Raw genomic sequence first — 230686 nt, forward strand, 5'->3', positions numbered from 1 at the left:
AAGGCCGTCTATCTGGCCTTGGGCATCCAGGCCGATGGCCAGCGCGATGTGCTGGGCCTCTGGATCGAGCAGACCGAGGGCGCCAAGTTCTGGCTCAAGGTGTTCAACGAACTCAAGACGCGCGGCTGCCAGGACATCCTGATCGCCGTGGTCGATGGTCTGAAGGGGCTAACCGAAGCCATCAGCGCGGCCTATCCGCGGACCACCGTTCAGACCTGCATCGTGCATCTGATCCGCAACAGCCTCGAATACGCCAGCTACAAGGACCGCAAGGTACTCGCCACGGCGCTGCGCCCGATCTACGCGGCTGCCAGCGAAGAGGCAGCAAGGCAAGCGCTGCAAGACTTCGCCGATGGACCTTGGGGCGCGAAGTATCCGACGATCGTGCAGTCGTGGCAACGCGCGTGGGAGCACGTCGTGCCGTTCTACGTGTTCCCGCCGGAGATTCGACGGGTCGTGTACACCACGAACGCCATAGAAAGTTTGAACATGCAGTTGCGCAAGATCATCAAGACACGTGGTCACTTCCCGAATGACGAGGCGGCCATCAAGCTGCTCTGGCTGGCGCTGCGCAACGTGCTGGCCAAGACCGTGCGGGCAGCGTTCGACTGGAAATCAGCAATGAACCAGTTTGCTATCCTGTTCGGTGAACGATTCACCCAGGCGCGTGGATAACGCGTTGTTCAACCGCCTCGCCCACAAAAATGCGGACAGGTTCGCTACGCCCTTCGCGCCAATGCGCGCCAGCATGAAAAACCAACCACTGTCAGATTTAGTCTAGTCCACCGCACATCAAAAATTTGCTCGCAGCGTCGGTCTGGTACCGCACCCACCCGTCTACCAAACGGCCAATCTCCCCTAACTCCCCATTTCTGAGACGCCAGCGCGACTACACTGGTCATGAAGCCTTGCTTCTCGCCCATCGGGAGTAGTCCGCAGAACCCTTCGCCCCGATGGTCGAAAAAGTCCGTCTTGCTCAACAAGACGCAGCGACGGGGGAGAAGAGAAGGGAAACCCACGGCAACAAGAAGCGCGGGCCGCATGGGCGGCAACCCATACGACCCGCTGACCACCACCAACTCGTACGAGGAGTCGGAAATGGCTGACGCCAATAGTAAGACACGTCGCAGGAAGAACAAACCGGTCGATATGAAAAAGACGTTTGAGCTGGTCCTCCGCAACTACCCGGACCTACCCAAGCGCGGCTGGCCTTACCTGCCATGGATGAAGGCAATCGATCTGGATTTCAAGATCTTTGGATTCAAACCGGGCGACCGCATCTACCTCGACGTCAACTACGTCACCCGGAAAATCACGATCTCGCCGGACTACAGCCAGCTAGCGCTGCGAGAGCAGCCTTACCACGACCCAGAACCGGAAGACACGCCGGCATAACAAGCAAGGGCCGCTTTATGCGGCTCTTGCGGGCGGATTACTGGTTTTGCACGAACGCGACTGACCGCCGGGGCGATATCGCCCTGGCCATCGCTGGGCATGTCGCGATGTGCGCCCACAGCCAACTTCAACAACTGTCACGGCCGCAACGGCCGTGAGGCGGCACCGCGCGTGCCGAAACAATCGGAGGGATTCGATTCACTCGGAGGTATCAGGATTCGAGTGACGGCCCGAATGTCCGCGTGCATTCGCCAACGACGCATCAACGCCCACAGTCTCGCGCCTTCACGATCCGGCCGCGCTGCAGCACATACGCGACTTGCTCGCCTTCACCGGCCACGACGCCGATATCGGCGAGCGGGTTTCCGTCGAGCACAACCATGTCGGCGATCGCACCAGCGGCCACGACGCCCAGTTGCCCCGTCATGTTGACGATCTCTGCCGCCACCGTCGTCGCAGACCTGAGCGCTTCCAGATTCCCGAGCACTTCCGCCCGAATCCGAAACTCGCCGCACTGAAACGCGTGCATTTCACCGAGCAGGTCCGACCCGAACCCCATCTTCACGCCGGCCTTCGCATAGATCTCCAGCGACTCGCGTCCTTTCTGCTGCACGGAAGCCACCTTCGCCACGGAGTCCGCCGGCATCCCGAACTCCGCCCCATGTTTGGCAAGCGCGTCATAAGTAACAAGCGTAGGCACCACGAACGCCCCATGCTCATGCATGAGCTTCGCGGCCGCTTCGTCCACGAGATTCCCGTGCTCGATCGTCCTTACCCCGCATCGCACAGCCCGCGCAATTGCCCGCCCCGTATACGCATGCGCCATCACATAAGTATTCGCCGCCTCGGCCTCATCGACGATGGCCCGAATCTCATCCTCCGAATACTGCGTGTTCGCAATCGGATCAGTCGGCGAAGCAACGCCACCAGAAGCCATGATCTTGATCTGCGTTGCACCTTTCTGAATCTCTTCGCGCACGGCGAGCCGCACACCTTCAACGCCATCCACCACCCGCGCAATCGCCCCCGTCCTAAAACAGCAAGAGCAGGGCTCCAGCAAATCGCCCCGAGGCCGAAAATCCCCATGCCCGCCGGTCTGCGACAAAGCCTTCCCCGACGGAAAAATCCGTGGCCCTGAAACCAGCCCCGTCTCGACCGCCTGCATCAAACTCCAATCCGCGCCCCCGGCATCCCGCACGCTGGTAAACCCACGCGCCAACATCGCATCGAGAATCGGCAGCGACCGAATCGCCGCGAGAATATTCGGCTGCGTCGCATTCGCACCAAGATTTGCATTCGAAGCCAGCACGTGCACGTGGCAATCGATAAACCCCGGCATTACGGTTTTGCCGCGCACATCGACCACCCGGGCATTCGGCAAATCCACCGGCCGATCGGTGACTTCGACAATCCGCTCGCCTTCGATCACGACATGATGATGTTCGAGCAACACGCCTCGTTCGAGGTCGAGCACGTTGCCGCCTTGAAGCACGGTAATGGTCATGGAAAAATTCCTTATCGAGTCATGGAGGCACCACGCTTCGCATCCTTCACGAACCGCGTCCCGACGAAACTGACTGCCGCCGCGAGGATCACGTAGAAGGCGGGCGCCATGTTGCTGCCCGTGCGTGCGATAAGCCAGGTAATCAGGAACGGCGCGAAACCACCAAAGATCGTGACCGCGAAGTTGTACGCAACGGAAAGCCCTGTCGACAGCACCTTGGTCGGAAACAACTCCGCGAACGCCGCGAGGATCGGCCCCGTATAGGTCGCAATCAGCACGCCGAACACGGCCTGGAACACGATCAGCGACGTGAACCCTGGCGCATGGTTGATCCACGCGAACATCGGCCAAGCGAGCACGAGGATCGCGAGCGCCGAACCGGACAGGAACACGCGCCGTCCCCACGCGTCGGCGAGCCTGCCGACGATCGGCGAGCAGCACATGATCATCAGGCCACCAACCATCCCGGCCGCAAACCCGGTCGACTGCGGCAGATGCAGCGTGCGCACGGAATAAGTCGGCATGTAGAAGAGCAGCACATAGGTACAGACGGTCCACAGGATGACCATCGAAAAGCTCGCGAACGTCTCGCGCGGGTAGGTGGACAACACTTCCTTCAGCGGCGAGCTTTCCTTCGCCTGCGCTTCGACGGCACTGAACGCCGGTGTCTCGTCGATATGGCTGCGGATGAAGTAACCGACCGGCCCGACGATGATCCCGAGCAGGAACGGCAGACGCCAGCCCCAGCTATGCAGCGCCTGCGCGTCGAGCGACGTCGTGACGAACGTGCCCGTCGCCGCACCAAGCAGCACCGCGAAGCCGATGCTCGACTGGATCCAGCTCGAGTAATAAGCGCGCTTCTCCGGCGGCGCGTATTCGGTGAGGAACGCGGTGGCGCCACCCATCTCGCCGCCGGCCGAGAAGCCTTGCAGCAGCCGCGCGACGACGATCAGCAGCGGCGCGGCGATGCCGGCCTGTTCGTAGGTCGGCGCGATCCCGATGAGCGCGGTGCCGGCGGCCATCAGCAGGATGGTGAGCGACAGCGCGGCCTTGCGTCCGACCTTGTCGGCATAGACGCCGAGCACGATGCCACCCACCGGCCGCATGAAGAAGCCGACGCCGAACGTCGCGACGGTGAGCAGCACGGACGTCAGTTCGTTGCCGGTCGGGAAGAACAGCTTCGCGATGATCACCGCGAAGAAGCTGTAGACGGTGAAGTCGAACCATTCGAGGCCGTTGCCGATCACGGTCGCGACGATGGCGCGGCGACGCTGCTGCACTGCCACATCGACGGAAGGCGCGGCGCGTGGGGAAAGCGTTCCTTGCATGGTCTCTTCCTTTGTCAGAAGACGGGACGGCTGCCCCGCGTGAATCCCATGCTAAGGACAGCCGGATTTTTTTCTGAAACGAAAGATTCGCATGCACGCATGCGCTGCGCGCATGCATCGCGCTCAGGGCGCGGTCTGCTTCTCCGCCTGTTCGAACAGCCAGCGCGTGAACAGGCGTGCGGCCTGGTTCTGCGCGCGGTCGTTGGGCGAGATCACGTAATAGCCGCCGCCGTGGCTCGCGGACGCTTCCGTCACGCGCACGAGCAGGCCCGCCTCGATGCATGCGTCGATCATGTAGCGCCAGCCGAGCGACACGCCCTGGCCGAGAATGGTCATCTGCACGATCTGCGGATAGGAGTTGATCGTGATGTCCTGCGGCTGCGCCTTCTGTCGGTCGACGTCGTTCATGTCGAACCATTCGGACCAGGACATCCATTGGCGCTGCCCGTCCTCGAGGCGCAATAGCGTCTCGTTCGCGAGATCGGCCGCGTCGAGCGTGCGGCCGGCCAGATAGCCCGGCGCGCAGACGGGAAACACTTCTTCGTCGAACAGCCGGCGCGCGGTGTATTCGGCCGGCGCTTGCTGGCGCACGTAGTAGACGCCGACGTCGAATTCCGCAGGCGACATCGACGCAAGAGCATCGCGCACGATCAGGCGCAGCTTGATGTTCGGATACGCGGTGCGAAAGTCCGGCAGCCGAGGCGTAAGCCATAGCAGCGCGACGCCGGACGAGCACGCGATCGTCAGTTCGAGATCGCCGTACGGCTTCATCACATCTTGCGTGGCTTCCGCACACTGTGTGAGCAGGTGGTGGACCTGTGTCGCGTATTGCTCGCCTGCGATCGTCAGCCGCAACGAACGATGCTCGCGGACGAACAGCGAGCGGCCGAGGAATTCCTCGAGCTGCTGGATCTGGCGGCTGATCGCGCTTTGGGTCAGATGCAGTTCGGCGGCGGCTTTCGTGAAGCTCGCGTGCCGCACGGCGGCTTCGAACGCGACGAGGCACTGAAGGGGCGGGAGGGGCGTGATGCGCATGGCGGGCAGGGGAGTCGAGGGCGCTGCCGACATGATACGGGTGGACCGAAGGAAAATCGCAAGCCGGAAAGGGCGCTGTAGACTCGCTATATTCATGCGAAGATTGAGCGAAATCACACCGACACTCGCCCGAGACCGACGTGACCCTATCAAACCCTGAGAGCAAACCGAAAGCCGGCCACCCGCCCTGGATGTCCGTCGCCCTGGCCGAACTCGGCATCCGCCGCCACCCGCCGGGCAGCATCAATCCGCGCATCGTCGAATACAACAACCAGACGAACCTGGTCGGCTACGACGACAAAATTTCCTGGTGCTCGTCATTCGTCAACTGGTGCATGACACACGCCGGGTTTCGCGGCACGGGATCGGCGCTCGCGCGCTCATGGCTCGAATGGGGCCGGCCGCTGGAACGCCCGGTTTACGGCTGCATCGCCATCCTGACGCGCGATGATCCCGCTAGCTGGAAAGGGCACGTCGGTTTCTACCTGCATCACGACGACGAGCACGTGCATCTGTTCGGCGGCAACCAGTTGGAAGAAGTGCGCGAACTCGCGTATCCGTTGAACGAAGTGATCGGCTACCGCTGGCCCGACGCAGTATGTGTATAAGGCTAGACTAGACCAAACAGGCAGCGTCAGATCGTCTGACTCAGTTCGGCCAGGAGCGGACGCAAGTGAACTTGGCCCCGTCACCGGACGCTCGCAGGATTTCAGGAGAAATGGTTCGACTGCAGAGCGTGGGGTATAGAAAGGGCGGCGGAGGTTTTTCAGCGATGCGCTCCTTGATCATCGGCGGTCGCAGGGGCACACTGGTTTGCGGAGGTGACTCAAATGACGATTGAGAACTTTGCAGAGAGCAATCCGGGCACACGAACCCTGCCACGCTCACTAGCGACGAAAGCTGGCGATTTTGTGTTTGTATCCGGTCAGGTAGCCAGAGACGAAGACGGCAGCATCATCGCTGGCGGGATAGAAGCTCACACACGTCAGACGTTGAAGAACGTCGCTCATGTACTCGCGCTCGCGGGTTGCACGCTCGAGGACGTCGTGAAGACAACCGTCTGGCTTGAAGACGCTCGCGACTTCGATGAATTCAATCGCGTTTACGGAGAGTTCTTCCGCGAGAACAAACCGTCACGTTCGACAGTACAGGCGACAAACATGGTCGGCACCAAGGTAGAAATCGAGGCCATTGCTTATAAGCCTTGACCCCAGCACGGCGGGGTCATGCGCACCCTTGAGCGTCCGCTCCCGCTCCAGGCGACTGACTGTTTCGGGTCCGGGAAGCGCCATTCGCTGGCGCGAGATGGCACGGCGACCAAGGTAGCCGGTTTACACTGCGACAAATGAGCTACCCTTCCCTGCAACCCCAGCCCCAAAACGTCCTCACCTCCTATTTCTGGAGCGGCGACGCCATCCGCAGTCGGCGCGTAAGTGACATCGTGCTGTCGGGCACGGTCGACGTGCCGGAGCCGCCGGCGCGTCTGCTCGCGGATTGGGCTAGGGAGATTTCGTCCCGCATGACCCTGGAACCTGGGGATGTTGAGGCGTTACCTCTGGCACGAGCACGAGCGCGCTGGCCGGACTACTCGCACTGCGTGCAGGCAGTGGCTGATTGGGCGAGCAAGCTTGGACTGCCCGGAGTACTTGCCTCCAGTGACGTCGCTCTCATGGCTTGCCGCGGCGCGAGGTATCACCACGACGGAGAGCAGTATGGCGGCGCGGCCTTCTGCAATCTCTTCCTGAGCGAGGATAAGGGTCAGGACGTACACTTTCCGTCGTTGGGTCTTCGAATCCCCCTGACCCGGGGTTCGGTTCTGATATTCGATACCTGCCAGTCTCATGGCGTCATTCGGCGCGGCAGCAGCGGTTTTGATGTGGACGACTTCCCGCCCGACCAGGATTGCACTCAGCTATTCCTGACCTGGGAGCTTCCCGTTGAGGCTATCCATGTCAGGCAGGCGCTCAATGTCGCCTTTGACATTGATCTTTCGACCTCGCTGAAGGTAAATGAGGAGCAAGTCCGGCTGAACGATGAAAGAGTTCGCGTGTGTGACGAGTCAGGTCGGTGGCACCGAGCTGACTAATCGCCAGGACTAATCACGATCCCACCTGGTCGGCTGCATCGATCTCGCCGTCGCCTGCCGGCCAGAAGCGGACGTTCGACTTCGCCTCCTGGATCGTTGACAATGCGGCTTTCGACCAGGACGAGATCGGAAGAATGGATAAGAATCGAGCGTTTTTGCTGCCGTTCGGAATCGACCTCCGGGTTGAGGACGGAATCGCAAGTATTGAATCCAACTTGCCGGAAGCACTAGCTAGCTCTGGCGATCCCGTGGAAAACGGGCGCATAGTCGGGGTTGTTGAAGGCGTCGAGCAATTGTTGCTCTCGCTCGCGCGTGTCGGCCTGAATTCGTCCAATCCCCAGGTCGCGCAGGCAATCCACGATTGCGTAGCCAATCTTCAATCAAGCTGAGCGGCAAGCTGCCCTGGTCGGTAACCAACGTGCTCAGGAACCGTCTCACCAGGCCAATACTACTTTGAGGGTCGACAGGCATCTCCTATGCAATACAAAGAAGCTGTGAAGAAAAGCGAGCTGCAGGAAGACTTGTTCATGATCGTGCTTTCCATGGAGCTGACTAATCCAGACGATCTGATTCAGGAAATGCGCGAATGGAAGGAAATCGTGATGGATTGGTACGCCGCCAGAAAACAGGCGGCCACAGAGGTTAGATTTATTGCCGTCTCCGAAGTTAAGTACCATCAAGCGATCGAAGAATTCACCGAACTCTGTCACGCGAATGACGTGGATCTGAAAGGCGTATTTAAATCTGTGAAATTACACTTGGATCTTCACGATGGAATTGGTACGAAAATTCGTGAGCGTATCTTTGAGATAGGCAAGGAAGATTCGAATCTCTGGAATCGCTGGTTTGGTCAATCGAAGCAACGTCCTTGAGTGTCCGCAATCGGTCCAGTCGGATGACCGCTCCGGGCCGATCACGGCCCTCGATGAAGCGACGGCCAATCGAGCTCGGATCTGATCTGACACTGACTGAGAGATCGGGTGTCGACTTACGCGCAGTATGACCAAACGGCCACAACGGACACGAAACCACCAGCACCGCCTTTCCCGCCACTGCTAATCTGTCGCACACACCGCATTGATCCACCCGGAGCCCGTCGGCGGACCGCACCGCAGTCGCCGACCTCCACCCCCACAAGGAGCCAGCAGTGCAAACCGGTAATCTCCGTCTCTACGCGGATGCGCAATACACGAGCCCTTACGCGATGTCGGTTTTCGTCGCCCTTGAGGAAAAAGCACTGCCTTACGAACTGGTGACCGTCGATCTCGGCAACCGCGCGCATTTCGCGCCGGACTATGCGGCGACGTCGCTGACGCAACGCGTGCCGACGCTCGTGCACGACGATTTCGCGCTGTCGGAATCGTCGGCGATCACCGAGTATCTCGACGAGACCTTCCCGGGCACGCGGCTCTATCCGGTCGATCCGCGCCAGCGCGCGCGGGCACGTCAGGTGCAGGCGTGGTTGCGCAGCGACCTGATGCCGATCCGCACGGAGCGGTCGACCGAAGTGCTGTTCTACGGCCCGACGAGCGAGCCGCTGTCGAGTCTGGCGCAGGCTGCCGCGCAGAAGCTGTTCGCGGCCGCCGACAAGCTGCTCGCGCCGGGCGCGGCAAACCTGTGCGGCGAATGGAGCATTGCCGATGTCGATCTGGCGGTGATGCTGAACCGTCTGGTGCTGAATGACGATCCGGTGCCGCAGCGCCTCGCCGACTATGCGCGTGCGCAGTGGGAGCGGCCGTCGGTGCAGCGTTGGGTGAAGTTGAAGCGACCGCCGCTGTAACTTGAACAGGCCGCAGCGGTGGAGCCGGGCGGCCTTGCTTGCGTAAAGGTGCAGGCTGCCGACGCGGCCTGCACCCGCATCAGGCACCGGCTTCAATTCTTCGCGACAGCCTCTGTCTCCGTCCCACCCGCCGCCTCATTCCTGCTCCACCCACCCCCAAGCGACCGATAAAGCGCAACCGCCGCCAGCGCATGCTCACGCTTGACCTGATTGAGCGAATCCGAGTCCCTTAGATAAACCTCCTGCGCTGACAGCACGTCGAGAAAATCCGTCGCGCCCCCCTTATAGAGCTGATTCGCCAACCCGAGCGCCTTATCCGACGCAGAAAGCGCGCTATCGAGCTTCCGCGTCGCCTCATCGGAACTGACGAGATTCGCACGCGAATCCTCGACTTCCCTCAACGCCTGCAGCATCGTCTGCCTTAACCCGAGTTCCGACTCGCGCATCCTGCTTTCGCTCTGCGAGATATCGGCCGTAATACGCCCCGCGTTGAAGATCGGGCTCGTCGCACTCAACGCCGCGCTGAACAGGTTGTCGGTCAACGTAGGCAACCCGAGATACGACGCCGCCAGAATCCCGTCCGCCAAATTCAGCGAAAACTTCGGATACCGCTCGGCCTTCGCAACCCCCACTTGCGCCGCACGCCGCTCCACCTGCGCATAAGCAGTCAACACATCAGGCCGCCGCAACAACGCCTGCGAAGGCAACGTCCCCGGCGCACCAACCGGCGGCGCAGGAATCTCGCCAGCCTGCGCCAACACCAGCCGATCGACCGATTCCGGCGTCCGCCCCGAATACACGGCAATCAGATTGAGCTGATGCGAAATCTGCGCCTGCGTCGGCGGAATCCGCGCTTCGAGCGCATCGAGCTGGTTCTGCGCGCGCGTGACGTCGAGTTCCGTCGACAGCCCGTACGCCTGCCGCTTGCGCGTGAGTTCGAGCGCGTGCTGCCGGATCTTCGCGTTGTCCTGCAGGATCTTCAGTTCCTGCTGCGCCCAGCGCAGATCGACATACGCGGATGCCGCATCGGCCGCGAGCGCGAGCCGCATCGCATCTTCCGCATGTTTCTGCCCGACGAGTTCGGCCTGCGCGGCGAGCAGATCGAGCCGTTCGCCGCCGAACACATCGGGCGACCAGCTCAGCGCAAGTCCAACGCCGGCCTGCCGCACATAGCCGAGCGGCGGCGGCGTGTTCTGCCGAGCGTCGGACGCATGCGCGGTTGCGTCGAGCTCGGGCAGCAGCGCCGCGCGCTTCTGCACGGTCAGCGCCTGCGCCTGCTTCACGCGTTCGGCGGCGGCCTGCAGATCGAGGTTGCCGTCGAGCACGGTTGCGATCAGCCGGTCGAGCACGGGATCGTGGAATTGCGCCCACCATGCGGCGGCATCGATGTCCGCGCGCGGCACGTCGGTATCCCATGCGGTGGGCGCGAGCGTCTGAACGGATTCGTTAAGCGCCGGATGCTGCGCGGGCTGCACCGCACACCCTGCGGCGAACACGCTGACGGCAACGGCGACGAGTAGCTTTTTCATGATGAAGATCTCAGTGCGCGTCCGGCGGCGGCGCGTTCAAAGTAATGGGTTTGGAAAACACGACGGCAAGCAGCGCGACAACGAAACACAGCGACAGCGCGTAGTACGCATCCGCGTAGGTGAGCGTCAGCGCTTCGCGATAAATCAGCCGATGCAGGTTCGAGAGCCCGGCCTGCGCGGTATTCAGCGTATTGCCCGCAACAGCCGTCCAGTACGCGGCCTGATGGTCGAGCAGCGACGCGATCTGCGGCTCGCCTGCGCTCACATGCTCGTTCAGGCGCAGGTAGTGGAAGTTCAGCCGGTCGTTGAGCATCGTCGCGCTCACCGCGATGCCGATCGCACCGCCGAGATTGCGCATCAGGTTGAACAGCCCGCTCGCCGATTTCAGCCGCGATTGCGGCAGCGAGCCGAGCGCCATCGTCACGATCGGCGGCACGCTGAACTGCTGGCCGATGCCGCGCAGCGCCTGCGGCAGCAGCAGTTCCCGCCAGCCCCAGTCGTGCGTGATCGGCGTGTACAGGTAGCAGCCGAGGCCGAAGCAGATCAGCCCGAACACGAGCAGCGCACGCATGCTGAAGTAGCGCGCGGCGAACGCATACACGCCAAGCGCGAGCAACTGGAACGCGCCGACCGACAGCAGCGCCAGGCCGATCTGCAGCGAACTGAACGCGCGCACCTGCGCAAGAAACAGCGGCGTCAGGAACACGGTCACGAAGATCCCGATGCCGGTCACGAACGACAGCAGGCTGCCGATCCCGAAGTTGCGCACGGCGAGCGCGCGCAGGTCGACGATCGGATCTTCCGCGGTCAGCGCATGCACGATGAACAGGAAGCCGCAGATGCCGGAGATCCATGCGCAGATGACGATCGCATCGTCGCCGAACCAGTTCTTGCGCGGGCCTTCTTCCAGCACGTATTCGAGGCAGCCGAGGAAGCCCGACATCAGCGCGATGCCGAGATAGTCGCCGCGCTTGATGAGACTCAGGTCGGGTTCGTCGATGTGCACGTAGCGCGGCACAAGCGCGGCCACCGCGATGCCCGGCACGAGGTTCAGGTAGAACAGCCAGTGCCACGACCATTGGTCGGTGATCCAGCCGCCGATCACGGGGCCGATCGCCGGCGCGAGCGACGCGAGCGCGCCGATGGTCGTCGACGCGATCAGCCGCTGCTTGCCGGGAAACAGCACGAACGCGGTGGTGAACACGGTCGGGATCATCGCGGCGCCGAGCGCGCCCTGCAGCCCGCGAAATAGGATCATCGAGTTGATGTCCCACGCGAGCCCGCACAGCATGCTCGTGATCGTGAAGCCGACGGCCGATACGACGAACAGCCAGCGCGTCGACATCACCTTCGACAGCCAGCCCGACATCGGGATCACGATGATCTCGGCGATCAGGTAGGCCGTCTGCACCCACGACAGCTCGTCCTGGCTCGCGGACAGCCCGCCGCCGATGTCGCGCAGCGACGACGCGACGATCTGGATGTCGAGTGTCGCCATGAAGAAGCCGACGCACATCAGCGCGAACGCGAAGACGCGCTGCCTGATCGGTTGCGACGCGGGGTCGCCGGAAAACGTGGTGGTCATCGTCGGCTCCCGCTCAGTTCTTGTGATCGGTATGCACGGTCACGACCGCGGAAAGGCCGGGGCGCAGCACCTGCTCGATGCCGGGCTGCGGATCGAGATGCACGCGCACGGGCACGCGCTGGACGATCTTCGTGAAGTTGCCGGTCGCGTTCTCGGGCGGCAGCACGCTGAAGGTCGCGCCGGTCGCGGGCGCGACGCTGTCGACGCGGCCGTGCAGGCGCGTGCTCGACGCATCGAGCGACACGTCGACGCGATCGCCCGCGCGCATCTTGCGAAGCTGGTCTTCCTTGAAGTTCGCGTCGATCCACAGCCCGGAAGCCGGCACGACCGTCAGCAGCGGCACGCCGACGTTCGCGAGCATCCCGACGCGGCCGGTGCGGTTGCCGACGTAACCGTCGACCGGCGAGCGGATCGTCGTGTATTCGACGTTGAGTGCCGCAACGCGCTGCGCGGCGAGCGCGGTGTTCACGCGGGCCCGCGCATCGGCGAGCTGCGCGCCGAGCACGTCGAGTTGCCGCTTCGAGGCGAGCAGCGCGGCGTCGCTGCGTTCGACGGCCGCGCCGGCCTTCGAATAATCGGCGTCCGCGCGTTCGACGATCTGGTTCGACACGGCATCGGATTTGACGAGCTCGCGGTAGCGCACGCGGTCCGATGCGGCGCGCGTCAGCTCGGCCGACGACGCGTTCTTGTCCGCCGCGTGCTGGCCGATCACCGCGAATTGCAGTTGCTGCTTCGCTTCGAGTTCGGTCACGGCGGAGCGCGCGCTGTCGACTTCGGCGCTGGCCTGCGCGAGCTTCGCATCGTAGTCGCGCGCATCGAGCTGCACGAGCACGTCGCCGGCCTTCACGCGCTGGTTGTCGGTCACGAGAATCCGGTCGACGAAGCCGTTGACCTTCGGCGCGAGCACCGTCACGTCGCCGCCGACATACGCGTCGTCGGTGCTCTCCTGGAAGCGCAGCACGAACAGCCAGTCGAGCGCGGCCGCGGCCACCACGACGACGACGGCGATCACCGCGATGCGCATCCACGGCACGCGGCGCCGCTGCTTCGCGGGCCGGTCGATTGTGGCTGCCTCGCGGGAAGCAGCGGCTTCTTGGGTCGTTTCCATCGATTCACCTATGTATATGCACTTATTAAAACGACCGACGACGTCGCGTCGATCGGGGAAGGGGTTAGCGCTCCGGCAGGTTGTGTGCGATCCGGAACAGCTCGTCTCTCAGGCGGGCCGCCTGGGTCGGCCCGAACCGTTGCTCGAACGCTTCCTGCGCGGCGAGCCAGTGCACGTGCGCGTCGGCAACCTTCGTTTCGCCGTGCGCGGTCAGCGCGAACGTCTGGCGGCGATACGGCGGCTCGATCCGGCCCGTCACCAGCGCCGCGCCGACGAGCGGCTTGAGCGCACGCAGCAGCGCGGTGCGTTCGATCACCAGCACGGCCGACAGCGTTGCCATCGTCAGACCCGGCCGGTCACGCAGCAGCGCGAGGATGCTGTATTGCGACGGCGTGACGCCCGCCTGCGACAGGTAACGCTCGTAGAACTGCGAGAGCCGGCGGGCGGCTTGCCGGACCGCGAAGCAATCGTCATCGGTGAGCGTGGTCTTGTGCATGTGCACATGTTAGGGCGCAGCGCGGGGTGAAGCGATGGGCGGAGCAGGATCAGATTGGTGTCGTGGCTGTACCAATCGGCGTCAGGCCGGCGCGTTCGCGCGCCGGATCAGGCCGCCGCAGGAACAATCCCGCCTACGCGGTCGCAATAGGCGGCCGTGTAGTCGATGAACGCCTTCACCTTCGCGGGCAGCAGCGCGCGGTTTGCGTACGCGAGCTTGATCTCGACGAACGCGTCGACGAGATCGGCGCCCTCCAGCAACTGCACGAGCGCGCCCGACGCGAGTTCGGCTTCGACGAGCGTTCTCGGCACGACGCCGATGCCGAAGTCGTGCATCACCATTTCGCGGTTGAAGACGGGGCTGTTCGACGAGATGTCGAAGCGGTACGGCACGGTCAGCGTGTCGCCGTCGACGCGGAACGACAGCGCGGGCCGGCGCAGCGACGGCGATATCGGCACGAACGGATGATCGGCCAGGTCCGCCGGCGTTTCGGGGCGCGAATGCGCGCTCAGATACGCGGGCGTCGCGACGATCACGACCGGAATGCGCTCGACCAGCCGCACGACGGTTGTCTCGCTCGTCAGCATGTACGGCACGACGATGCCGATGTCGTAGCCTTCGCCGACGAGATCGACGGGGCGCTCGGTCAGCGTGACGTCGAGGCGCACCTTCGGATGCGCGCTCTTGAAGCCGGCGATCAGCGGCACGAGCCGGTTCAGCGCGGCCGTCGTGTGCGCGACGAGTCGCAGCAGGCCCTCGGGTTCGCGCGTCTGCGTCTGCGCGTCCGCTTCGAGCGCGTCGAGCTCGTCGAGCACGGCCGCGCAGCGCTCGTAGATGCGCTCGGCGGTTTCGGTCAGCGACACCTGGCGCGTGGTCCGGTGCAGCAGCCGGCTGCCGAAGCGCGCCTCCAGATCGGCAACAGCACGCGACACGACCGGCCGCGCGAGGCCGTGCATGTCGGCGGCGCGCGTGAAGCTGCGCATCTCGACCACCGACCGGAAAATCCGCAGCTTGTCGATGTAGTCCATGTCCGTCTCCTTGACGCGATGGCGGGGCGCCGGACACTCCTGGCCGGCCGCCGGCTCCGTTACGGCGGAGTGTACATTGACTTTATGCATATGCACATATAAATTGCGGAGCATGAACGACAACCCGATTGCCCAAGCGTGCAACTGCCTCGCGCTGCGTCAGGCGGCGCGCTTCGTCACGCAACTGTACGAACGCCATCTGGCCCCGGTCGGCGTCACGCCCGCGCAGTTCTCGATCATGGCGAACCTGACGCGTCGGCCCGGCCTGCTGATGAGCGAACTCGCCGAATCGCTCGTGATGGATCGCACGACGCTGCTGCGCGCGCTGAAGCCGCTGCAGCGCGACGGCTTTGTCGCGACGGCCGCATCCGAGCACGATGCGCGTGCGCATGCGCTGAGCCTCACGAAGCTCGGCGAGCGCACATTCGCGCGGGCGTTGGTCGCGTGGCAGGCCGCGCAGGACGAATTCGAGACGCAGTTCGGCGAGGGGCGCGCGAAGGCGCTGCGTGATGAACTGTTCAGTCTGACCGCGGAGCGCTAGGCGGGGCAGGTGGCTGGCGCGTTGCGTCGAACTGGAGCGGATTTCGAGCCATCGACCGCGTTGGTAGAGCTTGAGGCGCGGAAGCACGGCCTCCATTACCGAAAATTGGTTTTCAAGCTGTCCGGATAGATGGCGATCTGGACAGTTTTTATTTCCAGTTGTAGAGTCCTCTGACGGATTTCACGCGCCGGCGCCGCCGGCACGAGTCACGAGGAGCAACCGATGCTGCAGTTGAGCGACCGCGACGACGCGATGTTGCGCGGGGATTTCGGCGACGGCGTCGCCCGCGCGATGCGGATCGTCGCGCGCACGGCCGAAGTAATGTCGGCGCCGCACCTGATCGACATTACGTCCGCGCATATCGACGGCTGTCTTTATCATGGCCAGACGAGCCTCGATTTCGTCGAGTATTTCGTCGACACGGGCGCGAAGGTCGCGGTGCCGACCACGTTGAACGTCGGGTCGCTCGACCTGATCCATCCCGAGCTGTACCACGGCGACCGTACGATCCAGCGCGATGCGCAGCGCCTGATGGATGCGCATCTGCAACTCGGCTGCGAATCGAGCTTCACGTGCGCGCCGTATCAGTTGAAGAACCGTCCCGCCAAAGGCGAGCAGATCGCGTGGGCCGAATCGAATGCGATCGTGTTCGCGAACTCGGTGCTCGGCGCACGCACGAGCCGGTATGGCGATTTTCTCGATCTGGCCGCCGCGATCACCGGGCGCGCGCCGTATGCGGGTTTGCATGTCGAAGCGAACCGCGCCGCGCGGATCGTGTTCAACGCGCCGGACTTCAGCCGCCTGCCGTCGCGCGACATCTATTTCGCTGCACTCGGCCTGGCTGTTGGCAAAATCGCGGGCGCGATCGTGCCGGCGATCGTCGGGCTGCCGGCGGATACCACCGAAGACGAACTCAAGGCGCTCGGCGCGGCCGCCGCATCGAGCGGGGCCGTCGCGCTGTTCCATGCGGTCGGCGTGACGCCCGAGGCGCCGACGCTCGACGCCGCATTGCACGGGCGCGCGGCGCAGCGCACGGTCGACGTCGCGATGGCCGATCTCGACGAGATTCGCCGCACGCTGAACCACGGCGCGGCCGGCGACGCACTTGTCGCGGTGGCGCTCGGCACGCCGCATTTCTCGCTGGCCGAATTCCGCACGCTCGATGCGTTGCTCGATGCGTACGACGGCAAGCCGGCCTGCGATTTCTACGTGAACACGAGCCGCTTCATCTTGTGGGAGCTGGGCGAAGCCGGCCTCGCGGACAAGTTCGCCGCGCGCGGCATTCAGATCGTCGTCGATACCTGCACATACATCACGCCGGTGATGAAGCAACTGTCGGGGCTGGTGATGACCAACTCGGGGAAATGGGCGTCGTATGCGCCCGCGAACATCGGCGTGACGGTCGCATACGGCAGCATGCGCGAATGCGTGCGTTCGGCGTACGAAGGAAAGGTGCGATTCGATGACTGACGCGACGGGCAAGGTACTGACGGGCGACACGCTCGTGCCGGGCAGCGCATGCGCGAGCGCGTTCGTGCTCGACAAGCCGCTCAGCTTCTGGGGCGGCTACGATTCCGGTGAGGGCAAGATCGTCGATCGCGGGCATCCGCAGGCCGGCGCGAGTCTTGCCGGCAAGGTGATGGTGATGCCGCACGCGAAGGGTTCGAGCTCGAGCAGCAGCGTGCTCGCGGAGGCCGTGCGCAACGGCACGGGGCCGGTCGGGATCGTGTTGAAGGAGCGCGACCTGATCATCTCGATCGGCGCGATCGTGGCCGCCGAGCTGTATGCGATCGCGGTGCCGGTGGTATGCGTGACCGATGACGTGTATGACGCGATCGTCGCCGCAACCGGCGAGGTGCGGATCGATGCGGGCGACGGGGATGGCGGCGCGCGGATTTACATCGGCGACTGACGCGTCGTGCGCCAGCCAGCCGATTTACTCGTGTGACGGGCCGCCGGCCGCTTCCCGATACGCACTCGGCGTCTGCCCGGCCCAGCGCCGGAACGCGCGTGTGAAATTCGCCGGATCGGTGAATTGCAGCCGCTCGGCGATCGTCTTCAGGTCGAGATCCGATGCGGCCAGCAATTGCTTCGCGTCACGAAACCGCGCTTCGTCGAGCAAGAGCCGATAGCTCGAACCGGCTTCCTCCAGGCGGCGCCGCAGCGTGCGCGTCGACACGAGCAGCGCATCGGCGAGTGTTTCAGGCCCCGGATAAACGCCGGTTGCTTTCGCCAGCTCCGCGCGCACGCGCTCGACCAGATCGCCTTCCTCCTGCCGCACCTGCGCGTACTCGCGCTCGACCTGCACGAGCGCCTGCCGGTGCGCGACTTCGTCGGCGAGCGGCAGCGGCCAGTCGAGTACGTCGCGCGCGATCCACAGCGCGTTTGCCGCGCGACCGAATTCGACCGGCGGCAACTGGTCGCGATAGCGCGCGAAATACGCGGGCTCCGGCCACATGAATTGCAACGCGATCGGCGGCGACGCGCGTCCGGCCCATTGCGAGATGTTCTGCGCGAGCCCGGTCAGCACGAATTCGAACATCACGTGATGCTGCAACACCGGGCTCGCCTGCACACCGTGCAGTTCGAGCGTCGCGCCGCGTTCGTCTTCTGCATAGGTCAGCCGATATTGGCGGTTGCGCATCCGGAAGTAGCGTTGCGTGACGGACAGCGCTTCGCGGATGTCCCGCGCGGTCAGCGTCGCGTAACCGAGAAAGCCGTGCACGGTCGGCTTCAGCAACAGCCCGAACGCGAGCCCGATGCCCGGATCGCCGCCGATCTCGATCGCGTTGAGCACGAGCCGCCCCCATTGCGATGGCGCGACGCGCGCGTCGGGTTCGGCCAGCACCGCGTCGCGCAGGCCCGTGCCGGCGCGCACGGCGGCCAGGTCGACGCCGCGCGCGGCCAGCGCCTGCAGCAGCAGGCGCGTATAGGCGACCGGAATCGTCGGCCGGCGCAGCCCGAGGCGGTCCTTGGCGAGTGGGGAGGTCATGTCATTTTGGCCGGAAATGACAAGCATTATGGCTGTTTGCCCCCTCACGTTCAAGGCGGCGCACGCCTACGATGCAGGCATCGCTTACCGGCAGGATCACCATGACGACCACCTTTCCCCACCTGCTCGCGCCGCTCGATCTCGGCTTCACGACGCTGAAGAACCGCGTGCTGATGGGCTCGATGCACACGGGCCTCGAGGACAGCCGCAAGACGCTGCCGCGGCTCGCCGAATATTTCGCCGAACGCGCGCGCGGCGGCGTCGGCCTGATCGTGACGGGCGGTTTCGCGCCGAACGTGGCCGGCTGGACCAAGCCGTTCGGCGGCACGCTGATGACGTCGGCCGCCGCGCGGCGGCACCGCGAGATCACCGGCGCCGTGCATGCGGAGGACGGCAAGATCGCACTGCAGATCCTGCATACGGGCCGCTACGGTTACCACCCGTTCGCGGTCGCGCCGTCGAAGATCAAGTCGCCGATTTCACCGTTCGCGCCGCACGAACTGAGCGCGGGCGGCGTCGAGCGGCAGATTCGCGCGTTCGTCCGCTGCGCGAAGCTCGCGCGCGAAGCCGGTTACGACGGCGTCGAGATCATGGGCTCCGAGGGCTACCTGATCAACCAGTTCATCTCGATGCATACGAACAAGCGCACCGACCAGTGGGGCGGTTCGTACGAGAACCGCATCCGCTTGCCGATCGAGATCATCGAGCGCACGCGCGAAGCGGTCGGCCGCGATTTCATCCTGATCTACCGGCTGTCGATGCTCGACCTGATTCCGGACGGCAGCGACTGGAGCGAAACCGTGCAGCTCGCGAAGGCCGTCGAGCGTGCGGGGGCGACGATCATCAACACGGGGATCGGCTGGCACGAGGCGCGTGTGCCGACCATCGCGACGTCGGTGCCGCGCGGCGCGTTCGCGTGGGTGACGAAGAAAATGAAGGGCGAGGTCGGCATTCCGCTCGTGACGACCAACCGGATCAACCGGCCGGAAGTGGCCGAGCAGATTCTCGCGGATGGCTGCGCGGACATGGTGTCGATGGCGCGCCCGCTGCTCGCGGATGCCGAGTTCGTCGTCAAGGCCGCGCAGGGCCGCGCCGACGAGATCAACACCTGCATCGGCTGCAACCAGGCGTGCCTCGACCACGCGTTCAAGAACAAGATCGCGTCGTGCCTGCTGAATCCGCGTGCGTGCCACGAGACGGAGCTGAAATACACGCCCGCGCAGCAGCCGAAGCGCATCGCGGTGGTCGGCGCGGGGCCGGCCGGGCTCGCGTGCTCGACCGTGCTCGCGCAGCGCGGCCATCAGGTCGACCTGTACGACGGCGCGGCCGAGATCGGCGGGCAGTTCAACATGGCGAAGCGGGTTCCGGGCAAGGAAGAGTTTCATGAAGCGCTGCGCTACTTCGGCCGCCAGGTCGAGCTGACCGGCGTGAACCTGCACCTGAACCGCCGCGTCGACGCGAGCGACCTGATCGCGGGCGGTTACGACGAGATCGTGCTCGCGACCGGCGTGGCGCCGCGCGACCCGAAGATTCCCGGGCAGGACGGCCCGAATGTGCTCAGCTATATCGACGTGCTCGCCGGCAAGCAGCCGGTCGGCCGGCGGGTCGCGGTGGTCGGCGCGGGCGGGATCGGCTTCGATGTCGCCGAGTATCTGGTGCAGGACGGCGAGTCACCGGCGCTCGATCTGGAAGAATGGAAGGCCGAGTGGGGCGTGACCGACCCGGCCGCGACGCGCGGTGGCGTGACGCGTGCGCAGGTTGCGGCGCCCGCGCGTGAAGTGACGCTGCTGCAGCGCAAGGCCGCGCCGCTCGGCAAGGGGCTCGGCAAGACGACCGGCTGGATTCACCGCGCGACGCTGAAGATGAAGCAGGTGAAGATGATCGGCGGCGTGAACTACGAGCTGATCGATGCGCGCGGGCTGCACGTGTCGTACGGCGAGCAGCGCACCGATCACGAAGTAATCGAAGCCGACACGATCGTGCTCTGCACGGGGCAGGAGCCGCAGCGCGCATTGCTCGCGCCGCTGCAGGCGGCCGGGCGCTCGGTGCACCTGATCGGCGGCGCGGAACTGGCCGCCGAACTCGATGCAAAGCGCGCGATCGATCAGGGCGCGCGGCTCGCGGCACGGCTCTGATTGCTCGATGGCGCGGCTGCGCGTGACCGCGATGGCATGCGCTGTCCCGGGATTCGGCGCTTGCGCCGGCGCGGCCTGACCGGAAGGCCGCGCCGGCCGCCGGGGTCATTCCATCTCGACGCGCTGTGCCTCTGTCTCTTCCGCCTCGAGCATCGCCTTGACGATCAGATAGACGGCAGGTAGATCGTCGTCGTCGCGCTTCCAGTCGACGGCTTCCTCGATGTCTGCCGCGACCATTCGGCTGTCGCGCAGCCGGATGAATGCATCGACGACGGTCGGATCGTTGCGGTTCAGGAAACCGGCGTTCGAGAACGCCAGCTCCTCGACATTCAACAGCGCCTGCCAGCTCATCGTGCGGACCGCGGCCGGATGGCTGCGGCGTCGCAGGCCGAGCGCCCGCTGCGCGGGGGCGCCGACGACGCGTTGAAGATCGACGACCGCCTGCCGCGCGGCGCGCTCGAAGTGGATCGGGTTGAAACCGGGTTGCTCGGGATCGAATGCGGATGACTGGAACATGGTCGCCTCACAAAAATCCGTCCGTCGATGGGTGACGGAATTCGGGTCAAATGGTGCAAAAGCACTGTAAATATATACAGTGTTCGAGGCGGTTTCAAGTCCCGAATGAAGAATCTTGCAGCAGGGCCGGGCGGCCCTGGCGAAGGCGACCGAAACCGGCAATCGGGCGCCGTCCGGCACGCTGTTCCCCGCCGTGCCGAATCCGGCCGCCGTCGTTGGCTTATACCGATGCTGCAATCGTCTCCCGCAGCCACCGATGCGCCGGATCGCGATGCACGCGCTCGTGCCACAGCATCGACATTTCATAGCCGGGCACCTCGACCGGCGCTTCCACGACACGCAGCGCGGGCACGTCGCGCACTAGCCGCTCGGGCAGCATCGCGACGAGATCGGTGCTGGCGACGGCCGACATCACGAACAGGAAATGCGGCACGGACAGCACGACGCGCCGCGTGGCGCCAACTTTCGCGAGCGCTTCGTCCGTCACGCCGAAGAAGCCGCCGCCGTCGGGCGACACGATCACGTGTTCGAGCGTGCCGAACTGCGCGAGCGTCGGGCGCCGCTTCAGCTTCGGATGCCCGGCGCGGCCGATGAGCACGTAGCGCTCGACGAACAGCGGCAGGCGCCGCATGCCGGCCGGCGAACCCTCGGTCGTATGGAAGGACAGGTCGATGCCGCTTCGCTCGGCATCCTGCTCGATCCGCGGCGGCACGAGCTCGACGACCGCCAGCCGCGTACCGGGCGCGGCGGCCCGCAGCGTGTTCAGCGCGGGCAGCATGATCGTCGATTCGCCGTAGTCGGTCGCGGCCACACGCCACGTGTTCGTCGCGGTCGCGGGATCGAACGGCGTGGCGGGAATCACCGCGCGTTCGACGGCTTCGAGCGCGTCCCGCAACGGCTCGCGCAGCGCTTCCGCACGCGCGGTCGGCCGCATCCCGCGCGGCCCCGGCAGCAGCAGCGGATCGCCGAACAGGTCGCGCAGTTTCTGCAACTGCACGCTGACCGACGGTTGCGACATGTTCAGCTTCTCGGCCGCGCGCGTGACGTTGTGCTCGGCGAGCAGCACGTCCAGCGTGACGAGCAGGTTCAGGTCGAGTCGCCTGAGATTATTCATGGCTATACCTGGAATATCAGGAATTCATTTCAAATATACCTTTGGAGGCGGCATCCTGCAGTCATTCAATCAACGGAGTGACGAACTTGAATGTGCTGATTGTTTATGCCCATCCCGAACCGCGTTCGCTGAACGGCGCGCTGCGCGACTTTGCCGTCGGGCATCTCGAAGCGGCCGGCCACAGCGTGCAGGTGACCGATCTGTATGCGATGAACTGGAAGGCGGCGTTCGACGCGAACGACGTGACCGATCGCGCGCCCGATGCGCGTTTCGATCCGTCGCTCGATTCGAAGCACGCGTTCGCGACCGGCACGCAAAGTGAAGACATTGCGCGCGAGCAAGACAAGCTGAAGTGGGCCGATGCGGTGATCCTGCAGTTTCCGCTGTGGTGGTTCTCGATGCCGGCGATCATGAAGGGCTGGGTCGAGCGCGTGTATGCGTTCGGCTTTGCCTACGGCGTCGGCGAGCATTCGGACACGCGCTGGGGAAACCGCTACGGCGAAGGTTCGCTTGCCGGCAAGCGGGCGATGGTGATCGTCACGGCAGGCGGGTGGGAATCGCACTACAGCCCGCGCGGCATCAACGGGCCGATCGATGACGTGCTGTTCCCGATCCAGCACGGGATTCTGTATTACCCGGGTTTCGACGTGCTGCCGCCGTTCGTGATCTACCGGACGGGAAAGATGAACGACGCGCGCTTCGAGGAAACGCGCGCGGCGCTCGGCAGGCGTCTCGACGATCTGTGGACCACGCAGCCGATTCCGTTCCGGCGGCAGAACGCCGGCGATTACGAGATTCCGGCGTTGACGCTGAAGGAGGATGTCGCGCCGGGAAAGGCGGGGTTTGCGGCGCATCTCGCGCACGGGCATTGATTGGGCGTGGTCATGACCGATCGATGCGCCGTTCGACGCGCAGGCGGCCCGGCGGCTCGAAGTAGGTGCCGAAACGCACGAGCCCGGCGTTCTTCAGGTGGCACGTCATCTCGAAGCTGACCAGGATGCCGGGGTCGCGGTTGTCGATGATCCCGACGTCGATCGATCGAATGCGCGGCTCGTACTTCAGCAGCGTCGCCTCCATCTGCTGCTTGAGCAAGTGTGCGGATGCCGGCAGTGCCTTGTAGATGTTCGTGAGATCGGGCAGCCCGTAGTCGGGCAGGTGCTTGAGTGCACCGGCCCGCGTATTGAGAATGCGGCGTACGTTCTGCTGCACGCTCAGGCATTCGAGCGTCCGGTCGTCATAAGCGCCGATCGGTTCTCCGCCGATCTGGCCGAGCAGCATGTCGTAGAGCGAGGGGCCGGCGGTCATCGGTCGTTCCATCGTGTAGTGCCGGTATCGCTGGCCGTCGGCGCGTCGATGAAGTCGATGGTCAACGATCCTTCGTCGGTAGCCGACAACAGGATTTGCCGTGGCGCAGTGCCGGACGCCATCCGTTCAAGCAGTTCGCGGGACACGACCGGCAGCACGCGCTGGTTCAGGAACGCGTCGACGCTGCGTGCGCCGGATTCGCGCGACATGCAGTGCTGCGCGATCGATTCGATCAGGTCGTCCGCGCACGTCAGGGTCACTGCGTGCTGCCGATGGAGGCGTTCGGCGATCTTGTCCAGCTTGATCCACACGATCGACGCGAGCGCCGCCGCGCCGAGCGGCCGATAGACGAGTGTCTGAAAGCGCGCAAGCAGTGCGGGCTGGAAGTGCGCGACCAACTGCGGATGAACGGCTTCGCGCAGCGCTGCGTGCGTAATCGCCGGATCCTCGGCCGTTGCATCGTCGATTTGCGCGCTGCCGAGATTGGACGTCATCACGATCACGCAATTGCGGAAATCGATCTCGCGTCCCTCGCCGTCGCGCATCGTGCCGCGATCGAACACCTGATAGAAAATGTCGAGCACGTCGCGATGCGCTTTCTCGACTTCGTCCAGCAGCACGACGCTGTACGGACGCTGACGCACGGCTTCGGTCAGGACCCCGCCGCGTCCGTAACCGACGTAGCCGGGCGGCGAGCCCTTGAGCTGCGATACCGTATGCGCTTCCTGGTACTCGGACAGGTTGATCGTCGTCAGCGCGGCTTCGCCGCCGAACAGCAGGTCGGCGAGCGCCAGCGCGGTTTCGGTCTTGCCGACGCCGGACGGCCCGGTGAGCAGGAACACGCCGAGCGGTGCGTGCTCGTTCTTCAGGCCGGCCTTGGCGGTACGCAGGCTCTCCGCCAGCGCGCCGATCGCATCGTCTTGCGCAACCACGCGCGCAGCGAGCGTCGATTCGAGCGCGAGCAGGCTTCGCAGTTCGTCGTCGACGAGATTGCCGATCGGCACACCGGTCCATTCGGCGACAACGCGCGCGATGGATTGCGCGTCAACGTCGGCGGCGATCATCGGCGACTTGCCCTGAACGGTCGACAGCGCGTCGATGGTATTGGAAATGACCGCCGGATCGGGCGCGGGACCGGCCGCGCCGCGAAGGGTGCGCAAGATGCCGACGATTTCGCGTTCTCGCGTGTACTGGCCGAGCAGCATGTCGGCGGTGCCGCGCACGGCATCGTGCTCCGTGTCGATCGTGGCGCGCCGCCCGGCGACGTCGTCGATCCCGGCACGGGAATCCGCATCGAGCGCGGCGCGTTCGAGTTCGAGTGCCGTCAGCGTTGCACGTGCCTGCTGCAGTTCCACCGGCGGCACGTCGAGCGCCATGCGCACGCGCGCGGCTGCGGTGTCGATCAGATCGACGGCCTTGTCCGGCAATTGGCGGGCAGGAATGTAGCGGCGCGACAGCCGCACGGCCGCGACGATCGCGTCGTCGCGAATGTGGACGTCGTGATGCTTCGCATAGCGGCTTGCGAGCCCGCGCAGCATCAGGCAGGCCGTATCGTCGTCCGGTTCGTCGACCTTGATGACCTGGAAGCGCCGTTCGAGCGCGGCATCGCGTTCGAAATATTCCTTGTACTCGGCCCACGTGGTTGCCGCGATCGTGCGTAACTCGCCGCGGGCGAGCGCCGGCTTGAGCAGGTTGGCCGCGTCGGCGCCGCCTACCGCGTTGCCCGCGCCGATCAGCGTATGCGCTTCGTCGATGAACAGCAGGATGGGTGTCGCCGATGTCCGCACCTCGTCGATCACGTTCTTCAGCCGTTGCTCGAATTCCCCCTTCACGCCTGCGCCGGCCTGCAGCAAGCCGAGGTCGAGCATCAGGATGCGCGTGTCGCGGATCGTTTCCGGAACGCTGCCTTCGATCACGCGCAACGCGAGTCCTTCGACCAACGCTGTCTTGCCGACGCCCGGCTCGCCAACCAGGATCGGGTTGTTCTTGCGGCGGCGCGCCAGCACGTCGATCATCTGCCGGATCTCCCGGTCACGGCCGAAGACGGGGTCGATCTCGCCACGGCGGGCCTTCTCGGTCAGATCGAGCGCAAAGCGCGCGAGTGCGTTGTCGTCGGCGGCGCGAGACGGTGCGTGCCGGTCGTGACGATCGATGGAAGTTTCCGTTGCAACATTGCCGGGTTGATCGATGGTTGGCGACGTTTTCGGCTGCAACGTCATTTCATCGGACGCGTTCTCGGATGAACGCCGCCCGATCCGGGGCAGCACGCGTCGGATCTGCGCGCTTGAAACCGACAACAGCGGCCATGCACGTTGCGTGCGCAAGACGTGTGGCGCATCGACGATCGCCTGCAGCAGATGGCCCGACCGAATGGTGCCGTCGGAATCGTCCGACATCGCATGCGTCCACGCATCCTCGATTACCGTGGCGAGCTGCCGTGACAGCGCCGGCATGCCGCGCAACGTACGTGGCATGCGGTCGATCACGTCGATCAACGCATCCCACACCGCATCGATATCGAGATCGTAGTGGCGCAGGATCGCCGGAATGTCGCCGTCGTCCGCTTCGATCAGTTTCAGCACCCAGTGCTCGACCGCGATTTCGTCCGCGAGCCGGGTCTGGCACAGGCTCGCGGCGGCTTCGAGCGCGCGCGTGCAATGGGAATTGAGGCGGCGAATGAGATGGGAGGCGTCCCGGAGAGGCGGCGTCATGTCGATAACGGATCAGGAAGGAGGGAGGGCGTGCATTCGTCGATGCCCATGCGAACCGACGGGCATGACTGCGAACGGGCGACCGGCGCAGCGGAACCCGGCGCGCGGGCGTGCCGGATTCCGCCAGTCGGTCAACGCATCAGGAACGTTCGTTCCACGTGTCCTTGTGGATAATGTTGCCGTCCTTGTACGACCACGTGATCGTCTCGTAGCGCAGTTCGACGTCTTCGAGATGGTTGTGTTTCTCGTAGTCGGGGTTCTTGATGTCGAGCATCTTCGGCTTCACGGCGACGATCTTCACGTTGTCGAGCTTCGTGTTGAAGTACTCCTTCTCCTTGCCCGCGTCGTCGATCTTGTACCACTTGATCTCGACCGACTTCAGCGTCTGGCCGCTCGTCACGGCTTTGTACAGGTACGGCGTCGATGCATCCGTCTCCTTCGTCAGCGTGATCGGCTTGTGGACGCGCGTGCCGGTGAGCTTGCCCGTGTTGCCGTCGGTCGGAATGTGTATGCCGTGATCGAACGCGACCAGTTCGACGCTGCCTTCGCGATCCTGGACGGTTACCGAACCCTTGATGTCCGCACCGCCGTCGTCCTTGAGCCACATGTAGGCCGGAATTGCCATTTGTTCACTCCTTCTTATTCGTACTGCGAATCGCCGGAACTGGAGCCCGGCGCTGACAAACCCGGGGCGAATGCCCCCGGGAACCAAAACGCGTGTTACATCGCGGTGCGGCTCGAAGCGATCGGCGCCGGCATATCGGGCACCAGCGTGATTTCGACCCGACGATTCTTCGCCCGTCCTTCGGGCGTGGCGTTGTCCGCGACCGGCCGCGTATCGCCGTAGCCCTGAATCGCGAATTGCGTTGTCGGCAAGCCCGATGCATCGACGAGCCAGTCGCGCACGGCGGTCGCGCGGTCGATCGACAGCTTCAGGTTGCGGTCGGGGCGGCCCTGGTCGTCCGTATAGCCGGCCACAAGTACGCGCTTGCCGGGATGCGCGTTGATCAGTTCCAGCGCATCGACCATCGCGCGCGTGGTACCCGGCTTCAGCTGTGCTTTGCCGCTGTCGAACAGCGACATGCTGTCCAGCGTGACGACGGCGGGCGGCGGCGCGGGCGGTTCGTAGGAGGCGATCGCGTCGTTGAGTATCGGCAGCAGTTGAGCGCCGCGATACGTGCCGAATGACAGTCGGAGCGGAATGCCGATGCGGGCATACCGGTCGAGTTGGTCGCGGTCCGATGAAAGGGATTTGAGCGCGTCGCGCTTTGCGGTGTCTTGCGCAGCGGGGAGACGGTTGTAGCGCTCGACGTGTTCGCCGATTCGGGTCATCAGCGTTTCGTTGTTTTTCGCAGCGCCGCAGATGGCGGCGGTGGCCGCGCAAGCAACGATCGCGACGACATGCGCGACTGCGGTAACGCGTGGCGATCGCTGCGACCGGCGCGGCATCGCGTCGATCAGCGGCTGCGGCAGCGGCCATGGGGACGGCGATGCAGGCAGCGCGGCTGGCGCGATACCGATGCACGATCGGACTTCACGTTCCCATGGCTTGCCGGGGCCCGTCGCGGGGCCATGGTCGATCCAGCCGGCGCCGAACAACGGCCAGGGCGACGCAGGCTGGCGTCGGTCCGTCAGCGTGTCGAACACGGTGCGGCGAGTCCATCCGATCATCGATCCGATCCCGGCGGCGCGTGCCGCGCCTGCGTGGCTTCCGTCGGCATGGAGGGCATCGGATTCGGCTGCGTCGATCGCGGAGTCGAAACGGTGCATATCCGCGATCGGTGAGCCTGCCGATACGCCATACCACTGGGCCGCCGGCTCCACCGAAACGGCTGAATCGGCGAGTCGCTGATAGATCGCGACGTAGCCCGGCAGCGACGCACCAAGCATGCGCGACGTGTCTGCAACCGCCTGCCGGATGACGCGCAGCGTTTGCGACAACATATCGTCGTTCGCATGAAGTCCCGGCGCGACCGACAATACGACGCAATCGGGGGCATGACCGTCCCGCCACTGGCGGACGGCGACGGCAAGACGGGGAAGATCCTGGGGGCGATCGGCGCGCAACCAGATGGCGCCGTCGCCGACGTGGACGAAACGCGACCGGGTTGCGTCGCGATCGAACAAGGCGGGCAGGCCGTCCCCGGTGACGAGGGCGAGCGGCATCCTGGTGCGCAGCGCGACGGGCAGATCGGCAGTCGCCGCGCCGAGTTGCGCGATCACGTGCACGTTTCGTTCGCGGGCGTGCGTCATTCTGCGCGAATGCAACCAGACGATCAGCGCCGAAAGCGCGACGACGATCGCAATCAATCCCCACATGACGCCGCGGTCGACAGGCAAAACCCATCCGATGACGGCAAGCGCCAGTGCGGCCGATATCATCACGACCGTGCGCAGCGGGTAGCCGAGGCCCGACAGCGCCGCGCGGGCGGCATCGGAGTCGGCGCGTGTTGCCGCCGGCGGGAGAGCGGTATCGGAAGTCACGGCCGCTTCGCTTTCTGGACGAGTTGTGCCAGTTCCGCGTCGAGAATGCGATCCCACGCGAACCACACGCATATCGCGATCACGCATCCCAATCCCGCAATCGCCCACGGCGACAGGCGTCTGAACTGGTCGATCAGCCGCGTGTTCGAGCGGTTGGTGACGAACCCCGGCTGCGCGGCCGGTCGCAACTGATCGATCTGTGCGACCAGCGCAGCGATCACGGCCTGACGCTTCGCTTCGCCGTCGTGGGCTTCTGCCGACAGGCTCGAGCGGGCAGCGTAACGGCCGCGGAACCCGAGGCCGAGCACGGCCGCATAGCATTCGAGCAGGTCGACGTTCGGCGCGGGTTCTCGCATCCGGTGCTCGAGGCGCTCGTAGATGCGGGTCCCCGCGTCGTGAGTGCCGAAGCGCTCGACCTGCAGCGGTCGCGACTCCCAGTTCCCCTTGTCCGACGCCGGAAGGTAACGCAATGCCGCTTCATCGATCAACCCGCACTGGGCGAGGACGGCGTCGTCCCGGATATCGGCGGCGACTCCTTGCGCATCGAGTGCCGTCGCGAACTGTGCGATGAGTCGGACGCACTGTTGACGCAGGTTCTCCTGGCTGTCGACCTGCCCACCGTTCGACAGGTGAGTAACGAGCAGCGCGGTATCGCGCAGCAGCGCCCGCATCGAAGGCCGGGGCGAGCGGCCGGACGATGGCTCCCGCGCGAGCAGCGCGGATTCATGGCGAGTGGAGACGATGGCATTCATCAGCGCAGCACCGCATAGAGTTCGATCGACGCGTCCGGAATCGACGCGGGCAGGTAGATCTGGCAAGCACGCGCGGCGAGCATCCGCGCATGCGCGGCGTCATGCGCGTCGAGCGCGAAATAGTGGTTGTCCAGCCGAACCGGAATGGCGCCGGGCACTCGCTGCACGGCCTTGAGCGGAATACCGGCCACTGCGGAATTGACGATGTGTTCGACATCGTCCGGCGCGCCGATCTTGCACAGGCGCGAAAACTGTTCGACGAGCTCGAATGCCGGCAGCGCGGCGCTGACGGACAGGTACCAGTCCGCCGCGTCTTCGACGATGCGCTCGTCGCGGAACTGGCCGACCCAGGTTGTCGGCGTCGTGTGCGAAAGCCCGATCGACACGACGCGCGACGGGATGATCGCGTCGAGCAGATCGCGGATCAGCGATTCGAGCGTTGCGAAGACCTCATGTGCGGCGGCGTGATCGTAAGGCGGGATGTCGGTCAGCGACACGCGCGTCGAGAACGTGGTCAACGATCCTGCCAACTGGGCGAGTACCTGGTACAGGCGATCCGTGGGCTGCGCCGGATGCGACGCGAGGAAACGCAGTTGCGGCCACGCTTGATGAATGCAGTTCAGGAGCCAGAAGAGCTGGACGTCGGCGACGCCGTATTCGGCCACCTGTTCGATTCGTTCGCTGCGGCGCGCGCCGAGGAGCGCGCTTTTGGCGGCGAGGATATCCGCAAGCCGCCGGATACGCTCGATATGCAGTGCATGACCCGACAGCGACAGGCAGGGCGGCACATATCCGCGATCGATCTGGAACTGGCCGCTCGTCGTGCGCGTCAGGCGGGCTATCGCGCATGCCGTATCGTCCGCGTGCGATTCATAGCCGTACAGCAACCGGACCGCGTGGCGCTCGGCGGCGATTTCGGTTTCCGTCGTTCCGTTCAGGTCCGTCACCTTGACGAATTCGCGGTACGCGCGACGCGGGCGGGCCAGCGCCGTTTCGTCGAAGCGGCAGTTGCTGCCGTTCGCATCGGGCAGTGCGAGTGCGGCGAGCACCTCGACGGTCTGGGTATCGGCAGGAATTTCGCGGACGAGGTCGCGAGCGGGCGGCAGTGCGTCGGCGACAGTCGTGTCGACCGGCGTGCCATCCGGGAAGCGTAGTTGCAGCCGCGTGAGCTTCAGGCGGCCGGAGGCCAGTGCTTCTTCGTCGACGTCGACATTCAGCGTTCCCCAAGGCGATACGGCGATGGCAGACGCCAGCTGCTGCAGCGCGAACCCGTTCCAGCGGTCCTGCTGCTGGAAATGCTGCTGCGTAAGAATCAGCCCTTCATGCCAGAGCGGCTTTTCGATCCGCATGGTTTGGTCTATATCGATTAAGAATTATGAGGCGCCGATTCTAACCATCGTTTTCCGATTTCGTATACCCCATGATTCAGGGAATCGTTGAAAACTGTGTCATTAATATCGAGATATGGGTGTGATTTATTTTGAGATTGTGGGGTTGAATGAATTTCTCTAATGGGTGGATTTGTGGTGCGTGGTTTTAATGAGATTCCAATGGTTGTTGTGTTTTGGTTTGTTTCATAAAAATCAATGGTTTGTTGGGTTCATATTGTTATTTGAGATTGATTTGATGCATGGATTGATCCTGGTTGGGTGCGTTGGATAAGTGGATTTTTTGTTCGTACTAGTCTTATTTATGAAACTGCATGTGTGGTTGGTGATCGATTTTTTGATTTTGGCGGTTTACTTCATATGAAAGGGCGTGATATTTTTTGCCGCCTGAATCGGATGTCGTGCCGCGAATATCCGAATCGGTCGTCCGTCAATACGAGTTGCGGGGTTGAGCAAAGGTGACGTGAACGACGGTGCACCTGCGATTGCGGGTGCGCATCGCGGAGTCTTCAAGCTTCCTGAGATAAGGAGAACGAATTGGATAGCTTTCAGCGAGAGATCCCGAAGAGCCGGGTGTCGATCACCCTTGATCTGCATACGGGCGGGGCGCAAAAGAAGGTCGAGCTGCCGCTGAAGCTGCTGGTGGCCGGCGACTTCAGCGCCGGCCGCGAGCAGGTGCCGCTGGCCGAGCGCAAGAAAGTGAACATCGACAAGAACAACTTCGATGCCGTGCTGGCCGACTACGCACCGGATCTCAAGATCGCTGCCGACAACACGCTGGCCGGCGACGGTTCGGAGTTGCCCGTCAACCTGTCGTTCCGATCGATCAAGGATTTCGAGCCCGAGCAGGTGGCGCGCCAGATTCCCGAGCTTCAGGCGCTGCTCGCGATGCGCAATCTGCTGCGCGATCTGAAATCGAACCTGCTCGACAACGGCACGTTCCGTCGCGAGTTCGAGAAGGTGCTGAAGGACGACCGCCTGTCCGCGAAGCTCCGTGGCGAACTCGCGCAGATCGCGACCGCCGCGACGCAGCCGGAAGGGCATGCGTGAACGACGCCGGGCAAAGCGCGCGTTCAGCGCATTCCGCAACATCGTAGCGATTCGATCGCAGACAGGACCCGAGATGAAATCCACTGAAACGCAGCAGACTGGCGCGACCGAGACCGTCGTGCTGGACGCCCCGCACGGGGATATCGACAGCGTCTATGCATCGCTGTGCAGCAAGATAAACCTGAAGCCCGTCAACGAAGCGCGCCCGCTCGAGGCGTTCCGCGACAACGACATGCTGTCCGAGGCGTCGGCCGACGAGCGGATCGCGCGCGGGATGGGCGCGTTCCTCGAGCTCGTCGCGAAGGCGAGCCAGCCGGTCGACCGGCTGGACAAGTCGCTGCTCGACTTCCATATCGGCCAGATCGATCGGCAGATCGGCCGCCAGCTCGACGCGGTGATGCATACGCCTGAATTCCAGGCGCTCGAAGCACGCTGGCGCGGCCTGAAGATGCTCGTGAGCCGTACCGATTTCCGCAAGAACGCGCGAATCGAGGTGCTGGACGTGTCGAAGGATGCGCTGCAGCGCGACTTCGAGGACACGCCTGAACTGATCCAGAGCGGCCTGTATCGCCTGACGTACATCGAGGAATACGACACGCCGGGCGGCCAGCCGATCAGCGCGATGATCAGCGACTTCGAGTTTGCGAACTCGCCGATGGATGTTGCGCTGCTGCGGAACATCTCGAAGGTGGCCGCCGCTGCGCACATGCCGTTCATCGGCTCGGTCGGGCCGGCGTTCTTCGGCAAGCAGTCGATGGAGGAAGTGGCGGCGATCCAGGACATCGGCAACTACTTCGATCGCGCCGAATACATCAAGTGGAAGAGCTTCCGCGATACCGACGACGCGCGCTACGTCGGCCTGACGATGCCGCGCGTGCTCGGCCGCCTGCCGTACGGCAAGGATACGGCGCCGGTGCGGGCGTTCAACTACGAGGAAGCGGTCAAGGGCCCCGATCACAACAAGTACCTGTGGGTGAACGCATCGTTTGCGTTCGCGGCGAACATGGTGCGCAGTTTCGTCAGCAACGGCTGGTGCGTTCAGATTCGCGGGCCGCAGGCGGGCGGGAAGGTCGAGGATCTGCCGGTCCACCTGTACGACCTCGGCACCGGCTATCAGCCGAAGATCCCGACCGAAGTGCTGATCCCGGAAACGCGCGAATTCGAGTTCGCGAATCTCGGCTTCATCCCGTTGTCGTTCTACAAGAACCACGACTTCGCGTGCTTCTTCTCCGCGAGCTCGACGCAGAAGCCTGCGCTGTACGAGACGAAGGAAGCCACGGCGAACAGCCGCATCAACGCGCGGCTGCCGTACATCTTCCTGCTGTCGCGCATCGCGCACTACCTGAAGCTGATCCAGCGCGAAAACATCGGCACGACCAAGGATCGCCGTCTGCTCGAACTCGAACTGAACGGCTGGATCAAGGGGCTCGTGACCGAGATGAAGGATCCGGGCGACGAGCTGCAGGCATCGCACCCGCTGCGCGACGCGAAGGTGACGGTGGAGGATATCGACGACAACCCGGGCTTCTTCCGGATCAAGCTGTTCATCGTGCCGCACTTCCAGGTCGAAGGGATGGACATCGGGCTGTCGCTCGTGTCGCAGATGCCGAAGGCCAAGAACTGATCAGGCGTTAGTCGCGTGCGGCGCCCGGGGTGACGAGAGTCGCTCCGGTGTGCCGCATGTTTGAGCAACCGAGGGACCCCATGTCGATGATTCTGCCTTCGCAGGCTTATGAATTGAAACTGGCGCCGCAACCGGCGCCGTTCTCGATACTGACGTTCACCGGGCTGGACCGGATCAGTCAGCTGTACCGGTACGAGATCGAATTCACGAGCCCGGTCGCTGGCATTCCGATGGATCAGGTGCTGGGGCGACCGGCGAAGTTCATCGTCGATCCGGTCGATCCGGACATGGGGTATCTGCGGAAGATGTTCGGGGAGAACGCCGGGCAATTCAGCACGAAGCCGCCTGCGTATACGGTGCACGGGATCATCACCCGGTTCGACGAACTCGGGACGTCGGCTGACGAGACGCGCTATCGGGTCGTGCTGGAGCCGACATTGTCGGATCTCGATCGCGGGGTGACCAGCCGGTTGTTTCAGAAGCAGTCGGTCGAAGAGATCGTGACCGATACGTTGCGGCATTACGGGTATCGCGCGGGCGTCGATTTTCAGTTCCAGTTGCGCGGGGAATACAAGCGTCGCGAATACGTGACGCAGTATCGCGAGACCACGTTCGCGTTCATCCGGCGTATCTGCGCCGAGGCAGGGATCTGGTTCCGGTGGGAACAGAAGAAGGACCGCGCGGTGGTCGTGTTCGGCGACGATCTGGATGCCTATGCGCGCAAGCAGCGCACGGTTCCCTATCGTCGCGATTCGGGGCTGGAGAGCGTCGGGGCCGACGCGATCAAGACGCTTGGGCGTGAAATGCAGCGTGTGCCGGAAACGGTGCGATTGCATGACTACAACCACCGGCAGGCCGGCGTGTCGCTGCTCGTCGAGGAAAACGTCGCGCGCGACGACAAGACGACGAACTCGGTCGATTATCGCTGGGGCGAGCATTACGAGACACCGGAGGAAGGCAAGCGCGTGGCTGGGTTGCGGCACGAGGCTTATCTGGCCGGACAGATCAACTTCAAGGGGACGGGCAATCCGTTCTGGCTCGAAGCCGGGGAGGTGATGCGGGTCGAGCCGAATCCGGTCGATGCGAAGCACGGGATTTTCGTGACATCGGTCGAGTCGCACGGCGGGCGCAGCGAGGCGTATTGGGTCGCGTTCGAGGGGATTCCGTCGGATCGCGTGTGGCGCACGTCGATGGCGTTGGTTTCGCGGCCGGTAGTCGACGGGATTTTGCCTGCGCGGATTACTTCGCCGGGGAATTACAAGTATGCGTATCTGACCGAGCAGGGCTGGTACGTGATCAAGCTGCCGTTCGATCTCGATGAATGGAGCCCGGGTGGGACGAGCCGACCGGTGCGGTTTGCGAAACCGTATAGCGGCGACAACTATGGGCATCACTTTCCGCTGATCGATGGGGCGGAGGTGGCCATTGTCCATACGGACGGCGATCCGAATCGGCCAGTGATCATTGGAGCGATGCACGACAGCGTGCATCCGGATCTGGTCAATAACCTGAACCATACGCGGAACCTGATTCGTACTGCTGCGCGGAATGAGTTGCGGATGGAGGATAAGGAGGGTGTCGAGCATATCCACCTGACCACGCCGAATCAGACCAGTGAGTTGAATCTCGGGCATATGGTCGATGACACCCGCAACAAACGAGGTCAGGGGGCTGAGCTACGTACCGATGGACATCTTGCGGCGCGCGGCCCGAAGGGCATGCTGCTGAGTACCGAAGCGCAGGTTGGCGCCTCGGGTCATCAGCTCGACATGAAAGACGCTCAGGAGCAGTTGCAGCGGGCGATCGATCGCATGGAGTCGCTTTCCGAGGCGGTACGAGCCGCGGAGGCGACCGTCGCCGAGCTGCAGCAACAGAAGTCGTTCTATGCGGAAGCGCTCGACGGCTTGAAGCGCGCGGCAGTTCTCGTGAGTGCGCCGTCAGGTATCGGACTCACGTCCGGGGAGCACTTGCAGGTCAATGCGGACCGGAATCTGATTGCGACCGCCGGCGGAAATTTTGACGTCGGAATTATGCGGAACTTCACCGTTGCGGCGGGAAGACAGGTGTCGCTCTTCGCGCAGGCACAGGGGGTGCGGGTCACCGCAGCCAAGCAGGATGTTGTTGTCCAGGCCCGTACGGGTGCGATGGCGCTGTCGGCGTCGAAGGACATGAACTTCACCAGTGCCGATGGCGCGATTCTCGCTGCCTCGCGGGGAGCCCTTACGCTGACCAGTGGGGGTGCCTACCTCAAGATCGACGGCGGCAACATCGAACTCGGATGCCCGGGAGATATCACGCTCAAGTGCGGAAATTTCTACTGGACCGACCCCACCTCGCTTTCGGCTCCGCTGCCGAGCATGCCAATTGGGCCATGCAAGGAGTGCTTGCTGGATGCGCACCGCGGTGTCGAAGCGATGACGGAGGTTGCTTGATGACCGGATCCGAGCGTGTGATGCCGGCCGGTGATTCGGATGCGGTATGGGAGGTGTGGCGCAATCGATTGTTGTCGCAGTTCGACGCATTCGAAGCCGCCGATGCTTCGGCGTACCTGTACATACTCGCCGATACGCGCGCCAATCCGGATCTCGACAAACTGCTGGTTCAGGTCCCTCGGCTTGAATGGCGGTCGCTGTGGGACGGCACCGTTCTCGAGTCCTACACGGACATCGCCCCCTATCTCATTGCGATCGACCGTTTCGCACTGGATGATTCGCGCGATCTGCAGAGCCGGCTTGTCCGGCGGCTCTGGAAAGAGTCTAGCGGGCTGCACATGTTGACGTGGATATGGTCTCCGCTTCCGACACAGTCTCTGGTCGAGCACTTTCGATCGTTCTGTCGTTATTCGACGCCAGACAAGCGCGCGTATTTCCTGCATTTCTACGATAACCGGATTCTCGCCAGGTTACGGATAGTCTGGAGCGAAGAGCAAGCTCAAACGTTTCTCTCGCCGTGTGCAGAGATCTGGTATCGCGATCGCGAATCGAACGAGATCGTATGGTGCAACGATGCGGGTGTGGCCGATGCAATCGTCGAGGAGGAACAGGTGATGGCAGTGGAGCAGCACATGGCGTTGCTGCGGCTCGGTCGCGTCGACAAGCTCGTGATGCAACTGCGCACGATGTATGGAGCAATGATCGACGATTTCACGGATTTGACACTTTACCAACGTGTTTCGGAGCAACTGGAACGTGCTGACCGATACCGTATCGCTGACCATGACGACCTGTTGAACTACGTTTCAAAGGGCGTCGTCATTTCGCCGCGATTCGATGAACATCCACAGATTCGGAAGCGGCTGGCTAGCGCGATGAACAGCGAGCAGACGTATCGGGACGCGTTGAGCCGCATCGATGCCGATGTTTTGCGTGAGGCGTCTCGCATCACGTCGGAATCCGAGGATTCTGAGGGGGCCTCGCATGATTAGGCGGTTCTTCGTCATATTGGTTGTAGTGCTGGCACTAGCCGGTTGCGACGCGTTTTCGTCCGAGCCGACTTACGGCGGGGTCAGCATCATGGGGCTCAACTACACGCCGTTCAATCTGAGCGAGTTCACGATTCGAGACAAATATGGCAACAGAGCGAGCGGAGGGGGCGATTTGCCGCCGAGTGCGGGCGCCGGGAGGTTGAGTTGTTGCTACAAGCTGAAGGGAACGGATTTCACGGCTGACTGGGAAGTCTATGACCAGGACGAGTTCATGAAAGACCCGTACGCGCCGATCAAGAAGATCCACAAGACGACTGAGGTCAAATTTCCGCCGACAAAAGTCAGAGGCGGAGCGGGGGAGGATGTGCTTGCGGTGCACTTTTATCCGGACGATCACATCGAATTTGAGATTCGTAACGACATGAGTGGGACGAGGATCGATTACACAGAAGTGGATTACTGGTTTCAAACCAAGTACGGGAAGGCGGCCAACCCCGATGATGCGGACATGGCTGTCGCGTTTAGACGTACGGCACGTGTTGCATCGCAAGGATGGCTGAAATATCGGCTGGCCGACACGAAGGATCTGGAGCAGTACGTGTACTACACGCAGCTCGTCAATCCGAAATTCGATGAGCATCCGGTGGTGCAGCGGATCTTGACGGAGACGGCAGGCAAGCCGGGTGCGTTCGGTGCGGCAATGGCGAGCCTGCCGGGTACCGTTGTTCGAGAAATCAAGCAAGGTCACTTTGATTAGGCATCTTTAGTGGTGGATGCCGATCATCCAGGTCGACACCGGGGTCGAGTTTGCGAAACGAGGTTTGCGTGACGGATTGTGTTCTTGAGTTTGAGGTATTCCAGCAATGATTAAACGGGTTGTCATCTTGTTCGCCGTCGTACTGACGTTAGTCGGTTGCGACGCGTTTTCGTCCGAGCCGACCTACGGCGGGGTCAGCATCATGGGGCTCAACTACACGCCGTTCAATTTGAGCGAGTTCACAATTCGTGACAAATATGGCAACAGAGCGAGCGGAGGGGGCGATTTGCCGCCGAGTGCGGGCGCCGGGAGTCTAGCTTGTTGCTACAAGCTGAAGGGAACGGATTTCACGGTTGACTGGGAAGTCTATGACCAGGACGAGTTCATGAAAGACCCGTACGCGCCGATCAAGAAGATCCACAAGACGACTGAGGTCAAATTTCCGCCGACAAAAGTCAAGGGCGGAGCGGGGGAAGACGTGCTTGCGGTGCACTTTTATCCGGACGATCACATCGAGTTTGAGATTCGTAACGACATGAGCGGGACGAGGATCGCCTATACAAAAGTGGATCACTGGTTTCAGACGAAATATGGCAAAGCGGCCAATCCTGACGGTGCGGACATGGCCGTGGCCTATAGGCGCACAGCACGTGTTGCATCGCAAGGGTGGCTGAAATATCGGCTGACTGACACGAAGGATCTGGAGCAGTACGTGTACTACACGCAGCTCGTCAATCCGAAATTCGATGAGCATCCGGTGGTGCAGCGGATCGTGAAGGAGACGGCAGGCAGGCCGGGCGCGTTTGGTGCGGCGATGGAGAGCCTTCCAAACGCTGTCGTTCAAGAAATTAAGAGCAATCGCTTTGAACGAGAGGCGTTGAGAGGGCAACATGACTGACAAAACCATCCTAGATCCTGAGGATCGAACCCCGCTGGAAGTGCGTGCTGCGATCGGGGAGAGTCAGAAGGCGTATCCGCAAGATGACTGCATCCCGTGTGGTGCCGTAATACACGTCGGTTTTTTCTTCGATGGATTCGGTCGCCATCGCGACTACGATGAAAAGACAACTTCTCGATACTCAAACATCTGTCGACTCTGGGAGGCTCATCGCAATAACGAAGATCGACGTCGGGAGTTGGAGCCCAACCAATTTTGGTATCGGCTCTACTATTCGGGGCTCGGAACCGAATTGAATGAGGATGCTAGAAAAGGTCAGATCGTATCTGCTGCATTTAAGTTTGTAAATCAGAGCGCCAAAGGAGCCGGTTCGATCGCAGTCAGCGTCGGCGAGAACGTAACCGGCGTGAAACGGCTCCCCATCAGCCCGAAAGACACTGTCACGGAAGGACTCAAGAAGGGTCTCAAGGAATTTTCGTTCCGGCCAGTCGTGCAGTCTTTCAAAGACCTGGTCGATTCAGTCGAATCGGTGCCGCGCAATATCGGCCGAGTGTTGCAACTGCAGCGTGAAAACCGTTGGGTTCGACGCGGTCGCGCCGCCACTCGCGCAATTCTCTACGACGCAAAGAAGAATTTTCCGTCAATCGCCCAAAGCGCCGCCAAGTCGGTGTTCTTTGGCGTGGTGATCGATTCGATTCCATGGTTTCGCGACAACCGTGCTGTTGCCTGTGTATTTGGAACAGGCGTCGAGGACCGGCTGGCGGCTGCGATGGCGCAGTTTGAAAAATCAATTGCCGACGCTAAGCAGACGACGCCAAAGGTTCAACGGATCCAGGTATCGATCTTCGGTGCCGACCGTGGCTGTGTTCTTGCTCGGGCGCTGGCGAATGAGCTGACCCGGCGATACAAGCGCCCGAGCGATACGAAGCTCGCCTTTGTCGATCCGAAAGATCCCAACCAAACGGCTATTCCGGTCGAAATCAAGTTCCTGGGGCTGCTGGATGCCGTGTCTTCGTTGATGGAAGAGAACAAGCTGCTGGGGATCGTGCCGGTTCTTGGCCTGCTCAAACAGAACTACGGAGACCGCGATCTGGCGGTGCCCGCGTCGGTGCAGCGATGCGTGCATTTTGCCGCGGCGCATGAACTGCGTTTCTATCAGCGGCTCGATAGCCTCGAGAACACACGCGGGCTTCAATACCTCTATCCGGGAACGAGCGAAGACATTACCGGTGGGGCACCTCCAGGAATGCTCGGAGCACGTGCGGAACTGCAGCGTGTCGTTTTACGCGACATGCTCAATGAAGCGGTATCGCATGGAGTCGTGCTAGACACGATGGAGGATCTTTTCAAGTTCAAGGGTGATACTTTAGCGAAGTTCACCCTCGCTAATCCCATCTCCGACGGAAGAACCTCGTACAAAATCGGAGAACTGATTGATGCCTACCGCCAGATGGTTCCCTACGTTTCGCGTCTGAACTTTGTCGAACACATGCAGGTATTTCTGCGCTGGATGGCAGTTCGTTACCAATCTCCGGCATTTCGTGCAACCGTGACGAACCGCTTCGACGACCTTGCTGCCCGGCATCGGAAACTCCTGAAGGAACGCAACGATGCCGAGGCCGCGTATCTCGCACTGCGCAACCAGCGTCCGCCGGCAGATAGCGTTACGCTCGGCAAAGCGCTTGCACGCTGGCAAGACTCGACGTTGCCGGAGATGCTTTCCAGCCGCGACGCCGGTATCGAGAAAGCGCGCCCCTCCGTGAGCGTCTGGGAACGCATCCAAAGCGAATCCGAAGAACTGATGCGACGTGAATCGCGGCAATCCGCGCTGCAGAAATCGGCCGATCGCATGCGCGAAATGGCTCAAGACAGCTCATTGCCATGGGACGCCGACCCGGAGTTCAGCGCAACGACGATCGAAGCCATGATGATGACGCCGGAACAGGAAACGTTGATCCAGGCATGGAAGTTGGGCGTGAGCGGCAAGAACCCGCTACCGCCGAAAGTTATGGCGCTATTCGACCTGCTGGTTCACGACACGATGCTGACGAGCTGGCATGACCACGTGCTGTCGTCGAATCTTTACTTCCAGACCCGCGCCATCGACACATTCGGAAGCAGCGACTATGTCGACGAAGAAAAGAAACGCAAGCGCGACGAAAAGCACGGCGAGCGCGTCAGGCAGGCGAGCGAGGCGATGACACCCGCTGCCCGGTTGCCGGGACGCTTATAACGCAGGATCAGTCGTTCACCGTCGAATTGCGGTGGCGAGGCCAGTTGATTTCGGGGGTACACATGGCAGGCATCGTTCGCGTCGGCGACAGCCATACCGGCGGCGGCAACGTGACGGCCGGTTCGGCCACGCGCTTTTTCATGGGCCGCCCGCTGGCGCGGCTCCACGATCCCGTGAGCTGCCCGCGGCACGGTGACAACCGTATCGCAATCGCAACCTCGGGGGCATTCGATGATGGTCGCGAAGTCGCGCAGCACCACGATTTGTGCGAGTGCGGCTGTCGTTTGCTTTCGTCTCTTCCGAACAGCGGGCGCCGCTAATCGATGGCGCTGGATGTCTCATCCCTTCCGCCCGAGAAGCCGATTCCTGACAAATCGCCGTCGCGGTTTCTCTGGGGCGCGGTGTTCGTTGTGCTGACGTCGGCCGGCATATTTGCCGTACTGATGCTTTGGCCGGCAGGCGAACCGACTCACACGCCATGGTTCTGGACATGTGTATCCGTTTATCCGACGGTTTTTTCTGCCTTCGTCGTGTCCCGGCGCTATCGGGCATACGAACTGGAACGTGCGAAAGTCCAGGCATGGAACGATGCAAGCCGGAAGTACAACGCGCAAGCTTTTGCGCGGGAGAGCGTGCCGATGCTTGTCCTGGGAGTAGCCGCGCGTGTTACCGCAGACGATACGAAAACCGGTGTCGACCAGATCGTCGATGGAACGATGAAGTTGCATGCCAAGGCTTCGGAGCGGAAAGCAAATGAATCGGTTTCGGCAAGATGGTTTGAGCCGATTGAAGCCCGTCTGGCCGCTGACGATGCCGAACGTCATGAGTGGGTTCTTGCATGGCTGTACGAGCGACTTCTGAACGATCTGAAGAAGACATTGGGCGCGCTTCATCCGGATTTGCCGTTGCGCGTTTTGCTCGATCTTTCCGGTTATGCCGGAGAGCGCGACGTAGTCGAGCTGTGGCAGCGCGAATGGCGACGTCACGAGTTGCGATTCGCGATAACGGACCGGGTTTCAGAACCCCTCGATCTGATGACGATAGATTCCTGGCTCGACGATCGGAACGGGCCGCTGCATCAGCATGCGGTATTGCTCGTATCCATCACCCTCAACAAGGTGATTGGCGAGCCACCGGCGAAGGATTCGGCGGAAGCCGGGGTCGGATTGTTGCTGGCTTCCGAGGCGCTTGCGTCGCGTTTCGAATTGCAACCGATTGCCGCGTTTCACCGACCCCGTCGAGCCGGTAATGACAACCCTGACCATGCGCTTACCTACGGGCTTCGTTGGGGCGGTGCCGCGGCGGTTGACATCGGCGCGTTGTGGATGACCGGATTCGATAGCCAGGCGGCCGGTTCCGTGCGCGCGGCGTTAAACGCAGGCAGTCCGGAAGGAGAGAACGACGAACCCATACCGGAGTTCGAGCTCGATCGAATCGTCGGCAAGGCAGGAACCTCGGCAGGATGGCTTGCCGCTGCTTGCGCAGCATACGTGGCCGGTCAATCGCCAAAGCCGCAGCTGGTCGCACAGCGCAACGCAGCCCATATGTTCATCGCTGTCGTGACGAACCTGAATAACGCATCAACAACACACGCACTTCCGCATGAACCGGATATTCAAACTTGACCTGCTCGGGACCCTTGCTTTTGTCGTCCTTCCCGGGCTGATGGTCTGGATGCGACCGCACTGGATTGGAATATCCGCGGCGGATCGAGGATTGGCGCTTGCCGCTTTATGCGCCTTATTCGTGGCACTCTTGCTCATTTTCAGCTTCAGTGATTCGTCCCGGCCGGCCAATGGCTGGCGCGCCGTGAAGAAGTGGGTCAATGATCACGCTCGTCGCGCGCCGGCTCCGTCGGGAAACGGCCCGACGGGTAATGCGGCGATTCGAGCCGAATCGCTTAAGCAGGCCCAGATGGAGAGGCACGGCTGGCGATGGCGCTATCGCGATCGCTGGGTGCTGGTCGCCGGCGACTATCCGCTCGTCCGGCGTCTCGCACCCGGGTTGGCCGATACCGGCTACGCGATTCTAGGCAATACGATCGTGCTGTATGCGCGGCACATTGACGACAAACTCGACACCGAATGGCTCGATCGGATTCGCCGCCTGCGTCGACGTCGTCCGATCGACGCGCTTGTGGCCATTACTCGTCATCGAAGTTCCGGCGATTCGTCGTTCGACGTCGACGAACTCGTCGCGCGGTTTGCTCGCCACGAACGCACGTTGCGCTGGGCCGCACCGGCTTATCTTCTGGACGTGACGGATTTCGGTAGCGAACGGGTTGGTTCGGACGAGGCGATGGGGTTTACGTGGGCGAACACACACTTTAGTGGTGAGGAGATTGACGAGTCGTTGCGAAATCTCGTCGACAATCTCTCGGACGCCGGCGTCGCGCGCCTCGCCTTGAATGCCGATGACCGTTACCCGGCCGAACTGTCGCAGCATGTTTCGAGGTTGCGTGGAGCGTTGTCGGAACTGCTGCTTCGAACCGCTGAATCCACCGTTTCGAGACATGCGCTTCACGGGCTGATGTTCGCACCTCTATTCAAGGCGAAGGATCTGGCGTCGCCAGATCCCGGTGTGCCGAGAGGCGATTCGATTGATGGCGACTTACGGTCCAATTCTCGACACCGGACCATCTGGCAAACCGTCGCCGATCACAGCCGCAAGGTTCATGGTCGCCGCATCGGCTTTTCGCTGTCGACTACGGCAGCGTGGATGGCGACTGCCCTGATCGGCTGCTGGCTCGTCGGCACGATGCTGTCCGGTTTCGCTAATCGCGCGACGATCGGAAGCGCGACGGATACGGTTGTGAAGCTCGCCGGGACCCAAAGCCCGACGCAATCGCTGCAAACGCTCACCGATCTCGCCAGGCAAATGGACACGCTCGAAATCCATCAGCGTACCGGTGCGCCTTTGACCGCCCGCTTCGCCCTGAACCGCGACCACGCATTGCTCGACGCCCTCTGGCCACACTACGCCGATGCGGCAAACCGCATTCTCGTCGGCCCGATTCGCCGGCAACTCGAGGCGCGACTGCATCAACTGGCATCGTTGTCCGACGCAGAAATCGCCAGCGGCGGCGATGCGCAAGTACAGGCCGCATACGACACGCTCAAGACCTATCTGATGCTCGCGAAGCCGGAGCGCGCGGTGGCCGCATTCCTGACACCCCAGCTCGTCGCGACGTCGATGCCGGCACGCCCCGTCAATTCATCGTTGTTGCCAGGCAGATGGGAAGACTTGCGGCAGCAAGCCATTACATTCTTCACGAACCATCTGGGACCCGGTGCGAAGTCGACGGCGGCTGCGTTGGCAATCGCTCCGGACAGTTCCTTGATCGCAGCAACCCGCCAGACGGTGATCGGCGTTCGCGGCATTCAGAATTCGCGGGACGCGGTCTACCAGCAGATCCTCGACGAAGCGACGCCGAAGTATCCGCCGGTATCGCTCGCCACGCTGCTGGGTGACGCGGCATCCCAGGCCGGCGCAGGTGGCGCGACAAGCCGCGGCTTGTTCAACACGACCCTGACCATTCCGGGCGTATTCACCCGCGCAGCATGGGACGAACGAATCGCCAAGGCCATCGACGAAGCCGGCGAGCAACACGACGTGGCAAGCGACTGGGTGCTTTCCGACACCAAGGCAGCCGGCCAGTCCTCATCGACACTAAAGGACGAACTGCGCCAACGCTATTTCGACGACTATGCGCGCGCCTGGGCACTGTTCCTCAACAGCGTGCGCTGGCAACCGGCACCGACGCTTTCCGCCACGGCTGATCAACTGACCTTGCTGGGCGATCCGCAACGCTCGCCGCTCGTCGCGCTGATGAACGCGATCGTCTATCAGGCGGGAACGGGAGCCAACACGCAGTCGCTGTCCGACACGCTGATCAGCAAGGCGCAGCAGCTCGTCGGCGCCGACGAAAAGGATCCGTCGAAGCAGGTCAAACCGCAGCTCGCGCCGCTGGTGGCTGCGTTCGGCCCGATCCTGCGCCTGACCGGCAGCGATCTCGTTTCCGGCGTGTCGGCCAACGGGAAAACCGCCGCCGCGCAAATGGCCGCGACCGGTGACCTGAGCCTCGCCCGCTATCTGGAGCGCATCACGGCCATGCGCCTGAAGACGTCGCAGATCGTCTCCAGTGCCGATCCGGATGCGGTTGCGCGACTGGCCGCCCAGTCGGTGCTGCAAGGCAAGACATCCGACATCGCCGACAGCCGCGACTATGCGAGCCGGGTCGCCGCGAGCCTCGGCGAGCAATGGTCCGGCTTCGGCGCAGTGTTCCGGGCGCCGTTCGATCAGGCATGGCAGGTCATCGTGCAGCCGGCCGCGTCGAGCCTGAACGAGATTTGGCGCGCCGCGATCGTGGCCGACTGGAACAAGTCGTTCGGCGGCCGCTATCCGTTCGCAGATTCGGACAACGACGCGTCGCTGCCGGAAATGGCGCGCTTCATGCGACCCGATGGCGGCGTGATCACGCAATTCGTGACGACGCAGCTCGCCGGCGTCATCGAGCGGCAGGGCGACCGCTGGGTGCCCGTACAGGGCACCGATTCCGGTGCGCTGACGATCGACCCGGGCTTTCTGATCGGGTTGAACAAACTCACGCGCATTTCGACCGTGCTGTTTCCGTCCGGCGATGCGCGCGTGCGCTACGAGTTGCAGGCGGTGCCGACACCGGGTGTCACCGACATGCGATTCGTGTTGTCCGGCCGCGAATTGCACTACTTCAACCAGAAGCAGGAGTGGACGCCGTTCGAATGGCCCGGCCAGTCGCTCGAAAACCTGTCGCATATCGAATGGCAGACCGAGCAGGGTGGCTTGCGGACGGCGCTCGATTCGCAGGGGCGCTTCGGCCTGATTCGCCTGTTCGAGCGAGCGAAGGTCACGCAACAGGACAACGCCCGTTACCTGCTGACCTGGATGCCGGATACGAGCCAGGGCATCCCGTTGAAGGTGCAACTGCGCAGCGAGGCGGGCGCCGGCCCGCTCGACGTTCTCCAGTTGCGCAACTTCGTGCTGCCTGCACGGATTTTCATGACCGGGGCGGCGAGCGCCGGGCCGAAGGTGTCGACGGCCAGTCCGCCGCCGTTGCCGGCTGCGGCGATTGCGGCAGCCAGGCACGCTGCCGTGCCGCTGCCACCGGGGCTGCCGGGTGCGATGACGTGGCCGGATGAAGCGATGCCGGTGGAGGCCGGGAAGGCATCCCGTCAGACAACCGCGATAGCTGAAGCAGGTCCGAGCACGCCCGTCGAGAAACCGCCAAAGAGCGATCCGCGGATGGAGGTGTCTTCGCTGGCGACGACTTCGGCATCTTCCGATGTCTCCACCAGACCGTTCGGACACGCCCTCCGTTTGCTGGGCGACGCATTCGCATTCTGAGACCTGCCATGACGCTTGCCAATTTCGTAAAGACACTCGTCGGCGGTCCTCGCGTCGATTCGCTGCAGGAATCCCGACAGACCACCTGGGCGGCATGGCTGGCCCCGATACCGGGCGAACACACGTGCGGCCGCGATCCGGGCTACGAGGATGCCTTCTTCGAACTGAAGGACGAGGCAAACAAGCTGTCGGGAATCGACGACGGACTGATCGTCCGCAACTGCGAGCAGTTGCTCAAGGAAACCGGGAAAGATCTGCGTCTGATCGGCTACTACACGTTTGCGAGGCTGCGGCAGGACGGTCCGGCCGGCTTTGCCGACGGACTCGAACTGGCTGCTTCGCTAGTCGACCGGTTCGGCGACGCCGTGCTGCCCACGCGAGCCGAGGCGAAGCGGGCGGCGCTGGAAATGCTGGCGACGTCGCGCATGATCGAGACGCTGGACAGCCGCGGCGACTTTGCGCCGGCCGATCTCGAACGTGCGCTTGCTGCGCTCGACGTGCTCGTCGAACAAACGGGAAACTGGCCGGAGGCCGCACGGCCGAATCTGCAGCCGCTGGTTACCCGTTTCGAGCGCAAGGAGGAACCAACTCGCGTCGTGAATTCGGGCGTGGTCCCTCCGCAAAGGATCGCTTCAGTTCCCGCGTCGAGCGGGGCGATCGCGTCGGCGCGCGACCTGCTCGATCAGGCACGTTCGATGTCGGCGTGGTTGCGAGATCAGGAAAACGGCTACTTGCCGTCGGTGCGCCTCGTGCGCAGCGTTCGCTGGGACACCTTGCACGACGTGCCACCGGCGGATGCCGCGTCGCATACGCGTCTGGCGCCGCCACGCGCCGAGTTGCGCCAGCAGATGAAGCGCCTTGTGCTGCAAAAGCATTGGCACGAGTTGCTGGAGCGTGTCGAGGGTGCGTTCATGGAAGGCGTGAATCACCTGTGGTTCGATCTGCAGTACTTCCAGCATGTCGCGCTCGATCACGTCGGCACGCCCTACAACGCATGGCGTGAACTGCTGCGCGCCGACTTCGCGCTGTTTCTCGAACGACTGCCGGGCATCGAACGGCTGGCATTCAGCGACGGCACGCCATTCTCCGACGACACGACGCTCGAATGGATTGCCCGGCACGCGGTCGTGCGCGACCTGGAGGCTGGCGAGACGGTGGCGCCGCTGCCGGTCTCCGCGGATAGCGACGGCGACGCCGCCGGCGACTGGCCCGAGATCGAGATCCAGGCCCGCGAACTGGCCGCGCGCGAAGGCATCGAGACGGCCTTCGCATGGCTCGAAGCGCTACCCGGCATGAGAACCGATCGGCATCGCTACCTGCAGCGGCTCGTAATGGCCCGACTGGCCGATCATGCCGGCCGGCCCGATACGTCGCTCGCGCTGCTTGCCGAGCTCGATGCGTCGTCCCGGTCGCTGCCGCTGATGCGCTGGGAGCCGGCGCTGACGTTCGAAGTCAAGCAACAACTCGTCAAGGCAATGAAAGCGATGAGCAGCCGCAAGGACGCCGACAAGCCGGCGCTCATGCGTCGCATCGGCGAACTGCAGGCCGAACTGACCGTGCTCGATCCTGCTCGTGCCTTGACTCTTTCGTAACGGATTCCCATGGACAACAACGATTCCATCCTGCGCTACTACGAAGCGGAAATGCGCTATCTGCGCGAATCCGGCAAGGAATTCGCGAAGGCGCATCCCGATCGCGCGCGCCTGCTCAATCTCGATCGTGTAGGTGATCGTGACCCGTACGTCGAGCGGCTCTTCGAGGGTTTCGCGTTCCTGACCGGGCGGCTCCGACAAAAACTCGACGACGAGCTTCCGGAACTCACCGAGGGACTCGTCAGCCTGTTGTGGCCGCACTATCTGCGGATGATTCCGTCGCTGTCGATCGTGGAGTTGATGCCGTTCGCGGAGAAACTGCAGAAGACCGAAGTGGTGCCGGCCGGCGCACCCGTCAGGTCGGTGCCGATCAATGTCCCGTCGCCGGACGGTGTCGAGGGGGCGGCGCCGCGAACGGTCCAGTGTATGTACCGGACCACGCAACCCGTCGCGCTTCAGCCGGTTACGATTACCCACGCCGGGCCGGCCGTGCGCCATGATGGCCGGTCGGTGATCAGGATCGGTTTCGCATTGGAGGGATCCGCACTCCGCAACGAAACGAATCTGTCGCGCCTGCGTGTGCATCTGAACGCGGATCTTCCGACCGCATTCGCGATGCATCTCGCGCTCACGAGGCAGGTCGACGCGATCCACTGGCGCATCCCGGAAATTCGCGACGGCGAACCGGTGCCGCTCGCAGGTGTCACGATCGAGCCGGCGGGCTTCTCGACGGAAGAGCGGCTGTGGCCAAGGGCCGATGCTGCGTTTTCCGGGTATCAACTTCTGCTCGAGTACTTCACGTTCCGCGAGAAGTTTCTGTTCGTCGACTTGTGCGGACTCGATGTCGCGAAGCTTCCGGAAGGTGCGACCCGCTTCGAACTCGAACTCGTGCTGAAGCACGCGTATCCGGTGGACCAGCGTTTCAGTGCGGAAAACGTGCGACTGTTCTGCACGCCGGTCATCAACCTGTTCGAACTCGACGCCGAGCCGATCGAGATCGATCATCACGAAACCGAATATCGCGTCGTGCCGGCCGGCCATCAAGGCGAGCATGTCGAAACGTATTCGGTCGACGCGATCGCGACATTCGACCACGACACGGCCGAACGATATGAATACGTGCCGTTCGCCACGTTCCGTCACCGCGGCGGCATGTTGCGGCACGAGGCCCCCGAGCGCTATTTCCATACGCGCGTGCGTCCCGGCATGTCGGGGCTGCACGAAACCTGGGTGATTCTCGGCGGCCATGCGTGGGAAACGATGGATGCGCTTCCCGAGGAGAGCCTGTCCCTGCGCGTGACCGGCACGAACGGGATGCTGCCGCGCAAGGGTTTGCGCGAAGCAAGTCTCAACGAGATCGCGGTCAGCACGCAAAGCGTTGCCGGCGTGCGTAATCTCGTGTCGCCCACGCTGCCGCTGTATCCGCCGACGGAGGATCGCTTCCAGTGGCGCGTGTTGTCGCATCTGGCGCCGAACTTCCTGTCGATGATGAACTCGGAAGTGTTGCGTGGCGCCCTGGCGCTTTACGACTGGACCAGCGACGAGCTGAACCGACGACGGCTCGCGGGCATCCTGCATGTGTCTCAGGAATTGATCGAAGAGGTGTCGGGCGGTGCGGTCGAGCGGGGCGTGCTGATCGAGATCACGCTCGATTCGCACGCGTTTTCCGGCGAAGGCGACGTGATGCTGTTCGGGGAATTGCTGCATCGGTTCTTCGAGGCATATGCGGAGATCAATCTGTTTACGAAGCTCGCGATCGTCAGCCTGCCGTCGCAGCGTCGAACGGAGTGGCCGCGCGGCAAGGTGCAGAGGGCGGCGTTATGAAGCGGTTATTCAATCGGCGGGGTATCGAAGCGGCCGATGCACAAGAGCTTCCGGCAATTGTCGGAGGCCTGCTGGCGTGTGCGCCGAAGATGAGCTTCATGCAGTTCTGTCGGCTGTTGGAAGCTTGTGACCCCGACACGTCTGGATTCGGCACGCGCGATACGCCGGAACACGAGCCGGTGCGATTCCGGCCGCGTCCTCGCTTGGGCTTTCCGGCCGGCGAGATTGCAGCGGTCGAGATCGACGACGAGGATGGCGATGCGCCGCCGACCATCCGCACGACGTTCATGGGGCTGTACGGGGTCGATGCGGCGATGCCGTCGCATACGATCGACGAGATCGCGCTTCGCGAAGAGGGACATGAAGCGGTCGAGGCGTTTCTCGATCCGTTCAATCATCGCATCGCGACGCTGCTGTACCGCACATGGAAGAAATATCGCTATCCCGAGCGTTTTCAGGCCGGTGGTGTCGACGATTATTCCCGGAGCCTGTTGTGTCTGGCAGGGTTCGGATGGGGCGACAAACCCGCGCGAGCCGGGTTGCCGGCGTCGCGAATGCTGGCGCTGCTCGGTCTCCTGATTCAGCGCACGCGGACGTCTGAAGGGCTTGCCGGCGTCATCGCGCTGGCCGCACCCTGCGTCGGCGTTCGTGTCGACGAGTTCTGGGCGGTGACGACGAGCGCCGGCCAGCCGATGCCGCTGACGTCGACACGCCCGGCGATTGCCGCTTCACGGGACGGCCGGCGCGTCGGTCTCGGCGGCGGTTACGTGCTCGGCCGGCGCATCGCGTATCGAAGCCGCGCGGTGCGTGTGACGCTGCGGCCTGACGATGTGCAGCAGGCGCACGATCTGTTGCCGGGCGCGCCGTTGCATCGCGAGTTGATGGCGTTCATTCGGCTGTATGTCGGCGTGAAAGCCGATGTGCATTTGCGAATGGAAGTGTCGTCCCGTTTCGTTCCGAGTCCGGTTGTCGGGGCAGGGCGTGCAGATCCTGCGCCGCGTCTCGGCTGGACCACGGTGTTGCCCTCCGGGGACGCGCGCTTGATCGATATCGCGCTCGGTATCTACGAGGCGTTTCCGACACCTCAATCGAACTCGCATCTCGTGCCACGCACGATCTGATTCCGGAGTCTTCATGTTCAATCGAATGAGCGCGGCAACCGTTGCCGCAGCAGTGCTTCTGTCGGGCTGCGGTGCCTGGCAGTCCGTCTCGGATGCGTCGTCGAACGCCTATCGTGCGGTGTTTTTCAAGCAGGTGAAGGTGCTGAATGTCGATCTCACGGCACGGGCTGCACTGAATCCGGACGAGGCGGGGCGAGCGACGTCGGTGGCCGTTCGCGTGTATCAGCTGAAGGATCGCAAGATATTCGATGAAGCAACGTATGAGGACCTGTTGAAGAACGATCGGATTGTTCTCGCACAGGATCTGCAGGCAGATATGTCGACGGTCGTGAATCCTGGCGCGTCGTCGAGTTTGTCGCAGCCCATGCAACGCGAGACAAAGTACGTGGCGATCGTTGCGTTGTACCGTGTCCCCGGAGCGCCAGGAGACTGGAAGCGGGTGATTGAGAAAAAGAAGCTCGATCCGGATAAGCCGCTCCGAATGGACCTGTCGCTGAACGGGCTACAGGTGACAGGAGAAGTCGCGAAGTCAGCGTCTTCTAGATGAACTGCGAAGATGGCACCGGAAAGCTGATAGCGCGTGCAAACGCAGGGCGTTTCGTTCCCGGTGCGGGCCCATGTGCCGGGTAACCGACAGCATGGGCCGCTTCGGGAATTACCGATCGTCTTCCCGCACCGAAGACGGATGCCGGCACAGCGCCCGCACCTCGAGTTCCATATACGGAAACAGCGGCAATTGACTGAGCACATCATGCAGCTGCTGCACGCTCTCGACGTCGAAAATGCTGACGTTCGCATAGCGTCCGGCGATCCGCCACAGATGCCGCCAGATCCCTTCGTTCATCAACCGCTGGCACATCGCCTTTTCTTCCGCCTTCAGCGTCGCCGCCTTGACCGGATCCATGTCCGCCGGCAGACGGACCGTCATTTCCACATGAAACAGCATCCTGTACTCCTTGCGTTATCGATTCGTCGAACGGGAAGGCCGCTCAGGCTTGCGCGCGGGCCCGCTCGACTTCGCTCGCCGGCACGTCCTGCTTTTCCTTGAGCAGCGAGAAATCGAAGTCGATCAGCGCGAACTGCCCGTCGACACCGTACGGCTTGCCTTGCGCGCCTTCGGCCTGCTTGATCTTCGGGATCAGCCCTTCGCGCGTCGCGAATGCGAAGTCGTCCCAGATGTGCGGATCGCCTTCGATGTTGATCTGCGTCGTCAGCTTACGATAACCGTCCGCCGAAACGAAGAAGTGAATATGCGCCGGACGATGGCCGTGGCGGCCGAGCTGGTCGAGCAGCTGCTCGGTCTTGCTGCCCGGCGGCACGCTGTAGCCGACCGGCAGCACGCTGCGGAAGCTGTAGCGGCCTTCGGCATCGGTGCGGATCGAGCGGCGCAGGTTGAACGCGGGCTGCGATTGATCGAAGTACGAATAGTTGCCGAGATGGTTCGCGTGCCATACCTCGACCAGCGCATTCGCGATCGGCGCACCATCGGTGCCGAGCACCTGGCCGCGCATGATGAGCGTCTGGCCCGGATCGGTGCCGTCGTCGAGGCGCGCATGGCCGACCGACTCCGGCGCACCGGCGACATACAGCGGCCCTTCGATCGTGCGCGGCGTACCGCCCTGGATGCCGGCCTTTTCCTCGGCCTCGTCCATCCGCACGTCGAGGAAGCGCTCGAGGCCGAGGCCCGCGGCGATCAGCCCGAATTCGCGGCCGGCTTCGTTCAGGTAGTTCAGCGCCGTCCAGAACTCGCTCGGCTGCACGTCGAAGTCCTCGATCGTGTAGCAGATGTCCTTCACGATCCGGTTGACGATCGCGCGCACGCGCGGGTTGCCGGGCTTCTCGGCAGCGTCGTCGAAGGTCTTCAGCAGGGCGTCGATGGCTTGCTTGTTCATCTGTGTCTCCGGTTTCGGTTGTCGTGTGGGGATCAGCGGGCGTCGCGTCGCATCCGTTCGATGCGGGCCCAGTCGAAGGTGATGCCGAGGCCGGGCGCAGCCGGCAGGTGCAGCTTGAAATCCTGGTAGCGCAGCGGCTCGACGAGGATTTCCTCGGTGAGCAGCAGCGGGCCGAACAGCTCGGTGCCCCATTTCAGCGAGTCGAACGTGCTGAACAGTTGCGCGGACGCCATCGTGCCGGCCGCGCCTTCGAGCATCGTGCCGCCGTACAGCTCGATGCCGGCCGCCGCCGCGATCGACGCGACGCTCGCCGCGCCCTGCAGGCCGCCCGATTGCGCGATCTTCACCGCGAACACGTCGGCCGCGCGATCCTGCGCGAGCGCGAATGCATCGACGGGGCCGTGCAGCGCCTCGTCGGCCATGATCGGAACCTGCGCGAGCTGCGTGAGGCGTTTCAGCCCCGCGCGGTTGGTCGCGGCGATCGGCTGCTCGACCAGGCTCACGCCGGCTTCCGCGAACCGCGCGCCGGCCCAGATCGCGTCGGTTTCGCTCCACGCCTGGTTCACGTCGACCCGCACGTCGCCGCGCTCACCGAGCGCGCGCTTGATCGCGACCACGTGCGCGACGTCGTCCGCGACCGCGTTCGAGCCGATCTTCAGCTTGAAGGCACGATGGCGGCGCGCGTCGAGCATCGCCTCGGCTTCCGCGATGTCGCGCTGCGTGTCGCCGCTCGCAAGTGTCCAGGCGACGTCCACCGCATCGGTCCTGCGGCCGCCGAACAGCTCGGACAGCGGCACGCCGAGACGTTGCGCCTGCGCGTCGAACAGCGCGGTCTCGATCGCGCACTTCGCGAAACGGTTGCCCTGGAACAGCTTGCGCGCCCGTGCCATCGCGGCGCCGGGGCGCGTCGCGTCCATGCCTTGCAGCAGCGGCGCGAAGTAGGTGTCGATGTTGACCTTGATGCTTTCGGGGCTCTCCTCGCCGTACGCGAGGCCGCCGATGGTCGTCGCCTCGCCGACGCCTTCGATACCGTCCGTGCATCGAACTCGGACCAATACGAGGGTCTGGCAATTCATCGTGGCGACCGACAATTTGTGGGGCCTGATCGTCGGCACGTCGACGAGCAGCGTCTCGATGCGTTCGATGGTGGCGGCAGTTGCTATCATGCGATTCCTCCTGTTGGTGCACATGGTAGGAATTCCCGCCCCGCGTCGTCCAACACTCTTTCCGACTACTTCCATACCTTTGAGGCATGAAATGGAATTGCGTCAGCTCCGCTACTTCATCGCCGTCGCCGAGGAAATGAACATCACGCGGGCTGCCGAGCGGCTGCACATGACGCAGCCGCCGCTGAGCCGCCAGCTTCAGGCGATCGAGGACGAGATCGGGCTGCCGCTGTTCGAGCGCGGCGCGCGGCCGCTGAAGCTGACGGACGCCGGGCGCGTGTTCTATACGCAGGCGAAGCGCCTCGTCGACCAGGCCGACGAGCTCGGGCCGCTGACGCGGCGGCTCGCGCAGCTGTCGGAGCGGATCGTGATCGGCTTCGTGCCGTCGACGCTGTACGGCGCGCTGCCGGACGTGATTCGCGCGTTTCGCGAGGCGCAGCCGGACGTCGAGCTGTCGCTGATCGAAATGTTCACGCTGGAGCAGCTCGGTGCGCTGAAGGGCGGGCGGATCGACGTCGGGTTCGGCCGCCTGCGTTTCGACGACGACCAGGTCGTGCGCGAGGCGCTGATCGAGGAAAAGCTGATCGCGGCGCTGCCGGCCGGGCATCCGCTTGCCGATCCCGACCGGCCGCTCGTGCTCGCGGATATCGCGAACGAAACGCTGATCGTCTATCCGAGTACGCCACGCCCGAGCTTCGCCGATCAGCAGTTATCCGCATTGCGCGACGGCGGGCTGGTGCCGGCGGCCGTCCATGAGGTGCGCGAATTGCAGACGGCGCTCGGGCTCGTCGCCGCGCAGGTCGGCGTGTCGCTGGTGCCGGAGAGCGTGGAGGGCGTGCGCGTGAGGGGCGTCGTCTACCGGCGGCTGCCGGAACCGGCCGCGACGTCGCCGATCATCATGAGCCGCCGGCTGCACGGCGAAAGCGCGGCGACGGCCGCGTTCTGCGCGATCGCGCGGGAGATGATCGTACCGGCGGCATAAGGGCTGCTGTCCGGATACAAGCCGCTGCAACTAACGGTCTATTTCGACGTATCCGTTCGAATTCGGAGAAGGTGTCGCGATATCGCGTTATTCAGGATATTCAGGACGCCGGGCCGCGTTTGTTTCCTGCATGAATCAATTTAAAACCGTGCTCGCGGAATGCTTCGAGGTCAGATTAACGAGAAAAAGATTATCGGCGCGCATTTCGATTATTGCCGCGCATGGTTTTTACTATCCCATCATCGACCGATAAATCGGCCGTGTTGCCTTCCGTAAACAAGGGTTGGAGAACGGGTTTCCCGTTCCGCACCGACCTGGAGCATTACAAGGAGAGCAACGTGGGCCGATTTGAAAGAAGCATCAAGTTCAGGATTTTTTTCGCGCTCGCCACGTGCGTCGCATTAATGGTGGCAATCGGCGTGTTCGGCATATTCGGCCTGTCGAGGCTGAATTCGAACGTCCATAGCGCTTATGCAGGCAATACGCTGCCGATCAGCGAATTATCGGAAATTCGCGCCGCCACATTCGGGATGCAGCTTCAGATGCGTCGGGTGCAGGCCGCGCGCGATCCCGAGCGGACCCGCAGAGGGATCGACGAGATTCGTGCCGAGCAAGGCCGTCTCGACACGATCTGGAACCGCTACTACGGCGAATCGATCACGAGCGACAAGGAGCGTCAGACCGCGGACCGGATCCGTGGCGTGCTGCCGCGCTTCGGAGCGGGTGTGGGCGAAGCGGTTACGGCCATGAGCGGCGGGGACTACGATGTGGCCGCTGCGGCGATCGACAGGCTGTCGCCGGCCGCAGGCGCGCTCAAGCAGGCGCTCGACGACGACATTGCACTGAACATCGACCAGGCGAAATCGTTCGTCGACGATAGCGCGTCGACATTCAGGATCATTTTATGGATTGCGATCGGCCTGATCGGCATCGGCGTGCTGATCGCGGCGTGGGTGTCCGCGCACCTGCTGCGGCACATCTCGACTCCGCTCGGAAGGGCCGTGCGCGTGGCCGACGAAATCGCCGGCGGCACGCTGGACAACCGGATCGACATCGATTCGCACGACGAATTCGGCCGGTTGCTCGGTGCGCTGGCGACGATGGATCGACAGCTCGGTACGACGGTGCGCGGCATCAAGCGCAGCGCGGAAGCGGTTGCGGTCGCGTCGCGCGAGATCGCGAGCGGCAATTCCGATCTGTCGGCCCGCACGGAAGAGCAGGCCGCGTCGCTCGAGGAAACCGCGTCGAGTATGACGCAACTGACCGAGACCGTGAAGCAGAACGCCGACAACGCACAGCAGGCCAATACGCTCGCGACGCGCGCGACCGGGATGGCCGATGCCGGCAACGATGCCATGCTGAAGATGGTCGCGACGATCGAGCAGATCAGCAGCAGTTCCAGCCAGGTTTCCGACATCACGGGCGTGATCGAGGGCATTGCGTTCCAGACCAACATCCTCGCGCTCAACGCCGCGGTGGAAGCGGCGCGCGCAGGCGAACAGGGGCGCGGCTTCGCGGTGGTCGCGAGCGAGGTACGCAGCCTCGCGCAGCGCTCGGCGGCGGCCGCGAAGGAGATCAAGGAGCTGATCGGCGCGTCGGTGTCGATGATCCGGGACAGCGCGCAGCAGGCCACGGGCGTTGGCGCGACGATGGGGCAGGTGAAGCAGGCGATCAAGCAGGTGTCCGATATCGTCGCCGAAATCGCGGCCGCGTCGCGGGAGCAGAGCCAGGGGATCGAGCAGGTCAATCTGGCGATCGAGCAGATGGATACGGTGACGCAGCAGAACGCGGCGCTCGTCGAGCAGGCGGCCGCGGCGGCGCATTCGCTCGAAGAGCAGGCCGGCCATCTGCAGGACGCGATGTCGGCGTTCAAGCTCGCCCCGAACCCCGTCGATGCGACCGCCACGATGGTGTCCGCGCCGGCGCGTTCGCCCGTGCCCGCGAAACCGCCCGTGGTTGCGCCACTGGCGGGGGCGCTGACCGCACAGATGCCGGGTGGGTCCGCGGAATGGAATGCATTTTGATCGGGATAGCGGTCCGCAGCCTGCTGCGACGGGGAGTATCCACCCATGAACGTCTTGACGTGTCCGACCCGTGCCGCACTCACCCTCGATGCGCTCATCGACGCATGTGCGCGTTTCAATCCGTCGGACCGGGATCAGCGGCTGATCGTTCGAACGCTGATCGTGCCGATGCTCGCCCGGCGGTTGGAGTGGTTGGGGCATTTGTTGCGCGCGAGTCCGTGCAGCGAGGCTACCCGTACGATGATCGAGCAGGTCGAACGCGCGCTGGCGTGCGCGTCGGCCCGGCTCGACAACGTGCGCCGGCCGTCTGCGGATGCCGCGTACGACGCCGCGCCGGGGCGCGGACTGCCGGGGTGAGCGTCGGGGCTACCGCAGAACATGCAACCGGCCGTCAATTCCGGCGCGGGTGGAAGACGCGAGTTGTGCTGATGGCGATCAGCAAGACGTCCAGGGAAATACAACGAGCCGCGTGGAGCGATACGAGCGCGTGCCGATGCGGTTCCGGCGTCACCGTTTCCCGTCGAGCGTCTCCGACGGCGATTCCCCGAACTTCTCCCGGTACGCGATCGCGAACCGCCCGAGGTGGGTAAACCCGCAATCGAGCGCGACATCGGCAATCCGCCGGTCGGACGCCGCACCGCGCAGCAGCTCGCGCGCATGGTCGAGCCGCTGCGCGCGCAGGTATTGCATCGGGCTCATCCCGCGGAACTGCAGGAACGCGTCGCGCAGCGTCCGTTCCGGCACGTTGGCGGCGCGGACGATATCGGCGAGCTGCAGCGGCTGCGCGTAATGCGCGTTCACGAACTCCTGCGCGCGCCGCACGAAGCCCGGCGCCGGGTCGCGGTGCGACGCGTGCAGCACGGACGGCGGGTGGCCTTCGATCAGCAGGTCGATCAGCAGGTGCTCGAGCTGCGACGCGACGCGCGGGTTCGCGTTCGCGCGTTCGAGCAGTTCGGGCGAACGCGCGACGAGCATCAGTTGCTGGCGCCACGCGGCGAGCGCGGCGTCGCTGATGTGCAGCACGGGGTCGAGCATTGCGCGCGGGTCGCCGGTCAGCGAGCCGACGGTCGCCGCGTCGATGCGCAGCACGAACTGCTCGCAATCGGCGGACAGCACCGCGTCGAAGCGCTCGCCGGGTGCGCACAGCACGCCGGTCTGGCCGTCGACGCCGAGCTGCCGCCCCATCGCACGCACCTCGGCCTGGCCGGACAGGCAGAACATCAGCAGGTAATAGCCATCGACCGCGTCGACCTGCACGCGCATCGCGTCGCCGAACGCGATCGTGCCGATCCCGAGCCCGCCGAGCTTGACGAAATCCATGTGCGACGCGCCGTGCACGCGGCCGTTCGGCAGCAGCGCGTGCGGCTGCATCACGCGCGAGATCCGCTCGCGCGTCTCGTCGAGATCGCGGGATTCGAACAGCCGGTGCGCGCGCAGCGCGAGCGGCTCGAACGACGTTGGGGACATGGGCATCAGCCTGATTGTGGACGGCGCACTTCGATCCGACGAATGGGTCTCGATCAAGTGCCGCATCGTGTGTGCCGTCATGCTAGCTCAGAAATCCGCCGAAAGTGGATATTGCATCGCCGCAATCGCACTTTCCGGATAGACGGCGAATATTAGCCTTCCAAAAATGGACCCCATCTTGTTAATGAAACGGAACGACCAGGAGTCCGACATGGAGCAGACAGAATCGCCCGTCGTGTTCGCCGCGCGCGACGACGCATCCGACGTGAGCTTTCCGCACGACGACGGCTCGCGCGTGCCGTACAAGGTGTTCAGCTCGCGTGCCGTCTACGACCGCGAGCAGGAACGCATCTTCCGCGGGCCGACGTGGAACTTCGTCGCACTGGAGGCGGAAATCCCGAACGCCGGCGACTTCAAGAGCACGTTCGTCGGCGACACGCCGGTGGTCGTCACGCGCGCCGAGGACGGCACGCTCGCCGCATGGGTGAACCGCTGCGCGCACCGCGGCGCGCAGGTGTGCCGCAAGTCGCGCGGCAACGCGACCTCGCACACGTGCGTGTATCACCAGTGGAGCTTCGACAACACGGGCAACCTGCTCGGCGTGCCGTTCCGGCGCGGCCAGAAGGGAATGACCGGGATGCCGGCGGATTTCGATCCGAAGCAGCACGGGCTGCGCAAGCTGCGCGTCGACAGCTATCGCGGGCTGGTGTTCGCGACCTTCAGCGACGACGTGATGCCGCTGCCCGACTATCTCGGCGAACAGATGCGCCCGTGGATCGACCGGATCTTCCACAAGCCGATCGAGTATCTCGGCTGCACGCGCCAGTATTCGAAGTCGAACTGGAAGCTGTACATGGAGAACGTGAAGGACCCGTATCACGCGAGCATGCTGCACCTGTTCCATACGACCTTCAACATCTTCCGCGTCGGGATGAAGGCGCGTTCGATTCCGGACGCGAACCACGGGCTGCACAGCATCATCACGGTGACGAAGACGAACGACGACACGTCGGCCGCGTACAAGCAGCAGAACATCCGTTCGTTCGACGAGGGCTTCCACCTCGAGGACGAATCGATCCTCGATCTCGTATCGGAATACGACGAGGACTGCACGAACCATATCCAGCCGATCTTCCCGCAGCTCGTGATCCAGCAGATCCACAACACGCTGGTCGCGCGACAGATCCTGCCGAAGGGCCCCGACAATTTCGAGCTGATCTTCCATTTCTTCGGCTATGCGGACGACACGCCCGAGTTGCGCGCGCTGCGCATCAAGCAGGCGAACCTCGTCGGGCCGGCCGGCTATATCTCGATGGAGGATACGGAGGCGACCGAGCTCGTGCAGCGCGGCACCGTGCGCGACGGCGATGCGACGTCGGTGATCGAGATGTCGCGCGGCAATCCGGACCAGCAGGACACGGTGATCACCGAAAGCCTGATCCGCAAGTTCTGGGTCGGCTACCAGAAGCTGATGGGCTATTGAAGCGGGAGCGAGAAATGACGGAAGACATGAAGACGTGGTTCGAGATTTACATGCTCCAGAACCGCTACATCGGGCACCTCGACAACGACCGGCTCGAACGCTGGCCGGAAATGTTCACCGAGGACTGCACATACGAAATCGTGCCGAAGGAGAACGCGGATCTCGGGCTGCCGGTCGGGATCGTCCACTGCACGAACCAGCGGATGCTGCGCGACCGCGTGGTGTCGCTGCGGCACGCGAACATCTTTGAAGAGCATACGTACCGGCACATGACGTCGGGCCTGACGATCGTCGCGGAACGCGACGGCGAGATCGACACCGAGAGCAACTACGTGGTCGTGCAGACGCGCAGCAACGGCGAGTCGAACGTGTACCAAGCCGGCAAGTACTACGACACGGTCGTGCGCACGCCCGACGGGCTGCGCTACAAGACCAAGCGCGTGATCTACGACACGTCGCGCGTGCAGACGCTGCTCGCAACCCCGATCTGACGAAGCAAGGAACCGACATGACCGAAGCAACGCTCGCCGAGTGGCATCCGCTCGGCGCTTTCGACGAATTCTCCGAAGACGAGCCGGCAGCGCGTGTCGCCGGCCAGAAGCCGATCGCCGTGTTCCGGATCGGCGACGAACTGTTCGCGATGCACGACCTTTGTACGCACGGCCATGCGCGGCTGTCCGAAGGTTATGTGGAGGACGGTTGCGTCGAATGCCCGCTGCACCAGGGGCTGATCGACATCCGCACCGGTGCGCCGAAATGCGCGCCGATCACCGAGCCGGTGCGGACCTATCCGCTCCGGATCGTCGACGGGCAGGTGGAAGTCAATGTCGGCTGATCCGTTCGTGATCGTCGGCGCGGGCCACGCGGCCCGGCGCACGGCCGAAGCGCTGCGCGAACGCGATGCCGCCGCGCGCATCGTGATGATCGGCGCGGAGCGCGAGCTGCCGTACGACCGGCCCGCGCTGTCGAAGGATGCGCTGCTGAGCGACGGCGGCGAGCAGCGCGCGTTCGTGCGCGATGCGGCGTGGTACGACACGCAGCGCATCGAGCTGCGGCTCGGCACACGTGTCGATGCGATCGAGCGCGACGCACAGCGCGTGCGGCTCGACGACGGCACGACGCTGCCGTACACGCGGCTCGTGCTCGCGACGGGTTCGCGGGTGCGCACGTTCGGCGGCGCGATCGACGAAGGTGTCGAGCCGCATTACGTCCGCACCGTCGACGATGCGCGTGCGTTGCGCGCGAAGCTTGCGCCGGGCCGCCGCGTCGCGGTGCTCGGCGGCGGGTTCATCGGCCTCGAGGTCGCGGCTGCAGCGCGCCAGCTCGGTTGCGACGTGACGGTGATCGATCCTGCTCCCCGATTGCTGCAGCGTGCGTTGCCGGAAGTCGTCGGTGCGTATGCGCGTCGGTTGCACGACGCGCGCGGCGTGGTGTTTCAGATGGCAACGCTACCGCGTGCGGTTCGCCGTGCGCCGTCCGGCGGTGCGATCGTCGAGACCGATCGCGGCGACGTGCAGGCCGATATCGTCGTGGTCGGCATCGGCGTGGTGCCCAATGTCGAGCTTGCACAGGCGGCCGGGCTCGACGTCGACAACGGGATACGCGTCGACGCGGGTTGTCGCACCGCCGATCCCGCGATTTTCGCAACGGGCGAGGTGACGATGCACTTCAATCCGCTGCTCGGGCGTCATGTGCGGATCGAATCGTGGCAGGTCGCCGAAAACCAGCCGGCCGTCGCGGCCGCGAACCTGCTCGGCGCGGACGAAGCCTATGCCGAGTTGCCGTGGCTGTGGTCCGATCAGTACGACTGCAACCTGCAGATGCTCGGGCTGTTCGGCAGCGAACGCACGATCGTCGTGCGCGGCGATCCGGCGAGCGGGCCGTTCACGGTGTTCGGGCTGGGCGACGACGGCAAGATTGTCGCGGTGGCCGCGGCGAACCTGGGGCGCGACATCGGCGCATCGCGCCGGCTGATCGCGGCGGGGGCGGTGCCCGATCCGGCGAAACTCGCCGATCCGGCGGTGAACCTGAAGACGTTCCTGTAACGGCGGCAGGCGCGGCGAGTATGGCAAGCGCGGCGGTCGGATTGCATCGGCGATGACGTCGCCGGCCGCGCGTTTGCCGGACGGTTGCGCGACGTGGCGGGTGACGTGATGCGCGGCGGTGGTCGCGCGGGCCCGTCGCGCATCATGCCGCGCGTTTGTCTGCCGGTGCGAAATCGGGGATATTAGCGGCATCGCCGATCCGCTCGTCCTCCATGCCGCCAGACAAAGCCCTCGAACTGAAACGAAGCAAGCGCCGCGCGCTGTGGCTGCTGCTGGCCGCGGTCGCGGTGTTCGTCACGACGATCCTGCTGCCGCGCGGCCCGTGGGTCGACGGCTTCAAGGCCGTGGCCGAGGCCGCGATGGTCGGCGCGCTCGCCGACTGGTTCGCGGTCGTCGCGCTGTTCCGCCGCGTGCCGATCCCCTTCGTGTCGCGCCATACCGAGATCATCCCGAAGAACAAGGACAAGATCGCCGACAACCTCGCGGTGTTCGTGCGCGAGAAGTTCCTCGGCCCCGACGCGCTTGCCGCGCAGATCCGCCAGCACGATCCCGCGCAGAAACTCGGCGCGTGGCTCGGCGAACCGGCGAACACCGACGCGCTCGGCGGTTATGTGACGAAACTGATGAGCTTCGCGCTCGACATGACCGACGACGCGCGGATCCAGTCGTTCGTCCACGACGCGTTTCGCGCGGTGATCGACCGGGTCGACCTGTCGCAATCGGCCGGCGTGATCCTCGACACGCTGACGAAGGACGGCCGCCACCAGGCGCTGCTCGACGATGCGATCGAACAGGTGGTCGACGTGCTCGACAAGGAGGAGAACCGCGAGGTGATCGCGGGCTTCATCGTCGAATGGCTGAAGACGCAGTACCCGAAGGTCGAGAAGATCATGCCGACGCAGTGGTTCGGCGAGAACGGCGCGCGGATGCTCGCCAGTGCGGTGAGCCGCGTGCTGGAGGGCGTGGCGGCCGACCCCGAGCACGAGTTGCGGCAGCGCTTCGACCGGACGGTCGCGCGGCTGACCGAGCGGCTGAAGCACGATCCCGCGTTCATCGAAAAGGGTGAGGAGATCAAGCGCTACATCCGCGACGGCGATGCGTTCAACGAGTATGCGCGCGACTTGTGGGACCAGTTGCGCGCATGGCTGAAGGCCGATCTCGCACGCCCCGATTCGACGCTGCACCGGCAGGCCGCGACGCTCGGCGGCTGGCTCGGCGCGCGGCTCGCCGAAAGCCCGGCACTGCGCGCGTCGCTGAACGAGCATATCGAGAAGGCCGTGCACGAGATGGCGCCGGATTTCGCCGATTTCCTGATGCGTCACATTCGCGACACGGTGCGTAACTGGGATGCGCGCGAGATGTCGCGGCAGATCGAGTTGAACATCGGCAAGGATCTGCAGTACATCCGCATCAACGGCACGCTGGTCGGCGGGCTGATCGGGCTCGGGTTGTATCTGGTGTCGCTGGTGCCGCGCTGGGCGGCCGGGTGGCTGCATTGATGCGGCCACGCCCGCGAACGACGGCCGGTGTGCTTACGCGTGCGTGCGTTCGCGCGGTTCGACCTTGCGGTCGATCTCGCTGCGCGTTGGCAGCGTCTTGAGATCGTAAGCGGCTTGCAGGTTCAGCCAGAATTCCGGCGACGTATCGAAGTAGCGCGCGAGCCGGTAAGCCGTATCGGCCGTGATTCCACGCCGTTCCTTGACGATTTCGTGCAAGCGTGTCGCCGGCACGTTCAACGCGAGCGCCAGCGCGTTGACGCTCATTTCCAGCGGCACGAGAAACTCTTCCCGCAGGATTTCACCCGGATGAATCGGGCGCATTCCATTCTTGAGCATGCGAGGCTCCAGTCAGTGATAGTCGACGATCTCGACCTGGGTGGGGCCATCGTCGCTCCATTCGAAACAGATCCGCCATTGCTCGTTGATGCGGATGCTGTGCTGGCCTTCCCGATCGCCTTGCAACGCTTCGAGCCGGTTGCCGGGCGGCGCCCGCAAATCGCGCAGTTCTTTCGCAGCGGCGACCATTTGCAGTTTCCGGGTGGCAACGGTTTCGATCGTGCGGAAACGCCTGGGCGATGCTCCAGCAAACAACAACTGGGTATCCTTGCATCGGAACGATCTGATCATTACGGGCATCGTATTACGTTTTACGTAATACGTCAATAAGGGTGAAATGATTTCGACGATGCGTACGTCGAAGCGCCGTCGCGAGAAACGACCAATAGGAAACCTGAATGATCGGGAATGGGTGAGGTCAACGCGTGGTGACAGGCATCGCCAATGCATGCGGGCTGGTCTCTGTCGTCCCGACGAGTATAGGGGCGCACATTGTCTTTACGGGGCCGCTATGCCATTCGGACGACCCATTGCGTCGACGGCTGATCGAGCTCGGGTTGTATCTGGTGTCGCTGGTGCCGCGCTGGGCGGCCGGGTGGCCGGGTGGCTGCATTGATGCGGCCACGGACATCGCGGAAAGGGCGCGATGCCGCGCGCCCGTGCATCACGCGCGCGCTTTCGAGCCGTGCAGTTGCAGGCCGAGCGCCTTGATGACCTTCAGGATCGTGCCGAAGCTCGGGTTGCCGTCGTGCGACAGCGCCTTGTACAGCCCTTCGCGCGACAGGCCCGCATCGCGCGCGACCTGCGACATGCCGCGAGCGCGTGCGATCACGCCGAGCGCGTGCGCGATGAAGGCCGGATCGTCGCCGGCCTCTTGCAGGCAGGCCTCGAAGTAATCGGCCATGTCGTCTTCGGTTTGCAGATGGTCGGCCGAATCCCACGGCCGGGTGCTGATCTTGTCCATCGATCACTCCATGTCGAGATGCGCAAGCATCGCGTGCGCGGCGCGTATGTCGGCTGGTTGCGTCGATTTATCGCCGCCGCAGAGCAGGATGACCCAGATCGTTCCGCGCCGGACGTAGTAGACGCGATAACCGGGGCCATGGTCGATACGCATCTCGACGACCGGCGAGCCGGCGGATTTCCAGTCGCCCGGATTGCCCATCGACAGGCGGTCGATGCGCGCCTGGATGCGGCGCGTCGCGACGCGATCCTGCAGGCCGGCAAACCATGCGTCGAAGACGTCGGTGGTCCGGATGCTATACGTGGGCGCACTGTAGGGCATTGATTGCAGTATGTCAACCATGGTTCACAGATGTATCGGGCTATTCCGTAGTCGCCACATTAGGGCCGCCTGCTTCGTTTGGGCGCCAAATGGCCGTTCGGCCGAAGTCGAAATCTTTCGAATCCGTCTACAATCAAAAACGTCTTTGCCGCCCGTGCGCGCCTGCCGCATACGGGCGGGTCCGTTCGTCCTCCGGTATCCGGAGGCACCGCCGCGCGTTGCGTGTTGCGCGGCGGGAAGTGCCGTGGTCTGTGTCCAGTAGGTAGAGCGTCCGCGTGCCGTAGGCCGGCGCGCGTCATGTACGCCGCGTGTCCGTAGGCCGGGCAGGCGGCATAACCGAGAGTCCCCCATGAAAGCATCGGATCTGTTCGTGAAGGCGCTGGAAGCCGAAGGCGTCGAGTACGTGTTCGGCATTCCCGGCGAAGAGAACCTCGATCTGCTCGAATCGCTGCGGCGATCGAAGATCAAGCTCGTGCTGACCCGGCACGAGCAGGCGGCCGGCTTCATGGCCGCCACCTACGGCCGCCTGACGGGCCGCACCGGCGTGTGTCTCGCGACGCTCGGGCCCGGCGCGACGAACCTCGTGACGGCCGCCGCGTATGCGCAGCTCGGCGGGATGCCGATGCTGATGATCACCGGGCAGAAGCCGATCAAGTCAAGCAAGCAGGGTCACTTCCAGATCGTCGACGTGGTCGGCATGATGCAGCCGCTCACGAAGTTCACGCGGCAGATCGTGTCGATCGGCAACATCCCGTCGGCCGTGCGCGAGGCGTTCCGCCGCGCCGAGGAAGAGCGCCCGGGCGCCGTGCACCTCGAGCTGCCGGAAGACATCGCGCACGAGGAGGGCGACGGCAAGCCGATCCCGCGCAGCTACAGCCGGCGGCCGGTGGCCGAGGAGAAGGCGGTCGCGCACGCGGTCGACGCGATCCAGGCCGCGCGCCATCCACTGCTGATGATCGGCGCGGGCGGCAATCGCAAGACGACCCGCAAGATCCTCGGCGAATTCGTCGACAAGACGGGTATCCCGTTCTTCACGACGCAGATGGGCAAGGGCGTGATCGACGAGACGCACCCGCTGTGGCTCGGCAACGCGACGCTGTCCGACGGCGACTTCGTGCACCGCGCGATCGAGCATGCGGACTGCATCATCAACGTCGGCCACGACGTGATCGAGAAGCCGCCGTTCTTCATGCACGCGGACGACAAGACCGTGATCCACGTGAACTTCCTCGGTGCGCAGGTCGATCCCGTCTATTTTCCGCAGATCGAGGTGGTTGGCGACATCGCGAATGCGGTGTGGCAGATGACGGAAGCGATCGTCCCGCAGCCGCACTGGGATTTCGTGCGCTTCGCGATGATCAAGGAGCATTTCGACGCGCACCTGCAGAAGGGCCAGCACGACCCGCGCTTCCCGATGTACCCGGTGCGCATCGTGGGCGACCTGTACAACGCGCTGCCGGTCGACGGGATCGTCTGCCTCGACAACGGCATGTACAAGATCTGGTTCGCGCGCTACTGGCGCGCACACGAGCCGAACTCGCTCCTGCTCGACAACGCGCTCGCATCGATGGGCGCGGGCCTGCCGTCGGCGATCGCGACGAAGATCGTGCATCCGCAGCGCAAGGTGATCGCCGTGTGCGGCGACGGCGGCTTCATGATGAATTCGCAGGAGCTCGAAACGGCCGTGCGGCTGAAGCTCGACATCGTCGCGATGATCCTGCGCGACGACGCATTCGGGATGATCCGCTGGAAGCAGGAGAACATGAATTTCCCCGATTTCGCGATGACGCTGCAGAACCCCGATTTCGTGTCGTATGCGCAAAGCTACGGCGCGCACGGGCATCGCGTCGAATCGGCCGACGATCTCGAGCCGCTGCTGCGCGAGTGCTTCTCGGCGCCGGGCGTGCACGTGATCGACGTGCCGATCGACTATTCGGACAACGAGCGCGTGCTGAACCGAGAGATCAAGCGGCTGTCGGCGCAACTCTGAATTCCCCGTTCACAGGAAGGAGTCGTTCCATGTTGAAGGATACCTATCCGTACTACCTCGCCAACGAGGCCGTCTACGCGAACACCGATCTGGAAGTGACGGACAAGTTCAGCGGCAAGGTCGCAACGCGCGTCGCGCTGGCCGACGCGAAGGCGATCGATGCGGCGATCGGCGCGGCGGTCGACGCCGCGAAGCCGATGCGCGAGCTGCCGGCCTTCAAGCGGCAGGCCGTGCTCGACCATTGCGTCGCACGCTTTCGCGAGCGCTTCGACGAGCTGGCCGAGGCGCTGTGCATCGAGGCCGGCAAGCCGATCAACGATTCGAAGGGCGAAGTGACGCGGCTGATCGATACGTTCCGCGTCGCATCCGAGGAATCGGTGCGTATCGACGGCGAGATCATCAACCTCGAGATCTCCGCGCGTGCGCAGGGCTATACGGGCTACACGAAGCGCGTGCCGGTCGGCCCGTGCTCGTTCATCTCGCCGTTCAACTTCCCGCTGAACCTCGCCGCGCACAAGGTCGCGCCCGCGCTAGCGGCCGGCTGCCCGTTCGTGCTGAAGCCCGCGAGCCGCACGCCGATCGGCGCGCTGATCATCGGCGAGGTGCTCGCGGAAACCGACCTGCCGAAGGGCGCGTTCTCGGTGCTGCCCGCGCATCGCGACGGCGCCGATCTGTTCACGACCGACGAGCGCTTCAAGCTGCTGTCGTTCACGGGCTCGCCGGCCGTCGGCTGGGCGCTGAAGGAGAAGGCCGGCAAGAAGAAGGTCGTGCTGGAGCTCGGCGGCAACGCGGCCGCGATCGTCGATGCGGACCAGCGCGACCGGCTCGACTACGTGGTCGAGCGTCTCGCGTTCGGCGCGTACTACCAGTCGGGCCAGAGCTGCATCGGCGTGCAGCGGATCCTCGTGCATGCCGATCTTTACGATGCGCTGCGCGAGAAGCTGATCGCGAAGACGCGTTCGCTGAAGATGGGCGATCCGAAGGATCCGTCGACGTTCGTCGGCCCGATGATTTCCGAATCCGAATCGCGCCGGCTGTCGGGCTGGATGGACTCGGCCGTCGCGGCGGGCGCGAAGATCGTCGCCGGCGGCAAGGTCGACGGCGCGATGTTCGAGGCGACGCTGCTGGAAAACGTCGGGCGCGAGCAGGACCTGTACCGGAAGGAGGCGTTCGGCCCCGTCGCGATCCTCGAGAAGTTCGACCGGTTCGACGACGCGCTCGCGCGCGTGAACGACAGCGATTTCGGGCTGCAGGCCGGCGTGTTCACCGATTCGCTCACGCATGCGCAGCGCGCGTGGGACGAGCTGGAGGTCGGCGGGGTCGTGATCAACGACGTGCCGTCGTTCCGTGTCGACAACATGCCGTACGGCGGCGTGAAGGATTCGGGTCTCGGCCGCGAAGGGATCCGCTACGCGATCGAGGACATGACCGAGCCGCGGCTGATGGTCGTGCGGCGCCGGTAACGCGGGGCTGGCAGTGCGGTGCCGCGACGGCACGCGGGCGGGCGATCGTGCCGGCCCGCGTGCCGTTTTTCATCGCGGCGCGCGCACCGGGCCGGCATCGGGCCCGTGCCGCGTGGCGGGCCTCCCGAACGCGCTCGACTGCGGGCATCGCATCGTGATGTAATCGCGCCAAACTGCCGACCGGGGTACGACGCCGGAAAGCGCGAATTCATTCTTCACGAGGTCGATTCATGTCTCCCGTCTCGGCATTCAAGCTGGTTCTGTTGTCATTCCTGGCGATCGTCGCACTCGAATGCATCGCCAAGCGGTTGCGGCTGCCGCCCGCGGCCGCGCTGCTGATCGGCGGCATCGGCATCGCGTTCGTTCCCGGCCTGCCGCCGATCGACCTCGATCCCGAACTGGTGCTGCTGGTGTTCCTGCCGCCGCTGCTGATGGACGGCGCGTACTTCTCCGTGTGGGAGGAGTTCAAGCGCAACGTCGGCGGCATCCTGCTGCTCGCGATCGGCGCGGTCGTATTCACGACGTTCGCGGTCGGCTTCGCCGTGCACTGGGTCGTGCCGGCGCTGCCGTGGGCCGCGTGCTTCGCGCTCGGCGCGATCGTGTCGCCGCCCGATGCGGTCGCCGCGAAGGCCGTGCTCGAACGTGTCGCGCTGCCGCGCCGGCTGATGGTGCTGCTCGAAGGCGAGAGCCTGCTGAACGACGCGGCCGGCCTCGTGCTGTTCCGCTTCGCGGTCGCGGCCGCGCTGACCGGCGCGTTCAGCCTCGAGCATGCGGTCGTGCGCTTCGCGGAGCTCGGGCTCGGCGGCGTGGTGGTCGGCTTCGTGGTCGGCAGGCTCGTCGTGTGGTTCCTGAAGCTGCTCGACGACGACTATCTCGTGATCACCGTCGCGGTGATCGCCGGCTGGATCGCGTATATCGCGGGCGAAATGGTCGAGGTGTCGGGCGTGATCGCGACCGTCACGGCCGGCATGATCATTGGCTGGCACCAGCACGAGGTGTTCTCGGCGGCCGTGCGCACGCGCGGCACCGCGTTCTGGCAGGTCATCGTGTTCCTGCTCGAAGCGATGGTGTTCGTGCTGATCGGGCTGTCGCTGCGCGGCGCGATGCACCGGCTCGGCGGCTTCGAGCAGGTGCTCGCCACGATGGTGCCGCCGGTGCTCGCGGTGCTGGCGGCGGTGATCGTGTCGCGCTTCGTGTGGATCTACGCGGTCGAGGCGCTGAAGTGGCCGGTGCGCGGCATCGCGCGGCGCGGCGACGCGCCCGACTGGAAGGCCGCGACGATCATGAGCTGGGCCGGGATGCGCGGCGTCGTCACGCTGGCGATCGCGCTGTCGCTGCCGGAGGCGATGCCCGGCCGCGACGTGATCCTGGTCGCGTCGTTCGCGGTGATCCTCGTCACGGTGCTGCTGCAGGGTACGACGATCGGGCCGCTGATCCGGCTGCTGCGCCTGCCGCAACGCGAAGAGCGCGCCGCGCATCACCTGACCGAGCCGCAGACGTGGGCGTACGTCGAGGCCGCACAACTCGCGGCGATCCAGCCGCTCGTGCACGACGAGAACGGCGTGGTGATCCATCCGCGCCTGCTCGAGCAATACACGTATCGCGCGGAACTGACCGAGCGGACGAAGAACGAACCCGCGTATCCGGCGGAAGTGCGCATTGCGCACTACGACGTGGTGCTGGCCGCGATCAAGGCCGGGCGCGCGGAACTGTTGCGTCTGCATCGTTCGGGCCGCATCCACGACGAGATGCTGCACATGCTCGAACGCGATCTCGACCTGCAGGAAGTGTCCGCGCAGCACGCGCGCGGGTAGGCGGGCCGCACCGCCATCACGCGGGCCGGCTTCCGCCGGCCCGCTGCGCGTACGGGGCGATCCTCGCCCGCGCGCCGCATTTTTTCTCCCTTCCTCCGGCCGATTCGATGCATTTGCATCGGGCCCCAATACGTGTCGCGACCGAGCCTTGCAGCGCATGCAAACCTCGCCGTGCCGGCCGCGCAAACGTTATCGTCTTTCGAATCCGGAAATGATCCGATTTATCTGATTGCGGCTCTTTCCGCATATTTGGCAAAACTAAACCGGAAGGAGATAGATGCTGTGTTCTAATTTCATTTAGAATCAGCCGGTTATGTTTATTGAGAGAAAGAATGCGGAGGTAATGCGGTCGTCGACGGGGAAAAATCGGCGCCCGGCGCCCCGCAAGGCAGTGCCGACAGGCCAAATCGGCAGAATCAGGCGGGGTTTATCAACCGCCAATATAAGATAGTGTCCAAGTCGGATAAACAACTCCTATGAAAGAATCGATTGGAGATTCGGCGTTTGAAACTGTATTTATGAAAGAATCGAGCGGTGATAATGCCCCGGATTGTCTTGAATCGGGGCTTTCGGTCCTTCTCGTCGACGATCAACCGTTCGTCGGCGAAGTGATCCGCCGCGCGCTGCGCAGCGAACACGACATCGACCTGCACGTGTGCACCGACGCGCACCGGGCGATGACGGTCGCGCGCGACGTGAAGCCGACGGTCATCCTGCAGGATCTCGTGATGCCGGACATCGACGGCCTCGATCTCGTTCGCGCATGGCGCGCAAACGCCGGCACCGCACGGGTGCCGATCATCGTGCTGTCCGCGAAGGAGGAGCCGATCGTCAAGCGCGAGGCGTTCATCGCCGGCGCGAACGACTATCTGGTGAAGCTCCCCGACGCAATGGAGCTGACCGCGCGGATCCGCTATCACTCGAATTCGTATCTGATGTCGCGGCAGCGCGACGAGGCGCTCGATTTCCTGTCGCACGACATGCGTTCGCCGCAGACGTCGATCCTCGCGCTGCTCGACGTCTACCGGACCGAACACGGCGACATGCCGGCGATCATGGAGCGCATCGCCGGCCATGCGCGGCGTGCGCTTGCGCTCGCCGACGGTTTCATCCACCTGACCCGCGCACAATCCGAGCGCCGCGCGCACGAGGTCGTGAGTCTCAACGAGATCGTGCTCGATGCCGTCGACCAGCTTTGGGAGAAGGCGGCCGGGTGCGGCAGCCGGGTCGTCGCGCACGTGCCCGATACCGAGTGCGTGACGATGGGCGACCGCATGATGCTCACGCGCGCGGTCGCGAACCTGATCGACAACGGGTTGAAGTACGGCCCGGCCGGCACGGACGTGCACTGCACGCTGAGCGGCGAGGACGGCGCCTGGCTGATCGGCGTCGAGGATACCGGCGCCGGCATCGCACCGGAGCAGCGCACGGCCGCGACCGAGTCGTTCGTGCAGCTCGAATCCACGCATGGCGCGGCGCGCAGCGGCTTCGGCCTCGGGCTCGCGTTCGTCCGCGCGACGGCGGCGCGGCATCGCGGCCAGATTTTGATGCGCAATACGGCGCGCGGCTTCATGGTCGCGCTTCGACTGCCGGCGCAAGCGGAGCGGTGATTTCGCGGCGCGGCCCGCCGGCGCCGCGTCGTCCGCCTCCGACCACGAGGCGCTCGTGGCGCGCCGTCCGGCGCGCTGGCGGGCGTGGATTTTTTCAACGCTGATTTTAGAAAGCCCATAACGAACATGGCCACCGTGACGCCCCGTGCGACCAATGAAAGCCTGCATCCGACGATCGGCGCTGCCCGGCTGACGCTCGGCAATCGCATCCTGCTCAGCTTCGGCGTGCTGTTCGTGCTGATGCTGGTGACAGCCGGCGTGTCGTACGAGCGCCTGCGCGCGATCAACAGCGAAGCCGTCAGCATCGAGCGCGACTCGCTGCCCGGCGTCTACCTCGCGTCGTCGCTGCGCGGCTCGGTGAACGAATCGTTCACGCTGCTGCAGCAGGCAACGTTCGTCGACATCGATCCCGAAGGCGTGCAGCGCGATCTCGCGAAAATTTCCGAAGCGCTGAAGGAAGTCGAGTCGCTGTCGGTCGAATACCAGAACACGACGTTCCGTGACGACGACCGTCAGCGCTTCGCAACGTTTCGCGGCTCCTACGACCGCTACCTACCGCTGCTGAACGAAGCCGTGCAGAAACACCGCATATCGCGCGACGAGGCCGTTGCGGCCTATGCGAAGGTGCAGCCCGTGTGGGGCGAGGTCGTGCGCAACGCGAACGTCCTGGTGCAGGAAAACCGCAAGTTCGCCGACCAGTCCGCGAAGCTGATCCGCGAATCCGTGCAGGATACCGAGGTCGTGCTCGCGACCGCGCTGGCGATCATGCTGCTGTCCGCGCTCGGGCTCGGCTACGTGCTGTACCGTTCGGTCACCGTGCCGATGGCGCGGCTCGTCGAGGTGCACGACGTGATGCGCACCGGCAACCTGACGCGCCGCCTCGACCTGCGCCGCCGCGACGAATTCGGCACGCTCGAGACGGGCTTCAACCGGATGGCCGACGAGCTGACCGAACTCGTCTCTCGCGCGCAGCAGTCGTCGCTGCAGGTGACGACGTCGGTCGCCGAGATCGCGGCGACGTCGCGCGAGCAGCAGGCGACCGCGAACGAAACCGCGGCGACGACGACCGAGATCGGCGCGACCTCGCGCGAGATCTTCGCGACGTCGCGCGACCTGCTGCGCACGATGAACGAGGTGGCCGGCGTGGCCGAGCAGTCGGCGACGCTCGCGGGCGTGAGCCAGAGCGGGCTCACGCGGATGGGCGAGACGATGCGCAGCGTGATGGACGCGGCCGGTTCGGTGAACGCGAAGCTCGCGATCCTCAACGAGAAGGCGCTGAATATCAACCAGGTGGTCGCGACGATCACCAAGGTGGCCGACCAGACCAACCTGCTGTCGCTGAACGCGGCGATCGAGGCCGAGAAGGCCGGCGAATACGGCCGCGGCTTCGCGGTCGTCGCGACGGAGATTCGCCGCCTCGCCGACCAGACGGCCGTCGCGACCTACGACATCGAGCAGACGGTGAAGGAAATCCAGTCGGCCGTGTCGGCGGGCGTGATGGGGATGGACAAGTTCTCCGAGGAAGTGCGCCGCGGGATGCTCGACGTGCAGCAGGTCGGCGGGCAGCTGTCGCAGATCATCGCCGAGGTGCAGACGCTCGCGCCGCGCTTCCAGATGGTCAACGAAGGGATGCAGACGCAGGCGAACGGCGCCGAGCAGATCACCCAGGCGCTGTCGCAGCTGTCGGAAGCCGCGCAGCAGACCGCCGAGTCGCTGCGCCAGTCGTCGCAGGCGATCGACGACCTGACGCTCGTCGCGAACCAGTTGCGCACCAGCGTGTCGCGCTTCAAGGTCGACGCGTGACGCGCGCCGATCCGCAGAACGGCGCACACGCGCTGTTCCTGATGTTCGAGCTCGACGGCGGGCGCTATGCGCTCGACGCGGCCGGCATCGACGAGGTGCTGCCGCTCGCGATCACGAATGCCGTGCCCGGCGCACCCGAATGGATCGCCGGGCTGCTGATGCGCGGCGGCCAGCCGGTGCCGGTGATCGACGTGCCGATGCTCGCGCTCGGGCGGCGCGCGCATGCGCTGCGCTCGACGCGGCTCGTGATGGTGCGCTATCGCGCGGGCCATGCAGAAGGCGAACGCGTGATCGGCCTGATCGTCGAGCGCGCGACGCAGACGATGCGGATCGATCGTGCGGCGTTCCGCGCGAGCGGCATCTCGACCGCGCGCACGCGCTGGCTCGGGCTCGTCGCGAACACGCCCGCCGGTGTCGTGCAGCAGGTGTCGGTAGCCGACCTGATCGACGACGTTGCGCGCCTGTATCTGTTCGATGGCCTGCCGGGCCACGGGAAGGAGTCCGCATGAAAGAGTCCGAATCGCGATTTCGCGGCTGGCTGCTGCGCGAGACCGGCATCGACCCCGATTCGCTCGGCAACGATTTTCTGATCCGTGCGCTGACGGAGCGTGTGCACGCGTTGCAGGCGGACGGCGAGCGCCTGCCGTCGATGGCGCGGCCGCCCGTGACGCAGGACGCGCTCGATGCGTACTGGCAGCAGCTCAACGCGTCGGCCGACGAGCGGCGTGCGCTGATCGAGCTGTTCGTCGTGCCCGAGACGTGGTTCTTCCGCGACCGCGAGGCCTTCGCGACGCTCGCGCGGCTGGCGGCCGAACGGCTCGCCGCGACGCCCGGCCGCGTGATCCGCGTGCTGAGCGCGCCGTGCTCGACGGGCGAGGAGCCGTATTCGGCGGCGATGGCGCTGCTCGACGCGGGGCTCGGCCCGGCCAGCTTCACGATCGACGCGATCGACCTCAGCGCGCGCGCGATCGAGCAGGCGCGGCTCGGCTGTTACGGGCGCAATGCGTTTCGCGGCACCGCGACGGAATTTCGCGCGCGCTACTTCACGCCGGCCGCCGACGGCTGGCTGCTCGACGAGCGCGTGCGCGCGTGCGTGCAGTTCCGGCACGCGAACCTCGTCGAACCGATCGCCGATACGGGCTTTCGCTACGATTTCGTGTTCTGCCGCAACGTGCTGATCTACTTCGACCGCGACGCGCAGGATCGCGTGATCCGCTCGCTCGACGCGTGCCTCGCCGACGACGGCATGCTGTTCGTCGGGCCGGCCGAAACGGGCGTCGCGATGCGGCACGGGATGCGCTCGGCGCGCGTGCCGCTCGCGTTCGCATTTCATCGCGAGTCTGCCGGTGCGGCGGCCGAGGCGAGCGCGGCCCGGGCCGCGGCGCCGCTGTCCGCGGCGGCGGTCCGGCGCACGGAGCGCTTTACCGTTGCGCCGCTCGTGGCGACGCGCCCGGTGCTGGCCGTCGCGCCGCCGGTCTGGCTCGGCGGCAGGCCGCAGCCGTTCGCGGCGCCGTCGCCCGCGGTGCGCACGGCCGCGCTCGATGCACGGGCCGACCGGTCGGTGGCGACGGTCGAAGCGGCCGCGCCGGTCGCCGAAGACGTCGCGCCGACGCTCGAGGAGGCACAGGCGCTCGCGAACGCCGGCGCGTTCGACGAGGCCGAACGCGTGCTCGCGCAGTTCTCGGCGCGCGTCGGGCCGCATGCCGACGCGTTCTACTTGAACGGGCTGATCGCGGATGCGCGCGGGCGCGCGGCGGAAGCCGGCGACTTCTACCGGAAGGCGCTGTACCTGCGGCCCACGCACCACGAGGCGCTGACCCATCTCGCGACGCTGCTCGACGTCGGCGGCGATCGCGCGGGCGCGCAATGGCTGCTCGAGCGCGCACGGCGCTCGGCCGGCTGACACGAATACGGGATCGGGACCGACACCGCGATGACCAGAGGAACCCATGAACCGCGACGCCGCTGCCACTGACGACACGACGATCGACGTCGACGATTGCTGGAACCGGATCGGCACGCACGGCGACCGCTCGTGCGAGCGGCTGGCCGACTGCCAGCGCTGCCTGAACTGCCCGGTCTACGCGTATCACGCGGCGAAGCTGCTCGAGCGTCCGCTCGGCGACGCCGAGATGGCCGACGCGACACGCCGGATGAGCGCGTTCCGTGCGACGAGCGTGCGCGACGACGACGGCGATACGCGCCACGCGGCGCTGGCGTTTCGCGTGGCCGACGAATGGCTCGCGCTGCCGATCGGCGTGCTGCGCGAGATCGCCGGCACGCGCCCGATCCATTCGCTGCCGCATCGCCGCAATTCGGCCGTGCGCGGCGTGGTCAACATCCGCGGCACGCTGCGCATCGCGATCTCGATCGGCGCGCTGCTCGGCCTCGACGCAGGCAAGGGCGGCAACGGCGGTGGCGACGGCCGTTTCACGCGGCTGCTGGTGGCTGCGCACCAGGGCGAACCGGTCGTGTTTCCGGTCGACGAAGTCGAAGGCGTGCTGCGCTTCGGCGCATCCGACTGGGTGCCCGTGCCGGCGACGGTCGGGCGTGCGAGCGCCGGCCTGTCGCGCGGCGTGCTGTCGTGGCGCGGCAAGTCGGTGGGCCTGCTCGACGACGATCGCCTGTTCGATGCCGTGACACGGAGCATGCGATGAGCGGCGACGACGATCTGAGCCACCTGTCGCTGCTCGAGCTGTATCGCGAGGAGACGCGCACGCAGACCCAGGCGCTGTCCGAGCGGCTGCTCGCGCTCGAATCGGGCGAACCCGATGCCGTCGCGCTCGAGGCGTGCATGCGCGCCGCGCATTCGCTGAAGGGCGCCGCGCGCATCGTCGGCGTGCCGCTCGGCGTCGACATCGCGGGGCGGATGGAAGAATGCTTCGTCGCCGCGCAGGCCGGCACGATCGCGCTGACGGCCACGCACGTCGACGTGCTGCTCGCCGGCGTCGACCTGCTGGTGCGCGTCGGCGATCCACAAGGGGCGCCCGTGTCGCCGACCGAGATCGACGTGTTCGCGGCGGCGCTGACGGGCGCCGATGCCGCGCAGACGATACAGGCGGCCGTCGTGCCGCCGTCGGCCGTGCCGTATCGCGAGCACGACGGCGCCGCGAACGAGTCCGTCGGGGCCGGCGCCACGGTGCCGCCGCTCGCGGTGTCGGGCACGGTGCCCGATCCGGTCCAGGCCGGCCGCGTGGCCGGCGCCGGCGCGATGCGCCGCGTGCGCGCCGATACGCTGAACCGGCTGCTGAGCCTGTCCGGCGAATCGCTGGTCGAATCGCGCTGGCTCAAGCCGTTCGCCGAATCGATGCTGCGCGTGAAGCGTGCGCAACGCGACGCCGCCCGTTCGCTCGATTTGATGTACGAACAGTTCGCCGACGATCTCGACGCGGGCATGCTCGCGTCGATGAACGAAGTGCGGCACATGCTCAATGACCTGCAGCGTTCGCTCGCCGAGCGCATGGACGAATTCGACCGCTTCGAGCGGCGCAGCACGCATATCGCCGAGCAGCTCTACGACGAGGCGCTGCAATGCCGGATGCGGCCGTTCGGCGATGCGACGCGCGCGTATCCGCGCATCGTCCGCGATCTCGCGCGCTCGCTCGGCAAGCAGGTGCGCTTCTCGATCGTCGGCGAGGGCACCCAGGTCGACCGCGACATCCTCGACCTGCTCGACGCGCCGCTCGGCCACCTGCTGCGCAACGCGATCGACCACGGCGTCGAGTCGCCCGACGCGCGGCTCGCGCGCGGCAAGCCGGCCGAGGCGAGCGTGACGCTGGAGGCGCGCCACAGCGCCGGCTCGCTGCTCGTCAGCGTGATCGACGACGGGCCGGGCGTCGACATGGACGCGCTGCGCGCGGCCGTCGTGCGCCAGCGCCTGACCGACGACGAGACGGCCGCGCGGCTGTCCGATCCCGAACTGCTCGAATTCCTGCTGCTGCCGGGCTTCTCGATGCGCGATGCGGTGACCGACGTATCGGGTCGCGGCGTCGGCCTCGACGCGGTGCAGGAGATGGTGCGCGGCGTGCGCGGCGCGGTGCGGATCTTCAACGAGCCGGGCGCGGGCATGCGCTTCGTGCTGCAGTTGCCGCTCACGCTGTCGGTGATCCGCAGCCTGCTCGTCGAAGTCGGCGGCGAACCGTATGCGTTCCCGCTCGCACACGTGCGCCGCACGCTCGAGCTCGCGCACGACGATATCGACGTGCTCGAAGGGCAGCCGCATTTTCCGTTTGACGGCCGGCGCGCGGGCCTCGTCGCCGCGCACCAGTTGCTCGATGCGGGCGAACCCAACGGGGCGCGCGGGAGCACGGCGGTCGTGGTCGTCGGCGGCGAGCCCGAGTTGTACGGCGTCGCTGTCGACCGTTTCCTCGGCGAACGGATGCTCGTCGTGCAGCCGCTCGACAGCCGCCTGCACAAGATCCAGAACATCGCGGCCGGCGCGCTGCTCGAGAACGGCGACCCCGTGCTGATCGTCGACGTCGAGGACCTGATCCGCTCGGTCGACAAGCTCGTGCGCGGCGGGCAGCTCGCGCGGCTCAAGCGCGACCCGCAGTTCGCGCTCGTCGACCGGCGCCGCCGCGTGCTCGTCGTCGACGATTCGCTGACGGTGCGCGAGCTCGAACGCAAGCTGCTGGAAAAGCGCGGCTACGACGTGACCGTCGCGGTCGACGGGATGGACGGCTGGAACGCGGTGCGCAGCGATGCATTCGATCTCGTCGTCACGGATGTCGACATGCCGCGCATGGACGGCATCGAGCTCGTCACGCTGATCAAGAGCGATCCGATGCTCAAGCGCGTGCCGGTGATGATCGTGTCGTACAAGGATCGCGACGAGGATCGCCGCCGCGGGCTCGATGCCGGCGCCGACTACTACCTCGCGAAGAGCAGCTTCCACGACGAGGCGCTGCTCGATGCCGTGCACGACCTGATCGGGGGTGCGCGCGGATGAACATCGGCATCGTCAACGACCTGCCGCTGGCCGTGGAGGCGCTGCGCCGCGTGCTTGCGCTGCGGCCGGACCACCGCGTGCTGTGGGTCGCGACCGACGGCGACGAGGCAGTGGATTTCTGCATCGCCCATCCGCCCGATCTCGTGCTGATGGATCTCGTGATGCCGAAGGTCGACGGCGTGGCGGCGACGCGGCAGATCATGGCGCGCGCACCGTGCGCGATCCTGATCGTGACGGTCAGCGTCAGCGCGAACACGTCGTCGGTCTACGAGGCGATGGGCGCGGGCGCGCTCGACGCGGTCGACACGCCGACGCTTGCGCTGGGGCTGTCGACCGACGCATCGCCGCAGGCGCTGCTCGGGAAGATCGACCAGATCGGCCGGCTGCTCGAAAGCCGTACCGCGGCGCTCGTGCCGCCGGGGCCGACGCCCGCGCGCGGCCAGCCGACGCTCGTCGCGATCGGCGCGTCGGCGGGCGGGCCGACCGCGCTCACCGCGCTGCTGCGCGCGCTGCCGGCCGATTTCCCGGCTGCGATCGTGATCGTCCAGCACGTCGACCAGGCGTTCGCGCTCGGGATGGCCGAATGGCTCGACGGCTACACGCGGCTTCCCGTGCGCGTCGCGCGGCAGGGCAGCGTGCCGCAGGCCGGCGAGGTGCTGCTCGCGGCGACCAACGATCACCTGTACCTGTCGCCGCGCGGCGTGCTCGGCTATACGCGGCATCCGGTGGAGACGCCGTACCGGCCGTCGATCGACGTGTTCTTCAACAGCGTCGCCGACGGCTGGCAGGGCGAGGCGCTCGGCGTGCTGCTGACGGGCATGGGGCGCGATGGCGCGCTCGGCCTGAAGGCGATGCGCGCGAAAGGCTGCTACACGATCGCGCAGGACGAGGCGACCAGCGCCGTCTACGGGATGCCGAAAGCGGCCGCGGCGATCGGCGCGGCATCGGCGATCCTGCCGCTCGAGCGGATCGCGCCGCAACTGATCTCGCGCATCGCGCGCGCGCCGCGCGACTGACGCCGCGCCGGGGAGCGCGACGCCGTTCCGGCCCGGTGCGCCGGCGCTGCATTGCGTGCGATGCGCGGCGTCGCGTACAATTGCGGCCTGCGGAGATGGCATGCCTCCCTGCGGTCGTTGCGGCGCGTTGCGCGCGGCGCGGCCCTCAACCGCCGGTTTGCCCGGCTGATGATGCCTGCGTGTTCCTGGGTTGTCAGGAGGTCGCAGGCCGTCCATGCGGTATTCTGCCGCCCAGGTTTTGATGTTCTGTCGAATCTGGAAATCATGTTTTTCACGACTTCTGCCGACCTGCTCGCGACCGTGCGCTACGTGTGCCGCTGGCTCGCGCTTTCGGCCCTGCTCGGCGCGCTGGCCGGCACGGCTTCCGCGCTGTTCCTGATCGCGCTCGACTGGGCGACCGGCACGCGCATGACGCATCCGTGGCTGCTGTGGGGGCTGCCGGCCGCCGGTTTCGCGACCGGGTGGATCTATCATCGTTTCGGCCAGTCGGTCGCGCGCGGCAACAACCTGCTGATCGACGAGATCCACGACCCGAAGGCGCTCGTGCCGAAGCGGATGGCGCCGCTCGTGCTCGTCGCGACCGTCGTCACGCACCTGTTCGGCGGCTCGGCCGGCCGCGAGGGTACCGCCGTGCAGATGGGCGGCGCGCTCGCCGATCGCGTCACGCAGGTGTTCCGCCTCGATCGCGAGCATCGCCGCGTGCTGCTGATGGGCGGCATCGCGGCCGGTTTCGCGTCGGTGTTCGGCACGCCGCTCGCGGGCGCCGTGTTCGGGCTCGAGGTGCTCGCGATCGGGCGCGTGCGGTACGACGCGCTGCTGACCTGCGTCGCGTCGGCGATCGTCGCGGACGTCGTGTGCCGCGCGTGGGGCGTGCATCACACGGCCTATGCGATTCCGTTCGTGCCGGCCGTGTCGGCGACGGGGCTGGCCGTGACGGTCGTCGCGGGCATCGCGTTCGGCGTCGTCGGACGGCTGTTCGCGTTTGCGACGCATGCGCTGACCGCGGGGTTCCGGCGCGTAATCCGCTATGCGCCGCTGCAGCCGGTGCTCGGCGGCCTGCTGGTCGCGGCGGCGGCCACCGTGCTGAACGTGCCGCAGTATCTCGGCCTCGGCATTCCGACGATCGAGGCCGCGTTTCACGGCCCGCTGCCGCTCTACGATTTCGCGGGCAAGTTCGCGTTCACCGTCGTCACGCTGGCGTCGGGGTTCAAGGGCGGCGAGGTGACGCCGCTGTTCTACATCGGCGCGACGCTCGGCAACGCGCTCGGCCAGGTGCTGGCGCTGCCGGTGCCCGTGCTCGCGGGGCTCGGCTTCGTCGCGGTGTTCGCGGGCGCGGCCAACACGCCGATCGCGTCGACGATCATGGCGATCGAACTGTTCGGCGCGGATATCGGCGTGTATGCGATCGTCGCGTGCGTCGTCGCGTATCTGTTTTCGGGGCACGCGGGGATTTATCGCGCGCAGCGCGTGGCGGTGGGGAAGGGGGCGCAGGCCGAGGCGGAGTGAGGCGGAACCGTGGGTCGAGGTGTTTGCCGACGGAAGCCGGTACTAGGTGATCCAGCGGATCACCTGGCACGCCGGCATCCGTTACTTCTTCGGCAGTCGCGCGACATTGCGCGCCAGCAGCTCCTCGATATCGACGCCTTTTTCCGCCAGCAGCGTCGTGACGACGCCGGTCAATTCGCCGAGCGTTTCCTTGACCGATTCCCGGATCGTATCCACGACGACCTGCGTGCTGCGCTCGATCTCGATGTTGACCTTGTCGTTGACGCCCTTCGCATCGAAGGTCGTCGCGCGTCGCGTTTCCGGGATCAGCCAGATTTCAAACCAGCCTTCGTCGCGATTGACGTCCGAAACGGTGAGGCTGCAGCCGTTGATCGCGATATAGCCCTTCGCGAAAACATATCGTTTGAATTCGGCGGGCACGCCGATGCGAATCATCCGGTTGTGCTCGGACGACGCGATGTGCAGGATGGTCCCCGGGAAGTCGACATGGCCGGACAGCGGATGCCCGCCGATTTCCGCGCCGTCCTTCGCGGCCCGCTCCACGTTGATCCGCGAGCCGGTCGCCAGATCGGCCAGCGTGGTGATCTTCAGGCTCGGCAGCATCACGTCGAAGTCGATCAGCTCCGGCGAATGGATGGTCGTCACCGTCAGGCACACGCCGTCGACGGAGACGCTGGCGCCGATCTCGATGTCGTCGGTAAACCGCTCGGGGAATTCGATGCTGAAGGTTCTCAGCTCCCCGTGATCCTTGATGGCCTGGATGACGCCAACGCCCTGGACAATGCCTGTAAACATGGTCGAACCCTCGTCGCAAATTTCCTGGTCGACATGATAAGTGATCCCGGAAAAGGCGACGCGGCGGCGCGCGGCTCAGGGGCGGCCGGCGATATTCGCGGACGCAAAAAAGGCCGTGCACGTGGCACGGCCTCGATCCGAATCCGGTCGGGTCAACACGGCCCGGCGGTGATGATCCCACCGCCGGGCCGCATCGCGACACGCTTGCGTCAAGCCTCGGCCGGCTCGCCCAGCGGCCCGGCGGCGTCATCCGCCGTGCGCCGGGGCGAATCGATCAACCCCTTCGCGAGTTCCAGCGCCTGCCGCTCGAACAGCCGGCGGTAGATGCCGCCGTCGATGCGGATCAGCGCGTCGTGGTTGCCTTCCTCGATCACCTTGCCGCGATCGAGCACGAGCAGCCGGTCGAGCGCACGTACGGTCGACAGCCGGTGCGCGACGACGAGCGTCGTGCGGCCGACCATCAGCCGCTCCATCGCCTGCTGGATCAGCAGCTCGCTTTCGCTGTCGAGGCTCGACGTCGCTTCGTCGAGGATCAGGATCGGCGCATCGGCGAGGAACGCGCGCGCGATCGCGACGCGCTGGCGCTCGCCGCCCGACAGCTTGATCCCGCGTTCGCCGACGAGCGTGTCATAGCCGTCCGGCAGCGCGACGATGAAGTCGTGCGCGCTGGCGAGCCGCGCGGCGCGCTCGATGTCCGCGCGACTCGCGTCGGGGCGCGCATACGCGATGTTCTCCGCGAGCGTGCGGTGGAACAGCACGGGCTCCTGCTGGACGATTGCGATCTGGCTGCGCAGCGAATCCTGCTGCACGCGCGCGATGTCCTGCCCGTCGATCGTGATGCGGCCGCCCGATACGTCGTACAGGCGCTGGATCAGCTTGATGAACGTCGTCTTGCCCGACCCCGAGTGGCCGACGAGGCCCACTCGCTCGCCGGGCGCGATCCGCATCGAGAAATCGTCGTACAGCGGCACCGGATGGTTGCCGTAGCGGAACGTCACGTGCTCGAAGCGGATCTCGCCTTGCCCGATCCGGATGGCCGGCGCGCCGGGGCGATCGTCGATGCCGAGCGGCTGGCGTTCGAGCGCGACGAGTTCTTCCATGTCGTTCACCGAGCGCTGCAGGTTTCGGATGTGCATGCCGACGTCGCGCAGGTAACCCTGCAGCATGAAGAACATCGTCAGCGCGAACGCGATGTCGCCGACGCTCGCCTCGTCGTTCGCCCACAGCCGCAGCGCGACGCCGATCATCGCGGCCTGCATCGCGACGAGCATCGCGCCCTGCAGCCCGCCGTTGAATGTGCCGCGCACCCACGTGCGGCGCGTGCGCTGCCGCCACTTGCCGATCACGCGCGCGAGCCGCGCTTCCTCGCGCGTCTCCGCGCCGAACGCCTTGACGACCGCGTTGCAGCTCACCGCGTCGGCGAGCGCGCCGCCCATGCGCGTATCCCACAGGTTGCCGAGCCGCGCGGCCGGCGCGACGACGCCGAGCGACACGGCGACCGTCACCGCGATGTACAGGAGCGAGCCCGCGCCGACGACGAGCCCCATCACGGGCCAGTGCGTGCCGAGCAGCACGGTTGCGCCGACCAGCATCGCGACCGACGGCAGCAGCGCGATCAGCACGGTGTCGTTCAGCAGGTCGAGCGCCCAGATGCCACGCGTGATCTTGCGCACGGTCGAACCCGCGAAGCTGTTCGCGTGCCAGTCGGTCGAGAAGCGCTGCACGCGGTGGAACGATGCGGCGGCGATCTCGCTCATCATCTTCAGCGTGAGCGTGATGATGTTCAGGTAGACGCCTTGCCGCAGCACCGTCGCGCCGATGCCGAGCGCGGCGAGCGTGCCGAACGCGACGATCGCCGAATGCCATGCGGCGGCGCGGTCGGTCAGGCCGGTCGACAGCGCGTCGACGAGGCGGCCGGCGAACAGCGGCGTGAGCACGTCGGCGAGCGCGGCGAGCAGCGCGAAGGTCGCGACCGTGGCGATGCGCGCCGGCTGCTTGCGCCAGTAGCGGATGGTGAAGCCGAAGACGGCCTTGAATGCGTGGCCGCCCAGATGGGAGGTTTTTCTGGTCATTTATCATTGCCCGGCGCATCGCGCGACGGGACTTTCCGGTTCGGAGAACGTCGAAAACGCAACAGCCGGAGCCGCGTGGAAAACGCGGGCGGAACGAAACGGGCTGTCGGGAAAAGCGCGGCTGACGGGTTAGCGAAAAACTCGGGAGCCGGCGCGGACGGCGGGCTGGATCAGCTGCGCCGTGGGACCACGTTCGGGAAGGTTGCTGGCATTCGGAACATCTGCACCTCCCTGAAGTGAACGGTTGAAAGGACGCCGAAAAGACGTGTAAAGATTCTATCAGCAGTGTTCTGCACGCTGCAACGTCTGACGAATGCGGCGTTGCGGCGTCGATACGGTTAGTATTCAGGGTTTCGGCCCTTCTTTTGCGGGGCTTTCCGCGAAGCGGCGGCGCAAGGGCCGGCGGGCGCATCGATTACACTTCGGCGTCCGCGGCACGCGACGGTGCGTGCGTCCCGGCGCGACCCGACACAACGAGCGGCCAGCCGATGCGGCCCTCGAAGATTTACCCCCCGATACACTCCTGAGGAAACGATGAGCGACGTTCAGCAAGGCATCCTGGCTCCGATCGACACGGCGGCCCGATACCTCACTTTCACGATTTCGAATGACGGCAATGTGGCGGCGGCACTGGCCGCGCTGCGCGAGATCGTCGACGGGCGCGACACGGTCGTCGGTTTCGGACAGGCGCTGGCGGCGCACCTCGGGCGCCCGGTTCCGGGCCTGACCGACTATCCGGCGTTCGCGGTGAAGGACCGCACGCTGCCGGCGACGCCGGCCGACGTGTGGGTCTGGCTGCGCGCCGACGATCGCGGCGAGATCGTGCTGCGTGCGCGGGCGATCGAGCGCGCTCTGGCGCCGGCGTTCGCGCTGCAGGACGCCGTCGACGGCTTCCGCTATTCGAACGATCGCGACCTGTCCGGCTACGAGGACGGCACCGAGAACCCGACCGGCGACGACGCGCTCGACGCGGCGATCGTGGCGGGGCAGGGTGCGGGGCTCGACGGTTCGAGCTTCGTCGCGGTCCAGCAGTGGCTGCACGACTTCGACCAGATGGAGCGCATTCCGTCGGGCGACATGGACAACATCATCGGGCGCCGCCGCTCGGACAACGAGGAACTCGACGACGCGCCCGAGTTCGCGCACGTGAAGCGCACCGCGCAGGAAAGCTTCGAGCCGGAGGCGTTCATGCTGCGCCGTTCGTCGCCGTGGGCGGACGCGCGCCGCGCGGGCCTCTACTTCGTTGCGTTCGGCTGCTCGTTCCGCGCGTTCGACGTGCAGATGCGCCGCATGAGCGGCGCGGACGACGGGATCGTCGACGGCCTGTTCCGCTTCACGCGGCCGCTGACGGGCGCGTATTTCTGGTGCCCGCCGATGAAGGACGGCAAGCTGGACCTGTCCGCGCTCGGACTGTAAGCGCCTGGTCGGATCGATGGACGGGCGGGCTGCGCATCGTGCGCGGCCCGCCCGTTTTGTTTGTCAGGCGTCGATGGTGTGCCGCGTGCCGCTCGCCGCGCACGTCACTTCAACGTCGTCTCGATTCGCGTACCGCGCTTGATGAACTGCGTCACGGGCGTCTTCTCGCAGATCTCGGCGAGGCGCTGGCGTTGCGCGTCGTCGAGCGGGCCGTCGAGCGTCACGACGCGGCGCACGTATTGCACGCCTTCGCGATCGGCATGCAGCTCGGTGCGCACGTCGATGCGCGCGGCCGGCCACGACTTGCGCTGCATGTACATGCGCAGCGTCGCGGCCGTGCATTGCGCGAGACCGGCAAGCACGAACTCGTACGGCGCCGGCCCGCGATCCTGGCCGCCTTCGCGCGGCGCTTCGTCACCGGTCAGCGCATGCGTGCCGGCCTGCAACTGGACGACGTAATCGGGCGCGTCGGCATCGAGGACGGCGGCGGCATGGATGAGCGACATGGCAAGTCTCCGGTAAGCGGGAAAAAGGAAGCGGGCGCCGCATGGCGGCGCGAACCCGTCAGCATACCGTTTCGGTCGTAACGGCGTCCGCAGCGTGTTATGCGTCGGCGACGCCCGCGCTGCTGCGCACGAGCGCGGCGATGCGTTCGCGCACCCACTGGTGCGCGCGATCGGTGTCGCGCGATTCGTGCCAGTACGCGAGCAGCGGGAACGGCCTGAGCCGCAGAGGCAGCGGCCGCACGACGATCGGCAGCAGCGCGGCCATCCGCAGCGCATAGGTGTGCGGCAGCGTGACCAGCAGGTCGCCGGTCGCGGCGATCTGGCATGCGGCGAAATAGTGCTGGCAGGTGAGCCGGATATCGCGGAAGCGCCCGTCGCTGCCGAGCAATACGTCGAGCGATTGCGGTTCGCCGAACGACGACACCGCGATATGCCGCGCCGCGAAATAGTCGCCGCGCCGCAGCGGGTCGCGCGCGAGCGGATGATCGCGGCGCAGTGCGACGACGAGCGAATCGTCGAGCAGGTGCTCGGTGGCGATGCGCGGGCCCGTCTGCACGCGACGCTCGACGGCGAGATCGAGATTGCCCGATGCGAGTTCGCGCTCGATGTCGGGCACCGAGATGCGACGGCTCACGAGCCGCAGGCCCGGCGCTTCGTCGGCGAACGCGGCGACGATCCGCGGCAGCGCGATCGATTCGAGCACGTCGCGAATGCCGACCGCGATGCTCAGGTCGAGCGTTGCGGGATCGAATGCCGATGGATCGCGCACGGTGCCTTGCAGGCCCTTCAAGTGCAACTGCACGTCCGCGATGATCGACCGCGTGCGCTCGGTCGGCACGACGCGGTTGCCCTGGCGCACGAACAGCGGATCGTCGAAATGCGCGCGCAGCCGGTTGAGCGCGTGCGTGACCGCGGGCTGCGTGAGATGCAGCGCGCGGGCGGCCGCGCCGATGCCGCCGTGCACGTAAACGGCGTCGAGCACGCGAAACAGGTTCAGGTCGAGACGGTGATCGGCGGGCACGGGGCGCAGGCGGCGTGGTGAACGGTGGATCGATTCTAAAGGATGCGCAGGCAACGGATGCGCGGGCTTTCGTGTGCGGCGATCGATGACGTTCGATGCATGTCGGGGCCGTTCTGGCCGGTATGCAACCGCAGCTTCGTCCGATGCGCAATGCAGCGCAATGCAGCGAAACGCGCGCATCGTGACGCATGACGGCGCAATGATCGGCTTCATCGACAGGCTCGATTCCGTGTTGGCATACGATCAGTTCGCGACAGCCTGTAGTAATCCGCCATCATGCTGTCCACGTCGGCCATTTCGCGCCAAAGGCGCTACCCGTTCGGCTAAGATGCCGTCGCTTCATATTTCGGGATAGCCGTCCTGTCGCACGCATTCAAACCAAATATAAGCCTGACAGTTCGACGGTATTAGAAGAAGTCGAAACAAGTCGGGGGCTTGGCCAGTGAATGCAGCAGATCAGAGGTGGGTCGTTATCTATTTGAGTACGGGGTTTTCGTTGGCCCAGGCCGCGCGTCTCGCCGAGGCTTTCAACCTGGCGAATCGCCTGCATGCGTTCAGTGCGGATTACCAGTTGAAGTACGTATCCGAAAGCGGGGGACTGTTGCAGTCGTCGTCCGGCGTGAGCATCGCGGCCGATCCGCTCGGCGACGAGCACGGCCGTCGTGCGCTCGCGTTCTTTCATCTTCACGGCGATCGCGCGGCCGTCAACTGGAACGACGCGTTGCAGCGGCGCCTGACCGACATTCGCCGGCACGCGCGCTGGATCGTCGACGCGATGGACCTGCCGTCGCTCGCGGCCACGCAGCGGCCGTCGGCGGCGATCCACGTGTCGCCCGGCAAAGCCGGGCGCCGTGCCGACGCGACGGTCGAACTGCAGGCAGGCGAGACCGACGTGTTCGCGGCCGCGCTCGACATGTTCCGCGCCGATCTCGGCGACAGCGCCGCGCAGGAGATCGCCAGCAACATGCTGCGGCCGGTCGAGCAGCGCTATGCACAGTCGATGTGGGCGTTTCGCGAACTGAGCGCGAGCCCGTCGATCCGGATGTCGGCGCAGCGGCTGCGCGCGCTGAGCGTGAACCGCATCTCGATCGCGAACGCCGCACAGGCCGCCGCGATGAGCGAGCGCAATTTCCTGCGGCGCTTCAAGAAGGAGATCGGCGTGACGCCGACCGCGTTCGTCCAGCAGGTGCGGCTCGAGCGCGCGTGCCACATGCTGATCCATACGACGCTGCCGGCCGACAAGGTCGCGCGCCGCACGGGGTTCGGCAGCGGCGAGCGGCTCGCGAAGCTGTTTCGTCAGCGCCTGCTGATGTCGCCGACCGAATTTCGCGTCGCCGAGCGGGAAAAGATCCTTGGCCACGATGCCGCGTCGCGCGATGCGGACGACCGACCTGCAGCCGAGTTTTGCGAGGGCGGAGGGGCGAATTGCGGCGCGCGCGCCGACGCGCGGGAGAAAACGGGGCGGATACCCGTAGAATCGTCCTGTCGCGATCTCGATTCCCGGTTTACATGCCCTTCCTCCCCACTACCGCCACCGCCCCTTTCTGCCCGTCGGAAGTAAAGGGCAGCATCACGATCGACGCCGGCGCGCCACGCTGGCAGAAGCTCAAGCGCTTTTTCGGCCCCGGCCTGCTCGTCGCGATCGGTTACATGGATCCCGGCAACTGGGCGACCGACATCCAGGCCGGCTCGCAGTTCGGCTATTCGCTGCTGTGGGTCGTCGCGTTCTCGAGTCTCGCGGCGATCTTCCTGCAGATGCTCGCGGCGCGGCTCGGCCTCGTCGCGGGCAGGGATCTCGCGCAGGCCAGCTACGACCGCTACGGTCGGTTCGGCCGCATCGTGCAGTGGGTCACCGCCGAAGTGTCGATCATCGCGTGCGACATCGCGGAAGTCCTCGGCTGCGCGCTTGCGTTCAAGCTGCTGCTCGGCGTGCCGCTCGCGTGGGGGATCGTGCTGACCGCGCTCGACACGATGATCGTGCTCGGCCTGCAGGGCAAGGGGTTCCGGCAGATCGAGGCGATCGTGCTCGGGCTGATCGCGACGATGGCGTTCTGCTTCGTCGCGCAGGTCGCGATCACGCCGCCCGACTGGCACGCGGTGGTCGGCGGGCTCGTGCCCGGCGATCCGGGCCACGACCGCAAGGATGCGATCGTGCTCGCGCTCGGCATCGTCGGCGCGACGATCATGCCGCACAACCTGTACCTGCATTCGTCGGTCGTGCAGACGCGGCATGTCGTCGGCGGCACGCGCGGCGTGGTCCGCGACACGCTCGCGCTGGTGCGTATCGATACCTGCGTGTCGCTGTTCGTCGCGATGCTCGTCAATGCAGCGATCCTGATCGTCGCGGGCGCGGCGTTCCATGCGACGGGCCAGCACAACGTGACCGACATCGAGCAGGCCTACAAGCTGATTACGCCGATCGCGGGCGGCGCGGCCGCGCTGCTGTTCGGCATCGCGCTGCTCGCGTCGGGGCAAAGCTCGACGCTGACCGGCACGATCGCCGGCCAGGTGATCATGGACGGCTTCCTGCACACGAAGATCCCGTGCTACCAGCGCCGGCTGATTACGCGCGGGCTCGCGCTCGTGCCGGCGCTGATCGGCGTGCTGTGGCTCGGCGACGGGTCGGTCGGGAAACTGCTCGTCTGGAGCCAGGTGCTGCTGAGCCTGCAGCTGCCGTTCGCGATGTGGCCGCTGATTCGGTCGGTCAGCGATCGCAACGTGATGGGCGAGCACACGATCGGCCGCGGGATGCAGGTTGCCGCGTGGGCGCTGTTCGTCGTCATCACCGGCACGAACCTGCTGCTGATCACCGGTGTCGCGGGCTGATACAGCCTGTCACAGGCTGACACAGACGCGCTGCGCGCATGCGGTAAACTGCGGCCTTTCGATCGTCGTCCGAAGTCCGTTATGTGGAGTGAAATCAGCAACATCGGCGATGCCGCGCTGACCTTGCCGATCGCGCTGACCTGCGCGGCGTGGCTGGCGCTGACCGACTGGCGCGTCGCCGTGCGCTGGGTCGTGCTGCTGGCCGCCGGCATGGGCCTTGTCGGCGCAACCAAGATCCTGTATGCCGGGTGCGGCATCGAGATTCCCCAATTCGATTTCCGCGTGATCAGCGGCCATACGATGCTGTCGACGTCGGTGTGGACGGTCGCGCTGTCGATGCTGTGGCAGGCGTTCCGGCCGGGCAAGGCGCCCGGCATCGCGGCCGGGCTGGCCGTCGGCGCGGTCACGGCCGTCGCGCGCGTGTTCGATCACTCGCACACGATTCCGGAAGTCGTCGTCGGCTGGATGCTCGGCGCGCTGGTCGCGCTGATGTTCCTGCGCGGCTACGACGGCGCGCGCCAGCGCGCGTTCTCGCCGCGCATCGCGGCCGTCTGCCTGCTGCTCGTGTCGGGCATCGCTTACGGGAACCGTGCGCCGTTCCAGCAGATGATCGATACGCATTCGCCGCAACTCTGCGCGTTCGTGCGCGCGCCGTCGGGCGACGGATTCTGACGGTTGCCGGTTGCGGCGGCCCGGTGTTTCGGTGTTCCGGTGCCGCCAGGTTGCCGCCGGCGATCGCCCGGCGGTTGCGCGATTCCTCTTCCCGATCGTTCGCTGTCTGTCGCGGCACGCCTCGTCCGTCATTCCCAGAATCAACGAACCGGCCGGTCCACGGGATCGGCCGTGCCGCTTTGCGCATTGGTGCCGGCGCACGAAAGTCATGAGCGGAGTCTATGACTGGGCATAACGAATATTCATTTCATCGATTGGCGGCATTCGCGTACGCTGGCTGTCGTTCGACCGCGGCCGGCTGCCCGGCGCGCGTCGCGCTCGTCTCGATATACTCGCGGAAACCGTGCGGCACCTTATGACGTCGACGCGCCGTCGACCGGCATGCGTCGGCCGCGACACGCACGGAAAACCCGTCGCGGCAGCGTTCCGCGACGATGACTCACGACAGGAGCAGCTCACATGACAGTCGTTTCTTCGCGCCTCGCCGGCAAGTGCGCATACATTACGGGCGCCGCGGGCGGCCTCGGCCGCGCGATCGCGCGCCGGATGGTCGAGCAGGGCGCGCGCGTGTTCTTGACCGACATCGCCGAAGCGGCGGTGCTCGACGCGTTCGCGCAGGAACTCAACGCGGGCCACGCGACGCCGGTCGCGTTCGCCGCGACGCAGGACGTGCGCGACGAAGCGCGCTGGCAGGCGCTGCTCGCGCAGGCGAACGATGCGATGGGCGGGCTGTCGGTGCTCGTCAACAATGCGGGCGTCGGCTCGATCGGCTCGCCCGCGCAAATCGAGCTGGACGAATGGCGGCGCGTGATGGCGATCAACGTCGAGAGCATCGTGCTCGGCTGCAAGCATGCGCTGTCGTACCTGGGCGCGAGCCATCCCGCATCGATCATCAACATCTCGTCGGTCGCCGCGTTCAAGGTCGAGCCGGATTTCACCGCGTACAACGCGTCGAAGGCGGCGGTCGCGTCGCTGACGAAATCGGTCGCGATCGATTGCGCACGCCGCGAGCTCGACGTGCGCTGCAACTCGATTCACCCGGCGTTCATCCGCACGGGGATCGTCGAGCCGCTGTTCCAGACGCTCGGCGAACGCGACGCGACGCGCAAGCTCGCGCGCGGCATTCCGCTGCGCCGGCTCGGCGAGCCGGACGACGTCGCGCATGCGGCCGTGTATCTCGCATCCGACGAAAGCCGCTTCGTGACGGCCGCCGAACTCGTGATCGACGGCGGCATGTGCGCGGTCTGACGCGCATCCCGCATCCCGCATAACAACCACCGGAGGAGAACATCGTGTCGACACCCGTGAACCGCCAACTGCTGCTGAAGACGCGCCCGGAAGGGCGGGTCGGCCGCGAACACTTCTCGCTCGTCGAGACGCCGGTGCCGGCGCTCGCGGACGGCGAGGTGCTCGTGCGCGTGCTGTACCTGTCGATGGACCCGACCAACCGCGTGTGGATGAGTGATGTGCCGCAGTACCTGCCCCCCGTCGCGATCGGCGAGGTGATGCGCGCGCTCGGTATCGGTCGCGTGGTCGCGTCGCGCCATGCCGGCTTCGCGGAAGGCGATCTCGTGCAGGGGCTCGTCGGCTGGCAGGACTATGCGGTCGTGCCGGCCGATCAGGCCGCGCAGCTCGTGAAGCTGCCCGCGCAGTCGGGCCTGCCGCTGCCGACGCTGCTCGGCGCATGCGGGATGAGCGGGCTGACCGCGTACTACGGGCTGACCGACATCGCGCCGGTGCAGCCCGGCGAGACGCTCGTCGTGTCGGCTGCGGCCGGATCGGTCGGCTCGATCGCCGGGCAGATCGGCAAGATCCACGGCGCGCGCGTGGTCGGCATCGCGGGCGGCGCTGACAAGTGCCGCTACCTGATCGAGACGCTCGGCTTCGACGCGGCCGTCGACTACAAGGCCGACGATTTCCGTCAGCAACTGAAGGCGGCGACGCCGGACGGCGTGCACGTGAACTTCGAGAACGTCGGCGGCGAGGTGATGCGCGCGGTATTGTCGCGGATGGTGATCGGCGGGCGCGTCGCGCTGTGCGGCGTGATCTCGAACTACAACAGCGGCCGCGCGGCCGACGACGTCGGCGTGCTGATCTCGAAGCGGCTGACGATGCGCGGCTTCCTGATCCTCGATTACCGCAAGAGCCGCGAAGCCGTGCAGACGCTCGCGGGCTGGTTGCGCGACGGCCGGCTCAAGGCCGAGGAAACTGTTGCCGACGGTCTCGAAAACGCGCCCGACGTGCTGAATCGCCTGTTCGACGGCGACCATCGAGGCAAGCTCGTGCTGCGTGTCGATCCGAACGCATGACCGGCTTGCGATGCACCGTGCGATGCCGGTCGCGGGTTGCGGCGATGCATAGTCGAATGTGGTGAGTTCGATCGACCGGGTCTCAATTTAGGACTTGTCCCATATATTGTCCGGGCGTCTCTCCTTAAAGTGATTGCCAGCAAACAGGCGGCGTGACCGACGCGTCACGCCGCCTTTTTTTCTGGTCACGCGGCAGAGGAGAGGGAGCATGCGAAACAACGCGAAGCGGGCGGCATCGGCGGCGATGCGTAATCGAACGCTGCGAACGGTGCGGTGCGCCGGCGCCGTGCGGATGATGGCGATCGGACTCGGCGTCGTATTCGCGATGTCGAATGCGGTGGCGGCCGGGCAGGCCACGTCGGACGGCGTCGTGCGGTTCAGCGGTGCGCTCGTCGATCTCTACGACGTGACGTTCGACGTGCCGTCGGGCGCGGTTGTCGAAGGACGGGAAGCGGCGGGCGGCGGGGCCGCGGCGACGCTTCGGTTCGATGCGCATGGCCGGCGTTTGCCGGGTGCTCACGTGGCACTGGTCGGGCCCGACGGTGCGCCGTTCGCGCTGGATGCCGATTCGGGCGTGCGCGCAACGTGGCGCGATGCGCGCGACGATCGAAGCGTGCCGCTGGTGTCGGGCCGCGTTCATCGTGTGGGCCCGTATGGCGGCGTGATGACCGTCGCGGCAGATGAAGCGACGGGCGCCGTGGCGCCCGTCGTGATCAGGATTCGCCATCCGTGACGGACGGCTTGTGCGTTCGGATCGGGCGATGGCGGCCGAGGGCCACGCGCCGCATTATTCGCCCTGTTCGGCGCGCGCGTAGATGTCCCAGCTCGCCATGAACAGCGCGGCGACGAGCGGCCCGATCACGAAGCCGTTGATGCCGAACAGCGCCATCCCGCCGAGCGTCGAGATCAGCACGACCCAGTCGGGCATCTTCGTGTCCTTGCCGACGAGGATCGGGCGCAGCAGGTTGTCGACGAGGCCGATCACGCCGACGCAGAACGCGACGAGGATCACGCATTTCCAGATCGCGCCGATCGCCAGGAAGTAGAGCGCGGCCGGTATCCACACGAGGCTCGCGCCGATCGCGGGCAGCAGCGACAGGAACGCCATCAGCGCGCCCCACAGCACGACGCCCTGGATGTCGAGGATCCAGAAGATCAGCCCGCCGAGCGCGCCCTGCACGAGCGCGACCGCGATGTTGCCTTTCACGGTCGCGCGCACGACCGTCGTGAACTTCGCGAGCAGCAGATTCTTGTGCTCCTCGTCGAGCGGCAGCGCGCGGCGCACGCGCCGGCCGATCTCGCCGCCGTCGCGCAGCAGGAAGAACACCATGTACAGCATCACGCCGAAGCTGACGATGAACTGGAACGTGTTCTGGCCGATGCTGAACGCCTGGGTCGCGGCGAACTGGCTGATCTGCGCGGCGCCGTCGGTGAGCTTCTTCTGGATGCCGGGGATGTTGGTCAGCCCGTATTTCGCTAGCACGCGCTGGATCGAGGTCGGCAGCGCGTGGATGATGTCCTGGAAGTACTGCGAATAGTTCGGCTGCGCGGTCTTGATTTCCTGGTACACGTACGCGATTTCCTGCACGAGCGTCGCGGTGACGAACACGAGCGGCAGGATCACGATCAGGACGATCAGCGTCATCGTCACGAGTGCGGCCAGGTTGCGCCGCTTGCCGAAGCGCGCCGCGAGCCAGCGCTGCACCGGCTGGAACAGGATCGCGAGAATGGCGCCCCAGAACACGGCCCCGGAGAACGGCGCGAGAATCCCGCACATGCCGACGGTGACCGCGAACAGCAGGAAATAGAAGAATTTTTGGTGGTCGTGTCCGCTATCCATGGGTGGCATTCGCGCAGATTGATGCTTGGTTTGATTGAATCTCGTTGCCCCGGGCGCGATCGGCTCGCGAACGTCACGGGTTCGCTGCGGAACACGCGGCGGAGCGGCCCATCGGGAGTATGCCCGCAAAGGTGCCGCCATCATAACCGCTGCGCGCGACCCATGCGAAAACGCCGCGGCCGGGGCCGCGGCGCTGCCGGGAAGCGAACGCGGCGCAAGGCCGCGTGCGGTACCGTCAGATATTGAGCTTCGTGACCTTGGTGCCGTTCACCGACAGGTCGCCCATCAGGCCCGCGTTGGTCAGGACCAGCACCTGGACCGGCGCGGTGGCCGTGGTGGTGTCGACCGCGCCGTTCGCGCCGACCTTCACGACCGCGACCGATGCGTCGGCGCCGGCGGCCCAGCCGTCCGACTTGCGGAACGAGTCGAGCGCATCCTGCGTCATGAACAGGAACACGATCGCCTTCGACTGTGCGCCGGCCTGCAGGCCGACCGACAGCGACGACGTGTTGTAGTAGCCGACGGTGCTGCCGCCGACGCGCAGCGCGCCGTTGCCGGACTGGCCGCCGATGATGAGGCCGGCTTGCAGCACGTTCGGGAACACGAGTACGCCGCGCGATTTCGCGACGAGTTCACGCGAGCCCGGCACCGTCGAATAGAGGCGCGACAGCGTCGCGTTCACGCTCGCGTCGATCGACTGGCGCTTCGACGCGCTGGCCGATGCGGTTTCGGGTTTGTCGGGCGTGGTCGTGCAGCCGGCGAGTGCAAGGCTGCCGAGCATCACGGCGGCGGCGGCTTTCATGGCGAGGGATTTCTGCATGGCGGTTCTCCTTCGTGTCTGATTGAGGACGGAGCGGGCAGCGGGGCGGCAGGTGGTGCGGGCAGCCCCGTTCAACGGCGGGCAAGGAGCAGGCCCGCAACGAACGCGAGGCCAGCGACGACGCCGGCGGTCTGCCACGGGTTGTCGTGCACGACCTGCGACACGCGTTCGGCCGAATCGCGCAGCCGGGCGGCCGCGCTGCCCGACGCGTAGTCGAGCGCGCTGCGCGCTTCGTCGAGCCTCGACTGCACGCGCTTGCGCAGCGCGGCGATATCGCCGTCGCCGTCGTTTTTCAACAGGTCTTCCAGTTCGTCGACCAGCCCGCGCAGATCGTCGGTCACGTCGGCATGCAGATCACGGGCGGCGGAGCGCGTCGTGCGTCCCACGCGCCGGCCGGTGCGACGGATGTCGGACAGGCCGCGGTCCAGTTTGTGTTCGATCGAGTCGGTGAGCGCCATGGTGTTTATCCTCCTTCGATTCCAGGCCAATTTGAAGATAAGACGAATCCCAGCAATTGATGTGATTCACTTGCCCCAATTGAGTTTCGAGACAAATTTTCAATTCGTTGGCAGGATCGCCGCGAAGCCCCGTCGCGCGGGGCGGTGCGACGGTTGAAAAAATTTCGCAATCGGGCGAATCGGCGTATCGGACAGCGGTGCGAAAGTGAATGTCCGGTAAATATGGCGTCGCCAGGGGTGTCAGGTAAATAGTGCCGTTGCAGGCCTTGTGTTGAAGCAAATGCACTAGTCGACGCGATTGGGTGGAGCACGGTTTGTTCCCGAGCCGCGCGGCGAGCCGCCATCGTCAAGCGCGACATCGACGACGACGGGATCGTGGTCCGACGAGCGGTATGCGTCGGGGGCGTAATAAGACGACCGGTGCACACGCGTCTTGTAATCGGGCACGGGTTGCAGCGCAACCGGTTCGTCGGCGTTGATGTGCCATATGTGCACGGCCTTCACGCGTGCGGCGAGCGTCGACGTGGCCAGCGCGTGGTCGAGGTTGCCGGCTTCGCCGCGAAATACGTAGCTGTACGCAGCGTCGCCGACGAAGCGCGCAACCAGGTTCGCATAGCCGCGCGCTTCGAGCGCGCGAATCGGATCTTCCTTCGCATAGCTGTTCAGGTCGCCGATCAGCAGCACACCGTCGGCCGCGGCGCCCGTCGGCGAATTGGCGAGCCAGCCGGCGATGCGCGCGGCCGCCCGCGCGCGTGCCGCATTCCAGCAGCCCTGGCCGTCCGCCTGGTCGAGGTCGGCGCCGGTCGCGTTCGGGCAGTTCTTCGACTTCAGGTGATTGACCGCGACCGTGAACGCGCGCGTGCCGCCGATGCGCCGGAAGGTCTGCGCAAGCGGCGGGCGGTGCCGGCCGCCGAGCGCGACGGTCGCGGCGCGCCCGACCGGCTCGACCGTGCGGCTGTCGTACAGCAGCGCGACCGCGATCGCATCGCGGCCGAGCCGCGCGGCGCCGGGATCGACCGCGCGCCAGCCGTCGCCAAGTTGCGCAGCGAGACGCCGCACCGCGCTCGCGTCGCCGTGGCCGTTGTTCGCGATTTCCATCAGCCCGATCACGTCGGCGCGCAGCGCACGCAACGCCGCGACGATCTTCGCTTCCTGCCGCGCGAAGACGGCGTGCGTTCTTGCGCCACGGTTGGCCGGCGCGTCGAATCCGCCGCCATGACCGTCGCCGTTGAAATAGTTGAAAACGTTGAACGATACGATGCGCATGTCGGCGTCCGCATGCCGGGCCGGCGCATCGGTGCGCGGGTTTGCTGCAACGTCGAACACCGGCACGGCGCCGGCGGTCGGTTGCAGCCGCCACGTGCCGTAGCGCAGTTCGAGCACGCCTTCGACGCCGCGCACCGTGTAGCCTGCGCGCAGCGTATTGGCGGTGCTCAGCGCGGGCGGCGGATAGCGGACGGTTTCTGGATCGCGGCGGCTCGAGCCGTCGTCGAGCACGATGCGGTTGCGCGCGTTGGCCGCCGCGCGCGCGGCGGCTTCGGCCGGCGGCGCGACGTGGGTCGGGATGCGCAGCCGGCCGTTGCTGAGAACGAGGCTGCCGTAGCGGCCGAGTTCGTGCGTATCGCTGACCGTCAGCGTTTGCGGCAGGCGCACCCGCATGCCTTCGTGCGCGGCCAGCACGGCCGGCGCGGCGACCGGCAGCGTGAGCGTCGCCGGCATGACTGTCTGCCCGCGTGCGCAGACGGTCATGCCGCCCGACAGCACGAGCTGCGTGCGGCCGTATTTGTCCTCGACCCGGCCCGTGAGATGCACGAGATCGCCAGCGTTCGCGTGCGTGTTCGGCGCGTAGACAAACAGGCCTTCCGGGACGCCCGGCCGATGCCGCCGCTGCGCGTCGGCCTGCTGGACGAAGAAGCCGCCGAAGCCGTCGGCGCCACCGAACACCGCGGTGACGACCGCTTCGATCGACGTCGTTTGCCCGGCCAGCGGTGACGGGCCGCCGGCGCTGCGGAGGTCGGCAATTGCCATGGTCGCGCCGCCGCAGCCGGCGCTGACCGGCAGCGCGGCGGGGGCAGGCCGGACGGAGAGGGCGAGCGATAGCGCAACGGCAAGCGACGGAAGCAGGCGTGACATGGGGCGGTCCACTGGAAGAAAATCCGACAGTTCGGGAGCGCATCTTGACGGCAAAATGCCGGGAAGCGGCCGAATTGGCCGTCCGGCCAGTGCCGGATGGCCAACGATGCAGGCTGGCCTCGCCGCGGCTGTTACGCTTTCGCATGGGCGTCGCACGCCGATCGCGCAGCGAACGCTGCCGCACCCCGTCCCTACAGGAGAAGTCCATGTCTTACATGCTGTTGATTGTCGAACCGACCGACCAGCGCGCCGAACGCACGCTCGACGAAGGCCAGGCGCTTTACGCACGGATGGTCGATTTCGCCGAGACGCTGAAGGCGCGCGGCGTGCTGCGCGGCGTCGAGTCGCTGGAGCGTTCCGAGCGCGGCACGCGCGTGCAGGTGCGCGACGGCGAGACGCGCCTGCTCGACGGCCCGTTCGCGGAGGCGAAGGAGATGGTCGGCGGCTTCTTCCTCGTCGACGTCGACACGCGCGAGGAAGCGATCGAGATCGCACGTCAGTGCCCGGCCGCGCAATGGTGCACGGTCGAGGTACGCGCGGTCGGCCCGTGCTTCCTGTGAAGGCGGCGACTCGGTATTTACCCTGATTTGTCGTGGCGCGTGTCGATCCGGCCGTGTTCCGCCCGTCGTCCGGATAAGGCGCCGATGAACGGGCGTCTCCTTTCACCGACGACAAGGAGTGAACGATGCGATTCATGATCATGATCCGGGCGAACGCCGTCAGCGAATCCGACGCGTTGCCGGACAACCGGCTGGTCGAGGCGATGACCGTGTATCACGAGGAACTGGCCAATGCCGGCGTGCTGCTCGACGCGAACGGCCTGCGGCCGAGCGCGCGCGGCTGGCGCGTGCGCTACACGGGCGGCAAGGGCACGGTGGTCGATGGCCCGTTCGCGGAAACGAAGGAACTGATCGCCGGCTATACGCTGATCCAGGTGCGTTCGCGTGACGAGGCGCTCGAATGGACGCGCCGGTTCCCCGCGCCGTTCGGCGCCGAGATGGATTGCGAGATCGAGGTGCGGCCGCTGTTCGAGCTCGACGACCTCACGCCGAGCGACGCGGTCGAGCGGTTCCGCGAACTCCACGTCGGCCGCGGCAACGCCGCCTGAATCCCACCGAATCCAATATCACCAGGAGCACCCGCCATGCACAAAATGGTTTTCATCAACCTGCCCGTGGCCGACCTGCCGCGCTCGAAGACGTTCTACCAGGCGCTCGGCTTCGAGGTCGTGCCGGCCTATACGAACGATCAGGCCGCCTGCCTCCGGATCAGCGACACGATCTTCGCGATGCTGCTCGTGCGGCCGTTCTTCCAGACCTTTACCGACAAGACGATCGTCGATCCGGCGACGCACGTGCAGGTGTTGTCGTGCCTGTCGTGCGAAAGCCGTGCCGAAGTCGAGGCGATCGTCGCGAAGGCGCTGGCGGCCGGCGGCGCCGCGCCGCTGCCGCCGCGCGAGTATCCGGCCATGTACGGCCACGGGTTCACAGATCCGGACGGTCATGCGTGGGAGCTGATGTCCATGCCGCAGGACGCGTCCGCGCAGGGGCCGTCGGCGTGACGCACGAGGCGACCCACCGTGCGATCGAGGCGGTCTGGCGGATCGAGGCGCCGAAGATCATCGCGCGCGCCGCGCGCGTGGTGCGCGACGTCGGCGTGGCCGAGGAGCTGGCGCAGGACACGCTCGTCGCGGCGCTCGAGCACTGGCCCGTCGACGGCGTGCCCGACAACCCCGCCGCCTGGCTGATGACGGCCGTGAAGCGTCGCGCGCTCGACCGTGTCCGGCAGGAGTCGCTTCATGCGGCGAAGCGCGACCAGCTCGGCCACGAGATGGACGCGCTCGAAGCGCATGTCGTCCCCGACATCGCCGATGCGCTCGCCGACGCGAGCGACGACGACATCGGCGACGACCTGCTGCGGCTGATCTTCACGTCGTGCCACCCGGTGCTGTCGACCGACGCGCGCGTCGCGCTGACGCTGCGGCTGCTCGGCGGGCTGACGACGGGCGAGATCGCACGTGCGTTCCTGACGCCCGAGCCGACGATCGCGCAGCGGATCGTGCGCGCGAAGCGCACGCTCGCGGCGGCGCACGTGCCGTTCGAGGTGCCGGCCGCCGATGCGCGGCCCGCGCGGCTCGCGTCGGTGCTCGAAGTGATCTACCTGGTGTTCAACGAAGGCCATGCGGCGACCGCAGGCGACGACTGGACGCGTCCGGCGCTGTGCGACGAGGCGCTGCGACTCGGCCGCGTGCTGGCCGGCCTCGCGCCGGACGAGAGCGAAGTGCTCGGGCTCGTCGCGCTGATGGAGTTGCAGGCGTCGCGCATGCATGCGCGCACCGATGCGCAGGGCCGGCCCGTGCTGCTGCTCGACCAGGACCGCAGCCGCTGGGATCAACTGCTGATCCGGCGCGGCCTCGCGGCGCTCGAACGGGCGACGAAGCTCGGCGGCGTGCGCGGGCCGTATGCGCTGCAGGCCGCGCTGGCCGCCTGCCACGCGCGTGCGCGGCACGCGTCGGAAACGGACTGGGCACAGATCGTCGCGCTGTACGACGCGCTCGCCGAAGTCGCACCGTCGCCGGTCGTCGAACTGAACCGCGCAGTGGCCGTGGGGATGGCGTTCGGGCCGGCCGCGGCGCTCGAACTCGTCGACGTGCTGCGTGACGATCCCGCGCTCGCGCGCTATCACTGGCTGCCGAGCGTGCGCGGCGACCTGCTGGCGAAGCTGGGCCGTGCCGACGAAGCGAAGCTCGAGTTCCGCCGCGCGGCGGAACTGACGCGCAACGAGCGCGAACGCGAGTTGCTGCTCAAGCGCGCGATCGATGCGTGACCGTGACGCATGAAGCGTGCGTCGCAAGCGCGGCGTACGCCGCGCCGATCCCACCCTCCCGACGATCCCCAGATGTACGCCCGGCACTATCACCCGGATTGAAAAAGCCTATTGGGGGATGCGAACGCCAGCGCCTAGATTAAAAGGCACGGTGCGTGCGCCCCACGCAAACGCATCGTTCCCCACATATCTGATCGGCCCGGCTTCGCACGCGGCCGCGCCGACTCGAACGGAGGCGCAAATGGCTCACCTCAAGGGCAGCAAAACCGAAGAGAACCTGAAAGCCGCATTCGCGGGCGAATCGCAGGCGAATCGACGCTATCTGTATTTCGCTTCGAAGGCTGACGTCGAAGGCCAGAACGACCTCGCCGCGCTGTTCCGCTCGACCGCCGAAGGCGAAACCGGCCATGCGCACGGCCACCTCGAATACCTGGAAGCCGTCGGCGATCCGGCAACGGGCTTGCCGTTCGGCTCGTCGCGGCTGAATCTCGAATCGGCGATCGCCGGCGAAACGCACGAATACACCGACATGTATCCGGGCATGGCGAAGACGGCGCGCGACGAAGGCTTCGACGAAATCGCGAACTGGTTCGAGACGCTCGCGAAGGCCGAACGCAGCCACGCGAACCGCTATACGAAGGCGCTGGACAGTCTCGTCGACTGACGGGCCGCCGCAGGCCGCACGGCATGGCCGTGTGACCGGCAAGCGGCCGGCCGTTCATCGCTGCCCGCAGCGCGCGGGCGGCGCGCTCGCGCGCATGCGCGCCACGCTGGAGCGCCTCATGCCCCACAAGGAAGGCAGTCTCGAAGCCCCGACCCGGCATCCGCTCGACTGGCAGTCCGATGCGTTCTACGACCAGGCCGCGATCGATGCGGAAATGACGCGCGTGTTCGACATCTGCGCCGGGTGCCGGCGCTGCGTGTCGCTGTGCGGCGCGTTTCCCGCGCTGTTCGATCTGGTCGACGACACGCCGGCGGGCGACATCGACGAAGTGCCGAAGGCAGCGTTCGGCAAGGTGGTCGACCAGTGCTATCTGTGCGACCTCTGCTACATGACGAAATGCCCGTACGTGCCGCCGCACGCATGGAACGTCGACTTCCCGCACCTGATGCTGCGCGGCAAGGCGGCGCGCTACAAGCGCGGCGAAGCGACGCTGCGCGACAAGGTGCTGTCGAACACCGATGCGCTCGGCCATTTCGCGGGCATTCCGATCGTCACGCAGACGGTGAACGCGGTGAACCGCACGCCGCCCGCGCGCCATGCGCTCGAAGCGACGCTCGGCGTCGATCGCAACGCGTGGCTGCCGGAGTTCGCGCCGCGCAAATTCCGGCGCGCCGCGAAGCGCTCGGACAACCCGCCCGCGCGCGACGGCGAACGCACGCCCGGCAAGGTCGCGATCTACGCGACGTGCTACGTGAATTTCAACGAGCCGGGCATCGGCCACGACCTGCTCGCGATCCTCGCGCACAACGACATTCCGTACGAGCTCGTCACGCGCGAAGCGTGCTGCGGAATGCCGCTGCTGGAGCAGGGCAACCTTGCCGGTGTCGCCGCGAAGAAGGAGGTGAACCTGCCCGTGCTCGAACGCTATGCGCGCGAAGGCTATGCGCTGATCGGTGCGATCCCGAGCTGCGTGCTGATGTACAAGAGCGAGCTGCCGCTGATGTTCCCCGGCGACGAAGCGGTGCGCGCGGTGGCCGACGCGTTCTGGGATCCGTTCGAATACGTGATCGCACGGCATCGCGACGGGCTGCTGAAGACCGATTTCAAGACCGGCCTCGGCACCGTGTCGTATCACGTGCCGTGCCATGCGCGCGTGCAGAACATCGGCCGCAAGACGGCCGACGCACTGTCGCTGGTGCCCGATACGCGCGTGAACGTCGTCGAGCGCTGCTCGGGCCATGCGGGCACGTTCGGCGTGAAGAAGGAATTCCATGCGGACGCGATGCGGATCGGCGCGCCCGTGTTCAAGGCGATGGCCGAGCCGCAGCCGGATTTCGTGTCGTCGGACTGCGCGCTGGCCGGCCATCACATCGTGCAGGGCATCGACGAGAAGGGGCTGCCGTCCGCGCCGCTCGCGCATCCGCTCACGCTGCTGCGCCGCGCATACGGCATCTGAGCCGCTGCCGGCCGACTCACGAGGACATCCCATGACGCTGACCCGCGACTCCCTGCTGACGCTCGAAGCATATGCAAAGATTCGCCGGACCGAACACGCGCGGCTCGTCGCGTACAAGCGCCGCCGGGCGGTCGCACTCGGCAACCACCTGCGCTTTTTGTTCGAGGACGAGACGACGATCCGCTATCAGATCCAGGAGATGCTGCACATCGAGAAGATCTTCGACGAGGCGGGCATCGACGGCGAACTGGAAGCGTATCTGCCGCTCGTGCCCGACGGCACCAACCTGAAGGCGACGATGCAGATCGAATACGAGCACGAGATCGAGCGGCGCGCGGCGCTCGCGCGGCTGATCGGTATCGAGGATCGCGTGTACCTGCAGGTCGACGGGCACGCGCGCGTCTACGCGATCGCCGACGAGGATCTCGAGCGCGACAACGACGAGAAGACGTCGGCCGTGCATTTCGTGCGTTTCGAACTCGACGCGCCGATGCGCGCGGCGCTCAAGGACGGGGCGGTGCTGTCGATCGGCTGCGATCACCCGGCCTACACGATGCCGCCGCAGCGCGTGGATCCGGACGTGACCGCGTCGCTGGCCGGCGACCTGCGCTGACACGACCGCCGCGCGTCCTGCGCGGCGTATTCCGCTTTTCCGTTCCGACCCGAAGCCGGCTTTCCGCGAGTAGCGCGGCGCGAGCGATCGCCTGTCGCCGCGCAGATGTAACAGCCGTCCCGCGCTTGCGTGCGGAGAAACAATGTGCACTCCGCGTCACCGTGCTTTCATCACTCGCAGAGAAACAATAAAGAGATTGTGCACGGAGATAATTCAGCTGAACGGAAATTGAATGATTTACCGATTCGTGAATATCTTGTTACGAAATTTTCCCTGATTTACCGATTTTAGTCGGCAATTCCGGCGATTGTTGCAGGCAAGGGTCTGAACAGCCCGGGAAGGCCCATTGGCGGCCATTCTTCATACCTTGCAGAGCCCCGCCAGACGGGCCTTTTCAGCACCGGGCATAAAGATCTCGCAAAAAAATTCAAGCGTAAATGGATTGCGTATCCATGGCAGGTTGTTTCAGTGCGTAACATTAAGTCATTGTCATATTGAGATAAACCCTAGGGATGGTATGCTTCGTGCACAAAAATTCCCACATTGGAGTGAGACCGTGATTTGTGCGCCATTGCCGGGAATTCCGGCACCGTGAAAGTGCGGTGTCGGCCGGCGTGCACAACACCGATAAGCATAATGTGCAACCTGGCCGCCCCGCGACGCGATGTGTCGCGACGGCGCCGCCAATCGCAGCCCGGCCTGGCTGCGTGGAGAGATCTACTATGTTCTTCGATGAGCTTAACGATGAAGAGTGGTTTCGTCTTTCAACGCTGATCGCCGATGAACCCATCCGGCTGAATCGTCGTGGGCGTCCACGAGCCGAACCGCGCGTCGTTGCCAACGCGGTGCTCTGGATTCTGACGACCGGTGAAGCCTGGTCCAAGCTGCCCGGTCGTTATCCGTCCGGGCCGACGTGCCGTCGTCGCTACGAGGAGTGGCTCGCGAGCGGCACGCTGTTGCAGATGATCGACGTGCTGACCCAGTTCAGCGGGCGCACGTTCGCGTATATTCCGCCGCCGCCGGTGCCGGTCGTGCCTGCGCGTCGCGCGGAACCCGCGCCCGACAACGATCGCTTGCGCGGCGTGTTCTGGCAAAACCCCGAGTCGTGGCAATTGCCGGTCGCGCAGGCAAACGTTTGGGAGGGCGAAGGCGCGTCGCTGAGCGCGATGCAGGACGACGCAGTGGCCGATCATCCGGCCCGCACGTCGTTCGTGGTACCCGGTACGCCGGCCGCGGAACTGCGCCATGCGCGTGCGTCGTCGGCGAGCTTCGCCGCGGCCGAACCGCAAGTCGACGAGTATCGCGGCTATACGATCTGCGGCATCGCGCAGCCCGTGCAGAACCTGATGTATCGCGCGTGGGCCGAGATCTCGCAGGACGACCGGCGCGTCGAGCGCTCGGGCCTCATCGGTCCGCGTTTCACCGATGCCGAGGAAGCCGAGCAGTTTGCGCTCGACTGGGCGCGCCAGTGGATCGATCGCCACGGTGCGAGCCACGAGCCGGCGCGCGCGCCGCAAAGCGAGGTGCTGGCCGGTTTGTCCGCGCTGGCGCGCGCGGAGTCGGACATCAAGCGCTTCATCGCCGAGCGTCACGCGGGTGCGCTGTCGGAAAGCCGCAACGATCCCGTGCAGTCGGAGCGCCGCGAATACGCGTACCGCGTAGGTTGAGCGCCGTTCCAATGCAACGCGCGGGCCGTCGTGTGCCACGACGCCCGCGCGGAAGCCTCGTCTTTCCCTGCCTGCCGCACCCGGGGGCTCCGCTGTCGAAGCGGAGCCCCCGGTGCTTGTTGCGTCACTGCCGGCCGTAGGTATCGTCGAAGCGGACGATGTCGTCCTCGCCGAGATACGCGCCCGACTGCACTTCGATCAGCTCGAGCGGCATCTTGCCCGGGTTCTCCAGGCGGTGCGATACGCCGAGCGGGATGTACGTCGATTCGTTTTCGGACAGCAGGAACGTTTCGTCGCCGCGCGTGATGCGCGCGGTGCCGCGCACGACGATCCAGTGTTCGGCGCGGTGGTGGTGCATCTGCAGCGACAGTCGCGCACCCGGTTTCACGACGATGCGTTTCACCTGGAAGCGCTCGCCCATGTCGACCGAGTCGTAGTGGCCCCACGGGCGATGCACCTTGCGGTGATCGGTGGCTTCCGCGCCTTGTTGCGCCTTGATGCGGCCGACGATCTTCTTCACGTCCTGCACGCGCGACTTGTCCGCGACGAGCACGGCGTCGGGCGTTTCGACGACGACGAGGTTCTGCGTGCCGACGCACGCGACGAGCCGGCTTTCCGAATGCGCGAAGGTCGATTCGGCGCCTTCGAACAGCACGTGGCCGCGGCCGACGTTCTTGGCCTCGTCCTTCTGCGAGATCTGCCAGATCGCGTCCCACGAGCCGACGTCCGACCAGCCCGCGTCGAGCGGTACGACGACGCTCTCGCACAGTTGCGGCAGGCTCGCGAGCGGCTCCATCACTGCGTAGTCGATCGAGTTCGACGGCGATGCGGCGAACGCGTCGCGATCGACGCGGAAGAAGTCGCCATCGGCCTTGCCATGTGCGACGGCCTGTTCGCAGGCCGCGTAGATCGCCGGTTCGAGCTGGCGGATCGCCTTCAGCCACACCGACGCGCGAACGATGAAGATCCCGCTGTTCCACCAGTACTCGCCGGATGCGACGTACTGCTGAGCGAGTTCGAGGTGCGGCTTCTCGACGAAACGGTCGAGGCGGCGCACGTCGAGGTTGCCCGTCGCGGCGTCGCCGAGCGGCGCGCCGACGCGGATGTAGCCGTAGCCGGTTTCCGCGTGCGTGGGCACGATGCCCATCGTCGCGATCCTGCCTTGCGCCGCGCAGTGCACGCCGGCCGCGACGGCTGCGTGAAAGCGCGGCAGGTCGGCGACCGCATGGTCGGCCGGCATCACGGTCATCACCGCATCGTTGCCGTCGGCGACGAGCCGCAGCGCGGCGAGCGTCAGCGCAGGCGCGGTGTCGCGGCCGAGCGGCTCGAGCATGATCGTCGCGGGCTTGGCCGTCAGGCGCAGTTGTTCGGCGGTCGTGAAGCGGTGATCCTCGCCGCACACGATCAGCACGTCGTCGTTCAGCGGGTGGTCGGCCGTCAGGCCGTCGAGGCGCAGCGCGGTCGACTGCAGCAGCGAATGCTCGCCGAGCAGGCCGATCAGCTGTTTCGGAAACCGTTCGCGCGACATCGGCCACAGGCGTGTGCCGGAACCGCCGGCAAGAATCACCGGCTGCACCGCGAGGCGCGTGCCGGCGGCGGGGGCGGCGGAAGAAGATTGGCGCGTTTCGGCGGCCACGGCCGGAGCATTCATGGTGACACTCTCCACGGTTGAAGTCAGTGCCTGCCGTTGTAGCATGAAGTAAATCGACAATAAAACCGGACCGATTGGCTGATATTCGCCGGGCATTCATCTGGAAAAATTTTCCGCGATCGCATCGGATGCAAATAAAAAAATAAAAAATAATTCCGGGCATTGTTGGCCTTCCCGTGCCGGCAAAGGGCTCGCGGCGAACGCAAAGTTTCCGAAAATCTCCCGATTCCCGATCGATTCGGGAAAACGTGCCGAATTAAATCAAAAAGTTCGCGGCAAGAATTTCCGATTATTTTTCGAAATACTTGTGCGCTTGAGGGGCGATTTTCTTGTCGCTTCAATAGCGTCATGCAACGTTTGAATCGAATGTGCGGCACGGGCTGCACGAGGAGTTGTTCGGCAAACGCCTGTTCAAAGAGGAAGCAGACATGTTGAGCGTGCTGGCGAGAGTCATCGATATCGCGATGGTCGTGGCAGGGGCGCTGATCGCCGCTGCGCTGCACGACGGCAGCATCTGGCTCAACGACCTGCAGCGCACGACGGTGCTGTTCGACTGCCTGCTGGTCGTGGTGTTCTTTCCGGCCATCGGCATCTACCAGTCGTGGCGAGGCAAGCGTCTCGTCGGGCTGATGGGGCGCGTCGCGTTCGCGTGGCTCGTGGTCGAGCTCGCGGGCATCCTGATGAGCTTCAGTTTTCACCAGTCGGGCGACCTGTCGCGGCTGTGGCTCGGTTACTGGGCGCTCGTGACGATGACGCTGCTCGCCGGCTCGAAGGCCTGCGTGCACGTCGTGCTGCGGCAACTGCGCCGCGGCGGCTACAACCTGAAGGCGGTCGCGATCGTCGGCGGTACGCCGGCGGCGCGGCGGCTGATCGCGCAGATGCGGGCGCGGCCGGAAGCGGGCTTCAACCCGGTATGCGTGTACGACGAAAGCGAAGCGCCGGGCGATGTCGCGCTCGACGACGTGCGCATCGAGCGGCAGTTCGAATCGCTGGTGTGGCTGGTGCGCAGCCGCGCGATCCGCGAGCTGTGGCTCACGCTGCCGATCTCGGAGGAACCGAGGATTCACCAGATCGTGACGGTGTTCCGCCACGACTTCGTGAACATCCGTTTCATTCCGGACGTGCGCACGCTGTCGTTCTTCAACCAGGAAGTGGTCGAGGTGCTCGGCGTGCCGGCGATCAACCTCGCGGCGTCGCCGATCACCGACGTGCGGATCCTGCCGAAGTTCGTGTTCGACCGGCTGTTCGCGCTGGCGGCGCTCACGGCGCTCGCGCCGGTGATGCTGCTGATCGCGGGCCTGATCAAGCTGACGTCGCGCGGGCCGGTGTTCTTCCGCCAGAAACGCAAGGGCATCGACGGGCACGAGTTCGAGATCTATAAGTTCCGCTCGATGAAGGTGCACCAGGAAGCGGCGGGCACGGTGACGCAGGCGACCAAGAACGACACGCGCGTGACGCCGGTCGGCCGGTTCCTGCGCCGCACCAGCCTCGACGAGCTGCCGCAGTTCATCAACGTGCTGAAGGGCGAGATGTCGGTCGTCGGCCCGCGCCCGCATGCGCTCGCGCACGACGACATCTACAAGGATCTGGTCAAGGGCTACATGTTCCGCTACCGGATCAAGCCCGGCATCACCGGGTGGGCGCAGATCAACGGCTTTCGCGGCGAGACCGACCAGATCGAGAAGATGATGGGACGCGTGAAGCTCGATCTGTACTACATGCAGAACTGGTCGTTCTGGCTCGACATCAAGATCGTCGCGCTGACGCTGTGGAAAGGCTTCACCGGCAGCAACGCGTACTGACACAGTGCCCCGCGGGCATTCCGGTTTTACGAATTTCGAATCATTGGTCAAGAGGTCGACACATCATGAATCTGACTATCATCGGCAGCGGTTACGTAGGTCTTGTCACCGGCGCATGCCTCGCCGACATCGGGCACGACGTGTTCTGTCTCGACGTCGACCAGGCGAAGATCGACATCCTGAACAACGGCGGCGTGCCGATCCACGAGCCGGGCCTCAAGGAAGTCATCGCGCGCAACCGCTCGGCCGGCCGCCTGCGTTTCTCGACCGACATCGAGGCCGCGGTCGCGCACGGCGACGTGCAGTTCATCGCGGTCGGCACGCCGCCCGACGAGGACGGCTCGGCCGACCTGCAATACGTGCTCGCGGCGGCGCGCAACATCGGCCGCTACATGACGGGCTTCAAGGTGATCGTCGACAAGTCGACGGTGCCGGTCGGCACGGCCGAGCGCGTGCGCGCGGCGGTCGCCGAGGAGCTCGCGAAGCGCGGCGGCGACCAGATGTTCTCGGTCGTGTCGAATCCGGAATTCCTGAAGGAAGGCGCGGCGGTCGACGATTTCACGCGGCCGGACCGCATCGTGATCGGCTGCGACGACGACGTGCCGGGCGAGCGCGCCCGCGAGCTGATGAAGAAGCTGTACGCGCCGTTCAACCGCAACCACGAGCGCACGCTGTACATGGACGTGCGCTCGGCCGAGTTCACGAAATACGCGGCGAACGCGATGCTTGCGACGCGCATCTCGTTCATGAACGAGCTGGCGAACCTCGCCGACCGCTTCGGCGCGGACATCGAGGCCGTGCGCCGCGGGATCGGCTCCGATCCGCGCATCGGCTATCACTTCCTGTACGCCGGCTGCGGCTACGGCGGCTCGTGCTTCCCGAAGGACGTCGAGGCGCTGATCCGCACGGCCGACGAGCACGGGCAATCGCTGCAGATCCTGAAGGCCGTGTCGTCGGTCAACGCGACGCAAAAGCGCGTGCTGGCCGACAAGATCGTCGCGCGCTTCGGCGAGGACCTGACGGGCCGCACGTTCGCGATCTGGGGCCTGGCATTCAAGCCGAACACCGACGACATGCGCGAGGCGCCGAGCCGCGAGCTGATCGCCGAGCTGCTGTCGCGCGGCGCGCGCATCGCCGCGTACGACCCGGTCGCGCAGCAGGAAGCGCGCCGCGTGATCGCGCTCGATCTCGCCGATCACCCGAGCTGGCTCGAGCGCCTGAGCTTCGTCGACGACGAGGCGCAGGCCGCGCGCGACGCCGATGCGCTCGTGATCGTCACCGAATGGAAGGCGTTCAAGAGCCCCGACTTCGTCGCGCTCGGCCGCCTGTGGAAGACGCCGGTGATCTTCGACGGCCGCAACCTGTACGAGCCGGAGACGATGAGCGAGCAGGGCATCGAATACCACCCGATCGGCCGGCCGGGCTCGCGCCAGGCCGTCGCCGCCCGCGTGCCGGGCGCCGCGCGCGCGAGCGCGTAACCCTGTTTCCCGTCACCCGTTACACCCGTTACGAGACGCCATGTTCCGGAACATCCTGATCGTCTGCCACGCGAACGTCTGCCGCAGCCCGGCGGCGGAACTGCTGTTCAAGTCGCACGCCGCGTCGCGCGGCGGCCCGCGCGCGACGTTTCACTCGGCCGGCGTTCATGCGAACGACGGCGACGGCATCGATCCGGTGATGCGGCAGTTGCTCGCGGAGCGCGGCGTCGATGCGACGACCCACCGCTCGCGGCGGCTGTCGCGCCGGATCGTGCGCGACGCCGACCTGATTCTCGTCAGCGAGCGCGGACAGATCGCGGCCGTCGAATCGGTCGATCCGTTCGCGCGCGGCAAGGTCCACCTGCTCGGCAAGTGGGAAGGGGCCGAGATTGCCGATCCGCACGGCGGCCCCGAGGCCGAATACCGCGAGAGCTACTCGCAGATCGAACGTCTGGTTCAAGGATGGCTACAGAAACTATGCTGAAACGCCCGATGCGCCCGGTGGCGCTTGCCGTCGCGCTGACGACTTTCCTGTCAGCCTGTGCAACCGCGCCCGGCAACTACCTCGACTCGTCGAACCTGAAGGACGAAGGCCGCCAGCAAGCGGCCGAGACCTATCCGGTTCATTACATCGACGCCAAAGTGGTGATGGACCAGTTGCAGAAGCAGCAGGTCGACCATCCGCTGCCGCCGGGACGCTATACCGATGCGTCGCAGTACGTGTACCGCATCGGCGCGCAGGACATCCTCGGCGTCACCGTCTGGGACCACCCCGAGCTGACGACGCCGCAGGGCCAGTCGTTCTCGAGCGGCGGCAACACGACGCAGACGATCGCGGGCGCGCTGCAGCAGCCCTATTCGTCGTCGCTGCCGGGCCAGGCCGATCCTTACGGCCAGACGGTGGCCGCCGACGGCACGATCTTCTTCCCGTTCGTCGGCCGCATCCACGTGGCGGGCAAGACGATCGCGCAGACCCGCGACGAGCTGGCCACGCGTCTCGCACGCTACGTGAAGAACCCGCAGCTCGACGTGCGCGTGCTGTCGTACCGCAGCCAGAAGGTGCAGGTGACGGGCGAGGTGAAGACGCCGGGCCCGCTCGCGATGAGCGACGTGCCGCTGACGCTGGTCGACGCGATTTCGCGCTCGGGCGGCTCGACCAACGAGGCCGACCTGCAGCGGGTGCGCCTGACGCGTGACGGCAAGCTGTATACGCTCGACGCGAACGGCGTGCTCGATCGCGGCGAAGTGCGGCAGAACGTGATGCTGCAGCAGGGCGACATCGTCAACGTGCCGGATCGCAGCGACAGCCGCGTGTTCATCATGGGCGAGGTCAAGACGCCGGTCACGGTGCCGATGCTCAAGGGCAGGCTGACCATCGCCGACGCGCTGACGGCGGGCGGCGGCATCCTCGACACCGATGCGAACCCGCGCAAGATCTACGTGATGCGCGGAATGCGCGACAACCCGACGAAGCCTGAAGTGTTCCGCCTCGACATGACGCAGCCCGATGCGTTGATGCTGTCGAGCCGCTTCCCGCTTCAGCCGCTCGATGTGGTCTACGTCAGCACGGCCAGCTCGGTGCAGTTCAACCGGGTGCTGCAGCAGGTGCTGCCGACGATCCAGACGATCTTCTACATGCGGCAAATCACGCGCTGATAGCCCGCCGGGGCGGCGCCTCCGCCCCGGCACCACTCAAGCGGGAACGAATGGTGAACACGCAAGCGAAACACTCCTACGCGGATCTGTCCGTGAAGACCGAGGAAGAGGACGTCGTCCTCGGCCAGTTGCTCCAGGTGATCATGGACGACATCTGGCTGCTGCTCGGCATCGCGGTGACGGTCGTCGCGCTCGCCGGCCTTTACTGCTACATCGCGAAGCCGGTGTATCAGGCCGACGTGCACGTCCGGGTCGAGAGCAACGACAACACGTCGCAGGCGCTCACGCAGACGCAGACCGGCGCGACGATCAACAGCGGTCCGCAGCAGGCGCAGACCGATGCGGAAATCGAGATCATCAAGAGCCGCGGCGTCGTCGCACCGGTCGTCGAGCAGTTCAAGCTGAACTTCTCGGTCGTGCCGAAGACGCTGCCGGTGATCGGCAGCCTCGCCGCGCGCGTCGCGACGCCGGGCACGCCGGCGCGGCCGTGGCTCGGCCTGAAATCGTATGCATGGGGCGGTGAAGTCGCCGACGTCGATTCGATCAGCGTCGTGCCCGCGCTCGAAGGCAAGAAGCTGACGCTGACGGCCGGTCCGAACGACACCTATTCGATCGTCGACCAGAACGGCACCCGGCTGCTGTCGGGCCAGGTCGGCGAATCGGCGCAGGGCGGCGGCGTGACGCTGCTCGTGAAGAAGCTCGTCGCGCGCCCCGGCACGCAGTTCACGGTGGTCCGCTACAACGATCTCGACGCGATCGGCGGCTTCCAGGCCGGCATCCAGGTGAGCGAGCAGGGCAAGCAGACGGGCGTCGTGCAGATCTCGCTCGAAGGCAAGGACCCGGATCAGACCGCCGCGATCGCGAACGCGCTCGCGCAGTCGTACCTGAACCAGCACGTGGTCGCGAAGCAGGCCGAAGCGACCAAGATGCTCGACTTCCTGAAGGGCGAGGAACCGCGCCTGAAGGCCGACCTCGAACACGCGGAAGCCGCGCTGACGCAGTACCAGCGCACGTCGGGCTCGATCAACGCGAGCGAAGAGGCGAAGGTCTACCTCGAGGGCAGCGTGCAGTACGAGCAGCAGATCGCCGCGCAGCGCCTGCAGCTCGCGTCGCTCGCGCAGCGCTTCACCGATTCGCACCCGATGGTGATCGCCGCGAAGCAGCAGCTCTCGGAGCTGCAGGGCGAGAAGGACAAGTTCAGCAACCGCTTCCGCAGCCTGCCGGCGACCGAAGTGAAGGCCGTCCAGCTCCAGCGCGACGCGAAGGTCGCCGAGGACATCTACGTGCTGCTGCTGAACCGCGTGCAGGAGCTGTCGGTGCAGAAGGCCGGCACGGGCGGCAACATCCACCTCGTCGATTCGGCGCTGCGCCCGGGCGATCCGGTCAAGCCGAAGAAGGTGCTGATCCTGTCGGCCGCCGTGTTCCTGGGGATGATCCTCGGCACGGGCATCGTGTTCCTGCGCCGCAACCTGTTCCAGGGCATCGAGGATCCCGATCGCATCGAGCGTGCGTTCAACCTGCCGTTGTACGGGCTGGTGCCGCAAAGCGCCGAGCAGGTGAAGCTCGACGCCGCGGCGGAGAAGGGCGGCGGCCGCGCGCGGCCGATCCTCGCGAGCCTGCGTCCGAAGGATCTCAGCGTCGAGAGCCTGCGCAGCCTGCGCACCGCGATGCAGTTCGCGATGATGGACGCGAAGAATCGCGTGATCGTGCTGACGGGCCCGACGCCCGGCATCGGCAAGAGTTTCCTGACGGTCAACCTCGCGGTGCTGCTCGCGCATTCGGGCAAGCGGGTGCTGCTGATCGACGCCGACATGCGTCGCGGCCTGCTCGACCGCTACTTCGGCCTCACCGCGCAGCCGGGCCTGTCGGAACTGCTGAGTGACCAGTCGCCGCTCGAGGATGCCGTGCGCGAGACGCCGGTGCAGGGCCTGTCGTTCATCGCGGCCGGCACGCGTCCGCCGAACCCGTCGGAACTGCTGATGTCGACGCGCCTGCCGCAATACCTCGAAGGGCTCAGCAAGCGCTACGACGTCGTGCTGATCGATTCGCCGCCGGTGCTGGCGGTGACCGACGCGACCATCATCGGCCGCATGGCCGGCTCGACGTTCCTCGTGCTGCGCTCGGGCATGCACACCGAAGGCGAGATCGCCGACGCGATCAAGCGCCTGCGCACCGCGGGCGTCGATCTGGAAGGCGGGATCTTCAACGGCGTGCCGCCGAAGGCGCGCGGCTACGGCCGCGGCTACGCGGCCGTGCACGAATACCTGAGCGCCTGAGTGCAGTGCGCGAAACCGGGCCGGCGCGCAGCGCGCCAGCCCGGCCGACTGGAGAACCATCGATGAAAATTTCCGTGCTCGTCCCGACCTACCGGCGCCCGGCCGACCTCGCGCGCTGCCTGCTGGCGCTGCAGCGGCAGCAGCGGCTGCCCGACGAGGTGATCGTCGTCGCGCGCCCGGAGGACGACGCCACGCACGAACGGCTCGCCGATCCGGCGGTCGGCGGCGCGCTGCCGCTGCGCATCGTGCCGGTCGACGTGCCGGGGCAGGTCGCCGCGCTGAACAAGGGGCTCGACTCGGCGAACGGCGACATCGTCGCGATCACCGACGACGATGCGGCGCCGCACCCCGACTGGCTGGCGCGCGTCGAGTCGGCCTTCCAGGCCGATCCGCGCGTGGGCGCGGTCGGCGGGCGCGACTGGGTGCACGAGAAAGGCCGCGTGCTCGACGAATCGCGCGAACTCGTCGGCCAGCTCACGCTGTCCGGCAAGATCGTCGGCAATCATCATCTCGGCGTCGGCGGCGCGCGCGAAGTCGACATGTTGAAGGGCGCGAACATGAGCTACCGCCGCGCCGCGATCGAACGGCTGCGGTTCGACACGCGGCTGCGCGGCGCCGGTGCGCAGGTGCACAACGACATGGCGTTCAGCATGCGCGTGCAGCGCGACGGCTGGAAGCTCGTCTACGACCCGGCGATCGCGGTCGATCATTTCCCGGCCGAGCGCTTCGACGACGACCGGCGCGATGCCGCGTCGCTGAATGCGATCAGCAACGGCGCGTACAACCTGCATCTGATCCTGCGCGAGCATCTGCCGCCGCTTCGGCGCGAGATTGCGTGGTGGTGGTGGACGCTGGTCGGTACGCGCGTCTATCCGGGTTTCGCACACGTGCTGCTGTCGGTGCATACGGCGCAGCGCAGCCGGATCCGCGAGCACTGGCGCGCGGTGCGCCGCGGCGCGCGCGATGCACGCCGCGCGAACCTTGCCCCCCACCGTGCGGCGATGCCGCCGGTGACGTCTTGAACGGGCTGCGCGCATCGCGCGCGGCCACCCCCGGAGGGCTCGAATGACCGCAACGAAAGTCCACGTCCACCTGTTTTACGGCGCCGATCCGCGTACCTACCGGAAAGGCGAGAACATCGGCTGCCTGTACGGTTATCACCACGCCGAATCCGACGAATTCCGGCTGACCTATTCGCAGGACGGCGGCGAGGGCCGTATCGCCAGCCTCGCGCGCCGCGCGCTGAAGGCGGCGCTCGGCTTCGACGTCGTGCATGCATGGCGCAACCGCGCCGCGCTGCTGAACACCGACGTGATCTGGACGCATACCGAGCAGGAGCACCTCGCCGCTTCGCTGATCCTGAAGCTCGCCGGCGCGCAGGGCAAGCGCCCGCTGCTGCTCGCGCAGAGCGTGTGGCTGTTCGACAAGTGGGGCAGTTTCGGCGGCGCGCGCCGCTGGCTGTACCGCAAGCTGCTCGCGCGCGCCGACGCGCTGACTACGCTCGCCCGCGACAACGCCGACCTGTGCCGCCGCTACCTCGGGCGCGATGCCGAGTTCGTCTATTACGGGCTGAACACGCAGGATTTCCCGCTCACCGAGCCGCAGCAGTGGCAACCGAACCGGCCGCTGCGGATCGCGGCGATCGGCAACGACCGCGACCGCGACTGGCGCACGTTCCTCGCGGCGTTCGGCGGCGACGAGCGCTACGACGTACGGCTCGCGACGCGGCGCCGCGTGCCGCGCGAGTGGCATGCGCCGAACGTGAAGATCGGCTCGGCGTCGGGGCTCGCGAAGCAGCACGAGCTGTACGCGTGGGCCGACGTGATCGTCGTGCCGCTGCGGCCGAACTTCCACGCGTCGGGCATCACCGTGATGCTCGAGGCGGCGGCCGTCGGCAAGCCGATGATCGTGTCCGACGTCGGCGGCCTCAGCGACTACTTTCCGCACGATACGGCCGCCTATGTGCCGGCGTTCGACGCGCAGGCGATGCGCCAGGCCGCCGATCGCTTCGTCGCCGATCCGGTCGCGGCGCTCGGCTGCGCGCGGGCTGCCGCCGCGTGCCTGCGCGAGCGCGACCTGACCACGCAGGCGTTCGCCGAGCAGCACGTGCGGATCACGCGCGACCTGCTGCGACGGCGCCGCACGCCGGCCGCCGCGGGCCTGGCGATGCCGCTTGCGGATTCGCGTCCGTCGTCGCGGTGAGAGCGGATCGATGAGTACGATTGCCGCCGAACGCGCACCATCGCGCAACCGCAGCTGGTTTGCCGAGCCGAAGCACTGGGCCGGGCAGGCCGGGCTGTGGTCGTTCACCGCCGTGCTGATCGCCGCGCACCAGGGCAAGGTGCTGACACTCGCGTTTCCGGTGCTGGCGATCGCGGTCGGCATCTGGCTGTATTTCAAGAGCCCGGCGCGCTATGTCGGCTTCATGTGGTGGGTGTGGTTCCTGAGCCCGGAAGTGCGGCGGCTCGCCGACTGGTCGAAGGGCGCGTTCACGCCGACCAGCCTGATCCAGGTCGCGCCGCTCGCGGTGACGATGATCGCCGGCTTCGGGCTGATCCGGCATTACCGCGTGCTCGCGCAGCGGCGCGGGATTCCGGTGCTGCTGATGCTGTTCGGGCTCGCATACGCATATCTCGTCGGGATCGTGTCGAGCGGCGTGATGGCCGCGACCTACGACCTCGCGAACTGGGTGTACCCGGTGCTGATCGGCTTTCACATCATGGTCAACGCGCGCGACTATCCCGAGTACCGCGACGTGCTGTTGTCCACGTTCATGTGGGGCATGCTCGTGATGGGCGTGTACGGCGTCGTGCAGTACTTCGTGATGCCGCAGTGGGACGTGTTGTGGATGATCGGCTCGGACATGGGTTCGCAGGGCGAGCCGGTGCCGTACGGCGTGCGGGTATTCAGCACGATGAACTCGTCGGGGCCGTTCGCATTCGCGATGATGGGCGCGCTGGTGTTCGTGCTCGCGGCGCCGCAGAAGATCCGCTGGTTCGCGGGTGCGGCCGGTTTCGTGTCGTTCGCGCTGTGTCTCGTGCGTTCGACGTGGGGCGGCTGGGTGATCGCGCTCGCGATCCAGCTCGCGCAGTCGAACAACCGCGTGCGGATGCGGATCCTCATCAGCGGCGTCGTGCTGGTCGGGTTATGCGTGCCGCTGCTGACCGTCGGACCGGTGGCCGATCGTCTCGGCCAGCGTCTGCAGTCGATCGTGAACCTGAAGGACGACCGCAGCTACGACGACCGCAACAAGTTCTACGCAACCTTCGCGCAGACGGCGTTTACCGACGTCGCCGGTGAGGGGATGGGCGCGACGGGCGCATCGACGAAGCTGTCGAGCGACAGCGGCGAGCTCGGCAAGTACGGCAGCTTCGACAGCGGCGTGATGAACGTGCCGTTCGTGCTCGGCTGGCCCGGCACGCTGCTGTATCTCGCCGGCGTCGTGATGCTGTTCGGCCGCACGCTGCGCGCGGCGTTCAAGCTGCGCAAGGACAAGTTCGTCGGCGCGTGCCTGAGCCTGTGCCTGTCGACGTTCGCGATGCTCGTGTTCACCAACTCGCTGATCGGCACGGGCGGCCTGCTGATGTTTACAGCCATTTTTTCGATACTTGCCGCGGCGCACTGGCAGAAGGCGCAACGCCTGCTGGCCGCCGCGCGTTCACGGGGAGGCGACCTTTGAGAATCGCGATCGTCACGCATGTCGTGCGACATAACGACGGGCAGGGCCGCGTCAATTACGAAATCGCGCGCGCGGCGCTGGCCGAGAACTACGAAGTCACGCTGGTCGCGTCGCACGTCGCGCCCGAGCTGCTGGCCGACCCGCGCGTGCGCTGGGTGCCGGTGAAGGTCGGGCGCTTCTGGCCGTCCAATCTCGTCAAGCAGCAGGTGTTCGCGCTGAAGAGCGCGTGGTGGCTGCGCGCGCATCGCAGCGAGTACGACGTGCTGCACGTGAACGGCTTCATCTCGTGGATCAAGGCCGACGTGAATACCGCGCACTTCGTGCACGGCGGCTGGTTCAGGAGCCCGTACTATCCGTTCGGGCTCACGAAGGGAGTCTGGTCGGCTTACCAGTATGTCTATACGCGCGTGAACACCGCGCTCGAGCGCTGGGCATACCGGCGTTCGCGTGCGATCACCGCGGTGTCGCAGAAGGTGGCCGACGAGATCGCCGCGCTCGGCATCGACAGCCGCAAGATCAGCGTGATCTACAACGGCGTCGACGGCAGTGCATTCGCGGGTGCGCAGGCCGACCGCGCGGCGTTCAAGCTGCCGGACGACGCGTTCCTGCTGCTGTTCGTCGGCGACCTGCGCACGCCGCGCAAGAATCTCGGCACCGTACTGAAGGCGCTGACGAAGCTGCCGGCGAACGTCCATCTGGCGGTGGCCGGCTATCTGCCCGGCAGCCCGTACCCGGAAGAAGCGCGCGCGCTCGGAATCGATTCGCGCGTGCATTTCCTCGGCCTCGTGAAAAACATGCCGACGCTGATGGGCTCGGTCGACGCGTATGTGTTTCCGTCGCGCTACGAAGCGATGAGCCTGTCGCTGCTCGAGGCGATGGCGGCCGGACTGCCGGTCGTCACCGCGCGCACCGCGGGCGGCGCGGAAATCATCACGCGCGAATGCGGGATCGTGCTGGAGGATCCGGACGATCCGGCCGCGCTCGCGCAGGCGATCGGTTCGCTCGCGGCGTCGCGCGACACCTGCCGCGCGATGGGCGACGCGGCCCGCGAACTGATGACCCGTTTCGGCTGGGCGCACATGGGTGCCCAGTACGTCGCGCTCTACCGGCGCATCGGCCAACCCACGCAGCCGTCCGCGTTCGAGCGGGTCGAGCATGCAGTCACGCAGGAGCAATCGTGATGTCCCAATCTTCCCGGCCGATTAAATCGTTGCAGATCGGCATGCACTGGTTCCCCGAACGTGCGGGCGGCCTCGACCGGATGTACTACTCGCTCGTCGGCGCGCTGCCGGGCGCGGGCGTGGAGGTGCGCGGGCTCGTCGCGGGCTCGCCGAAGGTCGCCGACGACACGGGCGGCGCGATCCAGGGCTTCGGTCCCGCGTCGCAGACGCTCGCGCGCCGGATGCTCGCCGCGCGGCGCGCGCTGCGCGAGGAGATCCGCAGCGAGCGGCCGGACGTGATTTCGTCGCACTTCGCGCTGTACACGTTCCCGGGCCTCGACGTGACGCGCGGGATTCCGCAGGTGTCGCATTTCCAGGGGCCGTGGGCCGACGAAAGCCAGGTCGAGGGTGCCGCGACGCTCGGGCAGCGCGCGAAGCGCTATCTCGAGCAGGCCGTCTATACGCGCTCGTCGCGGCTGATCGTGCTGTCGCAGGCGTTCGGCCAGATCCTGACGAATCGCTACGGGATCGAGCCGTCGCGTGTGCGCGTGATTCCCGGCTGCGTCGATACCGCGCAGTTCGACACGCCGCTCACACCCGCCGAGGCGCGGCACAAGCTGCAACTGCCGCAGGACCGGCCGATCGTGCTGGCCGTGCGCCGGCTCGTGCGGCGCATGGGGCTGGAGGACCTGATCGACGCGATCGGCCTCGTCAAGCACCGTCATCCGGACGTGCTGCTGCTGATCGCCGGCAAGGGCAAGATCGGCGAGGAACTGCAGCAGCGCATCGACGCGGCGGGGCTGCAGGACAACGTGAAGCTGCTCGGCTTCGTGCCCGACCATCATCTCGCGGCGCTGTACCGCGCGGCGACGGTCAGCGTCGTGCCGACGGTCGCGCTCGAAGGCTTCGGGCTGATCACCGTCGAATCGCTCGCGTCCGGCACGCCCGTGCTGGTCACACCGGTCGGCGGGCTGCCGGAGGCGGTGGCGGGGCTGTCCAACGATCTCGTGCTGCCGTCGACCGGCGCGGACGCGATCGCGGAAGGGCTCGGCGGCGCGCTGTCGGGTGCGATCGCGCTGCCCGACGAGGCCGCGTGCAAGCGCTATGCACGCGATCATTTCGACAACGCGGTGATCGCGCGGCGCGTCGCCGGCGTGTACGAAGAGGCGATCCGGGCGGCAGGCTGAACGCCCGCGGCGCGCACCGTGCGTGCCGAACCGAAGATCGAACCGGCGCGCATGCGCGGCCGGTTCGCGCACCGGCCGCCCGCTACGGGCGCGCCCGCTTTCCCCTCCCGATCCACATCGCCGGCATGCGTCACGCGCGCCTGAGCGTCGCGGCCCACACACCGAGCGCGGCCACGCTGACGACCGCGCCGAGCGCGCAGACGCCCGTCCATCCGGCGCGCGCATACATCATCGTCGACGCAATCGCGCCGAGCCCGCTGCCGGCCGAGTAGAACAGCATGTAGCAGCCGACGAGCCGTGCATGCGCGTCGGGCCGCGTGCCGAGAATCATGCTCTGGTTGACGACGTGGACGGCCTGCCCGCCGACGTCGAGCAACACGATGCCGACGATCAGCAGCGCAATCGACGTATTGCCGAACGCGAGCGGCAGCCACGAGCACGCGAGCAGCGCGAGCGCGGCGCCGGTCGTCGCTTCGCCGCGCCCGCGATCGGCAAGCCGGCCCGCGCGCGTGGCGGCCGCCGCACCCAGTGCGCCGACGAGGCCGAACGCGCCGATCTGCGTATGCGACATCGAATGCGGCGGTGCGCTCAGCGGCAGCACCAGCGCGCTCCAGAAGATGCTGAACGCCGCGAACATCAGCAGCGCGATCGCGCCGCGCGCGCGCAGCACGCGTTCGTCGCGAAGCAGCGACACCATCGATCGCAGCAGCGCCGCGTAACCGATGCGTTCGCGCGGCCCGTTCGTGTCGGGCAACAGCCGCGACAGCACGGCGAGCATCGCGATCGCGAGCGCACCCGAGACGAGATAGACCGCGCGCCAGCCGGCGACATCGGTGACGACGCCGGCCACCGAGCGTGCGGCCAGCAGCCCGATCACGACGCCGCCCTGCGCGGCGCCCACCACGCGCCCGCGTTCGCCGGCGCCCGCGAGCGCGGCCGAGCACGCGATCAGCCCTTGCGTCATCGCGGTGCCGAGCAGTCCGACCGCGACCATCCCCGCCAGCAGCGCGACGCGCGTCGATGCTGCCGCCACGCCGATGCAGGCCGCCGTCAGCAGCAGAAGCTGCACGGCGATCAGCCGCTTGCGGTTCAGCAGATCGCCGAGCGGCACGACGAACAGCAGCGCGAGCGCGCAGCCGAGCTGCGTGGCGGTGATGACGCCGCCGACCGCGGCTTGCGACACGCCGAAATCCCGCGCGATCGAATCGAGCAGCGGCTGCGCGTAGTAGACGTTCGCGACGCTCGCCGCGCAGCAGACGGCCAGCAGCGAGACGCGGGCCGCGGACAGGCGGCCGTCGCCGGCCGGATGCGCCGTGTTCGATGCATTCGCAGCATTCGACGCAACGGTGCTTGAATGACAGGAAGACGCCATCGGTTTCCTCACGCAAAGTAGTTGCAATTTGAAACTGGTGTGAGTGTAGGAAAAGTAGTTTTAAAATGCAACCTGTTGTGCGGTGGGCGACGGGCCCGCGCACGGATGGCCGGCGCTGCCGTGAAGGCGGCCGGCACGACTGCGGAGAGGAACATGGCCAGGCAGAAAAGTCTTGCGGATTCGCCGTGCCCGGTGGCGCGGGCGACCGATATCGTCGGCGATCGCTGGGCGTTGCTGATCGTGCGCGATGCGTTCGACGGCGTGCGCCGCTTCGGCGATTTCCGCGCGAGCCTCGGTGTCGCGAGCAACATCCTGTCCGACCGGCTCAGGATGCTGGTGGACGCCGGCGTGTTCGACGTCGTGCCGGCGTCGGACGGCACCGCGTATCAGGAATACGCGCTGACCAAAAAGGGCGAGGGGCTGTTTCCGGTCATCGTGATGCTGCGGCAGTGGGGCGAGGCGAACCTGTTCGCGCGCGGCGAGCCGCATTCGGTGCTGGTCGACCGCAATACGGGGCGCGCGATCCGCAAGCTCGCGCTGCGGCACGACGACGGCCGGCCCGTGAAGGCGGCCGAGACGGTCGTGAGGAAGGTCGGCGACGAAGCGGGCGCGACGCGGCGGTGAGCGCGCCGCGCTATAGCGCAGTTGCGAGCGGAAACGAAGCGGGGGCGACGAAGGTTGCGGCCGGACCGGCTCGAACGCGGTTTGCCGAACCGTGCGGCTACGTGGATCGACGCGTGCTCAGCTCAGGGAGACGGATTCGCTCAATGCCGCTCGCCGCGCCAGCGTCCCGGCGCAACGCCGAAGCGCTTCGTGAACGCATGCGTGAACGTGCTTTGATCCGCGAAGCCGACCATGCCCGCGATGTCGACGAGCGGATGCCGGCCGTCGGCGAGCAGCACGACCGCCGCGTCGAGCCGCAGCCGCTGCAAATAGCGATGCGGCGTTTCGCCGAACGCGTCGACGAACAGTTGATGAAACCGGCGCATCCCGTAGCCGCAATGCGCGGCGAGATCGGCGATGCGCAGCGGCTCGGCGAGCCGCGCGCGCAGCCAGCGGTCGATGCGCGCGAAATCGAGGCCCGACGCGGGCGCGGCGATGCCGGCATCGTCGATGAGCGCGCCGCACAGGCGCGCGGCGGCCTGCCACTGGAAACGGTGCGCGGCTGCCTGCCGTGCGTTGCCGGCCGGCGCATCGAGTTGCGCGGCGGCCGCCGCGACCTGCGCGACGAGCGACGTCAGGGCCGGATCGATCGACACGGCGCGTGCGCGGTCGAACAACCGCTGCGGCACCGCGAGCGATGCCGCGGGCAGGTCGATCACGAGCTGGCGATTGTCGCCGAGGCCCGCATAGTCGTGGCGCGCGCCGGCCGGAATCAGCCACGCCGCGTGCCGGTCGATGCGCCGGCCGATCCCGTCCACCGCCATCACCATCGCGCCATCGACGCCGAGCACGACCTGGTGGAAGTCGTGCACGTCCGACGCTTCGCACGTGTCGTAGCGGCGCAGCGCGATGGCGGGGGAGGCGATGCGTTCCATCGGAAGGAAACGGCCGGGTGCGTCGTCAGACGTCGAGCAGTTCGACTTCGAACACGAGCGTCGCATTCGGCGGAATCACGCCGCCTGCGCCGCGCGGGCCGTAGCCGAGTTGCGGCGGGATCGTCAGGCGACGCACGCCGCCGACCTTCATGCCCTGCACGCCTTCGTCCCAGCCCTTGATGACCATGCCGCCGCCGAGCACGAACGCGAACGGGTCGTTGCGGTCCTTGCTCGAATCGAATTTCTGACCGTCGGTCAGCCAGCCCGTGTAGTGGACGCTGACGGTCTTGCCGGCTTGTGCTTCCGCGCCGGTGCCTTCGGTCAGGTCTTCGTATTTGAGGCCCGATTCGGTCGTGATGACAGACATGACTACTCCTGAAAGAGGGTTGCGTAAGACCGCTATTGTAGGCGAGCCCGCAGCGGGCCGTCGCACGTGGCTTTCACCCGCCGGCACGCGTGTCGCGGACGGCTGCGAGGCGCCGCGTCCGCGATCGCCGAAAATGCGAATGGAACGCGCGTTTGAATTTTTCACGGGCCGCGCGACCGAGGTTGCACCGTGCGAGTGCGCCGCGCGTATGAATCGGTGCTACCGGGGCGGTATTCCATATGCTGCACGCCGCCGCCGGATACGTCGAAACGCCCGTCGCGCGGGGCGTTCGGGCAGATGGCGAGTCACAGCATCGACCGCCTCGTCTCGTTCGCAGGACAGCGTGCGCGTTCGAATCGCGGCCCGCCCGAGCGCTGTTCGAACGTCGTTTTTCCCGCCTTTCCGACCGTGCGCTGTTTGGAAGCGGGCATCTACCGCGCGGCTTGCGTGCGTCGGCGCGGGCGGCCTATCTTTACATCTGTCGATGTCAAGATTTTGGCGGTGCGCGATGTGCCGCCGGGGCCTGCGCCGGCCGCGTCGGACGACGCGCCGGGCCGCTCCGGAACAGGAGAACGATGAACATGAAGTCAGCCGCTTCCGCTACCGCAGCCGGGATCATGCCAGTGCGCCGCGACCTGCGCTTCGATCTGCCGGTCGAACGCGCGAAGGACTGGCATGGCCTCGGGTCGCACGTGACCCATTTCTTCAACGCGCTGTCGCTGCTGTTTCCGGCCGGCGAGCGCTTTTTCATGGACTCGGTGCGCAATTACCGCGACCGGATCGACGATCCGGTACTGAAGCAGCAGGTGCTCGGCTTCATTGGCCAGGAAGCGATGCATACGCGCGAGCACGTCGAATACAACGAACTGATGCAGGCGAACCGCTTGCCCGCGCGCAAGCTCGACAAGCGCGTGTGGGCGGTGCTCGGCTATATGAAGCGCAAGCTGCCGCATTCGGTGCAGCTCGCGCATACGGTCGCGGCGGAGCACTACACGGCGATGCTCGCCGAATGGCTGCTGCGCGACCCGACGCGCCTCGAAGGCTCGGTCGAAGGCTACCGGCAGATGTGGATATGGCACGCGCTCGAGGAAACCGAGCACAAGGCCGTGTCGTTCGACGTGTGGAATGCCGTGATGAAGCCGGGGCTGCGGCGTTACCTGATCCGCATCGGCGTATATCTGCTGACGACGCTGACGTTCTGGCCGGCCGTGTTCCTGATGCACGCGACGCTGCTGTGGCGCGATCGCGGCGCCGGACATCACGTGCGCGGGATGCTGCGGACGATCGCGTTCCTGTACGGGCCGCGCCGCGGGCTGTTCCCGCGCATCGCGGGCGAGTGGCTGAGCTTTTTCCGGCCGGGCTTCCATCCGTGGGATCACGACAACCATCACCATCTCGCGCGGGTCGACGCGCTCGTCGCCACCTACGGCGAACACGGCGGCACGCCGGCCGGCCGCGGCCGCGCGAACGCGCTGGCGCCGGTCGCATCGGGCCGCTGACACCATCCGTTTCTGACACAAGCCGTCGCGCTGCCATGAACGGCGTCGGGCCGCGCATGTTGCGTTCCTGCATCATGCCGGCTTCCTCCGACGATTAACCGAAATCAACCGGAACCGGTTGCGCGGGCATCCGGCTGTCCGGTCGACCGGCCGCGCACACCCCCGACGGCGTGCCGATTCTGCGTGCGCCGCATCGTACGCGAACGCCGCGCGCCAGCACCGGCGCGGCTTTGCGCACAGCGCGCCCGCCCGTTCCGGGTTTGCGCGGCGCCCGCCACCGGGATAACACCCATCTAGCCGCAGGCCGGCCGCGTCGATATACCGTTCATGACAACCTCAACCTCATGCACGATTCATGCGCAGGGGGATTTTATTCGGACGGAAATGCGGCCAATATGTCAGTTCGATCGTGGTCCGTCGTATGCGTCGGCGAGCCGGCGCACGATACCAACGCCAAGCGGGGAACAACGATGGTTGCAAGGTCACCCGACGCAAACGGGAATGCGGCGCCCGAGACGACGCCCGTGTCCGTCACCGCTCCCGAGGCCGGCCGCAAGCTGTTCGTGATCATGCGTACGCCCGACGAGCCGCTGCTTGCGCAACTGCGCGGGCTCGGCTGGGAGATCGCGGTCGCGAAGACAGCCGGCGCCGCGCAGAACATGACGTCCGGCGTAAACGTCGCCGCCGGGCTGGTCGATTTCACGGGGTTCACGTCGCGCGACTATCCGGCGCTGAAAGCGTGCCTGAGCCAGCCTGCGATCGGCTGGATTTCGATCGCGCAGGCCGGCATCACGATCGGTCCCGCCGTGCGCGAACTGATCCGCAGCTATTGTTTCGATTACGTGACGCTGCCGCTGCCCTACGAATGGATTTCGCATGTGCTCGGCCATGCGCGCGGGATGGCCGCGCTCGACCGCGTCGACGGCGCAGCTTATGCGGCGTCGATCGGCGAGCACGGGATGATCGGCAACTGCGAGGCGATGCAGCAGCTGTTCAGCACGATCCGCAAGGTCGCGAAGACCGACGCGAGCGTATTCATCTCCGGCGAGTCGGGCACCGGCAAGGAACTGACGGCGCTCGCGATTCACGAGCGTTCCGGCCGCGGCAAGGGGCCGTTCGTCGCGATCAACTGCGGGGCGATTCCGCATCACCTGCTGCAGTCGGAGCTGTTCGGCTATGAGCGCGGCGCGTTCACCGGCGCGAACCAGCGGCGCGCGGGCCGGATCGAATCGGCGAACGGCGGCACGCTGTTTCTCGACGAGATCGGCGACATGCCGGTCGAGAGCCAGGCGAGCCTGCTGCGCTTCCTGCAGGAAGGGAAGATCGAACGGCTCGGCGGACAGGAGTCGATCACAGTCGACGTGCGGATCATCTCGGCGACGCACGTGGATCTCGACGGCGCGGTCGAGGCCGGGCGCTTCCGCGCGGATCTCTATCACCGCCTGTGCGTGCTGCGCATCCACGAGCCGCCGCTGCGCGCGCGCGGCAAGGACATCGACATCCTCGCGCATTACGTGCTGCAGAAGTTCAAGTCCGACAGCGGCCGCAAGATCAGCGGCTTCACGTCGGCCGCGCTCGACGCGATGCGCCGCTACGAGTGGCCCGGCAATGTGCGCGAGCTGATCAATCGCGTGCGGCGCGCGATCGTGATGGCCGAGAGCCGGCTGCTGACGCCGCACGATCTCGGGCTCGAGACGCCGGGCGAAACCGAACCCGTGACGCTCGAACAGGCGAGGGCGCTCGCCGAGCGCGCCGCGATCGAGAATGCGCTGCTGCGCAACGATCACCGGATCAACAAGGCTGCCGCCGAACTCGGCATCTCGCGCGTGACGCTCTACCGGATGATGATCGAGCACGGGCTGAACGATCACGACAACAACGGCGGGCACGACGGCGCGCCGTCCGGCGACGCGGGGCATCAGCGCGTCGGCTGAGCGGCGCGTCAAGCGCGTGACCCGGTTCGGTGTCGGCGTTCGGCGATACGTCCAGGGCCGATGCAGCACGAACGTGACGGGCGGCATGCACGGCACGACCGCGACGACGCTCCATGCGCGCGCAAGCCCGGGCATCGCGGTGCCGTGCGCGAGCAGCATCGTGACGACGAGGCCGGCCCGCGCACGAGCGGCGGCGCCGATGCCGCCGACCGCATGTAAAGCGCATGAAACATTTCGCGTCGGCAACCGGGCGAATTTCCGCGGCGAATCGGACCGATCGGAACGGTGCCGGCCGGTAAAAATTCCATGTCGATTGTTCAGCCTTATCCCGCAAGGCTAGGCCGCCACGCGGCCGGCGCATGCCGCGCGCCGCATGTTTCAGATTCGCAACTTCCGGTATTCCGCACCCGTTCCGGCCGTCGTCCCGCGCGCCGAACCCCTTGTGCGGATGGGCTCGCGCGAAGCTGGCCCGCTCCTTGCGAATATGAACGTACGAAAGTCGACGACGCGAGGTCCGGCCGGTTCTGCAGCGAATCCTGTCAGTACCGGCCAGGACGCAGTCCGCGGGGATGCGGCGGCGGAGCGCGGCGCAGCAGTCGCGTTCCGGCGAGCATGGAACGTCGTCGCCTGATCGTCGGGGCACCGGCATCGTCCGGTTGCCGGAACAAGCATCAGACTGAAAACGGGGTAGAAAAATGATCGATCGCCACACGCCGCGGCTCGCAGGCCGCGATCGCAGTGATGCGGGGCATCGCCGGTCGAACGTCGCTCTCGCAGCCGGCCGGCATGCATCGACAGGCCATCTCTCCGCGCCCGGTGCGAGGCGGATCCGGCTGATTGCCGGTCATCCGCGCCGGGTCGGCACTTTCCTGCGCGCAGACCCGATTCGGAAGGGCATGTGCACACGGGCGCCGGTATCGCGACGCCCGATCTTCGGCTACTGAATTCGCACGATATCCGGTCGCGTTATCCATCGTTCGCGCGAGCCGGTGCAATTGATCTGCAATCCGAATCAGATTCGACACGTTGCGCAGTGCACGCGACGGAGGACGAACTCGATGCGGCGGTGAACGGCGCAATGCCGTCGCCGCCCGGGGGGTGAGGGGGGGGCGGTCGGACGCGCGCGACGGGAGTGTCGCCCGTACGCGCGCGACGCCGTTTCAGCCGCCGTAGATGTCGAAGTCGAAGTACTTCGACGCGAGCCGCTTGTAGGTGCCGTCCTTGACCATGTCGACGATCGCGCGGTCGATCTTCGCCTTCAGGTCGGTGTCTTCCTTGCGCAGCCCGATGCCGGCGCCGATGCCGAGCACCTTTTCGTCGACGAGTTCGGGCCCGACGAACTGGTAGTTCGCGCCGCGCGGCGATTTCAGGAACCCGATCGCGGCCTGCACCTCATCCTGAAGTGCCGCGTCGAGGCGGCCCGAGGTCAGGTCCGCATATACGCCGTCCTGGTTCTGGTACGACACGACGTTCGCGCCTTGCTTGCCCCAGTACGCCTTCGCATAGCTTTCCTGCGTCGTGCCCTGCTCGACGCCGATCGACTTGCCCTTCAGCGATTCGGCCGTCGGCAGCAGCGGCGAGCCCTTCTTCACGACGAGCCGCGTCGGCTGGTTGTAGATCTTCGTCGTGAAGCCGATCTGCTCCGCGCGCTGCGGCGTGATCGACATCGACGACAGCACCGCGTCGAACTTCTTCGCCTTCAGCGCCGGAATCATTCCGTCGAAATCGTTCTCGAGCCACACGCACTTCGCCTTCAGGCGCGCGCAGATCTCGTTGCCGAGGTCGATGTCGAAGCCGACGAGCTTGCCGTCGGGCGCCTTCGACTCGAACGGCGCGTAGCTGGCGTCGGTGCCGAAGCGGATCGTGGTCCAGTCCTTCGCGGCGGCGGGGCCTGCGGATACCGCGAGCAGGGCGATCGAAACAGCGGCAATCAGTCTCTTCATGGTGCGTTTCCTTGGCGTGGTGCTTCCGGTTCTGTGCGACACGGTTCCGCGGACAGGACCGCGTCTGCACGCGCTGTCCGTATGGCCATTAACGCAGAAAATAAAATAAGAGTCCAGAATGGACAAAAAATATCGTTTTGCCGGAAGAAATGGCCGATCGTCGGGTGTCGACCCTTGCAAAAATACGAAAATGGACTAGTCTTGTTAGTGAATTCATTTCGAGACTAACGATCATGTCACAGCCTGCCTACGATTCGCATTCCGCCCCGCCGCAGGCTTCGTTTGCGCAGATGTCGGCGGCCGGCCTGCGTGCATTTTTCAACATCGCGCGCGACTGGGAACTGACGATCGACGAGCAGATCGTGCTGCTCGGGTCGCCCGGCCGTTCGACGTTCTTCAAGTGGAAGGCGGCGCCGGAATCGGCGCGGCTGCCGCGCGATACGCTCGAGCGGCTGTCGCTGCTGCTCGGCATCTACAAGGCGCTGCAGATCCTGCTGCCGCAGCCGGCCGCGGCCGACGCATGGGTCAAGCGGCCCAACGATGCCGCGCCGTTCGGCGGCAAGCGCGCACTCGACCGGATGCTGGCCGGCAACGTCGGCGATCTGGTCGCCGTCCGGCAATATCTCGACGCGATGCGAGGTGGCTGGGCGTGACGATGCCGATCGAAGCAAAACAATGGCCCACGACCGCCGTCGACTGGGCGCCTGCCTATCGTGTGATCCCCACCCGTTTCCCTGCCATCAACCTGTTCGACCGCGTCGCGTCGGCGGACGATTTCGACGCGCTGTACGCGCTCGAATCGCTGACCAACGACCGCATCCGCAACGAAGTCGGCACGCTCGACCTGGTGCCGCCCGCCGAGCGTCGCTACGGGCTGGGCTGGGGGCCGATCATGGCCGCGTTCACGCACCTGAATCCGCAGGGCAGCCGTTTTTCCGACGGCAGCTACGGCGTGTTCTACTGCGCCCGCTCGCGCGACACCGCGATCGCCGAAACGCGCTATCACGGCGCGCTGTTCCTGGCCGCGACGAAGGAGCCGCCGATGCGCCAGCAGATGCGGCTCTACACGGTGTTCGCGCAGGGCGACGTGGCCGACGTGCGCACGTGGCCGCAGCGCGATCCCGCATTGCTGCATCCGCTCGATTACAGCGCGGGGCAGGCGCTCGGCCGCGCGGTGCGCAACGCGGGCGGCGCGGGGATCGTCTATCCGTCGGTGCGCGACCCGGGCGGCGAGTGTCTGGCTGCATTCCGCACCGCGCTGCTGCGCGACTGCCATCACGCGGCCTACCTCGAATACAACTGGAACGGCTCGGCCGTCGACGCGGTGTTCGAACTGAACCAGGTCGGCTAGCGTTCGCTCGCGGGCTGTTGCGGGAGTGAAGGCGCGAGGGGACTAAGGCAGCGGCCAGTCGCCCGCGTGGCGTTCGCGCGCCTCGGCCTGCGTCATCGACCACGTGCTGCCGGTGCGCGGCTCGGCGAGCGTGAGCCGCCCGGAAGGCGCGAACGCGCCGGTGTCGATGAACCACTGCGCGCCGATCCGCTGCGGCGCGCGCACGGGCGTGTGCCCGGTGCAGGTCAGCGACAGTCCGGCCTGCCGCGTCGGATCGGCGAGCCCCTGGACCAGATCGCGGCCCCAGATCAGCCGTTCGCGCACGTCGTGCGAATAGCTGCCCGTATCGAGGTCGGCGTCCGACCCGAAAAATTCCGCATGCAGCACGTTGAAGCGCTCGGGGCCGTCGCCGATCACGCGCACCAGCGGCAGCGCGTCGACGCGTGCCGCATGCGCGTGCAGCCGTTCCGGCGGCAGGTCGGCGCCCCAGTCGCCGCCGATCCCGCGCCACGCGTCGGGCGACAGCTTGCCGTGCGACACGAGGCTCAGCACTTCCTCGTGATTGCCGCGCACGACGTGGCACCACGGGCGGTCGAGCAGGTCGAGCGCGGTTTCGGACGCGGGGCCACGGTCGACGAGATCGCCGACCGAGAACAGGCGGTCGCGGGCCGGATCGAAGCGGATGTCGTGCAGCAGCGCGCGCAGCACGTCCACGCAGCCGTGCAGGTCGCCGACGACGAAGTCGCGGCCGGCCGTGTTCGCGGGGTGGCGGCAGAGGGAGGCGGTGGCAGTCATCCCAGTATCTTAGGCGCTCGTGCCCGTCGCCACGTCGCGATGGAATGGCGATAATCGGGGCGCGGTACCCGCCGGCGCGACGCAGCGGGCCGTCCCGCGTACCGTTCGAACCCTTTCCATCCGCTTTCGGAATTTCACGATGACGTTTTATCCGCAGGTATTACGCAACCGGCCGCGCATGGTCGCGGCGTTCGTCGCGGGCTTGCTGTGCGCGGTGCTGCTGCCGTTTCCGCTGCGTCTGACCGCACGTACGCTGATCGGCTGGGATTGCGCGGTCTGGCTGTATCTCGTGCTGATGTGGGTGCGCATGGTCACCGCGCATCATCACAAGGTGCGCGAAGTCGCGATCCGCGAGGACGAAAACGCGACGACCGTGCTGACCGTCGTCTGCCTCGCGACCGTCGCGAGCGTGGCAGCGATCGCGATCGAGCTCGCGACCGCCAAGAGCGTCGGCTTCCGCGCGGGGCTCAGCCATTACGCGATCACGGGCGCGACGCTGTTCGGCGCGTGGTTCCTGATTCCGACGATCTTCACGCTGCACTATGCGCGGCTCTATTACGGCTCGCCGAGCAGCGACCGCGCGCTGCGCTTCCCGGACCGGAACCCCGAACCCGATTACTGGGATTTCCTGTATTTCGCGTTCACGCTCGCGGTCGCGTCGCAGACCGCCGACATATCGCTGGCGAACCGCTCCGCGCGGCGCGCGGTGCTCGCGCAGTCGATCCTGTCGTTCTACTTCAACATGGCCGTGCTCGGGCTGTCGATCAACGTCGCGGCGGGGTTGCTGAGTTGACGCCGGTTACTTGAGCAGGTCGTACGGACCGCCGCGTTCCAGTGCCCGCTGGTACGCCGGCCGCGCGTGGATCGTGTCGAGAAAGCGCGCGATCGCGGGATACCGGCTGCCGCCGCCGCGCGCGGTCGCGGCTTCGAGCGGAAAGCTCATCTGGATGTCGGCCGCGCTGAAGCCGTCGCCGACGAACCAGCCGGTGCGATTCAGCGCGCCGTCGATATGGCCGAGATGCAGCGCGATCTGCGGATCGACGAAGCCCGACTGCAGCGTGGCGGCGATCTTGCGCGCGATCGGCCGTGCGAAGAACGGCATCGGCGCATGCGCGATCCGCAGCGCGACGAGCTTGAGCAGCAGCGGCGGCATCGCCGACCCTTCCGCGTAGTGGAGCCAGTACGTGAAATCGTGCCGCTCGGGCGTGCCGGGCGGCGGCGCGAGGCGCCCGTTGCCGTAGCGTTCGACCAGGTACTCGATGATCGCGCCCGATTCGGCGAACGTGCGGCCGTCGTCGGTGACGACGGGCGACTTGCCGAGCGGATGGATCGCGCGCAGCGCGGGCGGCGCGAGCATCGTTTTCGGATCGCGCTCGTAGCGCAGGATCTCGTACGGCACATCCAGTTCTTCGAGCAGCCAGAGCACGCGCTGCGAGCGCGAGTTGTTCAGGTGATGGACGGTGAGCATGTCGAGGCCGGAAGGGGGCGGGAACGACATCATACCCAGCGCGCGCGGCGAGTACGCGCCGCGTCGCCCGTCGTTTCGAACCGCTTCAAGCCGTTATGCGCGCCGCACCGCGATCCACGCACCCCAGAACAGGCTCGCGAAAAAACGCAGCGGCGCATCGAAGCCCGCGTCGCGCAGCAGGCCGAACACGGCTTCCTCGGATGCGGGCGGATCGGCGCCCTGCAGGATCTTCGCGAGTTGCGTGCGCACGGCGTCGGGCGTGGCGCCCTTCATGCGCCAGCGTTGCTGCCACGCGTCGAGCAGGCGAGGGTGGTCCGCGTAGCGGCGATGATTGCCGGCGAGCACGAGCGGCGCGCCGGGCTTCAGGCGTCGCGCGATCGCGTGCAGCAGCGCAGCCTTCGCAGCGTCGCCCGGGACGTGATGCAGCACGCCGATCAGCGTTGCGCCGTCGAACGCGGGGGCGCCGGGCAGCGCATCGACGTTGTCCTCGACGAATGTCGTGCGCGCACCGCAGCCGGCGGTTTCGACGTTCGTGCGCGCGAGCGCGAGCATCGGCGTGGACGGGTCGACGGCCGTGAATTGCCAGCCCGGCTCGAGCGCGGCCGCCACGCAGATTTCCTGCCCCGTGCCGCCCGCGCCCGCGACGAGTATCCGCGCATCGGGCACGCCGATCGCCGACGCGAGCATGCATGCGGTCAGTTCGTGGCAGGCATCGTAGCCGGCGAGCGCGATGCGCGATTGTTCGGCGTATTCGTGTGCGCGTACCGGATCGAATTTCGCGGCGCTGGCGGGAAGCGACATGGCGGGGTCCTCGGGTCGGGCGCGGACGACGTGTCCGCGAGCATCGCGCAGAGCGTAAGCGTGCGTGGTCGACGCAACAAGGCGAGCGGTCATTCCGGTATGCCGACTACCCGATTCGGCAAGCGTGGACTGCCGATTTTCCAGGGGTCGATTCGCATTTAAAAATGTCTGAACATGATGCATCGCGGTGGCGAATCCGGCGCATACTCGATTCTCTCCCCCCGCCTGGCCGTCGCATGCCGGGCCCCGATGCGCCGCGCCAGTGGCGCGGCCATGCCGCTCGGCACGCACGAGGAGCGCATGATGTCCGATTGTCCGCACGATCCGTACGCGCAGCACTACATTCATTGTTTGCCGTTTGGCGCGCAGCCCTGTGGCGCGCTCGGCACGACACAGCGCACGCATTTTCGCGTGTGGGCGCCGGGCAGCACGCAGGTCCAACTCGAACTCGATACCGGCTACGGCCCGACGCTCGTCCCGATGACGGCCGCCGGCACGAACTGGTTCGAAGTGTTCGCCGATTGCGGCGCGGGTGCGCGTTACCGCTATCGCCTCGACGATGCCGTGTCGATTCCCGATCCCGCGTCGCGCTCGCAACCCGAAGGGCTCAACGGCCCGAGCGAGGTCGTCGATCCGCGCGCGTTCACGTGGCGCAACACGTTCTGGCGCGGGCGCGCGTGGGAAGACATGGCGCTCTACGCGATTCGCCCGCATGCGGTGGGCGGCTTCGCCGGCGTGCGCCGCCGCCTGCCGCAGCTCGCGCGCCTCGGCGTGACCGCGCTGGAACTGCTCGCGTCGCCGCACGACAGCCTGCCGTTCGCGCCGCTTGCCGTCGAAGGCGGCCCCGATGCGCTGAAGGCGCTGATCGACGACGCTCATGGCTTCGGCCTCGCGGTGCTGCTGGAACTCGACTACGCGCGCTTCGGCAGCGGCACCGACGCGCTGCGCCACTTCACGGAGCCGTTCTTCCATACCCGCGACGATCCGCTGCAGGCGCCGCCGCTGGCGCTCGATCATCCGGACGTCTGCGATTTCTTCTGCGACAACGCGCTGTACTGGATCGACGAATACCGTTGCGACGGGCTGCGCCTGCGCGAGGCCGACCGGATCGGCGTGTCGTGGCTGCGCGAGATCGCGGACCGCGTGCGCGCGGCCGTGCCGGCCGACCGGTTCATCCATCTCGTGCTCGGCAGCGAGCGCCATCCGGCGCATCTCGCCGATACCCATTTCGATGCGCAGTGGAACGGTTGCGGCGAACGCGCGCTGCACCGGCTGACGGGGCGCGACACATCGGCCCACGAAGGCATTTCCACGCACCAGTCGATCCATACGCTCGCCCGCGCGCTGACCGCGGCCGGCGCGGCGTTTCAGCCGGCTGCGCCGGCAGAAGGCATGGCCGCCGAAACCGGGCTGTCGTTGACGTCGCTGGTGCTGTCCGATGGCGCGTGGCGCGACTGCGGCCAGGGCGAGCGAGGGCAGGAGGCCGGCCTGGCCGGGCTCGCGCTGTCGCTGCTCACGCCGCAAATCCCGCTGATCTTCGACGAAACCGCGTGCGACGCCGATCGCGCGCATTTCGTGCAGTCGGCGCTCGCGGTGCGCGCGAAGCTGATCGCGCCGCGGCTGTCCGATTGCCGGCCGCAGGACGCGCATGCGCTGAAGGCGGACGGCGACGGCGATGCCGACGCGCTGCTCGCGTCATGGCGGCTCGCCGACGACGAGACGCTGACGATCGCATTGAATCTGTCGCCCGACGCGGTGCCGTTCGATGCGCCGAGAGGGCAGGTCGTGTTCGAGACGCCGGCGCGTGCGCGCGACCGGGTCGATGAAGGGGAATTGCCGCCGTACTCGCTCGTTGCGTGGCTGACGGGTGACGTCAACCGGTACGCGCTCACGCACGACGTGCGTCGCATCGACGACGGCTCGTGGCGCGGGGCGCGTCCGAACCTGAACGCCTGACGAGCGCCTGGGCGTGTGAACGCATAACTCTGTCCGAACGTCCGGGCGCGCCCGCGCCCGGCGGCTGCACTGCCGGAACTCCCCGAGTTACCAGAACCCGCGAATGCCCGCGATGCCGTACGCGCCGTGACGGCGCGCGTCGTCGAGATGCGCGCGCGTCATCCCGCCGAGCGCGTAGACGGGCATCGCGGCCTGCGCGGCCAGCGCGTCGAATCGGTTCCAGCCGAGCGCCGGCGCACCGGGGTGGCTGAGCGTCGGCAACACGGGCGACAGCGTGACGAAGTCCGCGCCGGCGCGTGCGGCCAGCAGCAGGTCGTCACGCGTGTGGCAGGCGGCGGACACCCATCGTCCGGCCGGCAACGGCCGCTGCGCGGCGGCGCGCAGCGCGGTGCCGTCGAGATGCCAGCCGGCGCCGTCGAGCCGCATCACGCCGGCTGCATCGATCGGGCCGTTCAGCATCAGGTGCGCGCCGGCTGCATCGCAGCGCGCGAGCGCCGCGGCGGCGAGCCGCGCGAACGCGGCCGCATCGAGCGATTTCACGCGCAGTTGCACGAGCGTCTCGCCGCGCGCGAGCACGGCCGACAGCCGGTCGAGGAACGCATCGCAATCGGCCGCCGACGCGGACGCCGGTTCCGGCGTGATCACGCAGCAGCGCGGCAGCGTTGCGTTCATCGCGCGCGGCGACGACAACGAGGGGCCGTCATTCGTCGGCCTCCTTCGCGATCTTCGGATAGACGCGCACGAGCACGATGCGCGGCCCGTTCATCTTCTTCACGACGACGTCGAAGCGGTCGAACGACACGCGCTGCCCTTCGGTCGGCAGGTCGCTGAGCGCCTGGATCACGAGGCCGCCGACCGATTCCGCACGGCCTTCGTCGATGTCGATGCCGAGCGCCTGCTCGAGCGACACGACGGGCAGGCTGCCCTTGCCCATCAGCGTGCCGTCGTCGAGGCGGCTCCAGTCGGCATCGCCCTGGCGGAACTCGTCGTGGATCTGGCCGACCAGCGCGCCGAGCAGGTTGTCGAGCGTCAGGAAGCCGATCGGCTTCTCGCCCTTGTTGCCGACCAGCGCGAAGTGCGGCGCGCCCTTGCGGAAGCGGCGGAACAGTTCGAGCGCCGGGGTGTCGGGCTTCACGTACTGCACGGGGCGCACGTAGTCGGACAGGTCTTCGAGCGCCGCGCCCGCGTGACGCGCGAGCAGCAGGTCCTTCAGGTGGATCAGCCCGCTCACCTGTTCGCGCGACGCATCCTCGAACAGCGGATAGCGGCTGAAGCGGTGCCGCGCGACGATCTCCATGTTGTCGGGCAGCGGCAGGTCGCGCCGCAGGCCGATCATTTCATGGGCCGGCCGCATCAGGTCCGACACGGTCATCGACGAAAAATCGAGCGAATGCGCGAGCGTGTTCCACTCGTCGTTGCTGTACGTGCCGCGCGCCGGCTGTGCCGCGTTGCCGGCCGTGCTGCGGCGGCTGCGCAGGATCAGCTTCAGCTCGTCGGTCGAGTAGTGCGCGTCACCGCCGTGGTCGGTCGACAGCCCCGCGAGCCGCAGCACCGCGTTGGCGCTATTGTTGAGCACCCAGATCGCCGGATACATCGCCCAGTAGAACGCATAGAGCGGCAGCGCGACCCACAGGCCGATCTTCTCGGGCTGGCGGATCGCCATCGATTTCGGCGCAAGCTCGCCGACGACGATGTGCAGGAACGAGATCAGCGAGAACGCGAACACGAGCGAGATCAGGTGCACGACGCGTTCGGACTGCACGCCGATCAGGTCGAGCAGCGGGCCGATCAGTTCCGCGAAGGCCGGTTCGCCGACCCAGCCGAGGCCGAGCGACGCGAGCGTGATGCCGAGCTGGCACGCGGAAAGATACGCATCGAGCCGGCCATGCACGATGCCGAGGATGCGCCCGCGCAGGCCGTGCTTGCGGGCAAGGGTCTTGACGCGCGTCGCGCGCAGTTTGACGAGGCCGAATTCGGCCGCAACGAAGAACCCGTTCAGGGCCACCAGGAACAACGCGCCGATGAGCGCGAAGATCTGTAACAAAGAATCGCTCCGGTTATGACAGGCCCATCAGTATAGGGCCGGCAAGGAATTTGTAATGTTCTGGACAACCGATTGCTTACACCGGCGCCTCGCGGGGGATGGCGAGCGTGATGGTGGCGGTCGCGCCGTCGGCGAACGCGGTATGCGCGAACGTGCCGCCGTGCGCGAGCGCGACGCGCTGGCACAGCGCGAGTGCCCACGCGATTCGCTTCGCGTCGCGCTCGCGCAGCATTTCGCGTCGCGCGAACGATTCGAACGCATGCGGCTGTGCAGGATCGGCGAGTGCGCCGGCGCTCACGGTGCAAGTGGCGTGCGCGACGAACTGCGCGCCGTCGCGCGTGCATGCGAACGTCACGCGGCTGCCGGCGGCGCTGGCCTCGACGGCCGCCGTCAGCATCGTCCAGAGCGCCTGCGCGATGCGTTCGCGGTCGGCCGACAGCGACGGTTCGTCGTCCGGCAGCGTCGCGTCGAGCGCGACCTGCCGTGCGTCGGCGAGCGCAAAACGGACGAGCGCGAGCGTGTCGTCGAGCAGCGCACGCAGCGCGAACGGCCGCGGCGCGATCGCGAGCGTGCGCGTTTCCGCGCGCGGCGCATCGAGCACGTCGTCGATCAGCGTCACCTGCTGGTCGATGCCCGTGCGGATGCCCGCAAGCGCGCGCTGCAGGTTCGGATCGGCATTGGCGAGCTGGCGCTCGAGCACGTACGCCCAGCTATGCATCGCGTTCAGCGGGCTGCGCAGGTCGTGCGACGCGGTGGAGAGCGCCTGGTCGCGCAGGAACAGCGCCGCCTGGGTGGCGTAGTGCGCTGCGCGTTCGCGCAGCAGGTCGGCGGCGGGATCGACGGAAGTGGACGTCACGGAGCAGGCCTGTCGGAAGCGGTTGGCGTGGAAGTCACGCGAACCGTCATTATAGGGACGGTGCGTGTCACGCCGGCAGCGCGTCTTCGTCCTTTTTCCGCGCGTCGCCGTTCGGCAGCAACTGGCACGCGAGCAGGCCGGCCAGCATCAGCGCGCAGCCGACGAGCGCGCGCAGCGTCAGCGTTTCGTTGAGCGCGGCCCAGCCGGCGACCGCCGCGAACACGCCTTCCATGCTGAAGATCACGGCCGCGTGCGCGGGCGCAGCGTCGCGCTGCGCGACGACCTGCAGCGTATAGCCGACGCCGACCGACAGCAGCCCGCCGTACAGCAGCGTCGGCAGCGCGCCGCGCAGCATCGCGACGCTGACCGGCTCGACGGCCAGGCCGACCGCGAGGCACGCCACGCCGCAGACGACGAACTGCATGAACGCGAGCACGAGCGGATCGTGACGCTTCGCGAGATGGCCGACCGCCATCACGTGCGCGGCGATGATGACGGCGCCCGCGAGCTGGAACCAGTCGCCGTAGAGCACCGAAAAGTGCTCGTCGATGCTGAGGAAATACAGGCCGATCGCCGCGAGCAGCGCGCCGAACCACGTGCCTGCGCCGATCCTGTGGCGTGCGAACACACCCATCAGCGGCACGATCACGACGTACAGCGAGCTGATGAAGCCTGCGTTCGCGACCCGCGTGTACTGCAGGCCGAACTGCTGCAGCGAGATCGACACCGCGAGCAGCCCGCCGAGCGCGAGGCCCGGCAGCAGCAGCGCCGGCTCGCGGCGGATCGCCGCGAGTTGCGCGCGCGATGCCGCGTTCAGCATCAGCAGCGGAATCAGCACGAGCGCGCCGAGCAGGAAGCGCAGCCCCGTGAACAGGAACGGCCCGATCACGTCGAGGCTCAGTCGCTGCGCGACGAACGCAGAGCCCCAGATCGCGGCGGCGGCGAGCATCAGCAGGTTGGCGCGGAGGTGCTTGCGGGCTTCGGACTTCATCGGATTCTTCTGAAGATTGCTGGCGGCGAAACCCCACAGCTTACGCCGAGATTGCAAGGCTGTCGGCAAACCTGCGCAGCGCGGCGGCCGCACGTGCGTCGCGCACGCGCGAATACAGCACGACCTGCGACTGCGGCAGCGGCGGCAGCCCGAATTTCGCGCCGACGTCGACCAGCGTACGCGGCGCGACACGCCGCGCGAGCGGGCAGACGGCGAGCCCTGCCGCCGCGGCCGCCGTGACCGCCGCGACACCGCCACCCGTGAAGCGCTCGCGCCACGGCCGCCCCGCATGGTCGAGCGCACGCAGCGCGGCGGCTCGCACGCCGCACGGGCCGGCCAGCACCGCGAGCGGCAGCGGCTCGCCAGCACGGGGCGCCCAGTCCGGCGCGGCGAGCCAGGCCAGCGGTTCGGCAAACAGCAGCGTGCCGTCGTCGCGCGGCGGATCTTCGCCGGGCTCGTGCCGCACGATCGCCGCGTCGAGCCGGCGTTCGTCGTATTGCGCGAGCAGGCCTGCCGACATCCCGAGATGCATTTCCAGCGACAGTCCCGGATCCTGCCGATGCAGGCTCGTGAGCACGGCCGGCAGGTCGGGCACCGCGACGTGCTCGCTGACGCCGAGCGACAGGCGGTGCGTGCCGGCCGAGATCGCACCGAGCGCGTGGTCGTGCGCGTCGAGCAGCGCACGGGCGGCCGGCAGGAAGTTCTCGCCGTCGGCGGCCAGCTTGACGACGCGCGGCGTGCGCGCGAGCAGCGGCTTGCCGAGGTGCGCCTCCAGCCGCTTCAGTTTCAGGCTGACGGCCGATTGCGTGGTGCCGAGCGCATCGGCGGCGCGCGTGAAGCTGGCGAGATCGGCGACCAGCACGAACGCGCGTACGGCATCGAGATCGAGTACTTTCATTTCAAATGAAAATGAATGAAATATTCATTGATGACTGTTCATTATAGTTCGGCGAGCCTAACCTGACGCTGTGTTTCCGTTCTTCAACGTCACCGACAGGAGCAGGACCATGCCATTCACCCGTATCGCAGTGCGCGAAGGCAAACCGGCCGCATACCGCGCGGCGCTCGTCGACGGCGTGCATCGCGCGCTGATGCACACGTTCAACGTGCCCGAGGACGACATCTTCATGGTCGTCACCGAGCATGCGGCCGAGAACTTCGTGTTCGGCCGCCACTATCTCGACATCGAACGCAGCGACGATCTGGTGATGATCCAGATCACCGCGAACAACACGCGCACGCTCGAGCAGAAGCGGGCGCTGTACCGGACGATCGCGGAGAACCTCGCGGAGCAGCCCGGCGTGCGGCAACAGGACGTATTCATCAGTCTTGTCGAGGTGCTGAAGGAGGACTGGTCGTTCGGCAACGGCATCGCGCAATACGCCGTTTGATTTGCGACAGCGCGACGGGGCCGGATCGTCGCCTGCGCGTTTTGACGGCGTGTACTATGGAAGAAGCTTCACGGGCGACGCCGGCGCGGTCGATGCGCCGGCGATTCTTCATGTGCAGGAGCTTCCATGTCGCGTGTGCTGGAAATCGTGTTGTCGTTGTCGCTGGAAGGCTGGCCGGTCAAGGCTGCGAGTCGTGCCCGCGGCACGCAGCGCGATTTCGGCGCCGAGCTCGTGCGCGCGTGGCGGATCTGTCCGCAGGTCCGGATGCAGCGCGGCCATGAACGCGTGACGATCGAGCCGTGCCAGGTCGAGGAGGCCGAGCCGAGCCCCGGCGCGAGCTGGTGGACCTGGGTCGAGTCGAACGCGCATGGCAGGCGGGTCGTCGCGTCCCGCACGAAAGCGTTCGCGCCCGGCGTCACGCAGCGCGAACTGTTCGACGCGGAGCATGAGGGCATCGTCGTCGCGATGCCGCTGCCCGTACCCGCAACGGGCGACGCAGTTGATGCCGATGCGCCGGCGGGCGAAGTCGACGAAGTCAACGGCGTCGCGCCGGACGCCACCGAGCGCTCCGCCGCCGGCGCGCCGCCCGAAGCGCCGGGGCTGCGCCTCGTCAGCGAACGGCGGCACGGGCGGTGGGCCGACGACAGCGGCGTCGTGGTCGAGATGACGCTCGACGATGTCACGCTGCATGGCGGTGGCGAGCCGCCGCGCCGCTACGTCGAGCTGCGTCTCGCCGCGCCCGACTGGGAAACCTTCGCCGCACGCACGGCCGCGCTGCACGCGCTGTTTGCCGCGGCGCGCGAACTGAGCGGCGCGTGGCCCGCATTCGTGCAACTGACGAGCGTGATCGACCGTGCCTGTGCGGGCGAGCCGGTTGCCGCCTGGCTGGTCAAGGCGCGGCTCGTCGACCTGACCGGCATCCGCACGCAGCGCGCCGCGCTGTTCGCGCTGTCCGGCGACATCGCCGCACAATGGCTCGGTAACGAGGGTGGCGTGCTTGATCGCGACGATCCCGAATTCGTGCATCAGATGCGCGTCGCGCTGCGCCGCCTGCGCACGCTGATGCGCTTCTTTCCGCGCTTTGCCGACCGCCAGTGGAAGGACACATTCGGCACCGACCTGCGTTGGCTCGCCGCTCTGCTCGGCACGGTGCGCGACTGGGACGTGTTCTCGACCGAAACCCTGCCCGGGCTGATCGCGGCCGACGGCGGCGGCGCCGACTGGAACGGCACGCTCGACGCCGCGCTTGCGCAGTCCACGGCCGCGCGCGTCGAACTGCGGCAGGCGCTGCATTCGGCCCGCTATGCGCGGCTGACGCTCGGCTGGCTCGAATGGCTGAGCGCGCTCGCGCTGCCACCCGCCGCCGACGACGACGCGCCGTCGCTGCGGCGTCATGCGACGAAGCGCGTGCGGCGGCTGTTCGGCCATCTTTACGCATCGCCGTCGCTCACGTCGCTCGATACGACTGCGCGCCACCGGGTGCGGATCGACGCGAAGCGGCTGCGCTATGCACTCGAATTCTTCGCGTCGCTGGCGTCGCGCCGCACGCGCAACGAGACGGTGAAGACGCTCGCGCGCGTGCAGACCGTGCTCGGCGAATCGAACGACACAATGGTCGCGCTGCAACATCTCGAGCAACTGACGGCGCCGCCGTACCAGCTCGGTTTCGTGCGCGGCTACGGCGCGGCGCTCGAACAGCGCGCGGCGCGCGACGCCGAGACGCTGCTGGCCAGCCTGCGTCCGCCGAAGCTCGACGGCAAGCCGGGCTGAGCGGCGCGCGCTGACTATAATGGCCGCCCGTTTCCCGCATCCATGCCGATGACCGACGCACCGCATTCTTCCCCGTCTTCCGAGCCGCTCGAACTGGGCGGCGAGCTGTGGCTGCGCGCAGGCGAGCAGACGCTCGGCGGCGCCACGCGCATCGCGCTGCTCGCGGCGATCGGCGACACCGGTTCGATCACGCGCGCGGCGAAGGCCGTCGGCCTCAGCTACAAGGCCGCGTGGGATGCGGTCGACACGATGAACAATCTCGCCGGCGAACCGCTCGTCGCGCGGTCGACGGGCGGCAAGGGCGGCGGCGGCACGACGCTGACGCCGCGCGCGACGTCGCTGATCGCCGCGTTCCGCACGATCGAGCGCGAGCATCGCCGTTTCATCGACGCCGCGAGCGCGGCCGTTGCCGGGTTCGACGTCGACTGGGCGCTGATCGGCCGGATCGGCATGAAGACCAGCGCGCGCAACCAGTTGTTCGGCAAGGTCGCATCGATCGTGCGCGGCACGGTCAACGACGAAGTGACGCTCACGCTGCCGGGCGGGCAGCCGATCGTCGCCGTGCTGACGCACGAAAGCGTCGATGCGCTCGGCCTGCGGGAAGGTGCGGACGCCTGCGCGCTGGTAAAGGCGTCGTGGGTCGTGCTGGCGGTCGACGACGGCGGGCCCGAGCTGAAGGTGTCCGCGCGGAACCGGCTGCGCGGCAGCGTCGAATCCGTCGCGGCGGGCGCGGTGAACAGCGAAGTGACGCTCGCGCTCGACGGCGGCGGCACGCTGACGGCCGTCGTCACCAACGAAAGCGTCGATGCGCTGCAGCTCGACGCCGGCCGGCCGGCGATCGCGCTGTTCAAGGCATCGAGCGTGATTCTCGCGGTGACGGGCTGACGGTGCAGGCACGGCAGCGCGTGCGTGCTGCGGCGATCGTGTGACGGACGGGGGCGAAGCCGGCGCCGGACGTCGTCTGCATGGCGCCGGCTTCGTTTCCGTTTTCAGCTTATGCCGCAGCGTGCGGCTTCTCTCAGGCTCCAGCGTGGCTGCCAGCGCCACGGTCCCGGCCTCGCGCGCTCACGCGACGCGCGTCGGCCACTCGGCGTGCGGCGGTGCCGCCTGCACGCGTCCTTCGCTCAATTGCACGACCTGGTCGCCGAACGCGGCGACGTCGTCGGGGTCGTGCGAGATCAGCACCATCGGAATGTCGAGCCGCGCCTGCAACTCGGCGAGCTCGTGGCGCATGCGCTGGCGCATCGCGGCGTCCAGCGCCGCGAACGGTTCGTCGAGCAGCAGGATCCGCGGTTGCGCGACCAGTGCGCGCGCAAGCGCGACGCGCTGCTTCTGCCCGCCCGACAGTTGCGACGGATACTGCCCCGCGAGCGCTTCGAGGTCGAACGCGTGCAGCCAGTACGCGACTTCGGGCGGCACCGTCTTCGCGCGCGGGTTGCGCAGCCCCGACGTGAGCCCGAACGCGATGTTCTGGCGCACGTTCAGATGCGGAAACAGCGCGTAGTCCTGGAACAGGTATGCGACGCGCCGTTCCCGGGTCGGCACGTCGATGCGGCGCGCGGCGTCGAACAGCGGCTCGCCGTTCAGCGTGATCGTGCCTGCGTCGGGCGACAGCAGGCCGGCGATCGCCTGCAGCGTCATGCTCTTGCCTGCGCCGGACGGCCCGAACAGCACGACGCGCTGCGTCGCCGCCGTGAACGACACGTCGAGCGTGAAACGGCGCTCGGCGTTCGCGTAGGTCTTGCGGATATCGACGACGAGGCTCATGCGGGCCTCCGCCGAAGCAAGCCGGTTGCCGCACGACACAGGCTATACGGACAAGGCAGGCGCTTCATGTCAACTGACTCCGCCGGGCGCGCGACGGCACGAGCCAGCCGGTCGCGAGCAGCACGAGCACGCAGGTGATCGACGTCACCAGCACGAGGAAGTTGGCCGTGTTGTCGTCGCCGGCCTGCACGGCCGCGTAGATCGCAACCGACAGCGTCTGCGTGCGACCGGGCAGGTTGCCCGCGATCATCAGCGTCGCGCCGAACTCGCCGAGCGCGCGCGCGAACGCGAGCAGCGCACCCGCGAGGATCCCGCGCGTGGCGAGCGGCAGCGTCACGCGGAAGAACACCGCGGCTTCGCCGAGCCCGAGCGTGCGCGCGGCGCGCTCGAGATGCGGATCGACGCCCTCGAACGCGGCACGCGCCGACTTCAGGATCAGCGGAAACGCGACCACCATCGATGCGATCACCGCGCCTTGCCACGTGAAGACGAGCTCGATGCCGAGCTTGTCGAGCCACGCGCCGAACACGCCGCGCCGGCCGAGCAGCACGAGCAGGTAATAGCCGAGCACCGTCGGCGGCAGCACGAGCGGCAGCGTCAGCAGCGAATCGACGACGTCGCGCAGCGGCGAGCGCCAGCGCGCGAGCACGAACGCGGCCGCGACGCCGAGCACGATGTCGAGCGCGGTCGCCCAGCCGGCGACCTTCAGCGACAGCAGCAGCGGTACCCAGGCGTCTTGCATCGCGATACGCTCACTTGCCCGCGGGCTTGAAGCCGAACGTCGACAGCACGGCCTGGCCCTGCGGCGACGAGACGAAGTCGACGAACGACTGCGCCTGCGCGGCGTGGCGGCTGTCCTTGACCACGGCGATCGGATAGGTGATGGCCGTCTTGGTCGGCACCGTCAGTGCGACCTTCACGCGGCCGGGCATGATCGCGGCGTCGGTGCCGAACACGAAGCCCGCGTCGACCTCGCCGCGCGCGACGTAGTCGAGGCTCTGGCGCACGTTGGCGGCCAGCACGCCCTTCGCGCTGACGGCATCCCACACGCCGGCCGCGCGCAGCGCGCCTTCGGTGTAGCGGCCGACCGGCACCGATGCCGGGTCGCCGTACGCGATGCGCTTCACGCCGGGCGCCGTCAGGTCGTTCAGCGACGTCGGCGCGGCCGCGTGGCTGTCCGCCGGAACGATCATCACGAGCGAGTTCGCGGCGAAATCGCGGCGCGTGCCGGGCACGATCACCTTTTCGTCGGCCGCGCGATCCATCGCCTTCTGGTCGGCCGACGCGAACACGTCGGCCGGCGCACCCTTGGCGATCTGCTGCATCAGCACGTCCGACGCGCCGAAGTTGAACAGCACCTTGGTATCGGGATGCTGCTTCTGGTACGCGTCGCCGACGGCCTTGAACGCGTTCGTCAGGCTGGCCGCGGCCGACACGACCAGTTCGTCGGCGGAAGCGGGCGCGCTGAACGCGACACCGGCGGCGGCAAGCGCGGCGATCGGCAGCAGGCGGAGCAGGGTGCGGCGAAGCGGACGGACGGTTGAGCGCATGGCGGATTCGTTGGAATGGGTGGAAACCGTAATCGTAATATAGGGCGGGTTATAACGCTTGGCATACCGCTCATGCGACGGTGCGCATGAAATGGTCAGGTCTGAAGAATGGCGGGCGTGACGGCCGGGCGGCCCGTCACGCGTGCAGCGTGTGCGTCGACGATTCGGTGCGCTGCAGCGACGACGGTTGCGACGCGGGACGGTAGTTCGGGTTGGCCTTCCAGCGAGCGCGGACGAACGGGCGCTCATGGCCCGACAGCTCCAGCGCAACCTTCGTGACCCAGCGATGCGAAGGCACCGTGATGCCATGCAGCGCGACGGTGACGAGGGCGAGGCTCACGATGACCGCGGGCGCCGACCAGCGGTGCGGCACCGCGCGCCACGAGCCGGCGATGAACGCGAGCGCGGCGATCGCGCCGACGATGCAGCCGGTGATCGATTCGGACGGCGAATGCGCGTCGAGCGCGACGCGCGACACGCCGACCGCGATGCCGGCCGCGAGCCCGAGCGCGATGCCGGCGATCCGCACCGGCGTGCGCATGCGGATCAGCATCAGGAAGATCGCGACCGGATAGACCGACGTCGACAGCATCGCGTGGCCGCTGAAGCCCGTGAAATCCCACGCACGGATGCCGATGCCCCAGCCGAGGAACGCGATCTTCGTGAGCGCGACCACGCCGATCGCGGCTGCGAGCACGCCGAGCCACGCGGCCGCACGCTGCCACGAGTAGCCGAGCGCGAGCCAGACGGCGATCGTGATCGCGAGCGGCAAGGTCAGGCCGGCGCCGCCGAACGCGGTGATCATGATCCACAGGTGAGACGGCAGGTCGAACATCGGGAAAGGACGAACGGAGGCGGGGAGGATGCTTAAATCAACGCGCGAGCCGGGAAGAACGACTACAACGGATACAAGCGGCGAAGCCCCAGTATAGCGCCGCGTGCGCACGAGCCCCGTTTTTTGCGCCATCGGGAACTAACCTCGCGCAGGAAAAATCCCAGAAACAATGTTATGGTGCATTGCACAAAGTCGAACGATGCATCCGTTGCGGCGTCCTCATGGCGCCCCTATTTTTCCTGACTGCGAGCCCGATCGATGACCAAAAGTCTGACCAAGGTATGGCTGGGCGGCATGAAACGCATGCTGTCTCCGGCCGCCAAACGCGCGGCGCGCGATGCGCAGCGCATCACTCGCGACGCACTCGAGGCCGCCGCCTCTCCCGCCGTATCCGAACTGTCCCCGCCGCGCGAATCGCGCGTGCGGCCGCGCGCGGCCGCGTGGGCTGCGGGCGAGTGGACGCGCGGCGAACATCCGATGGCGCCCGCGCTCGGGCGTCTCGTCCAGAATCTCGCGTATGGCCTCTACGTGCCGCCCGGCCGCCGGCGCGGCGCGATGCCGCTCGTCGTGATGCTGCACGGCTGCCAGCAGTCCGTCGACGAATTCGTGCAGGGCACGCGGATGAACCTGCTGGCCGACAAGCACGGTTTCGCGGTGCTGTATCCGGAACAGTCGCCGCGCGCGCACGCGCACGGCTGCTGGCACTGGTATGAAGACACCGACCGCGCGGGCCGCGGCGAGGCGAACGCGGTTGCGTCGCTGGTCGACGCGCTCGTCGACGAACGCGGTTTCGACGCGTCGCGCGTCTACGTCGCGGGGTTGTCGGCCGGCGCGGGCCTCGCGTCGCTTCTTGCACTGCACCATCCTGACCGCTTCGCGGCGGTCGCGATGCACTCGGGCCCCGCGCTCGGCGAGGCGAACTCCGGCATCACCGCGATGGACGTGATGCGGCGCGGCGTGCGGCAGAACCCGGCCGCAGCCGTCGATGCGCTGGTCGACGCCAGCGGGTATCCGGGCATGCCGGCGCTGATCGTCCAGGGCGACGGCGACCACGTCGTCGCGCCGAAGAACGCCGACCAGCTGACGGTGCAGTTCATGCGGCTGAACGGGCTCGCCGACAGCCGCGGCGCGCTGCGCGGCGGCGAACGTGTCGAGACGCGCGGCGCGGGCGCACAGATCACCGATGTCTGCCGCGACGGCGAACCGGTCGTGCGGCTCTGCCATGTGAAAGGGCTCGATCACGCGTGGGCCGGCGGCGACGAAGCCGTGCCGTTTCATGCGGCCGTCGGCCCCGATGCGAGCGCGATGATCTGGTCCTTTTTCGAAGCACATCGGCGCACTGTGGCGACCGAACGACGCATCGTCTGATCGACGCTGGCCAAAGACTAGGGTTTTCCCTATAATTCGGGAAAACCCTAGTCAAAGAACCTTTGGATTGCGAGATCGAACATGTACCTGCTGAGCCACCTCTTCCTGATGCTGACCAAGAACGCTGAAACGGCCCGTAAAGAGCGCGCCGAGGCGTACCTGTCCGAAGCGACCGACATCTACGATCTCGAATTCCGTATGCGCAAGATCGATCGCGAAGCGTCGATGAACCGCCCGTATTCGTTCGGCGCGCGCTAAGCAGCGCAAGGCGGGCCAGTCGGCCCGCCGTTCCGGCGAGTCACGCAAAAGGGCGCGTGCGGCTTGATGCCGCACGCGCCCTTTTTGCATTCGTCGTCCTGCGTCGCGTCAGACGACCGTCAGGCGCACCGGCACGTTGTTGCGCGTTGCGTTCGAATACGGGCACACGTGATGCGCCTTTTCGACCAGCGCCTGCGCGTCGGCCTTGTCGAGCCCCGGCAGCGACACGCGCAGCTCGATGTCGAGCCCGAAGCCGCCTGCGTCGTTCGGGCCGATGCCCACTTCCGCCGTCACCTGCGTATCGGCCGGCAGCGCCTGCTTGTTCTGGCCGGCGACGAATTTCATCGCGCTCAGGAAGCACGCCGAGTAACCTGCGGCAAACAGCTGTTCCGGATTCGTGCCTTCCGCACCCGTGCCGCCGAGTTCGCGCGGCGCGGCCAGCTTCACTTCCAGCTTGTTGTCGGCGGATACCGCGCGGCCGTCGCGGCCGCCCGTGCTCGTGGCGCTCGTCTTGTACAGAATGTTCATCGTGCAGCTCCTGTCGGGAAAAGGGGGAAGGCGGCCCGGTCGAATGGAACGTCGCCGGCCACGGAGAAAATATAGAACACAAATCATTAGTGTGCAAATGAAATTTTGAAGAAAAACCCGGCAGTACCGGGTCGGTAGGCCGGCGCTCGGTTCGTCAGCGTTCGTTGGCGGCCGACAGCGCGTCGCGCAACTGCTGGAGATCGGCGCGCAGCCTGATCAGGAACTCGGGCGTTTGCTGCATCGCGCAGAAGAGGTCGGCGGGCACGGAGCGCGCGCGGTTCTTCAGCGCCCGGCCTTCCGGCGTCACGCGCACGTTCACGACGCGTTCGTCGGCCGCGCTGCGCACGCGCTCGACGTAGCCGAGCGCTTCCAGCCGCTTGAGCAGCGGCGTGACCGTGGCCGGGTCGAGGTCGAGCCGCGCGGCGATGTCCTTTACCGCGATGTCGTCGCGCTCCCACAGCACGAGCATCGCGAGATATTGGGGATAGGTCAGCGACAGCTTGTCGAGCAGCGGCTTGTACGCTTTCGTCATCGCGTGCGAAGTCGAGTAGAGCGCAAAGCACAGTTGCTCGTCGAGCGTCTGGGGCAGCGGGGGTGGGCGGTCCATGATTCGGGAGGCGCGGCGCACGCGCGAACAATTTGTACGCAAATTATTTTGCGCGCAAAAGATCGGGTTGAACAGGGGCGCCCGGCTAGGGGCGCCCGGCCAGGGGCGGCGGGCGAAGGATGCGCGGAGGGGCGCAAGACAGGGAGGGCGCGCCGGAAGGCAACCCGGCGCGGGGAACAGCGTGGCGGCCGGCGACGCGCACCGGCCGGGGGGGGCTTCAGCGGCCCGACGTGGTCGTCGGCGCGCCCGGCTCCTGCACGCCGAAGCAGCCGCGATAGGTTGCGTAGAACGAGCAGTACAGCATCGTGACGATGATGATCGTCACCGGCATCATGATCGTCAGCGCATAACCACCGGCGCCGAGCGCCTGCAGCAGCAGCGACAGCACGAGCGACGTGCCGAGCGCGACGCCGAACCACAGCACGCCGTACACGACGAACGCGCCGCGATTGCGCCAGCAGCTGACGATGCTGAAGAACAGCGCCTTCGCGGGCGGGACGTCATGCCATGCGACGAGCACCGGCGCGAACCAGAACAGCATCGCGATCGGCAGATACAGCAGCGTCGCGAACATCAGCGCGCCGAACGTGCCTTGCGCGGCGAGCGTTTCCGGCGTCGTGCTCGCTTCGTCGGCCGCGCCCATCATCACGTGGAACAGCGCGCCGCCGTCCACGAATGACGAAGCGGCGAACACGAGCACCATCGACGCGACGTAGATCACGCCGAGCACGAGCAGCCGCTGGGTCGTGACGGTGCCGTACGAGCGGAAGCCGTCGATCAGGATCGTCGGCATCACCGGCTTGCCGGCTACCGTGTCGCGGCACGCGGCCATGAAGCCGACCGCGATGCCGGGAATCAGCACCAGCGGCAGCGCCGAGCCGATCACGGGCACCATCGACACCAGCGTGATCGCCAGCAGGTACGTGAAGAACAGCGTGATGAATGCGAGCGGGTTCCGGCGGAACAGCCAGACGCCTTGTCGGAACCAGACATAGCCCGTTTTCGCGGGCACTTCGATCAGTTGCATGCGGTTTGGATCTCGGGAAGCGCGGGCGTATGCGCGATACGCTCACGCAGGATGCGTTCGAAATGACCGGGGTCGTGCGGCTTGAGCATCTCGGCCGCGCGCGGCAGGTAGAAGTCGTACAGGCGCGACACCCAGAAGCGGTACGCGCCCGCGCGCAGCATGTCGCTCCAGTGGCGGCGCTCCTCGGCCGTGAACGGCCGCACGGTCTGGTACGCGCGCAGCAGCGCATCGGCGCGCGCGACGTCGAGCACGCCGGTCGCCAGGTCGACGCACCAGTCGTTGACGGTCACCGCGACGTCGAACAGCCACTTGTCGCAGCCGGCGAAATAGAAGTCGAAGAAGCCGCCGAGCCGCACGTCGTGGCCGGTGCCGGGCGCCGCGTGCGCGAACAGCACGTTGTCGCGGAACAGGTCGCAATGGCACGGCCCGGCCGGCAGCGCCGCGTAGTCGTCCGACGCGAAGAAGGCCGCCTGGTGCGCGAGCTCGCCTTCGAGCAGCGTGCGTTGCGCGTCCGTGATGAACGGCACGATCGCCGGCACGTTCTCCTGCCACCACGGCAGGCTGCGCAGGTTCGGCTGGTTGCGCGGGTAATCGCGCCCCGCGAGGTGCAGGCGCGCGAGCATCTGCCCGACCTCGATGCAGTGTTCGACCCCCGGCGCGAGTTCGGCCGCGCCGTCGAGCTTCGTGACGATCGCGGCCGGCTTGCCGTGCAGCTCGCCGAACAGCGCGCCGTCGTCGCGCGGAATCGGATCCGGCACCGGTACGCCGTGGCCGGCCAGGTGGCGCATCAGGTCGAGGTAGAACGGCAGTTGTTGCGCCGTCAGCTTTTCGAAGATCGTGAGGACGTATTCGCCGCGCGTCGTCGTCAGGAAGAAATTGCTGTTTTCGATACCGGACGGAATGCCGCGAAACGCAAGCACGTCGCCCAGTTCGTAGTGGCGCATCCATTGCGCGAGATCGGAGTCGGAAACAGCAGTGAAAACGGCCATGCGGGATGCGTCAGGTCAGGGTGTCGGCACGCGAGCGGCATGCGTCGCGACAGCAGGTGAAGGGAGGCGGTGCGCCGCGATCGACGCGGCGCGTCGGAATCAGTAGCGCAGGTTCAGCGACGGCAGGCGCGTGATCGGGATGCCTGCGTCGTGCGGCTTCGGCGACGTGTCGGGCGTCGAGCTCATCTGGTAGCGCGTGCCGAAGTTCGACTTCACGTCGATCTCGACCGGCTTGCCGCGGTCGCGGTACTCGGTGACCTCGGTGCCGTTCTTGCTCTTTTCATGGAAGCTCGGCGTGCGTCGAATGTCGGCGAAGTCGACTTTCGACGTGACTTCGGCGCCAGGCCGGTTGATCTTGCGGAGATCGGGCAGGCCGGCGGCTTCGTTGGCCTCGGCCCGCGCCTGCGCGTCGGCGTCAGGCGTGGCGCCGGCGGCGTAAGCGACGCTGGCGGCGGCAAACGCGGCGGCAGCGGCGACGAGAATGAGCGGCTTCATGATGAGTCTCCAGTGAACTCAATGATTTTAGCAAATACTGCGCATCATCCGGCCCTGGCGTGCGTATGGGCGGCCATGAGGATGACCGGGTTCCGTGGTAATGTCGTTCGATCAGACGAGGTGATACAAATGAAGAACGACCTGAGCCGCCGGCACCGTGTGCTGACGCCCGAAAGCCCGCCGGTCGAGGCTTTCGACGATCCGATCGCCGCCGTCGCGCGGCTGTCCGCCATTTACGACACGAATACGGGCTTCCTGCGCGACGCATTCGCGCGCTATCGCCGCCACGAACCGATTATCGAGCATGTGCGCGCGTGCTACCCGTTCGTGCGGATCCGCACCGACGTCAACACGCACGTCGATTCGCGCCGCTCGTACGGTTTCGTCGCCGGCCCCGGCGTGTTCGAGACGACGGTCACGCGCCCCGATCTCTTCGCGAACTACTATCGCGAGCAACTGCGCCTGCTGTCGAAGAACCACCATGTCAAGATCGAGATCGGCGTGTCGTCGCAGCCGATTCCGGTCCATTTCGCGTTTCCGGAAGGCATCCATCTCGAAGGCGAGCTCGACCGCGACCGCCTGCTCGCGATGCGCGACATCTTCGACACGCCCGACCTGTCGTATCTCGACGACCGCATCGTCAACGGCACGTTCGAGCCGGCGCCGGGCGAGCCGCATCCGCTCGCGCTGTTCACGGCCGCGCGCGTCGACTTCTCGCTGCACCGGCTGCGTCACTACACGGCGACGTCGCCCACGCATTTCCAGAACTACGTGCTCTACACGAACTACCAGTTCTACATCGACGAGTTCGTGAAGCTCGGCCGCACGGTGATGACGGAGAGCGACGATCCCGAGGTGCGCGCGTACCGCAGCCAGTACAGCTCGTTCGTCGAGCCGGGCGATGTCGTCACGTACAACGCGAACCTCGGCAGCGAGCCGGCCGAGGGCGTCGCGCCGCCGCGCCTGCCGCAGATGCCCGCGTATCACCTGAAGCGCGCGGACGGCAGCGGGATCACGATGGTCAACATCGGCGTCGGTCCGTCGAACGCGAAGACGATCACCGATCACATCGCGGTGCTGCGTCCGCACGCATGGGTGATGCTCGGTCACTGCGCGGGGCTGCGCAACACGCAGCGTCTCGGCGACTACGTGCTCGCGCACGGTTACGTGCGCGAGGATCACGTGCTCGACGCCGACCTGCCGCTGTGGGTGCCGATCCCGGCGCTCGCCGAAGTGCAGCTCGCGCTCGAGCGCGCGGTGGCCGACGTCACGCGGCTCGAGGGCGTCGAACTGAAGCGCGTGATGCGCACGGGCACCGTCGCGAGCGTCGACAACCGCAACTGGGAGCTGCGCGATCATCGCGAGCCCGTGCAGCGGCTGTCGCAAAGCCGCGCGATCGCGCTCGACATGGAAAGCGCGACGATCGCCGCGAACGGCTTTCGCTTCCGCGTGCCGTACGGCACGCTGCTGTGCGTATCGGACAAGCCGCTGCACGGCGAGCTGAAGCTGCCTGGCATGGCCGACACGTTTTATCGCGGGCAGGTCGATCAGCATCTGCAGATCGGCGTGAAGGCGATGGAGATCCTGCGCACGAACGGGCTCGACAAGCTGCATAGCCGGAAGCTGCGGAGCTTTGCGGAAGTGGCGTTCCAGTGATGTGAACGCCGGCCCCGGCGGCGGTGCGCATCGCCATGTGCGACGCGCCTTCTGACGGAGCACATCTGCCTTTGTCGCAAGCGTCCGATGCACCGGCGAATCTGCCGGCAGGTGGAATGCGCGACGATCGAGCCTGCCGTTCGCGTTGCCGTTCGAAGGCAGCGATCGCGTGGAATGCGCCGCCGAAAACGACAAGGCCGCCCGGCGCCGAAGCGCGCGGGCGGCCTTGCGTATCGAGCGGGCCGTGCGGTGTTGCTCAGCACTCACCCTTCTTCGCGTGTCCCGGCGGGCAGTGGTAGCCGCGGCGATCGTCGTAACCATGATGACGTTCCCACTCGCGGCGTTCCCAGTAACGGCGGCCGTCCCAGTAGCGGTCGCCATGCCAGCCGATGATGACCGCGGGCGCCGGAGCGACCACGACGGGCGCAGGCGCGACGATGACCGGCGCGGGCGTGCCGATGTTGACGTCGACGTTGACGGCATGAGCGAGGCCGGACAGCGAAAGGCCGAGGCCGGCAAAGGCGAGGGCGATCAGCGAGCGTTGCATGTTGTGTTCCGTGAGGTCGTTATGAATAGGCCGGCGCGACGCGATGGAAGCGAGGGGGATCGTTCCACCGGGGGAACGCCGCGCCGACACAATGCAGTGTGCTGGCACGCGACGGAAAAGGCGAGGCCTGTTTGTTACCGCGGGTTGGCGGCTCGCAGGCGCGGGATGCGGGCATTGGGCCGCACATTTGACAATGGCGGGCCGCGGGTGCGGGCGATCACGCCGCATCGCGCAGCACCGACCGCGCGAATTTGACATTCGACGGCGCGCGGCCGCGAAGCGGGATTAACAGCGCGTTACAAAGTAGCGCGCGGCAGGTGGCCTGATCGCCATGCCTGCCGCGCGGGAAGCGGTACGCCGGCCGTCGGGCCGGCGGTCGTCACGGACTGGTTACAGATAGAACATGCGGTCTTCTTCGGGCCGCGGTGGTTGCCCTTCCGAACCTTCGCCTTCTTCCTCGCCGCTATCCTCGTAGAACGCGAGCACTGCGTCGAGCACCTGGTCGGGATCGTCGATCACCTGCATCAGATCCATGTCTTCCGGATTGATGAGGCCCATCGGAATCAGCTGGTCGCGGAACCACTGCAGCAAGCCCTGCCAGAACGTGCTGCCGACGAGGATGATCGGCACGAGGCGCGACTTCTTCGTCTGGATCAGCGTGAGCACTTCGGACAGTTCATCGAGCGTGCCGAAACCGCCCGGCATCACGATCACCGCATCCGAATTCTTCACGAACGTGACCTTGCGCGTGAAGAAGTGGCGGAAGCGCAGCGAGATGTCCTGGTAGTGGTTGCCGGCTTGCTCGTGCGGCAGCTCGATGTTCAGGCCGACTGACGGCGCCTTGCCGGCGTGCGCGCCCTTGTTCGCGGCTTCCATGATGCCGGGGCCGCCGCCGGAGATCACGGCGAAGCCGGCGTCGGACAGCTTGCGCGCGATCTGCGCGGCCAGCTTGTAGTGCGGCGTGTCGGGTTTGAGACGGGCAGAACCGTAGATGCTGACAGCCGGGCGGATCTCCGACAGGTACTCGGTCGCCTCGATAAACTCTGCCATAATCGTGAACATCTGCCACGATGCGCGGGCCTTCTTGGCCGTCGCGCGTTCTTGATCTGCGAGCGAACGCAGACTCGGAATCACTTTTCTCTTGTTCATAATGCCTGAAGAACGAAATCTGGAAGGTAAGACCCTGCTATTGGTTGACGGTTCGAGCTATCTGTATCGGGCTTACCATGCGATGCCTGATTTGCGTGGCCCTGGCGGGGAGCCGACCGGAGCGCTCTACGGAATCATCAACATGCTGCGCCGTATGCGCAAGGAAGTCAGTGCAGAGTATAGCGCTTGCGTGTTCGATGCAAAGGGCAAGACGTTTCGCGACGACCTTTATGCCGACTATAAGGCAAACCGCCCGTCGATGCCGCCCGACCTCGCATTGCAGGTCGAACCGATCCACGGCGCGGTGCGTGCGCTCGGCTGGCCGCTGCTGATGGTCGAAGGCGTCGAGGCCGACGACGTGATCGGCACGCTCGCGCGCGAAGCCGAACGGCACGGGATGAACGTGATCGTGTCGACGGGCGACAAGGATCTCGCGCAGCTCGTGACCGACCACGTCACGCTCGTCAACACGATGACCAACGAGACGCTCGACCGCGACGGCGTGATCGCGAAGTTCGGCGTGCCGCCCGAGCGGATCATCGACTACCTGGCATTGATCGGCGACACCGTCGACAACGTGCCGGGCGTCGAGAAGTGCGGGCCGAAGACGGCCGTGAAATGGCTGTCGCAATACGACAGCCTCGACGGCGTCATCGCGCACGCGGGCGACATCAAGGGCGTGGTCGGCGACAACCTGCGCCGTGCGCTCGACTTCCTGCCGCTCGGCCGCACGCTCGTGACGGTCGACACGGCCTGCGATCTCGCACCGCATCTCGAATCGATCGAAGCGTCGCTGAAGACCGACGGCGAGGCGCGCGATCTGCTGCGCGACATCTTCGCGCGCTACGGCTTCAAGACGTGGCTGCGCGAAGTCGACAGCGCACCCGCGGAAGGCGGCGACGCCGATGCGCCGGACGGCGAGCCGGCACCGGTGGTGGCGGCCGACATCGTTCGCGAATACGACACGATCCAGACCTGGGAGCAGTTCGACGCGTGGTTCGCGAAGATCGACACGGCCGCGCTGACCGCGTTCGACACCGAGACGACCGCGCTCGACCCGATGCTCGCGCGGCTCGTCGGCCTGTCGTTCTCGGTGGAGCCGGGCAAGGCCGCGTACCTGCCGGTCGCGCACCGCGGCCCCGACATGCCCGAACAGCTTCCGATCGACGAAGTGCTCGCACGCCTGAAGCCGTGGCTCGAATCGGCCGATCGCAAGAAGGTCGGCCAGCACCTGAAGTACGACGCGCAGGTGCTCGCGAACTACGACATCGCGCTGAACGGCATCGAGCACGACACGCTGCTCGAATCGTACGTGGTCGAATCGCATCGCACGCACGACATGGACAGCCTCGCGCTGCGTCATCTGGGCGTCAAGACGATCAAGTACGAAGACGTGGCCGGCAAGGGCGCGAAGCAGATCGGTTTCGACGAAGTAGCGCTCGCGCAGGCCGCCGAATACGCGGCCGAGGATGCCGACATCACGCTGCAGCTTCATCACGCGCTGTATCCGCAGGTCGCGCGCGAACCGGGCCTCGAGCGCGTGTACCGCGAGATCGAGATGCCCGTATCGCTCGTGCTGCGCAAGATGGAGCGCACGGGCGTGCTGATCGACGACGCGCTCCTGCACGCGCAGAGCACCGAAATCGCAACGCGCCTGATCGAGCTCGAAGCGCAGGCGTACGAACTGGCGGGCGGCGAATTCAATCTTGGCTCACCTAAGCAGATCGGGCAGATCTTCTTCGAGAAGCTGCAGTTGCCGGTCGTGAAGAAGACGCCGAGCGGCGCGCCGTCGACCGACGAAGAGGTGCTGCAGAAGCTCGCCGAGGATTACCCGCTGCCGAAGCTGCTGCTCGAGCATCGGGGGCTGTCGAAGCTGAAGTCGACCTATACCGACAAGCTGCCGCGCATGGTGAACCCCGCAACGGGCCGCGTGCACACGAACTATGCGCAGGCCGTCGCGGTAACGGGCCGTCTCGCATCGAACGATCCGAATCTTCAGAACATTCCGGTGCGCACGGCCGAAGGCCGGCGGATCCGCGAGGCGTTCATCGCATCGCCGGGCCACCGGATCGTGTCGGCCGACTATTCGCAGATCGAACTGCGGATCATGGCGCACATCTCGGGCGACGCGTCGCTGCTGCGCGCGTTCTCGCAGGGCGAGGACATCCACCGCGCGACGGCCGCCGAGGTGTTCGGCGTGACGCCGCTGGAGGTCAATTCCGACCAGCGCCGGATCGCGAAGGTGATCAACTTCGGGCTGATCTACGGGATGAGCGCGTTCGGGCTCGCGTCGAACCTCGGCATCACGCGCGACGCGGCGAAGCTCTATATCGACCGTTATTTCGCCCGCTATCCGGGTGTTGCGCAGTACATGGAAGAGACGCGCGCGACCGCGAAGGAGAAGGGTTACGTCGAAACCGTTTTCGGTCGCCGCCTGTGGTTGCCGGAAATCAACGGCGGCAACGGCCCGCGCCGCCAGGCGGCCGAGCGCGCGGCAATCAATGCGCCGATGCAGGGCACCGCGGCCGACCTGATCAAGCTGTCGATGATCGCGGTGGACGACTGGCTCACGCGTGACAAGCTTGCATCGCGGATGATCATGCAGGTGCACGATGAACTGGTGCTCGAGGTGCCCGACGACGAACTGTCGCTCGTGCGCGAGAAACTGCCGGAAATGATGTGCGGCGTCGCGAAGCTGAAGGTGCCGCTCGTCGCCGAAGTGGGCGCCGGCGCGAACTGGGAAGAGGCACACTGACGCACCGCTGCGCGGTTCCCGATTCCTGCGGCATATTGTTGCAGGGATGCTGAATATCGAGATGGTTTGCTTGTGGTCAACGCGCAAGCTCCCGGACAATGCATGTCAGTCATGCCATTGACGCGGGGCGGCGCGCCCCGCGTTCCGGGCCGGCGCATCGAAGTGCTTCGAACTGCACATCGATGATGTCCGAACCGGTTAATCCACCGGGCGGCGCGAATGCATCGCGTTCGCTTCGTCCGGCGGCAGCAGTTTCGAATCGCAAAGGGGGAATCGGATGCATCGGATCATCATCGTAGGCGGAGGCGCGGGCGGCCTGGAACTGGCGACGCGGCTCGGCGACCGTTACGGCGCGCGCGGCAATCGTCCCGCGCGTGCGCTCGTCACGCTCGTCGACCGCAATCCGACGCACATCTGGAAACCGTTGCTGCACGAGGTTGCGGCCGGCAGCATGGACCCGTTCACGCAGGAGCTCGAATATGCGGCGCAGGCGCGCTGGCACGGCTTCGAGTTCCAGCAGGGCGGACTGACCGGGCTCGATCGCGCGGCGAAGCGCATCACGCTGTCGCCCATCAACGACAGCGACGGCGCGGAACTGCTGCCGGAGCGCGAGCTGGAATACGACACGCTGGTGATCGCGATCGGCAGCACGACCCACTTCTTCGGCGTGCAGGGCGCGCCGGAAAACGCGATCGCGCTCGATACGGTTGGCGAGGCCGAGCGCTTCCGCAAGCGGCTGATCGCCGCGTGCATGCGTGCCGAGCACCAGGCACCGGCGCCGACCGCGCCCGGCGATGCGGCCGAACCGCGCATCCAGGTGGTGATCGTCGGCGGCGGCGCGACGGGCGTCGAGTTGTCCGCGGAGCTGCGCAACACGGCGCAGGTGCTGTCCGCGTATGGGCTGCACAAGCTCGACCCGCGCCACGACGTCGGCATCGTGCTGATCGAATCGGGGCCGCGGATTCTGCCGGCGCTGCAGGAGCGCGTGTCGACGGCGACGGCCGAACTGCTCGAAAAGCTCGGCGTGCGGCTGATGCTCAGCGAGCGCGTGACCGAGGTCGCGCCGGGGCTCGTGCATACCGCGAGCGGGAAGGCGGTGCGCGCGGACCTGACGGTCTGGGCGGCCGGCATCAAGGCGCCGTCCGTGCTCTCGCATCTCGACGGCCTCCAGGTCAACAAGCTCGGCCAGCTCGACGTGCGCCGCACACTGCAGACCTTCACCGACGACAACGTGTTCGCGCTCGGCGATTGTGCGGCATGCGCGTGGCCCGGCAACGAACGCAACGTGCCGCCGCGCGCGCAGGCCGCGCACCAGCAGGCGAGCTTCCTGCTGAAGGCGATCGGCTGCCGGCTCGAAGGGCGTCCGCTACCCGAATTCACGTATCGCGATTTCGGTTCGCTCGTGTCGCTCGGCCATTTCAGCGCGGTCGGTAACCTGATGGGCGGGCTGATCGGCGGCAACATGCTGATCGAAGGGCTGTTTGCGCGCTTCATGTACATGTCGCTGTACCGGCTGCACATCGCGGCGCTGCACGGTTATCCGCGGATGATGCTCGACACGGTCGCGCACTGGCTGCGGCGCACGACGTTGCCGCGCGTCAAGCTGCACTGACGCCGCGCGTTCGCGCGGGCAGCGGGCGGGGAGTGCGTACGTCGTGCGTGTTCTCCGCCCGTCGTGTTTGCGGGCAGCGAGGCGGCTGCGGGTGTTCTGCCGGGCGATGTCGTCCACGTTTTTTTCAATCCGCAAGCATCCGGTCGCGCAGCGGCGATCGATAGATGCGGGCCGCACCGCGATTCGGCGGGGCCGTCAGCGGGCTTCGACGCCACGACTGATGCGCTCGAATCGATGGGTCGTAATCGAGTCTTACACATCTGACAGTTGACGCGACAACGGATTATTGGGCATCTTGTCCGGGTTTCCGTTTGCGGCGGGGTGCCAACCGCCGCGACATCCGCGCCGTGCGCCGGCGCGATGCCCCGTCATGCCGCATCCACGATCGTGACGGCGGCGCCCTATCGAGGAGTGCATTCATGTTGAAACCCGAAGTCGACAGCCTGGTCCCCCACGTCCCGTTTTCGCGCCGCAAGTTCATGCAGGCCGCGCTGGGCGGCACCTTCGCGGCGGCCGTGCTGCCCGTTTCGGCGCAGACGGTCACGACCGACAGCGCCGGGCTGGACGTCGACACCGTCGAGATCCGCTCCGGCGACGCGAGCGTGCCGGCCTATCGCGCGCAGCCGGCCGGCAAGACGAACCTGCCGGTCATCATCGTGATCCACGAGATCTTCGGTGTGCACGCGCATATCGCCGACGTCTGCCGCCGCTTCGCGAAGCTCGGCTACCTCGCGATCGCGCCCGACCTGTTCGCGCGACAGGGCAACGCGGCGAAGTATCCGACGATGAAGGATCTTTTCGACAACATCATCAGCAAGGTGCCGGACCGGCAGGTCACCGAGGATCTCGATGCGACGGTCGCATGGGCCGGCAAGAACGGCGGCGACCCGGCGCGTCTCGGCGTGACGGGGTTCTGCTGGGGCGGCCGCCAGGCGTGGCTGTATGCCGAGCACAATCCGCACGTGCGTGCGGCCGTTGCGTGGTACGGGTTCGTCGAAGGCAAGACCGACGAGATGACGCCGTTCAATCCGGTCGATCATGCGGCGTCGCTGAAGGTGCCCGTGCTCGGGCTGTATGGCGAAAAGGATGCGAACATCACGCAGGCCTCGCTCGCGGACATGCGCAAGGCGATCCAGACGAGCGACTCGAAGCTCGCGCGCGAATCGGAGATCGTCGTGTATCCGGATGCCGGCCACGCGTTCTTCGCCGACTACCGGCCAAGCTATGTAAAGGGCGATGCCGAAGACGGCTGGACGCGCGCGATCGCGTGGTTCCACAAGTACGGCGTGATGTAAACGAAACGCGGCGGCCGAATGGCCGCCGCTTCGCTTCACCGGTGCGCCGCGCGCCGGATTACGGGTTCGGGCCGGTCGAGATCGGCCGCGACGGATCGGCGCTCCATTCGCTCCACGAACCCGGATACAGCGATGCGCCGTGCAGCCCCGCGATCTCCAGCGCAAGCGCGTTGTGGCAGGCGGTGACGCCGGAGCCGCACTGCAGGATCACGAGATTCGGTTCGGTGCCCGCCAGAAGCGTGGAGAACGTCTCGCGCAATTCATGGCCGGTCTTGAAGCGGCCGTCGGCGGCCAGGTTGTCCTTGAAGAACCGGTTGCGTGCGCCGGGGATGTGGCCGCCCACAGGATCGATCGTCTCGTTTTCGCCGCGATAGCGGTCCGGTGCGCGTGCGTCGATCACGACGCGCGTGTGCGACGTCACGTTCGCAAGCACGGCTGCTGCGTCGACCGTCGATTCAAGAGGCGCTCCCGCACGGAAATCGCCGGCGGCCGGTTGCGGCACGTCGGCCGTCAGCGGCTGGCCGGCCGCTTCCCATGCCTGCAGGCCGCCGTCGAGCACGGCGACCGAATCGTGGCCGAGCCAGCGCAGCAGCCACCACAGGCGCGCCGCATAGGCGCCGCCTTGCGCGTCGTATGCGACGACCTGCTGGCCCTGCTTGAGGCCGCGGCTCGCGAGCAGCGTGGCGAATGCATCGCGGGTCGGCAGCGGGTGGCGGCCGTTGGTGCCCGTCTTGCGGCCCGACAGGTCGCGGTCGAGATGAAGATACTGCGCGCCGGGGATGTGGCCGGTTGCATACGCGGCTTCGCCCGCGCCCGGATCGGCGAGGTCGAAGCGGCAGTCGAACAGCACGACGCTGCCGGGCGCCGCGGCCAGGCGCTCGGCGAGGTTGGCGGCGGAGATGAGCGTGGTGTAATGAGTGTGTGGCATGACAGCTCCCTGGAGTGCGAATGGCCTGACACTCCAAGTCTAAACAAAAAAAGACGGGCCGAAGCCCGTCTTTTCGTCTGCCGGATGCGGTGCGGCGTCAAAGCGCCGCACCGGTCATCAGATGTCGCCGAGGTGGCGGCGCAGGAACTCGTGGAAGTGCTGCATGCCGTCTTCCATCGGGCTCTGGTACGGGCCGACCTGCGACTCGCCGCGTGCCATCAGCGCATGGCGGCCTGCGTCCATCCGCATCGCGATTTCGTCGTCCTCGACGGCCGTTTCCATGTAGGCGGCGCGCTCGGCCTCGACGAATTCGCGTTCGAACAGCGCGATTTCCTCGGGGTAATAGAACTCGACGATGTTGGTCGTCTTCTGCGGGCCGCGCGGGATCAGCCACGACACGACGAGCACGTGCGGATACCACTCGATCATCAGGCCCGGGTAGTAGACCATCCAGATCGCGCCGAACTCCGGCGGCACGCCGTTGCGGAACTTCAGCACCTGCTCGTGCCATTTCTGGTAAGTCGCGCTGCCCGGCTTCGCGAGTGCGTTGTGCACGCCGACCGTCTGCACGCTGTACCAGTCGCCGAATTCCCACTTGAGATCGTCGCACGACACGAAGCTGCCGAGGCCCGGGTGGAACGGGACGACGTGGTAATCCTCGAGGTAGACCTCGATGAAGGTCTTCCAGTTGTAATCGCACTCGTGCACTTCGACATGATCGAAGTGGTACTCGGAGAAGTCGAAGTGATGTTTCGTGCCGAGATTGGCGAGGTCGCGCGCGACGTTCCGGCCTTCGGCCTCGAACAGCAGCCCCTGCCAGTTCTGCAGCGGGCTCTTGCCGAGGTTCAGGCACGGCTTGTCGGGGAAGTGCGGCGCGCCGAGCAGTTCGCCTTCCAGGTCGTACGTCCAGCGGTGCAGCGGGCACACGATGTTCTGCGCGTGGCCGCGCCCGTTGAGCATGATCGCCTGCCGGTGGCGGCAGACGTTCGACAGCAGTTCGATCTGGTTCGTCTGGTTGCGGACCAGCACGCGGCCTTCCTTCTCGGACGGCAGCGCAAAATAATCCCCCGCCTCGGGCACCATCAACTCGTGCCCGACGTAACGAGGTCCTTTCTTGAAGAGGGTTTCGATCTCGCGCTCGAGCAGCGCCTCATCGAAATATGCAGTGACTGGAAGCTGGCTGTGGGCCGACTTCAACTGAAGCGCATCGCTCAGATTGGACATTCCCACTCCCGGTGTTAGCGTGAAAGCAGTGAACAACCCAACCATCGAAAAATCGATTTAGGGAAACGGGGAATTATACCCGGTTCGCCTCGCAAGGCCAGGATTAAGTGCCTGATTTGTGTCAATTTTTTGTCGGGAGACAATCGGGAGGCGCACACTGTGTGCCGGAGATGGGGCCGGAATATGTGCGAGGCTGCCCAAGTCGGCAGATCGGAGAATTCTCTTTTGCCGTAGAATGTCCGACTTGTTTTGAAATTTGACACCTCGTCCATGGCGAAAACCGCATCCCCAGGCGCCACGCCGCCCGGCAATGGCACCGAACCGTTGCCGGACAATTATGAGATGGCGCTCGCGGAACTCGAGACGCTGGTTGCCCGGATGGAAGGCGGCGCGTTGAGCCTCGAGGATTCACTGGCGGCGTATCGCCGCGGTGCGACCCTCGTTGCATTTTGCCAACAGCAGCTCGAGAAAGTGGAGCAGCAGGTTCGCGTGCTCGACGGCGCGACGCTGAAGCCGCTTTCGTCCGGAACGGCCGCCACGGACGGCGAAGACGACGATCTATGACATTCGAACAATGGATGCGGTCCGTGCTTGACCGTGTCGAGGACGCACTCGGTCACTATCTGCCCGCTGAAACCGCGATGCCCGCGCAACTCCACGAGGCGATGCGCTATGCGGTCCTCGGCGGCGGCAAGCGCGTTCGCCCGCTGCTGTGCCATGCAGCAGGCGAGCTGACCGGCGCGACGGAAGCGGCGCGCAATGCGGCGGCGGCGGCGCTGGAGATGATCCACGTGTACTCGCTCGTGCACGACGACATGCCGTGCATGGACGACGACGCGCTGCGACGCGGCAAGCCGACCGTGCACGTGCAGTACGACGAGCCGACGGCACTGCTCGTCGGCGATGCGCTGCAGTCGCAGGCGTTTGTCGCGCTGACCGACGCCGCTGCGCTGTCGCCGGTGCAGCAGGCCGCGCTCGTGCGCGAGCTTGCGCTTGCGAGCGGCTCGCTCGGCATGGCCGGCGGGCAGGCGATCGACCTGGCGAGCGTCGGCCTCAAGCTGACGCGCGAGCAGCTCGAGACGATGCACCGGATGAAGACTGGCGCACTGCTGCGCGCGGCCGTGCGGATGGGCGCGCTGGCCGGCGAGACGCCGTCGGCGGAAACGATGGCCGCGCTCGATGTCTACGCGGGAGCCGTGGGTCTGGCCTTCCAGGTCGTCGACGATATTCTCGACGTCACGACCGATTCGGCGACGCTCGGCAAGACGGCAGGCAAGGACGCGGCGAACGACAAGCCGACCTATGTATCGATTCTCGGCCTCGAGGCGTCGCGCGAGCTTGCCGCGCAACTGCGTGCCGAAGCGCACGACGCGCTGAAACCGTTCGGCGCACGCGCACAGCGTCTCGCCGAACTTGCCGACCTGGTAGTGAACCGGGTCAGCTGACGCGAAAGCCCGCCGCCGCGCACACGCTACGGTGCGTGCAATAGAATGCGGGCGCGTTTGATTTCCTACAATGGAACGACGATGTACGACTTGCTGAAAACCATCGACGACCCGGCGGATCTGCGCCGCCTCGATCGTCGCCAACTGCAACCGCTCGCGGATGAACTGCGCGCGTTCGTGCTCGACAGCGTGTCGAAGACGGGCGGCCATTTGTCGTCCAACCTCGGGACGGTCGAGCTGACGATCGCGCTGCACTACGTGTTCAACACGCCGAACGATCGCATCGTCTGGGACGTGGGCCACCAGACCTACCCGCACAAGATCCTCACGGGCCGCCGCGACCAGATGCATTCGCTGCGCCAGTACGACGGCATCTCGGGCTTCCCGCGCCGCAGCGAATCCGAATACGACACGTTCGGCACCGCGCACTCGAGCACGTCGATCTCGGCCGCGCTCGGCATGGCGATCGGCAGCCAGCTGAACGGCGACGACCGCTTCTCGATTGCCGTGATCGGCGACGGCGCGATGACGGCCGGCATGGCGTTCGAGGCGATGAACAACGCGGGCGTGTCGGAAGATGCGAAGCTGCTCGTGATCCTGAACGACAACGACATGTCGATCTCGCCGCCGGTCGGCGCGCTGAATCGCCATCTCGCCCGCCTGATGTCGGGCCGCTTCTACGCGGCTGCGCGCGCGGGTGTCGAGCGCGTGCTGAGCGTTGCGCCGCCGGTGCTCGAACTCGCGCGCAAGCTCGAGGAGCACGCGAAGGGGATGGTCGTGCCGGCCACGCTGTTCGAGGAGTTCGGCTTCAACTACATCGGCCCGATCGACGGTCACGATCTCGATTCGCTGATCCCGACGCTGCAGAACATCCGCGAACTGCGCGGCCCGCAGTTCCTGCACGTGGTGACGAAGAAAGGCCAGGGCTACAAGCTCGCCGAAGCCGATCCCGTGCTTTATCACGGCCCCGGCAAGTTCAACCCGGCCGAAGGCATCAAGCCGTCGACCACGCCCGCGAAGAAGACGTACACGCAGGTGTTCGGCGAATGGCTGTGCGATGAAGCCGAGCGCGATACGCGCGTCGTCGGCATCACGCCCGCGATGCGCGAAGGCTCGGGCATGGTCGAGTTCGAGAAGCGTTTCAAGGATCGCTACTACGACGTCGGCATCGCCGAGCAGCACGCGGTGACGTTCGCGGGCGGTCTCGCGACCGAAGGGCTGAAGCCGGTCGTCGCGATCTACTCGACGTTCCTGCAGCGTGCTTACGACCAGCTGATCCACGACGTCGCGCTGCAGAACCTGCCGGTCGTGTTCGCGATCGACCGCGCGGGCCTCGTCGGCGCGGACGGCGCGACGCACGCGGGCGCGTACGATCTCGCGTTCATGCGCTGCATCCCGAACATGACGATCATGGCCGCATCCGACGAGAACGAATGCCGCCAGATGCTGCACACCGCGCTGCAGCAGCCGAACCCGACCGCAGTGCGCTATCCGCGCGGCGCGGGCACGGGCGTGCCGACGGTGAAGGAATTCACCGAGATCCCGCTCGGCAAGGGTGAAGTGCGTCGCCACACGGCGCAGCCGGAAGGCAAGCGTGTCGCGATCCTCGCATTCGGCACGATGGTCGCACCGTCGCTCGCAGCGGCCGAGGAACTCGACGCAACCGTCGCGAACATGCGCTTCGTGAAGCCGGTCGACGCCGCGCTCGTGCGCGAACTCGCCGAGACGCACGACTACCTCGTCACGATCGAGGAAGGCTGCGTGATGGGCGGCGCGGGCTCGGCCTGCGTGGAAGCCCTGATGGAGAGTGGGGTTATCCGACCCGTACTACAATTGGGCCTCCCTGACCAGTTCGTCGATCACGGCGACCACGCAAAGCTGTTGTCGCTATGCGGCCTCGACGGCGCGGGCATCGCGAAATCGATTCGCGAACGCTTCCTGAACCCGGCGGCCGATGTCGCCGGTCAGGCGAAGCGCGTCGCATAAGCTGGCGCCGCCCGCGGGCGGCGCTGGTGCGACTGGCGCAACCGGTCTTCATTGATGCGGAAAACATGGGCCTGCGGGCCCATGTTGCTTTTCCGGCTGCCGCATGACGCGGCGTGCGCGTCGTCGAACGCGCGGCTTACAAGGATTGAACAAGATGAACCAGATGAATCCCGCCTTCGTGATGCCCGACGTGCAGAGCACGGTGGATACCCGTCAGATCCCGATTCAGCGCGTGGGCGTGAAGGCGGTCCGGCATCCGTTGACGGTATGTACCGAAAGCGGCGACGTGCAGCCGAGCGTCGGTGTCTGGAATCTCGACGTGCGCCTGCCGGCCGACCAGAAGGGCACGCACATGTCGCGCTTCGTCGCGCTGCTCGAAGAGAACCGCGCGCCGCTGACGGTCGAACGTTTCCGCGCGATGCTCGCGTCGATGCTCGAGAAGCTCGAAGCCGAGGCCGGCCGCATTGAGGTCACGTTCCCGTACTTCGTGAACAAGACGGCGCCGGTGTCCGGCGTGCAGAGCCTGCTCGACTACGAAGTGACGCTCGCGGGCGAAAGCCGCAACGGCGACACGCGCCTGTTCCTGAAGGTGCTCGTGCCCGTGACGAGCCTGTGCCCGTGCTCGAAGAAGATCTCGCAGTACGGCGCGCACAACCAGCGCTCGCACGTGACGATCGATGCCGAGCTCGCGGCCGACCTGCCGGTCGAGGCGCTGATCCGCATCGCAGAGGAAGAGGCGTCGTGCGAACTGTGGGGCCTGCTGAAGCGCCCGGACGAGAAGTTCGTCACCGAGCGTGCATACGAGAATCCGAAGTTCGTCGAGGATCTCGTGCGCGACGTCGCGCAGCGTCTCGATGCGGACGAGCGCGTGGTCGCGTATGTGCTCGAAGCCGAGAACTTCGAGTCGATCCACAATCACAGCGCGTATGCGCTGATCGAGCGCGACAAGCGGCAGGCGGCATAACGCTGCGTCGTTTTGCCGCGCCGATGAAAAAGGCCGCTCGTTTGAGCGGCCTTTTGATTTTCTTGTATTGACGTCGCGGTTCAGCGTGCGAGCGACGCGAGATCCCAGCGCGGCTTCACCGTGAACGCGTAGTCGGCGTTCGCCTGCTCGGGCCAGCGGCCGAGCCGCAGCGCGCCCGCGAGCGCGATCATCGCGCCGTTGTCGGTGCAGAGCGCGAGATCGGGGTAGTGCACGTCGAAGCCGCGCTTGGCCGCGGCGGCCGACAGCGCCTCGCGCAACTGGCGGTTCGCGCCGACGCCGCCCGCGACCACGAGGCGCTTGAGCTTCGTCTTCTTCAAAGCAGCGAGCGACTTCGCGACGAGCACGTCGACGGCCGCGTCGACGAAACCGCGCGCGAGGTCGGCTTTCGCGCGTTCGAGCGCGTCGCCCGTCAGCTTCGCTGCCTCGAACTTCTTCATCTGCGTGAGCACGGCAGTCTTCAGGCCGCTGAAGCTGAAGTCGAGGTCGCCCGAATGCAGCATCGGACGCGGCAGCACGACCGCACCCGGCGTGCCCGTTTCGGCGAGCTTCGAGACTTCCGGGCCGCCCGGGTAGCCGAGGCCGATCAGTTTCGCCGTCTTGTCGAACGCTTCGCCGGCCGCGTCGTCGAGCGTTTCGCCGAGCGTCTCGTACACGCCGACGTCGGTCACGCGCATCAGTTGCGTGTGGCCGCCGGAAACCAGCAGCGCGACGAACGGGAACGGCGGCGGCTCGGCGACGAGCAGCGGCGACAGCAGGTGGCCTTCGAGGTGATGGATGCCGACGGTCGGCTTGTTCCATGCGAGTGCGAGCGCATTCGCGATGCTCGCGCCGACCAGCAGCGCGCCGGCGAGGCCGGGGCCTTGCGTGAACGCGATCGCGTCGATGTCGTTGCGATGCGTGCCGCTTTGCGCCATCACTTCCTCGAGCAGCGGCAGTGCGCGGCGGATGTGGTCGCGCGACGCGAGCTCGGGCACGACGCCGCCGTATTCGCGGTGCATCGCGATCTGCGAATGGAGCGCGTGCGCGAGCAGGCCGCGCTGCGTGTCGTAGAGCGCGAGGCCGGTTTCGTCACAGGAGCTTTCGATGCCGAGAACGAGCATGGGTACGGGCAGGGCGCGCCATATCGGGCGCGCCGAAAGAAGGTAAACGTAACCCGAAAGTATAGCAGGCGAGGGCAGGCCGCCGCTGGCGGCGGCCCGGGTCCGATGCCGGGCAGGTACAATCCGCGCCATGGAAACTTATGACATCGCCGTGATCGGCGCGGGCGCTGCCGGGATGATGAGCGCCGCGGTCGCCGGGCAACTCGGCCGCCGCGTCGTGCTGATCGATCACGCACCGCGGCTCGCCGAGAAAATCCGCATCTCGGGCGGCGGCCGCTGCAACTTCACGAACCTGTACGCAGGCCCCGACAACTACCTGTCGGCGAATCCGCATTTCGCGCGTTCGGCGCTGGCGCGCTATACGCCGCGCGACTTCCTCGGGCTGCTCAAGCGCCATCATGTGACCTGGCACGAAAAGCACAAAGGTCAGCTCTTTTGCGACCACGGCAGCGACGCGGTCATCGACGTGCTGAAGCACGAATGCGACGCGGGCGGCATCGCGTGGCGCCGGCCCGTCGTCGTCGACGCGGTGCGCCACGCACCGGCCGACGGCTTCACGCTCGACACGCAGCAGGCCGGGCCGATCGGTGCGCGCGCACTGATCGTCGCGACGGGCGGCCTGTCGATCCCGAAGATCGGCGCGACCGACTTCGGCTACCGGCTCGCGAAGCAGTTCGGCCACAAGCTCATCGATACACGGCCCGCGCTCGTGCCGCTCACGTTCGCGCAGCACGACTGGGAGCCGTTCGCGGCGCTGTCCGGCGTGTCGCTCGAAGTGCGCGTGTCGACCGGCGACAAGAAGCGCGGCGGCGAATTCGTCGAGGATCTGCTGCTGACCCATCGCGGCCTGTCGGGACCCGGCATCCTGCAGATCTCGAGCTACTGGCAGCCCGGCGACCCGATTCGCGTCGACCTGCTGCCGCAGCGCGACACGGTGGCCGACCTGCTCGATGCGAAGCGCACGTCGAAGCGCCAGATCGGTTCGCTGCTGGCGGACTGGGTGCCGTCGCGCCTCGCGCACGCATGGCTCGACACGCACAGTGTCGCGGCCGACGCGCGGCTCGCGGACCTGCCCGACAAGACGCTGCGCAAGATCGGCGACGCGCTCGCCGGCTGGACGCTGACGCCGAACGGCACCGAAGGCTACAAGAAGGCCGAGGTGACGAAGGGCGGGATCGATACGCGGGAGCTGTCGTCGGCGACGATGATGAGCGCGCGCGTGCCGGGGCTGTTCTTCGTCGGCGAGGCCGTGGACGTGACGGGCTGGCTCGGCGGCTACAACTTCCAGTGGGCGTGGGCGTCCGGCACGGCGGCCGGGCAGGCCGCGGCGGAGTATGCGCGCGGCGCCTGACGGGCTAGGGCCTGTTCGCGCTAATAACGGGCCCTTCTGGTGGCCAGCCCCACGAATGATTTTTTCCAAACAGGGGAACGTGCGTTGCCGGCCGCATTGCGGCGTCGCGCGTCGCTTGTTTGGCTCGGCCAAACGGCGCTCCTTGCTTTCTTGCACTGCAGCCGGCAAGGCACGTTCGCAAGCCCGTTATTAGCGTGAACAGGCCCTACGCAAGCCCCGTTTTAGCGGGACCAGGCCCCGTGCCTTTGAACAATCGCTCTGCTATACTCGGTAGTCTTTCCCTGCAAACCTTTATTCGTGTCGGATCATGACGATCATTCGCGTTAAAGAGAACGAGCCGTTCGAAGTTGCAATGCGTCGCTTCAAGCGCACGATCGAGAAGAACGGTCTGTTGACCGAACTTCGTGCGCGCGAGTTTTACGAGAAGCCGACCGCGGAGCGCAAGCGCAAGAAGGCTGCTGCGGTGAAGCGTCATTACAAGCGTATTCGCAGCCAGACGCTGCCGAAGAAGCTGTACTGAACGATTGGGCGCCGCGCGGTTCGCTGAGCGGCGCACCGGTGACTCCGTGCGATCGAGTGCGATCGCGCAGCCGATCAGGCGGCGAGTCGCCGATGCCGGATTCGAGCAACCCGCTTGAGACACTGTCCCAAGCGGGTTTTTGTGTTGACGCCCGTTAGCGGGCGTCGGATTCACGTTTCCATCCCGGGTGAAAGATGAGTTTGAAAGAGCAGATCAGCGAAGACATGAAGGCCGCGATGCGCGCGAAGGAAAGCGAGCGCCTGGCGACGATTCGCCTGCTGATGGCCGCGATCAAGCAGCGCGAGGTCGATGATCGGGTCACGCTCGACGACGCGGGCATCACGGCCGTGATCGACAAGATGATCAAGCAGCGCAAGGATTCGATCAGCCAGTTCCAGGCTGCCGGCCGTGACGACCTCGTCGCGAAGGAGCAGGCCGAATTGACCGTGCTGGGCGGCTACATGCCCGCGCAACTGTCGGATGCCGAAGTGGCGGCCGAAGTCCAGGCGGCGGTCGCGCAAACCGGCGCAGCCGGCCCGCAGGACATGGGCAAGGTAATGGGCGTGCTGAAGGGCAAGCTCGCCGGCCGTGCCGACATGACGGCCGTTTCCGCGCAGGTCAAGGCCGCGCTCACGAAGTAAAACCCGTTCCCGGCGCGCGCGGCGTTGCGTGTGCCGGGCGTCGTATTGCCTTTTTTCGCTCGATCCCACGGTGATTCCGCATTCGTTCCTGCAGGACTTGCTGAACCGCGTCGATATCGTCGACGTGGTGGGTCGGTACGTGCAGCTCAAGAAGGGCGGCGCCAACTTCATGGGGCTGTGCCCGTTCCATAACGAGAAGAGCCCGTCGTTTACCGTCAGCCCGACCAAGCAGTTCTATCACTGCTTCGGCTGCGGCGCGCACGGCACGGCGATCGGCTTCCTGATGGAGCATGCGGGGCTCACGTTCCCGGAAGCCGTGCAGGAGCTCGCGCAGTCGGTCGGGCTGACCGTGCCGCACGAGCCGTCGATGCGCGGCGGTGGTGGAGGCCCGGGCGGTGGCGGCGATTATCCGGCGCCGGTGTCGAAATCCGTCGCGACCGCGCTGTCCGATGCGATGACTGCCGCGTGCGATTACTACCGCAAGCAGTTGCGCGGCGCGACCGTCGCGATCCAGTACCTGAAGAACCGGGGCCTGACCGGCGAGATCGCCGCGCGCTTCGGGCTCGGTTATGCGCCGGACGGCTGGCAGAACCTCGAAACCGCGTTCCCCGACTATCGCGACGAGTCGCTCGTCGAGTCGGGGCTCGTGATCGTCAGCGAGAAAACCGATGCGCAGGGTGTCGCGCGCCGCTACGACCGGTTCCGTGAGCGGATCATGTTCCCGATCCGCAACGTGAAGGGGCAGGTGATCGGCTTCGGCGGCCGCGTGCTCGGCAGCGGCGAGCCGAAATACCTGAACTCGCCCGAAACGCCGCTGTTCAACAAGGGCAGCGAGCTGTACGGGCTGTTCGAGGCGCGGCTGGCGATTCGCGAGCGCAAGTACGTGCTGGTCGTCGAAGGCTACATGGACGTCGTCGCGCTCGCGCAGCTCGGTTTCCCGAACGCGGTCGCGACGCTCGGCACCGCGTGCACGCCGATTCACGTGCAGAAGCTGCTGCGCCAGACCGACACGGTCATTTTCAGTTTCGACGGCGACTCGGCCGGGCGGCGTGCGGCCCGGCGCGCGCTCGAGGCGTGCCTGCCGCACGCGGCGGACAACCGCACGATCCGGTTCCTTTTTCTGCCGGCCGAGCACGATCCGGACAGCTATGTGCGCGAGTTCGGCGCGGATGCGTTCTCCGAGCAGGTCGAACGCGCGATGCCGCTGTCGCAATTTCTGTTGAACGAAGCAATTGCCGGCAAGGCGCTCGATCAGCCGGAAGGCCGCGCGAAGGCGCTGTTCGACGCGAAGCCGCTGCTGCAGGCGCTGCCTGCGAACGCGTTGCGCGCGCAGATCATGCACATGTTCGCGGACCGCCTCGATATCCCGTTCGAAGAGGTCGCGGGGCTGTCCGACGTCGACACGCGGATCGCGGCGCCGCCGCGCCAGGCGCCCGCGCGCAGCGAGCGGCGCCGCGTGACGGACAGCGAAAAGCGTGCGTTGCGCACGCTGGTGATGCATCCGCGTATCGCGTCGCAACTCGACGACGAACAGATTGCGACCCTGCGCGCGTTGCCGCGCATCGGCGAGCTGTTCGCCGAAGTCGTCGACCATGCGCGTGCGCTGGGCGACGGCGCGGAGTTCCGGCTGCTGTCGGATGTCCTGAGGACGTCCTCGAACGGGGCGACTTACGAGGAAATCTTCCGCGAAATTCTGGACTATGATGAAAACGTCCGCGATTTGCTGTTACAGAATCCGGAAGACGAGACGGTGCCCGAGCGGCAGCGTGAACAGGAGCGGATCGCGGGGGAGGAACTGCAGGCGGCGGTGCTCAAGATGCGCTATGACGCCTGCTGCGACCGGCTCGATCGGCTGGCGCGGCAATCCACCTTCACACCCGAGGAATTGGCCGAATTGACAGAATTGAACCAGCAGCGAACCGACATGAAGCGTCGGCTCGGGCTGTAGGCGGCCGGGGCGCTTAGAGAGGGCTCCCCAGCGTGCTATAATATAAGGTTTCCAGCGGTTTGTTTTCCAAGTAGAGGCGAAAATCGCGATGGCAAAGACGACAGGCGGAAAGAAAGCAACAGGCAAGGGCTCGACGGAGCCGACCAAGAAGGTCACAGCGGCCAAGTCTGCTTCTTCCACCAGGACAACGTCTTCAGCATCGTCAGCCCCTGCGGGAAAGAAAACCGCGGCCGGCACTGCTCAGGCTGCGCCGGCGCCGGCAGCCAGAACACGGGCTGCCGCCAGACCCGACTCCGGGCCGGCCAAGCCGGCGGCGAAGCGGGCAAGTGCGAAAAGCGCAAGGGACACGACTGCCGCCGCGGACGAAACGGCAGTACGTACTACTCATGCACCCACGGTTCAACCGGCTGTCGTCCAGCAGCCGCGAGTCGATATAGCCGGTACGGCGAACTCCATGACCAAAAAGCTGAACGAAGTATCCGTCGACGACGACGCAAATCAGAGCGACGAGCAGCCCGCAGCCGCGGCTGCACCGGGCAAATCCAAGGTGCGCGATCGTCGCGCCAAGGAAAAGGCGCTGCTGAAGGAAGCGTTCGCGACAAGCACGCCGGGCACGGCCGAGGAGCTCGAAGAGCGCCGCGTGAAGCTGCGCGCGCTGATCAAGCTCGGCAAGGAGCGCGGCTTCCTTACGTACGCCGAAATCAACGATCACCTGCCGGACAACTTCACCGAGACCGAAGCCCTTGAAGGCATCATCGGCACGTTCAACGACATGGGCGTGGCGGTCTACGAGCAGGCGCCGGACGCGGAAACGCTGCTCCTGAACGACAACGCGCCGGCCGCGTCGTCGGACGACGAAGTCGAAGAGGAAGCGGAAGTCGCGCTGTCCACCGTCGATTCGGAATTCGGCCGCACGACCGATCCGGTCCGGATGTACATGCGCGAAATGGGCACGGTCGAGCTGCTCACGCGCGAAGGCGAAATCGAGATCGCGAAGCGGATCGAGGACGGCCTGCGCCACATGGTGATGGCGATTTCCGCGTGCCCGACGACGATCGCCGACATCCTCGCGATGGCCGAGCGCGTCGCGAACGAAGAGATCCGCGTCGACGAACTCGTCGACGGCCTGCTCGATCCGAATGCTTCGGACTCCGCCGATACGGACGGCTTCTCCGCGAAGGAAGCGGAAGCCATCGAGAACGAGGACGAGGAAGCCGAGGAGGAAGAGGAAGAAGAGGAAGAGGAGGAGGATGACGGTGCCGCACAGGCATCGGCCAACGCCGCCCAGCTCGAAGCCCTCAAGCGTGCCTCGCTCGAGAAGTTCTCGCAGATCAGCGAGTGGTTCGACAAGATGCGCCGCGCGTTCGAAAAGGAAGGCTACAAGTCGAAGGCCTACCTGAAGGCGCAGGAAACGATCCAGACCGAACTGATGACGATCCGCTTCACCGCGCGTACCGTCGAACGCCTGTGCGACACGCTGCGTGCGCAGGTGGACGAAGTGCGTCAGGTCGAACGTCAGATCCTGCACATCGTCGTCGACAAGTGCGGCATGCCGCGCTCGGAATTCATCGCGCGCTTCCCGGGCAGCGAGACGGATCTCGACTGGGCCGAGAAGATTACGGCCGAGGGCCATTCGTACAGCGCGGTGCTGTCGCGTAACGTTCCGGCGATCCGCGAACAGCAGCAGCGCCTGCTCGACCTGCAGGCGCGCGTCGTGCTGCCGCTGAAGGACCTGAAGGAAACCAACCGCCAGATGGCGGCCGGCGAACTGAAGGCACGCCAGGCGAAGCGCGAAATGACCGAGGCCAACCTGCGTCTCGTGATCTCGATCGCGAAGAAGTACACGAACCGCGGCCTGCAGTTCCTCGACCTGATCCAGGAAGGCAACATCGGCCTGATGAAGGCGGTGGACAAGTTCGAATACCGTCGCGGCTACAAGTTCTCGACCTATGCGACGTGGTGGATCCGTCAGGCCATCACGCGTTCGATCGCGGACCAGGCGCGCACGATCCGTATTCCGGTTCACATGATCGAGACGATCAACAAGATGAACCGCATCTCGCGGCAGATCCTGCAGGAAACCGGTCTCGAGCCGGATCCGGCAACGCTTGCCGAGAAGATGGAAATGCCGGAAGACAAGATCCGCAAGATCATGAAGATCGCGAAGGAGCCGATCTCGATGGAAACGCCGATCGGTGACGACGACGATTCCCATCTCGGCGACTTCATCGAGGACACCAACACGGTCGCGCCGGCGGATGCCGCGCTGCATGCAAGCATGCGCGACGTCGTGAAGGATGTGCTCGATTCGCTGACGCCGCGCGAGGCGAAGGTGCTGCGGATGCGCTTCGGCATCGAGATGAGCACGGACCACACGCTCGAGGAAGTCGGCAAGCAGTTCGACGTCACGCGCGAGCGGATCCGTCAGATCGAGGCCAAGGCGCTGCGCAAGCTGCGTCACCCGAGCCGTTCCGACAAGCTGAAGTCGTTCCTCGAAGGGAACTGATTTCCAGCGTTTCTCCTGCGAACGCCGCCGGCATCTGCGCGATGCCGGTGGCGTTTGTCTCCTTTGTTGTTACAATGCCGGCCCGGCTTCTTTGCCGGGGCTGCGTGTAGCACGCGTCAAATCTCATCAGGGCTTGTAGCTCAGCGGTTAGAGCAGTCGACTCATAATCGATTGGTCGCGGGTTCGAACCCCGCCGGGCCCACCAGATTCGCTTCCATGGTGTTCCATGGAATGCTGCAAACCCGCGATAGCCGCAAGGCTTCGCGGGTTTTTTGTTTTTCGGGGCGTCAAGGGGATGCGGTACTACACGACCGTCGCCGTCGCGTAGGCAGCGGCGCCGGCTGCTCCGCTGTCGGTATCGAACGCGCAGGCCGAGAGGATGATCGAGGCCGTGGATTCGATCGAAGCGCTCGGGGGCGGTTGATCGACGGACGAGATGGAATCCAGGTTGGAATCCGAGCCGGCTTCGACCGGCGGCCGCATCGAACGGCGCTATCCGGAGCCGGCCAACCGCAGGTCCGGCTCGACCAGGAATTGGGATTTCACATGATCGACGACGTAGAGGACCACGCCGCTCGCCCGGCGCGTCCTCGGTGAATAGTCGAACTCGGTCGCATCGGCATCGGCGGATGCCGGCCTCACGAGAAACACGCGCATCCCGGCCTTGAATACGTGATGCGAGGGCAGGCGTTGATTGACCAGTTCGATGAATTGCCTGGCCGAGATGACGGGCATGAAAGCGGACATGGAACTTCTCCGGCGCGTACTGATAAAGCGTTCAGGACGGACGAGCGGGAAGGTTGCGGGATCTCGCGCGGTCCGAGGCCGCGGCGTCAAAGCGCACCGCGGGCCGTCGACGATTCGGCATTCAACCAGTAGCCGTGCTTGCCGTAGAACTGATGCAGCGCAATCTCGTCGCTTCGATAGACGGGCTGAGAATCATCGTATTCGGGGCTGTGGCGAATCGAGTCGCGGTTGAGCGCGGTCGATACCGTTTCCGTGGCCCAGTCCACCCGGTCGAGCCAGTGCGTCGCGATCAGGACTTCCCTGTTGGTCAACCACCAGTTCCGCGCGCTGATCGCGAGATAGCGGATCACCCAGGCTTCATCGTCGTAGATGAAGTCAGACACGCGGCCGATGCGTCCGGCCGTGGTTTCGAGCCGATAACCCTTGACCTTGCCGGTGCCGCGCAGATGCGTATCCGTCGGCGCATCTGCTGACGCATCGCCCGGCGTTGCGCAGGCGGGCAGCGGATTTCCCGCCTCGAGATCTTGCGACAGGGCGGCAGAATGGAACGCTGGGGATGCGGCCATGCCCCACAGGTTCGGGCCACCCCAGTAGGGCGGGTAATGGTAGTAACGCAGGTATTCGATTTCGTGTTGGCGGGATACCGGCTTGTGTGCGTCCAGGTCCGGGCTGTCTCCTACCTGTTGGCGCGTAAGGTCGACATGCAGCGTGCTGGACCGGGAGTCGGTGTGCTTGACGGAATAGGGCGAGATGAGCACCAGCCTCTCGTGCAGCCAGTCGCCCGTCTCGACGACGAGGTAGCGGATGCACCAGTTGTCGTCGTCGAAATAGGCTTGATTGACGTGTCCGATGTCGCCGTCCTTCGCGCGCACCGCGCTTCCGTGCAATTCCTTGATGCTTCGTAGCATGATGTTCTCGTCAGATCGATGCGCGGCATGTCGATGATCCGGCTGAACCGCATGCCGTGCGGTGGCGTCCAGTCGCTCGCTCGTGGATCCGGAGCGATTCGTGCCGCTCCCGTTCATGCACGCGGTATTCAGGCTGGCGTGGCGTCGTGACGGATGTACGGCATGCTTTCACGGTACTGGAAACGGACGGCCGGCGCGGTACGACAGCGTACAAAGTGTGCACCGGATCGAACATGGATCTGTCGGATCGATGCAGATCCGGATAACGAATCGACCGGAATCGGAAGGACGATGCGTTGCTGGCCTTCACAAGTCGCGCGGACGGTGGCGTCGAATGGATGCCCGGCCGCCACGCCTTCCTGTCACGCGCATTGGCCGCTGACGGCGCAATCGCATCGAGGATTGTCGTTTCATCGGTAGTACTACGGATGTAATCAATGCGGGGCGTACCGGTGCGAGCTTGCCGGCTCGAGAGGCCGCTGCGCCGGCAGCCGCTTGTGCGCGGAGGGGCCGCTGCTCATGTCTACATGAACCAGATAAACGTATGGCGTGCGTGCCGGGATGCCGAAATGTTCACGATGTATCGTTCGGACTGGCCGTTGTAGCTGGCATTGATCGCATAACGTCCGTTCCTCAGATTGGCCAGCATGAACGGGCCATCAGACGGCGCCTCCAGAATCGTATTGCCTTTCATGTCCGTGATGGTCACCAGTACGTCGGACAAGTATTCGTTCCCGCTTGGGGCCCGGCGGACGAAGGTGAGCACGAGAGCGTAGTCGCGCATGACGCCCTTGATGGCGACCGATTGATCGAGTCCGATGCCGCCCGACAAATAGGTAACCTGATCGGTGTGCTGCACCGGAGGGAGGTTGTCGTCGGCTGCAACCGGGGCGATTCCAACTAACGTGGCGCTTAGAAGGAGTGCGCGCACCAAGGACGCGGATGTTTTCATGACGGATCTCCTGGAGGATTCGGAGGGGAGTCGAGGTGTGGCGGTAGCGCCGGTCTGACTGACAGGACCGGCTCGCCTCGCCTCTCACCAATGCGGCTATTCGCGCCGCATGTCTGTCCGGTGCCGGACGCTTGCTCTTCATCAGATTGCGCTGCGTCCGAGTCGTCGTACGCGTCTGCTTCGGCAACCCGAGCATCGCGCGGCCTGCGGGCGCATCTACGCTAGCCGACCGACAGGCTATTTGACCAGCCGCGCTTCGCGGCTGCGTGTCGCGAGCAAGGGCAAATGCCCGGCACGGTAGCGAGCAGAAGGATAGTTCGCACGCTGCTGGAAGCGATGCGGGCAGCATGCCGCATGCGCTGCGTGTGCGCGCATCGATCTCCACCCTGACCATCCGCGCGAGCGTTTCCGCCGCGAGCGACAGCGGCGTGTCGCGCATCTTCAGAACACCGCCGCAGGGAAAACACGGAGAGGGTGCCGTCCCGATGGCAATCGAAGTATGCTGTGGCGCGGCACGGTCCGCGCGCGATGCCTTTCGGGCGCCCGGGCAGCCGTCGAGCCCCGTGATCCATCCGGCGGCCAGAATAAACATACTTCGCCGGGGAGTGGCGACGGCAATCATGATCATGCTGCGTTCGTGGGGTGCGATTCTTTCGTTGCTGGCGCTTGTCGCGTGCGCCAGCCTGCCGCCGCAGGCCGACCGCGCGCCGACACATGCGTTCGCCGACACGGAAAACACGCGGCTGGGCGTTGCGTTCCGCCAGCAGGCCGGCATGCATCCGGGGCAGGACGCGTTTCATCTGCTGACCGATCCGGTCGATGCGCTGGATGCGCGTGTGCTGCTTGCGGACCGCGCGGACCGCTCGCTGGACCTCCAGTACTACATCTGGCACGACGACCTGACCGGGCACGAACTGGCCGACGCGATCATTCGCGCGGCCGATCGCGGCGTGCGCATCCGCGCGCTGCTCGACGATCTCGGCACGAACGCGGACGACCGCAAGCTGCTCGAGATCAGCTCGCACCCGAACATCGAGATCCGGCTGTTCAATCCGGTTGCCACGCGCACGTTCAAGAGGATCGGCACGGTGTTCGAGTTCTCGCGCGTCAACCGGCGCATGCACAACAAGGCGATGATCGCGGACAACCAGGCGGCGATCGTCGGCGGCCGCAATATCGGCGACGAATACTTCGGCGCATCGTCGATGCTGGAGTTCGGCGATCTCGATGTCGTCGTCCATGGTCTGGTCGTGAAGGACATCTCGACGGAATTCGATACGTTCTGGAATTCCCCGTATGCGTATCCGATCGACGCGCTGGTCGGGCACGACGCGGCGCCGGGCGGGCTGGACCGCGAGCGCGAACGGTTGCGCGACTACCTGAGGGCGATGGAGGACAATCCTTACGTGCTCGAAGCGAGGCAACGGCTCGACCGGATCGTTCATGGGCAGGGCACGGAACTGTCGTGGGGGCGCGCGACGGTGCTGTACGACGATCCGTCGAAGATCGCGCATTCGCCGAAGGACAGCGACGGGCATCTGATGCCGCAGTTGCGCGCGCTCGCATTGCAGCCCGAACATGACCTGCTGATCGTGTCGCCGTATTTCGTGCCGGGCAAGGCCGTCGTCGAGCGGCTGCGCGCGCTCGCGGCGCGCGGCGTGCGCGTGACGGTGCTGACCAATTCGCTCGCGTCGACCGACGTGGCGGCCGTGCATGCCGGCTACCGTCGCTACCGAAGCGATCTCGTGGCGGCCGGCGTGCGACTTTACGAGCGGCGGCCGTCGGGCGACAAGAGCATTTCGAAGCAGGTCATCATCGGGTCGTCGCGTGCGTCGCTGCATGCGAAGACCTACGTGTTCGACCACAAGAGCATTTTCATCGGATCGATGAACCTCGATCCGCGCTCGCTGAACCTCAATACGGAGATCGGCGTTTACTGCGCGAGTCCGGCGATTGCGTCGCAGGTTGCAAACGACCTGGAATCCCGACTCGACCGGATCGCGTGGCGCGTCGAGCCGAGGACCGATCCGGCGGGGAAAGGGCAGCTCAAGTGGGTTCAGACCGATTCGGACGGGAAGATCACCGAGCTCGATCACGAACCGGAAGTGTCGGCTGGGCGTCGGATGGAAGTCTGGTTTCTCGGGCTGTTTCCGATCGAATCGCAACTGTGAGCGACGATGCGTCGTGCTGCGCTCAGCACCGCGTGCGGCCGTGCTTTTCGATGACGTCCGCGAGCTGGATCGTCGCTGTCTCGATCATCGCGTCGGTCAGCCCGGAATACCCGAGCACGAAGCCGTTGTACCGGCGGCCGTCGCCGACGGCGTAGCTGCTCAGCGGCTGAAGCAGCAAGCCATGCGCGGACGCGGCGCGCGCGACTTCGGTGTCGTGCAGCGGTAGCGCGAGATCCGCCGAAAGATGCATGCCGCCCGGGCTTTCCCGAACGCTCAACGATGTGCCGAGATGGCGGGCGAGTGCCGCTTCGAGGCTGCTGCGCCGCGCGGCGTACAGCGCCCGCATGCGGCGCAGGTGCCGCGCAAAGAGGCCGGTGTCGATGAATTCGGCCATCGCCAGCTGATCGGCCGAATGGCCGCGATGGACGAGTTCGCGCAGCGTCCTGGTGAAGCGGTCGACCAGCACCGGTGGCACCACCATGAAGCCGAGCCGGAGGGCGGGAAACATCGTCTTGCTGAACGTGCCGAGATAACAGACGGGCGCGTCGGCATAGAGGCCCTGGATCGCCGGGAGCGGCTGGCCGCCATGTCGGAACTCGCTGTCGTAGTCGTCCTCGATGATCCACGCGCCGCATGCGCGCGCATGCTGGACGAGCGCCGCTCGCCGCCGCGGGCTCATCAGTGCGCCGAGCGGGTATTGGTGCGACGGCGTCGTATAGATCAGCCGGGGCGGGTGGGCGCGCCACTGTTCGTCGGTCGGCGCCATGCCTTCGTGGTCGACCTCGATCGGCACGATATTCAGGCCGGTCGAGCGGAATGCTGTGCGTGCGCCGTTATAGCAGGGGTTTTCGAGCCAGCCGAATTCGCCGGGATTCGCGAGCATGCGCGCACATAACTCGAGGCTGCTCTGCGTGCCGTCGGTGATGAATACCTGGCCGGTCTCGCAGCGCACGCCTCGCGAAACCCGGATGTAGGCGGCTACGGCGCGCCGCAATTCGGGCAGCCCTTCGACTGGGCCATACGCGAGCTGGGCGGGCTTGACGGCTTTCCATGCGCGCTCGATGCAACGGCGCCACTGGGCGACCGGGAATTCGTCGAGCGAAGGAAGGCCGGGGACGAACGGCAGCATGCGCTCGGGCTCGGGATCGGCGTTCTCCAGGCCGTACACGCGCTCGGCCAGGTGAACCGGGGCCGGGCTGTCGTCATTCCCGGCGCTCGAACGGCCGCATCCATCCCACAGCGTGATCGTGCCGTTGCGCGTGGCCGCCACGAAGCCTTCTTCGGCAAGACGCTCGTACGCATAGACCGCGGAGTTGCGCGCGATGCCCAGCTCCGTCGCGAGCACGCGCGTCGACACGAGCCGCGTGCCGGGCGGAATGTGTCCGCCCAGCAGCATGTTGCGCAGGCTCCGGTACAGGGCTTCCTGCTGGCTGTGTCTTGTCGTGCCGTCCTGTCTGGACAGCGAGGAGATGAGTAGCGCCAGGTCCATCGGCTGGTTCCAGTTTTTTTCCTTGGGCTGGTTCTTTTTAAGAATCAACGCACATCGTATTGTTCACGTTCTTGCGGTGCAGGCCCGTGCCGGGCGATTCGCGGCAGATGGCCGGTATGTCGGACGATCGCCGCAATCGCGTATTTTGATCGATTTGGCGAGCGGTTGTCGATGAGTCGATCGACCCGTCGTTCGGGCGGGGATGCTGCACGATTCCGATTCGATTCATTTCGCAGTGCATAGATATTTTCGATCTAATTCCGTGTGTTGCCGAAACGCGGACCGCTCGATGCGCGCCAGGTGGCGCACGAACAGGAAAATCAAACATGAAAGACCAGACCCACATCTCTCCTACATCCCGTACCACCATTCGCCGCCTGCCAGAACTGGCGAATCGCGATCGCACGATGCTCCACCGCATCGTGGACGATGCGTACGTCTGTCACATCGCGTTCAGCGATGGACACGACACGCACTGCATCCCGACCGCGCACTGGAGAAGGGGCGATGACCTCTATATTCACGGGTCCAACGGGAGCCGGATGATCAAGGCGTTGTCTGCGGGCGCGCAGGCGTCCGTGGCGATTACGCTGCTGGATGGGCTCGTGCTGGCCAAGTCGGCCTTCAGTCATTCGATGAATTATCGATCGGTGGTGGTCTACGGGCAGTTCGACGTAGTGGACGGCGGCGCGGAAAAACTCGCGGCGCTGGATGCCTTCATGGACAAGATCGCCGCGGGCCGCAAGCATGAAGCGCGACCGGGCAATTCGAAGGAACTCAACGCAACCAGCGTGCTGCGGATTTCCCTTGCGGAAGCGGCCGTGAAGGTCAGCGATTCGCTGCCTTCCGACAAGGAGGAAGATCTCGCGCTCGCCGTGTGGGCGGGAATTCTGCCGCTGAAGACGACGCGTGGCACGCCGGTTCATGCCGACGAAAGCGGCAGCGTGCCCGTGCCGGACTACGTCCGGAACTGGGCCGATTGAGTACCGCGGCAAGACCGGGAGGCTTCGGAGAATACGGCGGCGCGCGCCGTACGCGAATGCAGAAGACCCGCGACGGCTTCGCAGCCTTCGCGGGTTCTTTACCCAGTTGCATGCGGTTCCGGGCGCACGAAACGGCGCGCACCCGGAACCGCATCGATCATCGATCCATCAGCGCGCGAAATCCGACGTGCTCTGGATGAACGCGTTCAGCTTCGAGATGTTCACGCTGCCGAAGCCCGTCGTCGCGTCCCAGCCGGCCTTCGCCTTGTAGCCGTAGGTGCCGCTGCCGTTGTTGCCGGACGTGACGTCGTGCAGCAGCGCCGCGTTGGACGGGAAGTACTTGTAGATGCTCGACGCGGGGAACCCGAGCGCATTGTTGTTCGCCGACTGCAGCCGCGCCCAGATGCCCGTGAAGATAGGCGCGGCGAGGCTCGTGCCGCCTTCGTTGTTCAGGTAGCCCGAGCCCCACAGCGTGTCGGACGTCTGGCCGTTCACCACCAGAATCGCGCCGGTGCGCAGGTCGGCGTCGAAGCCGACGTCCGGCAGCGCGCGCTTGGTCGACCCGGTGAGGGTCGACGATTGCCACGACGGCGCGGCCTCGTACTTGCTGTATCCGCCGCCCGTCGACCACACGGTGCCCGGCTGCCAGCTCGGATCGTTCCAGACGATCTCGCTGTTGTACGCGTTGGTCGACGTGTTGGTGAACAGCGTCGTGCCGCCCACGGCGATCACGTACGGCGAGGTCGCCGGTTCGCTCACCGTGTAGGTCGAGCGCGACGGCGTGCCGCTCGCGCATTCGTACGCGCCATGGTCGCCCGCGGATACGGAGAAGGTTTGCCCTTGAGCGACCGCCTGCTTGAAGATGGTGTCGTCGGTCGCCTGCGAGCCGGTGCTGTTTGCGGACGATTCGCACACGCCGAGCGACACGTTGATCACCTTCGCGACGTTGTCCGTCACCACCTTGTTGTACGCGGCCGTGATTGCCGTGAGCGTCATCGACGGTGCCGCGTAGAACACGACCTGCTTCACGCTGCCGCCGGCGGCGCCGACGATCGACTGGCTGTCGAGGTTCCACTCGACGGTGCCGGACGTATCGGTGTACGAACTGCCGGCCGGGCCCGTCTGCACGATGCTGCTGCTGATGGTGCCGAGGCCGTTGTTCGCGGCGAACGTATTGAGGTCGCTCACCGTCTGCGACAGGTCGCCTTCGGAGATGATGCCGACCGTGGTTTGCGAGGCCGTCGGCGTGCCGTCGCCGCCGTAGAGCGACGAGAATTCGGTCGGGTTGTGCGGCACCGCCGACGCGCCGGCCGGGATCGTCAGGTTGCTGGTGTTGCCTTGCGGCTTGCTGCCCGCGCCGGTATGCATCAGCTCGACGTTCTGCAGGCCGAGCACCGCGCCCACGATGCCGCCGATCGCGTTCGGCACTTGCGCGGCGTCGGTATTCGCATAGACGCTGCGGCCGTTGCGCGTGAAGCGCTTGAGCGTCGTGCGGAACGCCGACTTGATGGTCGCCGCGGTGCCGGATGCGGACACCAGCAGCCGGTTCGGCGCGACCACGATGTTCACGAAACCTTCCTTGCGCAGGTGCGCGACGACGGACGCGACCTGCTGGTCGGTCGGCGCATATTGCGCGGCGAACTGCGCGGGCGTGAGGAACTGCCGGTAGTGCGGCGAGCCGGGCGTATGCAGGTCGCGCAGGTACTTGTCGAGTTGCGCCTCGTTGCGCAGGTTCAGCCCGAGCACGATGTCCACCGATTCGCCGGGCGCCATTTCGATGGCCGCGGCTGCGGCGGCGGCCGTGCTCGCGGCAGGCGCGCCGGCCACGCCGGCTTCGCTCTGCTGCACGAGCGGCAGGAACCCCTTGGTGCGCGTTTCCGTCCAGCCGGCTGCCGGCGCGGCGTGGGCGGTCGCCATGCCGAACGAAGCGGCCGCGGCGGCGCATGCGAGCTTGACGATGCGAATGTGCTTTTGTTTCTTGTCTGCAACCTGATTCATTTGAATTACCCCTCCGGTTGAACATCGAACGGCACGAACAACAACGGTCGACGGCGGTGCGGGTCATGCATCGCCGCATTCTGTCGCGCTCGCACGGTTGGCGCGGACGCGACAGGGCCTTTCGCCCGATCCGGAAAAGTGGTTTCTCTCCGGGGGCGAAATACGGAAAACGCGGTAGCGGAAGGGCTGCGCCGCGATGCGGGGCAGCCGCGCGGACATGGCGCGGGCGGGATTGCTAGAGCAACAGCTTCGTTATCCTGCTCATTTCATTCGATCCTTCGGCCCGCTGCCGGATGGCAGTCGTCCAATGAGATGCATCGGGATATTGCATGCGCCGGTGCGCGAACGACACGGCCGGCGGCGAGCACTTCGGTGCGGCGGAAGCGAAAAAACGTAGAGCGGAATCGATTGCGTGGTGAACAATTCGTCCGATTGCTTGAATCGGACGGTATCAAGAACGAAAGCGGAGTGTCAAACTTTTTTTGATTATATGAAACAAAATTAAATCGAATAACGTGAAATGTTTTTGAAAAGATCGGCAGTATTTTGTAATGTTCAAAATCGCTTTCGCAGGTAATGCGGAATTCGATTCGCCGATCCGTTCCTATTCGTCATGTAATGGGCCGACCGCTTATCGAGGAAGTGCTCGAATGGCCGGCGCTTCCGGTTGCTCGGCGACCCGAAGGTCGTCGACGAACCGGAACAGCCCGTCGACACAGTGAAGCAGAGCTTCGCGCGACGATGCATCCGCTTCGGTGGCGAGCCCCCGGATTTCTTCGAGCCGGGTTTCGAGTTCCGCGAGTCGTGCGTGCATTGCGTTGCCGCCACCGGCGGCCGCGGTTGCCGCATTGAACGAAGTCAGGGGTTTCAGTCGAATGGTCATCGTATTGAAGTTCTCAATGAATCGAGACATGTCGGTCAGGCATCCGTCGCGGGAAACCGCATGCGCGGAAAAATCGCCGATCACGACGCGGCCGGCGCTTTCCGCCACCGAGTCGAGCGACCCGAGCGTGCGGCGAATCAGCCTGAGCAGGTCGAACGCGGCGGCGAGCAGGCCGACGAACAGCGCCGCCGCGAGCACCAGGCAGGTGGACGCGTTGCGGATCGTCGCGTCGGCCGTTGCGTCGTGCGGCAACGCAACCGGCTCGCGCAATGCACAAATGAAGAAGGCACCGGTGCCGGCGATCAGCATGACGGCGATCGCGAGCAGGCCGATCGCCAGCCCGATCTGCCGGCTCGGCTTCGCCGGCACGGTCATTGCGCGCCCCGCAGCCGGTAGCCGACACCGCGCATCACTTCGGGCATGCCCGGCGCACCGGCCTGTTCGAGCTTCCTGCGCAGCCTGCAGATGTGGCTGTCGATCGTGCGTTCCATCACACTCACATCGGCCATGCACGCATCGAGCAGTTCGCCGCGCGTGAAGACGCGGCTCGGCGATCTCGCCATGTACGCGAGCAGCCGGAATTCGGTCAGCGTTAGAGCAATCTGCACCTCGGCCGATTCCGTCCGCACGCGCGCCAGATAGCTTTCGGTGTCGATCTCCAGATCGCCGACGCGCAGCATGCGCGCGGTCGGTGGCTTGCCCGCGCGGCGCAGGATCGCGCGAAGCCGCGCGACGACCTCGGCCGGGTTGAACGGCTTGACGATGTAGTCGTCCGCGCCGGAGCGCAATGCCTGCAGCCGGTCGAGGTCTCGATCGAACGCGGTGATGACGACGACCGGCGTATTGCAGCGCCGCCGAAGCTCGGCGAGCACATCCCAGCCGTTCTTTTGCGGCATCTTCACGTCGAGCAGGATCAGGTCGGGCTTCAGGTGAGGTTGAACGTCGAGCACCGCCTGCCCGTCCGCGACGCGGTAGGTGCGAAAGCCGTCGTGCGTCAGGTACGAGTCGAGGATGTCGGAGATCTCGGGTTCATCTTCTGCAATCAGTATCAGGGAATTCGTCATTGGGTTTGCCGTGCGATGTCGAACCATCGGAGCAGCCCGTTGCCGGGCTGAATCGCGCTGCGCCGTTCCGCATGCCGCCGCGGAAGGCGCCGCGCCCGTCGTTCAGTTCTGCACCACGCTCGTTGAAGGTGCGACATCCTGTTCCGTCAGGCCGCCGCCGAGCGCCTTGTACAGCGCGACGGCATTGCCGAGCTCGCTGCGACGCAGGTCGAGCAGCGCCTGCCGTGCCGCATAGAGCTGCCGCTGCGAATCCAGCAACTCCAGCCGCCCCTCGACACCCGCGCGATAGCGCAGGTTCGACAGGTCGGTGCGGCGTTCGGCCGAGCTGACCACGCGCGTCTGCGCTTCGATCTGGTGGCCGAAGGTTTCGCGCCCGGCGAGGCCGTCGGCGACTTCGCGGAACGCGGTCTGGATCGAGCGTTCGTATTCGGCCACCGCGCTGGACTTGCGCACTTCCGCGAGGCGCAGCTCGGCGCGCAGCCGGCCGCCCTGGAAGATCGGCACCGAGACCTGCGGTGCGAAGCTCCACACGTTCTGGCCGCCGGCGAACAGGCTGCCCATCGCCGGGCTGAGGAAGCCGATCGACGAGGTCAGCGACAGGCGCGGGAAAAACGCGGCGCGCGCGGCGCCGATGTCCGCATTCGCGGCGACGAGATTCTGTTCGGCCTGCTGGATATCCGGGCGGCGGAACAGCAGTTCGGACGGCAGGCCGGCCGACAGTTGCGTCATCACCGGCTGTTGGTGCAGCGGCAGCGCGTCGGGCAGATCCTTCGGCGGCTCGGTGCCGAGCAGCAGGCGCAGCGCGTTGCGCGCCTGTTCGACGGCACGCGTGCGTGCTTCCAGATCGGCGGTGGCGCTCGCGACCTGGCCTTCGGCCTGCGCGATGTCGACACCGCTCGCCTGATGCGCTTCCTTGAGGCGTCGTGCGAGATCGAGCGACTGCTGCCAGTCGCCGAGCGTGCGCTCGGACAACCGGCGCTGCTCCTGGGCGAGGCGTTCCGCGAAATACGCGTCCGCCACCGCGCCGACGAGCGAGATCTGCACCGCGCGGCGGCCGTGATCGGTCGCGAGGTAGCGCGCGAATGCCGCATCCGACTGCGACTTCACGCGGCCGAACAGGTCGATCTCGAACGCGCTGATGCCGACGTTCACGCCGTACTGGGTTTGCGTCGTTTCGAACAGCGGCGGGTTCGACTGCGGGTCGGCCGCCGTGCGCTGGCGCGTGAAGTTCGCGCCGGCACCGATGGACGGCAGGCGCGCCGAGCGCTGAATGCCGTACTGCGCTTCGGCGGCGTCGACATTCAGCGCCGCGAGGCGCAGGTCGCGGTTGTTGTCGAGCGCGATCTCGATCAGGCGCTGCAGGCGGCGGTCGCCGAACATCGTGCGCCAGCCGAGATCGGCCGCGTTCGCGTGCTGATCGGCGGCCGCGGCGGCCGTGTAGGCCGTCGGCACCGGCATTGCCGGTTTGACCAGCGTCGGCGCCATCGAACACGCCGACAGGGCAAGGGCAAGAACGAGGGGAAGAACAAGCAATCGCATGGCATCAACCTTCCTGTCCGTGATTCGGGGTAGCAGGCTGCTTGCGGGAGGCCCGCCATGCGGAGATACGCTCCTGGATACTCATCACGAACACAAAGAAAACGGGGACGAAGAAAATGGCCAGCACGGTGGCGGTCACCATGCCGCCGAACACGCCGGTACCGATCGCGTGCTGCGTCTCGGCGCTCGCGCCGGTCGCGATCATCAGCGGGACGACGCCGAGGCCGAACGCGAGGGAGGTCATCAGGATCGGGCGCAGGCGCAGCTTCGACGCCTGCACGGCCGCTTCGATCAAGCCCTTGCCTTCGTCGCGCAACTGCTTCGCGAATTCGACGATCAGGATCGCGTTCTTTGCGGACAGGCCGATCACGGTGATCATCCCGACCTTGAAGAACACGTCGTTCGGCAATCCGCGCAGCAGCACCGCGCCGATTGCACCGATCAGGCCGAGCGGCACCACCAGCATCACCGACAGCGGAATCGACCAGCTCTCGTACAGCGCGGCCAGCACCAGGAACACGACGATCATCGACAGCACCATCAGCATCGGCGCCTGCGACGCCGACTGGCGTTCCTGCAGCGACTGCCCGGTCCATTCGACCGCGAAGCCGGGCGGCAATTGCGCGGCGAGACGCTCCATCTCGGCCATGGCCGCGCCGCTCGACTGGCCGGGTGCGGCACCGCCCGAAATACGCGCGGACGGGTAGCCCTGGAAGCGCACCATCTGCAGCGGCGTGTCGGTCCAGACCGGGCGGACCATTTCGGACAGCGGGACCATACCGCCGGCCGCGTTGCGCACGTAGAGCTTCATCACGTTGTCGATCTGCATGCGCGCCGGCGCATCGGCCTGGATGATCACCTGCTGCATGCGGCCCGCGTTCGGGAAGTCGTTCACGTAGGTCGAGCCCATCGCGGTCGACAGCGTGTCGCTGAGCGTCGTGAACGACACGCCGAGCGCTTGCGCCTTCGCACGATCGATCTCCAGGCGCACGCTCGTGCCGGCCGGCAGACTGTCCGGATACACGCCCGTCACGATCCTGCTTTGCGCGGCCAGTCCGAGCAGCTTCGCTTCGGCCGCCTTGAGCGCGGCCTCGCCCTGGTTGGCGCGGTCCTCGAGGCGCATCGTGAAGCCCGAGCTGTTGCCCATTTCGTCGATCGCCGGCGGCAGCAGGCTCATCACCGCACCTTCGGTCGCACCGGCCATCGCCTGCTGGGCGAGCATGCTTTCCTCGAGCGTCGACGAGCCGCCGCGGTTCTTCCAGTCCTTGAGCACCGCCCAGTTCAGCGCGGCGTTCGAGCCCTGGCCGGAGAAGCCGTAGCCCATCACGGAAATGTTCGACTGGATCGCAGCGCGGGAAGCAAGATGCCTCTCCAGCTTCTTGACGACGTCATGCGTGCGCTCGGTGGTCGCGTCGGCGGGCAGCAGGAAGCTGGTCATGAAGTAGCCCTGGTCCTCGTCGGGCAGGAACGACGACGGCAGGTTCTTGAAGCCGAACACCAGCGCGCCCGCGATCGCGACGAACAGCAGCATCATGCGACCCGTGCGGTGGACCAGGCGGCCGACGCGCGTCTCGTACCATTTCGTCAGGCGGTCGAAGCGGCGGTTGAACCAGCCGAAGAAGCCGCGCTTCTCGTGATGACCCGGTTCGAGCGGCTTGAGCATCGTCGCGCACAGGGCCGGCGTGAGCGTCAGCGCGAGCAGCGCCGAGAACAGGATCGACACGGCCATCGACAGCGTGAACTGCTTGTAGATCACGCCGACCGAGCCGCTCGACATGGCCATCGGAATGAACACGGCGGTCAGGACGAGCGTGATGCCGACGATGGCGCCCGTGATTTCCTTCATCGCCTTCGACGTCGCTTCCTTCGGCGACAGGCCTTCCTCGGCCATCAGGCGCTCGACGTTCTCGACGACGACGATCGCGTCGTCGACGATGATGCCGATTGCGAGCACCATGCCGAACATCGTCAGCACGTTGATCGAGAAGCCCGTCATCGCCATGATCGTGAACGTGCCGAGCATCGCGACCGGTGCGACGATGGCCGGAATCAGCGTGTAGCGTACGTTTTGCAGGAACAGGTACATCACGAGGAACACGAGCACCATCGCCTCGATCAGCGTGTGCAGCACCTTCTCGATCGAGATCTTGACGAACGGCGACGTATCGAACGGAATCGAGTAGGTCATGCCCGACGGCATCGCCTTGCTCAGTTCGGCCATCCGGGTACGCACGGCATCGGCGGTCTTCACCGCATTCGCGCCCGGCGAGAGCAGCACGCCGGCGAGGGTGGCCGGCTTGCCGTTCTCGCGGTTCACGAAGCCGTAACCCTGCGAGCCGAGCTCGACGCGAGCGACGTCGCCGAGCACTACCCTGGAGCCGTCCGCGTTCGCGCGCAGTACGACGGCCGCGAATTCTTCCGGCGTCGTGAGCTGGCCCTGGACGGTGAGCGGCACGCTCACGCGCTGGCCCGGCAGCGCGGGCGACGCGCCGAGGCTGCCCGGCGCGATCTGTACGTTCTGCTGGCCGATCGCGGTCGTCAGGTCGCTCATCGACAGGCCGTAGTCGATCAGCTTCTGCGGATTCACCCACACGCGCATCGCGCGTTCGGAGCCGAACAGCTGCACGCGGCCCACGCCGTCGATCCGGCGCAGCTCCTCGGCCACGCTGCGCGCCATGTAATCGCTGAGCGCGCCTTCGTCGAAGCGGCCGCTGTCGGAACGCAGGCCGACGAGCATCAGGAAGCCGGACGCCGCGGATTCCACGATCACGCCGTTCTGGCGCACGACCGACGGCAGGCGCGGCTCGACTGTCTTGAGCTTGTTCTGCACGTCGACCTGCGCCATCGCCGGATCGGTGCCGGGCTTGAACGTCACCGTGATCTGCGCGCTGCCGGACGTGTCGGCCGACGATTCGAAGTAAAGCAGGTTCTTGACGCCGGACAGTTCGCGTTCGATGAGGCTCAGCACGCCGTCGTTCATCGTCTGCGGCGTGGAGCCGGGGTAGGTTGCGGTAATCGTGACGGTCGGCGGCGCGACCGACGGATAGCGCGCGATCGGCAGTTGCGGGATCGCGATCAGCCCCATCAGGATGATGAAGAGGGCGATCACCCACGCAAAGACCGGGCGGCGGATAAAGAATTCAGCCATGAAAGGAGGCTCCCTGTGACTCAGTGCGCGGACGCGGTGGCGGCCGCGTCAGGCGACTTCCAGTCGGTTGCGGCGGTCGATGCGCCATCGATCAGGCGCTCCATGCCTTCGACGACGATCTTCTGCCCGGCCTGCAGGCCCGACTTGATGCGATAGCTGCGGTTCGTCAGCTCGCCGACTTCGACGGCCTTCAGATGTGCGGTGCCCTTCGCGTCGAGCACCCAGACCTGCGGTTTGCCGCCGGCGCGCACGATGGCCTGCTGCGGCACCGTCAGCGCGTTCGCGTAGTGCGCGCGCGGAATGCGGGCGCGCACGTACATGCCCGGCAGCAGTTGGCGCTTCGGGTTGTCGACCAGCACGCGCACCAGCACGTCGCCGGTGCCCGGGTCGACGTTGATGCCCGAGAACAGCATGCGGCCCTTCACGTCGTAGCGCGTGTCGTCGCCGCGCAGCACGTCGACCGGCAGGCCGTTGCCCGTGCTTTCCGGCTGCGACGCGAGCGCGCCGCGCAGCGATTCGAGCGACACGGCCGGCTGGCGCACGTCCACGTAGACCTGGTCGATCTGCTGGATGCGCGCCATCGGCTGGCTGTCGGTGCTGGCGACCAGCGCTCCCTCGGTCACGAGCGCCTGGTCGATGCGGCCGGTGATCGGGGCTTCCACCGCCGCGAATTTCAGGTCGAGCTGGCGGCGCGCGAGCGTCGCGCGGGCCTGGGCGACGTCGGCGGCCGCCTGGTCGCGCTGCGACACGGCGTCGTCGTACACCTGGCGGCTGATTGCATCGGCTTCGACGAGCGGCTTGAAGCGCGCCGTCTGCACCTTCGCGCGCTCGAGTGCGGCCTGCGCGCGCTGCAGCGACGCCGAGGCCGTATCCATGTCGGCCTTGAACGGCGCCGGATTGATCTGGAACAGCGGCTGGCCCGTACGCACTTCGGTGCCTTGCTCGAACAGCCGGCGCTGCACGATCCCGCTGACCTGCGGCCGGATCTCGGCGGTCCGCACGGCCGCGACACGGCCCGGCAGGTCTTCGGTCACGTCGAGGCGCGAGGCTGTCAGCGTCATCGCCGCAACCGGGGTGGCCGGTGCGGCGGCCTGCTGCTCGGAGGGCCCGCAACCCGCCAGCATCGCCGCCACCAGCGCGCATACGGCGCCGTAGCAGCATCGTTCTTGATTCTTCATAGCGACTCCAGGAAGCGCAGGCAGCCCACTGCCTGCTTTGACCGGGCGGAGTTTGCGTCGAATAGTTGGCGTCTTTGATGCGGAAAGATGGAGATTCGATGGAGCGGGCGAAAGGCGCGGAAATGAAGGTGTCGGCGGGCGTTGCAATGCTCTGGCGAATGGGCGATTGCTGCCGCCTGGGCGTGGCCGATCGCTATCTGGATCCGGCACTGGCGGCGCGCGATATCGAAGCGGATCTCGGCAGCGAATGGCGCGCCATTTCGCGGGTACGGGAGGTTCGATCGTAGCCGCGCTACTGTCCGGCACCGGCGCGCCGCAGCGCATCCGCGGCTTCCGTGTTGTCGTGCGTCAGCGCGAGCCGCAGCAGCGACTGGCCGCGCCGATCGACATGGTTCGGATTCGCGCCGTGCGCGACGAGTAGCGGGATCAGCTCGAAACGATTGAACAGCGTTGCGAACCCCAGCGCGGTTTCGCCGGCGCCGTTCGTCTGGTCGATCGGGCAACGCGTGTCGAGCAGGCGCCGCGCGATGTCGGGTTCGTTCTTGAAGAGAGCGCCCATCAGCGCCGTGTTGCCGTGGCGATCGCCGGCGCACGCGTTGGCGCCGGCCGACAGCAGGTAGTCGAGCGCGGCGGGCTGGCCGTCGTAGGACGCGAGTATCACGGCCGTATAGCCGCGGCTGTCGGTGGCGTCGATCGGATAACCGGCGTCGTGCAATGCATGCAGGATGTCGACGCGTCCGACGCGGGCCGCGTCGAACCAGTCGCCGTCATAACGGCGCAGCGCGGCGGGATCGGCTTTGGAATACGCCGGTTGGTCTGGAAGTTGCGCGCAGCCGGCGATCGCGGCCAGCGCCAGGGCCGTTGCGGTCGCGCGGATCGTGCGTGTCAGGCGTTCTGATCGCATGGGGATGTCCTGATGAAGGGGTAAGGTCGACGTGCGCGGCGCAACCCTGCACGTCGACGGCGACCGGAGTCGCGGGATCAGTTCTCGTTCAGCTTCGCCGCGAGCGACTGCACCTGCTGAACGTTCGCGTGAACGGCTTGCGCGAGACGCGTGCCGTAGTCGGCGTCGGCCTTGTAGAAGTACGACAGCATCGCGTACTGGTTGCGCGCGTTCGTCACCTTGCCGAGATCGCCGGACAGCGCGGTGATCAGGTCATCCTTGTCCTGCTGCGACAGGCCGCGGTAGTACTCGCCCGCCTGACGGAACAGCAGCTTCTTGCGGATCGCTTCCTGCTGCGTCGTTCCGGCGAGCGTCGTGCGTACGGACTTGTACTGCGGATCCTGCGCGAGCTCGTGCAGCGTCGACGGTTCGTAGTTCACCTCGCCCTTGCGGTCGCCGGCGTTCATCTTGCCGTCCTGGTTGTTGTTGACCACCGGTACGGCGGGCCGGTTGATCGGCAGGTCCATGTAGTTCGAGCCGAGCCGGTACAGCTGCGTGTCGGCGTACGCGAACAGGCGATCCTGCAACATCCGGTCTTCGGACGGCTCGATGCCCGGCACGAGCCGCGACGGCGCAAACGCCGATTCCTCGGTCGACTGGAAGTAGTTGTCGGGCACGCGGTTCAGCGTCATCGTGCCGATCTTGCGTTCAGGGACGCCGGTCCAGACCTTCGTGTCGTCCAGCGCATCGAAGTCGAAGCGGTTCAGGTCCTTCGGCGTGAGCACCTGCACGTACAGATCCCACTTCGGGTAGTCGCCTTGCTTCAGCGCGCCGTACAGGTCGTTCGTCATCATGTTCCAGTCGCGCCCGATCGACGCGGCGATGTCCTGCGGACGCAGGCCGTGCACGCCTTGCTGGCTTTTCCAGTGGAACTTCACGTAGTGCACGTCGCCGTGCGCATTGACGAACTTGAACGCATGCACGGCAAAGCCGTCCATGTGGCGATACGAATCGGGCATGCCGGCATTCGTGTACAGCATCGTCAGCATGTGCGTCGCTTCGGGCGTGTTCGCGAAGAAGTCGAATGCGAGGTTCGGATCCTGCACGCCGGTCACGGCGCTCGGCTTGTTCGCGTGAACGAAGTCGGGGAACTTGATGCCGTCGCGAATGAAGAACACGGGCCAGTTGATGCCGACCATGTCCCAGTTGCCCTGCTGCGTATAGAACTTCACCGCGAAGCCGCGCGGGTCGCGCGCCTGTTCGGGCGAGCCGCGGGAGCCCATCACGGTGGAGAACCGCACGAACACCGGCGTGCGGGTGCCAGGCGTGAAGACCTTCGCTTTCGTCAGGTCCGAGATGTCGGCGGTCGGCACGAACTCGCCGAATGCGCCGGTGCCGCGCGCATGCACGACACGTTCCGGAATGCGCTCGCGATCGAAGCGCTGCAGTTTCTCGATGAGCGCGGAGTCCTGCAGGAGCACGGGGCCGGCAGGGCCGGCCGTCTGCGAATTCTGGTTGTCGCCGACGGGCGCGCCCGAGTCCCGGGTGAGTTCGGCGGCGTAGGGAGACGCGGAGAACGCAACGCAGATTGCGGCGACTGCGTGTCTCAGCACGCGATGGGAGGATGAGGACATGACGATGGAACTCCTTGAATCCGATCGGTGGTGGGGAAACCGACTGAATTAGAAGAGATCGTCAGACGATTGGCTAATTGATATTGGATATGTTTTCGATAGCCGCGGCGTCGGTGCGGGGCGGGCCCGGTCGTTGCGGAAGAAACGAATAGTGTTGTGCGCGCAATGCGTTATTGCGCGGCGAATGATGCCGCGGTCGTGCATGTATCGCGCAGGCACCGTCAACCCGCGCCCGCCTGCCGTCCGAGCCCGAGGCTCTTCTGCAGCGACACGTAATCCTCGATCGGTTCGGCTTGCCCGGCAATCACGTTCTGCTGCGCGGATAGCGCTCCGCGTTGCGTATCGAGCAGGTCGATCATCGACGCGGCGCCCGCGCGATAGCGTTCGTCCGTCAGCGAGCGGGAATGCACGGCCGATGTTTGCACCATGGTGAGCGCAACGACGTCGGTGCCCATAGCGCTGCAGCGCGGTGTTCGCATCCTGCAGCGCGCCGAGCACCGCCTTCTGGTAATTCACTTTCGCTTCGTCGCGCGACGCTTCGGCCGAGCGCACCGCGTCGCGCGACGAAGCCCGCCGCGCGTTGACCGCCGCGCGCCGTTAGCCGCTGCCGGTCAGTTCGGCTTGCGCTCCGGTTCGCCGGCCGACGGCGGCCGGGCCGCCGTTGCGGCGGCATTGCCGTTGCGGGTGTTGCTGCCGCTTTCGCCTTCGTCCTCGCTTTCGCCGTTGCCTTCCGGCCGCGATCCATCGGCGTACGCAACGAGGCTGCGTTGCGGATTGGCGATCCGGATGCCGCGTTCGCGGAACGTCTCCGCGATCCGCCGGTTGAATTCACGCTGCACGCTCCAGCGCGTCGAGTCCGTGCACTGCATCTGCCCCGCGAGCGCAACGGCCGCGCCGTCGACCTGGTCGATGCCCCAGTAGCTGAAGTCGGACAGGATGCCGTCTTGGTACTTCGGATCGTCGCGCAATGCGGTGCCGATCTCCTTGAGCGTCGCGATTGCGCGATCGATGTCCTCGCCGTACGCGATGCTGACCTTGACGGCCGCGTTGCCGAGCCCGCGATTCGTATTGTTGACGGTCGTCACCGAGCTGAACGGAATCGTGTACAGCGACCCGTCGCCCGCGCGCAGCCGCACGGTGCGGATCGACAGGTATTCGACCGTGCCCGACACGCCGGCGAGCGTGACCCAGTCGCCGACCTGCATCGCGTTTTCCATCAGCAGGAAGATGCCGGTGATGAAATCCTGCACGAGCTTCTGCGAGCCGAAGCCGAGCGCGACGCCGAAGATGCTGGCGCCGGCCAGCAGCGGGCCGACGTTTACGCCGAGTTCGCTGAGGCCCGTCAGCACGACGACCAGCGCGATCATCACGAACAGCAGCGAGCGCAGCATCGGCAGCAGCGTGCGCAGCCGCGCCGCGCGCACGAGATTGCCTTCGCGGGTCCAGCGCTGCAGACGGCGCTCGATCGCGATGTTCGCGGCTTCCCATACGACGAGCGCGACGATGGCCGCGATCGCGATCGTCACCAGCGCCGACGCGAGCCGATGGCCGATCGTGCCGGTCTCGAACGCGCGGAAGATCGGCACGCCCCAGATCTGCAGCAACAGCACGACCGTCACGATGCCGAGCGCGCCCGATACGATCCGGCGCAGCAGCGGGTAGTAGCGGTACGCGTGCAGATGGACGAGCGTGCGGTCTTCGTCGCGGCGCTGGAACAGCCGCGCGAGCGCGCCGAACACGACGATCGACACGATCCGCATGCCGATCATCGCGGCGATCGAACGGCCGCCGAGCGTGATCAGCACGCGGTAGCCGTTGTGGACGTCGAGCGCCCACACGAACCACAGCGCCATCACGATGAATACCGACACGGGCGCCCAGGCGTCCGCGAGCGCGTTGCCGATTACCGCGAAGGTCGGCCGGTCCGCGCCGGCTGCACGGATCCGCGCGGCGACCGGCCGGCGGCACTGCAGGATCAGCGCCGCGATCATCACGTGCCCGACGAGCGCGACCGCTTTCAGCAGCGCGACGTGACCGGCCTCGCTGAGGCCGATGTTCGCGGCGATCTCGACCGCGGCCGTGCACACGCCGACCACGATCACGATCCGCGCGATCGAGCGTTGCGCGAAGTCGGCCCATGCATCGCTGATGTGCAGCAGCCGCAATTGCCGCGCATCGGGCTGGAAGAACAGCCGGCTGACGATCGTGACGAGCCGTCCGATCACGTAGATGTCGATCAGCGATTCGAGCGCGGATTCGATCGGCGTGCCTGCGTCGCCGACCATCGACATCGTCAGGCTCGCGACGCCGACGAATACGAGCAGTGGCACCGCGCGCAGCGCGAGGCTGACGAGCGCGCGCGGCATCCGGTGCAGCAGCGTGGTGTGGCGCTGCGCGTCGCCGCGACCTTGCGATGATGTGGGTGCGGTGTCGGGAGCGTGGGCGGCGTCGGGCGGAGCGGATGATTCCGGCGGCGGCGCGTTGTCGTCGTCGGACGTGACGGCATCGGGCGCGGTGCCGTGCGCCGAGTCGGCGCGCCGTGCGGCCAGCGCGGCCAGCGCGCGCCGCAGCAGCCGCTTCGCGAACCATTCGAACAGGAACGCGGGCACGAGCACGGCGACGATGATCCAGATCGCGCGAGAGAGATCGGCGCGCCCGTCGGCGCGCACCAGCTTGTCATGCCACCAGCTTCCGACCGAGCCGACATCGAGCAGCGAGCGCAGCGATTCCTTCAGCGCGCTGCCGATTTCGGTGGTCCAGCGCGCGCCCTGGCGGACGAGCATCGACGCGAGCCCGTTCGACGTGAGCGCGGCAGGCGCGGCGGCAGCCGACGCGCCGCTGGCCGCAGCCGCTTCGCTTGCCGTGACCGCGGGCGCGCTCAATGCGCCGACGGCCGCGATCGCACGCAGCGTCGTTTCGACCTGGGCGCGATCGCGCGGGTTTTCGAGCACGTCGAGTGCCTGCCGGGCCTGTTGCGGCGTCAGCGCGGGCGCAGTGCCGGAAGCGGCCGACGCGGCGGCCGGTGCGGGAGCGGCCGCATGCGCGGCCGAGACGACGGCGGCAAGTAGCCAGCCGAGGAGGAAATGTCGCATGGGTAGGCATGCGGGCGCGCATCGGCGCGCGGCCCGCGGAGCTGAACGATGGACGGAAGTTAACATGATCGCGATCGGAACCGAATAGTTCCATCGACGAATATTCAAATCGGGCATGCGCGAGGCGGCGCGGGCGTTTGCGGCTTGTTCGTGCCTGTAGACAGTCCGATATGCGGACACGTCCTTTTTATCGAATCGTAAGCGTCCTGTAACACGTGCTTGTTGGTGCCCCGGCGTGCAGATGTGGACCGGGAACGGTTTTTGAACGTGAATGGTGCGTCGTTACGCGAGCGTTCGCCCGATCGTGAACAAACGACGATCATCGCGACACGCACGTCGCATCTGATGGTTTCGTATTCCTGAAGAATCACGACTGCGCGTCGTGAAAAAACGGCAGCACATGCTCGGCGAGTTCTTCGATGACCTCGCGCACGGGCCGGTCCGCTCCCGGATTCAGCGTGACGTGATGCGTGCCCGCCGCGCGCATGTCCCGCAGGATGTCGACCAATGCGCGGCGTCCGGTGGCATAACCGAGCGGCAGCGCGGTGGCCGGCGCGTCGGGATGCGCGGCGAGGTCGAGCCGCATCGACACGCCGAACGCACGCAAGGCCGGCGACGCGAGCCGGTCGACCGCAGCGCGCCACATCGAATAACGGGCGCGCTGCGTGTCTGGATCGCGGTGGTACGTCATCCAGCCGATCGAGTGCCGTGCGATCCAGTCGACGCTCTGTCCGCCCGAGCCGACCGCGAGCATCGGCACCGCGTCGCCGCCGCGCGGCAGCAGCGTGAATTCAGGCGCGTCGGGCGGCGCTTCGTCGGGCAGCACGCGCGACGGCACGCCGAGCGCGGTCGCAACGACGTCCCAGTGTGCGCGATAGCGGTCGCGCCGCGTTTCCGCATCGACGCCGAACGCCGCGTATTCAGGCGGCCGGTCGCCGGAGCCGAGCCCGAGGATGAAGCGTCCGCCCGACAGCGTCGCGACCGACAGCGCGCCTTTCGCGATATGCAGCGGATGACGCAGCGGCAGCACGATCGCGCCGCTGGCGAGCGCGATCCGGCGCGTGCGTGACGCCAGTGCGCCGAGCAGCACCCACGGGTCGAGGTGGCCGACCGGGTCGGGATAGTCGGCGCTGTTCAGCGGCACGTCGCGAATCCACAGTGCGCGAAAGCCGAGCGTATCGGCAAGCGCCGCGAGTTCGAGCTGTTCGTTGAAGTCGGCGACGATATTGCCGCTGCGAAGCAGCGGCAGCGTGAGGCCGATCGACAACTGTCCGGCCGAAAAGACGCGGCGTGCGACGTCGGCGCGGGCGGGGGCGTGCGTGGTCATGTCGAATCCCTGGAGGCGGTGCAAGGCGGACGCGCGGCGGGTTTCCGGGCAGGCGGCGCGAAGCCGCGCGCTGCAAGGCCAGGCGCACGCGTCGGTTCAGGCGCGTGCAGCCGCCGTCGGGCGATTGTAAGGCGATAGGCGGCGGCGCGCAGATGCAACGCCCCCGATGCCCGTCGGGGCTGCGCCCGGACGGCCCGATGGCGAGCCCGGCCGGCGTCGGTCGGGCCGCGTTCCGTGTTTCAGTTCCGAAACATTCGCGCTTTTTGCCGGTGCGCGATTCGCACCGACGGCATTTCGGCGGCCCGCGCGGCCTTGCGGCATGAAGCATGGTGCGCTCCTTGCATATCTGTGCGTGCCGTGAGTGCGATCGCAGGCGCAGTCGACCCGGCGATCGCTTCAGTGGGTCGGACGTATCGAATACGGGGACAAGAGAATGAAAAGAGACCGAACCGCAACATGTCATGTTGCAAATATGAATCGCCGACCTGCCAGGGTATTCGCTTCGCCGTTGATCGCGGCGACGTGAGCGCACGGCTTTCCGTTCCATCCGAGTAATCGGGTTCGTTCCGAACGACGACGTGCATGTGTGACGCACGAGGCCGACCGGTGCCGGTCGGCCGTCGGGGATGAACTGCGAATGCATGCGGATGGCCCCGGCCTTGATCCCGGATCGTCATTTCGCGGCGCAACGCGAGTCGTCGCGCGGCGGATGCGTTCGCGCGCCGTGCATTGCGTCGGCGTGACGGGCCCGAAGAACCGGATCGCACGGGAAAGCCGGTGGCGCAACGATGCGTGCGGCATCGCGGAACACGCGTAGTCCAGGGGAAGCGTTCGCCATTCTCAGCGCGGCGGACGCCGCAATATTGTGCTGTCAGTTGATCCACTACCCCGATGGATCAATTGTTGAAGCGCCCATCGCCGAGCGGCGATGGGCGTCTTTTTTTGTGCGCGGGTTTGCCGTGCGTGGCGCCGGCCGGATCGCGCGGCGTTCTGTATCATGTGCTGGCGCGCGGGCCGCTCGTGCGGTCGCACGGCTGGCCGGCGCGCCCGCTCACGCGTTGCCAACATGAACGATCAAGCCTTGCACGACCCCTTATCCGCCTGTGTCGAGCCGACCGCGCTCGACGCGCTGCACACGTTTGTCGAGCGTCATCCGCGCCTGCTCGTGCTGACCGGCGCGGGCATCAGCACCGATTCCGGCATTCCCGGCTATCGCGACCGTAATGGCCAATGGATGCGCTCGCCGCCGATCCAGCTCCACGAATTCCTCGGCTCCGACGCGGCGCGGCGACGCTACTGGGCGCGCAGCATGATCGGCTGGCCCGTCGTTGGCCGCGCGCAGCCGAACCGGTCGCACGACGCGCTGGCGCGGCTCGGCCGCGCAGGCCGGATCGAGCGCCTCGTCACGCAGAATGTCGACGGCCTGCATCAGCGCGCGGGCAGCGACGACGTGATCGAGCTGCACGGCGGGATCAACGGCGTGACGTGCCTCGAATGCGGCGCGCATCATGCGCGCGCGACGATCCAGACCGTGCTCGAAGCCGACAATCCCGAACTGCTGGGCGCGCAGGCCGAGCCGGCCGCCGACGGCGACGCGCACCTCGAATGGGCCGCGCTCGACACGTTCCGCATCCCGGCGTGCCCCGTGTGCGGCGGCCTGCTGAAGCCGGCGGTCGTGTTCTTCGGCGAAAACGTGCCGCGCGAGCGCGTGACGCTGGCCGCGCAGGCGCTCGATGCGGCCGATGCATTGCTCGTCGTCGGGTCGTCGCTGATGGTGTATTCCGGGTACCGCTTCTGCGTGTGGGCGCAGGCGCAGCACAAGCCGGTCGCCGCGCTCAATCTCGGCCATACGCGCGCCGATCCGATGCTGACGCTGAAGGTCGAGGCGCAGTGCGCACCGGCGCTCGACGCACTGACTGCGCGGCTGGGCCTCGCGCGCAACGCACCGGAGCACGCATCGTGAGCGGCCCGACAGCTTCGCCCGATCCGTCCGCGCGGCTCTCGGCGCCGGCGGCCGAACGCAATCGCGGGCCGATCCTCGACGTGTTGCGCCGCGTGCTGCCGGCGACCGGCAGCGTGCTCGAAATCGCGAGCGGCACGGGGCAGCACGTCGTCCATTTCGCGCAGGCGTTGCCGGGCCTGCGCTGGCAGCCGAGCGATCCCGACGCGCACGCGCGGCGCTCGATCGCCGCGTGGATCGCGCATGCGGGCGTCGCGAACGTCGCCGGGCCGCTCGCGTTCGACGTGCGCGACGCGTCGTGGCCGGTCGACGCGCTCGACGCGATCGTCTGCATCAACATGATTCACATCTCGCCGTGGGCCTGCACCGACGCGCTGTTCGCGGGCGCGTCGCGGCTGCTGCGGCCGGGCGGCGTGCTGTTCCTGTACGGCCCGTATCGTCGCGAGGGCCGGCATACGGCGCCGTCGAACGAAGCGTTCGACCTGCAGTTGCGAAGCCGCGACCCGTCTTGGGGCGTGCGCGATCTCGAGACTGTCGTCGCGCTCGGACTCGATCGCGGGCTCGACTGCATCGAGGTCGTCGAGATGCCGGCGAACAACCTGAGCGTCGTGTTCCGGCGGCTTCCGCACGCGGAGCAATGACACGCAAGCGCGCATCGCCGCCGGGTTTCCACTATCCTTTCGCCTGTGCGCGCGGCCCGGGTCGGGTCGCGCCCTGTTTTTTCCGGAGAATTGACTAATGGGCAAACAAGCAATCGGTGTGATCGGACTCGCGGTGATGGGCCGCAATCTCGCACTCAATATCGAGAGCCGCGGTTATGCGGTGTCGGTGTACAACCGCAGCCGCGAGAAAACCGACGAACTGATCGCCGAATTCCCCGGCCGCAATCTGGTGCCGACCTACACGCTCGAGGAATTCGTCGCATCGCTCGAAACGCCGCGCCGGATCCTGATGATGGTGAAGGCAGGCGAGGCGACCGATGCGACGATCGCGTCGCTCAAGCCGTTGCTCGAGAAGGGCGACGTGCTGATCGACGGCGGCAATACGCACTTCACCGACACGATCCGCCGCAACCAGGAACTCGCGCAATCGGGCCTGCATTTCATCGGCACCGGCGTGTCGGGCGGCGAAGAGGGCGCGCTGCGCGGCCCGTCGATCATGCCCGGCGGCCAGCGCGACGCGTACGACCTCGTCGAGCCGATCCTCAAGCAGATCGCCGCGAAGGCACCGTCGGACGGCGAGCCGTGCGTCGCGTACATGGGCCCGGATGGCGCGGGCCACTACGTGAAGATGGTTCACAACGGCATCGAATACGGCGACATGCAATTGATCGCCGAAAGCTACTCGGTGCTGAAGAACGTCGCAGGCCTGACCAACGACGAGCTCGGCGCGGTGTACACCGAATGGAACCAGGGCGAGCTCGACAGCTACCTGATCGAGATCACGTCGAAGATCTTCGGCAAGAAGGACGAAGAGACCGGCAAGCACCTCGTCGACGTGATCCTCGATCGCGCCGCGCAGAAGGGCACCGGCAAGTGGACGAGCCAGAACGCGCTGGATCTCGGCGTGCCGCTGCCGCTCATCACGGAATCGGTGTTCGCGCGCGTGCTGTCGTCGCTGAAGACCGAGCGCGTCGCGGCCAGCAAGATCCTGTCGGGCCCGACTGAAGCGCCGTTCGACGGCGATCGCGCCGCGTTCGTCGAAGCGGTGCGCCGTGCGCTGTACCTGAGCAAGGTGATCTCGTACGCGCAGGGCTTCGCGCAGCTGCGCACGGCGTCCGAAGAGTACGGCTGGAATCTCGACCTCGGGACGATCGCGAAGATCTTCCGCGCGGGCTGCATCATCCGCGCGCGCTTCCTGCAGAAGATCACGGAGGCTTACGCGAAGGATCCGGCGCTCGCGAACCTGCTGCTCGATCCGTACTTCCAGGACATCGCAGCGAACTACCAGGCATCGCTGCGCGACGTCGTGGTCGCCGCGGTGAAGGCCGGCGTGCCGGTGCCGGCGTTCGCGTCGGCGGTCGCGTACTTCGACAGCTACCGTTCCGAGCGGCTGCCGGCGAACCTCGTGCAGGCACAGCGCGACTTCTTCGGCGCGCACACGTTCGAGCGCACCGACAAGCCGGGCAGCTTCCACGCGAACTGGTCGTAACCGGCCCGCGGGCGCATTGTTGCGAAAATCTATTCTTTGAATAGGGTTTTTCTATCCCGGATGCCGACATTGTTGGCTCCGGGGAAACAGTGTTTTCGCTCTTTCATGGTTTTCCCTAGGGGACGTCGGGACTAAACTCTGTTCCATCGCTGCAGACATGGTGTGTGCGGCGGAGCAAAAAAAATCCCGGAGGTAATCATGAAATCGCTGATCGCAACGTTCGCTGCAGCTGCTGTCCTCGCCGTTCCCGCCGTCTCGTTCGCCCAACAGAACGCGCCCGTTACCCGTGCGCAGGTGAAGGCCGAACTGGTTCAACTGCAACAGGCCGGCTACAAGCTGGGCAGCGACCGCACGGACTACCCGGCAGGCATCCAGGCAGCTGAAGCCCGTGTGAACCCGCAACAGAACGTCGCCGCCGCCGACACGACCGGCTATGGCGCGCAACCGGCCGCCGCGCAGGAATCCGGCGCTCCGGCCGCAGCAAAGACCGGCTGGCAAGTCAAGCGTATCGCTGACGGCGCACCGGTCTACAAGGGTCGTTAATGGCGCGGCCGCCCCGGCGGCCGGACCTGACCCCATGTAGTACAAACAGCCCGTCGTTTCGCAACGCGAAACGACGGGCTGTTTTCATTGGTGGCGCCTGCGGCGCCGGCAGTCAGTGCAGCGGGCGCGTGCCGCGCCCGATCTCCCGGAACAGCGCTTCGGCCGGCTCCAGCACCTGCAGCCACGTTTCGTCGTAGCCGCTCAGCGTGTCGAGCGCGTCGCGCAGCCGCTCGATCGCAAGGACCGGCAGCTCGACGCTGTGGCGCGTGGCGCCCGTCAGGTGCGCGACGCTCGCCAGCTGAACGAGCGCATCGGCCGCCTCGGCGACGTCGGTCGCGAACAGCAGGTGCCGGTTGAGCAATTCGACCAGGCCGCTGGAACCGGCGAAATCGTCCGCATTGAGCTGCACGGAAAGAAACGTCGCATTGTTCATCAGATGCTCCGAGAAACCCCGTCCTTCAGGGCGGGGAGGAAAGGAGCGCCGCTGTTTGACAGCGGCATTCCAACGTTAAAATGACCGGCATGATTCTTGTATACCGCTACCGGGTGAAGTCGCTCAACGGACTCTTGAACAAACAGAGCCGGGCGGTGAGCTACGTGTGGAACTTCTGCAATGACACGCAGAAGCACGCGCTCAAGTGGAGCAAGAAGTGGCCGACGGGGTTCGACCTGAACGTGCTGACGACCGGCAGCAGCAAGGAACTCGGCATTCACTCGGGAACGGTCAACGCAACGTGCGAGCAATACGCGAAGTCGCGCAGCCAGCACCGACGCCCCTACCTGCGCTATCGCGGCAGGAAATCGCTCGGCTGGGTGCCGCTGAAAGGCCGCGACCTGAAGCCCGTAGGCGATGCATTCCGCTTCGCCGGCAATACCTTCCGTGTGTTCAGCAGCCGGCCGCTTCCCGAAGGGAAGATCAAGGACGGAACCAATTTTGCGCAAGATGCGCGCGGCAACTGGTTCCTGAATATCGTGATCGAGATACCCGATGTTCAGGCGCGCCCGATCCGTTCCGGTGTCGGCATCGATCTCGGCCTGAAAGACTTCGTCACACTTTCGACCGGCGAGAAGCTGCTCAACGACCGGTTCGGTCGACGTGCGGCTGAGAAGCTGGCGAAGGCGCAGCGGGCACGCAAGCACAAGCGGCATATCGCGAAGCTGCACACCAAGGTGGCGAATGCCCGCGCCGATTTCCAGCACAAGCTCGCGCTCGATCTGGTGCGGCGCTTCGACTACATCGCGGTCGGCAATGTGTCGGCAGCGAAACTCGCCAGAACCAAGATGGCAAGAAGCGTCTACGACGCATCGTGGTCGTCCTTCCGAAACAAGCTCCGCTACAAAGCGATCGCGCACGGAGCCACGTTCGAGGAAGTCGACGAAAGCGGTTCTACCCAGTCCTGTTCGGCGTGCGGGTCGAGAGACAGCACGACGCGGCCGAAAGGTATCGCGGGACTGAGAATAAGGGAGTGGAGGTGCAGCAACTGTGGTGTCGAGCATGATCGCGATATCAACGCTGCATTGAACATTCTCCGATGCGGACGTGCATCGCCAGGTGTGGGAATCACCTCCCTTTAGGGAGGCGAGGACGTCAATGTCATGCTCCTCGTTGTCGTTGGATTACGCTGCGCATCACCGAGTATAGGCGGCGATCGAAGGGGAGAATGTGACGGAGCCGAGACGGCAGACGGCTGCGAGGCGGGCGGAAGACCTGCGGCTGGGCCGCCGGGCGGCCCGCGCGGTGCGGTTCGCGGGCCGCCGGCCCGCATCGGCGAAGCCGCAAGATTGTTGCCGGAACCTGCGTCTGTCGCGGCCCTGACCGCGACAAATGGTATCTTTGCCGGTCGGAGCGACGCGAAAAAGGGGCCGGTGAGCCCGTTCGCGCCGACGTTCCGCTGTGGAAACTGACGGCCGCGAGAGCGGTCGGATACTGGTTGGTCCGGCCGTCCGGCCGGACATCGTGCGTCGCGCGCCGGAGGGCGGTGGGCGGCGCAACGACGCAAATCCGGGAGGACCCTTGAGAAAAACTATTCCCATCCACGATTCGCTGGCGCACTGGCTGCCGCAGGCGGCGCTCGTCGCCGCGGCCGTCGCGCTGTCGGGCTGTACGCTGACGCCGTGGACCGACAACTGGCAGCCGGCGCGTTCGTCGGGGCCGACGTCGGCCGCGACGCCGGGCGTGATCGCCGGCTATTACCGCGTGAACCCGGGCGACACGCTCGCGGGCATCGCGAACGCCTACGGGCAGCGCGTGCAGGATGTGGCGAGCTGGAACCACATGGCGCCTACCGACGCGGTGTCGCCCGGCCAGGTGCTGCGCGTCGCGCCGCCTGCCGCGACGTCGTTCGGGCAGCCGCCCGCGGCGGCCGCGCAGCCGGGCTCGCTCGCATGGCCGGCCACGGGCGTCGTCACGGCGCCGTTTGCGGCCGGCAAGACGCGCGGCATCGTGATCGCCGCGTCCGGGCCCGACCGTTCGGTGCGGGCCGCGGCGAACGGGCGGGTGGTCTATGCCGGGTCCGGCGTCAAGGCGTACGGCCCGCTCGTGATCCTGAAGCACGACAACGGGCTCATCACGGCCTACGGTCATAACGGCAAGCTGCTCGTCAACGAAGGCGACGCGGTGCGCCAGGGCCAGCCGGTCGCCGAGATGGGCGCCGACGCAAACGGCCGTTCGACGTTCGAGTTCGAAGTCCGCCAGAACGGCAAGGTCGTCGATCCGATGAACTTCCTGCCGCGCAACGGCGGCTGACGAGCCGCATCGCCGCGTGTGCGCCGGGCGGCGCACACGCTCCCGCCTTCTTTCGCTTTCATCCTTCCTTCAGCGTCGCGGTGTCGGATTGTCTCGCGTGATTGCCGAGCCAGCGGATGCCCAATGCGAGCGCCGCCGCGCCGAGCGCGATCAGCGAGCACTGGATCGCGACCGGCAGGTAGCCGTGCGGCCGCGGATCGACGAACGGGTAGGGATACCAGTTCTCCAGCGCGCCGCGCACGAGCGTATAGCCGAGATAGACGACCGGAAAACCGAGCCACGCGAACGCGCTGCGCCGTGCGATCGGCGAGCGCGGCTCCACGTACAGCCAGTCGCACAGCATGACGAGCGGCACGATCCGGTGCAGCACCCAGTTATTGAACGCAGGTGTGACGTGATGCAGCGCATCGAGGCGTGCGAGCAGCAGTTCGTAGACGATCGCGGTGATCAGCACGTACAAAACGGCCGCGCCGCGCATCGATTCGTAGCGGGCCGAGCCGGGACGCGCGATGCACCAGATCCCCGCGGTCAGCATCGCCGACGCATAGAGGCTGCTCAGTTGCGTGAAATAGCTGAGGAAGTTGCCGAGATGAATTGCGGGCATGCCCCAGTAGCCGGCGATGCTGTGCAACGTCGTGGACACCGCGAGCAACGCGGCAATCAGCCGGTAGGCCGCAACGAAGAACGCCTTGCTCATGATGCGCGCGCAACGTCGACACCAAAGCTTCATCGTGCCACAGCCGTTCCCGTGCGCGATGCGGATTTTCCATATGGCAGCCGCGCGCGGTGCGTGTCGACGATTCGTCGGATATTTGACCGCGCCGAGCAAAACCGGACGTCCGTGCGGCTACAATCGTGGCAGCTCCGCCGGGCGCAGAGTCGGCTGCGGCATGCGCCCCTCCCCGCATACAACACGAGACCAAGCATGAAAAACATCCTCGCGAAACAGACGCGCTACAGCTCGCCCGCGATCTTCTTCCACTGGGCCATCTTCCTGCTGGTCGCGCTGGCGTACCTGGCCATCGAGATCCGCGGGCCGAAAGGCAGCGACAGCCGGGTGTTCTGGATGAACGTGCATCTCACCGCGGGCACGTTCGTGCTCGTGCTGTCGGTGCTGCGCGTGCTGTGGCGGGTCGTCAGCCGCGTGCCGGAAGCCATTCCGCAGGCCGCGCTGCTGCGCTGGCTCTCGAAGCTCGCGCATTTGGCGCTCTACGTGTTCATCATCGCGCAGCCGCTGCTCGGCATCATGATGATCAATATGGGCGGCAAGCCGGTGTCGCTCGACTGGCTCGGCGTGTCGTTCACGCTGTTCGGCCCAGACAAGGCGCTGCGGCCGACGATCAAGGAAGCGCATGAGTTGATCGGCAACGCGTTCTACTTCGTGATCGGCCTGCATGCGCTGGCCACGTTGTACCACCATTTCATCCGGCGCGATAACGTGCTGCGGCGCATGGTGCCCTGATCGCCGCACTCCGGACGCGCGCAGCAGGCGGGGGTGCATGGTTGTGTTGACAACCATGCACCCCCGCTTCGGTTACCGTCATCCGCGGCTGGCCATCGAGGCGAACATTCTGTAACATCTCGGCTGTTTTTACGTTCCGCTTACTCGCCGCCGCGCATGCTGCACCGACATCGTCACCTGACCGCCTGGCTTGGCGTGCTCGCGATCTGGTTCGCGATCGCGGCGCCGCTGGTGTCGCAGTGGCGCATCGCGCAGGCGGCCACACCCGACGCGATCGTCTGCAGTGCAGAGCACGGCGTGCATCGATCGCCCGATGCGGGCCGCATGCACGATCATGCGCTGCATCTCGATGCGTGCGGCTATTGCGGATTCTTCGCACACAGCCCCGCGATCGGCGCGCCTGCCGCCGCGTCGTTCGCTTCCGTTTCCGTCGTTTCCGTTTCCGCCGCCGCGTCGTCAGCCGTCGCGGCGCGCGCCGACCGCTATCCGCGCGCGTATCCACGCGCACCGCCCGAGCGCGCCTGACGCGCTGTCTTCCGTTCTTTCCACCGCCGATATCCGTGCGGCCCGTCGAGGCCGCGTGGAGGGCGTCACTCGGGCTTTCGATCATGACCATTTTCCAGTTGCGTGCGCCGCGGGCGTCACGCAATGCCTGTGCGCGGCGCGTGCCGCGCATGTTGAAACTCACCGTTCCCGCGCTCGCCGTCGGCGCGCTGGCCGCGACCGCTGCCGCGGCCGAAACGGCTCGCGCGGCCGGCGCGCCTGCGGACGACGCGGCCGCGCTGCTGCCGCCCGTCGAGGTCGTCGCGTCGCCGCTGACGACGCCGCTCGTCGTCGTCACGGATCCGAAGGCGCCGCGCCAGCCGCTGCCCGCCAGCGACGGCGCGGATTACCTGAAGACGATCCCCGGCTTCACGTCGATCCGCAGCGGCGGCACGAACGGCGACCCCGTGCTGCGCGGGATGTTCGGTTCGCGGCTGAATATCCTGGCGAACGGGATGCCGACGCTCGGTGCCTGCCCGAACCGGATGGATGCACCGACGTCGTACATCGCGCCGGAAAGCTATGACAAGGTCACCGTCGTGAAGGGGCCGCAGACCGTGCTGCACGGTCCCGGCGCGTCGGCCGGCACCGTGCTGTTCGAGCGCGTGACGCCGCGTTTCGACAAGCCGGGCATGCGTTTCGAGAGCAGCCTCGTCGGCGGCTCGTTCGGTCGCAACGACCAGAACATCGACGTGACGGCCGGCACGCCGGACGTCTATGGCCGTGTGACCGCGAACCACGCGCATTCGCAGGACTACAAGGACGGCAACGGCAACACGGTGCCGTCGCAGTGGGACAAGTGGAACGCCGATGCGGCGCTCGGCTGGACGCCCGACGACCATACGCGGGTCGAGCTGACGGCCGGCACGGGCGACGGCTACGCGAAGTATGCGGGCCGCGGGATGGACGGCGCGCATTTTCGCCGCGAGACGTTCGGCCTGTCGTTCGACAAGCGGCATCTCGGCGACGTGCTCGACCGGATCGAGGCACGCGTGTACTACAACGAAGCCGACCACGTGATGGACAACTACACGTTGCGGCAGCCCGACCCGACCAGCAGCATGCCGATGCGGATGGCGTCGGAGGTGCGCCGCCGCACGGTCGGCGCGCGCGCTGCCGCGACGTTCCGTTTCGGCGACGACTTCAAGCTCGTGACGGGTGTCGACGCGCAGTCGAACCGGCTCGATTCGCGCTCGGCGATGGGGCGGCAGAACTACGGCGACCAGCCGTGGGATGCGCAGGCGACGATGTGGAACGCGGGCGCGTTCGGCGAGTTGACGTGGTACGCGAGCGACGTGTCGCGCGTGATCGGCGGCGCGCGTGTCGACTATGCGAGCGCACGCGACAAGCGCGCGACGACGAGCGGGATGATGATGAAAAAACCCAACCCGACCTTCGACGACGACCGCGCACGCGTGCTGCCGAGCGGCTTCGTGCGCTACGAGCGCGATCTCGCGTCGCTGCCCGTCACGTGGTACGCGGGGATCGGTCATGCGGAACGCTATCCCGACTACTGGGAGTTGTTCTCCGCGAAGCGCGGGCCGGCCGGTTCGGTCAACGCATTCTCGGCGGTGCAGCCGGAGAAGACCACGCAGCTCGACATCGGCGCGCAATACAAGAGCGACCGGTTCGATGCGTGGGTGTCGGCCTACGCAGGCTACGTGCAGGACTTCATCCTGTTCAACTACGCGGCCGGCATGATGGGCCCGACCACGCAGGCGACCAACGTCAACGCGCAGATCATGGGCGGCGAAGCAGGCGTGTCGTGGCGGCCGGTTGCGCCGCTGCGCGTCGAGACGTCGCTCGCGTATGCATGGGGGCGCAACGTGGCGAGCGGCGATCCGCTGCCGCAAATGCCGCCGCTCGAGGCGCGCATCGGGCTCGAATACACGCGCGGCGCGTGGTCGGCCGGCGGCCTGTGGCGGATCGTTGCGCCGCAGCATCGTTATGCGCTGAACGAGGGCAACGTGGTCGGCAAGGACTTCGGCCCGAGCGCCGGATTCGGCGTGCTGTCGCTGCATACGCAATACAACGTCAGCAAGACCGTGCAGGTCTCGGTCGGCGTCGACAACGTGCTGAACAAGGCCTACACCGAGCATCTGAACCTCGCGGGCAATGCCGGCTTCGGCTATCCCGCGAACGCGCCGGTGATGGAGCCGGGCCGTACCGCATGGGTACGCGTGAGCGCAAAGCTGTAGCGCGTTGCGCGTGTGCGTTGCAGCATGCGCGCACATGAACGCAGCCCCGCCCGAACGGGCGGGGCGCGTCAACCGATTAGAGAACCGTGTCTAGTCGGGGCGCAAACGTTGGCCGCTCGTGTTTCACTCCGGCATTCGACGGTCACGGCGCACACGAGGGCGCCGCGTGCGTCGATTCGAGTTCATTCGTACCGGCAGCACAATAATCAGGAGAACATGCATGGCCAGATCGATGCGTTCCAGGGTGGTGGCAGGGGCAGTGGCATGCGCGATGAGCGTCGCGCCGTTCGCGGGGACGACCGCAGTGATGACGCTTGCGACGACGCACGCAGCGATGGCGGCGACCGCGCCCGCCGACGACTACGCGACGACGCGTTATCCGATCATCCTCGTGCACGGGCTCACGGGCACCGACAAGTACGCGGGCGTGCTCGAGTACTGGTACGGCATCCAGGAAGACCTGCAGCAGCATGGCGCGACCGTCTACGTCGCGAACCTGTCGGGCTTCCAGAGCGATGACGGCCCGAACGGGCGCGGCGAACAGCTGCTCGCTTACGTGAAGACGGTGCTCGCCGCGACGGGCGCGACCAAGGTCAATCTCGTCGGTCACAGCCAGGGCGGGCTCACGTCGCGTTATGTCGCGGCCGTCGCGCCCGATCTCGTCGCGTCGGTGACGACGATCGGCACGCCGCATCGCGGCTCCGAGTTCGCCGACTTCGTGCAGAGCGTGCTCGCATACGATCCGACCGGGCTTTCGTCGTCGGTGATCGCCGCGTTCGTCAATGTGTTCGGAATCCTGACGAGCAGCAGTCACAACACGAACCAGGACGCGCTCGCGTCGCTGAAGACGCTGACGACCGCACAGGCCGCCACGTACAACCAGAACTATCCGAGCGCGGGCCTTGGCGCGCCGGGCAGTTGCCAGACCGGCGCACCGACGGAAACCGTCGGCGGCAACACGCATCTGCTGTATTCGTGGGCCGGCACGGCGATCCAGCCGACGCTCTCCGTGTTCGGTGTCACGGGTGCGACGGACACGAGCACCATTCCGCTCGTCGACCCGGCGAACGCGCTCGATCTGTCGACGCTCGCGCTGTTCGGCACGGGCACGGTGATGATCAACCGCGGTTCGGGCCAGAACGACGGGCTCGTGTCGAAGTGCAGCGCGCTGTACGGCCAGGTGCTGAGCACGAGCTACAAGTGGAACCATATCGACGAGATCAACCAGTTGCTTGGCGTGCGCGGCGCGTATGCGGAAGATCCGGTCGCGGTGATCCGCACGCATGCGAACCGGCTGAAACTGGCGGGCGTGTAATCGATGACGGCACGTGAAGGGCGCGCGCCGCGGGCGCGGCGCGCTGCGATCTACGGTGTCGCGGGGCTGGCGGCGATCGTCGGCGTCGCGATGTGGAGCGGTGCGGGATGGCATCGCGGTACGGGTAGCGCCGGCGAGTCGCCCGATGCTGCGGCGGTGGGCGGCGTGGCTGCGGCACCGCCGCGGGCCGCCGTGCCGGCGAGCGCGGGCCTGCCGTCGTCGCTGGCCGGTTCCAGCGCGCCGCGGCTGCCGCTCGATGCCGGCGGCCATCTCGCGAAGGTGCGCGCGGTACGCGATTTCTTCGATTACTGCCTGACCGCGCAGAGCGATCTCAGTGCGGCCGCGCTCGATGCGCTCGTCGCGCGCGAGATTGCCGCGCAGCTCGACGGTACGGTTGCGCAGGCCGACGCGCTCGACGTGTGGCGCCGGTATCGCGCGTATCTCGACGCGCTCGCGAAACTGCGCGATGCCGGCGCGGTCGACAAGTCCGACCTGGGCGCGCTGCAGCTCGCGCTCGACCAGCGCGCGTCGATCGCGTATCGCACGCTCGGCGACTGGAGTCAGCCGTTCTTCGGCGCGGAGCAGTGGCGGCAGCGCTACGATCTCGCACGGCTGAAGATCGCGCAGGATCGCACGCTGACCGATGCGCAGAAGGCCGAACGGCTCGCGGCGCTCGAGCAGCAGATGCCGGCCGACGAACGCGCGGCGCAGCAGCGGGTCGACCGGCAGCGGGCCGCGATCGACCAGATCGCGCAGTTGCAGAAGAGCGGGGCGACGCCCGATGCGATGCGCGCGCAACTGACGCAGACGCTCGGGCCCGAGGCCGCCGCGCGCGTCGCGCAGATGCAGCAGGACGACGCATCGTGGCAGAGCCGCTACGCGGACTATGCGGCGCAGCGTGCGCAGATCGAGTCGGCCGGCCTGTCGCCGCCGGATCGCGACGCGCAGATCGCCGCCCTGCGGCAGCGCGTGTTCACGAAGCCCGGCGAAGCCGTGCGCGCGGCGTCGCTCGATCGCGGCGCGGGCAGCGCGCAGTAACGCGGGCGCCGCCGTATGTGACCGGCCTTATGCCGCGCGCGTGATGTGCCGCGGCAGATGCTGCTCGATGGTATCCGCGAGCGTGTCGAACGCGGGCCCGATGCTTTCGTGCGGGACGCACGCATAGCCGAGCAGCAGGCCGCGCCGAGCGGTGTCGAGGTTGCTGTAGTAGCTGGTGAGCGGGCGTACGATCACGCCCGCGTCGAATGCGCTCTGCGTGACCGCGCGATCGTCGCACGTGTCGGGCAGGCCGAGCACCAGGTGCAGGCCGGCCTCGTCGCCCATCACGGGCAGCGCGTCGCCGAAGCGCGCTCGGATCGCGTCGATCATCAGTTGCCGGCGCTCGCCGTACAGCGTGCGCATGCGCCTGACGTGCGACGTCAGGTGGCCGTCCATGATGAATTCGGCGAGCACGGCCTGCTGCATCAGCTGGCCCTCGCGGTACAGCTCCGACAGCCCGGTGCGGAAGGTGTCGACCAGATGCTCGGGCACGACCATGTAGCCCATCCGCAGGCCCGGGAACAGCATCTTGCCGAGGCTGCCGACGTAGATCACGCGGCCGCCGTCGTCGAGCCCCTGCAGCGACGCGAGCGGGCGGCTGCCGTAGCGGAATTCGCTGTCGTAGTCGTCCTCGATGATCCAGCAGCGGTGCTGACGCGCGTATTCGAGCAGCATCCGGCGCCGTGCGAGGCTCATCACCATCCCGAGCGGGTACTGATGCGACGGCGTGACGAGCACGAGCCGCGGCGGATGCTGCATGTCGCCGGCACGCGGCGCGAGCCCTTCCTGGTCGACCGGCACCGGCGCGAGCGTGAGGCCGGCCGCCTGCAATACGCTGCGCACGCCCCAGTAGCACGGTTCCTCGACCCACGCGCGATCGCCGATGTCGGACAGCAGCCGCACCGCGAGATCGATCGACTGATGAATGCCGGTCGTGATGATCACCTGGTCCGGCGAGCATTTGACCGAGCGCGCGACGCGCAGGTAATCGGCGAGCGCGCGCCGTAACGGCCGGTAGCCGCCGCCCGGCGCATAGGTCAGCAGCTCGGGGTTCGCGTCCTTCCACAGCCGCGCCTGCAGGCGGCTCCACGTGCGGCTCGGAAACTCCGACACGTCCGGCACGCCCGGCATGAACGCACCCCACTGGCGCCGCGACACGCCTGCGTGCTCGATCAGTTGCCGGCCGCGCATCGACAGGCTGCCCTGCGCGTCCGGCGGCGGCAGCGTGCCGGCGTCGGACGGCTGCGGTGCGGCGCCCGGCGCGCGAATCGCGGCGGCGTCCGGCCGCGTGTCGGCCACGTAGGTGCCGCTGCCGGTCGTCGTCAGCACATAGCCTTCGGCCGTCAGCTGGTCGTACACGTGCAGCACGGTATTGCGCGCGATCGACAGGTCCGCCGCGAGCGTCCGGGAACTGGGCAGCTTTGTTCCTGGCCCCAATTCTCCGGTCAGGATGGCCTGCTGCATCTGTTGCAGCAACTGCCGGTACATCGGCTCGGACGAGCCGCGGTCGAGGCGGGCGGAGAGCCAGTCGGCAAGGATCACGGTATCCAAAGTGGTCCTACTTGGAATATTGAAATGGTTCCCTAGTATAGAACCGTGCGCACCGTATAGTGGATCGCATCTCAAAAACGATTGTCGCGACGCAAGGGGACAGCATGATGAAGTCCGATGATGTGATCGTCAGCTTTCGCGGCGTGCGGAAGACCTATGACGGTGAAACGCTGGTCGTCAAATCGCTCGACCTCGATATCCACCGAGGGGAATTCCTGACGCTGCTCGGGCCGTCGGGTTCGGGCAAGACGACCTGCCTGATGATGCTCGCCGGTTTCGAGTTTCCGACCGGCGGCGAGATCCGCCTCGACGGCGAACTCCTGAACAACGTGCCGCCGCACAAGCGCAACATCGGCATGGTGTTCCAGAACTACGCGCTGTTCCCGCACCTGACGGTCGAGCAGAACGTCGCGTATCCGCTGACCGTGCGCAAGCTGCCGGCCGCCGAGCGCACGGAGCGCGTCGCGCATGCGCTGAAGATGGTGCAGATGGAGCGCTTCGCGAAACGCTACCCGGCGCAGCTGTCGGGCGGCCAGCAGCAGCGTATCGCGCTGGCGCGTGCGCTCGTGTTCGAGCCGAAGCTCGTGCTGATGGACGAGCCGCTCGGCGCGCTCGACAAGCAGCTGCGCGAACACATGCAGTACGAACTGAAGGCGCTGCACGAGAAGCTCGGCGTGACCTTCGTCTACGTGACGCACGACCAGGGCGAGGCGCTGACGATGTCCGATCGTGTGGCCGTGTTCGACAAGGGCATCGTGCAGCAGCTCGATACCGTCGACCGCCTGTACGAATCGCCTTGCAACGAATTCGTCGCGAACTTCATCGGCGACAGCAACCGGCTGCGCGGCACCATCGCGCGCGTCGACGGCGAATTCTGCGAGTTCCGGCTCGACGACGGCACGAAGCTCGTCGGCCGTCATATCGGCGAAGCCGCCGAGGGCGCGTCGGCCGTCGCGTGCATCCGCCCCGAACGCATGAGCCTCGCCGCGCACGGCGCGAACGGGCACGCGAACGGCGCGGCCGCGAACCGGCTGACCGGCGAGGCGCGCAGCCTCATCTATTTCGGCGATCACGTGCGCATGCGCTGCGCGCTGCCGGGCCAGGACGAATGCTTCGTGAAGGTGCCGCTCGGTACCGGCGCGCTCGATGCGTTCTCGCCCGGCGCGCCGGTCTCGCTTGCATTCGCACCCGAGCACCTGCGCGTGTTCGCATGAACAGGGTTTCCCCGATTTACCGCAGCACGTCGTCAACAACAACTGCCCACTTCCACCACGAGAGGAGAGGAACCATCATGAAACGAGCAAGCTTCACGGCGCGTCGCACCGCGCTGGCACTGGCGCTCGCCGTAGTCGGCGCATCGGCAACGGCCGCCGAACTCACGGTCGTCAACTTCGGCGGCGCGAACGGCGACGCGCAGAAGGTCGCGTTCAACCAGCCGTTCGAGAAGGCAACCGGCAACAAGGTCACCGCCGTCGAATACAACGGCGAGCAGGCGAAGGTGAAGGCGATGGTCGAGGCGAAGCACGTCAACTGGGACGTGGTCGAAGTCGAGTCGGGCGACCTGAACCGCGGTTGCGACGAAGGGCTGTACGAGAAGCTCGACTGGTCGAAGATCGCGAAGAAGTCCGACCTGATTCCGGAATCGCCGCAAACGTGCGGCGTCGGCTTCTTCGTGTGGTCGACGGCGCTGTCGTACAACGCGGACAAGCTGAAGTCGGCACCGACCGGCTGGGCCGATTTCTGGAACGTGAAGAAATTCCCCGGCAAGCGCGGGATGCGCAAGGGCGCGCGCTACAACCTCGAATTCGCGCTGATGGCCGACGGCGTCGCGACGAAGGACGTGTACAAGGTGCTCGGCACGAAGGCCGGCCAGGACCGCGCGTTCAAGAAGCTCGACGAGCTGAAGCCGTACATCCAGTGGTGGGAAGCGGGCGCGCAGCCGCCGCAGTTCCTCGTCGCCGGCGACGTCGTGATGTCGACCGCGTACAACGGCCGCATCGATGCCGCGCAGAAGGAAGGCAAGAACCTGAAGGTCGTGTGGAACGGCAGCATCTACGACCTCGACTACTGGGCGATTCCGAAGGGCTCGCCGAACAAGGCGCTGGCCGAGCAGTACATCGCGTATTCGCTGACGCCGAAGCCGCAGCAGGCGTATGCGCAGCACATCGCGTACGGCCCCGCGAACATCGCCGCGATCAAGTCGCTCGACGCGAAGACGCTCGCGAACCTGCCGAACTCGCCGGCCAACGGCAAGAACGCGGTGCTGGAAGATATCGGCTTCTGGACCGACCACAGCGACGAGCTCGAGCAGCGCTTCGCCGCATGGGCGACGAAGTAACCGTTCAGGCATCCTGATGCAACCCGCCGCGCGGCGCGTCGATCGCGTCGCGCGGCATTCCGCCGGAGCGTGCCCGGCCGGAGAGACCCGTTGAATACGATGACGATCGCGCCTTCCTCGTCGGGCGCCGCGCTCAAGCGCGAGCTGAAGGCTGCCGAGGCCCGCAAGCGCACGATGGCGCTGCTGCTGGTCGCGCCGCTCGCGATTTTCCTGCTGCTGATCTTCGTCGTACCGATCGGCACGCTGCTCACGCGCGCGGTGCAGAACCCCGAGATCGCAACCGCGCTGCCGAACACGGTCGCCGCGCTGTCCGGCTGGGATCGCAAGGCGCCGCCGGCCGACGCCGCGTATGTCGCGCTCGCGGCCGACATGACGAAGGTGGCCGACAGCGAGGCGATGGGCGCGCTCGCGCGGCGCCTGAACACCGAGATTCCCGGCTATCGCTCGCTCGTCGCGAAGACGGCGCGCGCGATGCCGCTGAAGGGCGACAATGAATCGACGCTCACGCCTGCGCAGACGCGCACGAAACTCGTCGAACTCGATTCGCGCTGGGGCGACACGGCGTACTGGCAGGCCATCGCGAAGAACGGCAGCACGGTTTCGCCGTTCTACCTGCTCGCCGCGCTCGACCACAAACAGGACGGCTTCGGCCACATCGTGCAGGCCGATCCCGACCAGTCGATCTATCTCGCGATCTTCGGCCGCACGTTCGTGATCGGCGTCGCGGTCACGCTGTTCGCGCTGCTGCTCGGCTACCCGCTCGCATACTGGATCTCGACGCTGTCGGAGCGGCGTGCGAACCTCGTGATGATTCTCGTGCTGATTCCGTTCTGGACCTCGGTGCTGGTGCGCGTCGCCGCGTGGATCGTGCTGCTGCAGAGCGAAGGGCTCATCAACACGGCGCTGATCGGCAGCGGGCTGATCTCGCATCCGCTGACGCTGCTGTTCAACCGCGTCGGCGTGTATATCTCGATGACGCACATCCTGCTGCCGTTCATGATCCTGCCGCTGTACAGCGTGATGAAGTCGATCCCGCCGACCTACCAGCGCGCGGCCGTATCGCTCGGCAGCCATCCGTTCGCCGCGTTCTGGCGCGTGTACGTGCCGCAGACCTATCCGGGCGTCGGCGCGGGCGCGCTGCTCGTGTTCATCCTCGCGATCGGCTACTACATCACGCCCGCGCTGCTCGGCGGGCCGAACGACCAGATGGTCAGCTACTACGTCGCGTACTTCACGAACGTGACGATCAACTGGGGCATGGCGTGCGCGCTCGGCGGGCTGCTGCTCGCGGCGACGCTCGTGCTGTACGCGATCTACGGCCGCTTCACCCGCTCGAACGTGAGCCTCGGCTAAGCGCAACAACGGAACGGAAAGGGATTCGACCATGAAACTGCTCGCCAGGCCGCTGTTCGCGCCGCACATGTCGTTCGTCGAGCGCGCGTGGTACGTCGCATTGCGCGTGCTCGTCGTGCTGACGTTGCTGTACCTGATCCTGCCGGTGCTCGCGATCGTGCCGCTGTCGTTTTCGTCGAGCACGTTCCTCGTCTATCCGATCCCGGGCTTCTCGATGCGCTGGTACGAGAACCTGATCGCGTCGGACGAGTGGCGGATGGCCGCGAAGAACAGCTTCATCGTCGCGCCGTCGGCGACCGTCGTCGCGACCGTGCTCGGCACGCTCGCCGCGATCGGTCTCACGAAGGCCGACTTCCGCGGCAAGGCGCTGCTGATGGCCGTGCTGCTGTCGCCGATGATCGTGCCGGTCGTCGTGGTCGGCGTCGGCATGTACCTGTTCTTCGCACCGCTCGGGCTCGCGAATACCTATACGGGGCTGATCGCCGCGCACGCGGCGCTCGGCGTGCCGTTCGTCGTGACGACGGTCGCCGCGACGCTGCAGGGGTTCAACCACAATCTCGTGCGCGCGAGCCTGTCGCTCGGCGCGAATCCGGTGTCGACGTTTTTCCGCGTGACACTGCCGGTGATCGCGCCGGGCGTGATGTCGGGCGCGCTGTTCGCGTTCGCGACGTCGTTCGATGAAGTGGTCGTCACGCTGTTCCTCGCGGGCGCGGACCAGACGACGCTGCCGCGCCAGATGTTCACGGGCATCCGCGAGAACATCAGCCCGACGATCGCCGCGCTCGCGACGATCCTGATCATCTTCTCGACGAGCCTGCTGCTCGCGCTCGAATGGCTGCGCGGACGCAATGCGCGACGCGCGGTGACCTGATCCGATCTGGCGCGACGGCGGTGCACGCATGCCGAGCATCGGCGCATCGGTGCGATTCCGATGCGCGGTGCCGCCGGCAGACGCGGCCGGGCCGGCCGCCCGCGCCGACACGACGAAGACGGGCACGCGCCCGGAAGGCCAGCCGGCGCTCGCCGACTCGTCGATCGTTGTGTGCTCAACGATGCCGCGCATCAAGCACGGCATCGCGCAAGCTTTCGTTTCGCTGACTGGCGAGGCGGCCGCCTGCACGTTCGAGACGGCTCTGCAACAATACGGACCGCGGCTGCGCGCGCCGGTCTTGCCGTCCGGAACGCACGCTGCCGCGCCGCTCAATCCGCGACGCCGCGCGTCGCCCGTCAGCCGAGCCTCATCTTGTCCGAATTCGCATCCTCCGCCGGCGCCCGGGAGCCGGCCGTCAACTGGCGCGCGATGTCCGCCGTGCTGCTGGCCGTCGCGCTCGCGACGCTCGACACCGCGATCGCGAACACCGCGCTGCCCGCGATCGCCGCCGACCTGCATGCGTCGCCGGCCGCGTCCGTGTGGATCATCAATGCGTACCAGCTCGCGATGGTCGCGACGCTGCTGCCGTTCGCATCGCTCGGCGACATCGTCGGCCACAAGCGCGTGTATATCGCCGGGCTCGCGGTGTTCACGCTCGCATCGCTCGGCTGTTCGCTCGCGTCGACGCTGCCGATGCTGACGGCCGCGCGGATCGTGCAGGGCTTCGGCGCGAGCGCGATCATGAGCGTCAACGTCGCGCTGATCCGCAGCCTGTTTCCCGCGCACCGGCTCGGGCGCGGCGTCGGCTTCAACGCGCTCGTCGTCGGCGTGTCGTTCGCGGTGGGGCCGACGATCGCGTCGCTGATCCTGTCGGTTGCCGCATGGCCGTGGCTGTTCGCGGTGAACGTGCCGCTCGGCGTGTTCGCGCTCGCGGTGGCGATTCCGTCGCTGCCGCAGACGGCGCGCGGCAAGCACGCGTTCGATCCGGTTGCCGCACTGTTCAACGTGATCACGTTCGCGTCGCTGATCTTCGCGCTCGGCGAATTCGCGCAGCGCGGGCCGCTTTCCGTGGTGTTCGCGGCTGCTGCGGTTGCGTTCGCGTTCGGCTGGCTGCTGATCCGCCGCCAGGACGGGCACCCGGCGCCGATGCTGCCGGTCGACCTGTTTCGCCGGCCCGTGTTCACGCTGTCCGCGCTGACCGCCGTGTGCGCGTTCGCCGCGCAGGGGCTCGCGTTCGTGTCGCTGCCGTTCTATTTCGAAACCGTCCTGCATCGCAACGCGGTCGAGACGGGGTTCCTGATGACGCCGTGGTCGGCGATCGTCGCGCTCGCCGCGCCGATCGCGGGCCGCCTGTCGGATCGATACCCGCCCGGCCTGCTCGGTGCGATCGGGCTTGCGTTGCTGAGCGCGGGCATGGTGTCGCTCGCCGCACTGCCGGCGGCGCCGAACGTATTCGACATCGGCTGGCGGATGATGCTGTGCGGCGCGGGCTTCGGCTTCTTCCAGTCGCCGAACCTGAAGGCGCTGATGTCGAGCGCGCCGCCCGAGCGCAGCGGCGGCGCGAGCGGGATCATCGCGACCGCGCGGCTGATCGGGCAGGCAACGGGCGCGGCGCTCGTCGCGCTGTCGTTCGGGATCGCGGGGCGTCACGGGCCGACGCTGGCGCTGATGCTCGGTGCGGGATTCGCGGGGGCCGCGAGCGTCGCGAGCGGGTTGCGGCTGTTTGCGCCGTCGCATCGGAGCGGTGTACCGGCCGCGCCGGAGCCTGTGAACACGCGTGCGACGGAGTAGGGTGATGCGCGAATACCGCGCGACCTGAACGCGACAAGGCCGGCGTGCGGCAAACTGCTGCCGCGCGCCGGCCTTCACATATCGCTCAGAACCCGCCCGACTTGATCAGCTGATTGAGGTTCGCGATGTTCAGGCTGCCGAAGCCGGTCGTCAGATCCCAGCCGGTGCCGGCGGTGTAGCCATACCCCTGATAGCCGTTGTTCCCCGACACGACGTCATAGCGCACGAGCGACCGGTTCGACGGAATCGCGCGATACAGGTTGCCGGCCGGGAAACCGAGGCCCGTGCCGTTCGCCGCGAGCAGGCGCGCCCAGAAGCCCGTGAAAATCGGCGCGGCGAGACTCGTGCCGCCGATCTGCTGCAACTGGCCGTAGTTGTAGATGTACGCGCCCGTGCTTTGCGCGGCGTCGAACGAGACATCCGGCAACTGACGGCTGCTGCCCGACTGCCACGACGGCGCGGGCAGGATCGTGCTGACGCCGCCGCCCGTCGCCCACAGCTTGCCGTTGCCGTCGAGCCCTTCGTTCCACACCGTTTCGTTCGAGAACGCGCCTGCCGACGTCGTATAGAGCGTCGTGCCGCCGATCGCGAGCACGTGCGGCGACGAAGCCGGCCACGACACCGTGTAGTTCGAGCCGTCCGGATAGCCGCGGTTGTTGCACTCGTACACGCCTTCGTCGCCCGACGACACCGAGAACGTCTGGCCTTGCGCCGCAGCCGTCGTGAAGATCTGCTCCTCGGCGTCGAGCGTGCCGTCTGCGTTCGCGTCGGTTTCGCACCAGCCGAGCGATACGTTGATCACTTTCGCGGTGTTGTCCGACACCGCGCGGTTGAACGCCTGCGTGAGGCCCGTGTTGCCCGAGGCGTTGAGGTCGGCCATGTAGAACACGAGCTTGCCGACCTGGCCGCCGGCCGAGCCGACGATCGACTGGCTGTCGAGATCCCATTCGCCCTGGCCGTCCTGGTCGTCGCTGTAGCTGCCGCTCGTGCCGTTGGTCTTGACGGTCTGCGTCGAGACCGTGCCGTAACCGTTGCTCGACGTGAACTGCTTCAGGTCCTGCAGCGTCTGCGACACGCCGCCGATCGTGATGATGCCGACGGTCACGCCGGCCGCGGTCGGCACGCCGGTCGCGTTGTAGAGGCCCGGGAATTCCTTCGGATAGTGGCCCGTCGCCGTGCCGGCCGCGAGCGCCTGCGGCTTCGCCACGTTGCCGATGCGCAGCATCGGCCGTGCGCGCGCGACGTTCTGTAGCCCGAGCACCGAGCCGACGATGTTGCCGAGCGCGCTCGGCACCTGCGCGGTCGATGCGTTCGCGAAGCCCGAGCGGCCCGCGTACTCGAAGTGCACGAGCGACGTGTTGAACGCGGTCTTCACCGTGCCGGCCGTGCCGCGCGCGGACACCAGCAGCCGGTTCGGCGCAACCTCGATGTTCACGAAGCCGCTCTTGCGCAGATAGTCGACGACCGAATTCACCTGCGCGTCGGTCGGCGCGTAGCTGGCGAGGAACTGTTCGTGCGTCAGGTACTGGCGGTAATGCGCGCTGCCGGGCCGGTTCACGTCGCGCGCCAGTTGCTTGAGCTGCGCGGCGTTGCGCAGCTTCAGGCTGACGACGACGTCCGTCGTCTCGCCGGCCGCGAGTTCGAGCGACGGCGCCGCGCTACGCGCCATCAACTGCGGGCCGGTCAGAAAGGCCTTCGTGTGGGTATCGACCCAGTCCGTCGTCGCGTGCGCCGCGCCGGCGGCGAGCACGAGCGGCCATGCGCACGCAAGGTGGCGGGGCGAAGGAAGGGGCAGGGCAAACCGGGCATTCCTTTTCATCGGGAGTCCTTTTTAGGAGAGACGACGTTGCTGGAGCCCACAACCCTTGTGGGGCCGCGAGCGGTGACGAGCGTAGGGCGTCGGTGCCGTTCAGGTAGCTGCCAGTTTCCATAGCTGTCAGTTCTGACATCGGCGTGCGGAATTGCGCGTGGCGCACGGTGAACGCGGCGAGCGGCGGCCGCCGGCGAGGGAACCGGTTCGCGACACGACGGCACGACGATGCGCGGCGTTCGCGCGCACGAGTCGTTCGTCGCAGCGCCGGAACGTGCGCGATGACGTCGCGGACCGGCCATGCGCATGCGTGCTTCGCGACCGGGTGTGGACGCAGGCCCGAGTCGCACTATGTGGTCAAACGATGCGATGCGGGCCGAGCCGGTTCGCGCATGCACAAAAACAGGGCCGGCCGATCCCGACCGTTTCCCGAACTGTGGAACAGCGCATGGCCCAGTCTTGCAGGCGGCTTTCGGACGCGAGGCCGCCATCATGAATTAGAGCAAACACTCGAGTCCGGACGGGCAAAGCAGGCGTGATCCGGCGGCAAGCGAAGCCTTCGGCACGTCCGCTTCCGGCGCGATTGCGCCCGACGCGAAGCGTGCCCGCATGCGGCAACGGCACGCATCGGCATCCGCGAAATTCCTTCTTGACTCTTGGCGTTCAGCAGATATTCTTCAATCAATAACCAACGGGTTATGAATTTGGACATGCAGAACGCTCACGACATGCTTTTCAGGACGCTCGCCGATCCGACGCGCCGCGCGCTTTTCGAGCGGCTGTGCGAGGAGGGCGAGCTCACGGTTGCCGCGCTGACCGCCCATGCGGGCGTCTCGCAGCCGGCCGTGTCGAAGCATCTCGGCGTACTGAAGCAGGCCGGGCTCGTGAATGACCGTCACGAAGGCCGGCAGACGCACTACAGCGCACAGCCGCAAGCGCTGGCCCCGCTGATCGACTGGACGAGCCAGATGGCAGGCTTCTGGCAGAACCGGTTCGACGCCCTCGAAGATCTGCTGAAAAGGATGGATCAGTAATGAACCAAGCCACTACCGAAACGCGCTCCGTCGTCGTCGAACGGGAGCTGCCCCATCCGCCGGAGAAGATCTGGCGCGCGCTCACACAACCGCACCTGATCGAGGCGTGGCTGATGAAGAGCGACTTCGAGCCCGTCGCGGGCCGCGCCTTCAGCTTCCGCGCGGACTGGGGCTCGGTCGACTGCACGGTCCTGACGATCGAGCCGCAGCGCGCGCTGTCCTACACGTGGGCCGCGTACGGTCTCGAAAGCGTCGTCACGTGGACGCTCACGCCGACGCCGGCCGGCACGCACCTGCGCATGGAGCAGGTCGGCTTCCGCGCGGATCAGGAGCAGGCGTACCGCGGCGCGCAGCACGGCTGGGTACGGTTCTTCGAGTCGCTCGAACAGGTGCTGGCGCGCCCTGACGAACGCACGGAGGCCCGCGCATGAGTGCAACGGACCTGCAACCGTCGGAGCGCATCGACGCGCTGGTCGCCGGCATCGCCGACTGGCGCGGTCCGCTCTTCGCGGACCTCCGCCAGACGATCCTCGCGGCCGATGACGGCATCGTCGAGGAATGGAAATGGATGGGCAGCCCCGTGTGGTCGCGCGACGGGATGATCGCGGTCGCGAATGCGCACAAGGGCAAGGTGAAGCTGACGTTCATGCACGGCGCGCATCTGCCCGATCCCGGCGGGCTGTTCAATGATGGCCTCGAAGGCAATGCGCGGCGCGCGATCGATTTCTTCGAAGGCGACCGGATCGACAAGCGGGCGCTGAAGACCCTCGTGCGCGCGGCGATCGAATACAACCGCGCCCATCTGAAGAAGAACGCGCGAGGCGCGGGCGCGGGCGCGAAGGCGCGCGGCGACAAGGCGGCGTGACGCGTCGGACGAACGGCCGCATCGCGTAACGCGCGCAGGCAAAAAAAAGCCCGACACGAGGTCGGGCATCCAAATCGGCCGCAACCGCCCGCGAGGCGGCTGCGGCACCTGCAAAAGCAGGGCGCTTACGCTGCGAGCAGCGAGCGCAGCACGAACGGCAGGATACCGCCGTGCTTGTAGTAGTCGACTTCGATCGGCGTATCGATGCGCAGCAGCACCTGCACGCGCTGCGTTTCGCCGTTCTTGCGGTTGATCACGAGCGTGACGTCCTGCTGCGGCTTGAAGTCGTCGCCGAGGCCTTCGATGTCGTACGTCTCGTCGCCGGTGATGCCGAGCGACTGGACGCTGTCCGAGCCCTTGAACTGCAGCGGCAGCACGCCCATGCCGACCAGGTTCGAGCGGTGGATGCGCTCGAAGCTGCGTGCGATCACGGCCTTCACGCCGAGCAGTTGCGTGCCCTTCGCGGCCCAGTCGCGCGACGAGCCCGTGCCGTACTCTTCGCCTGCGAACACGACGGTCGGCGTGTCGGCTGCGATGTACTGCATCGCTGCATCATAGATCGACTGCTGTTCGCCGCTCGGCTGGTGGATCGTCAGGCCGCCTTCGACGCGCGTGCCGTCAGCCTTCGCCGGGATCATCAGGTTCTTGATCCGGACGTTCGCGAACGTGCCGCGCATCATCACGTCGTGGTTGCCGCGGCGCGAGCCGTAGCTGTTGAAGTCGGCCTTCTGCACGCCGTTTTCCTTCAGCCACTTGCCTGCCGGCGAATCTTCCTTGATCGAGCCTGCCGGGCTGATGTGGTCGGTCGTGACCGAGTCGCCGAAGATGCCCAGTGCGCGCGCGCCCTTGACCGCCGGGATCGAAGCGGCCGGTTCCATCGAGAAGTCGTTGCCGAAGAACGGCGGCTCCGCGATGTAGGTCGACTTCGGCCAGTCGTAGACCTGGCCCGATTCGCCCTCGATCTTGCTCCAGAGGTCGCCCTTCTTGGTCAGCTTCGAGTAGTTGTCCTCGAACTTCTTCGGATCGAGCGCGAACTTGAGCAGCGCGTGGATTTCGTCGCTCGTCGGCCAGATGTCGCCGAGGTAGATGTCGCGGCCGCCCTTGCCCTTGCCGACCGGCTCGGTCATCAGGTCGCGCGTGATGTTGCCGGCGATCGCGTACGCGACGACGAGCGGCGGCGATGCGAGGAAGTTCGCGCGGATGTTCGGGTGGATACGCGCTTCGAAGTTACGGTTGCCCGAGAGCACGGCTGCCGCGACGAGGTCGTTCTTCGTGATCGCTTCGTTCAGTTCCGGCGTCAGGTCGCCCGCGTTGCCGATACAGGTCGTGCAGCCGTAGGCCGCGACTTCGAAGCCGAGCTTCGACAGGTAGGGCAGCAGGCCCGTTTTCGTCAGGTACTCGGTGACGATGCGCGATCCCGGCGCGAGCGACGTCTTGATGTGCGGTGCGACGGTCAGGCCGGCTTCGACGGCCTTCTTCGCGAGCAGGCCGGCAGCCAGCAGCACGCTCGGGTTCGACGTGTTCGTGCACGACGTGATCGCGGCGATCAGCACGTCGCCGTTCTTCACGTCGACGCCGTTGCTCGTCGTGTACTGCGTGTTCAGGTCGTCCGCCTTCTTCGCGAAGCCGTTCTCCGCGACCGGCTTCGAGAACAGGTCGGTGAACGTCGACTTGACGTTGCCGATCTCGATGCGGTCCTGCGGGCGCTTCGGGCCGGCCAGCGACGGAGCGACCGTTGCCAGGTCCAGCGTGACCGTCTTCGTGTAGTCGATGTCGCCGGCCTTCGGGATGCCGAACAGCTTCTGCGCCTTGAAGTAGTTTTCGAACGCGGCGATTTCCGCCTTCGTGCGGCCCGTGCCTTCGAAATAGTCGATGGTCTTTTCGTCGACCGGGAAGAAGCCCATCGTCGCGCCGTATTCCGGCGCCATGTTGCCGATCGTTGCGCGGTCCGGCAGCGACAGCGACTTCGTGCCTTCGCCGAAGAATTCGACGAACTTGCCGACGACCTTTTCCTTGCGCAGCATTTCGGTGATCGTCAGTACCAGGTCGGTAGCCGTCACGCCTTCGCGCAGCTTGCCCTTCAGCTCGACGCCGACGACGTCCGGCGTCAGGAAGTACACCGGCTGGCCGAGCATGCCGGCTTCGGCTTCGATGCCGCCCACGCCCCAGCCGACCACGCCGATACCGTTGATCATCGTCGTGTGGCTGTCCGTGCCGACGAGGGTGTCCGGGTAGTACACGGTGTCGCCGCCGTCCGCTTTCTTGTGGACGCCGCGCGCGAGATATTCGAGGTTCACCTGGTGGACGATGCCGACGCCCGGCGGCACGACCTTGAACGTGTCGAAGGCCTGCATGCCCCACTTCATGAACTGGTAGCGCTCGTTGTTGCGCTGGAATTCCAGTTTCATGTTCAGGTCGAGCGCGTCCTTCTGGCGGAAGTAGTCGATCTGGACCGAGTGGTCGACGACGAGATCGACCGGGACCAGCGGCTCGATCTTCTTCGGGTTCTTGCCCGTGCGCTCGGCGACGCCGCGCATGGCCGCGATGTCGGCGAGCAGCGGCACGCCCGTGAAGTCCTGCAGCACGACGCGCGACACCACGAACGGAATCTCGTCGACGCGCTTCGCGGTCGGCTTCCAGTTCGCGAGCTGCTCGATGTGCTCTTCGGTGATTTTCTTGCCGTCGTAGTTGCGCAGCACGGACTCGAGCACGATACGGATCGACACCGGCAGGCGCTCGATCTTCGTCTTCAGCTCCTTGCCGAGTTGCGGCAGCGAGTAGAACTTGCCTTTGCCGGAACCGCTGTCGAATTCCTTGAGGGTCTTGTGGAGATTGTGGGCCATGGTGATTTTCCTGGGTTTAAGGCTAGGAAACAACGTGTCCTGTAGATGACGGCTATATCACATACAAGTCGACGTACTCATCGACCGGCATCGCTTCGAGCTTTGCCTGGTCCAGCGACACGTCGAGAATCGCTTGTTGCTGCTTTGCCGGGAAGCGGCGGGCGAGGTTGGTCCGGAACTTCTCGACCAGCAGCGGGATGCCGTCCGCGCGGCGTCGCTTGTGGCCGAGCGGGTATTCGACCGCCACTTCGGCAAGTTTCGATCCGTCCGTGAACTCGATCGTCAGTGCATTCGCGATCGATCGCTTGTCCGGATCGTGGTAATCCTTCGTGAACTGCGGATCCTCGACGCACACGGTTTTCGCGCGCAGCGCGTCGATGCGCGGGTCCGCTGCGGCCGCATCTTCATAATCGGCCGCGGTCAGCCGGCCGAACAGCAGCGGCACGGCGACCATGTACTGGATGCAGTGGTCGCGGTCGGCCGGATTGGCGAGCGGGCCCTGCTTGTCGATGATGCGGATCGCGGCCGCATGCGTGCGGATCGTGATCCGGCTGATGTCGTCGGTCGATTTCCCCGCCGCGGCGAGCTGCGCGTGCAGCTGCAGCGCGGCCTCGGCGGCCGTCTGCGCGTGGAATTCGGCGGGGAACGCGATCTTGAACAGCACGTTTTCCATCACGTACGTGCCGTACGGGCGCTGGAAGCGGAACGGCTGCCCGTCGAACAGCACGTCGTAGAAGCCCCAGGTTTTTGCGGTGAGCACCGACGGGTAGCCCATTTCGCCGGTTTTCGCGATCAGCGCGAGGCGCACCGCGCGGGACGTGGCATCGCCGGCCGCCCACGACTTGCGCGAGCCCGTATTCGGTGCGTGGCGGTAGGTGCGCAGCGCGTGGCCGTCGACGAACGCGTTGGAGACCGCGTTGATCAGCTCGTCGCGCGTGAGTCCGAGCAGCCGGCCGACGACGGCCGTCGACGCGACCTTCACGAGCAGCACGTGGTCGAGCCCGACCGCATTGAATGAATTCTCGAGTGCGAGGCAGCCCTGGATCTCGTGGGCCTGGATCATCGCGACCAGCACGTCGCGCATGAGCAGCGGCTTCCGGCCGGCCGCGACGGCCGTGCGGGAGAGCCAGTCGGCCGTCGCCAGGATTCCGCCGAGATTGTCGGACGGATGGCCCCATTCGGCGGCGAGCCAGGTGTCGTTGAAGTCCAGCCAGCGGATCATCGCGCCGATGTCGAACGCGGCCTGGACGGGATCGAGCTGGAAGGACGTGCCGGGCACCTTCGCGCCGTTCGGCACGATCGTGCCGGGCACGACGGGGCCGAGCAGCTTGGTGCAGGCAGGGTAGGACAGCGCCTCGAGTCCGCATCCGAGCGTGTCGATCAGGCAATGACGCGCCGTCTCCAGCGCGAGCGCGCTGTCGATGCCGGTGTTCAGCACGTAGTCGACGATGTCGACGAGTACCGTATCCGGAGCAGGGCGGACGTTGGAGACCGGGGCGGACATCGAGGGGCCGGGGGGAACGCGCTTAGTTCGTTGCCGGCTTCAGCTCGTTCGACTGCGTCGGTGCCGGCGTGCCTTGCGCCATTTCCGGCGTCACGCACTCGTCCGCGAGGCGCTCGCCGCCGTTCGCGTCGGAGAACAGCATCGCCTTGGACGGGATCACGACCAGCTTGAAGCCTGCTGCCGGATCGTAGAACGTGTCGGCGCCCGTCGTCGTGGCCTGACGCGGCAGCTTGTAGTTCTTCTTCGCCCAGTGAACCGTGACGACCTGGTCGCGCTTCATGTCGCCGGCGAGGTCGAACGACAGGCCATCCTTACAGGCCCACTTGACCGCGCCGTCCGGTACCGGATCGACCTTGGCAGCGGCGCGCGCCTGCGCCTTCTTGCTGCGCGGGATGATGCGCTTGGCCGGCGCCGGGCGCTTGGCCGCGGCCTTCTTCGCGGTCGTGGTGGCCGTACCCTGGGCGAACGCGCTCGGAGCCGAGACCAGCATCGTGGCGGACAGGGCGCCGATGGCGGTGGCGATCAGGAGTTTCTTCATGGAGTCAGAACCTTTCGATAATCAGTTGACAAGGGCCGGCAATCGAAGCTGCCGGCCGGTTTGAAACTGCACGCGCCCCGAAAGCGCGCAGCGGCCGCTATTTTCACCTATTTGGCCGCGCATACATCAGGTTTTCGGGCTCCGTTACGTTTTTTGTCGTTTCGCAAACCTCTGTCCGGTTCGCGCCCCGGCGAATGCATGAAATTCGTGTATCGGCCGGCGGCGCGCGCTCACTGCGCGTCGCCCGCGGCGGCCGGGCCGAACAGCGGCGCGGCCTCGGCCGGTACGGGCTGGCCGGTGGCCCGCGCGCGGCGCAGCACCGACCAGTAATAGCGATAACTCGCGCGATCGTGCAGCGTATCACCGTGGCGCGTCGGGCCCCAGTCGGCGGCCTGCGCGGCGAGCAGGATCTCGGCGGCCAGCACGACCTCGTCGGTGCGCGGCGCGAATGCGTCGACGATCGGGCGGATCTGCGCGGGGTGGATGCTCCACATCCGCGTGAACGCGAATTCGTCGCGCGCGCGGCGCGCATCGGCGGCGACGACGCTCATGTCGCGCACCTCGGTCGTCACGTTGTGCGACGGCGTCTTGCCGTGCGCGTGGCAGGCCGCGGCGATTTCCAGCTTCGCGCGGCGCACGAGCGGATGTTCGAACTGGCCGGGCGAGCGCATCGCGGCATCGGGAATCGCGCCGTGGTGCGCGGACACGAAATCCATCAGCCCGAAGCTCAGCGTGCCGACCATCGGCAGCGCGGCGAGGGCGGCCGCCTGCGCGAGCGCGCCGTGCGTCTCGACCAGCACGTCGACCGGGATCGGCTGCGCGATGCCGAGCTCGCGGCGCGTACCTTCGATGAACGCGGCCATTTCGGCCGCGTCGGCGACGTTCGCGATCTTCGGCAGCGTGATGTAGGCGGGTGCGCGGGCGGCGCGCAGCACGATGCGGACATCGTCGCGCCAGTGCGGGTGGGAAAAGTCGTGGATCCTTACGCCGACGCGCCCGAAGCGGTTCTCGGCGCTGCCGAGCAGCTCGGCGACGAGTTCCGCGTGCGCGGCTTCCTGGCCGACGGCCGCGCCGTCCTCG

Annotated in this window: 200 protein-coding genes, 1 tRNA gene, 3 pseudogenes and 1 riboswitch (1 of these 205 cut by a window edge); of the genes and pseudogenes, 120 read left to right on the forward strand and 84 right to left on the reverse strand. The window is 66.3% G+C overall.

The window, feature by feature from the left end; genetic code table 11:
* Both KVT39_RS17435 and KVT39_RS17440 read left to right on the forward strand, forming a co-directional pair.
* Positions 1 to 675, forward strand: a pseudogene (locus KVT39_RS17435) (IS256-like element ISBcen18 family transposase); the annotation flags it as partial.
* Positions 676 to 972: 297 nt separating this feature from the next.
* Positions 973 to 1395, forward strand: coding sequence for a hypothetical protein (locus KVT39_RS17440; protein WP_254640547.1), 423 nt, complete (start codon positions 973 to 975; stop codon positions 1393 to 1395).
* A 262-nt stretch (positions 1396 to 1657) separates the two neighbouring features.
* On the opposite strand, the gene KVT39_RS17445 is transcribed toward KVT39_RS17440, so the two are convergent.
* From KVT39_RS17445 to KVT39_RS17455, 3 genes are all read right to left on the reverse strand, one after another.
* The gene (locus KVT39_RS17445) at positions 1658 to 2899 is read right to left on the reverse strand and encodes an amidohydrolase family protein (RefSeq protein ID WP_217589859.1); all 1242 of its coding nucleotides are present in this window, start codon (positions 2897 to 2899) and stop codon (positions 1658 to 1660) included.
* 11 nt (positions 2900 to 2910) lie between these two features.
* Positions 2911 to 4227, reverse strand: a complete 1317-nt coding sequence (locus tag KVT39_RS17450) for an MFS transporter (RefSeq protein WP_217589860.1) — start codon at positions 4225 to 4227, stop codon at positions 2911 to 2913.
* Positions 4228 to 4350: 123 nt separating this feature from the next.
* Positions 4351 to 5262, reverse strand: a complete 912-nt coding sequence (locus KVT39_RS17455; RefSeq protein ID WP_217589861.1) for a LysR substrate-binding domain-containing protein — start codon at positions 5260 to 5262, stop codon at positions 4351 to 4353.
* 191 nt (positions 5263 to 5453) lie between these two features.
* Between KVT39_RS17455 and KVT39_RS17460 the strand changes: the two genes are divergently transcribed.
* The 6 genes from KVT39_RS17460 to yfcF all read left to right on the forward strand — a co-directional run bounded on the left by KVT39_RS17460 (position 5454) and on the right by yfcF (position 9128).
* Positions 5454 to 5870: a TIGR02594 family protein gene (locus KVT39_RS17460; protein ID WP_217589862.1), complete on the forward strand. Its 417-nt coding sequence runs from the start codon at positions 5454 to 5456 to the stop codon at positions 5868 to 5870.
* A gap of 222 nt (positions 5871 to 6092) precedes the next feature.
* Positions 6093 to 6470 carry a RidA family protein gene (locus tag KVT39_RS17465; protein ID WP_034182181.1) on the forward strand — a complete coding sequence of 126 codons (378 nt, stop codon included), beginning with the start codon at positions 6093 to 6095 and terminating at the stop codon, positions 6468 to 6470.
* Between the two features lie 137 nt (positions 6471 to 6607).
* Positions 6608 to 7348: a hypothetical protein gene (locus KVT39_RS17470; protein WP_217589863.1), complete on the forward strand. Its 741-nt coding sequence runs from the start codon at positions 6608 to 6610 to the stop codon at positions 7346 to 7348.
* 134 nt (positions 7349 to 7482) lie between these two features.
* Complete coding sequence (locus KVT39_RS17475) at positions 7483 to 7737, forward strand: hypothetical protein (protein WP_254640548.1); 255 nt, start codon at positions 7483 to 7485, stop codon at positions 7735 to 7737.
* A gap of 87 nt (positions 7738 to 7824) precedes the next feature.
* On the forward strand, positions 7825 to 8220 hold the full coding sequence (locus KVT39_RS17480) for a hypothetical protein (RefSeq protein ID WP_059704494.1): 396 nt from the start codon (positions 7825 to 7827) through the stop codon (positions 8218 to 8220).
* A 275-nt stretch (positions 8221 to 8495) separates the two neighbouring features.
* Positions 8496 to 9128: a glutathione transferase gene (yfcF, locus tag KVT39_RS17485; protein ID WP_217589864.1), complete on the forward strand. Its 633-nt coding sequence runs from the start codon at positions 8496 to 8498 to the stop codon at positions 9126 to 9128.
* Positions 9129 to 9220: 92 nt separating this feature from the next.
* On the opposite strand, the gene KVT39_RS17490 is transcribed toward yfcF, so the two are convergent.
* The 5 genes from KVT39_RS17490 to KVT39_RS17510 form a co-directional block, all read right to left on the reverse strand.
* The gene (locus tag KVT39_RS17490; RefSeq protein WP_217589865.1) at positions 9221 to 10657 is read right to left on the reverse strand and encodes an efflux transporter outer membrane subunit; all 1437 of its coding nucleotides are present in this window, start codon (positions 10655 to 10657) and stop codon (positions 9221 to 9223) included.
* A 10-nt stretch (positions 10658 to 10667) separates the two neighbouring features.
* The gene (locus KVT39_RS17495) at positions 10668 to 12242 is read right to left on the reverse strand and encodes a DHA2 family efflux MFS transporter permease subunit (RefSeq protein WP_217589866.1); all 1575 of its coding nucleotides are present in this window, start codon (positions 12240 to 12242) and stop codon (positions 10668 to 10670) included.
* A 13-nt stretch (positions 12243 to 12255) separates the two neighbouring features.
* The gene (locus KVT39_RS17500; protein WP_034185079.1) at positions 12256 to 13350 is read right to left on the reverse strand and encodes an HlyD family secretion protein; all 1095 of its coding nucleotides are present in this window, start codon (positions 13348 to 13350) and stop codon (positions 12256 to 12258) included.
* 64 nt (positions 13351 to 13414) lie between these two features.
* Complete coding sequence (locus tag KVT39_RS17505) at positions 13415 to 13846, reverse strand: MarR family winged helix-turn-helix transcriptional regulator (protein WP_034185080.1); 432 nt, start codon at positions 13844 to 13846, stop codon at positions 13415 to 13417.
* Positions 13847 to 13953: 107 nt separating this feature from the next.
* Positions 13954 to 14874: a LysR family transcriptional regulator gene (locus KVT39_RS17510; protein WP_034185081.1), complete on the reverse strand. Its 921-nt coding sequence runs from the start codon at positions 14872 to 14874 to the stop codon at positions 13954 to 13956.
* Positions 14875 to 14986: 112 nt separating this feature from the next.
* On the opposite strand from KVT39_RS17510, the gene KVT39_RS17515 reads away from it, so the two are divergent.
* From KVT39_RS17515 to KVT39_RS17525, 3 genes are all read left to right on the forward strand, one after another.
* Positions 14987 to 15415: a MarR family winged helix-turn-helix transcriptional regulator gene (locus KVT39_RS17515; protein WP_034185082.1), complete on the forward strand. Its 429-nt coding sequence runs from the start codon at positions 14987 to 14989 to the stop codon at positions 15413 to 15415.
* A gap of 222 nt (positions 15416 to 15637) precedes the next feature.
* Complete coding sequence (locus tag KVT39_RS17520; protein ID WP_217589867.1) at positions 15638 to 16885, forward strand: aconitase X; 1248 nt, start codon at positions 15638 to 15640, stop codon at positions 16883 to 16885.
* Entirely contained in the window at positions 16878 to 17327 is a 450-nt protein-coding gene (locus tag KVT39_RS17525) for a DUF126 domain-containing protein (protein WP_034185084.1), read from the forward strand. The genes KVT39_RS17520 and KVT39_RS17525 overlap by 8 nt, the downstream gene beginning before the upstream one ends.
* Positions 17328 to 17351: 24 nt before the next feature.
* Here KVT39_RS17525 and KVT39_RS17530 read toward each other — a convergent pair whose 3' ends face one another.
* A complete protein-coding gene (locus tag KVT39_RS17530; protein WP_217589868.1) occupies positions 17352 to 18434 on the reverse strand; it encodes an AraC family transcriptional regulator in 1083 nt (360 codons plus the stop codon).
* A gap of 74 nt (positions 18435 to 18508) precedes the next feature.
* Between KVT39_RS17530 and KVT39_RS17535 the strand changes: the two genes are divergently transcribed.
* The gene (locus KVT39_RS17535) at positions 18509 to 20542 is read left to right on the forward strand and encodes an NADPH-dependent 2,4-dienoyl-CoA reductase (protein ID WP_217589869.1); all 2034 of its coding nucleotides are present in this window, start codon (positions 18509 to 18511) and stop codon (positions 20540 to 20542) included.
* 105 nt (positions 20543 to 20647) lie between these two features.
* Here the strand turns inward: KVT39_RS17535 and KVT39_RS17540 are convergent, their stop codons facing one another.
* Both KVT39_RS17540 and KVT39_RS17545 read right to left on the reverse strand, forming a co-directional pair.
* The gene (locus KVT39_RS17540) at positions 20648 to 21058 is read right to left on the reverse strand and encodes a DUF2471 family protein (protein WP_034185087.1); all 411 of its coding nucleotides are present in this window, start codon (positions 21056 to 21058) and stop codon (positions 20648 to 20650) included.
* Positions 21059 to 21278: 220 nt separating this feature from the next.
* Entirely contained in the window at positions 21279 to 22172 is an 894-nt protein-coding gene (locus tag KVT39_RS17545) for a LysR family transcriptional regulator (protein WP_217589870.1), read from the reverse strand.
* A gap of 86 nt (positions 22173 to 22258) precedes the next feature.
* Here KVT39_RS17545 and KVT39_RS17550 point away from each other — a divergent pair, with 86 nt between their 5' ends.
* The gene (locus KVT39_RS17550) at positions 22259 to 23044 is read left to right on the forward strand and encodes an NAD(P)H-dependent oxidoreductase (RefSeq protein WP_105393429.1); all 786 of its coding nucleotides are present in this window, start codon (positions 22259 to 22261) and stop codon (positions 23042 to 23044) included.
* 10 nt (positions 23045 to 23054) lie between these two features.
* Here KVT39_RS17550 and tssE read toward each other — a convergent pair whose 3' ends face one another.
* The 6 genes from tssE to tssK all read right to left on the reverse strand — a co-directional run bounded on the left by tssE (position 23055) and on the right by tssK (position 30773).
* Positions 23055 to 23477 (reverse strand): type VI secretion system baseplate subunit TssE, encoded by a 423-nt coding sequence (gene tssE, locus KVT39_RS17555; RefSeq protein WP_105393430.1) that lies wholly within the window; start codon positions 23475 to 23477, stop codon positions 23055 to 23057.
* Positions 23474 to 26188 (reverse strand): type VI secretion system ATPase TssH, encoded by a 2715-nt coding sequence (gene tssH / locus KVT39_RS17560; RefSeq protein ID WP_217589871.1) that lies wholly within the window; start codon positions 26186 to 26188, stop codon positions 23474 to 23476. Before tssH ends, tssE begins: the two co-directional genes overlap by 4 nt.
* A gap of 139 nt (positions 26189 to 26327) precedes the next feature.
* A complete protein-coding gene (locus KVT39_RS17565; protein ID WP_034185090.1) occupies positions 26328 to 26813 on the reverse strand; it encodes an Hcp family type VI secretion system effector in 486 nt (161 codons plus the stop codon).
* Positions 26814 to 26908: 95 nt separating this feature from the next.
* Entirely contained in the window at positions 26909 to 28570 is a 1662-nt protein-coding gene (locus tag KVT39_RS17570) for an OmpA family protein (RefSeq protein ID WP_254640552.1), read from the reverse strand.
* 98 nt (positions 28571 to 28668) lie between these two features.
* Positions 28669 to 29424, reverse strand: a complete 756-nt coding sequence (locus KVT39_RS17575; RefSeq protein ID WP_217589872.1) for a DotU family type IV/VI secretion system protein — start codon at positions 29422 to 29424, stop codon at positions 28669 to 28671.
* Positions 29424 to 30773 (reverse strand): type VI secretion system baseplate subunit TssK, encoded by a 1350-nt coding sequence (gene tssK / locus KVT39_RS17580; RefSeq protein WP_034185093.1) that lies wholly within the window; start codon positions 30771 to 30773, stop codon positions 29424 to 29426. The genes KVT39_RS17575 and tssK overlap by 1 nt, the downstream gene beginning before the upstream one ends.
* Before the next feature lie 576 nt (positions 30774 to 31349).
* Between tssK and tssB the strand changes: the two genes are divergently transcribed.
* The 14 genes from tssB to tssJ all read left to right on the forward strand — a co-directional run bounded on the left by tssB (position 31350) and on the right by tssJ (position 51264).
* Positions 31350 to 31862, forward strand: coding sequence for a type VI secretion system contractile sheath small subunit (gene tssB, locus KVT39_RS17585; RefSeq protein ID WP_217589873.1), 513 nt, complete (start codon positions 31350 to 31352; stop codon positions 31860 to 31862).
* 73 nt (positions 31863 to 31935) lie between these two features.
* Entirely contained in the window at positions 31936 to 33486 is a 1551-nt protein-coding gene (gene tssC / locus KVT39_RS17590; protein WP_034185095.1) for a type VI secretion system contractile sheath large subunit, read from the forward strand.
* Positions 33487 to 33566: 80 nt separating this feature from the next.
* Positions 33567 to 35918, forward strand: a complete 2352-nt coding sequence (locus KVT39_RS17595) for a type VI secretion system Vgr family protein (RefSeq protein WP_217589874.1) — start codon at positions 33567 to 33569, stop codon at positions 35916 to 35918.
* On the forward strand, positions 35918 to 36910 hold the full coding sequence (locus tag KVT39_RS17600) for a DUF4123 domain-containing protein (RefSeq protein WP_175746442.1): 993 nt from the start codon (positions 35918 to 35920) through the stop codon (positions 36908 to 36910). Before KVT39_RS17595 ends, KVT39_RS17600 begins: the two co-directional genes overlap by 1 nt.
* Positions 36903 to 37667: a DUF3304 domain-containing protein gene (locus KVT39_RS17605; RefSeq protein WP_217589875.1), complete on the forward strand. Its 765-nt coding sequence runs from the start codon at positions 36903 to 36905 to the stop codon at positions 37665 to 37667. Before KVT39_RS17600 ends, KVT39_RS17605 begins: the two co-directional genes overlap by 8 nt.
* A 106-nt stretch (positions 37668 to 37773) precedes the next feature.
* On the forward strand, positions 37774 to 38565 hold the full coding sequence (locus tag KVT39_RS17610; RefSeq protein WP_175746436.1) for a DUF3304 domain-containing protein: 792 nt from the start codon (positions 37774 to 37776) through the stop codon (positions 38563 to 38565).
* A complete protein-coding gene (locus tag KVT39_RS17615; RefSeq protein ID WP_217589876.1) occupies positions 38558 to 40798 on the forward strand; it encodes a DUF2235 domain-containing protein in 2241 nt (746 codons plus the stop codon). The genes KVT39_RS17610 and KVT39_RS17615 overlap by 8 nt, the downstream gene beginning before the upstream one ends.
* Before the next feature lie 62 nt (positions 40799 to 40860).
* Positions 40861 to 41118: a PAAR domain-containing protein gene (locus KVT39_RS17620; protein ID WP_217589877.1), complete on the forward strand. Its 258-nt coding sequence runs from the start codon at positions 40861 to 40863 to the stop codon at positions 41116 to 41118.
* A 3-nt stretch (positions 41119 to 41121) separates the two neighbouring features.
* The gene (locus KVT39_RS17625) at positions 41122 to 42423 is read left to right on the forward strand and encodes a hypothetical protein (RefSeq protein ID WP_175746430.1); all 1302 of its coding nucleotides are present in this window, start codon (positions 41122 to 41124) and stop codon (positions 42421 to 42423) included.
* Positions 42401 to 46180, forward strand: coding sequence for an ImcF-related family protein (locus KVT39_RS17630; RefSeq protein WP_217589878.1), 3780 nt, complete (start codon positions 42401 to 42403; stop codon positions 46178 to 46180). Before KVT39_RS17625 ends, KVT39_RS17630 begins: the two co-directional genes overlap by 23 nt.
* 8 nt (positions 46181 to 46188) lie before the next feature.
* The gene (tssA, locus tag KVT39_RS17635) at positions 46189 to 47772 is read left to right on the forward strand and encodes a type VI secretion system protein TssA (protein WP_217589879.1); all 1584 of its coding nucleotides are present in this window, start codon (positions 46189 to 46191) and stop codon (positions 47770 to 47772) included.
* Positions 47773 to 47781: 9 nt separating this feature from the next.
* Entirely contained in the window at positions 47782 to 49596 is a 1815-nt protein-coding gene (gene tssF / locus KVT39_RS17640; protein ID WP_217589880.1) for a type VI secretion system baseplate subunit TssF, read from the forward strand.
* Entirely contained in the window at positions 49593 to 50717 is a 1125-nt protein-coding gene (tssG, locus tag KVT39_RS17645) for a type VI secretion system baseplate subunit TssG (protein WP_217589881.1), read from the forward strand. Before tssF ends, tssG begins: the two co-directional genes overlap by 4 nt.
* A gap of 13 nt (positions 50718 to 50730) precedes the next feature.
* Positions 50731 to 51264 carry a type VI secretion system lipoprotein TssJ gene (tssJ, locus tag KVT39_RS17650; RefSeq protein WP_175746416.1) on the forward strand — a complete coding sequence of 178 codons (534 nt, stop codon included), beginning with the start codon at positions 50731 to 50733 and terminating at the stop codon, positions 51262 to 51264.
* Between the two features lie 108 nt (positions 51265 to 51372).
* Here the strand turns inward: tssJ and catC are convergent, their stop codons facing one another.
* The 3 genes from catC to KVT39_RS17665 are packed head-to-tail and all read right to left on the reverse strand — an operon-like array spanning position 51373 to position 53775.
* Positions 51373 to 51663, reverse strand: coding sequence for a muconolactone Delta-isomerase (gene catC / locus KVT39_RS17655; protein WP_217589882.1), 291 nt, complete (start codon positions 51661 to 51663; stop codon positions 51373 to 51375).
* 43 nt (positions 51664 to 51706) lie between these two features.
* Positions 51707 to 52609 (reverse strand): catechol 1,2-dioxygenase, encoded by a 903-nt coding sequence (gene catA / locus KVT39_RS17660; RefSeq protein WP_131948029.1) that lies wholly within the window; start codon positions 52607 to 52609, stop codon positions 51707 to 51709.
* 32 nt (positions 52610 to 52641) lie between these two features.
* Positions 52642 to 53775 carry a muconate/chloromuconate family cycloisomerase gene (locus KVT39_RS17665; RefSeq protein WP_217589883.1) on the reverse strand — a complete coding sequence of 378 codons (1134 nt, stop codon included), beginning with the start codon at positions 53773 to 53775 and terminating at the stop codon, positions 52642 to 52644.
* A gap of 91 nt (positions 53776 to 53866) precedes the next feature.
* Here KVT39_RS17665 and KVT39_RS17670 point away from each other — a divergent pair, with 91 nt between their 5' ends.
* The 3 genes from KVT39_RS17670 to KVT39_RS17680 all read left to right on the forward strand — a co-directional run bounded on the left by KVT39_RS17670 (position 53867) and on the right by KVT39_RS17680 (position 57138).
* The gene (locus KVT39_RS17670) at positions 53867 to 54757 is read left to right on the forward strand and encodes a LysR family transcriptional regulator (protein ID WP_034185110.1); all 891 of its coding nucleotides are present in this window, start codon (positions 53867 to 53869) and stop codon (positions 54755 to 54757) included.
* A gap of 338 nt (positions 54758 to 55095) precedes the next feature.
* Entirely contained in the window at positions 55096 to 56781 is a 1686-nt protein-coding gene (locus KVT39_RS17675) for a methyl-accepting chemotaxis protein (protein ID WP_217589884.1), read from the forward strand.
* 45 nt (positions 56782 to 56826) lie between these two features.
* The gene (locus KVT39_RS17680) at positions 56827 to 57138 is read left to right on the forward strand and encodes a hypothetical protein (RefSeq protein WP_217589885.1); all 312 of its coding nucleotides are present in this window, start codon (positions 56827 to 56829) and stop codon (positions 57136 to 57138) included.
* Positions 57139 to 57288: 150 nt separating this feature from the next.
* Here KVT39_RS17680 and andR read toward each other — a convergent pair whose 3' ends face one another.
* Positions 57289 to 58248 carry an anthranilate 1,2-dioxygenase regulatory protein AndR gene (gene andR / locus KVT39_RS17685; protein ID WP_217589886.1) on the reverse strand — a complete coding sequence of 320 codons (960 nt, stop codon included), beginning with the start codon at positions 58246 to 58248 and terminating at the stop codon, positions 57289 to 57291.
* Between the two features lie 211 nt (positions 58249 to 58459).
* On the opposite strand from andR, the gene andAc reads away from it, so the two are divergent.
* From andAc to KVT39_RS17710, 5 genes are all read left to right on the forward strand, one after another.
* Entirely contained in the window at positions 58460 to 59731 is a 1272-nt protein-coding gene (gene andAc, locus KVT39_RS17690) for an anthranilate 1,2-dioxygenase large subunit AndAc (protein ID WP_034185205.1), read from the forward strand.
* 14 nt (positions 59732 to 59745) lie between these two features.
* The gene (gene andAd, locus KVT39_RS17695; protein ID WP_131948025.1) at positions 59746 to 60222 is read left to right on the forward strand and encodes an anthranilate 1,2-dioxygenase small subunit AndAd; all 477 of its coding nucleotides are present in this window, start codon (positions 59746 to 59748) and stop codon (positions 60220 to 60222) included.
* 17 nt (positions 60223 to 60239) lie between these two features.
* Positions 60240 to 60566, forward strand: a complete 327-nt coding sequence (gene andAb / locus KVT39_RS17700) for an anthranilate 1,2-dioxygenase ferredoxin subunit AndAb (RefSeq protein ID WP_034185113.1) — start codon at positions 60240 to 60242, stop codon at positions 60564 to 60566.
* Positions 60556 to 61776, forward strand: coding sequence for an anthranilate 1,2-dioxygenase system ferredoxin--NAD(+) reductase (andAa, locus tag KVT39_RS17705; RefSeq protein ID WP_217589887.1), 1221 nt, complete (start codon positions 60556 to 60558; stop codon positions 61774 to 61776). The genes andAb and andAa overlap by 11 nt, the downstream gene beginning before the upstream one ends.
* Positions 61777 to 61988: 212 nt before the next feature.
* Positions 61989 to 63275: a DUF445 domain-containing protein gene (locus KVT39_RS17710; RefSeq protein ID WP_034185115.1), complete on the forward strand. Its 1287-nt coding sequence runs from the start codon at positions 61989 to 61991 to the stop codon at positions 63273 to 63275.
* A gap of 33 nt (positions 63276 to 63308) precedes the next feature.
* Here KVT39_RS17710 and KVT39_RS17715 read toward each other — a convergent pair whose 3' ends face one another.
* The 4 genes from KVT39_RS17715 to KVT39_RS17730 all read right to left on the reverse strand — a co-directional run bounded on the left by KVT39_RS17715 (position 63309) and on the right by KVT39_RS17730 (position 64896).
* Positions 63309 to 63611, reverse strand: a complete 303-nt coding sequence (locus KVT39_RS17715) for a HigA family addiction module antitoxin (protein WP_034185116.1) — start codon at positions 63609 to 63611, stop codon at positions 63309 to 63311.
* Positions 63612 to 63623: 12 nt separating this feature from the next.
* Positions 63624 to 63911, reverse strand: coding sequence for a type II toxin-antitoxin system RelE/ParE family toxin (locus tag KVT39_RS17720; RefSeq protein WP_306795589.1), 288 nt, complete (start codon positions 63909 to 63911; stop codon positions 63624 to 63626).
* A gap of 364 nt (positions 63912 to 64275) precedes the next feature.
* The gene (locus tag KVT39_RS17725) at positions 64276 to 64575 is read right to left on the reverse strand and encodes an addiction module antidote protein (protein WP_034185118.1); all 300 of its coding nucleotides are present in this window, start codon (positions 64573 to 64575) and stop codon (positions 64276 to 64278) included.
* Between the two features lie 3 nt (positions 64576 to 64578).
* Positions 64579 to 64896, reverse strand: a complete 318-nt coding sequence (locus KVT39_RS17730) for a type II toxin-antitoxin system RelE/ParE family toxin (RefSeq protein ID WP_165948125.1) — start codon at positions 64894 to 64896, stop codon at positions 64579 to 64581.
* A 349-nt stretch (positions 64897 to 65245) separates the two neighbouring features.
* Between KVT39_RS17730 and KVT39_RS17735 the strand changes: the two genes are divergently transcribed.
* The 11 genes from KVT39_RS17735 to KVT39_RS17785 all read left to right on the forward strand — a co-directional run bounded on the left by KVT39_RS17735 (position 65246) and on the right by KVT39_RS17785 (position 81046).
* Positions 65246 to 66886 carry an acetolactate synthase large subunit gene (locus KVT39_RS17735; protein WP_217589888.1) on the forward strand — a complete coding sequence of 547 codons (1641 nt, stop codon included), beginning with the start codon at positions 65246 to 65248 and terminating at the stop codon, positions 66884 to 66886.
* Positions 66887 to 66915: 29 nt separating this feature from the next.
* The gene (locus tag KVT39_RS17740; protein WP_217589889.1) at positions 66916 to 68349 is read left to right on the forward strand and encodes an aldehyde dehydrogenase family protein; all 1434 of its coding nucleotides are present in this window, start codon (positions 66916 to 66918) and stop codon (positions 68347 to 68349) included.
* A gap of 230 nt (positions 68350 to 68579) precedes the next feature.
* Positions 68580 to 70163: a Na+/H+ antiporter gene (locus KVT39_RS17745; RefSeq protein WP_175746400.1), complete on the forward strand. Its 1584-nt coding sequence runs from the start codon at positions 68580 to 68582 to the stop codon at positions 70161 to 70163.
* Between the two features lie 476 nt (positions 70164 to 70639).
* A complete protein-coding gene (locus tag KVT39_RS17750; RefSeq protein WP_034185123.1) occupies positions 70640 to 71773 on the forward strand; it encodes a hybrid sensor histidine kinase/response regulator in 1134 nt (377 codons plus the stop codon).
* 126 nt (positions 71774 to 71899) lie between these two features.
* Positions 71900 to 73576, forward strand: coding sequence for a methyl-accepting chemotaxis protein (locus KVT39_RS17755; RefSeq protein WP_217589890.1), 1677 nt, complete (start codon positions 71900 to 71902; stop codon positions 73574 to 73576).
* A complete protein-coding gene (locus KVT39_RS17760) occupies positions 73573 to 74085 on the forward strand; it encodes a chemotaxis protein CheW (protein ID WP_034185125.1) in 513 nt (170 codons plus the stop codon). The genes KVT39_RS17755 and KVT39_RS17760 overlap by 4 nt, the downstream gene beginning before the upstream one ends.
* Positions 74082 to 75479, forward strand: a complete 1398-nt coding sequence (locus tag KVT39_RS17765) for a CheR family methyltransferase (protein ID WP_217589891.1) — start codon at positions 74082 to 74084, stop codon at positions 75477 to 75479. The genes KVT39_RS17760 and KVT39_RS17765 overlap by 4 nt, the downstream gene beginning before the upstream one ends.
* Positions 75480 to 75525: 46 nt before the next feature.
* On the forward strand, positions 75526 to 76233 hold the full coding sequence (locus tag KVT39_RS17770; RefSeq protein WP_034185127.1) for a chemotaxis protein CheW: 708 nt from the start codon (positions 75526 to 75528) through the stop codon (positions 76231 to 76233).
* Complete coding sequence (locus KVT39_RS17775) at positions 76230 to 78524, forward strand: hybrid sensor histidine kinase/response regulator (RefSeq protein ID WP_217589892.1); 2295 nt, start codon at positions 76230 to 76232, stop codon at positions 78522 to 78524. Before KVT39_RS17770 ends, KVT39_RS17775 begins: the two co-directional genes overlap by 4 nt.
* Positions 78521 to 79540 (forward strand): chemotaxis response regulator protein-glutamate methylesterase, encoded by a 1020-nt coding sequence (locus KVT39_RS17780; protein WP_034185129.1) that lies wholly within the window; start codon positions 78521 to 78523, stop codon positions 79538 to 79540. Before KVT39_RS17775 ends, KVT39_RS17780 begins: the two co-directional genes overlap by 4 nt.
* A gap of 82 nt (positions 79541 to 79622) precedes the next feature.
* Positions 79623 to 79725, forward strand: a riboswitch (Fluoride riboswitch).
* Between the two features lie 79 nt (positions 79726 to 79804).
* On the forward strand, positions 79805 to 81046 hold the full coding sequence (locus KVT39_RS17785; RefSeq protein ID WP_217589893.1) for a voltage-gated chloride channel family protein: 1242 nt from the start codon (positions 79805 to 79807) through the stop codon (positions 81044 to 81046).
* Positions 81047 to 81127: 81 nt separating this feature from the next.
* Here the strand turns inward: KVT39_RS17785 and KVT39_RS17790 are convergent, their stop codons facing one another.
* The gene (locus tag KVT39_RS17790; RefSeq protein WP_217589894.1) at positions 81128 to 81841 is read right to left on the reverse strand and encodes a riboflavin synthase subunit alpha; all 714 of its coding nucleotides are present in this window, start codon (positions 81839 to 81841) and stop codon (positions 81128 to 81130) included.
* 209 nt (positions 81842 to 82050) lie between these two features.
* Positions 82051 to 83913, reverse strand: a complete 1863-nt coding sequence (locus KVT39_RS17795; RefSeq protein ID WP_217589895.1) for an ABC transporter ATP-binding protein — start codon at positions 83911 to 83913, stop codon at positions 82051 to 82053.
* 534 nt (positions 83914 to 84447) lie between these two features.
* Here KVT39_RS17795 and KVT39_RS17800 point away from each other — a divergent pair.
* Complete coding sequence (locus KVT39_RS17800) at positions 84448 to 85329, forward strand: Dyp-type peroxidase (RefSeq protein ID WP_217589896.1); 882 nt, start codon at positions 84448 to 84450, stop codon at positions 85327 to 85329.
* Positions 85330 to 85433: 104 nt separating this feature from the next.
* Here KVT39_RS17800 and KVT39_RS17805 read toward each other — a convergent pair whose 3' ends face one another.
* Positions 85434 to 85835: an OsmC family protein gene (locus KVT39_RS17805; protein WP_034185134.1), complete on the reverse strand. Its 402-nt coding sequence runs from the start codon at positions 85833 to 85835 to the stop codon at positions 85434 to 85436.
* 97 nt (positions 85836 to 85932) lie between these two features.
* A complete protein-coding gene (locus KVT39_RS17810) occupies positions 85933 to 86856 on the reverse strand; it encodes a LysR family transcriptional regulator (protein WP_217589973.1) in 924 nt (307 codons plus the stop codon).
* Positions 86857 to 87352: 496 nt separating this feature from the next.
* On the opposite strand from KVT39_RS17810, the gene KVT39_RS17815 reads away from it, so the two are divergent.
* From KVT39_RS17815 to KVT39_RS17840, 6 genes are all read left to right on the forward strand, one after another.
* Positions 87353 to 88417 carry a helix-turn-helix domain-containing protein gene (locus KVT39_RS17815; RefSeq protein WP_034185136.1) on the forward strand — a complete coding sequence of 355 codons (1065 nt, stop codon included), beginning with the start codon at positions 87353 to 87355 and terminating at the stop codon, positions 88415 to 88417.
* On the forward strand, positions 88366 to 89682 hold the full coding sequence (locus KVT39_RS17820) for an Nramp family divalent metal transporter (RefSeq protein ID WP_034185137.1): 1317 nt from the start codon (positions 88366 to 88368) through the stop codon (positions 89680 to 89682). Before KVT39_RS17815 ends, KVT39_RS17820 begins: the two co-directional genes overlap by 52 nt.
* Before the next feature lie 81 nt (positions 89683 to 89763).
* On the forward strand, positions 89764 to 90354 hold the full coding sequence (locus KVT39_RS17825) for a phosphatase PAP2 family protein (protein WP_034185138.1): 591 nt from the start codon (positions 89764 to 89766) through the stop codon (positions 90352 to 90354).
* A 459-nt stretch (positions 90355 to 90813) separates the two neighbouring features.
* Positions 90814 to 91602, forward strand: a complete 789-nt coding sequence (locus KVT39_RS17830) for an SDR family oxidoreductase (protein ID WP_072439320.1) — start codon at positions 90814 to 90816, stop codon at positions 91600 to 91602.
* Between the two features lie 44 nt (positions 91603 to 91646).
* Positions 91647 to 92663 (forward strand): NADP-dependent oxidoreductase, encoded by a 1017-nt coding sequence (locus tag KVT39_RS17835; protein WP_034185140.1) that lies wholly within the window; start codon positions 91647 to 91649, stop codon positions 92661 to 92663.
* 208 nt (positions 92664 to 92871) lie between these two features.
* Positions 92872 to 93396 (forward strand): thioesterase, encoded by a 525-nt coding sequence (locus KVT39_RS17840; protein WP_105392311.1) that lies wholly within the window; start codon positions 92872 to 92874, stop codon positions 93394 to 93396.
* Between the two features lie 54 nt (positions 93397 to 93450).
* Here the strand turns inward: KVT39_RS17840 and KVT39_RS17845 are convergent, their stop codons facing one another.
* From KVT39_RS17845 to KVT39_RS17860, 4 genes are all read right to left on the reverse strand, one after another.
* Positions 93451 to 94503 carry an AI-2E family transporter gene (locus tag KVT39_RS17845; protein WP_034185142.1) on the reverse strand — a complete coding sequence of 351 codons (1053 nt, stop codon included), beginning with the start codon at positions 94501 to 94503 and terminating at the stop codon, positions 93451 to 93453.
* A gap of 235 nt (positions 94504 to 94738) precedes the next feature.
* Positions 94739 to 95323 carry a YSC84-related protein gene (locus tag KVT39_RS17850; RefSeq protein WP_034185143.1) on the reverse strand — a complete coding sequence of 195 codons (585 nt, stop codon included), beginning with the start codon at positions 95321 to 95323 and terminating at the stop codon, positions 94739 to 94741.
* 71 nt (positions 95324 to 95394) lie between these two features.
* Positions 95395 to 95781 carry a YqjD family protein gene (locus KVT39_RS17855; protein ID WP_034185144.1) on the reverse strand — a complete coding sequence of 129 codons (387 nt, stop codon included), beginning with the start codon at positions 95779 to 95781 and terminating at the stop codon, positions 95395 to 95397.
* A gap of 285 nt (positions 95782 to 96066) precedes the next feature.
* On the reverse strand, positions 96067 to 97914 hold the full coding sequence (locus KVT39_RS17860; RefSeq protein WP_217589897.1) for an ExeM/NucH family extracellular endonuclease: 1848 nt from the start codon (positions 97912 to 97914) through the stop codon (positions 96067 to 96069).
* A 206-nt stretch (positions 97915 to 98120) separates the two neighbouring features.
* Here KVT39_RS17860 and KVT39_RS17865 point away from each other — a divergent pair, with 206 nt between their 5' ends.
* The 8 genes from KVT39_RS17865 to KVT39_RS17900 all read left to right on the forward strand — a co-directional run bounded on the left by KVT39_RS17865 (position 98121) and on the right by KVT39_RS17900 (position 105140).
* A complete protein-coding gene (locus KVT39_RS17865) occupies positions 98121 to 98474 on the forward strand; it encodes a YciI family protein (RefSeq protein ID WP_034185206.1) in 354 nt (117 codons plus the stop codon).
* Between the two features lie 125 nt (positions 98475 to 98599).
* The gene (locus KVT39_RS17870) at positions 98600 to 99022 is read left to right on the forward strand and encodes a YciI family protein (protein WP_065502590.1); all 423 of its coding nucleotides are present in this window, start codon (positions 98600 to 98602) and stop codon (positions 99020 to 99022) included.
* Between the two features lie 36 nt (positions 99023 to 99058).
* The gene (locus KVT39_RS17875; RefSeq protein ID WP_217589898.1) at positions 99059 to 99475 is read left to right on the forward strand and encodes a VOC family protein; all 417 of its coding nucleotides are present in this window, start codon (positions 99059 to 99061) and stop codon (positions 99473 to 99475) included.
* Entirely contained in the window at positions 99472 to 100740 is a 1269-nt protein-coding gene (locus tag KVT39_RS17880) for an RNA polymerase sigma factor (RefSeq protein ID WP_105392308.1), read from the forward strand. The genes KVT39_RS17875 and KVT39_RS17880 overlap by 4 nt, the downstream gene beginning before the upstream one ends.
* A gap of 241 nt (positions 100741 to 100981) precedes the next feature.
* Positions 100982 to 101404 carry a rubrerythrin family protein gene (locus KVT39_RS17885; protein WP_034185149.1) on the forward strand — a complete coding sequence of 141 codons (423 nt, stop codon included), beginning with the start codon at positions 100982 to 100984 and terminating at the stop codon, positions 101402 to 101404.
* Between the two features lie 118 nt (positions 101405 to 101522).
* On the forward strand, positions 101523 to 102860 hold the full coding sequence (locus tag KVT39_RS17890) for a heterodisulfide reductase-related iron-sulfur binding cluster (RefSeq protein WP_034185207.1): 1338 nt from the start codon (positions 101523 to 101525) through the stop codon (positions 102858 to 102860).
* Between the two features lie 31 nt (positions 102861 to 102891).
* On the forward strand, positions 102892 to 103473 hold the full coding sequence (locus KVT39_RS17895; protein WP_105392307.1) for a DUF3501 family protein: 582 nt from the start codon (positions 102892 to 102894) through the stop codon (positions 103471 to 103473).
* A 722-nt stretch (positions 103474 to 104195) separates the two neighbouring features.
* Complete coding sequence (locus tag KVT39_RS17900) at positions 104196 to 105140, forward strand: DUF6566 family protein (RefSeq protein ID WP_217589899.1); 945 nt, start codon at positions 104196 to 104198, stop codon at positions 105138 to 105140.
* Positions 105141 to 105264: 124 nt separating this feature from the next.
* Here KVT39_RS17900 and KVT39_RS17905 read toward each other — a convergent pair whose 3' ends face one another.
* Positions 105265 to 106791 (reverse strand): mannose-1-phosphate guanylyltransferase/mannose-6-phosphate isomerase, encoded by a 1527-nt coding sequence (locus KVT39_RS17905; protein ID WP_217589900.1) that lies wholly within the window; start codon positions 106789 to 106791, stop codon positions 105265 to 105267.
* A 428-nt stretch (positions 106792 to 107219) separates the two neighbouring features.
* On the opposite strand from KVT39_RS17905, the gene KVT39_RS17910 reads away from it, so the two are divergent.
* The 10 genes from KVT39_RS17910 (at position 107220) to KVT39_RS17955 (ending at position 120029) form a co-directional block, all read left to right on the forward strand.
* The gene (locus tag KVT39_RS17910; protein WP_034185208.1) at positions 107220 to 108593 is read left to right on the forward strand and encodes an undecaprenyl-phosphate glucose phosphotransferase; all 1374 of its coding nucleotides are present in this window, start codon (positions 107220 to 107222) and stop codon (positions 108591 to 108593) included.
* A 65-nt stretch (positions 108594 to 108658) separates the two neighbouring features.
* Positions 108659 to 110071: a UDP-glucose/GDP-mannose dehydrogenase family protein gene (locus tag KVT39_RS17915; protein WP_034185153.1), complete on the forward strand. Its 1413-nt coding sequence runs from the start codon at positions 108659 to 108661 to the stop codon at positions 110069 to 110071.
* A gap of 40 nt (positions 110072 to 110111) precedes the next feature.
* Positions 110112 to 110555: a low molecular weight protein-tyrosine-phosphatase gene (locus KVT39_RS17920; RefSeq protein ID WP_034185154.1), complete on the forward strand. Its 444-nt coding sequence runs from the start codon at positions 110112 to 110114 to the stop codon at positions 110553 to 110555.
* Positions 110549 to 111727 (forward strand): polysaccharide biosynthesis/export family protein, encoded by a 1179-nt coding sequence (locus tag KVT39_RS17925; RefSeq protein WP_034185155.1) that lies wholly within the window; start codon positions 110549 to 110551, stop codon positions 111725 to 111727. Before KVT39_RS17920 ends, KVT39_RS17925 begins: the two co-directional genes overlap by 7 nt.
* A gap of 50 nt (positions 111728 to 111777) precedes the next feature.
* Positions 111778 to 114003 carry a polysaccharide biosynthesis tyrosine autokinase gene (locus KVT39_RS17930; protein ID WP_034185156.1) on the forward strand — a complete coding sequence of 742 codons (2226 nt, stop codon included), beginning with the start codon at positions 111778 to 111780 and terminating at the stop codon, positions 114001 to 114003.
* 62 nt (positions 114004 to 114065) lie between these two features.
* Complete coding sequence (locus tag KVT39_RS17935; RefSeq protein ID WP_034185157.1) at positions 114066 to 115025, forward strand: glycosyltransferase family 2 protein; 960 nt, start codon at positions 114066 to 114068, stop codon at positions 115023 to 115025.
* 43 nt (positions 115026 to 115068) lie between these two features.
* Positions 115069 to 116205 carry a glycosyltransferase family 4 protein gene (locus KVT39_RS17940; protein ID WP_034185158.1) on the forward strand — a complete coding sequence of 379 codons (1137 nt, stop codon included), beginning with the start codon at positions 115069 to 115071 and terminating at the stop codon, positions 116203 to 116205.
* Between the two features lie 10 nt (positions 116206 to 116215).
* A complete protein-coding gene (locus KVT39_RS17945) occupies positions 116216 to 117682 on the forward strand; it encodes an O-antigen ligase (protein WP_034185159.1) in 1467 nt (488 codons plus the stop codon).
* A complete protein-coding gene (locus KVT39_RS17950; RefSeq protein WP_034185160.1) occupies positions 117679 to 118863 on the forward strand; it encodes a glycosyltransferase family 4 protein in 1185 nt (394 codons plus the stop codon). The genes KVT39_RS17945 and KVT39_RS17950 overlap by 4 nt, the downstream gene beginning before the upstream one ends.
* A complete protein-coding gene (locus KVT39_RS17955) occupies positions 118863 to 120029 on the forward strand; it encodes a glycosyltransferase family 4 protein (RefSeq protein WP_034185161.1) in 1167 nt (388 codons plus the stop codon). Before KVT39_RS17950 ends, KVT39_RS17955 begins: the two co-directional genes overlap by 1 nt.
* A gap of 130 nt (positions 120030 to 120159) precedes the next feature.
* On the opposite strand, the gene KVT39_RS17960 is transcribed toward KVT39_RS17955, so the two are convergent.
* The gene (locus tag KVT39_RS17960; RefSeq protein WP_217589901.1) at positions 120160 to 121401 is read right to left on the reverse strand and encodes an MFS transporter; all 1242 of its coding nucleotides are present in this window, start codon (positions 121399 to 121401) and stop codon (positions 120160 to 120162) included.
* Between the two features lie 153 nt (positions 121402 to 121554).
* Between KVT39_RS17960 and KVT39_RS17965 the strand changes: the two genes are divergently transcribed.
* On the forward strand, positions 121555 to 122025 hold the full coding sequence (locus KVT39_RS17965; protein WP_072439364.1) for a helix-turn-helix domain-containing protein: 471 nt from the start codon (positions 121555 to 121557) through the stop codon (positions 122023 to 122025).
* Positions 122026 to 122165: 140 nt separating this feature from the next.
* Here the strand turns inward: KVT39_RS17965 and KVT39_RS17970 are convergent, their stop codons facing one another.
* Both KVT39_RS17970 and KVT39_RS17975 read right to left on the reverse strand, forming a co-directional pair.
* Positions 122166 to 122939 carry an AraC family transcriptional regulator gene (locus tag KVT39_RS17970; protein ID WP_217589902.1) on the reverse strand — a complete coding sequence of 258 codons (774 nt, stop codon included), beginning with the start codon at positions 122937 to 122939 and terminating at the stop codon, positions 122166 to 122168.
* A gap of 25 nt (positions 122940 to 122964) precedes the next feature.
* Positions 122965 to 123306, reverse strand: coding sequence for an FKBP-type peptidyl-prolyl cis-trans isomerase (locus KVT39_RS17975; protein WP_006479474.1), 342 nt, complete (start codon positions 123304 to 123306; stop codon positions 122965 to 122967).
* Between the two features lie 581 nt (positions 123307 to 123887).
* Between KVT39_RS17975 and KVT39_RS17980 the strand changes: the two genes are divergently transcribed.
* The 3 genes from KVT39_RS17980 (at position 123888) to KVT39_RS17990 (ending at position 126958) form a co-directional block, all read left to right on the forward strand.
* The gene (locus KVT39_RS17980) at positions 123888 to 124805 is read left to right on the forward strand and encodes a metal-dependent hydrolase (protein WP_034185209.1); all 918 of its coding nucleotides are present in this window, start codon (positions 123888 to 123890) and stop codon (positions 124803 to 124805) included.
* A gap of 470 nt (positions 124806 to 125275) precedes the next feature.
* Positions 125276 to 126739, forward strand: a complete 1464-nt coding sequence (locus tag KVT39_RS17985) for a sigma-54 dependent transcriptional regulator (protein ID WP_034185165.1) — start codon at positions 125276 to 125278, stop codon at positions 126737 to 126739.
* Positions 126740 to 126799: 60 nt separating this feature from the next.
* Positions 126800 to 126958 (forward strand): hypothetical protein, encoded by a 159-nt coding sequence (locus KVT39_RS17990; protein WP_175746378.1) that lies wholly within the window; start codon positions 126800 to 126802, stop codon positions 126956 to 126958.
* A 941-nt stretch (positions 126959 to 127899) separates the two neighbouring features.
* On the opposite strand, the gene KVT39_RS17995 is transcribed toward KVT39_RS17990, so the two are convergent.
* Positions 127900 to 128682: an ABC transporter substrate-binding protein gene (locus tag KVT39_RS17995; protein ID WP_034185166.1), complete on the reverse strand. Its 783-nt coding sequence runs from the start codon at positions 128680 to 128682 to the stop codon at positions 127900 to 127902.
* A gap of 233 nt (positions 128683 to 128915) precedes the next feature.
* On the opposite strand from KVT39_RS17995, the gene KVT39_RS18000 reads away from it, so the two are divergent.
* Both KVT39_RS18000 and KVT39_RS18005 read left to right on the forward strand, forming a co-directional pair.
* Positions 128916 to 129335, forward strand: coding sequence for an MbcA/ParS/Xre antitoxin family protein (locus KVT39_RS18000; protein ID WP_034185167.1), 420 nt, complete (start codon positions 128916 to 128918; stop codon positions 129333 to 129335).
* Positions 129336 to 129337: 2 nt separating this feature from the next.
* Complete coding sequence (locus tag KVT39_RS18005; RefSeq protein ID WP_175747008.1) at positions 129338 to 130033, forward strand: RES family NAD+ phosphorylase; 696 nt, start codon at positions 129338 to 129340, stop codon at positions 130031 to 130033.
* Positions 130034 to 130075: 42 nt separating this feature from the next.
* Here the strand turns inward: KVT39_RS18005 and KVT39_RS18010 are convergent, their stop codons facing one another.
* Positions 130076 to 130807: a metallophosphoesterase gene (locus KVT39_RS18010; RefSeq protein WP_217589903.1), complete on the reverse strand. Its 732-nt coding sequence runs from the start codon at positions 130805 to 130807 to the stop codon at positions 130076 to 130078.
* 139 nt (positions 130808 to 130946) lie between these two features.
* Between KVT39_RS18010 and KVT39_RS18015 the strand changes: the two genes are divergently transcribed.
* Complete coding sequence (locus KVT39_RS18015) at positions 130947 to 131600, forward strand: DUF1345 domain-containing protein (RefSeq protein WP_034185170.1); 654 nt, start codon at positions 130947 to 130949, stop codon at positions 131598 to 131600.
* A 6-nt stretch (positions 131601 to 131606) separates the two neighbouring features.
* Here the strand turns inward: KVT39_RS18015 and KVT39_RS18020 are convergent, their stop codons facing one another.
* Both KVT39_RS18020 and KVT39_RS18025 read right to left on the reverse strand, forming a co-directional pair.
* Positions 131607 to 132275 carry a glutathione S-transferase gene (locus KVT39_RS18020; protein ID WP_217589974.1) on the reverse strand — a complete coding sequence of 223 codons (669 nt, stop codon included), beginning with the start codon at positions 132273 to 132275 and terminating at the stop codon, positions 131607 to 131609.
* Positions 132276 to 132368: 93 nt separating this feature from the next.
* Positions 132369 to 133076, reverse strand: coding sequence for a class I SAM-dependent methyltransferase (locus KVT39_RS18025; RefSeq protein ID WP_217589904.1), 708 nt, complete (start codon positions 133074 to 133076; stop codon positions 132369 to 132371).
* Positions 133077 to 133379: 303 nt separating this feature from the next.
* Here KVT39_RS18025 and KVT39_RS18030 point away from each other — a divergent pair, with 303 nt between their 5' ends.
* Positions 133380 to 135032 (forward strand): DUF3459 domain-containing protein, encoded by a 1653-nt coding sequence (locus KVT39_RS18030; RefSeq protein WP_217589975.1) that lies wholly within the window; start codon positions 133380 to 133382, stop codon positions 135030 to 135032.
* Positions 135033 to 135119: 87 nt separating this feature from the next.
* Here KVT39_RS18030 and KVT39_RS18035 read toward each other — a convergent pair whose 3' ends face one another.
* From KVT39_RS18035 to KVT39_RS18055, 5 genes are all read right to left on the reverse strand, one after another.
* On the reverse strand, positions 135120 to 135704 hold the full coding sequence (locus KVT39_RS18035) for a thiamine phosphate synthase (protein WP_105392330.1): 585 nt from the start codon (positions 135702 to 135704) through the stop codon (positions 135120 to 135122).
* Between the two features lie 28 nt (positions 135705 to 135732).
* Complete coding sequence (locus tag KVT39_RS18040; RefSeq protein ID WP_105392296.1) at positions 135733 to 137076, reverse strand: hemolysin family protein; 1344 nt, start codon at positions 137074 to 137076, stop codon at positions 135733 to 135735.
* 76 nt (positions 137077 to 137152) lie between these two features.
* Positions 137153 to 137932, reverse strand: a complete 780-nt coding sequence (locus KVT39_RS18045; RefSeq protein ID WP_217589905.1) for a HAMP domain-containing sensor histidine kinase — start codon at positions 137930 to 137932, stop codon at positions 137153 to 137155.
* 67 nt (positions 137933 to 137999) lie between these two features.
* Positions 138000 to 138923, reverse strand: coding sequence for a DMT family transporter (locus tag KVT39_RS18050; RefSeq protein WP_175746375.1), 924 nt, complete (start codon positions 138921 to 138923; stop codon positions 138000 to 138002).
* Between the two features lie 40 nt (positions 138924 to 138963).
* Positions 138964 to 139821: a LysR family transcriptional regulator gene (locus KVT39_RS18055; RefSeq protein WP_034185176.1), complete on the reverse strand. Its 858-nt coding sequence runs from the start codon at positions 139819 to 139821 to the stop codon at positions 138964 to 138966.
* A gap of 109 nt (positions 139822 to 139930) precedes the next feature.
* Here KVT39_RS18055 and KVT39_RS18060 point away from each other — a divergent pair, with 109 nt between their 5' ends.
* The 3 genes from KVT39_RS18060 (at position 139931) to KVT39_RS18070 (ending at position 142969) form a co-directional block, all read left to right on the forward strand.
* Complete coding sequence (locus tag KVT39_RS18060) at positions 139931 to 140314, forward strand: tautomerase family protein (protein ID WP_105393494.1); 384 nt, start codon at positions 139931 to 139933, stop codon at positions 140312 to 140314.
* A 126-nt stretch (positions 140315 to 140440) separates the two neighbouring features.
* Positions 140441 to 142084: a CHAD domain-containing protein gene (locus KVT39_RS18065; RefSeq protein WP_217589906.1), complete on the forward strand. Its 1644-nt coding sequence runs from the start codon at positions 140441 to 140443 to the stop codon at positions 142082 to 142084.
* A 48-nt stretch (positions 142085 to 142132) separates the two neighbouring features.
* The gene (locus KVT39_RS18070) at positions 142133 to 142969 is read left to right on the forward strand and encodes a TOBE domain-containing protein (protein WP_034185212.1); all 837 of its coding nucleotides are present in this window, start codon (positions 142133 to 142135) and stop codon (positions 142967 to 142969) included.
* 180 nt (positions 142970 to 143149) lie between these two features.
* Here the strand turns inward: KVT39_RS18070 and KVT39_RS18075 are convergent, their stop codons facing one another.
* The 4 genes from KVT39_RS18075 to KVT39_RS18090 form a co-directional block, all read right to left on the reverse strand.
* Positions 143150 to 143851 (reverse strand): sulfate/molybdate ABC transporter ATP-binding protein, encoded by a 702-nt coding sequence (locus tag KVT39_RS18075; protein ID WP_034185179.1) that lies wholly within the window; start codon positions 143849 to 143851, stop codon positions 143150 to 143152.
* Between the two features lie 64 nt (positions 143852 to 143915).
* Entirely contained in the window at positions 143916 to 144593 is a 678-nt protein-coding gene (gene modB, locus KVT39_RS18080; RefSeq protein WP_072439394.1) for a molybdate ABC transporter permease subunit, read from the reverse strand.
* Between the two features lie 10 nt (positions 144594 to 144603).
* Complete coding sequence (gene modA / locus KVT39_RS18085) at positions 144604 to 145401, reverse strand: molybdate ABC transporter substrate-binding protein (protein WP_034185181.1); 798 nt, start codon at positions 145399 to 145401, stop codon at positions 144604 to 144606.
* 136 nt (positions 145402 to 145537) lie between these two features.
* On the reverse strand, positions 145538 to 146236 hold the full coding sequence (locus tag KVT39_RS18090) for a phosphatase PAP2 family protein (protein ID WP_217589907.1): 699 nt from the start codon (positions 146234 to 146236) through the stop codon (positions 145538 to 145540).
* Between the two features lie 258 nt (positions 146237 to 146494).
* Between KVT39_RS18090 and KVT39_RS18095 the strand changes: the two genes are divergently transcribed.
* Entirely contained in the window at positions 146495 to 147604 is a 1110-nt protein-coding gene (locus KVT39_RS18095; protein WP_105393497.1) for a PHB depolymerase family esterase, read from the forward strand.
* A gap of 81 nt (positions 147605 to 147685) precedes the next feature.
* Positions 147686 to 147862 (forward strand): DUF3563 family protein, encoded by a 177-nt coding sequence (locus KVT39_RS18100; RefSeq protein ID WP_065502568.1) that lies wholly within the window; start codon positions 147686 to 147688, stop codon positions 147860 to 147862.
* Between the two features lie 108 nt (positions 147863 to 147970).
* Here KVT39_RS18100 and KVT39_RS18105 read toward each other — a convergent pair whose 3' ends face one another.
* The 5 genes from KVT39_RS18105 to KVT39_RS18125 all read right to left on the reverse strand — a co-directional run bounded on the left by KVT39_RS18105 (position 147971) and on the right by KVT39_RS18125 (position 151508).
* Positions 147971 to 148390 carry an organic hydroperoxide resistance protein gene (locus tag KVT39_RS18105; protein ID WP_034185184.1) on the reverse strand — a complete coding sequence of 140 codons (420 nt, stop codon included), beginning with the start codon at positions 148388 to 148390 and terminating at the stop codon, positions 147971 to 147973.
* A 154-nt stretch (positions 148391 to 148544) separates the two neighbouring features.
* A complete protein-coding gene (locus KVT39_RS18110) occupies positions 148545 to 148997 on the reverse strand; it encodes a MarR family winged helix-turn-helix transcriptional regulator (RefSeq protein ID WP_072439402.1) in 453 nt (150 codons plus the stop codon).
* A gap of 217 nt (positions 148998 to 149214) precedes the next feature.
* Entirely contained in the window at positions 149215 to 150024 is an 810-nt protein-coding gene (locus KVT39_RS18115; RefSeq protein WP_131946460.1) for a BPSS1780 family membrane protein, read from the reverse strand.
* Positions 150015 to 151013 carry a homoserine kinase gene (locus KVT39_RS18120; RefSeq protein ID WP_034185187.1) on the reverse strand — a complete coding sequence of 333 codons (999 nt, stop codon included), beginning with the start codon at positions 151011 to 151013 and terminating at the stop codon, positions 150015 to 150017. The genes KVT39_RS18115 and KVT39_RS18120 overlap by 10 nt, the downstream gene beginning before the upstream one ends.
* Positions 151014 to 151112: 99 nt before the next feature.
* Positions 151113 to 151508 (reverse strand): hypothetical protein, encoded by a 396-nt coding sequence (locus tag KVT39_RS18125; RefSeq protein ID WP_034185188.1) that lies wholly within the window; start codon positions 151506 to 151508, stop codon positions 151113 to 151115.
* Between the two features lie 129 nt (positions 151509 to 151637).
* Between KVT39_RS18125 and KVT39_RS18130 the strand changes: the two genes are divergently transcribed.
* A complete protein-coding gene (locus KVT39_RS18130; RefSeq protein ID WP_034185189.1) occupies positions 151638 to 153164 on the forward strand; it encodes an AMP nucleosidase in 1527 nt (508 codons plus the stop codon).
* 256 nt (positions 153165 to 153420) lie between these two features.
* Here the strand turns inward: KVT39_RS18130 and KVT39_RS18135 are convergent, their stop codons facing one another.
* Positions 153421 to 153711: a hypothetical protein gene (locus KVT39_RS18135; RefSeq protein ID WP_105393500.1), complete on the reverse strand. Its 291-nt coding sequence runs from the start codon at positions 153709 to 153711 to the stop codon at positions 153421 to 153423.
* 390 nt (positions 153712 to 154101) lie between these two features.
* Complete coding sequence (locus tag KVT39_RS18140; protein WP_034185191.1) at positions 154102 to 154860, reverse strand: TIGR00730 family Rossman fold protein; 759 nt, start codon at positions 154858 to 154860, stop codon at positions 154102 to 154104.
* 1 nt (position 154861) lies between these two features.
* Here KVT39_RS18140 and polA point away from each other — a divergent pair, with 1 nt between their 5' ends.
* From polA to KVT39_RS18155, 3 genes are all read left to right on the forward strand, one after another.
* Positions 154862 to 157615: a DNA polymerase I gene (gene polA / locus KVT39_RS18145; protein WP_217589908.1), complete on the forward strand. Its 2754-nt coding sequence runs from the start codon at positions 154862 to 154864 to the stop codon at positions 157613 to 157615.
* A gap of 277 nt (positions 157616 to 157892) precedes the next feature.
* Entirely contained in the window at positions 157893 to 159227 is a 1335-nt protein-coding gene (locus KVT39_RS18150) for an NAD(P)/FAD-dependent oxidoreductase (RefSeq protein ID WP_034185193.1), read from the forward strand.
* A gap of 419 nt (positions 159228 to 159646) precedes the next feature.
* Positions 159647 to 160522: a dienelactone hydrolase family protein gene (locus KVT39_RS18155; protein WP_105393502.1), complete on the forward strand. Its 876-nt coding sequence runs from the start codon at positions 159647 to 159649 to the stop codon at positions 160520 to 160522.
* Positions 160523 to 160580: 58 nt separating this feature from the next.
* Here the strand turns inward: KVT39_RS18155 and KVT39_RS18160 are convergent, their stop codons facing one another.
* Both KVT39_RS18160 and KVT39_RS18165 read right to left on the reverse strand, forming a co-directional pair.
* On the reverse strand, positions 160581 to 161450 hold the full coding sequence (locus KVT39_RS18160; protein WP_217589909.1) for a sulfurtransferase: 870 nt from the start codon (positions 161448 to 161450) through the stop codon (positions 160581 to 160583).
* A gap of 117 nt (positions 161451 to 161567) precedes the next feature.
* Entirely contained in the window at positions 161568 to 162674 is a 1107-nt protein-coding gene (locus tag KVT39_RS18165) for an aromatic ring-hydroxylating dioxygenase subunit alpha (RefSeq protein WP_034185196.1), read from the reverse strand.
* 270 nt (positions 162675 to 162944) lie between these two features.
* Here KVT39_RS18165 and KVT39_RS18170 point away from each other — a divergent pair, with 270 nt between their 5' ends.
* The 4 genes from KVT39_RS18170 to folE2 all read left to right on the forward strand — a co-directional run bounded on the left by KVT39_RS18170 (position 162945) and on the right by folE2 (position 167069).
* Positions 162945 to 163238, forward strand: coding sequence for an exodeoxyribonuclease VII small subunit (locus KVT39_RS18170; RefSeq protein ID WP_006479428.1), 294 nt, complete (start codon positions 162945 to 162947; stop codon positions 163236 to 163238).
* Positions 163235 to 164119: a polyprenyl synthetase family protein gene (locus tag KVT39_RS18175; protein WP_034185197.1), complete on the forward strand. Its 885-nt coding sequence runs from the start codon at positions 163235 to 163237 to the stop codon at positions 164117 to 164119. Before KVT39_RS18170 ends, KVT39_RS18175 begins: the two co-directional genes overlap by 4 nt.
* A gap of 81 nt (positions 164120 to 164200) precedes the next feature.
* Positions 164201 to 166105 (forward strand): 1-deoxy-D-xylulose-5-phosphate synthase, encoded by a 1905-nt coding sequence (gene dxs, locus KVT39_RS18180; RefSeq protein ID WP_034185198.1) that lies wholly within the window; start codon positions 164201 to 164203, stop codon positions 166103 to 166105.
* Positions 166106 to 166259: 154 nt separating this feature from the next.
* Positions 166260 to 167069: a GTP cyclohydrolase FolE2 gene (gene folE2, locus KVT39_RS18185; protein WP_034185213.1), complete on the forward strand. Its 810-nt coding sequence runs from the start codon at positions 166260 to 166262 to the stop codon at positions 167067 to 167069.
* Between the two features lie 80 nt (positions 167070 to 167149).
* Here folE2 and tsaD read toward each other — a convergent pair whose 3' ends face one another.
* Positions 167150 to 168190 carry a tRNA (adenosine(37)-N6)-threonylcarbamoyltransferase complex transferase subunit TsaD gene (tsaD, locus tag KVT39_RS18190; RefSeq protein ID WP_217589910.1) on the reverse strand — a complete coding sequence of 347 codons (1041 nt, stop codon included), beginning with the start codon at positions 168188 to 168190 and terminating at the stop codon, positions 167150 to 167152.
* Positions 168191 to 168311: 121 nt separating this feature from the next.
* Between tsaD and KVT39_RS18195 the strand changes: the two genes are divergently transcribed.
* From KVT39_RS18195 to KVT39_RS18220, 6 genes are all read left to right on the forward strand, one after another.
* Positions 168312 to 169541, forward strand: a complete 1230-nt coding sequence (locus KVT39_RS18195) for an NAD(P)/FAD-dependent oxidoreductase (protein ID WP_368858930.1) — start codon at positions 168312 to 168314, stop codon at positions 169539 to 169541.
* 307 nt (positions 169542 to 169848) lie between these two features.
* Positions 169849 to 170061, forward strand: coding sequence for a 30S ribosomal protein S21 (gene rpsU, locus KVT39_RS18200; protein ID WP_006479415.1), 213 nt, complete (start codon positions 169849 to 169851; stop codon positions 170059 to 170061).
* Between the two features lie 194 nt (positions 170062 to 170255).
* Entirely contained in the window at positions 170256 to 170702 is a 447-nt protein-coding gene (locus KVT39_RS18205; protein WP_006479409.1) for a GatB/YqeY domain-containing protein, read from the forward strand.
* 70 nt (positions 170703 to 170772) lie between these two features.
* A complete protein-coding gene (gene dnaG / locus KVT39_RS18210) occupies positions 170773 to 172650 on the forward strand; it encodes a DNA primase (RefSeq protein ID WP_034180054.1) in 1878 nt (625 codons plus the stop codon).
* Between the two features lie 88 nt (positions 172651 to 172738).
* Positions 172739 to 175156 (forward strand): RNA polymerase sigma factor RpoD, encoded by a 2418-nt coding sequence (gene rpoD, locus KVT39_RS18215; protein WP_081938390.1) that lies wholly within the window; start codon positions 172739 to 172741, stop codon positions 175154 to 175156.
* A gap of 129 nt (positions 175157 to 175285) precedes the next feature.
* A tRNA-Ile gene (locus KVT39_RS18220) sits at positions 175286 to 175361 on the forward strand.
* A gap of 98 nt (positions 175362 to 175459) precedes the next feature.
* Here KVT39_RS18220 and KVT39_RS18225 read toward each other — a convergent pair.
* The 4 genes from KVT39_RS18225 to KVT39_RS18240 all read right to left on the reverse strand — a co-directional run bounded on the left by KVT39_RS18225 (position 175460) and on the right by KVT39_RS18240 (position 177763).
* Positions 175460 to 175639, reverse strand: a complete 180-nt coding sequence (locus tag KVT39_RS18225) for a hypothetical protein (protein WP_131949342.1) — start codon at positions 175637 to 175639, stop codon at positions 175460 to 175462.
* A gap of 9 nt (positions 175640 to 175648) precedes the next feature.
* On the reverse strand, positions 175649 to 175903 hold the full coding sequence (locus KVT39_RS18230) for a hypothetical protein (protein ID WP_034180052.1): 255 nt from the start codon (positions 175901 to 175903) through the stop codon (positions 175649 to 175651).
* A gap of 86 nt (positions 175904 to 175989) precedes the next feature.
* Positions 175990 to 176811, reverse strand: coding sequence for a PRC-barrel domain-containing protein (locus tag KVT39_RS18235; protein WP_217589912.1), 822 nt, complete (start codon positions 176809 to 176811; stop codon positions 175990 to 175992).
* A 523-nt stretch (positions 176812 to 177334) separates the two neighbouring features.
* Positions 177335 to 177763: a hypothetical protein gene (locus KVT39_RS18240; RefSeq protein ID WP_034180050.1), complete on the reverse strand. Its 429-nt coding sequence runs from the start codon at positions 177761 to 177763 to the stop codon at positions 177335 to 177337.
* Between the two features lie 620 nt (positions 177764 to 178383).
* Here KVT39_RS18240 and KVT39_RS18245 point away from each other — a divergent pair.
* Positions 178384 to 179934, forward strand: a complete 1551-nt coding sequence (locus KVT39_RS18245) for a phospholipase D family protein (protein ID WP_217589913.1) — start codon at positions 178384 to 178386, stop codon at positions 179932 to 179934.
* Positions 179935 to 179956: 22 nt separating this feature from the next.
* Here KVT39_RS18245 and KVT39_RS18250 read toward each other — a convergent pair whose 3' ends face one another.
* The gene (locus KVT39_RS18250) at positions 179957 to 181423 is read right to left on the reverse strand and encodes a PLP-dependent aminotransferase family protein (protein WP_217589914.1); all 1467 of its coding nucleotides are present in this window, start codon (positions 181421 to 181423) and stop codon (positions 179957 to 179959) included.
* A gap of 326 nt (positions 181424 to 181749) precedes the next feature.
* Between KVT39_RS18250 and KVT39_RS18255 the strand changes: the two genes are divergently transcribed.
* Positions 181750 to 182406: a pyridoxamine 5'-phosphate oxidase family protein gene (locus KVT39_RS18255; RefSeq protein ID WP_217589915.1), complete on the forward strand. Its 657-nt coding sequence runs from the start codon at positions 181750 to 181752 to the stop codon at positions 182404 to 182406.
* A 168-nt stretch (positions 182407 to 182574) separates the two neighbouring features.
* On the opposite strand, the gene KVT39_RS18260 is transcribed toward KVT39_RS18255, so the two are convergent.
* The 6 genes from KVT39_RS18260 to KVT39_RS18285 all read right to left on the reverse strand — a co-directional run bounded on the left by KVT39_RS18260 (position 182575) and on the right by KVT39_RS18285 (position 192216).
* Entirely contained in the window at positions 182575 to 184404 is a 1830-nt protein-coding gene (locus KVT39_RS18260) for a protease pro-enzyme activation domain-containing protein (RefSeq protein WP_034180046.1), read from the reverse strand.
* A gap of 631 nt (positions 184405 to 185035) precedes the next feature.
* Positions 185036 to 185596, reverse strand: coding sequence for a histidine kinase (locus tag KVT39_RS18265; protein ID WP_243566261.1), 561 nt, complete (start codon positions 185594 to 185596; stop codon positions 185036 to 185038).
* A gap of 62 nt (positions 185597 to 185658) precedes the next feature.
* The gene (locus KVT39_RS18270) at positions 185659 to 186351 is read right to left on the reverse strand and encodes a response regulator (protein WP_131949336.1); all 693 of its coding nucleotides are present in this window, start codon (positions 186349 to 186351) and stop codon (positions 185659 to 185661) included.
* Positions 186352 to 186453: 102 nt separating this feature from the next.
* A complete protein-coding gene (locus KVT39_RS18275; protein ID WP_217589916.1) occupies positions 186454 to 187890 on the reverse strand; it encodes an efflux transporter outer membrane subunit in 1437 nt (478 codons plus the stop codon).
* A 4-nt stretch (positions 187891 to 187894) separates the two neighbouring features.
* Positions 187895 to 191038, reverse strand: coding sequence for a multidrug efflux RND transporter permease subunit (locus KVT39_RS18280; protein WP_217589917.1), 3144 nt, complete (start codon positions 191036 to 191038; stop codon positions 187895 to 187897).
* A 20-nt stretch (positions 191039 to 191058) separates the two neighbouring features.
* Positions 191059 to 192216, reverse strand: a complete 1158-nt coding sequence (locus tag KVT39_RS18285) for an efflux RND transporter periplasmic adaptor subunit (RefSeq protein ID WP_131949333.1) — start codon at positions 192214 to 192216, stop codon at positions 191059 to 191061.
* A gap of 164 nt (positions 192217 to 192380) precedes the next feature.
* On the opposite strand from KVT39_RS18285, the pseudogene KVT39_RS18290 reads away from it, so the two are divergent.
* Positions 192381 to 192467 (forward strand): annotated as a pseudogene (locus KVT39_RS18290) (APH(3') family aminoglycoside O-phosphotransferase); the annotation flags it as partial.
* A gap of 41 nt (positions 192468 to 192508) precedes the next feature.
* Here the strand turns inward: KVT39_RS18290 and KVT39_RS18295 are convergent.
* From KVT39_RS18295 to KVT39_RS18315, 5 genes and pseudogenes are all read right to left on the reverse strand, one after another.
* A complete protein-coding gene (locus tag KVT39_RS18295; RefSeq protein ID WP_217589918.1) occupies positions 192509 to 193120 on the reverse strand; it encodes an ankyrin repeat domain-containing protein in 612 nt (203 codons plus the stop codon).
* A gap of 77 nt (positions 193121 to 193197) precedes the next feature.
* A complete protein-coding gene (locus KVT39_RS18300; protein WP_175748692.1) occupies positions 193198 to 194733 on the reverse strand; it encodes a catalase in 1536 nt (511 codons plus the stop codon).
* 221 nt (positions 194734 to 194954) lie between these two features.
* A pseudogene (locus tag KVT39_RS18305) lies at positions 194955 to 195297 on the reverse strand (TolC family protein); the annotation flags it as partial.
* Positions 195298 to 195344: 47 nt separating this feature from the next.
* Positions 195345 to 197825: a mechanosensitive ion channel family protein gene (locus KVT39_RS18310; protein WP_217589919.1), complete on the reverse strand. Its 2481-nt coding sequence runs from the start codon at positions 197823 to 197825 to the stop codon at positions 195345 to 195347.
* 367 nt (positions 197826 to 198192) lie between these two features.
* Entirely contained in the window at positions 198193 to 199152 is a 960-nt protein-coding gene (locus KVT39_RS18315; protein ID WP_217589920.1) for an LLM class oxidoreductase, read from the reverse strand.
* Positions 199153 to 200218: 1066 nt separating this feature from the next.
* Between KVT39_RS18315 and KVT39_RS18320 the strand changes: the two genes are divergently transcribed.
* From KVT39_RS18320 to KVT39_RS18335, 4 genes are all read left to right on the forward strand, one after another.
* Positions 200219 to 201115, forward strand: coding sequence for an NAD-dependent protein deacetylase (locus KVT39_RS18320; RefSeq protein WP_217589921.1), 897 nt, complete (start codon positions 200219 to 200221; stop codon positions 201113 to 201115).
* Positions 201112 to 201753: a DUF938 domain-containing protein gene (locus tag KVT39_RS18325; protein ID WP_217589922.1), complete on the forward strand. Its 642-nt coding sequence runs from the start codon at positions 201112 to 201114 to the stop codon at positions 201751 to 201753. Before KVT39_RS18320 ends, KVT39_RS18325 begins: the two co-directional genes overlap by 4 nt.
* A gap of 97 nt (positions 201754 to 201850) precedes the next feature.
* A complete protein-coding gene (gene gndA, locus KVT39_RS18330) occupies positions 201851 to 203263 on the forward strand; it encodes an NADP-dependent phosphogluconate dehydrogenase (protein ID WP_034180038.1) in 1413 nt (470 codons plus the stop codon).
* 198 nt (positions 203264 to 203461) lie between these two features.
* Positions 203462 to 203806 carry a DUF4148 domain-containing protein gene (locus tag KVT39_RS18335; RefSeq protein WP_034180037.1) on the forward strand — a complete coding sequence of 115 codons (345 nt, stop codon included), beginning with the start codon at positions 203462 to 203464 and terminating at the stop codon, positions 203804 to 203806.
* 112 nt (positions 203807 to 203918) lie between these two features.
* Here KVT39_RS18335 and KVT39_RS18340 read toward each other — a convergent pair whose 3' ends face one another.
* On the reverse strand, positions 203919 to 204239 hold the full coding sequence (locus tag KVT39_RS18340) for a hypothetical protein (protein ID WP_072439461.1): 321 nt from the start codon (positions 204237 to 204239) through the stop codon (positions 203919 to 203921).
* A gap of 89 nt (positions 204240 to 204328) precedes the next feature.
* On the opposite strand from KVT39_RS18340, the gene KVT39_RS18345 reads away from it, so the two are divergent.
* Positions 204329 to 205381, forward strand: a complete 1053-nt coding sequence (locus KVT39_RS18345) for an RNA-guided endonuclease TnpB family protein (RefSeq protein WP_217589976.1) — start codon at positions 204329 to 204331, stop codon at positions 205379 to 205381.
* 439 nt (positions 205382 to 205820) lie between these two features.
* Positions 205821 to 206552 (forward strand): peptidoglycan DD-metalloendopeptidase family protein, encoded by a 732-nt coding sequence (locus KVT39_RS18350; RefSeq protein WP_034180035.1) that lies wholly within the window; start codon positions 205821 to 205823, stop codon positions 206550 to 206552.
* A 58-nt stretch (positions 206553 to 206610) separates the two neighbouring features.
* Here KVT39_RS18350 and KVT39_RS18355 read toward each other — a convergent pair whose 3' ends face one another.
* Entirely contained in the window at positions 206611 to 207249 is a 639-nt protein-coding gene (locus tag KVT39_RS18355) for a Pr6Pr family membrane protein (RefSeq protein ID WP_034180034.1), read from the reverse strand.
* Positions 207250 to 207477: 228 nt separating this feature from the next.
* Here KVT39_RS18355 and KVT39_RS18360 point away from each other — a divergent pair, with 228 nt between their 5' ends.
* The 5 genes from KVT39_RS18360 to KVT39_RS18380 all read left to right on the forward strand — a co-directional run bounded on the left by KVT39_RS18360 (position 207478) and on the right by KVT39_RS18380 (position 213108).
* Positions 207478 to 208014 carry a cytochrome b gene (locus tag KVT39_RS18360; RefSeq protein ID WP_034180033.1) on the forward strand — a complete coding sequence of 179 codons (537 nt, stop codon included), beginning with the start codon at positions 207478 to 207480 and terminating at the stop codon, positions 208012 to 208014.
* Between the two features lie 156 nt (positions 208015 to 208170).
* Positions 208171 to 208539 carry a DUF2946 domain-containing protein gene (locus KVT39_RS18365; RefSeq protein ID WP_217589923.1) on the forward strand — a complete coding sequence of 123 codons (369 nt, stop codon included), beginning with the start codon at positions 208171 to 208173 and terminating at the stop codon, positions 208537 to 208539.
* 83 nt (positions 208540 to 208622) lie between these two features.
* Positions 208623 to 210755, forward strand: coding sequence for a TonB-dependent copper receptor (locus tag KVT39_RS18370; protein WP_217589924.1), 2133 nt, complete (start codon positions 208623 to 208625; stop codon positions 210753 to 210755).
* A 220-nt stretch (positions 210756 to 210975) separates the two neighbouring features.
* Positions 210976 to 212070, forward strand: a complete 1095-nt coding sequence (locus KVT39_RS18375; protein ID WP_105392773.1) for a triacylglycerol lipase — start codon at positions 210976 to 210978, stop codon at positions 212068 to 212070.
* Positions 212071 to 212073: 3 nt separating this feature from the next.
* Positions 212074 to 213108 (forward strand): lipase secretion chaperone, encoded by a 1035-nt coding sequence (locus KVT39_RS18380; RefSeq protein WP_217589925.1) that lies wholly within the window; start codon positions 212074 to 212076, stop codon positions 213106 to 213108.
* Positions 213109 to 213135: 27 nt separating this feature from the next.
* Here the strand turns inward: KVT39_RS18380 and KVT39_RS18385 are convergent, their stop codons facing one another.
* Complete coding sequence (locus KVT39_RS18385; RefSeq protein WP_034180028.1) at positions 213136 to 214659, reverse strand: PLP-dependent aminotransferase family protein; 1524 nt, start codon at positions 214657 to 214659, stop codon at positions 213136 to 213138.
* Between the two features lie 107 nt (positions 214660 to 214766).
* Between KVT39_RS18385 and KVT39_RS18390 the strand changes: the two genes are divergently transcribed.
* The 5 genes from KVT39_RS18390 to KVT39_RS18410 all read left to right on the forward strand — a co-directional run bounded on the left by KVT39_RS18390 (position 214767) and on the right by KVT39_RS18410 (position 221012).
* On the forward strand, positions 214767 to 215873 hold the full coding sequence (locus KVT39_RS18390) for an ABC transporter ATP-binding protein (protein WP_131949347.1): 1107 nt from the start codon (positions 214767 to 214769) through the stop codon (positions 215871 to 215873).
* Positions 215874 to 215950: 77 nt separating this feature from the next.
* A complete protein-coding gene (locus KVT39_RS18395; protein WP_105392770.1) occupies positions 215951 to 216997 on the forward strand; it encodes an ABC transporter substrate-binding protein in 1047 nt (348 codons plus the stop codon).
* 99 nt (positions 216998 to 217096) lie between these two features.
* Positions 217097 to 218350, forward strand: a complete 1254-nt coding sequence (locus tag KVT39_RS18400) for an ABC transporter permease (RefSeq protein ID WP_165948163.1) — start codon at positions 217097 to 217099, stop codon at positions 218348 to 218350.
* Positions 218351 to 218381: 31 nt separating this feature from the next.
* Positions 218382 to 219221, forward strand: coding sequence for an ABC transporter permease (locus KVT39_RS18405; protein WP_034180026.1), 840 nt, complete (start codon positions 218382 to 218384; stop codon positions 219219 to 219221).
* 372 nt (positions 219222 to 219593) lie between these two features.
* Positions 219594 to 221012, forward strand: coding sequence for an MFS transporter (locus tag KVT39_RS18410; protein WP_034180025.1), 1419 nt, complete (start codon positions 219594 to 219596; stop codon positions 221010 to 221012).
* An 85-nt stretch (positions 221013 to 221097) separates the two neighbouring features.
* On the opposite strand, the gene KVT39_RS18415 is transcribed toward KVT39_RS18410, so the two are convergent.
* Entirely contained in the window at positions 221098 to 222831 is a 1734-nt protein-coding gene (locus tag KVT39_RS18415; protein WP_217589926.1) for a protease pro-enzyme activation domain-containing protein, read from the reverse strand.
* 701 nt (positions 222832 to 223532) lie between these two features.
* Between KVT39_RS18415 and KVT39_RS18420 the strand changes: the two genes are divergently transcribed.
* The 3 genes from KVT39_RS18420 to KVT39_RS18430 are packed head-to-tail and all read left to right on the forward strand — an operon-like array spanning position 223533 to position 224721.
* Positions 223533 to 223856: a helix-turn-helix transcriptional regulator gene (locus KVT39_RS18420; protein WP_034180131.1), complete on the forward strand. Its 324-nt coding sequence runs from the start codon at positions 223533 to 223535 to the stop codon at positions 223854 to 223856.
* Positions 223856 to 224287 (forward strand): SRPBCC domain-containing protein, encoded by a 432-nt coding sequence (locus tag KVT39_RS18425; protein ID WP_217589927.1) that lies wholly within the window; start codon positions 223856 to 223858, stop codon positions 224285 to 224287. Before KVT39_RS18420 ends, KVT39_RS18425 begins: the two co-directional genes overlap by 1 nt.
* Positions 224284 to 224721, forward strand: coding sequence for a DUF1801 domain-containing protein (locus KVT39_RS18430; protein ID WP_217589928.1), 438 nt, complete (start codon positions 224284 to 224286; stop codon positions 224719 to 224721). The genes KVT39_RS18425 and KVT39_RS18430 overlap by 4 nt, the downstream gene beginning before the upstream one ends.
* 125 nt (positions 224722 to 224846) lie before the next feature.
* Here KVT39_RS18430 and acnA read toward each other — a convergent pair whose 3' ends face one another.
* From acnA to KVT39_RS18450, 4 genes are all read right to left on the reverse strand, one after another.
* Entirely contained in the window at positions 224847 to 227564 is a 2718-nt protein-coding gene (gene acnA / locus KVT39_RS18435) for an aconitate hydratase AcnA (protein ID WP_034180021.1), read from the reverse strand.
* A 52-nt stretch (positions 227565 to 227616) separates the two neighbouring features.
* Positions 227617 to 229068, reverse strand: a complete 1452-nt coding sequence (locus tag KVT39_RS18440) for a bifunctional 2-methylcitrate dehydratase/aconitate hydratase (RefSeq protein ID WP_175748680.1) — start codon at positions 229066 to 229068, stop codon at positions 227617 to 227619.
* A gap of 22 nt (positions 229069 to 229090) precedes the next feature.
* The gene (locus KVT39_RS18445) at positions 229091 to 229606 is read right to left on the reverse strand and encodes a hypothetical protein (protein ID WP_034180019.1); all 516 of its coding nucleotides are present in this window, start codon (positions 229604 to 229606) and stop codon (positions 229091 to 229093) included.
* Positions 229607 to 229836: 230 nt separating this feature from the next.
* Positions 229837 to 230686, reverse strand: the 3' portion of a protein-coding gene (locus KVT39_RS18450; protein WP_175748704.1) for a CoA ester lyase. Its footprint extends 158 nt past the window's final position; the window shows 850 of its 1008 coding nt (coding positions 159-1008); its start codon lies off the right edge, out of view — the gene reads right to left on this strand; it ends in the stop codon at positions 229837 to 229839.

The sequence above is a fragment of the Burkholderia sp. GbtcB21 genome (assembly GCF_019091065.1).
GTDB classification, from domain to species: domain Bacteria; phylum Pseudomonadota; class Gammaproteobacteria; order Burkholderiales; family Burkholderiaceae; genus Burkholderia; species Burkholderia pyrrocinia_C.

Coding starts and splice junctions, on each gene's coding strand:
- KVT39_RS17525 (WP_034185084.1), top strand. CDS start 16,878: ATGACTGACGCGACGGGCAAGGTACTGACGGGCGACACGCTCGTGCCG.
- KVT39_RS17865 (WP_034185206.1), top strand. CDS start 98,121: ATGTCTTACATGCTGTTGATTGTCGAACCGACCGACCAGCGCGCCGAA.
- andAb (WP_034185113.1), top strand. CDS start 60,240: ATGACCGAAGCAACGCTCGCCGAGTGGCATCCGCTCGGCGCTTTCGAC.
- KVT39_RS18245 (WP_217589913.1), top strand. CDS start 178,384: ATGATCATGCTGCGTTCGTGGGGTGCGATTCTTTCGTTGCTGGCGCTT.
- KVT39_RS18225 (WP_131949342.1), bottom strand. CDS start 175,639: ATGCGGCCGCCGGTCGAAGCCGGCTCGGATTCCAACCTGGATTCCATC.
- KVT39_RS18300 (WP_175748692.1), bottom strand. CDS start 194,733: ATGTCCTCATCCTCCCATCGCGTGCTGAGACACGCAGTCGCCGCAATC.
- KVT39_RS17925 (WP_034185155.1), top strand. CDS start 110,549: ATGCTGAAACGCCCGATGCGCCCGGTGGCGCTTGCCGTCGCGCTGACG.
- tssA (WP_217589879.1), top strand. CDS start 46,189: ATGACGCTTGCCAATTTCGTAAAGACACTCGTCGGCGGTCCTCGCGTC.
- KVT39_RS18165 (WP_034185196.1), bottom strand. CDS start 162,674: ATGTCCAATCTGAGCGATGCGCTTCAGTTGAAGTCGGCCCACAGCCAG.
- KVT39_RS17730 (WP_165948125.1), bottom strand. CDS start 64,896: ATGCCCTACAGTGCGCCCACGTATAGCATCCGGACCACCGACGTCTTC.
- KVT39_RS17750 (WP_034185123.1), top strand. CDS start 70,640: ATGAAAGAATCGATTGGAGATTCGGCGTTTGAAACTGTATTTATGAAA.
- KVT39_RS18090 (WP_217589907.1), bottom strand. CDS start 146,236: ATGTTCGACCTGCCGTCTCACCTGTGGATCATGATCACCGCGTTCGGC.
- KVT39_RS18310 (WP_217589919.1), bottom strand. CDS start 197,825: ATGCGACATTTCCTCCTCGGCTGGCTACTTGCCGCCGTCGTCTCGGCC.
- KVT39_RS17540 (WP_034185087.1), bottom strand. CDS start 21,058: ATGTTCCAGTCATCCGCATTCGATCCCGAGCAACCCGGTTTCAACCCG.
- KVT39_RS17910 (WP_034185208.1), top strand. CDS start 107,220: ATGTTGAGCGTGCTGGCGAGAGTCATCGATATCGCGATGGTCGTGGCA.
- andAd (WP_131948025.1), top strand. CDS start 59,746: ATGACGGAAGACATGAAGACGTGGTTCGAGATTTACATGCTCCAGAAC.
- KVT39_RS17605 (WP_217589875.1), top strand. CDS start 36,903: ATGATTAGGCGGTTCTTCGTCATATTGGTTGTAGTGCTGGCACTAGCC.
- KVT39_RS17745 (WP_175746400.1), top strand. CDS start 68,580: ATGTCTCCCGTCTCGGCATTCAAGCTGGTTCTGTTGTCATTCCTGGCG.
- tssH (WP_217589871.1), bottom strand. CDS start 26,188: ATGACGCCGCCTCTCCGGGACGCCTCCCATCTCATTCGCCGCCTCAAT.
- KVT39_RS17510 (WP_034185081.1), bottom strand. CDS start 14,874: ATGGACTACATCGACAAGCTGCGGATTTTCCGGTCGGTGGTCGAGATG.
- KVT39_RS17955 (WP_034185161.1), top strand. CDS start 118,863: ATGTCCCAATCTTCCCGGCCGATTAAATCGTTGCAGATCGGCATGCAC.
- KVT39_RS18160 (WP_217589909.1), bottom strand. CDS start 161,450: ATGCCACACACTCATTACACCACGCTCATCTCCGCCGCCAACCTCGCC.
- KVT39_RS18335 (WP_034180037.1), top strand. CDS start 203,462: ATGAAATCGCTGATCGCAACGTTCGCTGCAGCTGCTGTCCTCGCCGTT.
- KVT39_RS17720 (WP_306795589.1), bottom strand. CDS start 63,911: ATGCCCGTAATGATCAGATCGTTCCGATGCAAGGATACCCAGTTGTTG.
- KVT39_RS18370 (WP_217589924.1), top strand. CDS start 208,623: ATGACCATTTTCCAGTTGCGTGCGCCGCGGGCGTCACGCAATGCCTGT.
- KVT39_RS18355 (WP_034180034.1), bottom strand. CDS start 207,249: ATGAGCAAGGCGTTCTTCGTTGCGGCCTACCGGCTGATTGCCGCGTTG.
- KVT39_RS17980 (WP_034185209.1), top strand. CDS start 123,888: ATGAAGTCAGCCGCTTCCGCTACCGCAGCCGGGATCATGCCAGTGCGC.
- KVT39_RS18250 (WP_217589914.1), bottom strand. CDS start 181,423: ATGGACCTGGCGCTACTCATCTCCTCGCTGTCCAGACAGGACGGCACG.
- KVT39_RS17970 (WP_217589902.1), bottom strand. CDS start 122,939: ATGGAACGCATCGCCTCCCCCGCCATCGCGCTGCGCCGCTACGACACG.
- KVT39_RS17995 (WP_034185166.1), bottom strand. CDS start 128,682: ATGAAGAGACTGATTGCCGCTGTTTCGATCGCCCTGCTCGCGGTATCC.
- KVT39_RS17775 (WP_217589892.1), top strand. CDS start 76,230: ATGAGCGGCGACGACGATCTGAGCCACCTGTCGCTGCTCGAGCTGTAT.
- KVT39_RS17900 (WP_217589899.1), top strand. CDS start 104,196: ATGTTCTTCGATGAGCTTAACGATGAAGAGTGGTTTCGTCTTTCAACG.
- KVT39_RS17920 (WP_034185154.1), top strand. CDS start 110,112: ATGTTCCGGAACATCCTGATCGTCTGCCACGCGAACGTCTGCCGCAGC.
- KVT39_RS17905 (WP_217589900.1), bottom strand. CDS start 106,791: ATGAATGCTCCGGCCGTGGCCGCCGAAACGCGCCAATCTTCTTCCGCC.
- KVT39_RS17505 (WP_034185080.1), bottom strand. CDS start 13,846: ATGCACAAGACCACGCTCACCGATGACGATTGCTTCGCGGTCCGGCAA.
- KVT39_RS17915 (WP_034185153.1), top strand. CDS start 108,659: ATGAATCTGACTATCATCGGCAGCGGTTACGTAGGTCTTGTCACCGGC.
- KVT39_RS18020 (WP_217589974.1), bottom strand. CDS start 132,275: ATGCTCACCGTCCATCACCTGAACAACTCGCGCTCGCAGCGCGTGCTC.
- KVT39_RS18235 (WP_217589912.1), bottom strand. CDS start 176,811: ATGCTACGAAGCATCAAGGAATTGCACGGAAGCGCGGTGCGCGCGAAG.
- KVT39_RS17825 (WP_034185138.1), top strand. CDS start 89,764: ATGTGGAGTGAAATCAGCAACATCGGCGATGCCGCGCTGACCTTGCCG.
- KVT39_RS18240 (WP_034180050.1), bottom strand. CDS start 177,763: ATGAAAACATCCGCGTCCTTGGTGCGCGCACTCCTTCTAAGCGCCACG.
- KVT39_RS18130 (WP_034185189.1), top strand. CDS start 151,638: ATGAAGAACGACCTGAGCCGCCGGCACCGTGTGCTGACGCCCGAAAGC.
- KVT39_RS17990 (WP_175746378.1), top strand. CDS start 126,800: ATGCAGCACGAACGTGACGGGCGGCATGCACGGCACGACCGCGACGAC.
- modB (WP_072439394.1), bottom strand. CDS start 144,593: ATGCAAGACGCCTGGGTACCGCTGCTGCTGTCGCTGAAGGTCGCCGGC.
- KVT39_RS17600 (WP_175746442.1), top strand. CDS start 35,918: ATGACCGGATCCGAGCGTGTGATGCCGGCCGGTGATTCGGATGCGGTA.
- KVT39_RS17735 (WP_217589888.1), top strand. CDS start 65,246: ATGAAAGCATCGGATCTGTTCGTGAAGGCGCTGGAAGCCGAAGGCGTC.
- KVT39_RS18175 (WP_034185197.1), top strand. CDS start 163,235: ATGACATTCGAACAATGGATGCGGTCCGTGCTTGACCGTGTCGAGGAC.
- KVT39_RS18360 (WP_034180033.1), top strand. CDS start 207,478: ATGAAAAACATCCTCGCGAAACAGACGCGCTACAGCTCGCCCGCGATC.
- KVT39_RS18340 (WP_072439461.1), bottom strand. CDS start 204,239: ATGAACAATGCGACGTTTCTTTCCGTGCAGCTCAATGCGGACGATTTC.
- KVT39_RS17875 (WP_217589898.1), top strand. CDS start 99,059: ATGCACAAAATGGTTTTCATCAACCTGCCCGTGGCCGACCTGCCGCGC.
- KVT39_RS18265 (WP_243566261.1), bottom strand. CDS start 185,596: ATGCTGATCGCCGGCACCGGTGCCTTCTTCATTTGTGCATTGCGCGAG.
- tssC (WP_034185095.1), top strand. CDS start 31,936: ATGAAATCCACTGAAACGCAGCAGACTGGCGCGACCGAGACCGTCGTG.
- KVT39_RS17830 (WP_072439320.1), top strand. CDS start 90,814: ATGACAGTCGTTTCTTCGCGCCTCGCCGGCAAGTGCGCATACATTACG.
- KVT39_RS18065 (WP_217589906.1), top strand. CDS start 140,441: ATGTCGCGTGTGCTGGAAATCGTGTTGTCGTTGTCGCTGGAAGGCTGG.
- KVT39_RS17620 (WP_217589877.1), top strand. CDS start 40,861: ATGGCAGGCATCGTTCGCGTCGGCGACAGCCATACCGGCGGCGGCAAC.
- andR (WP_217589886.1), bottom strand. CDS start 58,248: ATGTCCCCAACGTCGTTCGAGCCGCTCGCGCTGCGCGCGCACCGGCTG.
- tssF (WP_217589880.1), top strand. CDS start 47,782: ATGGACAACAACGATTCCATCCTGCGCTACTACGAAGCGGAAATGCGC.
- KVT39_RS17965 (WP_072439364.1), top strand. CDS start 121,555: ATGGCCAGGCAGAAAAGTCTTGCGGATTCGCCGTGCCCGGTGGCGCGG.
- KVT39_RS18270 (WP_131949336.1), bottom strand. CDS start 186,351: ATGACGAATTCCCTGATACTGATTGCAGAAGATGAACCCGAGATCTCC.
- KVT39_RS18365 (WP_217589923.1), top strand. CDS start 208,171: ATGCTGCACCGACATCGTCACCTGACCGCCTGGCTTGGCGTGCTCGCG.
- KVT39_RS18150 (WP_034185193.1), top strand. CDS start 157,893: ATGCATCGGATCATCATCGTAGGCGGAGGCGCGGGCGGCCTGGAACTG.
- KVT39_RS17535 (WP_217589869.1), top strand. CDS start 18,509: ATGACGACCACCTTTCCCCACCTGCTCGCGCCGCTCGATCTCGGCTTC.
- KVT39_RS17895 (WP_105392307.1), top strand. CDS start 102,892: ATGACGCTGACCCGCGACTCCCTGCTGACGCTCGAAGCATATGCAAAG.
- KVT39_RS18050 (WP_175746375.1), bottom strand. CDS start 138,923: ATGAAGTCCGAAGCCCGCAAGCACCTCCGCGCCAACCTGCTGATGCTC.
- andAa (WP_217589887.1), top strand. CDS start 60,556: ATGTCGGCTGATCCGTTCGTGATCGTCGGCGCGGGCCACGCGGCCCGG.
- KVT39_RS18420 (WP_034180131.1), top strand. CDS start 223,533: ATGCAGAACGCTCACGACATGCTTTTCAGGACGCTCGCCGATCCGACG.
- KVT39_RS17670 (WP_034185110.1), top strand. CDS start 53,867: ATGGAATTGCGTCAGCTCCGCTACTTCATCGCCGTCGCCGAGGAAATG.
- polA (WP_217589908.1), top strand. CDS start 154,862: ATGCCTGAAGAACGAAATCTGGAAGGTAAGACCCTGCTATTGGTTGAC.
- KVT39_RS17785 (WP_217589893.1), top strand. CDS start 79,805: ATGTTTTTCACGACTTCTGCCGACCTGCTCGCGACCGTGCGCTACGTG.
- KVT39_RS17515 (WP_034185082.1), top strand. CDS start 14,987: ATGAACGACAACCCGATTGCCCAAGCGTGCAACTGCCTCGCGCTGCGT.
- KVT39_RS17500 (WP_034185079.1), bottom strand. CDS start 13,350: ATGGAAACGACCCAAGAAGCCGCTGCTTCCCGCGAGGCAGCCACAATC.
- KVT39_RS17725 (WP_034185118.1), bottom strand. CDS start 64,575: ATGGACAAGATCAGCACCCGGCCGTGGGATTCGGCCGACCATCTGCAA.
- KVT39_RS17890 (WP_034185207.1), top strand. CDS start 101,523: ATGCCCCACAAGGAAGGCAGTCTCGAAGCCCCGACCCGGCATCCGCTC.
- KVT39_RS18105 (WP_034185184.1), bottom strand. CDS start 148,390: ATGAACATTCTGTACAAGACGAGCGCCACGAGCACGGGCGGCCGCGAC.
- rpsU (WP_006479415.1), top strand. CDS start 169,849: ATGACGATCATTCGCGTTAAAGAGAACGAGCCGTTCGAAGTTGCAATG.
- KVT39_RS17845 (WP_034185142.1), bottom strand. CDS start 94,503: ATGGATAGCGGACACGACCACCAAAAATTCTTCTATTTCCTGCTGTTC.
- KVT39_RS17530 (WP_217589868.1), bottom strand. CDS start 18,434: ATGCTTGTCATTTCCGGCCAAAATGACATGACCTCCCCACTCGCCAAG.
- KVT39_RS18275 (WP_217589916.1), bottom strand. CDS start 187,890: ATGCGATTGCTTGTTCTTCCCCTCGTTCTTGCCCTTGCCCTGTCGGCG.
- KVT39_RS18375 (WP_105392773.1), top strand. CDS start 210,976: ATGGCCAGATCGATGCGTTCCAGGGTGGTGGCAGGGGCAGTGGCATGC.
- KVT39_RS17490 (WP_217589865.1), bottom strand. CDS start 10,657: ATGAAAAAGCTACTCGTCGCCGTTGCCGTCAGCGTGTTCGCCGCAGGG.
- KVT39_RS17960 (WP_217589901.1), bottom strand. CDS start 121,401: ATGGCGTCTTCCTGTCATTCAAGCACCGTTGCGTCGAATGCTGCGAAT.
- catA (WP_131948029.1), bottom strand. CDS start 52,609: ATGAACAAGCAAGCCATCGACGCCCTGCTGAAGACCTTCGACGACGCT.
- KVT39_RS17625 (WP_175746430.1), top strand. CDS start 41,122: ATGGCGCTGGATGTCTCATCCCTTCCGCCCGAGAAGCCGATTCCTGAC.
- KVT39_RS18120 (WP_034185187.1), bottom strand. CDS start 151,013: ATGGCCGTTTTCACTGCTGTTTCCGACTCCGATCTCGCGCAATGGATG.
- modA (WP_034185181.1), bottom strand. CDS start 145,401: ATGCGCTCAACCGTCCGTCCGCTTCGCCGCACCCTGCTCCGCCTGCTG.
- KVT39_RS17615 (WP_217589876.1), top strand. CDS start 38,558: ATGACTGACAAAACCATCCTAGATCCTGAGGATCGAACCCCGCTGGAA.
- KVT39_RS18380 (WP_217589925.1), top strand. CDS start 212,074: ATGACGGCACGTGAAGGGCGCGCGCCGCGGGCGCGGCGCGCTGCGATC.
- KVT39_RS18060 (WP_105393494.1), top strand. CDS start 139,931: ATGCCATTCACCCGTATCGCAGTGCGCGAAGGCAAACCGGCCGCATAC.
- KVT39_RS17855 (WP_034185144.1), bottom strand. CDS start 95,781: ATGGCGCTCACCGACTCGATCGAACACAAACTGGACCGCGGCCTGTCC.
- KVT39_RS18205 (WP_006479409.1), top strand. CDS start 170,256: ATGAGTTTGAAAGAGCAGATCAGCGAAGACATGAAGGCCGCGATGCGC.
- KVT39_RS18345 (WP_217589976.1), top strand. CDS start 204,329: ATGATTCTTGTATACCGCTACCGGGTGAAGTCGCTCAACGGACTCTTG.
- KVT39_RS18295 (WP_217589918.1), bottom strand. CDS start 193,120: ATGCGATCAGAACGCCTGACACGCACGATCCGCGCGACCGCAACGGCC.
- KVT39_RS17570 (WP_254640552.1), bottom strand. CDS start 28,570: ATGATATCGGCCGCACTGGCGCTTGCCGTCATCGGATGGGTTTTGCCT.
- KVT39_RS17790 (WP_217589894.1), bottom strand. CDS start 81,841: ATGTTTACAGGCATTGTCCAGGGCGTTGGCGTCATCCAGGCCATCAAG.
- KVT39_RS17755 (WP_217589890.1), top strand. CDS start 71,900: ATGGCCACCGTGACGCCCCGTGCGACCAATGAAAGCCTGCATCCGACG.
- KVT39_RS17545 (WP_217589870.1), bottom strand. CDS start 22,172: ATGAATAATCTCAGGCGACTCGACCTGAACCTGCTCGTCACGCTGGAC.
- KVT39_RS18015 (WP_034185170.1), top strand. CDS start 130,947: ATGACGTTTTATCCGCAGGTATTACGCAACCGGCCGCGCATGGTCGCG.
- KVT39_RS17455 (WP_217589861.1), bottom strand. CDS start 5,262: ATGCGCATCACGCCCCTCCCGCCCCTTCAGTGCCTCGTCGCGTTCGAA.
- KVT39_RS17940 (WP_034185158.1), top strand. CDS start 115,069: ATGACCGCAACGAAAGTCCACGTCCACCTGTTTTACGGCGCCGATCCG.
- KVT39_RS18280 (WP_217589917.1), bottom strand. CDS start 191,038: ATGGCTGAATTCTTTATCCGCCGCCCGGTCTTTGCGTGGGTGATCGCC.
- KVT39_RS18070 (WP_034185212.1), top strand. CDS start 142,133: ATGACCGACGCACCGCATTCTTCCCCGTCTTCCGAGCCGCTCGAACTG.
- KVT39_RS17630 (WP_217589878.1), top strand. CDS start 42,401: ATGAACCGGATATTCAAACTTGACCTGCTCGGGACCCTTGCTTTTGTC.
- KVT39_RS17740 (WP_217589889.1), top strand. CDS start 66,916: ATGTTGAAGGATACCTATCCGTACTACCTCGCCAACGAGGCCGTCTAC.
- tsaD (WP_217589910.1), bottom strand. CDS start 168,190: ATGCTCGTTCTCGGCATCGAAAGCTCCTGTGACGAAACCGGCCTCGCG.
- KVT39_RS17860 (WP_217589897.1), bottom strand. CDS start 97,914: ATGTCACGCCTGCTTCCGTCGCTTGCCGTTGCGCTATCGCTCGCCCTC.
- catC (WP_217589882.1), bottom strand. CDS start 51,663: ATGCTGTTTCATGTGGAAATGACGGTCCGTCTGCCGGCGGACATGGAT.
- KVT39_RS17820 (WP_034185137.1), top strand. CDS start 88,366: ATGCCCTTCCTCCCCACTACCGCCACCGCCCCTTTCTGCCCGTCGGAA.
- KVT39_RS17945 (WP_034185159.1), top strand. CDS start 116,216: ATGAGTACGATTGCCGCCGAACGCGCACCATCGCGCAACCGCAGCTGG.
- tssE (WP_105393430.1), bottom strand. CDS start 23,477: ATGACCGCCGGCCCCTCGCTCTACGACATGCTGCTCGGCCAGATCGGC.
- KVT39_RS18010 (WP_217589903.1), bottom strand. CDS start 130,807: ATGACTGCCACCGCCTCCCTCTGCCGCCACCCCGCGAACACGGCCGGC.
- KVT39_RS18315 (WP_217589920.1), bottom strand. CDS start 199,152: ATGACCACGCACGCCCCCGCCCGCGCCGACGTCGCACGCCGCGTCTTT.
- KVT39_RS17985 (WP_034185165.1), top strand. CDS start 125,276: ATGGTTGCAAGGTCACCCGACGCAAACGGGAATGCGGCGCCCGAGACG.
- tssJ (WP_175746416.1), top strand. CDS start 50,731: ATGTTCAATCGAATGAGCGCGGCAACCGTTGCCGCAGCAGTGCTTCTG.
- KVT39_RS17870 (WP_065502590.1), top strand. CDS start 98,600: ATGCGATTCATGATCATGATCCGGGCGAACGCCGTCAGCGAATCCGAC.
- tssG (WP_217589881.1), top strand. CDS start 49,593: ATGAAGCGGTTATTCAATCGGCGGGGTATCGAAGCGGCCGATGCACAA.
- KVT39_RS17765 (WP_217589891.1), top strand. CDS start 74,082: ATGAAAGAGTCCGAATCGCGATTTCGCGGCTGGCTGCTGCGCGAGACC.
- KVT39_RS18030 (WP_217589975.1), top strand. CDS start 133,380: ATGTCCGATTGTCCGCACGATCCGTACGCGCAGCACTACATTCATTGT.
- KVT39_RS17780 (WP_034185129.1), top strand. CDS start 78,521: ATGAACATCGGCATCGTCAACGACCTGCCGCTGGCCGTGGAGGCGCTG.
- KVT39_RS17715 (WP_034185116.1), bottom strand. CDS start 63,611: ATGCTCAAGAATGGAATGCGCCCGATTCATCCGGGTGAAATCCTGCGG.
- KVT39_RS18320 (WP_217589921.1), top strand. CDS start 200,219: ATGAACGATCAAGCCTTGCACGACCCCTTATCCGCCTGTGTCGAGCCG.
- KVT39_RS17520 (WP_217589867.1), top strand. CDS start 15,638: ATGCTGCAGTTGAGCGACCGCGACGACGCGATGTTGCGCGGGGATTTC.
- KVT39_RS17710 (WP_034185115.1), top strand. CDS start 61,989: ATGCCGCCAGACAAAGCCCTCGAACTGAAACGAAGCAAGCGCCGCGCG.
- KVT39_RS18035 (WP_105392330.1), bottom strand. CDS start 135,704: ATGAACGCAACGCTGCCGCGCTGCTGCGTGATCACGCCGGAACCGGCG.
- KVT39_RS17610 (WP_175746436.1), top strand. CDS start 37,774: ATGATTAAACGGGTTGTCATCTTGTTCGCCGTCGTACTGACGTTAGTC.
- KVT39_RS17465 (WP_034182181.1), top strand. CDS start 6,093: ATGACGATTGAGAACTTTGCAGAGAGCAATCCGGGCACACGAACCCTG.
- KVT39_RS17665 (WP_217589883.1), bottom strand. CDS start 53,775: ATGATAGCAACTGCCGCCACCATCGAACGCATCGAGACGCTGCTCGTC.
- KVT39_RS18125 (WP_034185188.1), bottom strand. CDS start 151,508: ATGAAGCCGCTCATTCTCGTCGCCGCTGCCGCCGCGTTTGCCGCCGCC.
- KVT39_RS17840 (WP_105392311.1), top strand. CDS start 92,872: ATGCGAAACAACGCGAAGCGGGCGGCATCGGCGGCGATGCGTAATCGA.
- KVT39_RS18055 (WP_034185176.1), bottom strand. CDS start 139,821: ATGAAAGTACTCGATCTCGATGCCGTACGCGCGTTCGTGCTGGTCGCC.
- dxs (WP_034185198.1), top strand. CDS start 164,201: ATGTACGACTTGCTGAAAACCATCGACGACCCGGCGGATCTGCGCCGC.
- gndA (WP_034180038.1), top strand. CDS start 201,851: ATGGGCAAACAAGCAATCGGTGTGATCGGACTCGCGGTGATGGGCCGC.
- KVT39_RS18100 (WP_065502568.1), top strand. CDS start 147,686: ATGTACCTGCTGAGCCACCTCTTCCTGATGCTGACCAAGAACGCTGAA.
- KVT39_RS18285 (WP_131949333.1), bottom strand. CDS start 192,216: ATGAAGAATCAAGAACGATGCTGCTACGGCGCCGTATGCGCGCTGGTG.
- KVT39_RS18390 (WP_131949347.1), top strand. CDS start 214,767: ATGAAGTCCGATGATGTGATCGTCAGCTTTCGCGGCGTGCGGAAGACC.
- KVT39_RS18445 (WP_034180019.1), bottom strand. CDS start 229,606: ATGAAGAAACTCCTGATCGCCACCGCCATCGGCGCCCTGTCCGCCACG.
- andAc (WP_034185205.1), top strand. CDS start 58,460: ATGGAGCAGACAGAATCGCCCGTCGTGTTCGCCGCGCGCGACGACGCA.
- KVT39_RS17680 (WP_217589885.1), top strand. CDS start 56,827: ATGAACGTCTTGACGTGTCCGACCCGTGCCGCACTCACCCTCGATGCG.
- KVT39_RS17475 (WP_254640548.1), top strand. CDS start 7,483: ATGGATAAGAATCGAGCGTTTTTGCTGCCGTTCGGAATCGACCTCCGG.
- KVT39_RS17575 (WP_217589872.1), bottom strand. CDS start 29,424: ATGAATGCCATCGTCTCCACTCGCCATGAATCCGCGCTGCTCGCGCGG.
- KVT39_RS18170 (WP_006479428.1), top strand. CDS start 162,945: ATGGCGAAAACCGCATCCCCAGGCGCCACGCCGCCCGGCAATGGCACC.
- KVT39_RS17930 (WP_034185156.1), top strand. CDS start 111,778: ATGGTGAACACGCAAGCGAAACACTCCTACGCGGATCTGTCCGTGAAG.
- KVT39_RS18140 (WP_034185191.1), bottom strand. CDS start 154,860: ATGAACAAGAGAAAAGTGATTCCGAGTCTGCGTTCGCTCGCAGATCAA.
- KVT39_RS17595 (WP_217589874.1), top strand. CDS start 33,567: ATGTCGATGATTCTGCCTTCGCAGGCTTATGAATTGAAACTGGCGCCG.
- KVT39_RS18075 (WP_034185179.1), bottom strand. CDS start 143,851: ATGAGCCTCGTCGTCGATATCCGCAAGACCTACGCGAACGCCGAGCGC.
- KVT39_RS18260 (WP_034180046.1), bottom strand. CDS start 184,404: ATGAATCAGGTTGCAGACAAGAAACAAAAGCACATTCGCATCGTCAAG.
- KVT39_RS17805 (WP_034185134.1), bottom strand. CDS start 85,835: ATGTCGCTCATCCATGCCGCCGCCGTCCTCGATGCCGACGCGCCCGAT.
- KVT39_RS17885 (WP_034185149.1), top strand. CDS start 100,982: ATGGCTCACCTCAAGGGCAGCAAAACCGAAGAGAACCTGAAAGCCGCA.
- KVT39_RS18095 (WP_105393497.1), top strand. CDS start 146,495: ATGACCAAAAGTCTGACCAAGGTATGGCTGGGCGGCATGAAACGCATG.
- KVT39_RS18115 (WP_131946460.1), bottom strand. CDS start 150,024: ATGCAACTGATCGAAGTGCCCGCGAAAACGGGCTATGTCTGGTTCCGA.
- KVT39_RS17795 (WP_217589895.1), bottom strand. CDS start 83,913: ATGACCAGAAAAACCTCCCATCTGGGCGGCCACGCATTCAAGGCCGTC.
- KVT39_RS17450 (WP_217589860.1), bottom strand. CDS start 4,227: ATGCAAGGAACGCTTTCCCCACGCGCCGCGCCTTCCGTCGATGTGGCA.
- KVT39_RS18440 (WP_175748680.1), bottom strand. CDS start 229,068: ATGTCCGCCCCGGTCTCCAACGTCCGCCCTGCTCCGGATACGGTACTC.
- acnA (WP_034180021.1), bottom strand. CDS start 227,564: ATGGCCCACAATCTCCACAAGACCCTCAAGGAATTCGACAGCGGTTCC.
- KVT39_RS17800 (WP_217589896.1), top strand. CDS start 84,448: ATGAGCGACGTTCAGCAAGGCATCCTGGCTCCGATCGACACGGCGGCC.
- rpoD (WP_081938390.1), top strand. CDS start 172,739: ATGGCAAAGACGACAGGCGGAAAGAAAGCAACAGGCAAGGGCTCGACG.
- KVT39_RS18110 (WP_072439402.1), bottom strand. CDS start 148,997: ATGGACCGCCCACCCCCGCTGCCCCAGACGCTCGACGAGCAACTGTGC.
- KVT39_RS17470 (WP_217589863.1), top strand. CDS start 6,608: ATGAGCTACCCTTCCCTGCAACCCCAGCCCCAAAACGTCCTCACCTCC.
- KVT39_RS17975 (WP_006479474.1), bottom strand. CDS start 123,306: ATGTCTGTCATCACGACCGAATCGGGCCTCAAATACGAAGACCTGACC.
- KVT39_RS18155 (WP_105393502.1), top strand. CDS start 159,647: ATGTTGAAACCCGAAGTCGACAGCCTGGTCCCCCACGTCCCGTTTTCG.
- KVT39_RS17480 (WP_059704494.1), top strand. CDS start 7,825: ATGCAATACAAAGAAGCTGTGAAGAAAAGCGAGCTGCAGGAAGACTTG.
- KVT39_RS18135 (WP_105393500.1), bottom strand. CDS start 153,711: ATGCAACGCTCGCTGATCGCCCTCGCCTTTGCCGGCCTCGGCCTTTCG.
- KVT39_RS17565 (WP_034185090.1), bottom strand. CDS start 26,813: ATGGCAATTCCGGCCTACATGTGGCTCAAGGACGACGGCGGTGCGGAC.
- KVT39_RS18255 (WP_217589915.1), top strand. CDS start 181,750: ATGAAAGACCAGACCCACATCTCTCCTACATCCCGTACCACCATTCGC.
- KVT39_RS17460 (WP_217589862.1), top strand. CDS start 5,454: ATGTCCGTCGCCCTGGCCGAACTCGGCATCCGCCGCCACCCGCCGGGC.
- KVT39_RS17850 (WP_034185143.1), bottom strand. CDS start 95,323: ATGCAGAAATCCCTCGCCATGAAAGCCGCCGCCGCCGTGATGCTCGGC.
- KVT39_RS17935 (WP_034185157.1), top strand. CDS start 114,066: ATGAAAATTTCCGTGCTCGTCCCGACCTACCGGCGCCCGGCCGACCTC.
- KVT39_RS17445 (WP_217589859.1), bottom strand. CDS start 2,899: ATGACCATTACCGTGCTTCAAGGCGGCAACGTGCTCGACCTCGAACGA.
- KVT39_RS17495 (WP_217589866.1), bottom strand. CDS start 12,242: ATGACCACCACGTTTTCCGGCGACCCCGCGTCGCAACCGATCAGGCAG.
- KVT39_RS18000 (WP_034185167.1), top strand. CDS start 128,916: ATGTCACAGCCTGCCTACGATTCGCATTCCGCCCCGCCGCAGGCTTCG.
- KVT39_RS18415 (WP_217589926.1), bottom strand. CDS start 222,831: ATGAAAAGGAATGCCCGGTTTGCCCTGCCCCTTCCTTCGCCCCGCCAC.
- KVT39_RS18430 (WP_217589928.1), top strand. CDS start 224,284: ATGAGTGCAACGGACCTGCAACCGTCGGAGCGCATCGACGCGCTGGTC.
- KVT39_RS18425 (WP_217589927.1), top strand. CDS start 223,856: ATGAACCAAGCCACTACCGAAACGCGCTCCGTCGTCGTCGAACGGGAG.
- KVT39_RS18405 (WP_034180026.1), top strand. CDS start 218,382: ATGAAACTGCTCGCCAGGCCGCTGTTCGCGCCGCACATGTCGTTCGTC.
- KVT39_RS18400 (WP_165948163.1), top strand. CDS start 217,097: ATGACGATCGCGCCTTCCTCGTCGGGCGCCGCGCTCAAGCGCGAGCTG.
- tssK (WP_034185093.1), bottom strand. CDS start 30,773: ATGCGGATCGAAAAGCCGCTCTGGCATGAAGGGCTGATTCTTACGCAG.
- KVT39_RS18025 (WP_217589904.1), bottom strand. CDS start 133,076: ATGTCGCTTCCCGCCAGCGCCGCGAAATTCGATCCGGTACGCGCACAC.
- KVT39_RS18395 (WP_105392770.1), top strand. CDS start 215,951: ATGAAACGAGCAAGCTTCACGGCGCGTCGCACCGCGCTGGCACTGGCG.
- KVT39_RS18005 (WP_175747008.1), top strand. CDS start 129,338: ATGCCGATCGAAGCAAAACAATGGCCCACGACCGCCGTCGACTGGGCG.
- KVT39_RS18230 (WP_034180052.1), bottom strand. CDS start 175,903: ATGTCCGCTTTCATGCCCGTCATCTCGGCCAGGCAATTCATCGAACTG.
- KVT39_RS17770 (WP_034185127.1), top strand. CDS start 75,526: ATGAACCGCGACGCCGCTGCCACTGACGACACGACGATCGACGTCGAC.
- folE2 (WP_034185213.1), top strand. CDS start 166,260: ATGAACCAGATGAATCCCGCCTTCGTGATGCCCGACGTGCAGAGCACG.